At 64.1% G+C, this 216419-nt stretch carries 234 protein-coding genes, 2 tRNA genes, 2 pseudogenes and 1 riboswitch (2 of these 239 only partly in view); of the genes and pseudogenes, 115 read left to right on the forward strand and 123 right to left on the reverse strand.

The annotated features are described in order from the left end of the window. From ABID26_RS01235 to ABID26_RS01245, 3 genes are all read left to right on the forward strand, one after another. Positions 1 to 497, forward strand: partial view of a dihydrofolate reductase family protein gene (locus ABID26_RS01235; protein WP_292371499.1) — the 3' portion only. It extends 55 nt beyond the left edge of the window; only the last 497 of its 552 coding nucleotides appear in the window; its start codon lies off the left edge, out of view; it ends in the stop codon at positions 495 to 497. A 593-nt stretch (positions 498 to 1090) separates the two neighbouring features. After that, on the forward strand, positions 1091 to 1309 hold the full coding sequence (locus tag ABID26_RS01240; protein ID WP_292371501.1) for a hypothetical protein: 219 nt from the start codon (positions 1091 to 1093) through the stop codon (positions 1307 to 1309). A 105-nt stretch (positions 1310 to 1414) separates the two neighbouring features. Further along, the gene (locus tag ABID26_RS01245) at positions 1415 to 2119 is read left to right on the forward strand and encodes an SOS response-associated peptidase (RefSeq protein WP_126101022.1); all 705 of its coding nucleotides are present in this window, start codon (positions 1415 to 1417) and stop codon (positions 2117 to 2119) included. 433 nt (positions 2120 to 2552) lie between these two features. Here the strand turns inward: ABID26_RS01245 and ABID26_RS01250 are convergent, their stop codons facing one another. Then, entirely contained in the window at positions 2553 to 2813 is a 261-nt protein-coding gene (locus ABID26_RS01250; RefSeq protein WP_292302450.1) for a hypothetical protein, read from the reverse strand. A gap of 4 nt (positions 2814 to 2817) precedes the next feature. Next, positions 2818 to 3078: a hypothetical protein gene (locus tag ABID26_RS01255; protein ID WP_126101024.1), complete on the reverse strand. Its 261-nt coding sequence runs from the start codon at positions 3076 to 3078 to the stop codon at positions 2818 to 2820. 136 nt (positions 3079 to 3214) lie between these two features. Between ABID26_RS01255 and ABID26_RS01260 the strand changes: the two genes are divergently transcribed. Further along, entirely contained in the window at positions 3215 to 3400 is a 186-nt protein-coding gene (locus ABID26_RS01260; RefSeq protein WP_292302446.1) for a hypothetical protein, read from the forward strand. Positions 3401 to 3650: 250 nt separating this feature from the next. Here ABID26_RS01260 and ABID26_RS01265 read toward each other — a convergent pair whose 3' ends face one another. Next, positions 3651 to 4583, reverse strand: coding sequence for a dimethylarginine dimethylaminohydrolase family protein (locus ABID26_RS01265; RefSeq protein ID WP_292302444.1), 933 nt, complete (start codon positions 4581 to 4583; stop codon positions 3651 to 3653). A 24-nt stretch (positions 4584 to 4607) separates the two neighbouring features. Beyond that, a complete protein-coding gene (locus ABID26_RS01270) occupies positions 4608 to 6203 on the reverse strand; it encodes a zinc-binding metallopeptidase family protein (protein WP_189521286.1) in 1596 nt (531 codons plus the stop codon). 82 nt (positions 6204 to 6285) lie between these two features. Here ABID26_RS01270 and ABID26_RS01275 point away from each other — a divergent pair, with 82 nt between their 5' ends. The 5 genes from ABID26_RS01275 to ABID26_RS01295 all read left to right on the forward strand — a co-directional run bounded on the left by ABID26_RS01275 (position 6286) and on the right by ABID26_RS01295 (position 11393). After that, a complete protein-coding gene (locus ABID26_RS01275) occupies positions 6286 to 7173 on the forward strand; it encodes a LysR substrate-binding domain-containing protein (protein ID WP_292302442.1) in 888 nt (295 codons plus the stop codon). 265 nt (positions 7174 to 7438) lie between these two features. Further along, on the forward strand, positions 7439 to 8533 hold the full coding sequence (locus ABID26_RS01280; protein WP_292302440.1) for an ABC transporter ATP-binding protein: 1095 nt from the start codon (positions 7439 to 7441) through the stop codon (positions 8531 to 8533). 80 nt (positions 8534 to 8613) lie between these two features. Continuing rightward, entirely contained in the window at positions 8614 to 9726 is a 1113-nt protein-coding gene (locus ABID26_RS01285) for an ABC transporter substrate-binding protein (RefSeq protein ID WP_126102776.1), read from the forward strand. 22 nt (positions 9727 to 9748) lie between these two features. Further along, complete coding sequence (locus tag ABID26_RS01290) at positions 9749 to 10582, forward strand: ABC transporter permease (RefSeq protein ID WP_292302438.1); 834 nt, start codon at positions 9749 to 9751, stop codon at positions 10580 to 10582. Between the two features lie 4 nt (positions 10583 to 10586). Continuing rightward, entirely contained in the window at positions 10587 to 11393 is an 807-nt protein-coding gene (locus tag ABID26_RS01295; protein ID WP_292302436.1) for an ABC transporter permease, read from the forward strand. Between the two features lie 357 nt (positions 11394 to 11750). Here the strand turns inward: ABID26_RS01295 and ABID26_RS01300 are convergent, their stop codons facing one another. Both ABID26_RS01300 and ABID26_RS01305 read right to left on the reverse strand, forming a co-directional pair. Next, a complete protein-coding gene (locus ABID26_RS01300; protein ID WP_292302434.1) occupies positions 11751 to 12293 on the reverse strand; it encodes a cytochrome b in 543 nt (180 codons plus the stop codon). Between the two features lie 216 nt (positions 12294 to 12509). Beyond that, positions 12510 to 12869 carry an ArsR/SmtB family transcription factor gene (locus tag ABID26_RS01305; protein WP_126101032.1) on the reverse strand — a complete coding sequence of 120 codons (360 nt, stop codon included), beginning with the start codon at positions 12867 to 12869 and terminating at the stop codon, positions 12510 to 12512. A gap of 433 nt (positions 12870 to 13302) precedes the next feature. Here ABID26_RS01305 and ABID26_RS01310 point away from each other — a divergent pair, with 433 nt between their 5' ends. After that, positions 13303 to 13500, forward strand: coding sequence for a hypothetical protein (locus ABID26_RS01310; RefSeq protein ID WP_059186166.1), 198 nt, complete (start codon positions 13303 to 13305; stop codon positions 13498 to 13500). Between the two features lie 120 nt (positions 13501 to 13620). Next, positions 13621 to 13866 (forward strand): DUF982 domain-containing protein, encoded by a 246-nt coding sequence (locus ABID26_RS01315; protein WP_059186167.1) that lies wholly within the window; start codon positions 13621 to 13623, stop codon positions 13864 to 13866. 445 nt (positions 13867 to 14311) lie between these two features. Here ABID26_RS01315 and ABID26_RS01320 read toward each other — a convergent pair whose 3' ends face one another. Then, positions 14312 to 14476, reverse strand: coding sequence for a hypothetical protein (locus tag ABID26_RS01320; RefSeq protein WP_292304701.1), 165 nt, complete (start codon positions 14474 to 14476; stop codon positions 14312 to 14314). A 128-nt stretch (positions 14477 to 14604) separates the two neighbouring features. On the opposite strand from ABID26_RS01320, the gene ABID26_RS01325 reads away from it, so the two are divergent. Next, on the forward strand, positions 14605 to 15015 hold the full coding sequence (locus tag ABID26_RS01325; RefSeq protein WP_354413389.1) for a DUF982 domain-containing protein: 411 nt from the start codon (positions 14605 to 14607) through the stop codon (positions 15013 to 15015). 320 nt (positions 15016 to 15335) lie between these two features. Here the strand turns inward: ABID26_RS01325 and ABID26_RS01330 are convergent. Both ABID26_RS01330 and ABID26_RS01335 read right to left on the reverse strand, forming a co-directional pair. Then, a tRNA-Arg gene (locus tag ABID26_RS01330) sits at positions 15336 to 15412 on the reverse strand. Between the two features lie 57 nt (positions 15413 to 15469). After that, on the reverse strand, positions 15470 to 15775 hold the full coding sequence (locus tag ABID26_RS01335) for an ETC complex I subunit (protein ID WP_126084876.1): 306 nt from the start codon (positions 15773 to 15775) through the stop codon (positions 15470 to 15472). Positions 15776 to 16086: 311 nt separating this feature from the next. Here ABID26_RS01335 and ABID26_RS01340 point away from each other — a divergent pair, with 311 nt between their 5' ends. The 5 genes from ABID26_RS01340 (at position 16087) to ABID26_RS01360 (ending at position 19251) form a co-directional block, all read left to right on the forward strand. Continuing rightward, positions 16087 to 17055, forward strand: a complete 969-nt coding sequence (locus tag ABID26_RS01340) for an NAD(P)H-dependent oxidoreductase (protein ID WP_292304699.1) — start codon at positions 16087 to 16089, stop codon at positions 17053 to 17055. 148 nt (positions 17056 to 17203) lie between these two features. After that, a complete protein-coding gene (locus ABID26_RS01345) occupies positions 17204 to 18400 on the forward strand; it encodes a flavin-containing monooxygenase (RefSeq protein ID WP_292304698.1) in 1197 nt (398 codons plus the stop codon). A 73-nt stretch (positions 18401 to 18473) separates the two neighbouring features. Further along, positions 18474 to 18550, forward strand: a tRNA-Pro gene (locus tag ABID26_RS01350). 18 nt (positions 18551 to 18568) lie between these two features. Further along, complete coding sequence (locus ABID26_RS01355; RefSeq protein ID WP_292304697.1) at positions 18569 to 18874, forward strand: hypothetical protein; 306 nt, start codon at positions 18569 to 18571, stop codon at positions 18872 to 18874. 50 nt (positions 18875 to 18924) lie between these two features. Then, positions 18925 to 19251 (forward strand): hypothetical protein, encoded by a 327-nt coding sequence (locus ABID26_RS01360; RefSeq protein WP_126101039.1) that lies wholly within the window; start codon positions 18925 to 18927, stop codon positions 19249 to 19251. A gap of 95 nt (positions 19252 to 19346) precedes the next feature. Here ABID26_RS01360 and ABID26_RS01365 read toward each other — a convergent pair whose 3' ends face one another. The 5 genes from ABID26_RS01365 to ABID26_RS01385 all read right to left on the reverse strand — a co-directional run bounded on the left by ABID26_RS01365 (position 19347) and on the right by ABID26_RS01385 (position 22679). Further along, positions 19347 to 19730 carry a type II toxin-antitoxin system VapC family toxin gene (locus ABID26_RS01365; protein WP_292304696.1) on the reverse strand — a complete coding sequence of 128 codons (384 nt, stop codon included), beginning with the start codon at positions 19728 to 19730 and terminating at the stop codon, positions 19347 to 19349. Then, a complete protein-coding gene (locus tag ABID26_RS01370; RefSeq protein WP_292304695.1) occupies positions 19727 to 19984 on the reverse strand; it encodes a type II toxin-antitoxin system Phd/YefM family antitoxin in 258 nt (85 codons plus the stop codon). Before ABID26_RS01370 ends, ABID26_RS01365 begins: the two co-directional genes overlap by 4 nt. A 266-nt stretch (positions 19985 to 20250) precedes the next feature. Then, the gene (gene hdaA, locus ABID26_RS01375; protein WP_292344816.1) at positions 20251 to 20955 is read right to left on the reverse strand and encodes a DnaA regulatory inactivator HdaA; all 705 of its coding nucleotides are present in this window, start codon (positions 20953 to 20955) and stop codon (positions 20251 to 20253) included. A gap of 1 nt (position 20956) precedes the next feature. After that, positions 20957 to 22150 (reverse strand): AI-2E family transporter, encoded by a 1194-nt coding sequence (locus tag ABID26_RS01380; protein ID WP_435528535.1) that lies wholly within the window; start codon positions 22148 to 22150, stop codon positions 20957 to 20959. Continuing rightward, complete coding sequence (locus tag ABID26_RS01385; RefSeq protein WP_292304692.1) at positions 22107 to 22679, reverse strand: CDP-alcohol phosphatidyltransferase family protein; 573 nt, start codon at positions 22677 to 22679, stop codon at positions 22107 to 22109. Before ABID26_RS01385 ends, ABID26_RS01380 begins: the two co-directional genes overlap by 44 nt. Positions 22680 to 22982: 303 nt before the next feature. Here ABID26_RS01385 and purM point away from each other — a divergent pair, with 303 nt between their 5' ends. From purM to ABID26_RS01415, 6 genes are read left to right on the forward strand one after another with little or no spacing between them, the layout of a single operon-like run. After that, positions 22983 to 24062: a phosphoribosylformylglycinamidine cyclo-ligase gene (purM, locus tag ABID26_RS01390; protein ID WP_126101043.1), complete on the forward strand. Its 1080-nt coding sequence runs from the start codon at positions 22983 to 22985 to the stop codon at positions 24060 to 24062. Next, entirely contained in the window at positions 24059 to 24766 is a 708-nt protein-coding gene (gene purN, locus ABID26_RS01395; protein WP_126101044.1) for a phosphoribosylglycinamide formyltransferase, read from the forward strand. Before purM ends, purN begins: the two co-directional genes overlap by 4 nt. Before the next feature lie 54 nt (positions 24767 to 24820). Beyond that, on the forward strand, positions 24821 to 25096 hold the full coding sequence (locus tag ABID26_RS01400; RefSeq protein WP_292304946.1) for a type II toxin-antitoxin system ParD family antitoxin: 276 nt from the start codon (positions 24821 to 24823) through the stop codon (positions 25094 to 25096). 3 nt (positions 25097 to 25099) lie between these two features. After that, complete coding sequence (locus ABID26_RS01405; RefSeq protein ID WP_292304945.1) at positions 25100 to 25393, forward strand: type II toxin-antitoxin system RelE/ParE family toxin; 294 nt, start codon at positions 25100 to 25102, stop codon at positions 25391 to 25393. Between the two features lie 12 nt (positions 25394 to 25405). Further along, a complete protein-coding gene (locus ABID26_RS01410; protein ID WP_292304944.1) occupies positions 25406 to 25735 on the forward strand; it encodes a hypothetical protein in 330 nt (109 codons plus the stop codon). A gap of 9 nt (positions 25736 to 25744) precedes the next feature. Continuing rightward, positions 25745 to 26254, forward strand: a complete 510-nt coding sequence (locus ABID26_RS01415; RefSeq protein ID WP_292304943.1) for a SixA phosphatase family protein — start codon at positions 25745 to 25747, stop codon at positions 26252 to 26254. 446 nt (positions 26255 to 26700) lie between these two features. Here the strand turns inward: ABID26_RS01415 and ABID26_RS01420 are convergent, their stop codons facing one another. The 4 genes from ABID26_RS01420 to ABID26_RS01435 form a co-directional block, all read right to left on the reverse strand. Further along, on the reverse strand, positions 26701 to 26943 hold the full coding sequence (locus ABID26_RS01420) for a DUF680 domain-containing protein (RefSeq protein WP_292300296.1): 243 nt from the start codon (positions 26941 to 26943) through the stop codon (positions 26701 to 26703). A gap of 57 nt (positions 26944 to 27000) precedes the next feature. Next, on the reverse strand, positions 27001 to 27246 hold the full coding sequence (locus tag ABID26_RS01425; protein ID WP_292300295.1) for a DUF680 domain-containing protein: 246 nt from the start codon (positions 27244 to 27246) through the stop codon (positions 27001 to 27003). A gap of 279 nt (positions 27247 to 27525) precedes the next feature. Further along, positions 27526 to 27732: a DUF680 domain-containing protein gene (locus ABID26_RS01430; RefSeq protein WP_292300293.1), complete on the reverse strand. Its 207-nt coding sequence runs from the start codon at positions 27730 to 27732 to the stop codon at positions 27526 to 27528. A 66-nt stretch (positions 27733 to 27798) separates the two neighbouring features. Continuing rightward, complete coding sequence (locus ABID26_RS01435; RefSeq protein WP_126101051.1) at positions 27799 to 28062, reverse strand: DUF680 domain-containing protein; 264 nt, start codon at positions 28060 to 28062, stop codon at positions 27799 to 27801. 481 nt (positions 28063 to 28543) lie between these two features. Between ABID26_RS01435 and ABID26_RS01440 the strand changes: the two genes are divergently transcribed. Next, on the forward strand, positions 28544 to 29212 hold the full coding sequence (locus ABID26_RS01440; protein ID WP_354413403.1) for a response regulator: 669 nt from the start codon (positions 28544 to 28546) through the stop codon (positions 29210 to 29212). A gap of 53 nt (positions 29213 to 29265) precedes the next feature. Continuing rightward, on the forward strand, positions 29266 to 30663 hold the full coding sequence (locus tag ABID26_RS01445) for a sensor histidine kinase (protein WP_354413406.1): 1398 nt from the start codon (positions 29266 to 29268) through the stop codon (positions 30661 to 30663). On the opposite strand, the gene ABID26_RS01450 is transcribed toward ABID26_RS01445, so the two are convergent. The 5 genes from ABID26_RS01450 to speB form a co-directional block, all read right to left on the reverse strand. Further along, the gene (locus ABID26_RS01450) at positions 30644 to 31519 is read right to left on the reverse strand and encodes an ABC transporter permease (protein WP_354413409.1); all 876 of its coding nucleotides are present in this window, start codon (positions 31517 to 31519) and stop codon (positions 30644 to 30646) included. The two genes, ABID26_RS01445 and ABID26_RS01450, sit on opposite strands and share 20 nt — an antisense overlap. 13 nt (positions 31520 to 31532) lie before the next feature. After that, complete coding sequence (locus ABID26_RS01455) at positions 31533 to 32387, reverse strand: ABC transporter ATP-binding protein (protein WP_354413412.1); 855 nt, start codon at positions 32385 to 32387, stop codon at positions 31533 to 31535. 166 nt (positions 32388 to 32553) lie between these two features. Then, on the reverse strand, positions 32554 to 33555 hold the full coding sequence (locus ABID26_RS01460) for an ABC transporter substrate-binding protein (RefSeq protein ID WP_435528542.1): 1002 nt from the start codon (positions 33553 to 33555) through the stop codon (positions 32554 to 32556). Positions 33556 to 33744: 189 nt separating this feature from the next. Continuing rightward, complete coding sequence (gene dapB / locus ABID26_RS01465; RefSeq protein WP_354413414.1) at positions 33745 to 34515, reverse strand: 4-hydroxy-tetrahydrodipicolinate reductase; 771 nt, start codon at positions 34513 to 34515, stop codon at positions 33745 to 33747. 61 nt (positions 34516 to 34576) lie between these two features. Beyond that, positions 34577 to 35380 carry an agmatinase gene (gene speB, locus ABID26_RS01470; protein WP_354413417.1) on the reverse strand — a complete coding sequence of 268 codons (804 nt, stop codon included), beginning with the start codon at positions 35378 to 35380 and terminating at the stop codon, positions 34577 to 34579. A 213-nt stretch (positions 35381 to 35593) separates the two neighbouring features. Between speB and ABID26_RS01475 the strand changes: the two genes are divergently transcribed. Both ABID26_RS01475 and ABID26_RS01480 read left to right on the forward strand, forming a co-directional pair. Continuing rightward, the gene (locus ABID26_RS01475) at positions 35594 to 38350 is read left to right on the forward strand and encodes a tetratricopeptide repeat protein (RefSeq protein WP_354413419.1); all 2757 of its coding nucleotides are present in this window, start codon (positions 35594 to 35596) and stop codon (positions 38348 to 38350) included. Between the two features lie 36 nt (positions 38351 to 38386). Further along, positions 38387 to 38719, forward strand: coding sequence for a hypothetical protein (locus tag ABID26_RS01480; protein ID WP_354413422.1), 333 nt, complete (start codon positions 38387 to 38389; stop codon positions 38717 to 38719). Positions 38720 to 39135: 416 nt separating this feature from the next. Here the strand turns inward: ABID26_RS01480 and ABID26_RS01485 are convergent, their stop codons facing one another. Further along, the gene (locus ABID26_RS01485; protein WP_354413425.1) at positions 39136 to 41241 is read right to left on the reverse strand and encodes a molybdopterin oxidoreductase family protein; all 2106 of its coding nucleotides are present in this window, start codon (positions 41239 to 41241) and stop codon (positions 39136 to 39138) included. An 85-nt stretch (positions 41242 to 41326) separates the two neighbouring features. Continuing rightward, the gene (gene abc-f, locus ABID26_RS01490; RefSeq protein ID WP_292300279.1) at positions 41327 to 43204 is read right to left on the reverse strand and encodes a ribosomal protection-like ABC-F family protein; all 1878 of its coding nucleotides are present in this window, start codon (positions 43202 to 43204) and stop codon (positions 41327 to 41329) included. A gap of 134 nt (positions 43205 to 43338) precedes the next feature. Between abc-f and ABID26_RS01495 the strand changes: the two genes are divergently transcribed. Together ABID26_RS01495 and ABID26_RS01500 are read left to right on the forward strand one after the other, a co-directional pair. Next, entirely contained in the window at positions 43339 to 43569 is a 231-nt protein-coding gene (locus ABID26_RS01495) for a hypothetical protein (RefSeq protein ID WP_126101063.1), read from the forward strand. A 267-nt stretch (positions 43570 to 43836) separates the two neighbouring features. Beyond that, positions 43837 to 44478, forward strand: coding sequence for a lysozyme inhibitor LprI family protein (locus ABID26_RS01500; protein ID WP_292300276.1), 642 nt, complete (start codon positions 43837 to 43839; stop codon positions 44476 to 44478). A 409-nt stretch (positions 44479 to 44887) separates the two neighbouring features. Here the strand turns inward: ABID26_RS01500 and ABID26_RS01505 are convergent, their stop codons facing one another. The 5 genes from ABID26_RS01505 to ABID26_RS01525 form a co-directional block, all read right to left on the reverse strand. Next, a complete protein-coding gene (locus tag ABID26_RS01505) occupies positions 44888 to 45274 on the reverse strand; it encodes a hypothetical protein (RefSeq protein ID WP_292300275.1) in 387 nt (128 codons plus the stop codon). Between the two features lie 11 nt (positions 45275 to 45285). Next, positions 45286 to 45726 carry a Ros/MucR family transcriptional regulator gene (locus tag ABID26_RS01510; protein ID WP_126101066.1) on the reverse strand — a complete coding sequence of 147 codons (441 nt, stop codon included), beginning with the start codon at positions 45724 to 45726 and terminating at the stop codon, positions 45286 to 45288. A gap of 348 nt (positions 45727 to 46074) precedes the next feature. Then, on the reverse strand, positions 46075 to 46278 hold the full coding sequence (locus ABID26_RS01515; RefSeq protein ID WP_347566956.1) for a hypothetical protein: 204 nt from the start codon (positions 46276 to 46278) through the stop codon (positions 46075 to 46077). A gap of 29 nt (positions 46279 to 46307) precedes the next feature. Continuing rightward, positions 46308 to 47633 (reverse strand): DMT family transporter, encoded by a 1326-nt coding sequence (locus tag ABID26_RS01520; RefSeq protein ID WP_292300272.1) that lies wholly within the window; start codon positions 47631 to 47633, stop codon positions 46308 to 46310. Next, the gene (locus tag ABID26_RS01525) at positions 47633 to 48466 is read right to left on the reverse strand and encodes a hypothetical protein (RefSeq protein ID WP_292300270.1); all 834 of its coding nucleotides are present in this window, start codon (positions 48464 to 48466) and stop codon (positions 47633 to 47635) included. Before ABID26_RS01525 ends, ABID26_RS01520 begins: the two co-directional genes overlap by 1 nt. 112 nt (positions 48467 to 48578) lie before the next feature. Here ABID26_RS01525 and ABID26_RS01530 point away from each other — a divergent pair, with 112 nt between their 5' ends. After that, positions 48579 to 49547, forward strand: a complete 969-nt coding sequence (locus ABID26_RS01530) for a LysR substrate-binding domain-containing protein (RefSeq protein ID WP_354413431.1) — start codon at positions 48579 to 48581, stop codon at positions 49545 to 49547. A 240-nt stretch (positions 49548 to 49787) separates the two neighbouring features. Here ABID26_RS01530 and ABID26_RS01535 read toward each other — a convergent pair whose 3' ends face one another. Further along, positions 49788 to 49964 (reverse strand): hypothetical protein, encoded by a 177-nt coding sequence (locus tag ABID26_RS01535; protein WP_189521291.1) that lies wholly within the window; start codon positions 49962 to 49964, stop codon positions 49788 to 49790. A 129-nt stretch (positions 49965 to 50093) separates the two neighbouring features. On the opposite strand from ABID26_RS01535, the gene ABID26_RS01540 reads away from it, so the two are divergent. The 6 genes from ABID26_RS01540 to ABID26_RS01565 all read left to right on the forward strand — a co-directional run bounded on the left by ABID26_RS01540 (position 50094) and on the right by ABID26_RS01565 (position 54211). After that, the gene (locus ABID26_RS01540; RefSeq protein ID WP_189521292.1) at positions 50094 to 50261 is read left to right on the forward strand and encodes a hypothetical protein; all 168 of its coding nucleotides are present in this window, start codon (positions 50094 to 50096) and stop codon (positions 50259 to 50261) included. A 58-nt stretch (positions 50262 to 50319) separates the two neighbouring features. Then, positions 50320 to 52401 (forward strand): ATP-dependent helicase, encoded by a 2082-nt coding sequence (locus ABID26_RS01545; RefSeq protein WP_126101068.1) that lies wholly within the window; start codon positions 50320 to 50322, stop codon positions 52399 to 52401. A gap of 135 nt (positions 52402 to 52536) precedes the next feature. Continuing rightward, the gene (locus tag ABID26_RS01550) at positions 52537 to 52842 is read left to right on the forward strand and encodes a hypothetical protein (protein WP_354413435.1); all 306 of its coding nucleotides are present in this window, start codon (positions 52537 to 52539) and stop codon (positions 52840 to 52842) included. A gap of 69 nt (positions 52843 to 52911) precedes the next feature. Beyond that, positions 52912 to 53097, forward strand: a complete 186-nt coding sequence (locus tag ABID26_RS01555) for a hypothetical protein (RefSeq protein WP_126101070.1) — start codon at positions 52912 to 52914, stop codon at positions 53095 to 53097. Positions 53098 to 53118: 21 nt separating this feature from the next. Then, on the forward strand, positions 53119 to 53535 hold the full coding sequence (locus ABID26_RS01560) for a DUF982 domain-containing protein (protein ID WP_292300261.1): 417 nt from the start codon (positions 53119 to 53121) through the stop codon (positions 53533 to 53535). A gap of 256 nt (positions 53536 to 53791) precedes the next feature. Then, positions 53792 to 54211 (forward strand): hypothetical protein, encoded by a 420-nt coding sequence (locus ABID26_RS01565; RefSeq protein WP_292300259.1) that lies wholly within the window; start codon positions 53792 to 53794, stop codon positions 54209 to 54211. A 31-nt stretch (positions 54212 to 54242) separates the two neighbouring features. On the opposite strand, the gene ABID26_RS01570 is transcribed toward ABID26_RS01565, so the two are convergent. The 3 genes from ABID26_RS01570 to ABID26_RS01580 all read right to left on the reverse strand — a co-directional run bounded on the left by ABID26_RS01570 (position 54243) and on the right by ABID26_RS01580 (position 56467). Beyond that, positions 54243 to 55028, reverse strand: a complete 786-nt coding sequence (locus ABID26_RS01570) for a GGDEF domain-containing protein (protein ID WP_292300258.1) — start codon at positions 55026 to 55028, stop codon at positions 54243 to 54245. Between the two features lie 193 nt (positions 55029 to 55221). Continuing rightward, positions 55222 to 55725 carry a hypothetical protein gene (locus ABID26_RS01575; RefSeq protein ID WP_292300256.1) on the reverse strand — a complete coding sequence of 168 codons (504 nt, stop codon included), beginning with the start codon at positions 55723 to 55725 and terminating at the stop codon, positions 55222 to 55224. 229 nt (positions 55726 to 55954) lie between these two features. Continuing rightward, positions 55955 to 56467, reverse strand: coding sequence for a DinB family protein (locus tag ABID26_RS01580; RefSeq protein WP_292300254.1), 513 nt, complete (start codon positions 56465 to 56467; stop codon positions 55955 to 55957). Between the two features lie 54 nt (positions 56468 to 56521). On the opposite strand from ABID26_RS01580, the gene ABID26_RS01585 reads away from it, so the two are divergent. Then, on the forward strand, positions 56522 to 57214 hold the full coding sequence (locus ABID26_RS01585) for a glutathione S-transferase family protein (protein WP_354413441.1): 693 nt from the start codon (positions 56522 to 56524) through the stop codon (positions 57212 to 57214). An 86-nt stretch (positions 57215 to 57300) separates the two neighbouring features. Beyond that, the gene (locus tag ABID26_RS01590; protein ID WP_354413443.1) at positions 57301 to 57669 is read left to right on the forward strand and encodes a DUF1905 domain-containing protein; all 369 of its coding nucleotides are present in this window, start codon (positions 57301 to 57303) and stop codon (positions 57667 to 57669) included. A 3-nt stretch (positions 57670 to 57672) separates the two neighbouring features. Here ABID26_RS01590 and ABID26_RS01595 read toward each other — a convergent pair whose 3' ends face one another. Continuing rightward, the gene (locus tag ABID26_RS01595) at positions 57673 to 57894 is read right to left on the reverse strand and encodes a hypothetical protein (protein ID WP_126101077.1); all 222 of its coding nucleotides are present in this window, start codon (positions 57892 to 57894) and stop codon (positions 57673 to 57675) included. Between the two features lie 182 nt (positions 57895 to 58076). Between ABID26_RS01595 and ndk the strand changes: the two genes are divergently transcribed. Together ndk and ABID26_RS01605 are read left to right on the forward strand one after the other, a co-directional pair. Then, the gene (gene ndk, locus ABID26_RS01600) at positions 58077 to 58499 is read left to right on the forward strand and encodes a nucleoside-diphosphate kinase (protein WP_095808731.1); all 423 of its coding nucleotides are present in this window, start codon (positions 58077 to 58079) and stop codon (positions 58497 to 58499) included. A 170-nt stretch (positions 58500 to 58669) separates the two neighbouring features. Then, positions 58670 to 58876, forward strand: a complete 207-nt coding sequence (locus tag ABID26_RS01605; RefSeq protein ID WP_292300247.1) for a hypothetical protein — start codon at positions 58670 to 58672, stop codon at positions 58874 to 58876. Between the two features lie 18 nt (positions 58877 to 58894). Here ABID26_RS01605 and ABID26_RS01610 read toward each other — a convergent pair whose 3' ends face one another. The 3 genes from ABID26_RS01610 to crcB (ABID26_RS01620) are packed head-to-tail and all read right to left on the reverse strand — an operon-like array spanning position 58895 to position 60075. Beyond that, a complete protein-coding gene (locus ABID26_RS01610) occupies positions 58895 to 59233 on the reverse strand; it encodes a DUF190 domain-containing protein (RefSeq protein ID WP_126101079.1) in 339 nt (112 codons plus the stop codon). A 14-nt stretch (positions 59234 to 59247) separates the two neighbouring features. After that, positions 59248 to 59676 (reverse strand): fluoride efflux transporter CrcB, encoded by a 429-nt coding sequence (gene crcB, locus ABID26_RS01615; RefSeq protein WP_126101080.1) that lies wholly within the window; start codon positions 59674 to 59676, stop codon positions 59248 to 59250. Positions 59677 to 59682: 6 nt separating this feature from the next. Next, complete coding sequence (gene crcB / locus ABID26_RS01620) at positions 59683 to 60075, reverse strand: fluoride efflux transporter CrcB (protein ID WP_354413449.1); 393 nt, start codon at positions 60073 to 60075, stop codon at positions 59683 to 59685. A 98-nt stretch (positions 60076 to 60173) separates the two neighbouring features. Next, positions 60174 to 60236, reverse strand: a riboswitch (Fluoride riboswitch). Between the two features lie 244 nt (positions 60237 to 60480). On the opposite strand from crcB (ABID26_RS01620), the gene ABID26_RS01625 reads away from it, so the two are divergent. Both ABID26_RS01625 and ABID26_RS01630 read left to right on the forward strand, forming a co-directional pair. Further along, a complete protein-coding gene (locus tag ABID26_RS01625; RefSeq protein ID WP_354413451.1) occupies positions 60481 to 61623 on the forward strand; it encodes a helix-turn-helix transcriptional regulator in 1143 nt (380 codons plus the stop codon). A 97-nt stretch (positions 61624 to 61720) separates the two neighbouring features. Continuing rightward, positions 61721 to 62569 carry a DUF1194 domain-containing protein gene (locus tag ABID26_RS01630; protein WP_354413454.1) on the forward strand — a complete coding sequence of 283 codons (849 nt, stop codon included), beginning with the start codon at positions 61721 to 61723 and terminating at the stop codon, positions 62567 to 62569. A 61-nt stretch (positions 62570 to 62630) separates the two neighbouring features. On the opposite strand, the gene ABID26_RS01635 is transcribed toward ABID26_RS01630, so the two are convergent. From ABID26_RS01635 to ABID26_RS01665, 7 genes are all read right to left on the reverse strand, one after another. Continuing rightward, positions 62631 to 62900, reverse strand: a complete 270-nt coding sequence (locus tag ABID26_RS01635; protein ID WP_126101084.1) for a hypothetical protein — start codon at positions 62898 to 62900, stop codon at positions 62631 to 62633. A gap of 192 nt (positions 62901 to 63092) precedes the next feature. Beyond that, entirely contained in the window at positions 63093 to 63860 is a 768-nt protein-coding gene (locus tag ABID26_RS01640) for a YbaY family lipoprotein (RefSeq protein ID WP_354413456.1), read from the reverse strand. 79 nt (positions 63861 to 63939) lie between these two features. Then, on the reverse strand, positions 63940 to 64419 hold the full coding sequence (locus ABID26_RS01645) for a molybdenum cofactor biosynthesis protein MoaE (protein ID WP_354413459.1): 480 nt from the start codon (positions 64417 to 64419) through the stop codon (positions 63940 to 63942). 1 nt (position 64420) lies between these two features. Beyond that, entirely contained in the window at positions 64421 to 64678 is a 258-nt protein-coding gene (moaD, locus tag ABID26_RS01650; RefSeq protein WP_354413461.1) for a molybdopterin converting factor subunit 1, read from the reverse strand. A 1-nt stretch (position 64679) separates the two neighbouring features. Then, the gene (pgsA, locus tag ABID26_RS01655) at positions 64680 to 65276 is read right to left on the reverse strand and encodes a CDP-diacylglycerol--glycerol-3-phosphate 3-phosphatidyltransferase (protein WP_059186210.1); all 597 of its coding nucleotides are present in this window, start codon (positions 65274 to 65276) and stop codon (positions 64680 to 64682) included. A gap of 105 nt (positions 65277 to 65381) precedes the next feature. After that, positions 65382 to 67472 carry an excinuclease ABC subunit UvrC gene (gene uvrC, locus ABID26_RS01660; RefSeq protein WP_354413465.1) on the reverse strand — a complete coding sequence of 697 codons (2091 nt, stop codon included), beginning with the start codon at positions 67470 to 67472 and terminating at the stop codon, positions 65382 to 65384. Then, on the reverse strand, positions 67469 to 68233 hold the full coding sequence (locus tag ABID26_RS01665; RefSeq protein WP_126101089.1) for an SDR family oxidoreductase: 765 nt from the start codon (positions 68231 to 68233) through the stop codon (positions 67469 to 67471). The genes uvrC and ABID26_RS01665 overlap by 4 nt, the downstream gene beginning before the upstream one ends. 412 nt (positions 68234 to 68645) lie before the next feature. On the opposite strand from ABID26_RS01665, the gene ABID26_RS01670 reads away from it, so the two are divergent. Beyond that, the gene (locus ABID26_RS01670) at positions 68646 to 69302 is read left to right on the forward strand and encodes an outer membrane protein (RefSeq protein ID WP_126101090.1); all 657 of its coding nucleotides are present in this window, start codon (positions 68646 to 68648) and stop codon (positions 69300 to 69302) included. 164 nt (positions 69303 to 69466) lie between these two features. On the opposite strand, the gene ABID26_RS01675 is transcribed toward ABID26_RS01670, so the two are convergent. From ABID26_RS01675 to ABID26_RS01695, 5 genes are all read right to left on the reverse strand, one after another. Further along, complete coding sequence (locus ABID26_RS01675) at positions 69467 to 69898, reverse strand: GFA family protein (protein WP_354414217.1); 432 nt, start codon at positions 69896 to 69898, stop codon at positions 69467 to 69469. 100 nt (positions 69899 to 69998) lie between these two features. Beyond that, positions 69999 to 70379, reverse strand: a complete 381-nt coding sequence (locus ABID26_RS01680; RefSeq protein WP_292371523.1) for a TfoX/Sxy family protein — start codon at positions 70377 to 70379, stop codon at positions 69999 to 70001. Between the two features lie 227 nt (positions 70380 to 70606). After that, positions 70607 to 71203, reverse strand: coding sequence for a glutathione S-transferase family protein (locus tag ABID26_RS01685; RefSeq protein WP_292300222.1), 597 nt, complete (start codon positions 71201 to 71203; stop codon positions 70607 to 70609). A 264-nt stretch (positions 71204 to 71467) separates the two neighbouring features. Then, positions 71468 to 71815: a hypothetical protein gene (locus tag ABID26_RS01690; RefSeq protein ID WP_354413470.1), complete on the reverse strand. Its 348-nt coding sequence runs from the start codon at positions 71813 to 71815 to the stop codon at positions 71468 to 71470. A gap of 425 nt (positions 71816 to 72240) precedes the next feature. Next, positions 72241 to 72771, reverse strand: coding sequence for a DinB family protein (locus ABID26_RS01695; protein ID WP_292340984.1), 531 nt, complete (start codon positions 72769 to 72771; stop codon positions 72241 to 72243). Positions 72772 to 72840: 69 nt separating this feature from the next. On the opposite strand from ABID26_RS01695, the gene ABID26_RS01700 reads away from it, so the two are divergent. Continuing rightward, positions 72841 to 73467 (forward strand): TetR/AcrR family transcriptional regulator, encoded by a 627-nt coding sequence (locus ABID26_RS01700; RefSeq protein ID WP_354413474.1) that lies wholly within the window; start codon positions 72841 to 72843, stop codon positions 73465 to 73467. A gap of 28 nt (positions 73468 to 73495) precedes the next feature. Here the strand turns inward: ABID26_RS01700 and ABID26_RS01705 are convergent, their stop codons facing one another. Next, positions 73496 to 74332, reverse strand: coding sequence for a DMT family transporter (locus tag ABID26_RS01705; RefSeq protein ID WP_292300216.1), 837 nt, complete (start codon positions 74330 to 74332; stop codon positions 73496 to 73498). Further along, positions 74329 to 74910: a TetR/AcrR family transcriptional regulator gene (locus ABID26_RS01710; protein ID WP_292300215.1), complete on the reverse strand. Its 582-nt coding sequence runs from the start codon at positions 74908 to 74910 to the stop codon at positions 74329 to 74331. Before ABID26_RS01710 ends, ABID26_RS01705 begins: the two co-directional genes overlap by 4 nt. A 223-nt stretch (positions 74911 to 75133) precedes the next feature. Here ABID26_RS01710 and ABID26_RS01715 point away from each other — a divergent pair, with 223 nt between their 5' ends. After that, positions 75134 to 75538 (forward strand): YciI family protein, encoded by a 405-nt coding sequence (locus ABID26_RS01715; protein ID WP_292300213.1) that lies wholly within the window; start codon positions 75134 to 75136, stop codon positions 75536 to 75538. Next, positions 75535 to 76785 carry an RNA polymerase sigma factor gene (locus tag ABID26_RS01720; protein WP_292300211.1) on the forward strand — a complete coding sequence of 417 codons (1251 nt, stop codon included), beginning with the start codon at positions 75535 to 75537 and terminating at the stop codon, positions 76783 to 76785. Before ABID26_RS01715 ends, ABID26_RS01720 begins: the two co-directional genes overlap by 4 nt. Positions 76786 to 77015: 230 nt before the next feature. Here the strand turns inward: ABID26_RS01720 and ABID26_RS01725 are convergent, their stop codons facing one another. From ABID26_RS01725 to ABID26_RS01735, 3 genes are all read right to left on the reverse strand, one after another. Then, positions 77016 to 77468, reverse strand: a complete 453-nt coding sequence (locus ABID26_RS01725) for a hypothetical protein (protein WP_292340979.1) — start codon at positions 77466 to 77468, stop codon at positions 77016 to 77018. 109 nt (positions 77469 to 77577) lie between these two features. Continuing rightward, a complete protein-coding gene (locus tag ABID26_RS01730; protein WP_292300207.1) occupies positions 77578 to 77940 on the reverse strand; it encodes a DoxX family protein in 363 nt (120 codons plus the stop codon). 174 nt (positions 77941 to 78114) lie between these two features. Beyond that, positions 78115 to 78537, reverse strand: coding sequence for a VOC family protein (locus tag ABID26_RS01735; RefSeq protein ID WP_354413478.1), 423 nt, complete (start codon positions 78535 to 78537; stop codon positions 78115 to 78117). 177 nt (positions 78538 to 78714) lie between these two features. Between ABID26_RS01735 and ABID26_RS01740 the strand changes: the two genes are divergently transcribed. Then, entirely contained in the window at positions 78715 to 79470 is a 756-nt protein-coding gene (locus ABID26_RS01740) for a helix-turn-helix domain-containing protein (protein WP_292300203.1), read from the forward strand. A gap of 13 nt (positions 79471 to 79483) precedes the next feature. On the opposite strand, the gene ABID26_RS01745 is transcribed toward ABID26_RS01740, so the two are convergent. The 3 genes from ABID26_RS01745 to ABID26_RS01755 are packed head-to-tail and all read right to left on the reverse strand — an operon-like array spanning position 79484 to position 81623. Next, positions 79484 to 80332, reverse strand: coding sequence for a 23S rRNA (adenine(2030)-N(6))-methyltransferase RlmJ (locus tag ABID26_RS01745; protein WP_292371530.1), 849 nt, complete (start codon positions 80330 to 80332; stop codon positions 79484 to 79486). 7 nt (positions 80333 to 80339) lie between these two features. Then, positions 80340 to 80963, reverse strand: coding sequence for a hypothetical protein (locus ABID26_RS01750; protein WP_292300200.1), 624 nt, complete (start codon positions 80961 to 80963; stop codon positions 80340 to 80342). Positions 80964 to 80975: 12 nt separating this feature from the next. Beyond that, positions 80976 to 81623: a TetR/AcrR family transcriptional regulator gene (locus ABID26_RS01755; protein WP_292300199.1), complete on the reverse strand. Its 648-nt coding sequence runs from the start codon at positions 81621 to 81623 to the stop codon at positions 80976 to 80978. Between the two features lie 136 nt (positions 81624 to 81759). On the opposite strand from ABID26_RS01755, the gene ABID26_RS01760 reads away from it, so the two are divergent. The 4 genes from ABID26_RS01760 to galE all read left to right on the forward strand — a co-directional run bounded on the left by ABID26_RS01760 (position 81760) and on the right by galE (position 85594). Then, positions 81760 to 82230: a carboxymuconolactone decarboxylase family protein gene (locus ABID26_RS01760; protein WP_292300197.1), complete on the forward strand. Its 471-nt coding sequence runs from the start codon at positions 81760 to 81762 to the stop codon at positions 82228 to 82230. 283 nt (positions 82231 to 82513) lie between these two features. Continuing rightward, positions 82514 to 82864, forward strand: a complete 351-nt coding sequence (locus tag ABID26_RS01765; RefSeq protein ID WP_292371532.1) for a hypothetical protein — start codon at positions 82514 to 82516, stop codon at positions 82862 to 82864. Between the two features lie 535 nt (positions 82865 to 83399). Continuing rightward, the gene (locus ABID26_RS01770) at positions 83400 to 84461 is read left to right on the forward strand and encodes a UDP-glucuronic acid decarboxylase family protein (RefSeq protein WP_126101108.1); all 1062 of its coding nucleotides are present in this window, start codon (positions 83400 to 83402) and stop codon (positions 84459 to 84461) included. Further along, positions 84458 to 85594 carry a UDP-glucose 4-epimerase GalE gene (galE, locus tag ABID26_RS01775; protein ID WP_354413485.1) on the forward strand — a complete coding sequence of 379 codons (1137 nt, stop codon included), beginning with the start codon at positions 84458 to 84460 and terminating at the stop codon, positions 85592 to 85594. The genes ABID26_RS01770 and galE overlap by 4 nt, the downstream gene beginning before the upstream one ends. Positions 85595 to 85769: 175 nt before the next feature. Here galE and ABID26_RS01780 read toward each other — a convergent pair whose 3' ends face one another. Next, positions 85770 to 86366: a DUF995 domain-containing protein gene (locus tag ABID26_RS01780; RefSeq protein WP_354413487.1), complete on the reverse strand. Its 597-nt coding sequence runs from the start codon at positions 86364 to 86366 to the stop codon at positions 85770 to 85772. Positions 86367 to 86661: 295 nt separating this feature from the next. Here ABID26_RS01780 and ABID26_RS01785 point away from each other — a divergent pair, with 295 nt between their 5' ends. From ABID26_RS01785 to ABID26_RS01800, 4 genes are all read left to right on the forward strand, one after another. After that, positions 86662 to 88275: an ArnT family glycosyltransferase gene (locus ABID26_RS01785; RefSeq protein WP_354413489.1), complete on the forward strand. Its 1614-nt coding sequence runs from the start codon at positions 86662 to 86664 to the stop codon at positions 88273 to 88275. Between the two features lie 127 nt (positions 88276 to 88402). Continuing rightward, the gene (locus ABID26_RS01790) at positions 88403 to 89320 is read left to right on the forward strand and encodes a lysylphosphatidylglycerol synthase domain-containing protein (RefSeq protein WP_354413492.1); all 918 of its coding nucleotides are present in this window, start codon (positions 88403 to 88405) and stop codon (positions 89318 to 89320) included. Positions 89321 to 89325: 5 nt separating this feature from the next. Then, positions 89326 to 90402 carry a glycosyltransferase family 2 protein gene (locus ABID26_RS01795; protein WP_354413495.1) on the forward strand — a complete coding sequence of 359 codons (1077 nt, stop codon included), beginning with the start codon at positions 89326 to 89328 and terminating at the stop codon, positions 90400 to 90402. Positions 90403 to 90436: 34 nt separating this feature from the next. Continuing rightward, positions 90437 to 91420, forward strand: coding sequence for an SDR family NAD(P)-dependent oxidoreductase (locus ABID26_RS01800; protein WP_354413497.1), 984 nt, complete (start codon positions 90437 to 90439; stop codon positions 91418 to 91420). 88 nt (positions 91421 to 91508) lie between these two features. Here ABID26_RS01800 and ABID26_RS01805 read toward each other — a convergent pair whose 3' ends face one another. Together ABID26_RS01805 and ABID26_RS01810 are read right to left on the reverse strand one after the other, a co-directional pair. Continuing rightward, positions 91509 to 91916, reverse strand: a complete 408-nt coding sequence (locus ABID26_RS01805; protein ID WP_354413500.1) for a hypothetical protein — start codon at positions 91914 to 91916, stop codon at positions 91509 to 91511. A 277-nt stretch (positions 91917 to 92193) separates the two neighbouring features. After that, positions 92194 to 94074, reverse strand: coding sequence for a glycosyltransferase family 2 protein (locus ABID26_RS01810; protein ID WP_354413503.1), 1881 nt, complete (start codon positions 94072 to 94074; stop codon positions 92194 to 92196). A 562-nt stretch (positions 94075 to 94636) separates the two neighbouring features. Between ABID26_RS01810 and ABID26_RS01815 the strand changes: the two genes are divergently transcribed. Together ABID26_RS01815 and ABID26_RS01820 are read left to right on the forward strand one after the other, a co-directional pair. After that, positions 94637 to 95548, forward strand: a complete 912-nt coding sequence (locus ABID26_RS01815) for a glycoside hydrolase family 26 protein (protein ID WP_126101116.1) — start codon at positions 94637 to 94639, stop codon at positions 95546 to 95548. A 207-nt stretch (positions 95549 to 95755) separates the two neighbouring features. Next, positions 95756 to 96181 carry a DUF995 domain-containing protein gene (locus tag ABID26_RS01820; protein WP_354413505.1) on the forward strand — a complete coding sequence of 142 codons (426 nt, stop codon included), beginning with the start codon at positions 95756 to 95758 and terminating at the stop codon, positions 96179 to 96181. Between the two features lie 28 nt (positions 96182 to 96209). Here the strand turns inward: ABID26_RS01820 and ABID26_RS01825 are convergent, their stop codons facing one another. Next, positions 96210 to 97037, reverse strand: a complete 828-nt coding sequence (locus ABID26_RS01825; protein ID WP_354413508.1) for an AraC family transcriptional regulator — start codon at positions 97035 to 97037, stop codon at positions 96210 to 96212. A 100-nt stretch (positions 97038 to 97137) separates the two neighbouring features. Between ABID26_RS01825 and ABID26_RS01830 the strand changes: the two genes are divergently transcribed. Both ABID26_RS01830 and ABID26_RS01835 read left to right on the forward strand, forming a co-directional pair. Further along, on the forward strand, positions 97138 to 98316 hold the full coding sequence (locus ABID26_RS01830; protein WP_354413510.1) for an amidohydrolase: 1179 nt from the start codon (positions 97138 to 97140) through the stop codon (positions 98314 to 98316). A gap of 64 nt (positions 98317 to 98380) precedes the next feature. Continuing rightward, positions 98381 to 99541 carry an ATP-grasp domain-containing protein gene (locus ABID26_RS01835; RefSeq protein WP_292300177.1) on the forward strand — a complete coding sequence of 387 codons (1161 nt, stop codon included), beginning with the start codon at positions 98381 to 98383 and terminating at the stop codon, positions 99539 to 99541. Between the two features lie 204 nt (positions 99542 to 99745). Here ABID26_RS01835 and ABID26_RS01840 read toward each other — a convergent pair whose 3' ends face one another. The 7 genes from ABID26_RS01840 to ABID26_RS01870 all read right to left on the reverse strand — a co-directional run bounded on the left by ABID26_RS01840 (position 99746) and on the right by ABID26_RS01870 (position 107061). Further along, a complete protein-coding gene (locus ABID26_RS01840; RefSeq protein WP_292300175.1) occupies positions 99746 to 100747 on the reverse strand; it encodes a Rieske 2Fe-2S domain-containing protein in 1002 nt (333 codons plus the stop codon). Then, positions 100744 to 101889 carry a GNAT family N-acetyltransferase gene (locus tag ABID26_RS01845; RefSeq protein WP_292300174.1) on the reverse strand — a complete coding sequence of 382 codons (1146 nt, stop codon included), beginning with the start codon at positions 101887 to 101889 and terminating at the stop codon, positions 100744 to 100746. The genes ABID26_RS01840 and ABID26_RS01845 overlap by 4 nt, the downstream gene beginning before the upstream one ends. Next, on the reverse strand, positions 101886 to 103142 hold the full coding sequence (locus ABID26_RS01850) for a F390 synthetase-related protein (RefSeq protein WP_292344762.1): 1257 nt from the start codon (positions 103140 to 103142) through the stop codon (positions 101886 to 101888). Before ABID26_RS01850 ends, ABID26_RS01845 begins: the two co-directional genes overlap by 4 nt. Then, positions 103139 to 103972: an MBL fold metallo-hydrolase gene (locus ABID26_RS01855; protein ID WP_126101125.1), complete on the reverse strand. Its 834-nt coding sequence runs from the start codon at positions 103970 to 103972 to the stop codon at positions 103139 to 103141. The genes ABID26_RS01850 and ABID26_RS01855 overlap by 4 nt, the downstream gene beginning before the upstream one ends. Then, positions 103969 to 104949, reverse strand: a complete 981-nt coding sequence (locus ABID26_RS01860; RefSeq protein ID WP_292300169.1) for an NAD-dependent epimerase/dehydratase family protein — start codon at positions 104947 to 104949, stop codon at positions 103969 to 103971. Before ABID26_RS01860 ends, ABID26_RS01855 begins: the two co-directional genes overlap by 4 nt. 2 nt (positions 104950 to 104951) lie before the next feature. Next, positions 104952 to 105944: a 3-oxoacyl-ACP synthase III family protein gene (locus tag ABID26_RS01865; protein ID WP_292300167.1), complete on the reverse strand. Its 993-nt coding sequence runs from the start codon at positions 105942 to 105944 to the stop codon at positions 104952 to 104954. A 319-nt stretch (positions 105945 to 106263) separates the two neighbouring features. Continuing rightward, the gene (locus ABID26_RS01870; protein WP_292304951.1) at positions 106264 to 107061 is read right to left on the reverse strand and encodes an alpha/beta fold hydrolase; all 798 of its coding nucleotides are present in this window, start codon (positions 107059 to 107061) and stop codon (positions 106264 to 106266) included. Positions 107062 to 107179: 118 nt separating this feature from the next. Between ABID26_RS01870 and ABID26_RS01875 the strand changes: the two genes are divergently transcribed. Continuing rightward, complete coding sequence (locus ABID26_RS01875; protein WP_292304952.1) at positions 107180 to 108100, forward strand: LysR family transcriptional regulator; 921 nt, start codon at positions 107180 to 107182, stop codon at positions 108098 to 108100. Here the strand turns inward: ABID26_RS01875 and ABID26_RS01880 are convergent. Both ABID26_RS01880 and ABID26_RS01885 read right to left on the reverse strand, forming a co-directional pair. Further along, on the reverse strand, positions 108097 to 108546 hold the full coding sequence (locus ABID26_RS01880) for a DNA polymerase III subunit chi (protein WP_126101130.1): 450 nt from the start codon (positions 108544 to 108546) through the stop codon (positions 108097 to 108099). The genes ABID26_RS01875 and ABID26_RS01880 overlap by 4 nt on opposite strands. Positions 108547 to 108556: 10 nt before the next feature. Further along, entirely contained in the window at positions 108557 to 110098 is a 1542-nt protein-coding gene (locus ABID26_RS01885; protein ID WP_292371536.1) for a leucyl aminopeptidase, read from the reverse strand. A 350-nt stretch (positions 110099 to 110448) separates the two neighbouring features. Between ABID26_RS01885 and lptF the strand changes: the two genes are divergently transcribed. From lptF to rsmA, 6 genes are all read left to right on the forward strand, one after another. After that, positions 110449 to 111648, forward strand: coding sequence for an LPS export ABC transporter permease LptF (gene lptF, locus ABID26_RS01890; protein WP_126101132.1), 1200 nt, complete (start codon positions 110449 to 110451; stop codon positions 111646 to 111648). A gap of 2 nt (positions 111649 to 111650) precedes the next feature. Continuing rightward, positions 111651 to 112733: an LPS export ABC transporter permease LptG gene (gene lptG, locus ABID26_RS01895; protein ID WP_126101133.1), complete on the forward strand. Its 1083-nt coding sequence runs from the start codon at positions 111651 to 111653 to the stop codon at positions 112731 to 112733. Then, a complete protein-coding gene (locus ABID26_RS01900; protein WP_292304720.1) occupies positions 112733 to 115147 on the forward strand; it encodes an LPS-assembly protein LptD in 2415 nt (804 codons plus the stop codon). Before lptG ends, ABID26_RS01900 begins: the two co-directional genes overlap by 1 nt. Before the next feature lie 236 nt (positions 115148 to 115383). Further along, on the forward strand, positions 115384 to 116310 hold the full coding sequence (locus ABID26_RS01905; RefSeq protein WP_126101135.1) for a peptidylprolyl isomerase: 927 nt from the start codon (positions 115384 to 115386) through the stop codon (positions 116308 to 116310). Between the two features lie 84 nt (positions 116311 to 116394). After that, on the forward strand, positions 116395 to 117423 hold the full coding sequence (gene pdxA / locus ABID26_RS01910) for a 4-hydroxythreonine-4-phosphate dehydrogenase PdxA (RefSeq protein ID WP_292371538.1): 1029 nt from the start codon (positions 116395 to 116397) through the stop codon (positions 117421 to 117423). A 23-nt stretch (positions 117424 to 117446) separates the two neighbouring features. Then, the gene (rsmA, locus tag ABID26_RS01915; RefSeq protein ID WP_292304723.1) at positions 117447 to 118280 is read left to right on the forward strand and encodes a 16S rRNA (adenine(1518)-N(6)/adenine(1519)-N(6))-dimethyltransferase RsmA; all 834 of its coding nucleotides are present in this window, start codon (positions 117447 to 117449) and stop codon (positions 118278 to 118280) included. A 159-nt stretch (positions 118281 to 118439) separates the two neighbouring features. On the opposite strand, the gene gmk is transcribed toward rsmA, so the two are convergent. The 8 genes from gmk to fabD all read right to left on the reverse strand — a co-directional run bounded on the left by gmk (position 118440) and on the right by fabD (position 125481). Next, positions 118440 to 119114: a guanylate kinase gene (gmk, locus tag ABID26_RS01920; RefSeq protein WP_292304154.1), complete on the reverse strand. Its 675-nt coding sequence runs from the start codon at positions 119112 to 119114 to the stop codon at positions 118440 to 118442. A 5-nt stretch (positions 119115 to 119119) separates the two neighbouring features. Next, positions 119120 to 120010, reverse strand: a complete 891-nt coding sequence (locus ABID26_RS01925; protein ID WP_292304156.1) for a YicC/YloC family endoribonuclease — start codon at positions 120008 to 120010, stop codon at positions 119120 to 119122. Positions 120011 to 120163: 153 nt separating this feature from the next. Beyond that, entirely contained in the window at positions 120164 to 121393 is a 1230-nt protein-coding gene (gene mltG, locus ABID26_RS01930) for an endolytic transglycosylase MltG (protein WP_126101138.1), read from the reverse strand. A 222-nt stretch (positions 121394 to 121615) separates the two neighbouring features. Continuing rightward, positions 121616 to 122878 (reverse strand): beta-ketoacyl-ACP synthase II, encoded by a 1263-nt coding sequence (fabF, locus tag ABID26_RS01935; protein ID WP_292304159.1) that lies wholly within the window; start codon positions 122876 to 122878, stop codon positions 121616 to 121618. A gap of 34 nt (positions 122879 to 122912) precedes the next feature. Continuing rightward, the gene (locus ABID26_RS01940) at positions 122913 to 123149 is read right to left on the reverse strand and encodes an acyl carrier protein (RefSeq protein ID WP_006203723.1); all 237 of its coding nucleotides are present in this window, start codon (positions 123147 to 123149) and stop codon (positions 122913 to 122915) included. A 402-nt stretch (positions 123150 to 123551) separates the two neighbouring features. Continuing rightward, complete coding sequence (gene fabG / locus ABID26_RS01945) at positions 123552 to 124289, reverse strand: 3-oxoacyl-[acyl-carrier-protein] reductase (RefSeq protein WP_292304160.1); 738 nt, start codon at positions 124287 to 124289, stop codon at positions 123552 to 123554. 4 nt (positions 124290 to 124293) lie between these two features. Then, entirely contained in the window at positions 124294 to 124503 is a 210-nt protein-coding gene (locus ABID26_RS01950) for a hypothetical protein (RefSeq protein WP_126101141.1), read from the reverse strand. A gap of 24 nt (positions 124504 to 124527) precedes the next feature. Then, complete coding sequence (gene fabD, locus ABID26_RS01955; RefSeq protein ID WP_292304161.1) at positions 124528 to 125481, reverse strand: ACP S-malonyltransferase; 954 nt, start codon at positions 125479 to 125481, stop codon at positions 124528 to 124530. Positions 125482 to 125739: 258 nt separating this feature from the next. On the opposite strand from fabD, the gene ABID26_RS01960 reads away from it, so the two are divergent. The 14 genes from ABID26_RS01960 (at position 125740) to ABID26_RS02025 (ending at position 140684) form a co-directional block, all read left to right on the forward strand. After that, positions 125740 to 127686: an LTA synthase family protein gene (locus ABID26_RS01960; protein WP_292340948.1), complete on the forward strand. Its 1947-nt coding sequence runs from the start codon at positions 125740 to 125742 to the stop codon at positions 127684 to 127686. Between the two features lie 323 nt (positions 127687 to 128009). Further along, positions 128010 to 128495 carry a 30S ribosomal protein S6 gene (gene rpsF, locus ABID26_RS01965; RefSeq protein WP_292304164.1) on the forward strand — a complete coding sequence of 162 codons (486 nt, stop codon included), beginning with the start codon at positions 128010 to 128012 and terminating at the stop codon, positions 128493 to 128495. Next, a complete protein-coding gene (gene rpsR, locus ABID26_RS01970; RefSeq protein ID WP_006203718.1) occupies positions 128495 to 128743 on the forward strand; it encodes a 30S ribosomal protein S18 in 249 nt (82 codons plus the stop codon). Before rpsF ends, rpsR begins: the two co-directional genes overlap by 1 nt. Before the next feature lie 215 nt (positions 128744 to 128958). Further along, positions 128959 to 129543, forward strand: coding sequence for a 50S ribosomal protein L9 (rplI, locus tag ABID26_RS01975; RefSeq protein ID WP_126101144.1), 585 nt, complete (start codon positions 128959 to 128961; stop codon positions 129541 to 129543). A gap of 286 nt (positions 129544 to 129829) precedes the next feature. After that, positions 129830 to 131116 (forward strand): cyclopropane-fatty-acyl-phospholipid synthase family protein, encoded by a 1287-nt coding sequence (locus ABID26_RS01980; RefSeq protein WP_354413569.1) that lies wholly within the window; start codon positions 129830 to 129832, stop codon positions 131114 to 131116. A gap of 232 nt (positions 131117 to 131348) precedes the next feature. After that, positions 131349 to 131672, forward strand: a complete 324-nt coding sequence (locus ABID26_RS01985) for a YnfA family protein (protein ID WP_354413571.1) — start codon at positions 131349 to 131351, stop codon at positions 131670 to 131672. A 1-nt stretch (position 131673) separates the two neighbouring features. Next, on the forward strand, positions 131674 to 132639 hold the full coding sequence (locus ABID26_RS01990; protein ID WP_354413573.1) for a small ribosomal subunit Rsm22 family protein: 966 nt from the start codon (positions 131674 to 131676) through the stop codon (positions 132637 to 132639). A 460-nt stretch (positions 132640 to 133099) separates the two neighbouring features. Further along, entirely contained in the window at positions 133100 to 134590 is a 1491-nt protein-coding gene (locus ABID26_RS01995; RefSeq protein WP_126101148.1) for a replicative DNA helicase, read from the forward strand. A 224-nt stretch (positions 134591 to 134814) separates the two neighbouring features. After that, complete coding sequence (radA, locus tag ABID26_RS02000; protein WP_354413576.1) at positions 134815 to 136233, forward strand: DNA repair protein RadA; 1419 nt, start codon at positions 134815 to 134817, stop codon at positions 136231 to 136233. A gap of 27 nt (positions 136234 to 136260) precedes the next feature. After that, the gene (locus ABID26_RS02005) at positions 136261 to 136950 is read left to right on the forward strand and encodes a CvpA family protein (protein WP_354413578.1); all 690 of its coding nucleotides are present in this window, start codon (positions 136261 to 136263) and stop codon (positions 136948 to 136950) included. 107 nt (positions 136951 to 137057) lie between these two features. Continuing rightward, on the forward strand, positions 137058 to 138539 hold the full coding sequence (gene purF / locus ABID26_RS02010; protein ID WP_126101151.1) for an amidophosphoribosyltransferase: 1482 nt from the start codon (positions 137058 to 137060) through the stop codon (positions 138537 to 138539). 220 nt (positions 138540 to 138759) lie between these two features. After that, positions 138760 to 139503 (forward strand): SDR family NAD(P)-dependent oxidoreductase, encoded by a 744-nt coding sequence (locus ABID26_RS02015; RefSeq protein WP_354413581.1) that lies wholly within the window; start codon positions 138760 to 138762, stop codon positions 139501 to 139503. A 77-nt stretch (positions 139504 to 139580) separates the two neighbouring features. Further along, on the forward strand, positions 139581 to 140222 hold the full coding sequence (locus tag ABID26_RS02020; RefSeq protein WP_354413584.1) for a hypothetical protein: 642 nt from the start codon (positions 139581 to 139583) through the stop codon (positions 140220 to 140222). Between the two features lie 237 nt (positions 140223 to 140459). Continuing rightward, complete coding sequence (locus ABID26_RS02025) at positions 140460 to 140684, forward strand: hypothetical protein (protein ID WP_126101154.1); 225 nt, start codon at positions 140460 to 140462, stop codon at positions 140682 to 140684. Between the two features lie 163 nt (positions 140685 to 140847). On the opposite strand, the gene ABID26_RS02030 is transcribed toward ABID26_RS02025, so the two are convergent. Further along, positions 140848 to 141351, reverse strand: coding sequence for an OsmC family protein (locus ABID26_RS02030; protein ID WP_292304764.1), 504 nt, complete (start codon positions 141349 to 141351; stop codon positions 140848 to 140850). 166 nt (positions 141352 to 141517) lie between these two features. Here ABID26_RS02030 and ABID26_RS02035 point away from each other — a divergent pair, with 166 nt between their 5' ends. The 4 genes from ABID26_RS02035 (at position 141518) to ABID26_RS02050 (ending at position 145840) form a co-directional block, all read left to right on the forward strand. Then, entirely contained in the window at positions 141518 to 142015 is a 498-nt protein-coding gene (locus ABID26_RS02035) for a VOC family protein (protein WP_126101156.1), read from the forward strand. Positions 142016 to 142333: 318 nt separating this feature from the next. Next, positions 142334 to 143836: a S10 family peptidase gene (locus tag ABID26_RS02040; RefSeq protein ID WP_126101157.1), complete on the forward strand. Its 1503-nt coding sequence runs from the start codon at positions 142334 to 142336 to the stop codon at positions 143834 to 143836. Between the two features lie 152 nt (positions 143837 to 143988). After that, positions 143989 to 144876 (forward strand): DMT family transporter, encoded by an 888-nt coding sequence (locus ABID26_RS02045; protein WP_354413588.1) that lies wholly within the window; start codon positions 143989 to 143991, stop codon positions 144874 to 144876. A 46-nt stretch (positions 144877 to 144922) separates the two neighbouring features. After that, positions 144923 to 145840: a DMT family transporter gene (locus tag ABID26_RS02050; protein ID WP_292304922.1), complete on the forward strand. Its 918-nt coding sequence runs from the start codon at positions 144923 to 144925 to the stop codon at positions 145838 to 145840. Positions 145841 to 146003: 163 nt separating this feature from the next. On the opposite strand, the gene ABID26_RS02055 is transcribed toward ABID26_RS02050, so the two are convergent. Continuing rightward, a complete protein-coding gene (locus ABID26_RS02055) occupies positions 146004 to 146858 on the reverse strand; it encodes a LysR substrate-binding domain-containing protein (RefSeq protein ID WP_292345802.1) in 855 nt (284 codons plus the stop codon). A 113-nt stretch (positions 146859 to 146971) separates the two neighbouring features. Here ABID26_RS02055 and ABID26_RS02060 point away from each other — a divergent pair, with 113 nt between their 5' ends. Further along, a complete protein-coding gene (locus ABID26_RS02060; RefSeq protein WP_292345800.1) occupies positions 146972 to 147379 on the forward strand; it encodes a tautomerase family protein in 408 nt (135 codons plus the stop codon). A 314-nt stretch (positions 147380 to 147693) separates the two neighbouring features. Continuing rightward, positions 147694 to 149916, forward strand: coding sequence for an AMP-binding protein (locus ABID26_RS02065; protein ID WP_354413591.1), 2223 nt, complete (start codon positions 147694 to 147696; stop codon positions 149914 to 149916). 30 nt (positions 149917 to 149946) lie between these two features. On the opposite strand, the gene ABID26_RS02070 is transcribed toward ABID26_RS02065, so the two are convergent. Together ABID26_RS02070 and ABID26_RS02075 are read right to left on the reverse strand one after the other, a co-directional pair. Further along, positions 149947 to 150762, reverse strand: coding sequence for a CDP-alcohol phosphatidyltransferase family protein (locus tag ABID26_RS02070; RefSeq protein WP_126101164.1), 816 nt, complete (start codon positions 150760 to 150762; stop codon positions 149947 to 149949). 3 nt (positions 150763 to 150765) lie between these two features. After that, positions 150766 to 151464 (reverse strand): phosphatidylserine decarboxylase, encoded by a 699-nt coding sequence (locus tag ABID26_RS02075; protein ID WP_354413594.1) that lies wholly within the window; start codon positions 151462 to 151464, stop codon positions 150766 to 150768. A gap of 180 nt (positions 151465 to 151644) precedes the next feature. Between ABID26_RS02075 and ABID26_RS02080 the strand changes: the two genes are divergently transcribed. Next, complete coding sequence (locus ABID26_RS02080) at positions 151645 to 152538, forward strand: SMP-30/gluconolactonase/LRE family protein (protein WP_354413597.1); 894 nt, start codon at positions 151645 to 151647, stop codon at positions 152536 to 152538. Here the strand turns inward: ABID26_RS02080 and ABID26_RS02085 are convergent. The 4 genes from ABID26_RS02085 to ABID26_RS02100 form a co-directional block, all read right to left on the reverse strand. Further along, entirely contained in the window at positions 152517 to 152858 is a 342-nt protein-coding gene (locus ABID26_RS02085) for an antibiotic biosynthesis monooxygenase family protein (RefSeq protein ID WP_354413600.1), read from the reverse strand. The two genes, ABID26_RS02080 and ABID26_RS02085, sit on opposite strands and share 22 nt — an antisense overlap. A 274-nt stretch (positions 152859 to 153132) precedes the next feature. After that, the gene (locus tag ABID26_RS02090) at positions 153133 to 155016 is read right to left on the reverse strand and encodes an ABCB family ABC transporter ATP-binding protein/permease (protein WP_292345794.1); all 1884 of its coding nucleotides are present in this window, start codon (positions 155014 to 155016) and stop codon (positions 153133 to 153135) included. A 25-nt stretch (positions 155017 to 155041) separates the two neighbouring features. Next, positions 155042 to 155356, reverse strand: a complete 315-nt coding sequence (locus tag ABID26_RS02095) for an ArsR/SmtB family transcription factor (protein WP_292304959.1) — start codon at positions 155354 to 155356, stop codon at positions 155042 to 155044. A gap of 248 nt (positions 155357 to 155604) precedes the next feature. Beyond that, complete coding sequence (locus ABID26_RS02100) at positions 155605 to 157185, reverse strand: LysM peptidoglycan-binding domain-containing protein (protein ID WP_292345792.1); 1581 nt, start codon at positions 157183 to 157185, stop codon at positions 155605 to 155607. Positions 157186 to 157304: 119 nt separating this feature from the next. Between ABID26_RS02100 and ABID26_RS02105 the strand changes: the two genes are divergently transcribed. Further along, positions 157305 to 157916, forward strand: a complete 612-nt coding sequence (locus ABID26_RS02105; RefSeq protein ID WP_126101171.1) for an LOG family protein — start codon at positions 157305 to 157307, stop codon at positions 157914 to 157916. 64 nt (positions 157917 to 157980) lie between these two features. Here the strand turns inward: ABID26_RS02105 and ABID26_RS02110 are convergent, their stop codons facing one another. After that, a complete protein-coding gene (locus ABID26_RS02110; protein WP_354413604.1) occupies positions 157981 to 158868 on the reverse strand; it encodes a LysR substrate-binding domain-containing protein in 888 nt (295 codons plus the stop codon). Between the two features lie 112 nt (positions 158869 to 158980). Here ABID26_RS02110 and ABID26_RS02115 point away from each other — a divergent pair, with 112 nt between their 5' ends. After that, positions 158981 to 159271, forward strand: a complete 291-nt coding sequence (locus tag ABID26_RS02115) for a muconolactone Delta-isomerase family protein (protein ID WP_354413606.1) — start codon at positions 158981 to 158983, stop codon at positions 159269 to 159271. Positions 159272 to 159312: 41 nt separating this feature from the next. Here the strand turns inward: ABID26_RS02115 and ABID26_RS02120 are convergent, their stop codons facing one another. Then, positions 159313 to 160167, reverse strand: a complete 855-nt coding sequence (locus tag ABID26_RS02120) for a hypothetical protein (protein WP_354413608.1) — start codon at positions 160165 to 160167, stop codon at positions 159313 to 159315. Positions 160168 to 160284: 117 nt separating this feature from the next. Between ABID26_RS02120 and ABID26_RS02125 the strand changes: the two genes are divergently transcribed. Beyond that, entirely contained in the window at positions 160285 to 161055 is a 771-nt protein-coding gene (locus ABID26_RS02125) for a pyrroline-5-carboxylate reductase (protein WP_354413611.1), read from the forward strand. A gap of 115 nt (positions 161056 to 161170) precedes the next feature. Further along, a complete protein-coding gene (locus ABID26_RS02130; protein ID WP_292304448.1) occupies positions 161171 to 161953 on the forward strand; it encodes a glucose 1-dehydrogenase in 783 nt (260 codons plus the stop codon). 10 nt (positions 161954 to 161963) lie between these two features. Here the strand turns inward: ABID26_RS02130 and ABID26_RS02135 are convergent, their stop codons facing one another. The 3 genes from ABID26_RS02135 to ABID26_RS02145 all read right to left on the reverse strand — a co-directional run bounded on the left by ABID26_RS02135 (position 161964) and on the right by ABID26_RS02145 (position 164240). After that, on the reverse strand, positions 161964 to 162458 hold the full coding sequence (locus tag ABID26_RS02135) for a DoxX family protein (protein WP_354413613.1): 495 nt from the start codon (positions 162456 to 162458) through the stop codon (positions 161964 to 161966). Positions 162459 to 162775: 317 nt separating this feature from the next. Then, a complete protein-coding gene (locus ABID26_RS02140) occupies positions 162776 to 163237 on the reverse strand; it encodes a tetratricopeptide repeat protein (protein ID WP_354413616.1) in 462 nt (153 codons plus the stop codon). Between the two features lie 31 nt (positions 163238 to 163268). Beyond that, complete coding sequence (locus ABID26_RS02145) at positions 163269 to 164240, reverse strand: MBL fold metallo-hydrolase (protein WP_354413619.1); 972 nt, start codon at positions 164238 to 164240, stop codon at positions 163269 to 163271. A gap of 304 nt (positions 164241 to 164544) precedes the next feature. Here ABID26_RS02145 and ABID26_RS02150 point away from each other — a divergent pair, with 304 nt between their 5' ends. After that, complete coding sequence (locus ABID26_RS02150) at positions 164545 to 165540, forward strand: transporter (protein ID WP_354413620.1); 996 nt, start codon at positions 164545 to 164547, stop codon at positions 165538 to 165540. A gap of 41 nt (positions 165541 to 165581) precedes the next feature. On the opposite strand, the gene ABID26_RS02155 is transcribed toward ABID26_RS02150, so the two are convergent. From ABID26_RS02155 to cysS, 9 genes are all read right to left on the reverse strand, one after another. Continuing rightward, the gene (locus ABID26_RS02155; protein WP_354413622.1) at positions 165582 to 166268 is read right to left on the reverse strand and encodes a glutathione S-transferase family protein; all 687 of its coding nucleotides are present in this window, start codon (positions 166266 to 166268) and stop codon (positions 165582 to 165584) included. A 178-nt stretch (positions 166269 to 166446) separates the two neighbouring features. Then, on the reverse strand, positions 166447 to 167376 hold the full coding sequence (gene rarD, locus ABID26_RS02160) for an EamA family transporter RarD (RefSeq protein ID WP_354413624.1): 930 nt from the start codon (positions 167374 to 167376) through the stop codon (positions 166447 to 166449). A 355-nt stretch (positions 167377 to 167731) separates the two neighbouring features. Beyond that, positions 167732 to 169348 carry a citramalate synthase gene (gene cimA / locus ABID26_RS02165; protein ID WP_354413625.1) on the reverse strand — a complete coding sequence of 539 codons (1617 nt, stop codon included), beginning with the start codon at positions 169346 to 169348 and terminating at the stop codon, positions 167732 to 167734. A 239-nt stretch (positions 169349 to 169587) separates the two neighbouring features. Then, on the reverse strand, positions 169588 to 170556 hold the full coding sequence (gene pip, locus ABID26_RS02170; protein WP_126101182.1) for a prolyl aminopeptidase: 969 nt from the start codon (positions 170554 to 170556) through the stop codon (positions 169588 to 169590). After that, positions 170553 to 171029, reverse strand: a complete 477-nt coding sequence (locus ABID26_RS02175) for a GFA family protein (protein WP_126101183.1) — start codon at positions 171027 to 171029, stop codon at positions 170553 to 170555. Before ABID26_RS02175 ends, pip begins: the two co-directional genes overlap by 4 nt. Further along, positions 171026 to 171517 (reverse strand): GFA family protein, encoded by a 492-nt coding sequence (locus ABID26_RS02180; protein WP_126101184.1) that lies wholly within the window; start codon positions 171515 to 171517, stop codon positions 171026 to 171028. Before ABID26_RS02180 ends, ABID26_RS02175 begins: the two co-directional genes overlap by 4 nt. 21 nt (positions 171518 to 171538) lie before the next feature. Continuing rightward, positions 171539 to 171925 (reverse strand): VOC family protein, encoded by a 387-nt coding sequence (locus tag ABID26_RS02185; protein ID WP_126101185.1) that lies wholly within the window; start codon positions 171923 to 171925, stop codon positions 171539 to 171541. Beyond that, positions 171922 to 172329 (reverse strand): endonuclease domain-containing protein, encoded by a 408-nt coding sequence (locus ABID26_RS02190; RefSeq protein ID WP_126101186.1) that lies wholly within the window; start codon positions 172327 to 172329, stop codon positions 171922 to 171924. The genes ABID26_RS02185 and ABID26_RS02190 overlap by 4 nt, the downstream gene beginning before the upstream one ends. 208 nt (positions 172330 to 172537) lie before the next feature. Then, the gene (gene cysS, locus ABID26_RS02195; RefSeq protein ID WP_126101187.1) at positions 172538 to 173989 is read right to left on the reverse strand and encodes a cysteine--tRNA ligase; all 1452 of its coding nucleotides are present in this window, start codon (positions 173987 to 173989) and stop codon (positions 172538 to 172540) included. A 441-nt stretch (positions 173990 to 174430) separates the two neighbouring features. On the opposite strand from cysS, the gene ABID26_RS02200 reads away from it, so the two are divergent. Then, positions 174431 to 174586, forward strand: a complete 156-nt coding sequence (locus tag ABID26_RS02200; protein WP_292301497.1) for a hypothetical protein — start codon at positions 174431 to 174433, stop codon at positions 174584 to 174586. A gap of 95 nt (positions 174587 to 174681) precedes the next feature. Here ABID26_RS02200 and ABID26_RS02205 read toward each other — a convergent pair. Continuing rightward, a pseudogene (locus ABID26_RS02205) lies at positions 174682 to 175443 on the reverse strand (SOS response-associated peptidase). Between the two features lie 109 nt (positions 175444 to 175552). Between ABID26_RS02205 and ABID26_RS02210 the strand changes: the two are divergent. The 4 genes from ABID26_RS02210 (at position 175553) to ABID26_RS02225 (ending at position 178400) form a co-directional block, all read left to right on the forward strand. Beyond that, positions 175553 to 175969 carry an NUDIX hydrolase gene (locus ABID26_RS02210; RefSeq protein ID WP_292301501.1) on the forward strand — a complete coding sequence of 139 codons (417 nt, stop codon included), beginning with the start codon at positions 175553 to 175555 and terminating at the stop codon, positions 175967 to 175969. Between the two features lie 326 nt (positions 175970 to 176295). After that, the gene (locus ABID26_RS02215; protein WP_292301503.1) at positions 176296 to 176673 is read left to right on the forward strand and encodes a TIGR02301 family protein; all 378 of its coding nucleotides are present in this window, start codon (positions 176296 to 176298) and stop codon (positions 176671 to 176673) included. A gap of 355 nt (positions 176674 to 177028) precedes the next feature. After that, positions 177029 to 177286 carry a hypothetical protein gene (locus ABID26_RS02220; protein WP_040972051.1) on the forward strand — a complete coding sequence of 86 codons (258 nt, stop codon included), beginning with the start codon at positions 177029 to 177031 and terminating at the stop codon, positions 177284 to 177286. A gap of 370 nt (positions 177287 to 177656) precedes the next feature. After that, a complete protein-coding gene (locus tag ABID26_RS02225) occupies positions 177657 to 178400 on the forward strand; it encodes a hypothetical protein (protein WP_126102786.1) in 744 nt (247 codons plus the stop codon). Between the two features lie 3 nt (positions 178401 to 178403). Here the strand turns inward: ABID26_RS02225 and ABID26_RS02230 are convergent, their stop codons facing one another. From ABID26_RS02230 to ABID26_RS02240, 3 genes are all read right to left on the reverse strand, one after another. Continuing rightward, the gene (locus ABID26_RS02230) at positions 178404 to 179123 is read right to left on the reverse strand and encodes a nucleotidyl transferase AbiEii/AbiGii toxin family protein (RefSeq protein ID WP_126101191.1); all 720 of its coding nucleotides are present in this window, start codon (positions 179121 to 179123) and stop codon (positions 178404 to 178406) included. A gap of 50 nt (positions 179124 to 179173) precedes the next feature. Next, positions 179174 to 179392 carry a hypothetical protein gene (locus ABID26_RS02235; protein ID WP_126101192.1) on the reverse strand — a complete coding sequence of 73 codons (219 nt, stop codon included), beginning with the start codon at positions 179390 to 179392 and terminating at the stop codon, positions 179174 to 179176. 61 nt (positions 179393 to 179453) lie between these two features. Continuing rightward, positions 179454 to 180785 (reverse strand): dihydroorotase, encoded by a 1332-nt coding sequence (locus ABID26_RS02240; protein WP_292301507.1) that lies wholly within the window; start codon positions 180783 to 180785, stop codon positions 179454 to 179456. A 92-nt stretch (positions 180786 to 180877) separates the two neighbouring features. Between ABID26_RS02240 and ygfZ the strand changes: the two genes are divergently transcribed. The 3 genes from ygfZ (at position 180878) to ABID26_RS02255 (ending at position 184595) form a co-directional block, all read left to right on the forward strand. After that, the gene (gene ygfZ / locus ABID26_RS02245; RefSeq protein WP_292301509.1) at positions 180878 to 181753 is read left to right on the forward strand and encodes a CAF17-like 4Fe-4S cluster assembly/insertion protein YgfZ; all 876 of its coding nucleotides are present in this window, start codon (positions 180878 to 180880) and stop codon (positions 181751 to 181753) included. Further along, the gene (locus tag ABID26_RS02250) at positions 181753 to 182391 is read left to right on the forward strand and encodes an HD domain-containing protein (protein ID WP_126101195.1); all 639 of its coding nucleotides are present in this window, start codon (positions 181753 to 181755) and stop codon (positions 182389 to 182391) included. The genes ygfZ and ABID26_RS02250 overlap by 1 nt, the downstream gene beginning before the upstream one ends. 65 nt (positions 182392 to 182456) lie before the next feature. After that, positions 182457 to 184595, forward strand: coding sequence for a putative bifunctional diguanylate cyclase/phosphodiesterase (locus tag ABID26_RS02255; RefSeq protein WP_292301511.1), 2139 nt, complete (start codon positions 182457 to 182459; stop codon positions 184593 to 184595). Positions 184596 to 184617: 22 nt separating this feature from the next. On the opposite strand, the gene ABID26_RS02260 is transcribed toward ABID26_RS02255, so the two are convergent. Further along, positions 184618 to 185535, reverse strand: coding sequence for a fatty acid desaturase family protein (locus tag ABID26_RS02260; protein WP_292301513.1), 918 nt, complete (start codon positions 185533 to 185535; stop codon positions 184618 to 184620). Between the two features lie 85 nt (positions 185536 to 185620). Here ABID26_RS02260 and ABID26_RS02265 point away from each other — a divergent pair, with 85 nt between their 5' ends. From ABID26_RS02265 to ABID26_RS02300, 8 genes and pseudogenes are all read left to right on the forward strand, one after another. Then, a complete protein-coding gene (locus tag ABID26_RS02265) occupies positions 185621 to 186529 on the forward strand; it encodes a LysR substrate-binding domain-containing protein (protein WP_292345081.1) in 909 nt (302 codons plus the stop codon). A gap of 25 nt (positions 186530 to 186554) precedes the next feature. Continuing rightward, a pseudogene (locus tag ABID26_RS02270) lies at positions 186555 to 186758 on the forward strand (hypothetical protein); the annotation flags it as partial. A gap of 308 nt (positions 186759 to 187066) precedes the next feature. After that, the gene (locus ABID26_RS02275; RefSeq protein ID WP_292345080.1) at positions 187067 to 187951 is read left to right on the forward strand and encodes a hypothetical protein; all 885 of its coding nucleotides are present in this window, start codon (positions 187067 to 187069) and stop codon (positions 187949 to 187951) included. 69 nt (positions 187952 to 188020) lie between these two features. Continuing rightward, on the forward strand, positions 188021 to 189142 hold the full coding sequence (locus ABID26_RS02280) for a hypothetical protein (RefSeq protein ID WP_292301518.1): 1122 nt from the start codon (positions 188021 to 188023) through the stop codon (positions 189140 to 189142). Continuing rightward, complete coding sequence (locus tag ABID26_RS02285; RefSeq protein WP_292301520.1) at positions 189139 to 189450, forward strand: hypothetical protein; 312 nt, start codon at positions 189139 to 189141, stop codon at positions 189448 to 189450. Before ABID26_RS02280 ends, ABID26_RS02285 begins: the two co-directional genes overlap by 4 nt. Before the next feature lie 39 nt (positions 189451 to 189489). Further along, positions 189490 to 189756 carry an RHS repeat domain-containing protein gene (locus ABID26_RS02290; protein WP_292301522.1) on the forward strand — a complete coding sequence of 89 codons (267 nt, stop codon included), beginning with the start codon at positions 189490 to 189492 and terminating at the stop codon, positions 189754 to 189756. Positions 189757 to 189854: 98 nt separating this feature from the next. Further along, positions 189855 to 190739: a tetratricopeptide repeat protein gene (locus tag ABID26_RS02295; protein ID WP_354413633.1), complete on the forward strand. Its 885-nt coding sequence runs from the start codon at positions 189855 to 189857 to the stop codon at positions 190737 to 190739. Beyond that, the gene (locus tag ABID26_RS02300; RefSeq protein WP_354413636.1) at positions 190639 to 194649 is read left to right on the forward strand and encodes an RHS repeat domain-containing protein; all 4011 of its coding nucleotides are present in this window, start codon (positions 190639 to 190641) and stop codon (positions 194647 to 194649) included. The genes ABID26_RS02295 and ABID26_RS02300 overlap by 101 nt, the downstream gene beginning before the upstream one ends. Positions 194650 to 195113: 464 nt before the next feature. Here the strand turns inward: ABID26_RS02300 and ABID26_RS02305 are convergent, their stop codons facing one another. The 5 genes from ABID26_RS02305 to ABID26_RS02325 all read right to left on the reverse strand — a co-directional run bounded on the left by ABID26_RS02305 (position 195114) and on the right by ABID26_RS02325 (position 199480). Beyond that, positions 195114 to 195386: a DUF3303 domain-containing protein gene (locus ABID26_RS02305; RefSeq protein WP_292301525.1), complete on the reverse strand. Its 273-nt coding sequence runs from the start codon at positions 195384 to 195386 to the stop codon at positions 195114 to 195116. 17 nt (positions 195387 to 195403) lie between these two features. After that, positions 195404 to 196867, reverse strand: a complete 1464-nt coding sequence (locus ABID26_RS02310; RefSeq protein WP_059189113.1) for a RimK family protein — start codon at positions 196865 to 196867, stop codon at positions 195404 to 195406. A 4-nt stretch (positions 196868 to 196871) separates the two neighbouring features. Next, on the reverse strand, positions 196872 to 197969 hold the full coding sequence (locus ABID26_RS02315) for a peptidase C39 family protein (RefSeq protein WP_292301528.1): 1098 nt from the start codon (positions 197967 to 197969) through the stop codon (positions 196872 to 196874). Positions 197970 to 198173: 204 nt separating this feature from the next. Further along, positions 198174 to 198965, reverse strand: a complete 792-nt coding sequence (locus ABID26_RS02320; protein WP_292301530.1) for an anti-sigma factor family protein — start codon at positions 198963 to 198965, stop codon at positions 198174 to 198176. Next, positions 198962 to 199480: an RNA polymerase sigma factor gene (locus ABID26_RS02325; RefSeq protein WP_126101202.1), complete on the reverse strand. Its 519-nt coding sequence runs from the start codon at positions 199478 to 199480 to the stop codon at positions 198962 to 198964. The genes ABID26_RS02320 and ABID26_RS02325 overlap by 4 nt, the downstream gene beginning before the upstream one ends. Before the next feature lie 207 nt (positions 199481 to 199687). On the opposite strand from ABID26_RS02325, the gene ABID26_RS02330 reads away from it, so the two are divergent. Both ABID26_RS02330 and ABID26_RS02335 read left to right on the forward strand, forming a co-directional pair. Continuing rightward, entirely contained in the window at positions 199688 to 199939 is a 252-nt protein-coding gene (locus ABID26_RS02330) for a type II toxin-antitoxin system Phd/YefM family antitoxin (protein ID WP_126101203.1), read from the forward strand. A gap of 254 nt (positions 199940 to 200193) precedes the next feature. Next, positions 200194 to 200325, forward strand: a complete 132-nt coding sequence (locus ABID26_RS02335) for a hypothetical protein (RefSeq protein ID WP_281058883.1) — start codon at positions 200194 to 200196, stop codon at positions 200323 to 200325. 6 nt (positions 200326 to 200331) lie between these two features. On the opposite strand, the gene ABID26_RS02340 is transcribed toward ABID26_RS02335, so the two are convergent. Further along, positions 200332 to 203082, reverse strand: a complete 2751-nt coding sequence (locus ABID26_RS02340; RefSeq protein ID WP_292371564.1) for a DUF2339 domain-containing protein — start codon at positions 203080 to 203082, stop codon at positions 200332 to 200334. Then, positions 203067 to 203273: a hypothetical protein gene (locus ABID26_RS02345; protein ID WP_126101206.1), complete on the reverse strand. Its 207-nt coding sequence runs from the start codon at positions 203271 to 203273 to the stop codon at positions 203067 to 203069. The genes ABID26_RS02340 and ABID26_RS02345 overlap by 16 nt, the downstream gene beginning before the upstream one ends. Before the next feature lie 38 nt (positions 203274 to 203311). On the opposite strand from ABID26_RS02345, the gene ABID26_RS02350 reads away from it, so the two are divergent. Continuing rightward, complete coding sequence (locus ABID26_RS02350) at positions 203312 to 203776, forward strand: NUDIX domain-containing protein (RefSeq protein ID WP_292301633.1); 465 nt, start codon at positions 203312 to 203314, stop codon at positions 203774 to 203776. Positions 203777 to 203785: 9 nt separating this feature from the next. Here ABID26_RS02350 and recO read toward each other — a convergent pair whose 3' ends face one another. Beyond that, positions 203786 to 204538 carry a DNA repair protein RecO gene (recO, locus tag ABID26_RS02355; RefSeq protein ID WP_292301634.1) on the reverse strand — a complete coding sequence of 251 codons (753 nt, stop codon included), beginning with the start codon at positions 204536 to 204538 and terminating at the stop codon, positions 203786 to 203788. 262 nt (positions 204539 to 204800) lie between these two features. Between recO and ABID26_RS02360 the strand changes: the two genes are divergently transcribed. Both ABID26_RS02360 and ABID26_RS02365 read left to right on the forward strand, forming a co-directional pair. Continuing rightward, positions 204801 to 205604, forward strand: coding sequence for a CPBP family intramembrane glutamic endopeptidase (locus tag ABID26_RS02360; protein ID WP_354413645.1), 804 nt, complete (start codon positions 204801 to 204803; stop codon positions 205602 to 205604). A 72-nt stretch (positions 205605 to 205676) separates the two neighbouring features. After that, positions 205677 to 208322, forward strand: coding sequence for a mechanosensitive ion channel domain-containing protein (locus ABID26_RS02365; RefSeq protein WP_354413648.1), 2646 nt, complete (start codon positions 205677 to 205679; stop codon positions 208320 to 208322). A 151-nt stretch (positions 208323 to 208473) separates the two neighbouring features. Here ABID26_RS02365 and ABID26_RS02370 read toward each other — a convergent pair whose 3' ends face one another. Together ABID26_RS02370 and ABID26_RS02375 are read right to left on the reverse strand one after the other, a co-directional pair. After that, on the reverse strand, positions 208474 to 209367 hold the full coding sequence (locus ABID26_RS02370; RefSeq protein ID WP_292301637.1) for an aminoglycoside phosphotransferase family protein: 894 nt from the start codon (positions 209365 to 209367) through the stop codon (positions 208474 to 208476). A gap of 36 nt (positions 209368 to 209403) precedes the next feature. Continuing rightward, on the reverse strand, positions 209404 to 211080 hold the full coding sequence (locus ABID26_RS02375; RefSeq protein WP_354413650.1) for a winged helix-turn-helix domain-containing protein: 1677 nt from the start codon (positions 211078 to 211080) through the stop codon (positions 209404 to 209406). Between the two features lie 86 nt (positions 211081 to 211166). On the opposite strand from ABID26_RS02375, the gene ABID26_RS02380 reads away from it, so the two are divergent. Beyond that, complete coding sequence (locus tag ABID26_RS02380) at positions 211167 to 211520, forward strand: hypothetical protein (protein WP_292301642.1); 354 nt, start codon at positions 211167 to 211169, stop codon at positions 211518 to 211520. A gap of 99 nt (positions 211521 to 211619) precedes the next feature. Here ABID26_RS02380 and era read toward each other — a convergent pair whose 3' ends face one another. The 5 genes from era to ABID26_RS02405 all read right to left on the reverse strand — a co-directional run bounded on the left by era (position 211620) and on the right by ABID26_RS02405 (position 215085). Continuing rightward, positions 211620 to 212552, reverse strand: a complete 933-nt coding sequence (gene era, locus ABID26_RS02385) for a GTPase Era (RefSeq protein ID WP_435528536.1) — start codon at positions 212550 to 212552, stop codon at positions 211620 to 211622. After that, on the reverse strand, positions 212537 to 213253 hold the full coding sequence (gene rnc / locus ABID26_RS02390; RefSeq protein WP_126101216.1) for a ribonuclease III: 717 nt from the start codon (positions 213251 to 213253) through the stop codon (positions 212537 to 212539). Before rnc ends, era begins: the two co-directional genes overlap by 16 nt. Positions 213254 to 213257: 4 nt before the next feature. Continuing rightward, a complete protein-coding gene (lepB, locus tag ABID26_RS02395; RefSeq protein ID WP_126101217.1) occupies positions 213258 to 214007 on the reverse strand; it encodes a signal peptidase I in 750 nt (249 codons plus the stop codon). A gap of 80 nt (positions 214008 to 214087) precedes the next feature. Continuing rightward, the gene (acpS, locus tag ABID26_RS02400; protein WP_059189099.1) at positions 214088 to 214501 is read right to left on the reverse strand and encodes a holo-ACP synthase; all 414 of its coding nucleotides are present in this window, start codon (positions 214499 to 214501) and stop codon (positions 214088 to 214090) included. Continuing rightward, positions 214498 to 215085, reverse strand: coding sequence for a DUF2062 domain-containing protein (locus tag ABID26_RS02405; protein WP_126101219.1), 588 nt, complete (start codon positions 215083 to 215085; stop codon positions 214498 to 214500). The genes acpS and ABID26_RS02405 overlap by 4 nt, the downstream gene beginning before the upstream one ends. Positions 215086 to 215298: 213 nt before the next feature. On the opposite strand from ABID26_RS02405, the gene ABID26_RS02410 reads away from it, so the two are divergent. Next, the gene (locus tag ABID26_RS02410) at positions 215299 to 215670 is read left to right on the forward strand and encodes a GNAT family N-acetyltransferase (RefSeq protein ID WP_292301648.1); all 372 of its coding nucleotides are present in this window, start codon (positions 215299 to 215301) and stop codon (positions 215668 to 215670) included. Between the two features lie 139 nt (positions 215671 to 215809). On the opposite strand, the gene ABID26_RS02415 is transcribed toward ABID26_RS02410, so the two are convergent. Together ABID26_RS02415 and pyrE are read right to left on the reverse strand one after the other, a co-directional pair. Then, positions 215810 to 216190 carry a VOC family protein gene (locus ABID26_RS02415; RefSeq protein WP_292301710.1) on the reverse strand — a complete coding sequence of 127 codons (381 nt, stop codon included), beginning with the start codon at positions 216188 to 216190 and terminating at the stop codon, positions 215810 to 215812. A gap of 75 nt (positions 216191 to 216265) precedes the next feature. Next, positions 216266 to 216419 carry the 3' portion of an orotate phosphoribosyltransferase gene (gene pyrE, locus ABID26_RS02420; protein WP_292301650.1) on the reverse strand. 425 nt of this gene lie beyond the right edge of the window, so the window shows 154 of its 579 coding nt (coding positions 426-579); its start codon lies beyond the right edge, outside the window — the gene reads right to left on this strand; its stop codon occupies positions 216266 to 216268.

A 216419-nucleotide genomic window follows, 5' to 3' on the forward strand; every position in this document is an offset into this window, starting at 1 on the left:
CGGACGGGAACATCGGCCTGCCGGTGCCCGAGGAGCAACTGCACCGGCATTTCAACGAGGACATGCGGCGGACCGCGATCGAGCTCTGCGGGCGCCGCCTATACGAGATGATGCGCTTCTGGGACGATCCGGAAAGGGAGGCCGGCGCCGAGGTCGAGCGGGATTTTGCCCGCGCGTGGCGCGATACGCCGAAGATCGTGTTTTCGACGACGCTCCGCGAGGTCGGCGCCAATGCGCGCCTGGCGGATGGCGACGCCGTGGCGGTGGCAAGGTCGCTGAAGGCTGAGACGGATGGCCAGATCGGCGTCGGCGGCGCCGAATTGGCCGGGCATCTGGCCCGCGCCGGCCTGATCGACGAGTACCGGCTCTACATGCATCCGGTCGTGCTCGGCGGCGGCAAGCCGTATTTCGCGCGTGGTCTGTCGCTCTCGCTGGCGCCGCTTGGCACGGAGCGCCTCTCCCAGGGCGTGACGCTGCTGCGCTACGCGCCCGCCTGAGCGGACAAGTTCAATGCGGGCCGCCGAAGCAGGATCAGCAAGACTGCCGCTTCGGCCGTTTGCGCCGCCCCTGCTGCTTTGGTCCTAGGGCCTAGGTCGTTCTTGCCCTTGCATGAGCGCAAGCGCATGTTTCAGATAGCCGGCAGGCTCGCAAACTCCGGTCAGGCCCGGCCGCCGAACCCAATACACCCCCCCAGGCTGCCGGGCCGCCGGTGTGACGCACGCCGCACAAGCAAAGCCTCCAACCGCATCACATCCGAGCCGAAACCAATTCTATCGGTGCGCCGGACATGCCCGGCCCATCCGCTTCGAAATGCGTTCGTGACGCGCTGCCGCATCGTCTCGCAAACCCGGCACCACAGCGAAGTCGAATTCTGTTAAGGGCCAACCCAATCAAGATTTCGAAGCCGGGCTTTTGGTCAACCCGGACGGCATTTGCTCGACATTTGTTTTCAAAATGGGAAATTGGCGAGCATCCAACGACGTATCTCCTACTAAAGTCCAAGGAAAAGAACCTTGCGGCAACTTGATGCCCGCTAGATCGTATTGCTGTTCGGGATCAAATTCTTGGGCTGAAGCGCTGGGGCCATTCCATGGTGGCAGGCGAGCCAGACAGTGTCCGCGTGAAATTCATCAACGGCCAATGGTTGGTGCGCGTCGTCGAAGGCGGCAGGCTGACCCATCAACTCTTCGACATCCACCCGGAAGCCGAAGCCTTCGCCGAGGAGGAACGCCACCGGCTGGGTCTGCCGGGCGAGCCGCCGGCCTCGGAGCCGGTCGAGACAAGGCGGCGCGGCGGACGCGGGCGCTGAGCGTCCGATATCCTCAATTCGTCTGGCTTACGTCGCCTCTCCGGCAACCTGGTTTGCGCTCCGCGGAAAATGTGGGAACAATCGGCGGACGGGGAAGTGCTGCCGATGTGCAATCTCTACAACATCACCACCACCCAGGAGGCGATCCGCCAATGGACGCGCGCTCTGCGCGACATTTCCGGCAATCTCGAGCCTTCGGTGGATATCTACCCCAACCAACAGGCGCCGGTGGTGCGCAACGTAGCCGACGGCAGCCGCGAGCTTGCCAACCTGCGCTGGGGCATGCCGACGCCGGCCGAGCGCATGCGCGGCAACGCCGATTCCGGCACGACCAACATCCGCAACCCGCAATACGCCCACTGGCTGCCTTATCTCGGCATCGAGAACCGCTGCGTGGTGCCTGTGACGAGCTTCGCCGAACCTTCGCCTCAGCCCGGGGACAAGGACCCCGAAACCGGCGTGCAAAAGAATTTCTGGTTCGCGCTGAGCGAGGAGCGACCGCTGTTCTTCTTCGCCGGCCTGTGGACGCCCTGGCACGGCGTGCGCAAGGTGAAGGAAGGCCCGGGCGACCACGAGCTCTACGGCTTCCTGACGACCAGGCCGAACGCGCTGATCGCGCCGATCCACGAGAAGGCGATGCCGGTGATCCTGACCACGCTGGAAGAGACCGAGTTGTGGCTGACGGCGCCATGGTCTGAAGCGAAGAAGCTACAGCGGCCGGCGCCGGACGACGCGCTGGTGATTGTCGAGAAGCCGGCGACGCAGATCAAGTTCCCGGCCGAACCCCCGGCGCAGGGTTCGTTGTTTTAGTTAGCTGCTTCGCGTGCTCGAAGTTTCAACTAAACGCCCTTCCGATCAACCTTCCAACCAATATGAAACAGGCTAGCGAAACCAGCGGGAGAACTCCCAGCGTCACTATGCTCATGACCAAGAACCATCCGGAGATCGGAAAGCCCGTGTCATTTGATAGATTTGCCAGCCACACAGTGACGCCAATTGCGGGCAGGACCGAAACGAAGCCGAGAACATCGGCAAGTTTACTGCGCCTCGTTCGCGAAAGCGGCCTTCCGACCCAACGAAGGAATGCGGCAAGAGCGGCGAGATAATAAAATGCGAGGATAGCGTATTGAGTCCCGTAGTCATTGAGAAACCGATCCAAATCGATCCTCCTGAGGCCACCGTCAACCATCGTTGACTGTCAGATATCTGATACTGCAAAACTATTTAGAAGATACAAAGCACCTTACCCCCTCGCCTTCTGCAGCACCCAGATATAGCCCTTGGGCGGATGATCCTGGTCGATGAACTGGGTCTTCACCTCGGTATCCCTGCGGCCGCAGCGTTTGCAGCGGAAGCGGATGGCTTCGAGCGGCTTGTTCCAGCCCACCACCTTGGCCACGTCGTTCGCCTTGAAGCGGCCGACGTGATAGCAGTGGCGGCATTCGACGATGAGCAGCATGTTGGCCTTGGCCGCCCGGCCGACGCTGTCCATGGGTCCGGCCATTTTCTCATGTCCGGTCTGAATAGTCCTCGGGCAGCGGCAAGAGGCCGAGCCAGACGGCGCGGAAATCGGGTTCCCGGCCCGCCACCGCGCCCATCACCTCATGCAGCCGTTCCACCAGGCCATTGAGCCGCCAGTACATTTCGCCATTGGTCTTGAGGTTGAGCTGCGCCGCCAACACTGTCTGGCGCAGCTCCAGCGCGTCACGAATGATCGCCTCCGCGTCCGATCGGAACAATCTGTCATAGCGGCTTTTCCGTCTGCCCAATGCGGCTCTCCTGATTGCGAGCAACCGCCCCATCTCCTGACAAAATAGGAACCCATTCCTCGTCGAGTCAATTCGCCCTTGACAAATTTGTTCCCTTTTTGTTCACATGCTAATGGAAGCCAGAGGAGCAACCGCCATGGACCACATCGTCAGGCTCGACAGCCGCCAGGAGGCGGCGCTCCAGGCCATCGCGGAGCGCTTCATCGCGCAGCATAAGGGCGACCCGGTGAAGGCGCTGAAGGAGATGATCGTGCTCAACGGTCATTTGCAGGAGCGGCTCGACGCGATTGGTGCGCAGCGCAGGGGTGGGTGGCAAGGGTAGCTAACGCAGGTAGGTCGGCGCTCTACGATACCCCCCTCTGTCCTGCCGGACATCTCCCCCTCAAGGGGGGAGATCAGCCGTCGCGTCAGCTTTCGCTAATTACCAACGTTGCAGGAATGGGTGCGGCGCGGAAACTGCCAATCTCCCCCCTTGAGGGGAGATGTCCGGCAGGACAGAGGGGGTGCTGTCCCGCTGCCATCAACAAGCTTCGCCCAGTCCAGCGGGCGTCGGCGGAGAAACGCCGTCCCCGTTACGCCCTCACCCGCTTCAGTGCCTGCGCCATGCAGTGGATGCCGCCGCCGGTCTTGGAGATCTCGCTCATGTCGACGGCCGCGACCTCGAAGCCCTGCGCCTTCAATTTTTCGATCAGCGTCTTGCTCGAGGTCGGGGCGATCACCCTGTCCTTGCCGAGCGACATGAAGTTGCAGCCGAGCGCCATCGTGTCCTGGAAGGGCACGTCGATGATCTCGTGGCCCTTCCCCTTCAGCCAATCGACGATGCCGGGCTCGGTGCAGGCGAGGCAGACGGCGGTGAGCTTTTCGGCGATCGGCACCACCATCAGGTCGATGTGGACATAGTATTCGTCGATGAAGGCGATGCGGGTTTCCCAGCCTTCCTTGTCGAACCAGGCCTGCACCTGGCGCGCGCCCTCTTCCTGGGTGCGGGCGCCGCCACAGCCGATCAGCACCACGCCCTCCTCGATGACGTTGAAGTCGCCGCCCTCGAAGGTGCCGGCGGTGACCATGTCGTAGATCGGGATGCCGAGCTTCTCATAGGTGCGGATGGCGGCGTAGTTCTCGCCGCGCCGCCACCAGTTGGCCATGGCGGTGATGAAGGCGCCGTAGGGCGTCATGACGCTGGAGTCGCGCGAATAGACCTGCATCGGCAGTTCCGGCGTCGGCTCGTGCCAGTGGATGTTGACGCCGAAATGCTCGTAGGCCGCGACGAGGTCCTTGTGCTGCGCCTGCGCGATCTGGACGTTGCACGGCGCCTCGCGCAGATGCTTTCGGGACAGCGAGCTGGTCGACAGATGGCGAAGGAAATTGGGCGAGCCGAGCAGCACGTCGGTCAGCACATCGGTTTCGTTGGCGAAGCCCCAAGCGGTGAGCGGCTTGGTGCCGCCGGCGGGGTTGCGGCGCTGCAGCGAGAACGGCTCGGCGACGATGCGGTCATGGACGGTCATGGGGTTCTCCTCGATTGATATTCGTCATGCGGTGGAGGCAGCCGGGATCCACCAGTCGCGTCCACGCGGCGTGGTGACATATTCCGGCCAGCGGAAATTGATCGGCGGTTCGTAGTCGCAAAGCGGCGCGATCCAGTTGGAGCCGCCGACGCCGCCGCCGGTGCGGGCGACGAACTCGTCCATCGCGCCGTCGCGCGCGGTCTTGTCCTCAAGCAGGCGAAGCGCGGTCAGCGCGACCGTCTTCGAGGCGCAGGTGACCATCGGGTCGATGGTGGCGGAAATGCCGCCCAGCGCGTTCATCACCCAGGCTGGATAGACGTGGCCGTTTGCCGAGCGCAACGCCGGCCGGGCGACATAGAAACGCGATGTCGGCGCGTGCCAGCTCATGTCGGTATAGTCGTCCGAGGTCGAGTTCACCTGCGACGGCGGCAGGTCGCGGCGCAGGATCGCCTCGGCCTCCTGCGGCGAAATCAGCCGCTCCAGTTCGTCGATGAACGGATTTTCGGTCGCTTCGCCGCCGGCATTGACCTGGACCTCGCGGGCGATCGCTCTCGCCTCCTCGCTCCACTGCGGCGCTCCGACAGTCGAGAGAGCCGCGTAGGTGATCCCGGCCATAGCGTGGTTGGCGAGGCCCGGGCGCGACTTCGACACCCAGTGGCGCTCGTAGCGGCAGCCGCTCATCCTGGCGGCCGCTTCCGCGTTGCGGTCGAGCACGGCGGTCACCTGCTCGGCCATGGCAATGGTCGGCACGCGGATCATGTACTGGATTTCGGACAAGCTGGCCGGCAGATTGTCGGCGGTTGCCTGCCCCGCGGTCAGGATCGCCTCGCTGATCGACCAGCCGCCCTGATGCGTCAGCATGGAATCGCGCAGCGCCTTGGAGGCCATGTACATCATCATCAGCGCGTCATTGGCGCCCGGCGCCCGCACCGCCGAATGCGCCTGCGGGATCGGCGCTGAATCGCCCGCCGCACGCGCCCAATGCTCCGGCTCGTCGCAGACGAAGCGATAGATCATCGCGTAGGCCGCGCCGCAATGCGTGTCCCAGCGCGCCGTGTTGCAGAGTGGCAGCATGTAGAAGGGGTGGAAGGAGATCATGCCGGCGAGGCCGTCATAATAGCCCTTGGCCGCGTGGATGGGCTTCGAGCCCCGCACCTTCTCGGCCGGCTCGCCGGTGAAGCGCAGCGTGCCCTTGATGCCGTGTTCCAGCATCGCCGCCTTGGCGGCGAGCAGCCCGCCGAGGCTGCCGATGCCAAGCCCCGAATGCGGATCGGTGTGGCCGCCGGCCTCGACGCTGAGACCCGGCCGCGGCCGCTTCACCGTCGCGGCGTCCTGGCAGTTGCCGGGCACGGCATCGTATTCGGCATACATGCCGACGGTCGGACCGTCGCCGTTCGTCCAGTGGGCGCAGAAAGCGGTCGGCATGCCGCCCGAGCCTTCCTCGACCGAAAAGCCCTCACGCTTCAGCCGCTCGACATACCAGGCGGCCGACTGGTACTCGCGCCAGGCGGTCTCGCCGAAATCGAAGATCGTGCGCGTCCAGGCCGACAAGAGCGGCTGGATGCCGTCGATACAGGCAAGCGCGGTTTCCTGCGCTGAACTGGTCACCGGTTTCTCCATGCCGCAAAGAAAGCAGTGAAGCGGCTCATCAAAAAGTGATATGTTTTCCCGGCTCGTGCAAATTCGGTTCACCTGAGGCCTCTTGCGAATACCGTCCACGCAGGCGCTGCGCGCCCTCGACAGCTTCGCCCGTCACGGCAGCGTGTGGCGCGCCGCAGACGAGCTTCACCTCACCCGAAGCGCGGTCTCGCATCAGCTCCGGCTGCTCGAACGCGAGCTCGGCTTCGATCTTCTGGAGCGTATCGGCAAGGGCGTGGCGCTGACGCCGCGCGGTCAGCGCTATGCCGCCGATGTCAGGAAGGCGCTCACCGTGCTCGGCGACGCGGTGACGCAGAATGCCGGAACCGGCGTCGGCGGCTCGTTTGCCGTGTCCTGCACGCCGGGCTTCGCCTCGTTGTTTTTGTCCACGCATATCGCGGAGTTCCGGCAGATGTATCCGGATGTGGCGCTGCACATATTGACGCCGCGCCGCCTCGACGATGTCTCCAATCCGGAGGCCGATGCCTTCATCGCCTTCGGCGTCGGCAACTGGCCGAACCGCGCGGTGGAGCTGCTTTGCGAGGTCTCCTTCACGCCGCTCTGCAGCCCGACGCTGCTCAATAAGGTCGGAGGCTTTTCCAAGCCTGCCGACGTGCTGCGCGCCAATCTGCTGCATCTCGGCGATACCGAGGACTGGGCGCGCTGGCTGGCGCTATCCAAGGTGGAAAATCCCGATACCGAGGGAGGCATCTTCTTTTCCGACATGAACCTCGTCTTCTCGGCGGCGATCGCCGGCCAGGGGATCGCCATGGGCGACGAGCTGACCGGCCGCCGGGCGCTGAGCGAAGGCCGACTGGTCAAGCCGTTCGACACAGCGATCCCCTCGCCGCGCTCCTATTTCCTGGTCTTCGAGCATGCGAAGGCCGGGCATCCGGTGCTGAATGCGTTCAGCGGCTGGCTGAGGTCGAAGCTGTCGGAGAACAGGCTCTAGTCTCCCCCCTCGAGGGGAGATGGCCGCGAAGCGGTCAGAGGGGGTCGGTCCGACCGGGCTCGGCCTTCTGCGGCAGATGAAGGCTGGTGCTTCACGCGCGGCGACCCCCTCTGTCGCCTGCGCCGACATCTCCCCCTCGAGGGGGGAGATTTGGCGCCCCGCCCCGCCACCCGTGAATCAAATTTGCCGATCAGGCGAAAACTATTCGGTTGCGGCGGAGAGCCTCCCTGCCTACGATTTCACCCAAGACCAAGGAAGAGGCAGGATGCAGCAACCCGGCCGGGCCGCAGAGATCAAGGCGAACGGGATCGGCAAGAGCTTCGGCTCGTTCCGGGCGCTGGACGATCTGACGCTCGATATCGGCCGCGGCGAGTTCCTGACGCTGCTCGGGCCGTCCGGCTCGGGAAAGACCACCTTTCTTATGATCCTGGCCGGCTTCGTGCAGCCGAGCGAAGGCCGCCTTTTCAGCGACGGCGCCGACATCACCGACCGGCCGGCCGAGCAGCGCGCCGCCGGCATGGTGTTCCAGGGTTACGCTCTGTTCCCGCATATGAGCGTCGAACAGAACATCGCCTTCCCGCTCAAGGTGCGCAAGAAAACGGCCGCCGAGATCAAAAGCCGTGTCGGCGAGATGATCGAGCGCGTCGGCCTCAAGGGCCACGAGAAGAAGCTGCCGGCGCAGCTTTCCGGCGGCCAGCAGCAGCGCGTGGCGCTGGCGCGCGCACTGGTGTTCGAGCCGGGCGTGCTCTTGCTCGACGAGCCGTTCTCGGCGCTGGACAAGAGCCTGCGCGGCCAGATGCAGGCCGAGATGAAGCGGCTGCACCAGGAGACCGGCACCACCTTCGTCTTCGTCACCCATGACCAGAGCGAGGCGCTGGCGCTGTCCTCGCGCGTCGCCATCTTCAACCATGGCAAGCTGTTGCAGGTGGGCAGGCCGGACGAGGTCTATGACCGGCCGGCCAACCGCTTCGTCGCCGAGTTCCTCGGCGAGATCAACATGCTGCCCCTGAAGGGCGTGCGCCCCGCCGACAACGGCGCCACGGGGCTCTGCGAAGACCGCGCGGTGAGCATGCGCTGCAAGGCTGAGAAAGTCCGTGGCGACGCCATCCTGGCCATCCGTCCCGAGCATATGTCGATCGCGCCTGAGGCCACTGCCGGCGAGAACGGCATAGCCGCAACCGCTGTCGCCTCGACCTATCTGGGTGCGGCGACCAAGCTCGACCTCACCACGCGCCAAGGCGCGAAGGTCACCGTCTCGGTGCCGAACGAGGTCGCGGCGGCGGCGCTCAGCAAAGGCAATTCCGTCTGGCTGACCTGGCCGGCCGAAAAAGGTTTCCTCCTTCCGGACGGAGGACAATGAGCGCCGAAGCGGCCTGAAATCGCCGCACCGGCTTCCGGACCAGACCAATTAAAACAAGGGGAACTGACATGAACGACGATATGAACAACACGCGGAAACAGGCGATCGAGTCTCTTTCCGAAAGGACCAAACGGGGCGAGATTTCGCGCCGCCAGTTTGCGCAGCTCGCGGGCCTCGTGCTTGCCGGCACGCCGATGCTGCTGCGCTCGACCAGCGCTTTCGCCGAGACGAAGGGGCTGGTGCTGGTGAACTGGGGCGGCGACGCCATTACGGCTTACGACGCGGCCTACGGCCAGGCCTTCACCAAGGACACCGGCATCCCGGTCAAGATGGACGGCTCGGGCCCGACCGAAGGCGCGATCGCGGCGCAGTTCAAGAGCGGCGCGCCGACCTGGGACCTGGTCGACGTCGACCCGTTCTCGGCAATCACGCTCGGCGGCCAGGGCATGCTCGAGCCGATCGACTACAAGGTCGTCGACAAGAGCAAGATGCGGCCGGGCTTCGGTTGGGAATATGCGGCGTCCACCTATTTCTTCTCCTATGTGATCGCCTACGATTCGCAGAAATTCGGCTCCAACGCGCCGACAGGCATGGCCGATTTCTTCGACGTGAAGAAATTCCCCGGCAAGCGCTCGCTCTACAAATGGGGCGTGTCGAGCTGGGAAGCAGCACTTCTGGCCGATGGCGTGGCGCCGGCCTCGCTCTACCCGCTCGATTTGAAGCGCGCGCATGACAAGATCGCCGCGTTCAAGGAAAACGTCGTCTCCTATTGGGGCGGCGGCGCCGAAAGCCAGAGCGTGCTGCTTAACGGCGAGGCCTCGATGGCGATCGTGTGGTCGACACGCGCCTCGCTGATCGAGCAGGACTCCGGCGGCCAGATCAAGTTCATCTGGGACCAGGGCCTGATCTCGCCCGGCGCGCTCGCGGTGCTCAAGAACAATCCCGGCGGCAAGGAAGCCGCGATGAAGTTCATCGCCAGCACCCAGGACCCGCAGAAGGAACTGGTGATGTTCGACAAGCTCGGCCAGGGTCCGGCGAACCCGGCGGCGGATGCGCTGATCCCGGCCGACAAGAAGCGCATCAACCCGGTCGACCCGGAGAACATGAAGAAGCAGATCGCGCTCGACATGGAGTGGTACGCCAAGAATTACGGCGCCGCGCTCGACGAATATACCAAGATCATCTCCGCCTGAGCGGGCGGGGATTTTCAGGCTGATGAGAGGCACCCTCTCCGACAGGATGGGCGCGGCGCTGTTGATGGCGCCGCTGCTCCTTTTCCTTGTCCTTGCCTATGCCTGGCCTTTCCTCGGCGTGGTGAAGTGGAGCTTCACCCTGCCGACGCCCGGCCTCGGCCAGTACCACGCCCTGCTTACTGACGACCTCGTTCAATCGGTGTTCGTCCGCACGCTGCGCATCGCGGCGATCGTCACGGTTGTCTCGGTCACCGCAGCCTATGCCATCACCGTGGTATGGGTGCGCGGCAGCCCGGTGCAGCGCGTGCTGGCCGAATTCTGCATCCTGGTGCCATTTTGGATCTCGGTGCTGACGCGCGCCTTCGGCTGGGTAGCGCTGCTCTCCAACCGCGGCCTGATCAACACCTGGCTGCAATCGATAGGCTTCATCTCCGAGCCGCTGACCCTGGTGCGCAACGAATTCGGCGTCATCGTCGGCATGTCGCATTTCCTCATTCCTTTCGCGGTGTTCCCGCTGGCGTCCGCCATGCGCAGCCTCGACGAGCGCGTGCTGCTCGCGGCGCGCGGGCTGGGCTCCAGCCGCATGCGCACCTTCTGGACGGTGTTCGTGCCGATGACGCGCTCCGGCATCATCGGCTCGGCGATGATTGTCTTCGTCTTCTCGCTCGGCTTCTTCGTCACGCCGGCGATCCTCGGCGGCGGCCGCAGCGTGATGATCGCCGAGCTCATCTACCTGCGCATCTTCCAGAGCCCGGACTGGGGCCTGGGCGCGGCGATCAGCGTCGTGCTGGTGGTGTTCGTCGGCGCGCTGATGGCGCTGCTTTTCCGCTACGTCAAACCGAAGCAGTTGGTGTAGCGCGATGCCCACTTACCGCCCCGGCCCCGTCTCGCTCGCTCTTGCCATGCTTGTGGCGTTGTTCCTGCTCCTGCCGCTGCTTGCGGTCGTCCCGGTATCGCTGACGCCGAGCCGCATGCTGACGATGCCGACGGGGGAATTGTCGCTGCGCCACTACCGCTCGCTGATCGAGGATCCGCGCTGGCTGGAATCGATCCTGCTGTCGATCCGCATCGGCGTGGTGAGCAGCGCGCTTTCGACGGTGCTCGCACTCACCTTCAGCCTGGGCGTGTGGATGTTCCAGCCGCGCTTCACCGCCGCCCTCGTCGGATTCGTGCTGTTGCCGATGGTGGTGCCGCCGGTGGTCTCGGCGGTGACGCTCTATTTCCTGCTCACCTCGGTGTCCGGTATCTCGTCCTTCTTCGGCTATGACACCTGGCTGGGTGTGGCGATGGCGCATTCGGTGATGTCGGTGCCGTTTGCCACCGTGCTGATCCTGGTCTCCCTCAGTCAGCTCGACCGGCGCATCGACCTTGCCGCGCGCGGCCTCGGCGCAAGCGTCTGGGAGCGCGCGACCCGCGTCATCATGCCCAACATCAAGTTCGGCATCGTCACCGCGGCCCTGCTCTCCTTCGTGCTCTCCTGGGAAGAGATCGGCGTGACGCTGTTCATCACTTCGGTCAACGCGATCACGCTGCCGCGCCTGATGTGGATGGGCCTGCGCGACAATATCGACCCGGCGATCGCCGCGCTCTCAGTGATCCTGATCATCATCACCGTTCTGGTGCTGATCGTGCGCAGCGTGGTCACCCGGCGCCGCGCGTCGGCGTAAGCCGGTCCAATCTCTCCGCAAGACGAGAGAGGCCCGCCGGAAGCGGCGGGCCTCGTAAGGCGCCAAAGTGGAAGTTTGGCCCTTTGTGATCCGGGGGTATGGATCGCCTGAAGATTAGCCGATGGAGGTCCGGCGGGCGATTTACAAATATGTAAACTTCGCCTCCGGCGGGAGCGAGCTGCGCCGGCAAAAGAAGTTTATTATCATAGCTTTGCGAGCTTCTTCAGCGTCTTCGGCGCAGCACCTTCAATCAAAAGTGATGGGGAACGCGCCTGCGGAACCTAGAGGCGAACCGGCGCAAATGACGACTGGTCCGCCGTGACTCGACGACTGAACCGGAGGAAGTTGGCCGGCGCCCTACCGATCTCCGGGAAGCATCCTGGCCATGACCGTGTCCCGGCGAACGAAGTGATGATAGAGCGCGGCTAGCGCGTGCACGCCGGCCACGATCAAAATGCCGTTCGCGCAGAGTTCGTGAAGTTCGCGAATGGTCCGCGCGGTCGCCCTGTCCGGAGCAAACGGCGCCGGCACCGTGAACAGGCCGAAGAAGCTCAACGCGTCGCCCCTGAACCAGGTCAAGAGGATGCCGAGAACCGGAATTGCGACGAGCAGCGCATAGAGGGCGAAATATCCGATCTTCGCGGCGGCCCGCTCCGGGCCAGACATTTCGGCCGGTAGAGATGGCGCTCCTCTCACGCCGCGCAGCGCCAACCGCCACAAGACAAGCGCGGCGAGCAGAAGGCCGAAGGAAATGTGCAATCGCCAAATGGCGTCGACGGACGGATCGCCACGCGGATAGAATTCTTCGCCGTATGTCAGCGCATAAAGCAGGATGACGAGGGCGAAGAGCGCCCAGTGCAAGAACTTCTGACTGGACGTATAGGTGGTGATGACGGCCATCGCCCGGCTCCGTTGAAACACTTGCCTGTGTTTCGGGCGTGTTCCTGGCAGACTTGTGACCGCCAAATTAAGAATTGGTAAGGCTTCGACCAATTGACGAGTTAGCACAGCAGTCGCCCGCGCCGCACGCACGGCCGTTTCGCCGATTTGCATTCCGTGCCGTTCGCGGCGCCGCACAGGCGAAGGCCCTTCGGCCCTCGCCTGCGTCGCAGCCGATCAGGCGGCTTGCGGCCGCCGCATCCTCTCGACGAGAGCCTGCCGGGCCGGACCGGCGAGCGGCTTGTCCATAGTCAGCAGGCCGTCGAGCAGAGCGAGGAGCTCACGCGCTGCGGACGACTTGCAGGAGTAGTAGACCATCTGGCGGTCGCGGCGGGTGTCGACCAGGCCAAACCTGCGCAGTTTGGCCAGATGCTGGGAGAGCGCGGACTGGCTGAGTTCGACCTTGTCGGCGAGCGTGCCGACTGACAGTTCGCCCTCGGCCAGATAGTTCATGATGAGCAAACGCTTCTCGTTGCCCATCACCGCAAGAAAGGCTGCCGCGCTTTCTGCGTTGGCGGTAAGTTTCTTCGTCACCATCGATTTTCCCCATGTTCATGCTCTTCCGAGGCCATGGGGGCAATGGCTTCAGAATTCCAGAGCATTTGGTGGACCTGCTCCGACATGGAATCGGAACCTGCCCTGCTTCTTTGTTCGACCAAAATCCCTTCGTAACCCGGTTGCCACCACGTCGGGATATTGGCCTCGGACAGCGAGCGCCATGCTGTTGCCTGACGCAAGTTGGCGCAGACTCGGAATAATTCCGCGCCACTAATGAATACCAGCGCTTCGTTGTTTCAGCAACAATATAGCGAAGATAGGCACAACACCGCCAAATCCAGGGGTCGCGCTGGGGAAGAACGCGGGCCGCTCGGAACGCGCCGTCACCATTTCCAAGACTCACCCTGCGTCCGGAATCCGTGATAATATTAGCCGGAGCACAAAAGGGGGACAAAGGCTCGAGGAGAAAGCCATGTCCGCTATCTCACGAAACACGTTCACACCCGCCGAGACGGCCCTGTTTGGGCGCGTCTTCGAGAGCGGTCGCGTCGTCGGGGAAACCGAAGAGCAGAAGGAGGCGCGCGCCTCGCGCATCATCGCGAACTACATGGCCGGCATCACCGACGAGGCGGAACTCGTCGAACTGTCCCGCAAGCCGCTCGGGAGATAGCGTGAGACCATGTTCACGCTGCTCACATCCTGTTGAAATATCGGGATGAAACCTGCCGGGCAGTTGCGCGTTTCTCATCCGCTCACAACAGGGCGCTCACAACGCATTAGGGGTTTCGCGATGATCCAGGGATGGTTTTCCAGGCCGGTCGAAGTGGCCGTCGGCGTGGCAGGCTCGATCCGGCACATTTCCAACGCGCAGCAGGCCGTGGAATTGCTGACGGGCCAGTGGCGCGATGCCGGCAGCGCGCAGCATGGCGCGGCGCTGCGCGCCTGCCGCCGGGCGATGAGCGGCGACGTTCCGGCCGACAATGCCAGGGAAGCTTTCATTAGCGCCGCGCGCGAAGCGCATGTGCTGGTCGAATAGGGCCCCTAAAGCGCGTCGCGCTGAAACGGATTCAGGCGACGCGCTTTAGGTTTTTATTTTGATGCATGTCGTTGCCCCAGAACCGCTACACACTTCTGGGCGACATGCATTAAAGCGCGTCGCACTGAGGCGGATTGAGGCGACGCGCTTTAGGTTTTTGTTTTGATGCATGTCGTTGCCCCAGAACCGCTACACACTTCTGGGCGACATGCATTAAAGCGCGTCGCGCTGGAAACGGATTCAGGCGACGCGCTTTAAGTCTTTGTTTTGATGCATGTCGTTGCCCCGGAACCGCTACACACTTCTGGGCGACATGCATTAGCTAGCGATAGAAGAGCCATAAAAGCACCGACACCGCGAACACTGCCGGAGAGAGCAGGATTGCGGCCCGCAAGACGCACATGACCAGGTAGAGCGGAGTGGGCATGCCTGGCGGTGCCGGCACCTATCGGTTGCGCGAATTGACGGGAGGCCGACGCGCCGGCCGAAACCGGTTCTTGCGATCCGCTTCTGCGTGCAAACGGCTTTGCCGGGCCTCCTCATAGAGCCCGAAAGCGGTCGCCATCAACGTGGCGGCGGTCATGGCGGATGCAAGCACGGCGATCAGCATGAGAGGTCTTCCCGCGTTTCATCGGCATGTCGGATCTGATTATCGCCGCGGGCGACGGTGCAGCCAGTGACTTTAGTCACATGTTTTTGAGCGCGCCGGGCCGTGTCGTGGCGCAATGAATCCGGCCCTTGAGACGACCCGCGCGGCGCATCGCCGATCGCAAAAATTCTTCGGAACATTATCGGCGGTGGATGGTTAATGCGCGGGTCCGCCAATCCGTCCCGGACCTGCATCCATCGGGCGCCCTGCCGGCGCCGTTGCCTGATCAAAAGACCACTATACGAACGGAGGATGTGATGAACGACGTCTGGTTTTCCGAGCCGGTCGTGATCGATTTCGAGCCAAGCGGACAACACAAGGTCTCAAGCTGCTTCGAGGCAATCGAATGTCTCGACCAGCGCTGGCCAAGACGGGCGCGAGACCGCGCCTGGCGGTCGGCAAACCGCGTCTGCCGCGACGCGCTCGACGGCTTGAGAAGTCCCGTCGAAGCCCGCAAAACCCTGCGCAAGGCGGCGAAGGCCGCCGGCCTGCTGGGCTAGAGTCCACCAATCTCAGACAGAAAAAATCGGCACCTGATCGTTCCGATTTGCCGCGAGGCGTTGCCCGTAGCCGCCTGCACCCTTGGGAGAAACTTCGGAACATTGCCGTCGCCGGCCTGTTTTTCCCCTGTAGTCTCCTGACTACAGGGTTCCAGACCCAAGCCGAGCCCGTTCCGGCCTCCCATCGCCGGGGCGGGCTTGATTTTGCACCACGCAATTCCGGACGAAAGACTGCCGTACACATTTCCTGGAATTGTTTTCTTGGTTTTGGTAGCGCGTAAGCCTCACTGCAAGAGGTCGAAATGATTGACGCAAGGTGGTGGCGATCCCGGCAGGATTCGAACCTGCGACCATCGGCTTAGAAGGCCGGTGCTCTATCCAGCTGAGCTACGGGACCGCTGGCCGGCCGGGGCCGGCTGATGCCACTCATGCCGAGGGGCGCTCGACCAAAGGGTTAGTGCGTCCAGGGCGTCCTGCGGTCATAGCGGAAATTGTCCGAATAGGAAATCTGCCGGCGCTTCGTCTCCTTCGGCTCCTCGACGCGGAAGGCGATGCCCTGCTTCTCGGCGTAGGCAACCGCCTCTTCCTTCGTGTCGAAGGTGAGCCGCACCTGGCTCAGCATGTCGCCCGAGGTGGTGTAGCCCATCAGCGGGTCGATCTTCTTGCGCTGGGCCGGATCGAACTCCAGCACCCAATGGCCGGTCTTGGCCTTGCCGGACTGCATCGCGGTTTTGGCTGGGCTGAAAATGCGCGCGGACATGACCACCTCTTTGCCGCCCGACGACCGGGCACCTTTTTTGCGGCGCGCGTCCGAAAAGCCGGGTTGGAGCCTGAGGCCGCGCAAACCCGTCAATACTGTGCAATGGCGCCGCCCGCAAGCGGCCATGGCTCGCCGCGCGGTCACGGCCGGCAAGCGATCATGACCGATAGGGGGAACCACGCGCTGGCCCGGACATTAACGGAAAGTCAGGCGACCAGACCGGCCGCTCCAGCCACTCGTCTCGGCCCGCGGTGCGGGCCGAGTGCCGCGAAGCGTCGCCATTCCTCGTCAACAAGCCCGGACACTGCGCCATGACCAAGACAACCGAACATCCCATCCTGCAGCTGGCCGTGCTTGTCGGCAGCCTGCGCGCCCAGTCCTTCAGCCGCAAGATCGCCAAGGCGCTGGCTGCCCGCGCGCCGGACTCGCTGCGTTGCCGTTTTATCGAGATCGGCGAACTGCCTCTTTACAACGAGGATCTGGATGGCGACACGCCGCCCGCCGCCTGGTCGGCGTTCCGCGCCGCCATCAGGGAATGCGATGCGGTGCTGTTCGTGACGCCCGAATACAACCGTTCTATTCCCGGCTGCCTGAAGAACGCGCTCGATGTCGGCTCGCGCCCGCCGGGCAAGAACGTCTTCAAGGGCCTGCCCGCCGGCGTCGCCAGCGTCACGCCGAACAAGCTCGGCGCTTTCGGCGCCAACCACGCGATACGGCAGACCTTCGTCTTCCTCGACATGCCGGTGATGCAGCAGCCGGAGGCCTATATCAGCAATGTCTCCGAGCTCCTCGACGCCAACGGCGCGGTGAAGAACGGCGACACCGCCGCCTTCCTGGAGAATTTCATGGGCGCCCTGGAGATATGGATCAGAACCGTGCGGCCCGGCGGCTCGTCCTTCGACGCCTTCATGAAACAGCGCGAGAAGATCGCCGAGGACTATGTCAATGGCAACGCCACATCGCTGAAGGCGATCGTGACGCATAGCGAGCCGGCCACCTTCTTTTCGCCGCGCGGCGATCATCTCGAAGGCGCAAACGCCGTCGCAGGCCGCTACGAGCGCGACGCCGCGAGCTTCCACGAAGGCGGCAGCACTGACCTCGAGGTGCTGCAAGCCTCAGCGAGCGGCGACCTCGCCTTCTGGACCGGACTGCAGCATGCGAAGGCGCGCATGGGCAAGAACGGCCAACCCGCCGAGATGACCTTGCGTGTGACGGAGGTGTTCCGGCTGGAGGACGGCGCCTTCAAGCTGGTCCACCGCCACGCCGACCCGGCTCACTAAGGCGCATTCATATTCAGGTGATGCCCGCCCGCAAATAGCCGCTCAATCAAGCCCGCGACACAATGCCGGGGCTCTTTGCAACCGCGGCCTATTCCTATTGCCTTGTCGGCGGCATATGTCGGATACACGGTCGTGGCATCTGACCGCCATGACGACGACAAAGACAAAAATGGGCATAGAAGCGGAAATCTCGTCGGATTGGACCGGCGAGCCGGCGATCCTCGAAGGCGCAATCGTGATCGGTGCCGGTGCGGCGGGATTGGCGGCGGCGTACGCATTGATCGAGGCCGGGATCGCCACCGAGATCCTCGAGCGTGAGGGACGGCTGGCCGAGCCCTGGCACCGCCGCCACGAGAACCTGCATCTCAACACGCATCGCGACCTCTCGACGCTGCCCGGCGTTTCCTTTCCGAAAGGCACGCCTGCCTTTCCGCACCGCAGCGCGGTGATCCGCCTCTTCAACGATTTCGCCCAGACGCACCGCCTGCCGATCGCCTTTGGCGTCATCGTCGAGGATATCGCATTCCGCGGCGACCACTGGCTGGTCAAGACCAGCATGGGGCCGCGCGCGGCACGGCATGTGGTGATCGCCACCGGGCGCGACCGGCAGCCCTTCATCCCGGCCTGGAAAGGCATGAAGGATTTTTCGGGCAAGATCATCCATTCGGCGCATTTCGGCCGGGCGGGAAATTATGCCGGGAAAAAAGTGCTGGTGGTCGGCGCCGGTAATTCCGGCTTCGACGCGCTCAACCATCTTTCCGGCGCCGAGACGGGGCAGATGTGGCTCGCGGCGCGCAACGGGCCTTCGCTCTTGCCCAAGCGCATCGGCAAGGTCGCCGTGCATCGCTTCTCGCCCGTCATGGCGAGCCTGCCGGCCAGGCTGGCGGACGCGGTGATGGCGGCGACGCAGCGGCTGGTCTTCGGCGACCTCAAGAAATTCGGACTGCCCCCTGCCCCGTCGGGCGGCGCCAGCCGCCTCGGCTCGGACTATACGGCAATCGCCGCCGACGACGGCGCGGTCGATGCGATCAAGGCCGGCCGCATCATCGTCGTGCCGCAGGTCAAGGAATTCAGGCACGACAGCGTCGTTCTCGAAAACGGCCAGGCGATCGCGCCCGACATCGTCATTGCCGCCACCGGCTACCGCACTGGACTGGAAACGATGGTCGGCAGGCTCGGCGTGCTCGACGCCAAGGGTGTGCCGCTGTTCAACGGCGCGGCCGGCGATCCGAAATTGCCGGGCCTCTGGTTCACCGGTATGCGGCCGAGCATTCGCGGCTGCTTCGCCAACGCCCGCATCCAGGGTGCGGCGATCGCCCGCAGGATTGCCGGGCGAAAGCGCTGAGGCCATTTCTGCGTGTGAAGCTTCCGTTTTTGGGTTGCCTTCCGGGCCACGGAACCCTATACGCCGCGAGCGTCGGAGTGTAGCGCAGCCTGGTAGCGCACCTGATTTGGGATCAGGGGGTCGCGTGTTCGAATCACGCCACTCCGACCAGTTTTCTCAGCATGCCACATGCGGGTCGGGCGGCCGGCGCAGCTCAGTCCAGGCGAGAAGGGTTCGGCCGTGGCAGCGGTGGTCGTCGCTACCCTCGAGCGGGACAATTGGACAGCCAACACCGATGTCATCGTGGCGGTCGATGTCGCCAGGCGGCGCCTGACCTGGGTGCCGCGCGACCTGTGGTCGCCCCTTATCCGCGTCGGCAAGATGGTTCTCATCCCGCGCACGCCAAAGCCGTGGTGGAGGCAGCAGCTGCACCGGCTGCGCGGCAAGGCTGAGGATGGGCGGATCCACCGGCTGCGCCGCGGTCTTGCGCGTTGACGTCATTCCTTGGCCGGGAACCCTGCCCAGCCTTTGCAAGTTTTATTGCCATGGCTGACACCCCGACCATCGCGCGCATCTGGCGCGGCAGAACCTTGCCCGAGAAGGCCGACGCCTATGAAGCCTATAATTACGAGGTCGGCATCAAGCCGCTGATCGAAAAGGCGCTCGGTGTCCAGACGTTTCGCGAGGACACGCCGACCTATTCGGAGTTCGTGACGATCTCCTATTGGGAGAGCATCGAGGCCATGGGACGCTTCACCGGCGGCGGTCCGACCGAGGTCCACCATCTCGATCGCGACGCGGAATTCCTGATCGAACTGCCGAAGAGCGTGCAGGTGCTGCGCCTGCTCGCCAGCCATGGCAATACGGGCTGAGCCCGCGTGAAAAAGGATTCACGCGACCTGCTTTAGGTTCTTGATTTTAAGCATGTCTTCGTCCCGAAACCGGGCCTACTTTCGGGAGACATGCTTTAAAAGGCACTTTCGATGTCGGTCTTCGAAAAATCGTCGCCGACATAGAGCAGCCCGCAGCCGCGATCCTTCGCCACCTCATAGGCGAAGCAGTCGCCGAAATTGAGCGCCGCTGCGTGAATGCCTTTGCCCCATTGCGCGTAGGCCTCGGCAATGCGGCGCGCGGCGCCCTCCGTCACCGGCGCGATCTCGAAGCCGAGCCCGTCGATCAAAGCCGACACTTCTTCCGCCACCCCTCGCCTTGCCGCAACGATCAGCAGTTCGGCCACGGTTCCCGCCGAAATCAGAAGGCTATCCTCTGTTTCGAGCGCCGCGATGCAGGCGCCTGCCTCTGGTTCGTCGAGGACGACGGCCATCAACGCAGACGTATCAACCGCGATCATTCCGGCAAGCCGTCGGCGCCGTAGAGGAAGTCCTGGCTGCGTGCGGCGGACGGGCCGGCATTGGCCTTGGCCGCGCCGGCGGTCCGGGCGGCCTCCAACAAGGTCCGCCGCCCTTTCCTGTCCGGTGCGGACCGCACTGGGACCAGGCGTACGGCCGCATGGCCGTGACGGGTCAGGATGACCTCGTCGCCGGCCTCGGCACGGCGCACCAGCTCCGTCAGTTGCCCCTTGGCGTCTGTCACGGGTATCCGCATGGCTGCTCCGACGGACCATTGTCTAGTCCATTCCTGAACACTAGACCATCTTATGGTCCATTTCAATCCGCGGCACGGCGGGCAAGTAAACCCGCCGGGCGAGCCCCCAACAACCTCGAGCCCGGCGAGCCTACAACCCGATCTGGAACGCGATCGGGACCGGGATCAACCGGCATTTCATGCGTTGCAAGATGGATGCCAGCAGGATCGTCCCGGAATGGGACAACGGTTGGCGATCTTCTCTCCTTGTGGAAGAAGGAGGGGAGCTAAATATCGAACTCGCCCTGCCCTTCGTCCATGGCGCTGACGGTTTCGGCGGCGAGAGCGCGGGTGATCGGCGTCTTGCGTTCGAGCGCCGCGCGGTCGAGGCGTTCGACGACCCGCATCGCGGTCGCCAGCGAACGCTCGATGCGCCGCACCAGATATTGCACGACATGCTGCTCGACCTCGACCTGGCGGTCGGCGAACAGCTTTGTGATGACGCCGGCGAGCAGCAGGTCGTCCGGCTCGTGTATCTCGACCGTCGCCGCCGCCTTCAGCCGCGAGATGAGGTCGGGCAGCGCGACGCGCCAGGCGGAGGGAAAACGCCGCGCTGTCAGAAGCAGCGTGGAGCCGGCGCCGCGCACAATGTTGATCAGGTGGAACAGGCCTTGCTCGTCGATCGGCCCCCTGTCGATGTCGTCGATGAGCGCGGGTCTGGCGCCAAGGCCGGCGATGTGCTCGCCGATCCTGCCGGGATCGATGGCCACCGCGCCGGCGTGTGTCTGCCAGATCTGGGCAAGGTGCGTCTTGCCGGAACCCGGAGGGCCAGCCAGCACCACCACCGGCGAGGGCCAGTCCGGCCAGCGGTCGACAAGCGCCGCGGCCTCAGCGTTCGTGCCGGAGACGACGAGTTCGTCGCGCGAATAGCCGGTGCCGTGGCCGAGGTCGAGCGGCAGTTGGCGCGGCGGATCGGATCTATGATCGGACATTTCAGCCACGCGGCGAACGATGGCCGCCGCCGCGATCCGCCGGCAGCGGCGACGTGGGCTCGGTGGCATGGCCCTTGTAAAGCGGCGATTCCAGATAGCGGGAAATCGCAAAGCGCACCAGCACCGCGATGGCCGCCGAAGCCGGCACCGCGATCAAAAGGCCGACGAAGCCGAACAGCGCGCCGAAGGCGAACAGCGCGAACATCAGCCAGACCGGATGCAGGCCGACGCTTTTGCCGACCAGCCGCGGCTGCAGGATGTTGCCCTCGATGAACTGGCCGACGAAGAACACGCAGGCCACCGCCACGATCATCGTCCAGTCGGGCCAGAATTGAACGAAGGCGACGCCGACGGCAAGCACCAGCCCTGTCAGCGAGCCGACATAAGGGATGAAGGAGATCAGCCCGGCGAAGAAGCCGATGAGGATGGCGAAGTTCAGCCCGGTCAGCGTCAGGCCCGTGGCGTACATGCCGCCGAGCACAAGGCAGAGCGTGCCCTGCCCGCGCACGAAGCCGGCCGTGGCGGTGTTGATGTCGCGGGCGAGCGCTCTGACGGTGTCGACATAGTCGCGCGGCACCCAGCTGTCGACCACGGCCACCATGCGGTCCCAATCGAGCAGCATGTAGAAGGCGACGACCGGGGTGACGACGAAGAGGCTGACGACCGAGACCAGCGCCACGCCCGAGCTCCAGATCGAGGTGAAGACCGTGGTCAACAGGCTGAAGCCGGAGGTGAGCAGCGAGTTCAGCCCGTCGCGCAGGCCGGCGGCGTTGACGCCAAAACGCTGCTCCAGCCATTTCGGGTCGAAGCTGGTGATCAGCGACTGCAGGCGCGTGAGATATTCCGGAAGCTTGCGGGCGAAATCGGCCATCTGGGTCGCCAGCACCGGCACCAGGATGACGAAGGCGAGCACGACGACGACGATGAAGGCGATGAGGATCACCACCGTCGCCATCAGCCGGGAAAGTCCCAGCCGCTCCAGTCGATCGGCGACCGGATCGAGGAAATAGGCCAGCACCATGCCGGCGACGAAGGGCAGCAGGATGCCCGAGAAGACGTAGAGGAACAGCGCTAGAAGCACGGCGACGATCAGCCAGAACGCGATCTGGCGGCGCAACGCGGTCGATGCCGCGGCCGTCCAGGCTTCGCTGTCAGGTGCCCGTCTTGGAACTGCCATTCTGGGAGCCTTCGCCATAGCCGCTCATATGCCTTAGCCAGGCCACGAGATAGGCCGCGGCCGAAGCCACGGTCAAGACCCCGGACAGCAATATGAGCGCCGGGCGGAGCGGATCGAGATGGACGGAAAAGGCAAGCTCGCCCAGCACCAGCGCCGCCAGCGCGATCTGCACGGCGGTGTTCATCTTGGACACGAGGAGCGGCTTCATCTCGACCGGATGCGCCATCACGCTGGACAAAAGAACGGCGCAGATGATCAGTCCATCGCGCGACACCATGGTCACGACAAGCCAGAGCGGCAGCTCGCCGGCAAAGCCCATGACGACGAACACCGAGACCAGGAGAAGCTTGTCCGCCATCGGGTCGAGATAGGCGCCGAGCCGCGAGGACAACTGATAGCGGCGGGCGATGAAGCCGTCGACGCCGTCGGAGAGGCCGGCGACAAGGAAGCCGGCAAAGGCCCAGTCCCAACGCGCCTGCAGCATCGCCAGCACCACCGCGGGCACCAGCAGCAGCCGCATGATCGTGATCATGTTGGGTATGGTCACCGCTTGTCCCGTCGTGGTGTGTTTTGGAAATAGATGATGGAGATGAGAGGTACACGCAAGGGAGGAAGCTGCTGATCTCCCCCCACGTGGGGGGAGATGGCCGGCAGGCCAGAGGGGGGCGCCTCACGTAGAGCGCCGACGTCGTCTGTCGTCGAGTAAGGCGCTGGCGCTCCACGCGAGGCGACCCCCTCTGTCGCCTTCGGCGACATCTCCCCCTCGAGGGGGGAGATTGGCTCTCACGCGCCTTGCTCCCCGAAACCATTCATGCGAAGAGCCCGCAATGGAAACAGGGACGAGCCGAAGATGAGCAAGGGCGATAAGGCCAAGCGCAAGAACGGGCTCACCTATGCCGAGGCGGGCGTCGATATCGATGCCGGCAACCTGATGGTCGAGAAGATCAAGCCGCTGGTGCGCGCGACGCGCCGGCCGGGCGCCGATGGCGAGATCGGCGGCTTCGGCGGCCTGTTCGACTTGAAAGCAGCCGGCTTCACCGACCCGGTGCTGGTCGCGGCCAATGACGGCGTCGGCACCAAGCTCAAGATCGCCATCGATTCCGGCAAGCACGACACGATCGGCATCGACCTCGTCGCCATGTGCGTCAACGACATCGTCGTGCAGGGCGCGGAGCCGCTGTTCTTCCTCGATTATTTCGCCACCGGCAAACTCGATCCCGACCAGGGCGCTTCGATCGTCGGCGGCATCGCGCAGGGCTGCCGGCAGGCCGGCTGCGCGCTGATCGGCGGCGAGACGGCCGAGATGCCCGGCATGTATCACGACAAGGACTACGACCTTGCCGGCTTCGCCGTGGGCGCGGCCGAGCGCGGCCAGTTGCTTCCGACCGACGACATCGTCGAGGGCGACGTGCTGCTCGGTCTCGCCTCCTCCGGGCTGCATTCCAACGGCTTTTCGCTGGTGCGCCGGATCATCGCCGCGAGCGGGCTTGGCTGGACCGATCCGGCGCCGTTCAACGAGGAGCTGAGCCTCGCCGAAGCACTGCTCGAGCCGACGCGCATCTATGTGAAGTCGATCCTGAAGGCGATCCGCAACACGCATGGCATCAAGGCGCTGGCCCACATCACCGGCGGCGGTTTTCCGGAAAACATCCCACGCGTGCTGCCCAAGGATTTTTCGGCCGAGCTCGACCTCGAGGCGATCGACGTGCCGCCGGTGTTCTCGTGGCTGGCCAAGACCGGCGGCGTCGCGCCGGAAGAGATGATGCGCACCTTCAACTGCGGCATCGGCATGATCCTGGCCGTCGCTTCCGGCCAGGCGGCGCAGGTTGCGGCGGTGCTGCAGGAAGCCGGCGAGACGGTGACGCCGATCGGCCGCATCGTGCCGCGCCGCGACGCCGGCGTCATCTATCGTGGCTCGATCGGCCTATGAGCAGGAAACGCACGGTCGTCCTGATCTCGGGGCGCGGCTCCAACATGACGGCGCTGATTGCGGCGGCGTCCGACCCGACCTATCCGGCCGAGATCGTCGGCGTGATTTCCGACCGGGCGAACGCCGCCGGGCTCGGGATCGCGCAGTCGCGCGGCATCGCCACCAAGGTCATCCAGCGCGCCGACCATCCGAGCAAGGACGCCTATGACGCGGCGATCGATGCCGCGCTTGCCGGCTTCGGCGCCGAGATCGTGGCTTTGGCCGGTTATATGCGCATCCTCGGCCGCGGCCTGGTCGAGAAATGGCAGGGGCGCATGATCAACATCCACCCTGCCCTGCTGCCGGCGTTCAAGGGGCTGGACACGCATGCGCGCGCCATCCGCGCCGGTGTGCGCATCCATGGCTGCTCCGTGCATTTCGTCACGCCCGAGATGGATGACGGCCCGATCATCGCCCAGGCCGCCGTGCCGGTGATGGTCGGCGACAATGAGGACACGCTTGCCGCGCGGGTGCTGAAGGTGGAGCACCGGCTCTACCCGCTGGCGCTGGGTCTCGTCGCCGAAGGCAAGGCGCGCATGGAAAAGGGCCACACCGTCTTTGCCCATTTCGCCGACGACGCCGACAACGCCACCTCGGTGGTGATGGCGCCGGACCCGCTGCGCGAGGAAACCGACCTCGAGCAGCTGGCGCGGATCACGCCGTAAGGCCCTTGAGGATGGTAGCAATTATTGCTACCATCTCCCTGAGGAGACAGATCTATGGCGGCAGTCGAAAAAGTAAGCGTGGCGCTTTCGTCGGAACTTCTGGAGATGGTCAGAGACGCCGTCGATAGCGGTCGCTATGGCTCGGCGAGCGAGGTCATTCGCGAGGCGCTGCGCGAGTGGCGCTTGCGTCAACCGCTCCGCGAAGCCGAAGTGGAGCGGCTGCGCAGGGCCTGGACAGAGGGACTGGAGAGCGGCCCATTTGTTCCTTTTGATATCGAGGACATCAAGCGGAAGGCCCGAGGCCGTCTCATCGATACTGCCAAGAAGTAGTCAATGGCAGACCTGCCGATCATCCGCAGTCCGACGGTTGAAAATGACCTAACCGACATCTGGCTTTCCATTGCCAAAGATAGCCCCCGTGCGGCCGATCATTTTTTGGATGCGATCACAGAACGCATTCTGCAGCTTGCCGTCTTCCCCGAATCCGGACCGCGAAGACCTGATATCGGGGCCGACACGCGCGCGCTGACCATCAGTAACTACCTTATTCTCTACAGGCTCGCCGAGGAACGGATCGAGGTCGTGCGTATCGTGCACGGCGCGCGCGATGTCTCAACTCTACTCTAAGGAAACATAATCTTGGAGATTTTCGACAGCGCGATCCGGACGAAAGGCAATCTCGCAGGTGTCTTCGAATACGAGGACACCGGACCGCAAGAGGCCACAGCGCATTTCTACCTGTATAGGGCGGAAGGCGAGACGGCCGGCTCGATTCTCGATGTAATACATGTCAGGTCGGGGCACTGGGCCATCACCGAAGCAGATGTCGCCGTCAGGTGGGACGGCAGCGAACAGCGTGTGGGCCTGTTCGTCTTCGGCACGCTGGTAGCGGCCTTAGATGCCGCAGCAGGGACGAAATATGGTGGCGGATATGGCAAGGATTTCAACGCCGAGATTCCGTGGTCCTGAACAATGCCGATGAGACAACTGCTTATCCTGCGCCACGGCAAGTCGAGTTGGGACGATCCCAAGCTTGAGGATTTCGACCGGCCGCTCGGTCCGCGCGGGCTGAAGACGGCGCCCCTGATGGGGCGGGAGCTTTCGCGGCGCGGTTGGCTGCCGGACCTCGCGCTGGTCTCGCCGGCGCTGCGCACCCGCGACAGCTGGCGACTGGTCTCCCAGGAACTGCCGAAGCATGTGCCGGCGGAATTCGCGGAAGAACTCTACGAGGCGGCGCCCGGCGCCATCCTGGCGCGTGTGCGGCGGGCAAAGGCCACCAGCCTGATCGTGATCGGCCACAATCCCGGCCTGCAGAATTTCGCGTTGCAGCTCGCCGGCGCCGGGTCGGATGCCGGTGTGTTCCGGAAAATCGAAGCGAAATTCCCGACGATGGCACTCGCGCGATTCACGGTGAAGGACGGTTGGGCGAACCTCGAATTCGGCGGAGCGCGATTGACGGATTTCATCAGGCCGAAGGATTTGGCATAGACGCCGAAGCTGCTGATCTCCCCCTTGTTGTGGGGGAGATGCCTGGCAAGGCAGAGGGGGGCGCTGTCCCGCCGACCTATCGGTGTTCCGCCCCTCAGCCCATCAGCCGAAATTGCCCGGGCAGCGTTCCTTCGCGCCCCCCTCTGTCCTGCCGGACATCTCCCCCACCAGGCAGGGCTGTCCGGGGAAAATCTTTGCACAACGCAGACGAGTCTTTGCTCGCGCTTTCGCAACCTTCGATGGGCGCGACGTCCATTGTTTTTGCCGGCCAGCCGCAGCAGGTGCGGAAGAAAGAGCACCGATTGGGGTCCAAAGCTCGAAAAATGCAATCGATGCGAGTCCTCCATGGCCCTGTTCGCAACCGAAAAACTTTCCCCGGACAGCCCTGCCCACCAGGGGGGAGATCGGCAGCTTCACCGCTCAGCAAAATCCTCGAGGCGAAAAAATCAATTGCCCCAGATGCCCTGGCCCGGATCCGGCCAGGCCTGCGACGGTGCTGATCCGGTCGTCATCGAGCTGTCGACATTAGCCGGCTTGGCGGCCTCATGCTTGCGCACCGAGGCGGTGAGGCCGCGGTCGACGCCGGCGGTGGGCTGATTGGCATTGTCGGCGCCGTAATGGTCGCTGCCGGCGAAGGCGGAGCCCATGGCGAGAAGCATGGCTGCGGTGGTGAGAGCGATCCTGGTCATTGCAAAAGTTCCTGTCGTTGAGTGTTGATGGGAGTTTTGGAGGAAGGCCGAGCGCTGTCAGTTGCCCCAGATGCCTTCGTCGTTGTGCCGAGCGATCATGTCGGCGACCGTCTCGCCGGAGCCGGTCGCGACCGGATCCTGCTGATGCGCCATGTCCGGTTTCCGGATCGAGGCGGTGAAGGCATGGTCGACACCGGCGGTCGGCTGGTTGGCGCCGTCGGAGCCATAGTGGTCGCTGCCGGCAGAGGCGCTGCCCGTGGCAGCGACGAGCATGGCGGCGGCGACGAATGCGATCCTGGTCATCTCAGTGTTCCTTGTCCTGTCGTTTCATCGGCGGCGCCTTGGGAGGATGGCCCCGCTGCCGACAAGACCTGGAACGGCCCGGTTTTATTCCCGGGCGAAATCTCTTCTTCGCTGGTCGCTTCGCTACAGCGGCCGAACCCTCGCCTCGAAAGCTCATCTTGAACAATGGGTTGGAAGGAACTGCTGCCTGGCCGATTCAGGCCGACCCATAGCCGGCTCTACAAAGCAAAGCGGCGGGGCAAGCCCGCCGCTTTGAGGTCTATCGAGGGTCGGAACCGTTCAGTGGTTGCCGAACAGGTCGCGGTCGCTACCCTGGGTCAGCGGCTTCTGGACATTCGCATCCGACTTCTTGACCGAAGCGGTATACGAGGAGTCGACCGAAGCGGCCGGCTGGTTGGCGTTGGCCGAGCCGTAGTTGTCGGAGCCGGCGAAAGCGGCACCCGCGGCGACGAGAAGGGCGGCGGCGGTAAGAGCGATCTTGGTCATTTCAGTTACTCCGGATTTGAAGGTTGAGGGTCAGATCGGACTGGGCCACTTTGGGCCGAGGCCGCCTTAGCGGCCCCAGATGCCCTGGCCGGATTCCGGCTGGACCTGTTCGGGCGTCAGCCTGAACCCCCGGGTGAACTCTTGGCGGTGCTCGACCGGCCTGCGGATCGAAGCCGTGGGAGTGCGGTCGATGTTGTCGCCGGACTGTGCGACGGCCGACTGGTTTGCCGTCGGCTGGTTGACATTGTCTGAACCATAATGGTCGCTGCCGGCAAAGGCGCTGCCCGTGGCAACGAGAAGGGCCGCGGCGGTAAGAGCAATCTTGTTCATTTTAGATACTCCAGATTTTCAAAAGTCGTGTCCGTCTAGTGGCGTGCCGTAATGGAAATTCGCGTCGCTCGGACCACCCCGAAATGGGTCGGCTCGGTTGCCACTTCCAATCACGAAAATGTGCAAATCGAACCAAGCGGTTCGACCTTGAAATCGCGTGAACAGTGCAAATGCCACATTCTTATGATTTAATATCAATAGCTTATCGTGGCGGCTGCGAAACATGAGCCCTCGGAACGACTAACCGCCGTTCACTCAGATTACACGATCCGTCAACATAAATTGAACCGAACCGTTCGGTTTGATTTCCTGGCGGCGCGAATTTGGACTTGAACCGGTCGCCGGCCGGATCTCAGCCGGCGTTTGCCTTGCCGACAGATCGATATTATCGATTGTCTTCAAGCATCCGTTGGGACCGCCAGCCGTACCTTGCGAGCCGACGTCGCCATCGGACAAAGGCATTCCTGAACAGCGGTCAACGATGCGCCTCCTGCTTGTCGAAGACAATCGCGAACTGGCCGATTGGCTGAGCAAGACGCTGCGCCAGGCGAGCTATGTCGTCGACGTCGTCCATGACGGCGAGGACGTCGAACATGCGCTTGCGGCCGGCGACCATGCGCTGATCATCCTCGACCTTGCCCTGCCGCGCATGGGCGGCATGGAGGTGCTGAAGCGGCTGAGGGCGCGCGGCAACGCGGTGCCGGTGATCGTGCTCACCGCCAATGCCAGTCTCGACGGCCGGGTCAAGGGCCTCAACGAAGGCGCCGACGACTATCTGGCAAAACCCTTCCAGATCGAAGAGCTGGAAGCGCGCATCCGCGTGCAGCTGCGCCGCGCCAACGACCGGACGGCGCCCATCATTTCCTGCGGCGACCTCGTCTTCGACACCAACACCAGGCTGTTCTCGCTCGGCGGCGAGACGCTGTCGCTGACGCCGCGCGAGCACGCGGTGCTGGAGCAATTGGTGGTCAAGGCCGGGCGTACGGTGAGCAAGGCGGCGCTGTCGGCGGCGATCTACGATTTCGACACCGACGCCGACCCCAGCGCCATCGAGATCTATGTGCATCGCCTGCGCAAGAAGCTGGAAGGCTCGCGCGTGCAGATCGCCACCTTGCGCGGCCTCGGCTATCTGCTGCGCCATGAAGACTAGGCGACATGAAGATTGGGCGACATGAAGATTGGGCGACATGAAGTTTCGGCGCCATGAGGATTAGCAGCCTCCGCCTGCAATTGCTGGCCTGGGTGGTGCTGCCGCTGGCCGCGTTGGTGACCGTCAATTTGTGGACCAGCCAGCGCAACGCGCTGGCGACCGCGGACCTCGTCACCGACCGCATGCTGGTCGGCTCGGCGCGCGCGATCGCCGAGCAGGTGGCGATGGCCGACGGCGTTCTCGACGCTACCATTCCGCCGGCGGCGATCGAGATGTTCGACACCGGCGACCGCGACAGCGTCTACTACCGGGTCGAGACCGCGAACGGCCGGCTGCTCACCGGCTATCCCGACCTGCCCGAGGCGCCGCAGAGCGGCAGCATCGAGGCTTCCTATCGCGATCACCCGTTGCGCCTTGCAACGCTTAGCCATGCCGTGATCGGCGCTGGCGCGGATTCGCCGATCGAGGTCACCGTCGGCGTCACGCTTGCCGGCCATGACGCGATGGTGAGGCGGCTGTGGTTCAGCGCCTTCGCCCAGCAGTTGGCGCTGGTGGCGATTGCCGGCGTGTTCGTGCTGCTTGGCCTGCGCCGTGGGCTGGCGCCGCTGATCCGGCTGCGCGATGCGGTGCGCTCGCCCGAGCGCAGCGATCTCGACCCGGTCGAGGTGCCCGGCGCGCAAAGCGAGATCCGGCCGCTGATCGATGCGCTCAACGCCTATATGGAGCGCGTGCGAGCGCAGATGGCGGCGCAGCGCCGCTTCATCGCCAATGCCGCGCATCAGTTGCGCACGCCGCTGGCGCTCTTGTCGACGCAGGCAAGCTATGCGCTGCGCGAAAGCGCCGCCGACCAGCGCCAGGAAGCGCTTATCGCCTTGCAGGCAAGCTCCGGCCGGCTGGCGCGGCTTGCCGAACAGCTTTTGACCCTGTCACGCGCCGAGCCCGGCAGCCGGCGGCCGCGCGCCGACCGCATCGACCTCACCGAAGCCGCCCGCCAGGTGCTGGAAACGCATGCGCCGAAGGCGATCGAGCGCAACATCGACCTCGGCCTCGATGAAACCGGCCCTGTGCCGGTCATCGGCGACGGCACGATGCTGCGCGAGATGATCGTCAACCTGGTCGACAATGCGCTGCGCTACACGCCGGCCGGCGGCACGGTGACCGTCAAGCTGGCCGCGATCGAGCGCGAGGGCGTGCTGACGGTCACCGATACCGGCCCCGGCATTCCCGCCGAGGAGCGGGAACAGGTCTTCGAGCGCTTCTACCGCATTGCCGGTGCGACCGAGGAAGGCAGCGGGCTCGGCTTGGCAATCGTGCGCGAGGTGGTCGAGAATGCCGGCGGCAGCGTCGCGCTTGGCGACGTCGCCGGCGGCGGGCTCAAGGTCGAGGTGCGGCTGCCGCTGGCCGCAGCCGAGGACGGGCCAGCTGGTGCAGTCAGGTCCCCTGTTCGTTGAACGGCGCCGGCCGCCATTTGACGACATAGTTCTCGAAGCGGGTGATGATGAACTCCACCACCAGCGCCATCACCGCCAGGATGATCATGGCGGCGAAGACGCCATTGGAGTTGAAGGCGCCCTGCGCGGTCGAGATCAGCAAGCCCATGCCCTGCTTGGCGCCGAGGAACTCGCCGACCACGGCGCCGACCAGCGCGAAGCCGAAGCTGACGTGAAGGCTCGCCAGGATCCAGCTCATCGCCGACGGGATGATGACGGTGCGAGTGATCTGGTAGGGCGAGGCGCCGAGGATCTGGGCGTTGGCGATCATCGCCCTGTCGGCCTCGCGAACGCCCTGGAAGGCGTTGGCAAAGACGACGAAGAACACCATGACGACGGCCAGCGCCACCTTGGAGGCCATGCCGAGGCCGAGCGCGATGATGAAGACCGAGCCCAGCACGACGCGCGGCACGGAGTTGGCGATCTTGATGTAAATCGAAAAGACATCCGCCAGGAGCTTGTTGCGGCCCAGGATGATGCCCGCTGCAATGCCGCCGACGGCGCCGATGGCGAAGCCGAGGAAGGTTTCCTCCAGCGTCACATAGATCTGCAGCCAGAGCGGCCCCTGCGAGGTGCCCTCGGTGACCCAGGACCAGATCTGCTCCCAGATGCCGGAGGGGCTGGAGAAGAAGAACGGGTCGATGATGTTGTAGTCGGCGCCGAGTTCCCAGAGCGCGAGGAAAACAATCAGGATCGCGAGCCGCAGTCCGACGACCAGGGCATGGCGGCGGCGCAGCCGCGCCCTCGCCCGGGCTTCGGCAGCGACGATCGAGGTCGCGCGGACGGCTTGGTCGGAGGCTGGAGAGATTACGGTCATGGCAAGTCTCCTTTCAATGGCCGGTCTGCAGGCCACGGCTCTGGCCGAGCTGCACTTCCTCGCGCAGGTCGTTCCAAATCACCTTGGCGATCTCGATGAATTTCTGATCGTAGCGGATGTCGGCCATGACGCGCGGACGCGGCAGGTCGATGCGGTAGACGCTTTTCACCGTGCCGGGACCGGCGGTGAGAACATAGACCTTGTCGGCCAGCGCCACCGCTTCCTCAAGATCGTGGGTGACGAAGACGACGGAGGATTTGAGCTCCGACCAGAGACCCAGCAGCTCGTCCTGCATGGCGGTGCGGGTCTGCATGTCGAGCGCGCTGAACGGCTCGTCCATCAGCAGGATCTTCGGCTGGTTGATGAAGGTCTGGGCCAGCGCCACGCGCTTGCGCATGCCGCCCGAGAGCTGGTGCGGATAGTGTTTCTCGAAGCGGGCAAGCCCGACGCGGGCGATCCAGTCGCGCGCCCGTTCATAGGCCTCGGCCTTCGGCGTGCCGCGATACAGCGGGCCGGCCGCGACATTGTCGATGACGCTGCGCCACGGAAACAGCGCATCCGCCTGGAAGACGAAGCCGATCTCGCGGCTGATCTCGGTGACGGGATTGCCCATGACGCGGACATTGCCGGTCGTCGGCCGCAAGAGGCCGGTGACGAGGTTGAGCGTCGTCGACTTGCCGCAGCCGGTCGGCCCGACGACGCAGGCGAACTCGCCGCGCGCCACCGTCATGGTGAAATCGCGGATTGCCGTCATCATGTGACCGTCGGGTGTGACGAAGCGCAACGTCACCTCGTCGATGGCGATCGCGGCATCGGCCGGCGGCGCGGCCGGAGACAGCTTCTCGGCCGCCATGGTTTGCAACTGCATGGCACACTCCTGTGGCGATGGTGCGAGGATACCGGCGGCTCAAGCCCCTTAGGCTTGCCATGCATCAGCATCCGGAAAGGCGCCGCTGCCGAATTGATTCAGGCAGGCGGCGCAGGTGGTTGTTTTTCAACAGGCGGAGCGGAAAGGCCTCACCCGTGCTGCGACACTACTTGGCGGCGTCGACGAATGCCGTGGTGTAGGTCTTCGATAGGTCGATCTGCTTGCCTTGCAGGCTCTTGGAGAAGGTCGACAGAACTTTCAGCACCGTCTCCGGACCATCGGCGGGCATGCGGCCGTCGGGCGTGAACATCGCCTTGCCGCCGGCCAGGCCCTGCACATAGAGGTCCTTGTTGCCGGCGTAGTAGTCCTTCGGCATCTGGTTGGCGATCTCCTCGGCCGAATGGCTAGCGATGTACTTCATCGTCTTGACGAAAGCGTTGGCGAGCTTCTGCGCCTCGTCCTTGTGGCTCTCGATCCAGGCGGACTGGACATAGAAGGACGCCGCCGGATAGTCGCCGCCCAACGCTTCCTTGGTCTTCTCGGGCGTGCGCATGTCGACCAACACCTTGGCCTCGCCGGTCTGCAGCAGCTTGGCGATGGTCGGCTCGGTGGTCATGCCGGCCTGGATCTGGTCCTGCTTGACGGCGGCGATGAAGGTGTTGCCGGCGCCGACCGGCAGCAGCGTGTAATCGCCGGGCTTGAGGCCGTTGCGCACGGCAAGATACTGGGTCAGGAAATCAGTCGAGGAGCCGAGGCCGGTGACGCCGAGCGTCGCGCCCTTGAAGTCGGCCGGCGACTTGATCTCCGGGTGGTTGGCCGAGACCAGTTCGACCTCGCCCGGCGCCTGGCTGAACTGTACGATCGACTGGATGTATTTGCCCTTCGACTGCAGGTCGACGGTGTGGTCGTAGAAGCCAACGACGCCCTGCACGGCGCCCGCCAGCAATTCGTTCTCTGCCTCGACGCCGGCACGCGAGTTGACCAGCTCGACGTCGAGCCCCTCGTCCTTGAAATAGCCGAGCTGCTGGGTGAGCACGGCCGGCAGATAGATCTGTTTTTCCATGCCGCCGACGATGATGGTGATCTTGTCGGCAGCCGACGCCGCCGTAGCACCCGTGGCGACGATGGCAAGCGAAAGCGCTGCCGAACGCAAGATGCACTTCGAGATGAAACCGGTCACGTAACTTCCTCCACCTGGGCGGCGCGCCCTCCAGGCTGCACCGCATTTCCTCCTTGCCGGCCGCTCCCGGACCGGTCACGTGGCGAACGCCACAAAACTGTCATGGCACGGCCAAGCTTTCAGCTGGCTTTCAGCCATTTTAGAGATGGTCGAAATGGAATCCGGCGAAATTGCCGATCACGCGGCAAGACCGAGCACGTCGCGCATGCCGTATTCGCCTGGCGCACGTCCGGCGACCCACAGTGCCGCGGCGATGGCGCCGCGGGCGAACATCGAGCGGTCGCCGGCCGCGTGCGAAAGCGCGAGCCTCTCGCCTTCGCTGAGGAAGCTCACGCTATGCTCGCCGACAATGCTGCCGCCACGCAGCACTGCGAAACCAATCTCGCCGGCAGGACGCGGGCCGGTAACGCCATCACGGGCGCGTCTGGCGACATCGTCCAGGCTGACGCCGCGTCCGCGCGCGACCGCCTCGCCCAAGATCAGCGCCGTGCCAGACGGCGCGTCGACCTTGAAGCGATGATGCGCTTCGAAAATCTCGATGTCGCAGTCGTCTGCGCCGAGTGCCCGCGCCGCTTGCTCGACCAGGCCGGTCAACATGTTGAGCCCCAGCGAATAGCTGCCGGAGCGCACGATGGCGATTTTCCTGGCAGCGTCGGCGATCGTCTCCAGTTCCGCGGCATCGAAGCCGGTCGAGCCGATGACCAACGCCGGGCCGCCGCGCGCCGCGCACGCTCTTGCCAGCTCCGCCGAAGCCGCCGGCGCGGTGAAATCGATGATCACATCGGCAAGCGCCAGCGCCTCGTCCCGCTCGACCAGCCCCTCAACCGCCCTGCCCGGCCGGTGGAAACGGGCGACGAGCTCGAGCCGCGGATCGGCCTCGATTGTCTCAGTCATCTGCCGGCCCATGCGGCCGAGCGCGCCGGCGATGGCTATCCTGAGCTGCGGCATGGCTATCCCTGTCGAAAGCTGAGTCGGAACAATCGTCTAGCACGCCGCTTGGCAAATTGATTCAGACGGCACCGTTCGTCTTCAGCATCATGCCGGCGATCTCCTTGACCAGCTTGGCGGCAACCAGCGCCGTCACATTGGAGAGGTCCTGACGCGGATTGTATTCGACGATGTCGGCAGCGACGATTGGTTGGTCGATCGACTGGATCAGGCCGATCACCTGGCGGGTGGTCAAGCCGCCTGGTTCGCGGTGGGAAATGCCGGGCGCGAAGGCCGGATCGAGCGCGTCGATATCCATCGAGATATAGACCGGCGTCTCGAGATTGAGCCGCAGCTCCTCCTTGAAATGCCGCATCTCCACCACCTCGACGCCGAAGCGCTTGAACTGATCGCGGTGATGATCGTTGACGGTGCGCAACCCGATCTGGATCAGCCGGTCGGCCAGCCGCTCCTCCATGATGCGCGCGAATGGCGAGGTGTGCGAGCGCGGATTGTCGTCATAGGAATGATAGATGTCCGGATGCGCGTCGATATGGACGATCGTCAGGCTAGGATGGCGTCGGCGCACAGCGCGCAACACCGGCCAGGAAATGGCATGATCGCCGCCGAGCGAGATCAGCGGGTGGCCGGCATCCAGCGCGCGGCCGACCTCGTTTTCGATACGATCCCATGGGTCGCCCGGTTGCATGAAATCGATGTCGCCATGATCGATGAAGCTGTCGGTCAGGTCGAAGCCGGTTTCCGACCATGAGGTATAGGCATCGCTGGCGAGCTCGCGCCGGATCAGCGGCGGCGCCTCGGCGGGTCCGCGCAGGTAAGACGAGTTCTCGTCATGCGGAATGCCCAGAAGCGAGACCTTGGCCACGACATCCTCCTCGTTGCGGAGACAGGGTGCCTCTATAGACGCCGGAGCTGGCCGGTGCGACCGGAGCCGCTTGGGCCAGATCGCAAAACACGCCGTTGGAAGCCGCGCGCGAATGTGAAGCGCTACACTCATCATGGCTCGCGCGATGTGCTAATTTAGCTCCGCTGTCCGGCCGCGACGCGCCGCCCGGACCGGGTCCGAGGGGGGACGCTCATGTTACGGCCAGTGCATGTCCTGGTTCTTTCCTGCCTCGCGCTCGCACCACTCACCGGCGGGGCATTCGCCGCCCAGGCATCCTCCGACAAATCCGATGATGCGGCAAAGAAGGCCGCGCTCAGCGAGGCGATCAGCATCTGCGACCAGGGCGCTTCCGTGCCGCTCGACCCTGAGGCCAAGGCCCCGCCGGTGCAGTATTTCGACCTCTTCCCGCAGGATATGAACCTCAGCAAGCTTAAAAGTCTGGCCGACAAATGCCAGGCGGCGATGCTCGGCGCGCCACTGGAGAAGAGGCTGACGCTGCAATGGCTGAGGGTCGAAGTGGCGCTCGACCAGCCGGGACTGACCTGGCTCATCCCACAGGTCAAGCTGCTGGCCGATGGCGGCAATCCTGAAGCGAATTTCCTCCTCTACGAGTTCTATTCGGCGCATCGTCACGACAGCGTGGATGCCGGTGCGCCGCCGATCATGCGGGGAATGGCGCTCGATGCTTTGCAGAAAGCTGGCACGGCCGGTCATCTCACAGCCCTGCTGACGCTGCTCCATCAGTATACCGAAGGGCCACTGCTGCGCCGCGACGCGCACAAAGTGGTCGAGACCGCGCAACGCATCATCGACGCGCCCGCCCAGGGCCAGTCGCCCGGCGAATGGGACAGCCAGCTCCGCGCCGCCATGCCGCTGCGGATTGCGCAGACGATGCTGGAGAAGGACGGCTTTCCGGGTGACGAGCAGCAAAAGGCGTTTCGCGCCGTGGAAGCGGATTCCAAGGCCGGGACCGACGGGCCCGAAGCATCCGTGCTCGCCTATATCAAGGCGCTGCGGCTGGGTCGCGGAACGCAGCAGGACGCGGCGAAGGCGAGGCAGTTGCTGGAGGCGCGCGTCAGCCATGATGAGTATGCCATTCCGATGCTGGCCGATATGCTGGCCAAGGGCGAAGGCGGTCCGGCGGACGGCAAGCGCGCCATCGCCCTATTGCGCCCGGTCACGAAGAGCGTTGCCGAAGCCAGGCCGATTCTGGCCGGCCTGCTGTCGGACGGCAAGTTCGTCGGGCGGCAGCCGCGAGCGGCGATCCAACTGCTCAGCGCCCCGCGGGACCTCGACGCCTACATCAGGCTTGCGGGCCTGCTCCTCGACTATGACGGCGTGCGGATCGACTATCCCGATCTGCTGGTCGAATGCCTGGGCGACGGCGCCGATGCCGGCGAGCCCGGCGCGGCGCTGGCGCTGGCGCGGCTCGAGCTTTTGGACAATCAGCAATTCAAGAACGAGGATCATGCGCGCGCCATGCTGAAGCCACTGGCAGACGCCGGCGATCGCGACGCGCTCTGGCTCTACGCCTCGACGCAATACGCCAATCTCGATTCGACCAGCTATCGACCGTCGCGCCGCGACGGCGGCCTGAGCGACGATGATCTGAAAGCGCTGATCGGTGAGGGCGAAGGCAAGAAGGAACCGCAGGCCTATCTGCTTCATGCCAAGCTGCTGCGGCGGGGCTTGATCTATCCGCAGGACGACGTCAGGGCGACCGCGATGCTGATCAACGCCGCCAATCTCGGCAGCGTCGAAGCCATGGTGCTGCTCGGCGACGCCTATGACAACGGTCTCGGCATCGACAAGAACCCGCGCGAGCGGCTGCACGCGTGGCGCGAGGCCGCGCGGCTGGGCTCACTGCAGGCAAAGAGCAAACTCGCCAACGCCTTCACCTTCGACAGTTTCGACCATCTAATGACGCTGCGCGAAGGCATCACCAACCGCATTGCCCTCTATAATGACGGCATCGGCAGGATGGGCGCCGTCGTGTTCGGCGGCGATGCCGGCATCGAACTCAGCGGCCTCTTTTCCGGACCGGCCTCCAGCGCTGGAACGGCCGCGGTCGCCGCCGCGGTGATGGACGCCTTCCGTGAAGCGCCAGCCGGCCTCGACGAGGAAAACCTGGTCGGCATCGGCAAGGCGCTGCCGGACGAAATCCGCATTGCGATCGAGACGACGCTGAAGAGCGAAGGTTTTTACGCCGGCGAGCCGAAGGGCTATTTCGGCCCCGACGCGCGCAAGGCGCTGGCCGCATGGGTCGATGCGAAAGGCCCGCTCACCGATGCTCCGAGCCCGCAAACGGCGGCCGGGACACAGCAGGCGGCACCGGCTTCAGACATGCTCGCGGGCGAAATCCTCGACCGCGTCCGCGACAAGGTGTTCGCCCGGGCGCAGGCGGCCAAGACGGAGAAGCAGAAGCTTGCCGCCATCAAGCAGCTGGGCATGCTCGCCCGCTATGGCGACCTCCCGTCGCGCTGGGTGCTGGTGCGCAACTACCACCAGGCAAGAGCCATCCGGTCGGTCGTCACGCCCGAGGAGATCACCCGCTATGCGCTGGACATCCTGGTGTCGAAACCCGAGGGCGTCGACAAGCCAGAATTCGAGTTCATCTTCGACCTGACGCAGATCGCGAAGGACCGGAAATCCAAGGCGGTCGGCAGCGCCACCCTGCAGGCGATCCGCGACGATCCGCGCCTGCAGGACCCGCTGACGCTCGGCGCCATTATGGGTCAGTTCGCCTTCGCGCCCGACGCCTGCGACTCCGTGCTCGCTGCGGCCAAGAAAGCCGGCATCAACGGCACTGGGTCGGATGGTTGCGACGAACAGACACGCACGGCACTGATCGCCTACGCCAAGGACAAAGGCGCTTCCGGCACCGATGCGGCGGCCCGCAAGGCAGCCGCCGAGGAGATCAAGGCGCTGGACGCGCAGGCGGCAAAGTAGTTGTCGGCGCTACAGGCGAATGCCAGAATACAGCCCATGAAAAATATCCAAATCATCGATGGTGCTTTGAACGCCACCTTCAGCGTGTTCCAGGCAACCGACGAAGAGTTCGCCGCCATCTACCCCGGTGAACGAGATATGGAATTGGCCGAAGATCTATTTGAACGACTCGGCGACGAAGAGGCTAACCGCGTCCTGATCCCGCTTTGGACCCGTCCCGTGCTGAAGCGCTATGCGCTCGGAATCCACGGGACGCTATTCTACAATAACGAAGGTCGAATCATCCCGAAATCAAAGCGCGAGGTCGATTGGGATGATTGTGGTGCGCTCAACCAAGCCCAGAGAGAACTATTCTCGCGACATCGGTGAAATCGCCACAAGCCAGTTCGTTCACACCGCGTAGTTCCCCGACACAGGGACTTTGAAAGGTTGCCGGTTGTCTTGGTGCAAGATTTTCCGTTCATTTGCGTGAAATCAGCGCAAACGCCAGGGAGGTTGGTTGAAGCCGCCCCAACCTCGTCATTCTATGGCGGAGCAAGGAGCGAAGCGACGCGGCGCAGACCATAGAATCCATGCCGTGACTTCGAAGCGTTGCTGCGGTGCAGAATTCTGCTCCGTTGCACTCCTTGGCGAAGGTAACGGCATGGATTCTAGGGTCTTCGCGACGGAGCTTCGCTCCTGCTCCGCCCTAGAATGACGATCGCGATGGGCGTTTCGGCCAATCTCCAACGCATGCCGCCTGCCACCGCAAACAGAGCCGACCGGTCAAAATCCCTGTGCAGTAGTCAGAGCGCCCTGAGCCAGACCTTGTTGTCGTGGAAGGCGGCTCCGCCATAGGGCGCCGGCGCGTCGGCGCCGGTGAGCACATTGATGCCTTCGCCACGTTCATGCGCGCTGTTCGGCCAGATGCCTTCGGCCACCACCACGCCGCGCTTCACGCCGTCGAAAAGCTTGGCGTGCAGCACGAGGTCGCCGCGGCGGTTGCCGACCTCGACGCGGCCGCCATCCTCGATGCCGAGCGCGGCCGCATCTTCGGGATGGAGCAGCAACTCAGGCCTGCCCTCCTTGGCCTTCGACACCGGCGTCTCGGCGAAGGTCGAGTTCAGGAAATTGCGCGCCGGCGAGGTGGTCAGCCGGAACGGATGCTCTTCGTCCGCCACCTCGATCAGGTCGACATGGTCGGGAAATTCCGGCAGCCGTTCGACCGGGCCGAACAGGCCCATGCTCTTCGGCGGCCTGCCCGGCGCCGCCTGCCCTGTCCAGTTGGCGCGGAAGTGGAATTTCTTGTCGGCATGGCCGAAGCCGTTGATGAAATGCGCGTCGTCGAAATCGGGCTGCAGGTCGACCCACTTCTGTTGCTTGAGGCTGTCGAAGCTGCCGATCCCCCGCTTGCCGAGAATGATGTCGATATGCTCGCGCTCGGTCAGGCCGAAGCCCGGTCGGTCGCCGACGCCGAGCCGCTTGCCCAGTTCCTCATTGACATAGTGGTTGGTGCGCGGCCCTTCGGGCGGCTCGATCAGCTTGGGGCCGAGCGTGATGTGCTGGTTGCCGCCGCCCTTATAGATGTCGTCGTGCTCAAGGAACATCGTTGCCGGCAGCACGACGTCGGCGAGCTTGGCCGTATCGGTCATGAACTGCTCGTGCACGCAGGTGAACAGGTCCTCGCGCAAGAAACCCTGCTTCACCAGGCGCTGCTCCGGCGCGACATTTGCCGGATTGGTGTTCTGAATCAGCATCGCCGTCACCGGCGGGCCGCCATAGAGCGCGTCCTCGGCCCCGGTCAGCACCGGACCGATGCGCGAATGGTCGAGATAGCGCACCTTCGGGTCGCGCATCGCGGTGCCTTCCAGCACGTCCTGGTTCAGCTTGAAGATGCCGGAATTGGAATGGAAGGCGCCGCCGCCCTCATGCTGCCAGGCGCCGGTGACGGCGGCGATGCAGGAGACGGCATGCATGTTGACCGAGCCGTTGCGCTGGCGCGCGAAGCCGTAGCCGAGGCGAAAGTAAGTCTTCTTCGTCGTGCCGACGAGATGCGCGAAGGCTTCGATCTCGGTGACTGTCAGCCCCGTGATGGCCGCCGCCCATTCGGGCGTGCGCGTTTTCAGATGCCCTTCCAGTCCGCGCGGATCATCGGTGTATTTTTCGAGATAGGCGCGGTCGGCAAGCCCATCGCGGAACAGCACATGCATGACCGCGCAGGCGAGCGCGCCATCCGTGCCGGGCTTGAGCACCAGGCCGAGATCGGCCTGCTTCATCGTGGCGTTGTCATAGATGTCGACGACGACGATCTTGGCGCCGCGTTCCTTGCGCGCCCTGGTGGCGTGGCTCATGACATTGACCTGCGTGACCACGGCATTCGTGCCCCAGATCACCACGCAGTCGGACTTTGCCATCTCGCGCGGATCGGGACCGCGGAGCGCACCCGCTCCCATCATCCAGCCGGTCCAGGCAAGATTGGTGCAGATCGAGCCGAAGAAGCCCGAATATTTCTTGGCATGCCGCAGCCGTTCGATGCCATCGCGCTGCACCAGCCCCATCGTGCCCGCATAGAAATATGGCCAGACCGTTTCCGAGCCGTATTTCGCTTCGGCGGCGATGAATTTTTCGGCGACGAGATCGAGCGCGGCCTCCCAACTGGATTCCTTCCAGGCGCCCTCTCCCTTGCCGCCCGAGCGCACCAGCGGCTTCAGCAGGCGATCCGGATGATGGACGCGGTCCGCATAGCGGGCGACCTTGGCGCAGACGACGCCAGATGTGTAGGTGTTGGCCTTGGCACCGTGGACGCGGCCGATGCGGTTGCCGTCGAGCAACTCGACCTCGAGTGCGCAGGTCGAGGGGCAGTCATGCGGACAGGCCGAATGGCCGATCTTGAGCTTGGCGTGCTGGTTCATGCTCGGGTGTGTAGCGGGTTTTATCGGAGAGGTGTAGGGCCAGATGATTAGCTAATCTCCCCCCTTGAGGGGGGAGATTACGCAGTCATTCCGCAATCCCTTCCTCATACTCCGCAGACATCGTCAGCCATTTGTCCTCGTTCACGGCAAGTGTGTGCGCCAGCTGCGAGCGCTCCTTGGCCAGCCGCGTCGCGGTCGAAGGGTCCTTCTCGTAGATCGCCGGGTTGGCGAGCTCGTCCTCGATCAGGTCGATGCGCTTGCGGATGCGGTCCATCAGCGCCTCGGTGGCGCGGATTTCTTTGGCAAGCGGCTCGAGCGCCGAGCGCCGAGCGGCCGCTTCGCGGCGGCGGTCGGCTTTGGAGGCCTTGTCAGCTTCCTTCTGCTCGCGACGGTTGGACGAAACGCCGGTGACCAGGGTCTTGTAGTCCTCGAGGTCGCCGTCATAGGGATTGACCGCGCCGTCCTTGACCAGCCAGAGCCGGTCGGCCGTGGCCTCGAGCAGATGCCGGTCGTGCGAGATCAGGATCACGGCGCCAGGGAAATCGTTGAGCGCATGGATCAGCGATTCACGGCTGTCGATGTCGAGGTGGTTGGTCGGCTCGTCGAGGATGAAGAGGTTCGGCCCTTCGAAGGCCGAAAGACCCATCAAAAGACGCGCCTTCTCGCCGCCGGACAGGTCCTTCGCCGCGGTGTTCATCTTCTCGGTCGACAGGCCGAACTGGGCGACGCGGGCGCGCACCTTGGCTTCCGGCGCGTCCCGCATCAGCCGGCGCACATGTTCATAGGCGCTTTCCTCGGGGCGCAGATCGTCGAGCTGATGCTGGGCGAAGATCGCCACCTTCAGCCCCGGCGCGATCGTCATGGTGCCGGTCTCCCCTTTCAGGCGGCCGGCGAGCAGCTTGGCGAAGGTCGACTTGCCATTGCCGTTGGCGCCGAGCAGCGCGATGCGGTCGTCGGCATCGATGCGCAGCGTCATCTTCTTCAAGACCGGGTTGCCCTCGGTGTAGCCGACATTGACGGCGTTCAGCGCCACGATCGGCGAAGCCACCGTCTTGACTGGCTCCGGGAAGGAGAACGGCCTCACCGTATCGTTCACTACCGCCGCGATCGGCTTCAGCTTCTCCAGCGCCTTCAGGCGCGACTGCGCCTGCCTGGCCTTCGATGCCTTGGCGCGGAAGCGCTCGACGAAGGATTCCATGTGTTTGCGCTGCGCTTCCTGCTTGACGCGGCTCTTTTCCTGCAATTCGCGCTGCTCGGTGAGCTGGCGCTCGAACTGGTCGTAGCCGCCGCGCCAGAAGGTCAGCTTCTTCTGGTCGAGATGGACGATCGAGTTGACGGCACGATTGAGCAGGTCGCGGTCGTGCGAGATCAAGAGCACCGTGTGCGGGTACTTGGAGACATAGTTCTCCAGCCACAGCGTGCCTTCGAGGTCGAGATAGTTGGTCGGCTCGTCGAGCAGCAGAAGATCCGGCTCGGAGAAAAGCACTGCCGCAAGAGCCACGCGCATGCGCCAGCCGCCCGAGAAGGACGAAGCGGGCCGCTTCTGCGCGGCGTCATCGAAGCCGAGGCCGGCGAGGATGGTGGCGGCGCGGGATTCGGCCGAATGCGCGTCGATGTCGGCGAGCCGCGTATGGATTTCGGCGATGCGATGCGGATCGGTGGCGGTCTTTTCCTCCTCCAGCAGCGCCGCACGCTCGACATCGGCCTTAAGCACGATGTCGATCAGCGGCTCCTCGGTGCCCGGCGCTTCCTGCGCCACCTGGCCGATACGGGTGTTTTTCGGCAGGCTGATCGAGCCGGTCTCGGAGGGGAAATCGCCGGTGATTGCCTTGAACAGCGTCGTCTTGCCGGTGCCGTTGCGGCCGACGAGGCCGGCCTTGGTGCCGGCCGGCAAGGTCAGCGAGGCATGGTCGAGAAGCAAGCGCCCCGCCATGCGCAGCGAGAGGTCGTTGATGATAAGCATGGCCGGGCTTTTGCACGGGACGCCGGCGCTTCGCAAGAGCCAGGGCCGGGATCAGGGCTCGCCGTGTCCGGCCGCCGGTCATTCAACCAAGGCCGATCAGGGAACCAGTTGCCGGCCGGAGCGTTTTGAGGCCCGTGATCCGCTATTTCGCCCTCGCCTTCATCTTCTTCCAGGTCGCCACGACCGCGGCGCTGGCGACGCAGCTGGTGCTGTTTGAGGACGAGACGGCTGCAGTGCTCTCCCCCGTCGAACCCGTGAACGGGGCGCAGGCACAGCCGATCTCCCCCCAAGTGGGAGAGATGGCCGGCAGGCCAGAGGGGGGCGCGCCGGAACACCTGCTGATCCAGATTGATTCCGGAAAATAGTCTCAAGCGTCGCCTATGAATGATTGAGAGACTGGCGGAACAGTGCCCCCTTGTGCCCTGCCCGTCCTCCGCAGCAGCTGCGCTGCAGTTACGGAGGATGGACCGGACATCTCCTTTACTTGGCGAGATTGCGGGCTCCTCTGCTTTCGCCAATCACCGCCGGTCACACTTTGCTTGCCATGTCACCGATTTGACGTTGATCGCTGCTATCAGCTCAACCTATGCTGGCGCGAGCGGCGGGCTTTGCGGACATCATGAGGTGATCCAATGAAGCGACTGTTCTGCGCCGCCGGTCTCGCCCTGCTTATCACCACGCCCGCGGCCCTTGCGGCAGCGCCAGACTGCGCAGCGGCAAAGACGCAGGCCGATCTAGCAACCTGCACAGCCAAGGACGCGGCTTCGGCCGATACCGCGCTCAACGCTGTCTACAAGGTGCTATCGGAGCGCCTCGCTCCCACCGATCAGCAACGCCTGCGTGACGCGCAGCGCGCCTGGATCCCGTTCCGCGACAAGGAATGCGCCTTCCGCACCCAGCCCTATGCCGATGGTTCGGTGTATTCGAGCTTGGTCGAAACTTGTAAGACGGATTTGACGAAGGCGCGGCTGGCGCAGTTGCAGCACCAACTGCAATGCGCGGAAGGCGACCTCTCCTGCGTGCCGCAAGCCGCCGCCGTCAAACCGGCGACGGCCGCCCCCGCAAGCCAGAACGACAGGCGGCCATGCGTGCAATCGGCCGGCAAGGCGAAGTCGGACCAATATGTCTCGCAATGCATCCAGGTGTCGCCGGCGACCAATCCGCCCTGCAACGGTGCGAACGCGTGCAGCATGATGATCGACGAGATCAAAAGAGGCTGCGCCATGATCGGCAACGACAACCCGCCGGCCTTCTGTTCCGCCTACAAGGGCTAAGCGGCACGGCGGGCCTGGCCATTCGGCCCGACTCGCCCTCCGTCAATCGGGGGCTATGACCATCCCCTGCGGAGATCACGCCAGCCGGCCAAGACAACCGCAAGTTTCGCATTGCCTTATATTAGTGCACCGGTATCGATAGCACCAAAAAAAGTGCTGAAATCTTTTCGGCCAGACGGGATGCTTATCGAAAATTTGATTTCAGTTTTGCCTCGATCCTGCGAACTTACCAATGCGTCGTGAGTCGCGCGTACGCGCCAACAACAAAAAACAATAAAACAATAACTTGATTGTGTCAGGAGCTCACGATGGGCGAGGCGGCCAACGATCTGCGCATGTTGAGATATGTCGCGGAGATCACGCGTAAGTTGGCGAAGATGCTTTCACGCACGCGCTATCAGATGCTTGTCTATTTTCTGGAGATGACCGCGATCGAGGCCGACAACCTTGCAACGGCGCAGGATCCCGAAGCCAAGGCTGTCGGGGCGTCAATGCCACCCAAATCCCGCGATTGAACGCGCGCGATGACGCGATCGACGGCGCCAAGGCATCTCAGCCGTCGCGCCTCAACGATCAGCCGATCGTCATGCTCGACGATGGCGCGCTCGAAATTGTCGAGCGCGTCGAGCGCAGCGCGCAGATCGACGGCCGGCATGCCTGCCGAGAACAAGGCGCGGCGCGCCTCGACCCCCTCGCCGGCATCGACGGAAGACTGGCTGGCCACTCTGCGACGCAGGGCGTCGAGCATGGCCAAGCGGTCGGCCGACGGCGTGGCGTCGTCCGTTGCAGGCAACATGGCCGCCGACCTCAGGCCTTGGTTTTGCGCTTGCCCTTGGCGGCATCCGCGGCCGGCTTGCGGCCCAGGCCGGAAGACTTGGCGAGCGCCGAACGGGTGGCCGAATAGCTGGGCGCCACCATCGGATAGTCTGCCGGCAGGCCCCATTTGGCGCGGTACTCGTCCGGCGTCAGCCCATGGTCGGTCGACAGGTGCCGCTTCAGCGACTTGAACTTCTTTCCGTCCTCTAGGCAGACGATGTAATCGGGGAACACCGAGCGCTTCGGATTGACGGCCGGCGTCAGCGGCGCGCTCTCCTTGACGGCGGCGGCGCCGGCGAGCTTGCGCACCGATGCGCTGACGCTGGCGATCAGATCAGGCAGGCCGGAAGCCGGAAGCGGATTGTTGCCTACATAGGCCGAAACAATGTCGGCGGTCAGCTCGATTGCAGTCTTGTCGTCGATATTGGACAATTTTTTCACCCTCTGCTGGCTCTCAAAGTGACCAGCTGTTTTTAAGACTTTGGTCTAGGTATCGTATTGGACCTGTCCCCCAACGGACCGTCCAGAGTCAGTAAAGGCACGAGACTCAATACCGAAGGTACGTTTTCACTATGGGTCGCGACCGCGCAAGTTAGGAATTCTAATACCTATAACAAACACTTTACAGAGCTGGAGGCTCGCACGGGTGCGTATGACGCAACAGCACTTCAATTTTTGCGAGTAATTCCTGCAAAAATCGAAATTCAGGACGAAAGCCGATACTGTCGGCAGCATGGCGTCCGGGTTGCCGATCATGCCCGATTCGCCACTGCGAGTCGCTCATTTCGCCGCGGCTCGACGTTCTGCCCGCCTGTCGTCAGCCAGGATCTCCAGCACACGCTTCCAGCGCGCGCAGCGGCCGAAATCCTTCTGCTCGATGGCCTTCTCGGCCTTCATGGCGGCATAGAGCGGCGCCTCGGCGCCGAATTCCTTCACCAGCCAGTGCGCCTCTTGCCGGGCGCGGCGTTCGTCGTCGTCAAGTATGATCCCTGGCATGCTTCCTGACATGGTCTTCAGACCTCCGAGCGTTCGATGCCGACAGCAATACAACTGCCGATGACGAGGACGGCGCCGGCGACGGCCGTCATCGACAGGCTTTCGCCCGACAGCGCCAGCAAAAGCGTGGAAGCGATCGGCGTGAGATACGCAACGACCGCGAGCCGCCCACCCTGGTCGAGGCTCAGCGCGCGCGACCAGAAATAATAGCCGAGCCCCATCGGCCCGGCGCCGAGATAAAGGCCGAACAGCAAGTGCATGCCGCCCAGGCCGGCGGCGCCGTCATGCAGGCACCAGGCGAAGGTGAGCGTAACGCCGATCAGCGCCGAGGGCAGCAAAAGCCGATCCGGCGGCACGGCAAGGCGGCCGACGGCGAGCGAATAGAAGGCCATGCAAAGTGCTGAGCCGAAGGCGGCGCAATAACCGACGAGGCTGCCTTCGAGCCAGGCGTGCGCGCGCCCGCCGGAGATGACCAGCGCCACGCCGGCGAAGCCGAGCGCGGCGGTGAGCCCAAGCAGCAGCGGACGCCTCGGGCGGCCGAGCAGGATAATCGCGGCGGCGACCATCAGCGGCCATGTGTAGGCTACGAGATTGGCCTCGATGACCGGCATCGAAGCAAAGGCGATGTATTGCAGCACCATGGTGCCGACCAGGCCGATGAAGCCGACGGCGTAGGCCTGAGTCGACCTCCCCTTCTCCCCTTGTGCAGGGCTGTCCGGGGAAAATCTTTGCACAACGCAGACGAGTCTTTGCTCGCGCTTTCGCAACCTTCGATGGGCGCGACGTCCATTGTTTTTGCCGGCCAGCCGCAGCAGGTGCGGAAGAAAGAGCACCGATTGGGGTCCAAAGCTCGAAAAATGCAATCGATGCGAGTCCTCCATGGCCCTGTTCGCAACCGAAAAACTTTCCCCGGACAGCCCTGCCCCTTGTGGGAGAAAGTGGATCGGCGCGCAGCGCCGAGACGGATGAGGGGTGTTGGAAGAAACTCCAGCGTCGGCGATCCTTCCAGCAGCCCTCATCCGACTTCGCTTCGCGAGGCCACCGCCCGGGGGCGAGCCACGGGTCTCGCCCCGTCCTTCGGACCCCACAAGGGGAGAAGGAAAGAGCCTGATCAGCGCAAAGACCAGGGCTGCGCCGCAGAACTGCAGGAACTGCACATGCGATACCGGGTGGTTGGCAAGCAGCGTCTTGCCGACCAGGGCATTGGTCGCCCACAGCGCGACCGCGCCGAAGGCAAACGCCAGCGCCGCCGTGGAGGTGCCGGATCGGGATTGGCGGCTCTCGGCCATGACCGGAGCGAGGCTCGGCGACGCCGAAGGCAGCCGAGCCAGGTCATCGTTCACTACCACGACTCCCTTGCTCCGCCCGAGACGGGCTCTGCGGCCGGCTTCGGCACGGGATGCTCTTCGGCATGGCGGCGATAGGCGGGCAGCTGGTTCGTCCAGACATCGTCGGCGAGCTCGTTCACCCAGGCGCGGTCGTGGTCGTTGTCGGCGGCGAGGTAGAACATCCGGTTGTCGTCGACATAGGGCTTCGTCGCCGAACGCTGGTTGAGCACCAGGGTGACGCGCGAGCCGAGCTGGATGGGCGCGGTGCGATGGAGCACGCCGAGGAACTGGCCGAGCGTGGCGTAGTTCATCTTGTGATCGATGCGCATGACCTTGTTGCGCGGCAGGTCGCGGCCGGATTCGAGGAGGGCGCGGCCGGTCTCGGAATCGTCGCAATAGATTTCAAGATGGCCGCCGATCAGAGGGTCGCTGATCGAGAGCGGAATGAGCTCCGTCACCGGGACGCCGTCGCAGTGCCATTCGACGGCGCCGTCCTTGGGGTTCATGAAGGTGACGGTCGAGCCGACGATCGACAGCGGATAGGGTTCGAGCTTGGTGCCCATCATATCGGACAGCCGTTCCAGGCGCAGCTTGTCGTTGAGCAGCTCCTTGATCTCCGGAATGTAGCGGTCGGCGCCGGTGATGAAGGTGAGATCGAGATGCTTGTGCACGGCATGGCTGGCCTTGAGCTTGAGCGCCGCCTCCTCGATCGCGGCGAGCAGCGCGGGGTCGTAGCCATGCAGATACTGGGCGACGCCGAAGCTCGACACTTTCCACGCCGTATCATGACCGATGATGGCTTCACGGCTCATCGCATAGCGCAGTTCGGGGATTGTATGGGCGTTCATTCTACTTCTCCAAGGTGGGGGCAACACTTGGTAAACAGTCGATTAAGCCGCCCGCCCCTGTAAATTTAGGAATGCTGGTGCTACTTTAAGCCCAGCTAAAGGTCGAAACCCCGTGCGTCTGCTCAGTCAGGTCAACCTAAACTCGCTGAAAATCGTCGAGAGCGCCGCCAGGCACAAGAACTTCACGCGCGCCGGCGAAGAGCAGTTCATCACCGCTTCCGCCGTCAGCCAGCGGGTGAAGAGCCTGGAGGACCAGCTGCGATTCAAGATCTTCCAGCGCGGCGGCAATGCGGTGTCGCTGACGCCCGAGGGCGAGACCTATGTGGCGCGTGTGCGCGAGGCGCTGGAGCGGATCGTGGCGGCCAGCATGGAGGCTACCGGCCAGTCGCAGGCACATGTGCTCAGGATCTGCGTTTTGCCGACCTTCGCGGCGCGCTGGCTGTTTCCGCGGCTTTCCACTTTCCAGCGGCAGTATCCCGACATCGAGATGCGGGTCTCGACCTCCTACGCGACGCATGAATTCTCGACCTCCGAGTACGACCTCGAGATCCGCTACGGCGACGGCAATTTTCCGGGCCTCAATTCCGAGTTGCTGTTCAAGGAGGATTTGACGCCGGTGTGCAGCCGCAAGCTGTTCCACGAGGTGCTGGGCGACAAGCCGCTGTCGAAGGTGACGCCGGAGGACCTCAGGCACTTCACCTTGCTTCACTCCGACACCTGCACCCAGAACTGGCAGTCCTGGCTGGGTTTTGCCGGCGCAAGCTTCGTGCTCGGCGAGACCAAAAGCATCTATTTCGATTCCTGCATGATGTCCTACGAGGCGGCCAATGCCGGCATGGGCTTTGCCGTCGCCAACCGCGCCTATATGGCGAGCGACATCCGCGCCGAGCGGCTGGTGGCGCCCTTCGCGGTGCATCATCCCAACACCGCCGGCTGGTATTTCGTCAGTCCCATCAAGGCGCTCGGCGCGCGCAAGGTGGAGCTGTTCAAGCAGTGGATCATGGCCGAAGCGGCGCTGACGCAACGCCAGCTGGACCTCGAGATCGCCGGCATACCGGTGCGGCGGGCGGCAATGGCGTGAGGCTGCCGACCCGAAACGCAACTCTTTCCGATCCCAGGTCTCTTGAAATTTCCGCACTTGCCGAGCTCTCTGTAGCCGGCTAGCGCGATCGCACCATGACGCGGCGGAGAGACTCAGCTATCTTTGACCGTGCGGCGGGCCTGATTTCCCGCTTGGCCGGCGCTTTCCAGCTTCCTCCCAAGCAGCGCCGGCCTTCTTCTGTGGCGGCGCCACTTCATTTCCCGACCACATCGCCGGTGATTACTGCTTCGGTGGCGTGCCCGGCTGGTCGCCGCCAGTGGTCGATTTCGGCACCGGGTTCTTGTCGAGTTGCGGGTTCTGGTCGACGGCGGGCGCCTTGGTCGGCGGCACGCTGTTGTCGCAGGCGGCGAGCGCGAGCCCTGCCGCAAGGGCCAGCAGCACAGGAAGCTTCTTCATGACGACCTCCTCTCGTTCGCCCCTTTCTTTGAGGCAAACGAGGCGGCTGCGGTTTGGTTGCGTGGGCTGCGGGAACCAACCGGCCTGCCTCCGGTTGAACTTTCAATCGAACTGCGTGAGGAGCTGGTCATGATCCGTCTGCTGCTTGTCGGCCTGTTCGCCTATGCGACCTACCGCGTCACGATGAGGATCATCGAGGAAGTGCCCGGCGACGTCGCCCCGCTGGACATGCCGGGCGATGAACGGCGTGCGCTGCGGCGCCAGTCGGCGGCGATGGGAGTTGAGCCGAAAAGGTAGTCTCCCCCGAGGGGGAGATCCCCGTTGCGAACAAAGCGGAAACGATGCTTGATGGGCGATGAACATCGCCGCCCGTGATTCGTCCTTCGAAGCTCCCGCCTATCTTGCCCGGCTGAACGACGAGCAGCGGCTGGCGGTGGTGCACGGCGACGGCAAGGTGGCGGCGCCGCTTCTGGTGATCGCCGGCGCCGGCTCAGGCAAGACCAACACGCTGGCGCATCGCGTCGCCCATCTCATCGTCAAGGGCGCCGATCCGCGCCGTATCCTGCTGATGACGTTTTCGCGCCGCGCCGCAGCCGAAATGGCCAAGCGCGTCGAGCGCATCGCCGGCGAGGTGCTGGGGCGCGATGCCGCGATCATCACTGATGCGCTCGCCTGGGCCGGCACTTTCCACGGCATCGGCGCAAGGCTTTTGCGCGACTATGCGGAGCAGATCGGCCTCGACCCGGCCTTCACCATCCATGACCGCGAGGATTCCGCCGACCTGATGAACCTCGCGCGCCACGAGCTCGGCTTTTCCAAGACAGAAAGCCGCTTTCCGACCAAGGGCACTTGTCTTCAAATCTACTCCCGCGCGGTCAATGCGCAGGCGCCGCTCGGCGAGGTGCTGGGCTCGGCCTTTCCGTGGTGCGCGGCATGGGCGGACCAGCTCAAAGAGCTGTTCGCGGCCTATGTCGAGGCCAAGCAGGCGCAGAACGTGCTCGATTACGACGACCTGCTGCTCTACTGGGCGCAGATGGCGGCGGAGCCGGAGATCGCCGCTCACCTTGGCTCGCGCTTCGACCATGTGCTGGTCGATGAATACCAGGATACCAACCGGCTGCAGGCCTCGATCCTCTTGGCGCTGAAGCCGGACGGCGCCGGCTTGACCGTGGTGGGCGACGACGCGCAGTCGATCTATTCCTTCCGCGCGGCGGAAGTGCGCAACATCCTCGATTTCCCAAAGCAGTTCGCGCAAGGCGCCGAGATCGTCATGCTGGAGCGCAATTACCGGTCGACCGAGACGATCCTTGCCGCCGCCAACAAGGTCATCGGCGAGGCGAGCGAGCGCTTCACCAAGAACCTGTGGACCGAGCGCAGATCCTCGCACAAGCCGCAACTGGTGAGCGTGCGCGACGAAGCCGAGCAGGCCAATTATGTCTGCCAGGCGATCCTCGCGGAGCGCGAGGCCGGCACGGCGCTGAAGGCGCAAGCCGTGCTCTTCCGCGCCTCGCACCACAGCGGCCCGCTTGAGGTGGAGCTGACGCGCCGCAACATCCCTTTCGTGAAATTCGGCGGCCTGAAGTTCCTCGACGCCGCCCATGTCAAGGACATGCTGGCGATGCTGCGCTTTGCCGAGAACCCGCGCGACCGCGTCGCCGGTTTTCGCGTGCTGCAGCTCATGCCCGGCATCGGCCCTTCGGCCGCCTCGCAGATCGTCGAAGCGATGGCGACGTCGCTGGACGAGACGCTGGGCCTTGCCCGCTTCCGGCCGCCGCAGCGCGCGGCGCAAGACTGGCCGGTCTTCCTCGACATCTACAGCGGGCTGCGCGCAGGCCCGAAATGGCCGGCCGACTTGGAGCGGATCAGGCTCTGGTACGAGCCGCATATGGAGCGCATCCATGAGGATGCTGTCACGCGCCGGGCGGACCTTTTGCAGCTCGAGCAGATCGCGTCGGGCTATCCCTCGCGCGAGCGTTTCCTGACCGAGCTGACGCTCGATCCGCCCGACGCCACCAGCGACCAGGCCGGGCCGCCGCATCGCGACGAGGATTACCTCATCCTGTCGACCATCCATTCGGCCAAGGGCCAGGAATGGAAGAACGTCTTCGTGCTCAACACCGTCGACGGCTGCATCCCGGCCGATCTCGGCGTCGGCACCAAGGAGGACATCGAGGAGGAGCGCCGGCTGCTCTATGTGGCGATGACGCGGGCCAAGGACAGCCTGCATCTGGTGGTGCCGCAGCGCTTTTATCCGCACAACCAGCCGGCGCGCGGCGACCGCCACGTCTATGCCTCGCGCACCCGCTTCATCCCGGCCTCGATGCTTTCGGCCTTCGAGCAGTCGTCCTGGGCAAGCGCGACGATCAAGGACGACCCGCGCCAAAGGCCGGGCGTGAAGATCGATCTCGGCGCGCGCATGCGCGGCATGTGGAAATAGCGCCCCGGAACATCACTGGACGGCCTCCGCACCCAGTCGCGAAGCCGCCGCGACCGGCGGCCCACGGCCTTCGCCATGGAACTTTTCACCCGATAACGGATTTCCGTTAGTAAAATCTAATGCAAGGAGGCAGTTATGAAGAATCTCATTCTCGCCGCCATCCTGGGCGTGGCTACCTTGGCGCCAGTGACGGTTCCGACACAGGCTACGAGCCTGACCATCACCACCGATGACGGCATGGGCAGGTATAATGACGGCTACTATTGGCGCCGTCATCATATGCGCGACGACAGCTGGCGCTACAGAGGCCGATATGAGATGCGCGACTGGCGCAGCCATCGCCACAATCGCGACTGCATGGTCAGGGTGCACAAGCGCTGGCGTCATCATCGCCTGGTCGTGAAGAGGGTCTGGAGCTGCGGCCTCCACAGAGGCTGGTGAGGGCAAGCTCGGAGCGCAGTCACCGAAGCGTGACGCGGGCCTCGAAACACCCATGAGAACAGGTGGAAAATGCGCTTGATCCCATCGGCGATGAGTTGGCGGCAACGGCTCGGCGAGCTGGCCGGCCAGCTCTTCGTCAACATTGTCGCGGCATTGATCGCAGGGGTCGCGATCCTCCTGCTGGTGCTGTCGGCGCACTACCAGATCCCGCAACCTCCGACGGAAGCGACAATCACAGCCGGCTCCGGCCCATAACGTCTGCCCTCCGGAAGGCAGGTGGAAAAGATCTCCAACGACGGAACCTCCCGCCGCAAGGCGCGTTGTGTGGCGTCCTACCCCAAGACCGAGGCTGGCAGCCCGCTGTCCTCTGCTCCAATTCGAGAGGTCGAAATGCACGACAGGATGTTCTTCACCCCGGTCGCGGTCAGTGTCGGCGCCGGCCATAAGCGCATGATCGCCTCGCTGTCAGGCATGCACGAGTTGCTGACCGAGTTCCCGCCGTCGCGCCGGCGGCTGAGCTACGGCGCCGCGGCGAAGGCTTGCGAAGCCGCGCGGGCCGGAGACATCTCCGCCGAATCGGCGCGCGACGCGCTGATCACCTTCGCGGTGACCGCCGGCATCCTGTGGCCGGCGGACCAGCCGATCGTCTCGGTGAAACCAGCCGCGCGCGGCCATAGCGGCCTCGCAAGCTGAAATCAGCCGGCCGGCACGGCCGACAGAGGCCCTGACAAAACCCGCCTGGGACGACTCTCGGGCGGGTTTTTTTCGTTCAACCTGACCTTCCGACTGCATGCCGCTGCCTCCGCCGGAAACTTTTCCGGCGCTGCGTGAAACATCGCATGGAACAGGCCGCTACGTGAAACATCGCACAGAACCGCCCGTTGCGTGAAACATCGCACAGAACATTCGCACTCCCCATGCAGGTTTGCGGACATGCTGCGGGGGGCGAATGTTTCTCGATCGCGACCAGTTCAAGCCGGCGGCGGAAATGAGGCTCGCCCGGGACAAAACGTCGATCCGCGTCACGATCACGGACCAGAAGGCGTGCGAGTTCAGCGAGGCCGTCTATGCCTGGATCACTGCCGACGGCAAGCCGGTCAGGATCGGCACTTGCGGCTCATCGGCGGGCAAGCGCCTGCTCTCCTATCCAGGCTACATCAACCGGAGCTTGGCCGGACGCGGCGGCACAACGCCGAAATGGGAAGCGTTGAAGTGGCTGGGCCTGCTGACCGCGCATGGCATGCTGACGGCAGTCGTGCATCAGCCTGAGCCGACATTGACGGCAGCCGGCCTGATCAGGCCGTATATCGACGTCCAGCGCCAGCTGATCCGCCGGTACAGGCCGCTGCTCAACCGCAACCACCGGTGATGCAGGCCAGGTCTCTGCCGCGAGGAGCCGATCAATGGAACGTGCCGGCGACGTCGTCCGACCGTACGCCACGCGGGCTTTCGAAGCTCACCTGGTCGCGTCCGTTCGACTTCGCCTTGTAGAGATGCCTGTCGGCGACCTTGAACATGTCGTGATAGGTGGTGGGCCCGCTGAAGGCGATGCCGCCGATGCTGACCGAGAGCGGGTATGACTGCCCGCCGGGCGCGAACTCGGCCTCGCGGATGCGCAGCCTGATCGTCTCCGCGACCAGGAAGGAGCGCGTCGCGTCGGCGCCCGGAAGAAAGACCGCGAATTCCTCGCCGCCGATGCGTCCGACGATGTCGGCGCCGTGGAGCTGGCCCTGGATCGTCCTGGCGATCAGCTTCAGCGCCTGGTCGCCGCAATCGTGGCCAAGACGATCGTTGATCGACTTGAAATGATCGGCGTCGACGATCAGCAGCGCGCCGGCATCGGCGACTACATGGCTGCGCGCCTGATCGAGATAGGCCTCGACCAGCATCGAGAAGGCGCCGCGGTTGAAGACCGCCGTCAGGCTGTCGGTCGCGGCGACAATGCTGAGCTCCTTCTGGGCGATCGCCAGCTGGCGCATCTTCCACATCAGGAAGAACAGGAAGGAGCCGCCAAGCACAAGCGGCAGGAACAGGTCGGTGAGCTTGGCCCAAAGCAGGGCATCGGGCGATAGCGAGGGAAAATTGAAGGAATCGACAAAGAAAGCAGCCGCAATGAAGAAAGCCGTGCCGGCGACGGTGACCAGCGCGACCCTGCCCCAACTGGTGGCAGACAAATCGATGCGCATGTCATTGCTCCCACTGCAACTCACTCATTGTGCAGCGCGAGCACAAACGAAGTCCTAATACATTAGCTTCAGTGCAAGCTTGGTTAACCAGCAGCCAAGGACCAGAGGCGTGGCGGTCGAGAAAGCCCGCCGGCGGCTTTCTCGACTCTGAACCTTCTCGCTCCGCTCGGGCGCTTTCCTTAAATTAATTGCCTTATCGGCCGGCGCCGAGGCCATCCACTCCACCAAACAAGGCGTCGGGACCGGTGGTGGCCCCCATGGAGCCGCCAACCGAAGCGCCCGTGCCGGCGTTGAAGCCGCCAGAGCCGCCTACGGTGGCACCGCCGACGCCGCCCGTCGCACCGAACGAAGTGCCGGTGCCAGCGGTGCCGCCAATCGAGGTCCCTGCGCCGGTGTTCAAGCCGCCGGAGCTACCCGAACCGACGCCGCCGATATCGATGCCAAAGCCGATGTCGAGACCGGTTGAACCGCCGATCGAGGTTCCCGCGCCGGTGTTCAAACCGCCCGAGCTGCCCACGCCGACGCCACCGATATTGCTGCCAAGGCCGGTGCCGAGACCGGTCGAGCCGCCAAGACCGGTGCTGATGCCGCCGCCGGTGGATGCGCCGACACCAATTCCAGCAGCATTCGCCGGCACGGCGAGAATGGCGATGCCGCCGACCAATATGCCGGCGATTTTCGCTACGATACCATTCATGGCATTCTCCTTCGTTGCCATACTTTTGCGCACCGCATCGCCGGAGCACTGTGTCCGTGCGCATGCCTGTGCGAGGGGGAACGAGGGAATACGAATGGAACCGGTCAGGGTTCCCTATTTTCCAGGGAAAAATTCGTTGTTCTAAAATGCAATACGACTTTTCCTTAATGTTTGAGTTTGATCAACAGTAGCTGAGGCGAGGCGCGACCGGCATCGCCGCGGCGCAACCTCAGGCGTAGGCGCGGCCTTCCTCGGCGCGCTGGAACAGCATCAGGTCGAGCGGCACGGAAGGCCGGCCTAGCACGGTGAGGCACATATGCGCCTGGCCGCGGTGATGGGTCTGATGATTGAAGAAATGGCTGAGCGCCGGCGCCAGCCGCTGCGAGACGGTGCGCATGTCGGAAAGTGTCATGTAGGAGAAGCGGCCGGCGAGCGCCTTCTCGCTCATGCCGCCGACCCAGTCCATGATCCGTTTGTCCTCCGCCTCGCGCGCGGTGCGCAAAGGTTGCAACGCCTTGTAAAGAATGGCGTCAAGTGACGACGGTGCGTGTCCCTCGCCAGTGAAACGCTTCATCCAGATACGGTCGGCGGTCAGGATATGGTTGAGCGTTCCCATCATAGAGCCGAAGAAGGCGCCGGTATCGCGATTGAATTCCTCGTCGCTGAGATCGGCAGCGGCATCGTAGATGCGCGCATTGGCCCATTGATTGTAGGCCGCAAACATCATGAAATGCTGTTTCATTCTTCCATCCGGTTCGCAACGAATCCCGGCTCTTCGTAACCCGCAGGAACGACAATGACCATTCTGTTCTATGACCTCGTCGGCCACGACGCCCAGCGCCCGTTCAGTCCGCATTGCTGGAAGACCAAGATGGCGTTGGCCCACAAGGGGCTCGACGCCACCAAGGTGCCGACGCGCTTCCTGGAAGTGCCTAAGGTGGAAGACGGCGTGTCGAAGACGGTGCCGGTGATCCGCGACGGCGATCGCGTCATAGCCGACTCCTTCGCCATCGCGCTTTATCTCGACGAGGCCTATCCCGAGCGGCCGACGCTGTTTTCCGGCGAAGGCGGCAAGGCGACGGCGCGCTTCATCGAGCGCTGGTCGCAGTTCACCATCCACCCTTACATCGCCACGGTGGCGCTCACCGATCTCAACGCCATGCAGGATGAGACGAACGCCGCCTATTTCCGCGAGAACCGCGAACAGCGCTACGGCAAGCGACTGGAAGAGGTGGTGGCCGGCCGCGACGGAGGGCTCGCCGGCTTCCGCGCCTCGCTGGAGCCGCTGCGCTCGATGTTCAGCTACCAGCCCTTCATCGGGGGAGCCTCGCCGCTGTTTGCCGATTACATCGTCTTCGGCGCGCTGCAATGGGCGCGCGTCGCCTCGCCCTACCGGCTGCTCGACGACAGCGACAGCGTGTCCCAATGGTTCGAGCGCTGCCTCGACCTGCATGGCGGGATCGGCCGGCAGGTTGCGGCGGCGGCGTGACGGAAGTCTTTGCTTTTGATGCATGTCGTTCTCCCAAAACCGCTACGCACTTTTGGGCGACATGCAGAAGTCCTTGCTTTTGATGCATGTCGTTCTCCCAAAACCGCTACGCACTTTTGGGCGACATGCATCAGGAGGCCGCGAGCGGCAGGATCGTGATGCTGCGTTATGAGATGCAGGCCGAGATCTGGGTCTATCCCGGCAAGGGCGGTTGGCATTTCGTGACGCTGCCGCCCGAGTTCGCGGCGCGGATCAAGGCGGCGATGGCGGGGTTGGCGCGGCCCTGGGGCTCGCTCGGCGTGACGGCCGTCATCGGCAAGACAAGATGGAGCACATCGCTCTTCCCCGACAAGACGTCGGGCAGCCTGCTTCTACCGGTCAAAGCCTCGGTGCGACAGCGTGAAGGGCTGAAGGCCGGCGACATAGCGGCATTGACCATAGAGGTCGAGCTTTAGCATCTATCTCGGCGCATCCTTGTTTGGCGTATCGTTGTCGACCAGCCTGACGCAGATCGGATCGCCCTGCTCCATCTGCGTGCACTGCCATTCCGGGCCGAAACCGAAATTCTCGTTCCGCTTCAGGCCGCGAAAAAGCAGCAGCAGAAGGACGACGATACCAACAAGGACGACCACGAACAGAACGCCGGTGATGTCACCTGGTCTGAGGTGAGGCCAGTTCATTGTCTGCCTCCGGGTCCCTGGCGGGATCGCTTTTGGCTTGCGCGTGCAAGCGCTGCATTGTCGCGCAACGAGCACGCTTTGGCCAGAGCAGGCGAGGCAAGCCGCCTCCCCTTGGCAAGCCGCCAAGCGGCTTGTATAGAGCCCGCCACTCCAATTTCCATTCCCAGAACAAGGACGACCCAATGGCGATCGAACGCACCTTCTCCATGATCAAGCCCGACGCGACCAAGCGCAATCTGACCGGCGCCATCACCAAGATGCTGGAAGACGCGGGCCTGCGCGTCATCGCGTCCCGCCGCGTGTGGATGAGCCGCCGCGAGGCCGAAGGCTTCTACGCCGTCCACAAGGATCGCCCGTTCTTCGGCGAGCTGGTCGAATTCATGTCGTCGGGCCCGACAATCGTGCAGGTGCTGGAGGGCGAAAACGCCATTGCCAAGAACCGCGATGTGATGGGCGCCACCAACCCGGCCAACGCCGCCGAGGGCACCATCCGCAAGGTGCATGCGCTGTCGATCGGCGAGAATTCGGTGCACGGCTCGGACGCGCCGGAAACAGCCGCGCAGGAGATCCGCTACTGGTTCTCCGACACCGAAATCGTCGGCTGAGCCGGAAGTTTCGGCTTTGCAATGAAGGCGGCCTCGGGCCGCCTTTTTTGTCGCAATGGACTGGGCGGGCAGGCAAAGGCGCCCTACGTGAAGCTGATCGGCGACAGATGACAAGGGCGTCGCCGGCTGTGAGCGACCATCGCGCTTCCGCCCGTGAGTAGGAGGGAAGCATGACCAGTCACCATGTTTCCAAAAGCGGCGTTGCGTATCCGGACGATCTCGTCTTGTTGAAGCGTATCTATGACCAGGTCTGCGAAGAGCGGGGCATTATCCCCGGCAGCCCGGAGGCATCGGAGCTGGCGGTCCAGGCCATGAGGCTGTTTTCGGCCGGCATTTTCGACGAAGACACGATCGGTCGCCGTCTTCGCCATGGCTGATCGAATGGTCAGTCGGGTTCAATCCCCGTCGCCGTAGCGGATAACCTCGACCTTCTCCCTGGTAATCAGGCAGCTGTTGGTCAGCGCCTTGATCTGAGGGATCAGCGCATCGATCTTCTCCGGCGCATCGACGATCTCGACGACGATGGGCAGGTCCTGCGACAGCCGCAGGATCTTGGCGGTATGGAGCACGCTCGAACGGCCGAATCCGAGCGGCCCCCTGAGCACGGTCGCGCCCGCCATGCCGGTTTCGCGTGCCTTGATGACGATCGCCTCGTGCAGCGGCGTGCCGTCGGCCGCCCTGTCGTCCTCGCCAAAGAAGATCCTGAGCAGCACGCATTGGCTGGGAAGTTCCATGTTCTCCTCCCTGATCACCTGGTGATCGGCAAGCGGTTGAACCTGGCCGCCATGAGATAGCCGAGCCAGGCCGAAGCAAGCGACAGCACCACCACACTGACAAGATAGGTCGCGGCGAGGCCGAGGTCGCCCTCGAAAAGCAGGATGAAGGTGTCGAGGCTCATGGCCGAGAAGGTGGTGAGGCCGCCGCAGAAGCCGCCGGTGACGAACTGGCGGCCGACCGGGCCGACCATCAGGCGTCCGTCCGGCCGGGTCAGCGTGGCGAAGAGCATGATCACAAAGGAGCCGACCACGTTGACGAAGGCAGTGGCGTAAAGCGCGCTCAAGCCCAGCAGCGAGACGATTACATAGGCTGAGAGAAAGCGCACCAGCGAGCCGATCGCCGCACCGCAGCCGACCGAGAGATAGAGGCGGAACTCTGTCTGCCTGTCGTTTCCTGACATGACGCCCTACCCCGCCATCCGCACGACAGCCCAAAAGCCGAGCGCAACGGCAAGCATGCAGAGCGCCGCCGAGGCGGCGGCGTTGAAGAAGGCGAGACGCCGCTCGCCATCGAGCGCCAGGTTCAGTGTCTGCAGGCAGAAGGACGAGACCGTTGTGTAGCCGCCGAACAGGCCGACCACGATCAGGTCACGCACCAGTTCGGCGGAGAAGACGCCGCCGATCGCCCGCGCCGCGCCGGCGAAGGCGCCGATGGCGAGCGCGCCGGAGACGTTGACCGCCAGCGTGCCCCAGGGAAAAGTCTCGCCGACGCTGCGGCCGACAAGGCCCGACAGGAAGAAGCGGGAAATGCCGCCGCAAAATCCGCCGGTCAGGACCAGGGCGCAAGCCGCAAGGGTCATCGCTTCAATGCCTTTCCAAAGGCGATTCCGCGCAGGAATCACGTCGCAGAAGACAGGCATGTCGCGAGCGGAAAAACAGACCCCGCCGCGCGAAAGCACGCCTGGCAGGAGTCATCAGCCCAAACGGGCGGTTTCGGGGGAACCCCATCCCCATTTTGCACCGGCAAATTAGGTGCTTCCGCCATCCCGGTCAATCGGCTGGAAGAAGTTGGCAGGCGCGTCGAAATGGCGATGCCATGAATTTGCAATGGAACGACAAAGGCCGTGATTCACAACTCACTCCGAGGACATCGTACTTTGACTACGGCCGCCGCTGCATCGCCTTGTTTGCTTGTGATTTTTCGCACCCGTAAGCCTGTGCTAATATGGATGTGCGGTAGCCCATCCATCACAAAGGTCAGTCAAATGGCTGCCAACCGGGGAATTGCGGCCGCGATCGAGGATTGCTACGACGCCGCCTTCGAATTCGGGCGGTGGCCACGGGCCCTGCAAAACCTGGCCGATTCCCTGGGCGTGACGAGTTGCGCTATCCGCACCCACGATAACACGCATCCGTTCCGCAGCGATCAACGCAAGCGAACCAGACCGACGCCGGACTCACTGGAACACGCCGAATTCACGGAGCTCTGGGTCGAGAACGCCCGAGACGCGCCCGACCCGCATCCGGAAAGGGAGCCGCGGCTGCCGAAACCGGTGCCCTGCTTCACCGTTGAAGACGAAATCTCCACGCCGGAGGAAAGAAGGTTCCTGCCCTATTATCAGGAGACAGCGCGTCCGGGGCATCGCGAATTGTGGGCCGCAGTTGTCTTCCCGGTCAGGCGACGCAAATGGGTGCTGTCGATGTACCGCGATGCCAAAAAGGGGTGTCCTTTTGACATGTCCGAGGCCGATCAGTTCCTGCGCGTGGCGCCGGACCTGGCCCGCATCATTAGTCTGGCCGAGAAGATCTGGGATGTTTCGCTCGACCCGGCACTGGCCGTGCTCGACCAGTTCAACTGCGCCGCAGCACTGCTCGATAGCCGTGGCTGGCTGAGGCGTTGCAACGAGCACGCCGGCAGCTTGTTTGGTTCCGGCATCGTGGTCCGGCATGGTCGCATCCACGCGACAGATCGCGAGAGCGATTCACGTCTTCAAAGGATGATTCAGGCTGCCGTTGCATGCGCGCAGGATGAAACGTTTCTGGCAGAGCCGGAAGTCGTCACCCGCGACGGATCGTTCTGGCTGCTAGCCGAGGTCGTGCCGATGACGTCCTTCGCGCGCGATCTGTTCAATGGCGGCGATTTTCTGCTTTGCTTCACCGATCTCGTCGGCCAACAGTCGCCATCGGCGCGGTTGCTGCGCCAGGCTTTCCATCTCACGGCGGCCGAGGCGCGGCTGGCGTCCAGCCTTACCACAGGCGACGGCATCAAGGCAGCAAGCGCGCGACTGGCGATTGGGCGTGAGACGGCCCGAACCCAGCTTAGGGCGATACTCGCCAAAACGGGAACGCACCGCCAGGCCGAGCTCACGGCGTTGCTCGCGCGCTTGGGCACGCCGTCACGGCATTGACCGCCTTCACCCGTTCAGGTGAAGCGCGCAACCATCTGCCAACGCATATTTCCCATCCGAATAGCCGATATCGCGCCCGAGCGGCGGGCTGTGCCGGATGGCGAAGATGTTTGGTCGGAAAAATAAACCCATCCCGCGACCACGGCCGCCAGGATCTTGTCCTTTGGCATTGGCAGTCCTCGCCAGTATCCCCTGCTCGCAATTGGCGGCCTCAGGGCTCGAAAAGAGCGGCGTTGATCTCGAACTTGTCCTCGCCGTCGACGTATCCTCCTCGATGAGTCTTCGCGAGCAGCAGATCCAGCGCGATGGCTACGTCAGCGCATTTCGTCATCCCGACATTGCAAGGGCGATTGGATCGGGCATGTATGGCGCGATCGCGGTCTCTTATCTTGAGTGGGCCGGGCCGGGGCATCAGACCGTCCTCCTTCCATGGACAATCCTCGGCAGTCCGGAGCAAGCCAAGCGCTTTGCAGACGCCCTCGCCACGAAGCCGATCGCCGCCGAGGCTGGCACGTCGATCTCGGGCGGCCTGCTGGCGGCGGCCGGTCTGTTGGCGCATAGCCAAGCTGCGGCCGGGCGCCGGGTGATCGACATATCCGGCGATGGCCCGAACAATGCCGGTCCGCCGGTCGGGCCGATACGGGATATGCTGACAGGCCTGGGTATCACCATCAACGGCCTGCCGGTGTCGCTGCCGGGCGCCGGCTCCAATGGTTTTCAATCCTTCGGCGGGCAGTATCTGTCGCTCTACTACGAGCATTGCGTGATAGGCGGACCGGACGCATTCGTGATCGGAATCGACGATCTCGCCATGTTCGAAGTCGCGATCCGCCGGAAGCTGCTTCTCGAGATCGCCGGCCAGCCGGCGCGACCCAAGTTCGCTTCCTATCCAAGACCGGGGACCGTGACGTTCGACTGTTCGATGCCAGGAACCGCTCCGCGCTAGCTGTCTCACGACAGCCCGCTCCGCAGCAAGAAAACCCGCCGCCCCCCGCGGCGGGCCGATGTTATTTCGCTTGGCGCTCTTTCACATTCGCATGATCGTTCGCCGCGTCGGTGTCGGTGGCCGGCGTCTTGGTCTCCTCGCCGGTGAACGGACTGCCCTGCCCGGGCGCGAGGTCGCCGCTGTGGCCGGCCTTGTTGGTCTGGAAAGGCTGGCCGTCGGGGCTTAGGCCATGCAGGGTGGCATTGAACAGGTGGTCGTCCGCCCTGGCAAAGCCGGCGAAGGCAATCAGCGATACACCGGCGGCGGCAAGGATGAGCGCGTGTTTTTTCATATCTGGTCTCCTTTGAGTGGCCAGATCGAGCCGCGCATTCGGTCTGGCGGCTTCAGTGAAGGGACATCGTCCCTTTTGCCTGCCCGCCTTATGGGAAAGTCAACGCATCTGCGGTGCGGATTATTCCCGGTGCGGACGCGAGACGCTGCTTCGCGATTCTTCGCGCGGACGCCTCAAGCGTCCGTCGAGACCTCAGCTCGCGGCATTGAAGCGCAGGATCACGCGGTCGTCCTTGTCGGCGATGAGGAGCTTGCCGGCGTCGACATGGTATGACGCCGCCTTGCCGAGCGCGTTGAACAGCGCCCGCTCCTGCGCCATCACATCCGGCGCGCAGGCCATCTTGGTCGAGCCGATGTCGCCGATGGCGATCTTGTTCCCTTCCACCGTGGCGGTGGCGAAGTAGGTGTTGCACGGGCCCTTGCCGCCCGCCTTGCCAGCTTCGCCGACGCGGAACGTCGCCTGCGGTTCGGCGATGACACCGATGCCGTCGATATACTCTATGAGCCAGCTTTGGCCGTAGAGCGCCGCGGTATCTGGTTCGGTGGCGGGCGCCGCCATCTTCAGCACGAGGATTTGCGGCTTGCCATCCAGCGGATCGACCTGATGGCGCGTGTCGGTGGTGAACAACAGCCGGCCGTCGACGGTAATGCGGGCCTGCAGCGCATAGGTCCTGCCGGGCTTGATTGCGGTGGGGTCGAAGCTGATCTCGAATTTGATCGGCACCTGGCCGGCCGGCACGATCTTGCGCTGGCCGACGATCGTCGCCGGCGCGTCAGCCAGCGAAATATCGGCGAGCTCGACCGAAAGCACCGCATCGGGCGGCAGCGCGATGCGCTCGCGATAGGTAACTTCACCTGTCAGCTTCTTTTCGGCGGCACTGGTGAGCTCCGGCACGGCAAGCACGCCGACCAACAGCGGCACCAGGCCGAAGATGAAGAATTCCGCAATCCTGTCCAGCATGACCCTGCTCCGCCAAGCAAATCAAACCGATTTGCAAGGTCGGGAAGGATTGCGGTCAATCAATGACCGCGGCCGGAATTTACCGGTCTGATACCTTCCAACGGTCGGCGGCTTCGTCGTCGGCTTCCTTGGCTTCCACCCAGCCGCCCTCGGAGCCGTCGGCACGGTGCTCCTTCTTCCAGAAAGGCGCGCGCGACTTCAGGTAGTCCATCAGGAAATTCGCCGCCTCGAAGGCCGCCTGCCGGTGCGCGGAGGCGGCCACCACCAGCACGATATTCTCGCCGGGCGCGATCTTGCCGTGACGGTGGATGACGGTGAGCCCCTGCAGCGGCCAGCGCGCAATTGCCTCGGCGGCGATGCGGCCGATCTCGGCCTCGGCCATGCCGGGATAATGCTCGAGCTCGAGCGCCGCGAGCGCGCCCTCTTCGTCGCGGCAGAGGCCGGAGAAGGTGACTACGGCGCCGATGTCGGCGCGGCCCTTCGTCAGGGCGGCGATCTCGGCGGCGACGTCGAAATCCTCGCGCTGGACGCGGATGGCCGGCACGACGGCGTCCGCCATCTCAGCCCCCGGTCATCGGCGGAAACAGCGCGATCTCGCGCGCGCCCGCGATTTTGTCGCGGTGACCGACATGTTCCTGGTTGATGGCGACGCGGATGACGTCCGGATATTGCAGCGCGTTTTCGTATTCCGCGCCGCGCGACCTCAGCCAGCGCAAAAGGTCGGCGACGGTCTCGATGCCGGCCGGCAGCTCGACATCCTCTTCCGGCTTGCCGATCCGCTCGCGTACCCAGGCGAAATAGATGAGCTTGGTGGACATATCACTCGTCCATGATGTGTTTCAGGCCGGCGCGGAAATAATCGTAGCCGGTGTAGAGGGTGACGAGCGCCGCGATCCACAGCAGCACCAGGCCGATCTGGGTGGTCAGCGGGAAGATCTTGTCGCCGGCCGGGCCGACGAGCAGGAAGGCGATGGCGACCATCTGGATGGTGGTCTTCCATTTGGCGAGCTGCGTCACCGGTACCGACACTTTCAGCGCGGCCAGATATTCGCGCAGCCCCGAGACCAGGATCTCGCGGCACAGGATGATGATCGCCGCCCAGAGCGACCAGCCGGCGATGCCTGCATGGCGGTCGGTATCGGCGGCAAGCAAAAGCAGGCAGGTCGCGACCAGAAGCTTGTCGGCGATCGGGTCCAGCATCTTGCCGATGTTGGAGGTCTGCTGCCAGGCGCGCGCGAAATAGCCGTCGAAATAGTCGGTGATGGAGGCGAGCAGGAAAATGACCAGCGCCGACCAGCGGGCGAAGTCGGACGACTTCAGATGGCCTTCGAGGAAAAAGCACAGCACCACCAGCGGCACCGCGATGATGCGGGCGTAGGTGAGGATGTTCGGCAGGTTGAAAGCGCGCTGGGCCATGTCTGATCGGGAACTCTTCTCCGCCTGCGTACTCAAATCAGAAGCCAATGTGGGGGGTCAACAGGCGAGATTCGATTGGTCGCCTGAAAATAGGCGCAAGAATGGTCAGCTGTCATGAAAATGGTTGTAGACCAGCTTCGCCACATGCTCGGAAATGCCATCGACCTTGACCAGGTCCTCGACCCCGGCGCGGCTGACCGCCTTGGCGGTGCCGAAAGCAAGCAGCAGCGCCCGCTTCCGGCCTGGACCGATGCCGGCGATCTCGTCGAGCGGGCTTTTCACCATCTCCTTCTTGCGGCGGGCACGGTGCGAGCCGATGGCGAAGCGGTGCACCTCGTCGCGTAGGCGCTGGACGAAATAAAGTACCGGGTCGCGCACCGGCAGCATGAAAGAGTCCCTGCCCTTGACGAAGAAGCGCTCGCGCCCGGCGTCGCGGTCCGGTCCTTTGGCTATGCCGATGGCGACGACGCGGTCCTCGATGCCGAGATCGGACAAGATCTTGCGCACCGCCGTCATCTGGCCCTGGCCGCCGTCGATGAGGATGACATCCGGCCAGGCCGGGAAGCTGCCGTTTCCGCCGACAAGGTCATCGGCCGCACCGTCCTCGGCTTCCGCGCCGCCCTCATCCGGAGACTGCGCGTCGCCGTGTTCCCTGAGCAGCCGTGAGAAGCGCCGCTCCATCACCTCGCGCATCATGCCGAAATCGTCGCCCGGCGTGATCTCGGTCGAGCGTATATTGAACTTGCGGTACTGGTTCTTCACGAAACCTTCCGGCCCGGCGACGACCATGGCGCCAACCGCGTTGGTGCCCATGATGTGCGAGTTGTCGTAGACCTCGATACGCACCGGCGGCTTTTCCAGGCCGAAGGTTTCGGCAAAGCCCGTGAGCAGCCGCGCCTGGGTCGAGGTTTCCGCCAGCCTGCGGCCGAGCGCCTCGCGGGCGTTCTGCAGCGCGTGGTCGGTCAGATCCTTCTTCTCGCCGCGCTGCGGCACCGAGATCGCTACCCTGCGGCCGGCGCGGGTGGAGAGCGCCTCGGCGAGCAGCTCCTGCTCCTGCACCGCTTGAGAGAGAAGCAGCGTCCGAGCCGGCAATTTGTCGTCGTAGAACTGCGCCAGGAAAGAGCCCAGCACCTCTGCCGGCTCCAGCGCCGGATCGGCCTTGGGGAAATAAGCGCGGTTGCCCCAGTTTTGGCCGGTGCGGAAGAAGAAGACCTGGATGCAGGTCTGGCCGCCTTCCTGGTGGATGGCGAAGACGTCCGCCTCCTCGACCGTCTGCGGGTTGATGCCCTGATGCGCCTGCACATGCGAGAGCGCCGCCAGGCGATCGCGATAGATGGCGGCGCGCTCGAAATCGAGCTCTGCCGAGGCCTGCTGCATGGCGGCCGAAATCTCGGTCTTCACCTTCTGGCTGCGGCCGGAGAGAAAATCCTTCGCCTCGGCGACCAGCCCGGCGTAGCCCTGATGCGAGATCTCGCCGGTGCAAGGGCCGGCGCAGCGCTTGATCTGATAGAGCAGGCAGGGCCGCGTGCGGTTCTCGTAGAAGGAATCCGTGCAGCTCCGCAACAGGAAGGCGCGCTGCAGCGAATTGATGGTGCGCCCGACCGCTCCGGCCGACGCGAAGGGACCGAAATAGTCGCCCTTGCGCGAGCGCGCGCCGCGATGCTTGTAGATGCCGGGCGAGACATGGTCGCCGGTGAGCAGAATGTAAGGGAACGATTTGTCGTCCCGCATCAGCACGTTGAAGCGGGGCCTCAGCCGCTTGATGAGGTTGGCCTCGAGCAGCAGCGCCTCGATCTCGGTGCGGGTGACGACGAACTCCATCGTCGCCGTCTCGCGCACCATGCGGCCGATGCGGGCGGTGTGGAAGCGCCCCTGCGCATAGTTGGTGACGCGCTTCTTCAGGCTGCGCGCCTTGCCGACATAGAGCACGTCACCGGCCGCATTCATCATGCGGTAGACGCCAGGCTGATTGGGCAGCCGCTTGACGAAAGTCTGGATCACCTCGGCGCCGACCATGCCGTCGGCATCGCCGGCATGCGGCGTCCAGTCGATCGCGGTGAAGGCGACATCCGGACCGGTGGGAACCGCTTCCGGCTCGACGATCTCCTCCGCTGCTTCATCCTCAATGTCGATATCGGGGTCGACATTGGGCGGCAAATCGTCGGCGGCGCCGTTTCTTTTGGCTGTGGGACTCATTCCACCATGCCTGTCACATCGGGCGTCTGCCATGCAAGATGCTGGCCGCCATCAAGCGCGATCATCTGGCCGGTGACGGAGCGCGCCTCCCAGAGATAGCGGATGGTGGCGCCGAATTCCGGCAATTGCGGGCCGCGCTTCAGGATCAGGCCTTCGACCTGCTTGCCGAAATCATCGTCGTCCTGGCGCTTGTTCTTCAGCGTCGGGCCGGGACCGATGGCGTTGACGCGAATGCGGGGCCCCAGCGCCTGCGCCAGCATCTGGGTCTGCGTCCACAGCGCCGACTTCGACAGCGCATAGGAGAAATAGCGCGGCGTCGGCCGCCAGACACGCTGGTCGATGATGTTGACGATCAGCCCGTCGGCGCCTTCCGGCAAGGCACGGGCAAAATTCTGCGCAAGCAGAGCCGGCGTCTTCACATGGATGGCGAAGTGGCGGTCCCAGGCCTGCCAGTCGAGATCCTCGATACGGTCGTCGACGAACAAAGAGGCATTGTTGACGAGCAGCGTGACCGGGCCAAGGGCGGCCTCGGAACGGCCGACGAGATCCCCGACCGCGTCCATGTCGGTGAGGTCGGCGGCAACCACGGCGGCGCGGCCGCCCTTCTCCCCGATGCGGCTGGCCAGGGTCTCGGCCTCGGCTCCAGAACGGTTGGCGTGGATGGCGACGGCAAAGCCGTGCGCGGCCAGATCCTCAACGATCGCCTTGCCGATCCTTCTCGCTCCACCCGTCACCAGCGCCACGCCAGCGTCTTCAATCATGTTGTCAATCCTCAATCGGCTTCACGATTCCGGGAAGCCGGCACAATATGACGGGCCAAGCGTTAAATGCCATTTCCACCTGGGGCAGGAATGTGGCGAAGCGGCCCGTACGCACGCTTGCCGGCCCAAAATCAGGGCGTCTCATAGCGCAATATATGTCGCCGGACCCCTTGAACCAAGCGGTGTGCAGCGCAACATGATTAACCTGCTGACATTCGCTGTTGCGAAGATGCAACGTCACCTTTCGGCCTTATTCGCGCCGGGGAATGACCCAAGTTCAGGTTAGCTTCAGCCGCATTTCAGCACGACATTTGGAACCGTTGAACGCCAGGCCCGTTTATCCCCCCGGACGGGCCGGGGCATTCATGAACATAAAAAGCCTCGTGTCTTGTGGCTTAAGGAGTAAACAACAATGCAAGCTAATCTCAAGTTTGCGCGGCCGCTGGCGGTTGCGCTCGGGCTCTTCGCCCTCGGCGGTACAGCCTATGCCGCAGACGTGGTTTCGGAAGAGCCGCCGGCACCCGCCCCGGTCGCCGAACTTCCCGTCGCCTCCTGGGCCGGCCCCTATGCCGGTATCAGCCTCGGCTACGGCTTCAGCGGCCATGCCGATGCCCGCGACGCCGGCGTCAACGTGAAGACCAAGGGCTTCATCGGCGGCGTCTTCGGCGGCTATCAATGGCAGCAGGAGAACTTCGTCTACGGCGCTGAAGCCGATATCGGCTACAATGGCGTCAAGGGCGACAGCGCCGGCATCGAGGCCAAGGGCGGCCTCGAAGGCTCGCTGCGCGCCCGTCTCGGCTATTCCGTCACCCCCGAGATCCTGCTCTATGGCACCGGCGGTCTCGCCGCCAAGAACCAGAAGATCACGGATAGCTTCACCTCCACCGACGAGAGCAAGGCGATGCTCGGCTGGACGGCCGGTGTCGGCACCGACATCAAGATCACCGACAACGTGTTCGGCCGCGTCGAGTACCGCTACACCGACTACGGCGACAAGGATTTTGGTGCCCTCGGCAACGTCAAGTCGAAGGACAACCGCGTCACCTTCGGCGTCGGTATGAAGTTCTAAGTCGTCCAAGCCACGACACGGAAAAGCCGGGCCTCGCGCCCGGCTTTTTTTGTATCTTTCTTAAAGCGCGTCTCATTGAAACGGATTCAGGCGACGCGCTTTAAGTCTTTGTTTTGATGCATGTCGTTGCCCCAGAACCGCTGCACACTTCTGGGCGACATGTATTAAGTCTTCAACGGCTCGACAACTGGAAGATCTGCCGGGGCCTGCTGGAAACCGTCATGGGCAGGAACCGACGGCAGCCGATCGAGCCATTTCGCGCGCGAGGGCATGAAGACCTGCGCGTCCGGCTGGTATTCGCCCGGATCGGTCAGCGTGGCGGCGTGAACATGGATTTCGGATGGCCATCTGTCCGAGCGGAAATAGAGCCTCGTGCCGCAGGACGGGCAGAACCCCCGAAACGTGCCCGGGCTGCTTTCGTAATGAACGATCTCGCCGCTCCAGTTCACATGTTCTGATCGCAACCCGAGGAAGGCCGTGAACGGAGCAGATGTGGCGCGTTGGCAATCCGCGCAGTGACAGACCAAGTTGCGTGTAACCACTCCGGAGCATGTCCAGGCGACTGCTCCGCACATGCACCGCCCCGCTAATACCATCGCTTCCTCCCGGCTGCGTGTTCGAAAGCCCCAGCCTATCAAGCCTGATGCTATTCCGAATACGGCAGATAGCTCGCGACGGCGCAGGCCGCGTTACGACTCAGGCGCGTTTCTTTGCGGCCTTTGTCGATTTGACCTTCGGCGGCAGCGTCTCGACGAAGGCCAGCGCGCGGTCGAGCCAGCCCCGGAGATCGGCATCCGTCGCGGTGCCCTCCGGCGCGACATGGACATAGCCTTCCATCGAGCGCCCGCCCATTTCCATCGGCCGCGCGTGCGGACGGGCGGCGGCCTCGCCATGCGCCTCCTTGCCGACGCGCACCAGCAAGCCTCGCTTCGAGGTGCCGATCAGCATGTTGCCGTTGATCATGAAGCAGGTGCCGCCGAACATTTTTTGTTCGGTGAATGCGCGCGAGCCAAGCGCCGCGCGCAGGCGCTCGACCATGGGGTCGACGGCGCTGGTTTTGGTGACTGACTTCGCCATGCTCACCGCCTCCGCGATTTGCGGGGGACAGGCAAGCACGGAAGGGGTGAAGGTTCAAGATGCTGATCTCCCCCCTTGAGAGGGAGATGTCGCCGAAGGCGACAGAGGGGGTCACCTCGCGTGGAGCGCCGACGCCTTTGGATGCGAGATGATGTTGGCGATTTACGTGAGACGACCCCCTCTGGCCTGCCGGCCATCTCCCCCTCAAGGGGGGAGAATGGCAGCCCTCACCCCGGCACGCATCCCTTCAACTCCGGATACTTCTCGTCGAAGCGGGCGGCCCAGCGGGTCAGCCGGCCGCGGCCCTTCTCCCACTGCCCGCCGAAGCGCAGCGAGAGATAGCCGAGGGCGGCGCGCAACGCCATCTGGCCGGCGGTGATCTTCTTCGGCAGTTTCGGCGGATTGACGTTGAGAAGGTCGAGCGCGGTGGTGATCTTCGCCCACTGACGGTCGAGCCAGGGCTGATAGACCATGGTGTCAGGGCGCATGCGCCTTTCATAGACCATCGACAGCGCGCAGTCGCAGATGCCGTCGGCCAGCGCCTCCAGCACTTCGGCCTCGAGCCTCTTGTCCGGATTGCGCGGGAAGAGCGCGTTCTTCGACAGCCGGTTGAGATGCTGGGTGATGGCGCGGCTGTCGTGGATCGAGCGGCCGTCCTCCAGCACCAGCACCGGGATCTTGCCCAGCGGATTGGCCGATATCAGCTCCGACGGCTTGTCCTCGGTCTTGACCGGCACGAGGTCGACGGCGATGCCGGCATAGGCGGCCGCCATGCGGACCTTCGAGCTGTAGGGTGACGAGGAGGCGTAGAGCAGCTTCGGCATGGTAGGGTTCCTGATTGTCCGGGCGCACTGTTGACCGAATGAGCGCAACAGGGCAACGGCCAGCACCACCAATCCCGATAGCCAATGCATGTTGCCGTCGCAGGCGCGCAACAAAAAAGCTCCCGGAAGTTTGCCGGATGGCAAAATTCCGGGAGCTTCAGGAGCGTGCGCCCCAACCTCGCCCCGCCATCACGCCGAACTGGCGAGAGGGGCACCTCAATAGCACCCGCCCTCACCTGTCGGTTCGCGCGCGAAGCTACGCGATTACTTCTTGGCAGGCGCCTTCTTTGCCGGCGCCTTCTTCACAGCTGCCGTCGACTTGGCGGCGGCGGCTTTCATCGGAGCCTTGGCGGCGGGCTTCGCCGCTGCCTTCGCGGCAGGCTTGGCGGCCGGCTTCTTGGCCGGAGCCTTGGCTGCTGCCTTGGCGGCGGGCTTCGCCGCGGCCTTGGCGGCCGGCTTCTTGGCGGCGGGCTTTGCCGCGGCCTTGGCCGGAGCCTTGGCGGCTGCCTTGGGTGCTGCTGCCTTCTTCACTGCAGGTTTCGCGGCAGCCTTAGCTGCCGGCTTCTTTGCCGGCGCTTTCGCCGCCGGCGCCTTGGTTGTCGTCTTTGCCATGCGATGCCCCTTGCGTTTTGCCGATGGTCGTGAGTGACCCGGCGTGCTCATGCATATCTGACTCGCGGCTATCTAGCCAGCGAAGCAACACAATGATTTTCAGTTATTGAATTTTGGTTACGCAAGGCGCGCTGACAAGGGTAATGACGCAAAAAACGACAGCGAATCTTTGTAAGTCGAAGTGAAACTGCATCTGCGAGCATTCCCAACGCTCTCTATCGCCCGATCATCCAGACATGCTCGCGCCTGGTAGAGAGCTGAATGTGAGCGCAATGCTCATAATGTAGAAGAAGCTGTGCGAGGACGGATTCATCTTGTCCAGCACAAAGATTTACAGGTCAGGTTGCAACAGAACCGAGCCAGAGCCGCGACAAATTTTGGCGCTCGAAAATGAGCTTATTGCTCGCATTCTTGCAACCGTAGCATCAAGCACCGAGCGGCCCTGGCTCGCAGTGCAGGCGACGCGAAGGCTCCACCTGATGCAGATGGACGGCATAGGTGTCCCAAGGCGGCGTGACCGCGATAGCGGCAAGCATCCGGCTGATCTCACCGCGGTGATAGCTGCCGTGCAGGACGACATGGGTCAGCATCTCCTGCCTGGTCATACAACCCTTGTCGCCGTCGGTGAAAATGAAGGCGACCGGCTCCGCAAGCCGTTGCTCCGAAACGGTTTCGACATAGTCGAGATACCAGCGGTCGCTTTCCGCCATGGCGGCGCGCAGCTCAGCCGGCTCCGGTGTCTCCTCGGTGTTGTCGCTCGCATAGCCGTGCGCAACGCCCGTGAGGTGCGCGGCAAATATCCGCGACACGACATGGATGTGGTTCATCAGCCTCAACGCGGCGCGGTGTTCCACCCCATTGCGGCGCCGGTCGAGACCGGCGAGTTTTTCCAAGAGCTCGTCATTGGCCCAGGTCTGGTAGGCGAGCAGGCTGCGCAGCAGTGTCGCGGCACTCATCTTTGGGCTCCGTTTGCAGTCGAGATAAATGTGAGTATCTTGCTTATATTCTCGGGAGACCCGGTCCGGATGTCTACTCGCATCGCAAAGCCAGCTCCACGCATGCGCAAGGAGCCGCGCCAGGCGCGCTCAGTCGCCACCGTAGAGGCGATCATTGAAGCAGGTGCTCGCGTTCTGAGCGAGATCGGCTGGGCGGGCTTCAGCACCAACAAGGTGGCCGAGGCCGCGGGCGTGAGCATCGGCTCGCTCTATCAGTACTTTCCCGACAAGCTCGCTCTGGTCGATGCGATCCGGCGCCGCCACTTCGACCATGTGCTGTCGGCCATCCGCGAAGCCGCGGCTGAGAAGAAGCCGCTCAGGCAATTCGCGCGCGAGCTGGTGCGCGGCATGATCGCCGCGCACAGCATTCACCCGACGCTGCATCAGGTGCTGCTCGACGAGGCGCCGGGAGATCGCGGCTCGCGCGCCGCGCATGCCTCGTTCCAGGCCCGCTACCTCGAGCATTATGCGGCGGCCGTCGCGCAATATCGCCGGCGCCTGAAGGACACCGAGACCGTGGCGCGCGTGCTCTCCTCCGCCGTCGAGGGCGTGATCCACAATGCGGCGCGCCGCAACATGCTCGATGCGCCGGAGTTGCACAAGCAACTCGGCGAACTGATCTGCGCCTATCTTTCCGGCCAGGGCGCGCGGGCTTGATGATGGCGCGATCCCGCAGCCGACGCCGTCACGACTGATAGCCGAGGCAGATCGCGCCGAGCGCGACGACGGCGCAGGCTCCGATACGTCGGGGTGTCAACGCTTCGCCGAGGAAGAACCGGCCGATGAAGGCAGCGAAGACGACGCTGGTCTCGCGCAGCGCGGCGATCGGCCCCGCCGGTCCCAGCGCGAAGGCAGCGACCACCGCGCCATAGGCCAGGAGCGCCAACAGCCCGCCGCCCAATGCCTTCCAGGTTGCGGGTGCGCGAAGGTCGATGGCGAGCCTGCCGCGCAGAGCAAGAAAGGTCGCTGATAGCAAGACGCTATAGATCAGCAGCACCCAGGCGGTATAGGCGATGCTGTCACCGGCGGCTCGCACGCCGATGGCATCGACGGTCGCGTAAGCCGCGATGATCGCGCCGGTGGCGAGCGCGTAGAGGATCGACGTCGCTGAGGCCCTGCCGCGCCCGAGCGACAGGCCCATGATGCCGCAGGCGACCAGCGCGACGCCGACGAGCTCCGGCGCGGTCAGCTGCTGACCGGCGAGCAGGAAGCCGCCAAGCGTGACCAGCAGCGGTACGCTGCCGCGCACGATCGGATAGACCTGCCCCAGTTCGCCATAGCGGTAGGCGGCGACCAGGAATACGCTGTAGCCAACCTGAAGGCCGGCCGAGAGCACGACATAGGGCCAGGCGGCCGCCGCCGGCAGCGAATGGAAAAGCGCCAACGGAACGGCCGCGGCAGCGCTCGAAAAGCTCATGACGGTAATCGTCCACAGCCGATCGGCTCCGGTGCGCAGAAAGGCGTTCCAGCTGGCATGCAGGATGGCCGCGAACAGCGCGAGCCCGACGACGGTCGCGTTCATTGCGGCACCCGCGCGCCGGCGAGGATGGCAGTAGCCGCCCTGCGGGCGTTGGCGATGGCGGTGGCCGCCTCTCCCATCTGGGCCATCAGCGTCGCGCCCTCGATCAGCATCAGCAACGCCGCCGCGGCTTCCTCGGCCTGCTCCGGTGGCAGCTCCTTTTCCAAGATAAAGCGCATGCGCGCCCGCAAGCCGTTCTTCTGGCGGACGGCGGCCTTGAACACCGGATGGTCGGGATCGCCGAACTCGGCGAGTGCGTGCGCGAACAGGCAGCCGTGGAAATCCGCATCGCGAAACCAGCGTTCGTGCCAGTCCAGGATCGTCGCGATCTTCGCCGCCGCCGTGTCCGCCGTCGCCGCCAGCCGGTCGAGCCGGCGTTCGAAACGCGCCGCGCGATGCTCCAGCACCGCGACGATCAGCTCGTCCTTCGCCGGGAAATGGCGGTACATCGTCATCTTGGCGATGTCGGCCTCGGCGATGATGCGGTCGACGCCGGTGGCGTGGAAACCGTCACGCTTGAATAGCGAATAGGCGGTGTCGACGACATGCTGGCGCTTGCCGGACGATGAAGAGGATGTCATGTCATCACCGTGATGAGACAGGTCTGTCTCTTTTAGGAAAGGCTTTCCTATTTGTCAATTACGGGGCTCGCTGCAGCCGCGTCGGAGCCTGAGGTGCCGGGGTTCGACCCAGGTGCCCTTCGCATCAGGGGCGGATCTTCCCTAATTTTTTCGCGCCACCGTCGATTCCGCCCGGCCTCGTTCGTCGTAGGATCGAAGCAACCCAACCGAAAGGAAGATACCCATGCGCTTCATGATGCTGATGATCCCCGGCGGCTACGCAACCGCGGCTCCTGACGTAATGCCCAGCGCCAAGGCGGTGGAGGAGATGATGAAATACAATGAGGCGCTGAAGCGAGCCGGCGTGCTGCTCGCGCTCGACGGGCTACATCCGCCGTCCGCGGGCGCGCGGGTCAGCTTCAAGGGCGGCAAGCCGGCCGTCACCGACGGTCCCTTCGCGGAGGTCAAGGAAGTGCTCGGCGGCTACTGGATGATCGACGTGCGCTCGCGCGAGGAGGCCGTCGAATGGGCGCGCCGCTGCCCCGCCGGGGAAAATGACGTCATCGAGATCCGCCGCGTCCAGGAAATGAGCGATTTCCCCGAAGACGTCCAGAAAGCGGCGGAAGGCTTCAGTGGGCTGAAGGCTTGACCACAAGCGCAACCGTCGAAGCAGTCTGGCGGATCGAGCAGCCGAAGCTCGCCGCCAGGCTCACTCGCTATCTGCGCGATGTCGGGCTGGCCGAGGAGGTGGTGCAGGATGCCTTCCTGCAGGCGCTGGAGCGCTGGCCGCGGGACGGCATCCCGCGCAACCCGGCCGCCTGGCTGACGCGGGTCGCCACCAACCGGGCGCTCGACCGGCTGCGCCGCACGGTGATGCTCGACGGCAAGCACCGCGAGCTCGCGATCGACCTCTCCGAGCTGGAGCGCGAGATGCCCGACATCGAGGCGGCGCTCGACGAGGACATCGACGACGACCTGTTGCGGCTGATCTTCACCGCCTGCCATCCGCTGCTGCCGGCCGAGCAGCGAGCGGCGCTTGCCCTGCGAATGTTGGGCGGGCTGTCGACGCCGGAGATCGCCCGCGCCTTCCTAGTGCCCGAAGCCACCGTCGCCCAGCGCATCGTGCGCGCCAAGCGGGCGCTGCGCGATGCCGGCATTGCGTTCGAGACACCGCGCGGAGAAGAGCGGCGCGAGCGTCTCGCCGCCGTGTTGGAGGTGGTCTACCTGGTCTTCAACGAAGGCTATGTGGCCTCGGCGGGCTTGGACTGGCTGCGCGCCGATCTCTGCAGCGAGGCGTTACGCCTCGGCCGCTCGCTGGCGGCGCTGATGCCGGAAGAGCCGGAGGCGCTCGGGCTGGTCGCCTTGATGGAGTTCAACGCCTCGCGCTTTGCCGCCCGCACCGACAGAGCGGGCAATCCGATCCTTTTGCTCGACCAGGACCGCAGCCGCTGGGACTGGTCGCTGATCCGGCGCGGTCTCGACGGCCTCAATCGCGCGATGGCGCTCACGCCGACACCTGGCCCTTATCTGCTGCAGGCGATGATCGCCGCCTGCCATGGCCGCGCGGTTAGCATGGCCGACACCGACTGGATCGCGATCGCCGCCTATTACCAGGCCCTTGCGCTGGCGGCGCCCTCGCCCATCGTCGAAGTCAACCGCGCGGTGGCGGTCGGCATGGCGTTCGGTCCGGCCCAGGGCCTCGCCGTCGCCGACGCGCTGCAAGACGAGCCGCGGCTCAGGGACTCGCATCTGTTGCCCACGGTCCGCGGCCATCTCTTGGAAAAGCTCGGACGAACAGAGGAAGCCCTGGCCGAATTCCACCGCGCCGCCGAACTGACAGGCAATGAGAGGGAGCGCGCCCTGCTGCTTGCGCGGGCCGCTGGCGGAGACGTTTGAGAGCAAGAACGAAGGATAGGTCGGCGGGACAGCGCCCCCCTCTGCCCTGCCGGGCATCTTCCCCACAAGGGGGGAGATCAGATGTCACGCGGGCTTTCGCCAATCTCGAACGTCTGAAGGAAGGCGGGGCCGGCGAAGCTGCTAATCTCCCCCTCGTGGGGGAGATGCCGGCAGGCCAGAGGGGGGCGCCGTAGAGCGCCTACTTCAACTGTCTGCCGGCCAGCAAAATATTACCGCAGAACGCGGCAACGGCCGTTATAGACCATCCAGCGGTCAAAGCCCGAGACGCAGAACTCCACATTGTCGCCGATCGAGGCAAAGCCCTGGCCTTCCTCGATCAGGTACCAGATGGTGCGGTCGCGGCCATCAGACAGGCTGACGGTGGCGCCGCAATAGCGGCGGCCGATCGGCCATTCGTCGCTCGCCGGCAAATAGCGATGCTGGTGAATGCGATGGAAGTCGGTGATCGCAACATCAGGCAGATGCGGCACGTGACGCACCTGATAAGAGAAGCGGCTGGTGATCTTGTTCAGCACCCAGGCCTCTCCGCAGACGCCACCGTCATCCTCTGTGTAGACGGCAAGGTCGGCGGCGTGCGCAGCCTGAGTGAAGCCAAGCGACGTGCCTAGCGGCGTCAAAAGCGAAATCAGCGCGGCAAGGGCGGAGTGAGCGAAGCGAGTCATGACAGCCTCTCGAGGTCGGGTGCGCGCACTGTGCGGATTCGCTCGGCGGCGGTCAAGCGATTGCGAAGACAATGGTTTCCGGAATGCATCGCTGGCAGGCGCGCGCCCGCTAACCCGCGCCGGCCAGCAGCAATCCGCCGATGACGGCCAGGTTGATCAGGAAGGCGTTGCGCAGCACCTGCCGCTCCGGCTCCTCGGAGGCCCAGAAGCGCAGCAGCATGAAATTCGCCGCCAGCGTGAACAGAACAAGCGCGCCGGCGGCAAACGGCACTGCGATGCCCCGCGCCAGCATCAGGCCGGCGACGATCTCGAGCGCCGAGCCGGCGGCCAGCATGAGGGTGGGAGCCGGGAATTTCCGGCTCGCCATATAGTCGCGCATCGCTTTGAACTTCAGGAAGTGCTCGATGCCGGCGAAGACGAACACGCCGCCGATGAGCAGCGCGCCTATCGCCTGGATGGTATCGATGGGCATGTCGGCCTCCTGCGGGCTTTTCCGCGGCTCAGAGACCGTTTCGAAATTCGCTCTGGTGAGCCATATGGTGGTGGTTTCGAGAACCGGAGCGCAGCGGACATTCAGGTCCGTGAGCACCGGAAGCGCAGAAAACGCCAGCAGATGGCCACCGGAGTAGAATTTCCAAACGGTCTCTCAGTCCTTGGGGATGAAAGCGGGGTTGTAGACGACTTCCCAAAGATGATCGTCCGGGTCCTGGAAATAGCTGGCATAGCCGCCCCAGAAGGTTTTCTGCGCCGGCTTGACCACGCGCGCGCCGGCCTTGACGGCCTCGGCCATCACGGCGTCGACCTCGGCTTCGCTCGCCACATTGTGGCCGATGGTGAGTTCGGTCGGGCTGCGGCCGCTTTGCGGCACCGTGGCGTCGTGGGCGATGCTCGAGCGCTCGAAGATGGCGAACTTCAAGCCGCCGGCAAGCTCGAAAAAGGCGACGGCGCCGTGCTCGAACTCGCGGCCGATGATGCCTTCGGTCGGCAGGCCGAGACCGTCGCGGTAGAATTCAAGCGATGCTTCGAGATCGTCGACGCCAAGCGTGAGGACGGTGATGCGAGCTTTCATTTCTCTCACTCCTTTCTATATTCGTGACCACATCCGGGGGACGAATGCGGTCTGATGGAAGCGCCTGAAGCGCCCTGAAGTTGCATTCGTTTTGCCACGGATGAGGCGGCCGGCATTGAAGATTTCGGCCAAAATGGCCGACGCGTCGATCCGCCGCCGGAGCAGATCGGAGAAAGCATGGAAGCGGTACTGGCCCAGTCCACCGGCTTCTTTCAGCAGAGGCCAGCAGCCGCGGGCCTGGCCAGCGCCTTTTCCGCCGTCTGGGTCCATCGCATGCAGGATGAGGACGTCCCGCCGATCGTCATCACGCCGGACGCGACCATCGACCTGCAATGGATCGACGGCCGGTTCCGCATCGCCGGGCCGGATAAGGAGCCGCAGATCGAGAGGCCGCCGGCCGGGTCGGTGATCGTCGGCTTCCGCTTCCGGCCGGGAGCCGCCGCCGGCTGGCTCGGGGTGCCGGCCGGCGAGATCGTCGGCGGGCGGCTCGACCTCGGCGAGCTCTGGGGCACGCGCGCCCGGGAGTTGTCGGATCGTATCAAGGCCGCGCCAAATCTCGCCGGCATGATGCGGCAATTGGAAGAGACAGTCGGCATGCGTACGGAAGGGCATGACGCGCTCGATCCGCTGATGGGCAGAGCCTACGACGTCATCGACGAGGGTCTGCCGCCGGAAACGCCGCTGGTTCCCTTCCTGCAGCGCCATCTGCATTTGAGCGAACGGACGCTGCGCCGGCGTTTTGAGGACGCCTTCGGCTATGGCCCGAAGACGCTCGACCGCATCCTGCGCTTTCACCGCTACCGGCGCTTGCGCGAGAAGGCTGGCGACGCCTCGATCGCGGTGCTCGCGATCGAGGCCGGCTATGCCGACCAGGCGCATCTGATCCGCGAGAGCCGGCGGCTGACCGGTGTGACGCCGTCGGCGCTGGCGTAAGAGAACGCCGGCGCTACTCGCCAGCCAGCCAATCGACCGTCCAACGCGACGGCTGCTCCGCCGCAAGCAGCCGGTGCAGAGCCGGGAGCATTATCCGCAATTCGCCTTCCAGCGTGAAGGGCGGATTGACGACGACCAGGCCGCTGCCGTCGAGGCTGGGCTCGTTCGAGGCCGGTCGGATCTCGAAGCCGATGTCGAGCAGCTTTGGAATGCCCGTCTCCTTCAGCGCCGCGCGGAAAGCGGCGACCGCCTTGCGATCCTTGACCGGATACCAGAGCGCATAGATGCCGCCCGGCCAGCGCCGGTGCGCGCGGCGCAGATTCTCGACGAGACGCGGGAACTCGCCCTCTTCCTCGAAGGGCGGGTCGACGAGGACCAGGCCACGCTTCTCCTTCGGCGGCAGATGGGCACCAAGCGCCAGCCAGCCGTCGAGCTCGATCACTCGCGTCTGGAAATCGCCTGCGAAAACGGCTTTTAGCCGAGCCGCGTCCTCGGGATGCAATTCGATCGCCGTCAGTCGGTCCTGCTTGCGCAGGAGGTGGCGCACGATCAGCGGCGAGCCGGGATAGCGACGAAGGCCGCCGTCGGGATTTTCGGCGCGCACCGCTTGCAGATAGGGCTGAAGGAGCGCTGCCGCCCGAGGCTCGAGCGTGGCCTCGAACAGCCGGCCGACGCCGCCCTGCCATTCTCCGGTCTTACCGGCCTCCACCGAGGCAAGGTCGTAGCGGCCGATGCCGGCGTGGGTATCGATGACGCGGAAGGCCTTGTCCTTCTGCTTGAGATATTCGACCAGGCGGCAGAGCACGGCGTGCTTGACGACGTCGGCGAAATTGCCGGCGTGATAGGCGTGGCGATAATTCATGCCGCCCTCACCTCTGCGAACCGCCGCGGCCCCAGCGCGGCGGTGGCGGCTGCGCGTTGGGATTCTGCGGCGGCTTGCCACCACGCCCGAAGACCAGCCAGAGCACCAGCCCGACCAGGCCGATGCCCATCAGCGCATAGCCGGCCGGCTGCGCCCGTTCATCGATCGAACCGGTTCCTGCGCGCAAGATCAGATCGACGGCGCGCATGTCGATGCCGTCGGCATCGCCCGGACCGATGGTGAAGACGTAAGGTCCCGGCGCGACGGTTTCGATCACACCAGCCTCGTCGCGAAAGATCTTATCGGGCAGTTGCGGGCTCACCTGGCGCGGATTGTCGGTGTGGCTGAAGGACAGCGTCGAAGCGAGCGCCGTGCGGCCGCCGCTTGCCGCGGTCAGCGTCAACACCGTGCGCTGCTGCGAGGCGACGCGTTCGGCCCGCGCGGTGAGGTCGACCAGCACCCGGACCGGCGCGTCGCTTGCCACGAGCCGCACCGTCACCGGCCGGAAGCGGCCGCCTTCATAGACGCGATAAGTGCCGATCGCGTGGCCGGAGAAATTGCTCATCGCCCAAGGATAGAAGACGCCGATCGCGGCGCCGGCGATGAGAATAAGTACCGAGAGGAAGCGCATCGAAAGTCCTGGTTATTTCTTCGTCCGACCGCGATCGCCGCTACCTTGCGCGGTTTCGCTTCCGGCAGCTTCGCGGACCCGCTCCATCTCGTCCAGAAACATCTCCAGGCCAAGCTCAAAAGTCTTGTCGAAGCCGGCTGCGCCAAAATAGGCGCCGGCGGCCACGACGCTGGGATAGTCGCGCGCCAGATCCTCGTCGCTGACGGTGGTGACCGCCGAAGGCCCCTTGGCATAGCCGGCGGTCTCATCGAGGATCGCGCCCATCAGATAGTAGCCGGCTGCGCGGAACAGGCGGGCGCTGAGCTCTGGTCCGAAACCGCCATCCTCGAACAGGCCGATGATTGCATTCAGCTTGGCAAGGCAGGGCGGCGAGTTCATGCGGTAGACCACGATGAACGGCGCGAATGCCGGATGCTCGGTCGCCACACGCCGGAACTCCTGCATACCGATACGGGCTCGCTCGCGCCAGGGCAGGCTGTTGTCGGGGATCACGAGCCCGCTCATCTGGCGATCGACCAGCGCCTCGTAGAGATGCGCCTGCGAGGGGAAGTGATGGTAGATGCTCATCGCCTCGCAGCCGAGCCTGGCGGCGAGCTTGCGCATCGAAAAGCCGGATAGCCCTTCCCTTTCGATCACCTCGAAGGCGGCGTCCTCAATCATCTCGCGGGACAGTTTTCCGCGGGTTCCTATTTTTTTGCTTGGTGAGTCCATGGCGCCGCTTGACAACTTACACTGTAAGGTTCATTTTCCACTTCACCTTACACCGTAAGGCTAGCAAAAACCAGAGGAGAACATCGTGTCAGTCATTCGCATCGTCGCAAATGTGAATTCCTGCCTGCGTTCCGCATCGCTGCTCGCCGCCATCGTGCTCACCGCGACCTTAACCGCGGCGCCGGCCAGCGCCGACGACTACGACGCCGCCATCAAGGACATCCAATCGACCATCGGCGGCGTGCCCGGCTTCCTGAAACAGTTCCCGAAAGCCGGTCTGCCCGGCGCGTGGGCCGAGGTCAAGGCCATCGAGCTCAGCGACAAGACGGCGCTGTCGCCTAAGGTGAAGTCGCTGATCTCGCTCGCTGTCGCAGCGCAAATCCCCTGCAGCTACTGCATCTGGTCGGACACCGAGAACGCCAAACGCGCCGGCGCCACCGACGAGGAGATCCAGGAGGCCGTCGCCATGGCCGCCTTGACCCGCCACTGGAGCACCATCTTCAACGGCATGCAGGTCGATCTCGCCCAGTTCAAGAAGGAGATGGGCGGAGAGTGAACTCCGCCACGGCGTATGCCTGAACCAAAGGCATGGCCTGCAGCTTCGCAGGCCGTGCGTTTGTCGTGAGCGCGACGATCTTCAGCCATTCCTCCTGACAACCGGCAGATGTGATGGCCCACCCGCGCCCCTTCGGCACTTCCGCCGAGCAATCAAAATCCAGGCACGCGTTAAACAGCTATCGCTAAATTAACCAAGTTTGCCATAATGTGCACAGGGTGGGCTGCTAGCCAGCGATTCGGATACAAGGGGCCCCATACGCCTAAGAGGATTTTTGATACTCATGGCTCACAAGAAACAAACCGCGCATTCAACTGGCAAATTTTTTTTCGTTTCAAGCAAAATTTTTTATAGTTCCTTGATTTTCAGCACGGTTCTAGCGGTTTCCGGCTGCCAATATTTCAATTTCGGACAACCGACCGCATTCAGCGCGTCGCAGAGCGGCAGCGCCGCCTTAGTCAACTTGAAACCAAATCGAGTTGCGCAGACAAGAACAGTTCCTGCCCCGATTACCAGCGTGAGCGTCAATCCCTATTTCGGAAACGCCGCGCATATCTGCAGCCCAAGCGGCTTCGGACAGCAGTCCCATTGCTTCCTCAGAGGTCCTGGACCGCTTTCGGTGCAGAACATCTGACATTCGATCCAGTCATCCGAATAAAACCGAACGCGCGGGGCGCGCCTGCCCCCAATCTCCTTTTCACGCTATGCTTGGAGATGCCGGCGGCACCCGCAAGAGTCCTCGCCGCTGACGCTGGCAGGCCGGTTCGGCGCGTCGTTTCATTACCCGGCCCCTGCCAACACGATCACAGTACTTTTGGACCGACGGCAGATCCGGTCCCCGGGCGTTATGATTAACCAATCGCTAACAGGCAAGGTTAACGAAACGCTAATTTAGTTGACTATGCTGTCCACAGGTATATTTTTATATGCGTTGGGTGTGCAATTTGGGCGAGCAGTCCGCGGTGGTGGCAACCATATTCGTGGATCGCGACTTAGGGGCGAAGGGACGCTGAGCGGCAGCAAATAGCCGCACGGCAAGAGCTCCGCGAACTCAGACAAACACTTCGGTCAATGGCGGTTCCGCGCATGCGGAACGCCGCCATGATTTCACCTGGTCGGGCAACGCTGTTGTCCTGGCCGGAGCGATAGTGTGTGTGCGTGAGGGAGCCATGAGTAGGGTTGCCAAGGTCTTGAAGCTGGACGGCGGGCCAGGTCGCAGGGGTATCGATCGTGGTCGCGCTCTGGTCGCTGGCGGAGCGGGTTTCCTGGGCTCGCATTTGTGCGAAAGGCTGCTCGCCGACGGCTATGAAGTCATCGCGCTGGACAATTTCCACACCGGCAAAAGATACAATCTTGCAGGCATAGCGCGCGACGCCTCCTTCACCTGCGTCAAGCATGACATCATCGACGACCTGCCGGCGGACTTCACTGTCAACGAGATCTACAACCTCGCCTGCCCCGCCTCTCCGCCTCACTACCAAGCCGATCCGATCCACACCTTCAAGACGAGCGTGCTGGGCTCCATCAGTCTTCTGGAGCTCGCCAGGCGCCATAACGCCAAGATCTTCCAAGCCTCGACCTCGGAAGTCTATGGCGATCCGCTGGTGCATCCGCAGCCGGAAGGGTACTTCGGCAACGTCAACACGCACGGCCCGCGCTCGTGCTACGACGAGGGCAAGCGCTCGGCCGAGACACTGTTCTTCGATTACTCGCGGACATACGGCATCGATGTCCGCGTCGCGCGCATCTTCAATACCTATGGCCCGCGCATGCAGCCCGACGACGGCCGCGTGGTATCGAACTTCATCGTCCAGGCGCTGCGCGGCGACGATATCACCGTCTATGGCAGCGGCACGCAGACGCGCTCCTTCTGCTTCGTCAACGACCTGATCGAAGGCTTCGTGCGGCTGATGAACGCCGCGGCGGCGCCGCAGCACCCGGTCAATCTCGGCAATCCCGTCGAGTTCACCATCATGGAATTGGCCGAGTTGGTCATCGACTATACGAATTCACGCTCGCACATCGTGCACAGGCCACTGCCGGTCGACGACCCCAGGCAGCGCAAGCCCGATATCTCCTTTGCCCGGCAACACCTCGGCTGGGAACCGAAGGTCGCGCTGAGCGAAGGGCTCGCCCATACCACGGCCTATTTCGACGCTTTGCTGGGCTGCCGAAGGTTCGTCGTCCCGCAAGCCGTCCAGGCGTCCTCTGTCAGGGAGGCAACGGCATGACGACCCGCCGCCCGGTTCTGGTGACGGGTGGCGCCGGCTTCATCGGCAGCCATACTTGCAAGCTGCTGTCGGCGGCGGGCTACTTGCCCGTGGTCTACGACAATTTAGGCCGCGGCAACCGGAAGGCCGTCGCTTGGGGGCCGCTGGTCGTCGGCGACATCCGCGACCGCGAAGCGCTGCAGCGGGCGATCGGCACTTACAAGCCGCTGGCGGTCATCCACTTCGCTGCCCTTGCCTATGTCGGCGAGTCGGTCAGCGAGCCGGCGGAGTATTACGCGACCAATGTCGGCGGCACGATCGCGGTGCTGGACGCGGCGCGGACAAACGGCATCGACAAGGTGATCTTTTCCTCGAGCTGCGCAACCTACGGCGTGCCGGAGGCGCTGCCGGTCAGCGAGACTTCGCCGCAGAAGCCGATCAGCCCCTATGGCCGCAGCAAGCTGATGGGCGAAGAAATCATCAGGGACTACGCCGCAGCCTATGGGATGAAATACGCGATCCTCCGCTACTTCAACGCCTGCGGCGCCGACCCCGAGGGTGAGCTCGGCGAGTGGCATACGCCCGAAACCCATCTCATTCCCCGTGTGCTGATGGCGGCGTCGGGCATGATCGAGGCGATAGAGATCTTCGGCACCGACTACGAGACGGCGGACGGCACCTGCGTGCGCGACTACATCCATGTCAGCGATCTCGCCCGCGCGCATCTCAAGGCATTGATGCATCTCGAGGTCGGCGGCGACAGCCTGTCCGTCAATCTCGGCACCGGCCAAGGCATCTCGATCCAGGAAATCCTCGAGGCGGTCGGGCGCATCACGTCGCGCCCGGTGCCGGTTGCTTACAAGCCGCGCCGGCCCGGCGACCCGGCCGGGCTTTTCGCCGATCCCAGCCTGGCGCGCGAGCGACTGGGCTTCATGGCGGAGAATTCCGACATCGACACCATCGTCAGGACGGCCGCGCCCTTCTTCGGGCTTGCCGCGGCCTCGATGCCGAAAGCTTTTGGCGCAACCTCCACCGTTTCACGCGTAAAGCGCGCGTCGAGCGGCGCGAAGACAACGAAAAAACGCCAGCCCGCAAGGCTGGCAGTCGTCCCTGTGAGTACTGTGTCGGGGCGCGGGCTCGCTGAGCTTGGTTGAGGGCTTGTCTCAGCGAGCCTCTTCTATCCGGGCGGAAGGCTGTTGGAGCGGTTCAGCTTTCAATGGAAATTGCCGGCTCGCCCGAAGCATGTGTTCTTGGGCAAGTCCCGCTCCAAAGCGCGTCGCGCTGAAACGGATCCAGGCGACGCGCTTCAGGGTTTTTGAGCGACATGCATCAACTCTTGCTGTCGACCAGCTTGCGGGTCTCGTCGAACTGCGTGCCCTTGGTGTTGCCGGCCTCGAATTTTTTATGCTCGTCGGCGGGATCGTCCTTGGCGTGCTTGAAATCGTACCACTCGCCGTCCGGGTCCTTGCGCTGCTCGATGTTGCCGCTTTCGATGCGGTGGCTGTAGCAGGTGCGTTGCGGCTTGGTGGTGTAGGTCTTGGACCTCCAGGCAAGTTCCATGCACATCTTGCCGGTGTCGGTCACCAGCCACCGGCCTTCGGCGACGGCGGGCTTATCCTCACCGGCCGTCCAGGCATGCAGTCGCCTGTCCAGCCCGAAATAGGCGGCACCATTCTTCCAGTTCCAGGTGCGGTCGGCATAGAGAAGCTGCAACTCGAACGCCGTCGGCGCGGCTTCGGGCTTGGCGGCGGCCTCGACAGCCGCGCTGTTCTTCGCCGCGGCGGCATCGGCGGCGCCTGCAAACGCGAGCTGGCCGCAGGCCATCAGGAGCGCCACGACACAGCCGCGCGCCGGATGCCGGCGGACGCTCATGCCGGGCTTGGATGGAAAAGCAGCCTGGTCTGTCGTGTCGATGAGCAAGCGCATGTCGATAGCCCCCACCTCGACCCTATCACGGTCGGGTCGAGTAACCATGGTTTGGAAGATTTTCTTCGGGGCTTTCCGCGGTCCGTCGCAAGCCCGGGCCCGTCAGCCCGGCGCGGCGCGATCAGCGCCCTTGAAACCATTAACGGCCGCGCGAGGCGCCATGTCAACCGAGTCCAAGTCTAAGCATCGCAACAAGCTGTTATTTAACCACGGCTATTACAATCTTGTGATACTGTGACGGTGTTTGGCAATTGCGCTGCGCCAGAGTAGCTTGGGTGGGAAGGGGCGGCTCCAGATGACAGGCAACACGGAAACGGCCGACGTCCAGGGCGTGGCGTTGCCCGTCCGGCAAGCAGCGGCCGGCATCCGTATCAATCTCCATACGCTGATTTTGCTGGCCATCCTGCTGGTGGCGGCAATCGCCCGGTTTCACAACATCACCCAGCCGCTTGTCGACGCTTTCAGCTGGCGTGAGACAAGCACTGCCATGATGGCCGACAATTTCCAGCAGCGCAGCTGGAACATCTTCTTTCCCGAAGTGAGCTGGACCGGCCCCGGGCCGAGCTATCAGGGGCGGGAATTCCAGATCGTCAGCTATCTCACCGCCCTGCTCTATCAGCTCTTCGGCTGGCACGACTGGTTCGGACGGATGATCGCGGCGGCGTTCGGCATGGTGACGGTGTTTTCCCTGCACCGGTTGACCGCGCTCTGCTGGGACGAGGCGCATGCCCACGCGGCGGCGCTCGCCTATGCGCTGATGCCCGGTCCGGCGATGATCGACAGCTCGTTCCTGCCCGACCCCTCGATGCTGGCGCTGGTGACGCTTGGCGTGTGGGTGTTCGCGAAATACTGGACCGGCGGCAACGCATGGCTGCTGCCGCTGGCGACGCTCAGCTTCACGCTGGGCGCACTCGCGAAGCCGCCCGGACTCGCTGCCGGCGCGATCATCTTCTACCTGATGGTCTGCTGGATCGTTGCCGGGAAAAGAAGGCATGCGGCCAGGGTGTTCGCGGCTGGGCTGCTGAGCCTCGCCATCATCGCCGCTTATTTCAGCTGGGCGATCTATCTCGGCCGCTCCTACCCGCCGTATCATGTGGCGGGCAGCGGCTATATCTGGGATTCCGGCTTCTCAACATTCTTCAAGAACAGTTTCTACCTGAAGTCCGTCTGGAACACCTCGGTCTGGTGGTTCTACGGCTATCCGTTCATGGCGCTGATCGCCGTCGGATTCTGGATGCCGCCGAAGCCTGCCGAGACCAGCGAGCGAGCTCTTTCGGCCATTCCCTATGTATGGCTCGCGGCGGCAGCGGTCGTCTATATCGCCGCGGCGCGCGAGATCACCAGCAATCCATGGAATTACCACATCTTCAATGTACCGTTGGCGATGTTCTGCGGTCGCGGCGCGCTGGTGCTGGCGACGCTCGGCACCGGAACGGCGCTCACCCCCGCCGTCATGCTGCGCTCGGCCTTCATCGCGGCGCTGGCCCTGGCGCTTTCGACCGTTCCTCTGCTCAAGACGATGAAGGCGCCGATCGCCATGAACGGCAAGCTGCTCGGTGAGGAATTGGCGCGCCTCGTCCAGCCCGGCGAGCTTGTCGTCGCCATCGCGCCGGAGGCCGGCGACCCCGTCGCGATCTATTACAGCCGGGTCCGCGGCTGGGTATTCCCGCCCGGCGGCGGCGATGTCGAATGGTCGAAATTCGCCGAGGACGACGCCACCGCGATCGCCCAGCTCGAGGATCTGCGCACCCAGGGCGCGGACTATTTCGGCACCGCCAAGAACGCCGCCGACAAACGGGACCGTCTGTTCGTCGAACATCATGACGGGGTGGTCGACTACCTCGACAAGACCGCAACCAAGCTTGTGGATTCGGACAAGCTGCTGGTCTATAGGATCACCCGCCCGTGAGGGAGCGGCGCCTGTCGAGGCCGGCCATGGCCTTTCGGCGGCAAACGGCAGTCGGCGGACGGCCGCGTACCGATGAACGTTGCGTCCGCAGCCGCTGACGCGGCAACGGAAGCCGGCGGAGAACTGGTTGAAAAAAGCATTCTCGATAATCGTCACCCTGGCGCTGCTGGCATGGCTTGCCGGCGACTCGCGCTGGAAGATGGTGGGCGACGCCTTCGCCAGCGTCACGCCGGGCGCCTTCGCGGCGGTGACGCTTTCGCTGTTCGTCACCTATGTGCTGCGCGCGCTGCGCGTCTGCGACGAATTCCGCGACGAGGTGAACGGCCGCTTTGGCGCCTGCCTGCGCGTCATCCTGATCCACAACGCCATGATCAACGTGGTGCCGTTCCGCGGTGGCGAAACCGCCTTCCCGCTGCTTCTGCGCCAGGTGTTCGGCATCTCGATCGTGCGCGCCGGCGCTTCGCTTCTGTGGTTCAGGCTGCAGGACGCCTTCGTCGTCGGCGTGCTTGCCTGCCTGGTGTGGCCCGGCCTTCATCCGGCGCTCAGGGCCGCGGGCATCGCGGCACTGATAGCGGTTGCCTGGTATCTGCCGCGCTGGGCGCGCGCGCCGCATGACTGGGCCGGACGCGGCAAGATCGTTTCGAAGCTCGGCAAGCTGCGCGACATCTTCACCGAGGCGACCGGGCGCTCCCGCTACGGCTGGTGGTGGACGGTCGCCAACTGGACGCTGAAGCTTGCCGTGCAGGGATGGCTGCTCGCCATGCTGCTCGGCACCTCCTTCCAGACCGCCTTTCCCGGCGCTGTCGGAGCCGAGGCCGCCGCCATCCTGCCGGTGCAGGGCGTCGCCGGTTTCGGCACCTATGAGGCGGGCGCCGCGGCGGCGCTGCTCTATTCCGGCATCGCCATGAAGGACGGCCTGCAGGCGGCGCTGGCGCTGCATCTCTTCATCCTCTGCTCGGCCGTCGCCACCGGTGCGATCGCCTGGCTGTTTCCCTCGAAATCGACGCTGCCGGAGACCCCGGCCGCGGGGCCTGCAAGGAAATGACCGCCATGGATCTGCTTCCCATCCCCCAAACGGGACTGCCCGCTGGCGCCGTCATGCCCGAGCACAAGCTGTCCATCGTCATTCCCATGTACAATGAGGCCGACAATGTCGAGCCGCTGGTCGTGCGCATCCACCAGGCGATGGAGAACTACAGCCAGCCCTGGGAAGTCGTGCTGGTGGACGACGGCAGCACCGACGCCACGCCGAATGAAATCCGCAGGCTCGCGGCCGAGTATGGTCCGCATGTGCATGGCGTGGAACTGGTGCGCAACTTCAAGCAGACCGCGGCCATGCAGGCCGGCCTCGACGCCGCCCGCGGCGACGTCATCGCGACGCTCGACGGCGACCTGCAGAACGACCCGTTCGACATTCCGCGCATGGTCTATCGCCTGCTGACCGAGGACCTCGACCTCGTCGCCGGCTGGCGCAAGAACCGCCAGGAAGGTTTCTGGATGCGCCGGCTGCCGTCACGCATCGCCAATTCGCTGATCGCGCGCGTCACCGGCGTCAAGCTGAAGGACTATGGCTGCAGCCTGAAGGTCTTCCGCGGCAGCGTCATCCGCAGCGTCCGGCTCTACGGCGAGATGCACCGCTTCATCCCGGCATGGCTGGCGACGGTGACGACGCCGCGCCGCATCGCCCAGGAGGTGGTGACGCACCACGCCCGCATCCACGGCCAGTCCAAATACGGCATCTCGCGCACCTTCCGCGTGGTGCTCGACCTCGTCTTCATGTTCTTCTTCATGCGCTATCGCACCAGGCCCGGCCATTTCTTCGGCGGCATCGGCATCGTGCTCGGCGTGCTCGGTTCGCTGGTGCTGACCTATCTGTTCAGCCTGAAGGTGTTTTTCGGACAGGACATCGGAACGCGCCCGATGCTGTTCACCGGCTTCTTCCTGGTCATCGCCGGCCTGCAGATGGTGACGTCGGGCGTGCTCGCCGAAATGCTGTCGCGCGTCTATCTCGAAGCAAATGTCTCCCTCGCCTATGTGGCACGGCCGCAGCCCGCGCATGGCGAAGGCGACGGGTGGCACTTACCGAGCCCGCCGGCAAGCAACAAGACCAGGTCACGCCGAAAATGATCCGGACCGCCCTGTTCTCGCCCGAGGTCCGCGCATGACCATCCTGGTGACAGGAGCCGCCGGCTTCATCGGCAGCCATGTCTGCCAGCGCCTGCTCGCGCGCGGCGACGACGTTGTCGGCGTCGACAGCATGAACGCCTATTACGACCCGGCCCTGAAGGCGGCACGGCTCGCCAAGCTTTCCCCCAACAAGGGATTTTCGTTCCTCCAGCTCGACATCGCCGAGCCCGGCGCGCTGGCAGCGAAGCTGAAGGGTCAAAAGTTGGGCGGCATCGCTCATCTCGGCGCCCAGGCGGGCGTGCGCTACTCACTCGAAAATCCGCGCGCCTACATCCACGCCAACATCCTCGGCCATCTCGAGGTGCTGGAGCTTTGCCGCGCGTCGCCCGAGATCAAGCATCTCGTCTATGCCTCGTCGAGCTCGGTCTATGGCGGCAATACCAAGGTGCCGTTCGCGGAGACCGACCGCGTCGACAATCCGGTGTCGATCTACGCGGCGACCAAGAAAGCCGACGAGCTGATCAGCTCGACTTATTCGCATCTCTATGGCCTGCCGCAGACCGGCCTGCGCTTCTTCACTGTTTACGGTCCCTGGGGGCGCCCGGATATGGCCGCCTGGATCTTCACCGAGGCGATGCTGGCCGGCAAGCCGATCCGCGTCTTCAATCATGGCGAGATGTGGCGCGACTTCACCTATGTCGACGACATCGTCGACGGCGTGGTTGCGGTGCTGGACCGGCCGCCGCCAGGCGACGGTCCAAGGCATCTGATCTACAATATCGGCAACAGCCAGCCGGTGCATCTCGGCCGCTTCATCGAGACGCTGGAAAGGCTGCTCGGCGTCAAGGCTATCCGCGAAGATCTGCCAATGCAGCCCGGCGAGGTCGAGAAGACCTATGCCGACACCAGCGCGCTGGAGCGCGACTTCGGCTTCAAGCCGAAAGTGTCGATCGAGGAAGGGCTGGCGAAGTTCGTCGACTGGTACCGGCAGGAATGGCGGCCGGAGGGCAAGAGGTAGCGCGCGGTCAGGCGCAAATCCTCTCGCCCCCGGCTCTCGCCCCCCGGCGACCGTTCAACGCGCCCGGCAGGCCGAGCGCAGATGTGGTTCAACGCGCCCGGCAAGCCGAGCGCTGGCCAAAGCCGCTCGGACCGCAAATCCAGGGCGAATGGCCGAGCAGCGGGCCAGCACTGCCCAGGCTGTAGGAAACCCTGGTCGGCGCCGGCGTGCGGATGCGCTGCGGCCGCACGAAAGCGGCATAAGCTTCCTCCCTCACACGCGTCACGCTGGTCATCTGCGTCAGCGGCTTGCGATGGACCCGATAGAGTTGCTTCTTCTTGACGTAATGGACCTTTTTGCCGAGCGCGTTCACCGCGGGCTTGTTGCCGCCGATCGAGCTGGTCTTGGCCGTATCCATGGTCTGGCAACCAGACACCATCGATACCAATGCAATAGCGGCAAAGGCGTGGGCATATTTTCTGCCGACCGCCGCCGCGCTTTCCAGGAATTTCTTCATTGCCGTCCCCTGCCGTGAAATATAGTTCACCAGGGCGCGAAGATATATTTCGCTCTGCTTTCTTTCGCGCCCGGCGCGAGCGGCCTTTCGCAGCTCACATCATGGCTTAATATTAGAGGAGACTTATTAAAATTCGTGCAAACGACATGATGAGCGCCGTCTTTCGGCACTCGATCGACTCTTATTAAAATTTGAGCTTTTGGCGGACAGACGGCGACCGGCCGGCAAGCGGATCGTCGGGTTCAGACTGGCTGTGTCCGATAGGGCGCTTGCGGCCTCAGCGCGGCGCGTCCCAGCCGGGGTCGAAGTAGAAATTGCGCGAGCCGATGTCGCCCATGCCGGCACCGGAAACCACATAGGCGATCCTGACGATGCGGAAGCCGCCGGCACCCTGCTGAAGGCCATAGATGCCTTCCAGTCCGCGATCGTAGAAGCCGGCGACCGGCACGCCGAGCGCGAGCAGCGCCAAGGAGGCGTGCAAGGCGAATTTGCCGGCATTGGCGCGCAGCGAGATCCTGTTTTCGGCAATGTGCTTGGCAATGATGACCACAACCAGCAGGCCGTAGAGGAAAGCATTGAAGGCGGCGAACCAATAGAAGCCGGTGGCATCGAAGGGATGCCTGACTGTGAGCACAGGCAGGGCAGCGCCGATCGCCAGGACCACATAGGGCGCGAAGGCACGCGCGGGCAAAAGGTGCTTCGGGCCGCTGCCTTTCGGGGTGACTCGGAAATCGACGAAGGACTTCGTCATATAATCGCGGACCGCCGACAGCGTCCCCCACAGCACCCAGGGCCAACGCGCGAAGAACAGGAACAGCGTGCCTTCCCAGCTCAACGTCTTCGCGGTCAGGGGTCGCGATAGGCCGAACGCCTTCAGCATCATCACCAGCCCGACCAGCGCCACCGAGTTGGGCAGGTAATAGAGGACGAAATCGGCATACATGACGTTGGCGAAGTTGCGCCCTGTGTAGAGCGCATAGATCGGCATGACGTACATCATCAGCGCGAAGAGCGCGAACAGCGGGTACCAGAGCTGGCAGAACAGGAACTGGAACTTCAGCCGCGACGTCAGCTTGTGGAAGTATTGCGGCGTGTATTCGAGAAGGATCGTCACCAGGCTGCGCGACCACTGGAATTCCTGCGTGACGAGATCGGCGAAGGTCCGCGGACCGTCGCCATGGGCAATCGCGTCGATGGCGTGAACGCCGCGCCAGCCGGCGGCATTGATCAGCATCGAGGTGGAATGATCTTCGGCTAGTTCCGGACCAAGCCCGCCGGCCTCACGCAGGGCCTTCGTCCTGACCGCGTAGTGCGAGCCGATGCAGAGCGGCGCGCCGCCGCCGGTGTGGCCGGACTGCAAGGGGCCGTGGAACATGCCTTCCGGGAACAAGCGGCCGCGCGCCGCCCAGCTTTCGCCGGCATTGTTGTCGCAGATGCTGGGCGCCGAGACGTAGCCGACGGCCGGATCGGCGAAGGGATAAAGGATTTCCCTCAGATAGGTCGGCGTCGGCACGTGGTCGGCATCCATCTGGGCGACGAAGTCGTAGCGCTCATAGCCATAGTGATCGTAGAAGAAGGCGAGATTGCCTTCCTTGCAGCGCGTCCTGCGCGGCCAGGTCTTGCGGTGATAGTCCTCGCGGCCGCGCCGTGTCGAAATCATCACGCCATGCGCATCGCACCAGCGGACCGTCTCCTCCGACGGATCCTCGTCGGCCAGCCAGGTGTCGTGCGGATAGTCCTGCGCCAGCATCGCCTCCAGCGTGCGCTGAACGACGGCGAACGGCTCGGATGGCGCCTTGGTGACCACCATGGCGACACGCGAGCGCTTGGGGACGGCATGCAGCTTCGAGGATTTCCGCGAGGCGTGGACGTTGAGCAGGAAGTACATCGGCATCAGCGTCAGCCAGGCCAGCACGATGGTGGCGAAGGCATATGGCCCGATATGCTCGACGTGTTCCGGCCGCAACCACCAGGACCAGAAGAAGATGAGCGTGACAAACCAGAAGGCGAGGCCGAGCCGAAGGATCAATTGCTGCCGGGGCGACAGAACCGGCACGAGATAAGGGCCCTTGGGGCCAGAGCCGACACGAGCCCTGCCGCGCCGGCTCGCACGCCCCTCTTTGCCGCCGACAACGCCGGCATCCAACGAAACGCTCATACCAACCCGCCGCCACTTCCGCCCTCGCCCTTGCGGCCGAAAGCGTTCACATCCCCAAGGTAGAATCAGCATCTCCTAATGGAGAGTCAACAGAATTAAGCTTGCGTTGACCAAGCTTCTTGAGAACTGGTTAACCTCATCTCTTGGGCGGACAGCCTTTTGCGGCTTGGCGCGCCACGTCGAGGGGATTCCGACGACAGCGAAGCCGACGGCCGAAGGCGCTTTTTGCAACCGTCGCGTTAACCATGCGGCCCCGATATGGTTAAGTAACGGTTAATTGCTCTTGACTCTGGGCAAGCATAGGCTCTTATATCAGGAAGGGTTAATATCGTAATGTTGACGCGAATTTGTGAGTATCGCGGCGACAGTCTCCCGGGGATTCCAAGGTATAGGCACCCGAGGGATTACTGTGATGGACGGCCTCGCGCCAAAGCTGTGCCCGTCCCAGTCGCTCAGAAAACCCGCAGTTCACGTCGGCGGACCGATTGGGTTTGCGTGCCGATCCCTATCGGCACGCTGTGGCGAGCTTCAACATCCTTCGTTGAGGCTATGGAGGTTGGGCATGAAATACCCCACAGCAACCGCACTTGTGTCGGCATTTATCGTCGGCCTTGTCCTGCCGGCGTCGGCGGGATCGCCTTTAGGAACGGATCCGGTGCAGACGAGTTCGGCCGCGTCGGCATTCGGCTCCTATGATCCCTATGGCGACTTCAGCAACGACAAATCGGCCACCATCGAGGAGCTCTTCCTGCCTTGGGAAGACGTCGATCTCTCGACGCTGCCGCTGGCTGACGCCTACGCTCTGCAGCGCGGCCGCTCGCTGCTGATCACCATCGAGCCGTGGACCTGGTCGAAGGATTGGCGCATCACGCCGCCGGAGCTGCGCAACGGCATCTTGAGCGGCAGATACGACGCCAACATGCAGGCGATCTGCAACCTGGTAGGACAGATGAAAAGCCCGGTGACGATCCGCTGGGCGCAGGAAATGGAAGACACCAACGGCCGCTTCACCTGGGCCAACTGGGCGCCGAAGGACTGGATCGCCGCCTACAAGCGCGAGGTCGATGTCTGCCGCAAGGCCGCGCCCGCGGCCAAATACATGTGGTCTCCCAAGGGAATGGACGGCCTCGAGAAGTACTATCCGGGTGACGACTATGTCGACGTCATCGGCCTGTCGGTGTTCGGCCTGCAGAAGAGGGACAACGACGAAACGGGCCGCGACCGCACCTTCGCCGAGACGCTGAAGCCCGGCTACGACCGTGTCGCGAAATTCAACAAGCCAGTGGTCGTGGCCGAGCTCGGCTATGTCGGAAAGCAGGACTATGTGACGAAGTGGGCGGAAGAAACCCGCAAGTCCTATGCGGAGTTTCCGGCCCTGACCTCAGTCGTCTACTTCAACCAGAAGGAAACGTGGCCGTGGCTGAACGGCTATGGGCTGCCCGACTGGCGGGTGACCCAGCACGTGCTGCCGTAAGACCGCAAAGATCAGCCCGTCCCGGCATCCGGGGCGGGCTCCAGCTTCAAGTTCAAAATGACAAGCTCCAAAGCACGGCCTTGGAGACGGGTGTAGGCGTGGCGTAAATCAGTAGGGGGGAATAAAATCGTGAAAAGGACGTTGGTTAATTTTGTTAGAGCAGCGCTTGCCTGCTCCGTTTTTGTTGTCGGCTCGCAGGCCCCTGCGATGGCCAAGGCCGCGAACAAGGTCGACAACCAGGCGTCAACAGCGGCCGTCCTCTCCGACGAGGGCGTCTACCAGCTTTATCAAAACCATTCGTGGCTGTGGGGCAAGAACGGCACCGCCTTCTTCGCGGTGAAGCAGCGGCAGTTCGACGCCTGGACCTCGGACAAGGGCAAGCCTGGTTATGGCGACGGCATGTGGTTCATCCCTGGCGGCGGCAAGGTCTGCTACCGGGTGACATGGCGTGGCGGGTGGGGGTCGAAGAAATCCATGACCTGCTTCGAGCATCGTCAGGCCGGCAAGGTGATCTATCAACGCAAGTTGCCGGATGGCGAGTGGTACGCATTCAAGGACCAGCACGGCAAGTCGAAGTTGCGCTGTGGCGACTATGCGAGCGGCAAGATGAAGCGCATCAAAGCGAAGCTGTAGTCCAGCGAGCACCCGCAACAGGCAGCGCTCAGGCCGCGGCGCGCCAAGCGCCGGGCGACAGGCCCTTGATCGTCTTGAACACCCGGGTCAGATGGCTCTGGTCGGTGAAGCCGGTCGCAACAGCGATCTCGGCCAGCGGCATTTCGGTCTTCATCAGCGCCGAGGCGGCGCGGATGCGGCGGTCGCGCAGATATTGGCCGGGCGTCATGCCGGCGGCGCGGTGGAAGTCGCGGATGACCTGGAAGCGGGTGACCCTGGCCGCCGCCGCCAGCTGCGCAAGGTCGAAGCCGGCCGAAAGATCGGCGGCGATCAGCTCGCCATAGAGGCGGAAGCGCCTTGCTGTCTCGCCGGCTTCCGAAGCATGGTCGCGGACCTTGCCATCGCCGAAGCGCTTGGCGAGTTTGCTGAGCACCACCAACATCGCCGCTTCCTGATCGAGCTCTCCGGCGAGGCGATGAGCACGCACGAAAGCTCGCGCCAGTTCCGGCGCCTGCACGATGCCCTCGCTGAACATCGGCAGTCCGCGCAGCTCCAGATCCTCGGCGATCTCGGCCATCAAGGCGGCGTCCGGATAGCAGGTGCGATAGGCCCAGCCGGCGGGTGCGCCCTTCTCGCCGTCATGCGGCTCTTCGGGATTGACGATGATGATCGAACCCGCCTGGGCCAGATGCTGGCGGCGGCCAATGCGCAGCTTCTCGACGCCGGCCACGACGACGCCGAAGACCCAGGTCGGGTGCGTGTGCAGCGCATAAGCGTGGTCGCGATAGCGGGCGGCGAGCATTTCGAGGCCGCCGAGGCTCTCATGCCGCGTCAGCTTTGCTGCTTCGCGTTCTCTTTGCTCGCTGGCGTCACTCATCAGGACAAGCCTTCTTCAAACCGCCCTGCCCGTCAATCCCGTTCAAGACGCGAGCCGGGAACATCGGCAACATCGCCGCAAACGAAGCGGAGATAAGACGATGCGGGAAAACGACGGGATAGCGGCGATCGTGCCCGAGGTCATCGGCTGGCGGCAGACGATCCATGCCAATCCGGAACTCGGCTTTGCCGAGCACGAGACGGCGGCTTTCGTCGCGGCGAAGCTGACGGAATTCGGCCTGACCGTCCACACCAACGTCAGCGCCACGGCGGTGGTTGGGACGCTGATCAAGGGCACGAGCGGCAAAGCGATCGCTCTGCGCGCCGAGCTCGACGCACTGCCGATCAAGGAAGTGGCCGATGTTGCCTACGCCTCACGCGAGGATGGCGTGATGCATGCCTGCGGCCATGACGGTCACACCGCGATGCTGCTCGGCGCTGCAAAACTGCTCGCCGAAAGCGAGAGCTTCGACGGGCGAGTGGTGTTCTTCTTCCAGCCGGCCGAGGAAGTGCTGGGCGGCGGCAAAAAGATGATCGAGGACGGATTGCTGAAGCGCTTTCCGGTCGAGCAGGTGTTTGCCGTCCACAACTGGCCGGATTTTCCGGAAGGCCATATCGGCGTGCGCGCCGGGCCGCAAATGGCGGCGGTCGACGATTTCGAGATCGTCTTTCGCGGCAGCGGCTGCCACGCGGCGATGCCGCATCTGGGTGACGATCCGCTGCTTGCCGCGGCAAGCTTCGTCACCGCGATCCAGCGGCTGGTTTCCCGCAGCATCGATCCGCTGTCGCCGGCCGTGCTGTCGGTGACGCAGATCCATGGCGGCCGCTTCAACAATTTCGTGCCGGGCGAGGTGAAGGTCGAAGGCACCTGCCGCTTTTATGACCGCGCGCTTTCCGACCATTGCGCGGCCGAGATCGAGCGCGTGGCGAAGGCAACGGCCGCGATGCACGGCGCCAGTGCCGAGCTCACCTACAAGCGCGGCTACCCGCCGGTGGTGAATCCGGCAAGCGGCGCGGCGCTGGCCGCGCAGGCCGGCGCGGATACGGTCGGCGCGGAACGTGTCGCGACCGAGTTCCAGCCCAGCATGGGCTGCGAGGATTTTGCTTTCCTGCTGCAGGGCGTCGGCGACGGCGCCTATGTGTGGATCGGCGCCGGCGATGTCGGCCCGGGCGCCGGACTGCATGGCGACCGCTTCGTCTTCAACGACGCCATCGTCCCGATCGGCATCCGCTTCTTCCTCAATGTCGTGCAGCGTGCTCTGCCGGTCGGCGGAAAGTAGCGCAATTGCCAAGCAAGGAGTTTTCGCGCAACGGTTCGAGCGATCGAAACGACTGCGAGACCTCATGCCGGGGGCTGACAAGACCGTGCTCATCACCGGAGCGCGCGCGCCGGTGGCGCTGCATCTGGCGCGTTTGCTCCATGGCGCCGGCCGCCGGGTGATCCTTGCCGACACGCCGGCGCGTCCGATCGCCGCCCAGAGCAAGGCCTGCGCGCGCTATCATCGCCTGCCGCCGCCGCGCTTCGAGCCGGGGGCTTATGCCGAGGCGGTGGAAGCGCTGGTCCGGGCTGAAAGCGTAGAATTGGTCATTCCGACGTGCGAGGAGGTTTTTTATCTCGCGCTGGCGTGGCACGAGCGGCCGATGCGGGCACAGCTATTCGCGCCGGGTATCGAACAGTTGGCTGAGGTGCACAACAAGCATGCCTTCGTTCGGCTGGCCGAGCGCCTCGGCCTGGCGGCGCCGGAGACCACGCTGCTCAACTCATGCGACGATCTTGAGGCGATACGCCGCCGCTCGCGCGACCTGGTGTTCAAGCCGGTCTGGTCGCGTTTCGCCAGCCATGTGCTGCTGCGTCCGACCCCGGATTTTCTCGACGCCATCGCCCCCTCTGCCGCCATGCCGTGGGTGGCGCAGCGTTTCATCGATGGCGACGAGATCAGCGCCTATGCCGTGGCGCGTGCGGGAAAACTCAAGGCGCTGGCGCTCTACCGCTCGCTCTATCGCGCCGGCAAGGGCGCCGGCATCTTCTTCGAACGAGTCGAGGATCGGGCACCGCGCGAGCTGGTCGAGCGCATCGTCGCCGGCACCGCATGGACAGGTCAGATCTCCTTCGACCTGATGCGCGAGGCGAGCGGCCGCGTGCTGCCGCTGGAGTGCAACCCGCGCGCCGTGAGCGGCCTGCATTTCTTCCGCGATCCGGCACGGTTCGCGGATGCGGTGCTTGGAGACGGGCCGCAGGTCGCGCCGGATGTCACCGCGCCGCAAACGGTGCGGCTTGCCATGTGGATCTATGGATTGCCGGCGGCGTTGCGTTCAGGCGGCCTTGCCCGCTTCCGGAAGGCGATGCGCGAGGGCCAGGAATTGCTCGACTGGCCCGGTGACCCGGCGCCGGTGAAGGCCCAGTGGCCGGCGTTGGCGGAGATCGCCGGAGTGGCCTGGCGCCAAGGAATCAGCCTGCAGGCGGCGTCGACGCGCGATATCGAGTGGAATGGACCAAATGGGTGACGTCGGCGGGACAGCACCCCCTCTGTCCTGCTGGCCATCTCCCCCGCAAGGGGGAGATGGCAGTTTCTTGCACAGCGCCTGTCCTGCAACGCTGGCGATTGGCGAAAATGCTGGCGACGGCCGATCTCCCCCCTTGCGGGGGAGATGTCCGGCAGGACAGAGGGGGGTGTGACGGAATGAGGCGCCCGTCGCCTTCGAGCCTGCTCACAACTCGATCTGATGCACCCTCGGCTCGCTTGCCGCGGGCGGCAGTTTCCCCTCCATGATTGCCGCGATATCCCGGCGCAGGAAATCGAGCGGGCCGATTATCGGCAGCGCCTGTGGCGCGAAACGGGCGTTGTCGCTCGCCGATTTCAGCACGCGGCGATCCTGGTGCAGCGCGATATTGAACAGTGACTTGAAGGCGAACGCCTTCAGCTCACCAAGCAAGCCCTGGCGCCGCCCGATCAGCCAGCCTACGCCCTCGACGGTGCGTTCGTCGGCCTGACGCAGATGAAAGGTCGTGGCGAGCACCAGCCCCTCCCTGCCCCAATATTCAAGCTCGGCGATGCCGGGATGGCGGAAGCGGCCTATGGTCCTGGTCCGCTCGCCCTCGAGCAGCCGGCTGATCAGCCCTTGCTGGCGCTCTTCGCCGGTATAGGTCGCCTCGACCCAGCCCTCGCCGCCCGTCACCTCGACCCGCACCAGATGACGCTTCGAGGTCAGGCCGCGCAGCAGGCCCTTGTGCGTGAAATGGGTGTGGGTGGCATCGAGGATGTTTTCGGCCGCATCGATCACCGTCGACTGCGTCGATGAGCGCACCCGCCGCGCGATGATGTCCTTGCCCTGCATGCAATGGAGATAGGGTTCGCCCTGCGGCACGCCGGAGGAGACGAAGACGACGCCGTCGCGCTCGATGGCGGCGAAGCGGCGCACCCGGTAATGCGGCATCTCGCCGACATGGCCGGGAATAGTCGTGCAGCGGCCTTCGCCGTCATAGCGCCAGCCATGGTAGGGGCATTCGATCTCGCCGCCGGTCACCTTGCCGGTCGAAAGTTCCACCAGACGGTGCGGGCAGCGGTCGAATAGCGCGGCGATGCCTTGCGCCGAGCGGAACAGCACCAGCGGCGCGCCATCGAACAGGATGCGCTTCGGCCGCTTGCCGATGCCGGCCGAGAGCGCCACGGCCTGCCAAAAATCCTTCCCGTGGTCGCGGCGCTCGCTCACAGTTCGAACCTCCTGAGCAAAGGGATGCCGACCAGCGCCAGCACGGTTTCCATGGCGCGGATCGCCATTCGCCGGCGGCGCGGAAGATGGCCGGCGTAGACGGCGTTGTATTCGATCGCGGCAATAGCGCCGCGCCGGCGCTTGAAGCCGGCGGCGCCGGCGCTCATGTTGAAGAACAGGCCTTGCGCCGTGGCATGGTCCTGCCCCATCGCCATCACCATCCGGTAGAGCCCCTCGCCGAGCGGCAGGCTGGTGTCGTAGCCGACGATCGGCTGCGTGAGCGTGCCGCCGTTCTCGAACAGGCCGGTGACGGCGACCAGCTCGCCGCCCGGACGGCGCAGGCCGGCAAGGCTGATGATGCCGCGCCGATGCATCTCGGCGATGTAGCGCGCCGTGTAGTGCGGATTGAGCGGCGTGTATTTTTCCAGATAGAGCATGTTGTAGAGCGCCTCGGCGCGCGCATAGTCGGCCTCGGTGAAGTCCGCATCGCCGACCCGCTCGAAGGGCGTGGCGCCGAGTTGCTTGCGGTCGAGCTTCATATTCTTGGTCATGGCGGGCGCGGCGCTGCGGTCGGCGAAGATGTAGATCTGCCGCGCCGCCAGCATGCGAAAGCCCTCCGCCTTCAGCGCGGCAATGGTCGCCGGATCGGCGATCTCGTTCAGCGAGCGGATGAGGATGGCATGATCGGGAAAGCGCGCGACCAGCGCGGCGCGGAGCGCCGCGACCGTCTGCCGGTCGAGCAACGGCATAGGATTGGTTGAATAGAGCCAGTTGTTGACCTGCACCTGATGGTCGAGGCCGCTTGCCCTAACCAGCGGCGCGCAGGCACCGATAAATGCCTGAAGGGCGCGGCGCAGCAAAGGATGGGCCGCGAAGTTGCGCGTCTCGTCTATGGCATAGTCGATATAGGCGCCGGAGGGGCAGCAGATGTAGCAGTTCGGTGCGTCGCTCGCATCGTTGAGCGTCAGCGGGAAGGTTCGGCCGGCGACCTCGAAAGTCTCGACTTTGGTCGTCAGGTTTGCAACGAGGTTGCCTACCGGCATCTCATTGAAAAGTCGGACGAATGCCTCAACCTTTGCCGGCTTGTTTTCGACCCGGTCGGCTTGCTGTGCCGGCCTTGCCGCGATGGCCACCCGGCTCATGGAACCCGCTCCAGCCGGCATTCGACGCGGCGCAATTTGCGGCTAGTCTCCAGCGGCAGCGGCGCACGCACCAGCGTGACGGTTGCGGTAGTACCTCGTCCCTCCAGCAGCGAGCGCACTGCCTGAAGCGCCGCTGCCGCAGCATCGTAGGCAAGGCTGGGTGGGAGTCTCAGCTCGATCGCGTCCGGCGCGGTCTGGACGAGCCGAAAATCGTCGATGCGGCGGTCGGCCTTGAGCACGGCGTTGCGCAGCACATCCGGCGTGACGAGGATCGGACCGCTTTTCGAAAGGAACCGGAAGACATCGTCCATGCGGCCGACGACTTCTTCCACGCGGCGTAGCGGCGAGCCGCATTTGCAAGGCTGGCCTGAGAGGCGCAGCAGGTCATTCATGCGGTAGCGCGCCATGATCTGGGTCTTGCGACGGAAGGCGGTGACCAGTGGCGTCACCAGCCCCTCGCCCGCCGGCTCGAATTCGAAGAAGACTGAGTCCTCGGCGAGATGCAGGCTGCCCTGCCGGCAGGTCACGGCGAGCAAACCTTCGGTCGCCATGTAGATCTGCTCGAGCCGCAGCCGGAAGAAGGCCTCGATCACCGGGCGGTCGACCGGATCGAGTGTCTCGGCGGCCGAGAAGATACGCTTTGGCGCAAGTCGGAACCCCTCCGCGGCGAAATGCCTGAGCATCTTCGGCGGCGCGATGACCACCGTCGGGTCGAAGGTTTCCAGCGTCTCGCGCCAGCCCTCCGGCCCGAGCGTCAGGTCGAAGAAGGCGAGCTTGATCAGCCTCGACCTGCGGGCGCCTTCGTATAGCCCGGTGTTCTGCGGCAGGATGACGGCGACACGCATGCCGCGCCACAGGAGATCGGGCGCCGCCTTGGCGAGGATCGCGCCCAGCCAGCGGTATTTTTCCGCCTCGGAAATCACGAACAGGCCGCGATTGCCCGACGTGCCGGTGCTGGCTCCGACGGTGAGACTGTCTACGCGCCCATCGCGGGCCAAGGCTGCCCAAGCCTCGGCGGCGGTGATGCCATGAACATTGAAATCTTCGAAGCGCGCCATCAGCAGCGCCTTGTCGGCGATCGGCAGGTCGGTGAGACGAGCCGGCGCGTGGCGATAGAAGGGCGCGCGCGGCAGGTCGCGGTCGAGGAAGCGACGCAACGCTGCCGCCTGCCAGCGCTCGAAGTCGCCGCGGCTCTTGCGCGAAACCCAGCGCGTCAGGGCAAAGGAGCCGACCGCTTCCGCCAGAGCGTTCATCCCGCCTCCAGATCGCTCGATGCGAGATCGTAGGTTGTCAGCGCGGGATCATGGCACAGCATCACCTCGCCGCCGGCAGCGAGGAAGCGGCGCAGCATGGCGCTGGTCGGCTCTATCGCCGCGGCATCCTCGGCAATCAGCGTGGCCGGGAAGCCGGGCGTGCGTTTTTCCGTCAAGGCGGAGAGCAGCCATTGCACATCGACGGCGTAGAGGAACGGCCGATCGATCCGGGCAAAGAGCAGGCCGAACTGGCCATCGGCATGGCCAGGAAGATCGACGGCGATGACGCTGCCGTCGCCGAAGAGGTCCACGCCGCCGGGAATGTCATTGCGTGCTTCGACGTCCGGCTTGGAGGACAGGCCGTCCAACCGCGTTTCGAAATCCGGCGGAAAGAGCTCGGTGAAGACGCCGTGGCGCACGTTCTGCCGCGGCGTGCGCGCCTTGGCGTGGGCCCAGGCAGCGTCGCTGGCGATGAAGCGGGCGTTGCGAAACAGCGACAGTCCGGAAATGTGGTCGGCATGGAAATGCGTGACGATGACGGTGCTGATGTCATCCGGCGACAAGCCGAAACGCCTCAGCACCGGCGAGACCTGTTCGGCGGCGTTAAGCTCGGGCTTCAGCAGCGCGCCGTAGAGGCGCAGCATCCGGCCTCGTCGCTCTCCTGAAAGCGCTTCCGGCGTATAGCCGGTATCGACCAGCACCGGCCCTGCAACGGGATGAAAGATCAGCCCGTAGCGGACGCGCAGCCGCACGCTTTGCCAGCTGCCGCCGTGCAGGATCAGCCGCTCGGCGGCGCTGACCCAGGCGCTGTTGGCGAAGACGATCTTCATGCGACACCTGTGGCGAAGGTGCGGTCGAGCCCCTCTTCGAAAGAGATTTTGGGCGTCCAGCCGAGCACGCGTCTCGCCTTGGAAAGATCGAGGCTTTGGGCATAGGCGAAGAGGCCGAGCCCGTAGCGGGTGACCGGCGGCTCGGGCCGGCCGGGCAGCCTGAGCGCCACCGTTTCCATCAGGCCCGCCGCGAGCATGGCCGGCAGCAGCGGCATCGGCCGCCAGCGCGCCTTGAGCCCGGCGCGGACGCAGGCCTCGTCGGCGATGCGGCGCACCGGCAGCACCTCGCCGCCGGAGATGTTGAAGATCTGACCCTCGGCCTCCTTCGGCGCCGTAAGCACCGCGATGACCGCATCGACGACGTCGTCGACATAGGTGAGATCGATCGAAGCCTTGCCGCCGCGGAACAGCGGCAGCGGCCGGCTCTTCGCCGCCTTGATCAGGCGCGGCAGCAAGGCGCGGTCACCGATGCCGTAAATGCCGCGCGGCCGCAGCACCACAGGATGGATTTCGGGAGCGCCCCGCACGATCCGCTCCGCCTCTCGCTTGGTGCGGGCATAGTGATTGACGGGGTCGGGCAAGGCCATGTCCTCGGTCAGGCCGAGTTGGTCGCGAAAAGCAAAGCAGACGGACGGGCTGGAGATGTGGACGAAGCGGCTGGTGCCCTGGCGCTTGGCGAAGTCGAGGAGGTTCCGCGTTGCCGCGACATTGGCCGCCACGAAATCCTGCAGCCGGCCGAAAGGCGACGAGAGTGCCGCGCAATGGATGATCCGCTCAACCCTGTCGAGCCTTGGATCGCACGCGCCATCGAGCGGCTGCGCAAGATCATGGCGGATGATGCGATGGCCGGCGGCCTCCAGCGCGGCGCAGCGCTCGGCATCACGGCCGAGGCCTAACGCCAGCGTGCCCGAAGCCGCCAGCCGCGCCAGCACGTGGGAGCCGAGAAAACCGCTGGCGCCGGTGACGAGCACGACCATCGTCAGGTCTCCAGCGCCATGCCGCCGAAGGACACGCCGGCGGATGTGCCTAGGAAGAGCAGCTTCGTGCCCGGCGCCACGCGGCCGTCGCGGCGCGCGACATCGAGCGCGAAGGGAATGGAAGCCGCGATCTGGTTGCCGAAGCGGTCCGCAATGTCGACCAGTTTTTCAGGCGCGAAGCCAGTCTGGCGCGCCATGTGTGCCAACGCGAATGGGCTGGCCTGATGCGGCACGACGAGATCGACATCCTGATGCCGCCAGCCGGCGCGCTCCAGCAGGGCGGCGACGAAGCTGTTGAAATGGCGCGAGGTCAGCCGGAACAATTCCTTGCCGTCCATGTGGAAAAGGCTGTGGCGGGCGAACTCCTCCGGCTCCTTGCGGAAATCGAAACGTGTGCCGCCGGCGCCGATACCGCAGGCTTCCCAGGCTGACGGGTAGGTGCGCATCAGGCTCGCCGCCACGCTGCCCTCGCCCGGCTTGGCCCTGCGCCGCAGCACGGCAGCCGCCGCGCCATCGCCGAAGAGTGCCGCGACCTCCGGCGCGTCCCGCCACGGCAGCGCGCGCGAGGCGATCTCGGCGGAAAACACCAGCGCCGTCTCGCACTGCCCGGCCTCGATCATGCGGCCGGCGGTTTCGAAGGCGGTGAGGAAGCCAAGGCAGGTGCTGTTGACGTCGAAGGCGGCTGCCGAACCATCGGCGAGCCCGAGGCGATGCATGACCAGAGGCGCCGTCGCCGGCAGCGGCTGGTAGGGCACGCCGCAGCCGCCGATGATGAGATCGACGGCGCTGGGCTCGAGGCTGGCATCAGCAATCGCAAGGCGCGCGGCAGCGCAAGCCAGATCGATCTGCGATTCGTCCCCGCAGACATAGCGTTGTACGACACCGGTGGCGCCTTCGAGCGCGCCCCGGCCGAGGCCAAGCCTCTCCTCCAGGGCGCTCGTGGTGACGCACTCTGCCGGCACCGCCCTGCCGGTTCCGACGATTCTGATCCGCATCCTCCCCCCATGCGTGCACTCGCGTCTATCTAAACCAAAATGTGGATCAGGTGCGATGGCAACGATTCTGTCGAGGGGATAAAAACGCCGGCGGTTTTTCACTATCGCAGGTCGGCGCCGCCCCTCATTGCCCTGCCGGGCATTTCTCCCCGTATAGTGACGGGGAGAAAGAAGCCGTTATCGACGGTTTCGCCAATCGTCGGGATGGCCAAGAAATGGTGCTGTGGCGGCGGCCAGTTCCCTTCTCCCCGTCACTATACGGGGAGAAGGTGCCGGCAGGCGGATGAGGGGCAGCGCCGACGTCCGATGCCTTGCGTTTCTATCGCGCGATAAGAAACCGCGTCACCGCCTCCATGAACTCCACTGGGCGCTCGACATTGAGCAGATGGACGCCGGGAAGCAGCACAAGCTCGGCGCCGGGGATTGCCGCCGCGATTGCCTCGCTGTGACTTGCCAGCGTCACCTTGTCGTCCTCGCCACCGATGACCAGCGTCGGCGCGGCGATCAGCGAAATCGTTCGGCGCAGATCGGCGTCGCGCACCGCGGCGAAGCATCCCGCGAGGCCTTGCGGCGACATGGCAAGGATCGCTGCGTGAAATTCCTCGACCGTTTTATTCGGCCCGGCAAGCATCGCGGCCGGGAACCAGTTGCGCATGAACATGTCCGCCGTGGCTGCGAGGTCGCTCGCTGCACACACGTTGCGTATCTGCTCGTCGAAATAGGACGCCGGCCCAAGATGCGGCGAGGTGTTGGAGAGGATCAGGCGCTCGATGCGCTCCGGCGCATGGATGCCCAGCCACTGGCCGACGAAGCCGCCCAGCGATAGGCCAAGGAAATGCACACGGGCAAGCCTGAGGAAATCGAGCAGTTCCAGCACATCTCGCCCGAGACGGTCGAGCGAATAGGCGCCGGCCGGCGCATCGGAGCCTCCATGGCCGCGAAAATCATAGCGCAGCACCCGGAAGGACTTGGCGAGTTCAGCAACCTGGCCGTCCCACATGTGCAGTGTCGTGGCGATCGAATTGGACAGCACAAGCACCGGCCGGCCTTCCGGCCCGTCGAGTCTGTAGGCGATGCGGGCACCGTCGCCGGTCGTGAAATGAAGTGTTTCGGTCATTTTGGTCCTCATCCTGTTTGGCGGGAAGTCTCCCGCGTCAGTTCGATGAGGAAGCTAGGTCTGGTTACTATCGAAGAAAATTACTATGATTTGACAATCTCTGTAGGAGATTCCGACATTGCACGATCTGAAACTCCACGACCTGAGGTGCTTCGAAGCCGTGGCGAGCGAGGGCAGTTTCCAGGCCGCCGCGCTTGTCCTGAACCGGACGCATCCTTCCGTCTTCGCCGCAGTCGCGCGGCTGGAAGAGCAGCTCGGCCTTACCCTGCTCGACCGCAGCGGCTATCGCGTGAGCCTGACGGAGGAAGGCCGGCAGTTCCATGCGCGTGCTCGGCTGGCGCTGCGCGATCTTGAACATCTCCGGAGCTATGCTGGGCAGCTGGCGAGCGGCGAGGAAACCGTCCTGCGCGTCGTCATGGGCGATGTCTGCCCGAGGCCTAAAATACTCGGCCTGCTCAGCCGCTTCTTTGCCGAACGATCCCGCACCCGCCTGCATCTGGAATATGAGGCGATCGGCGGGCCGGTCGAACGGCTGATGGACGCCGAGGCCGATCTCGTCTTCCATCGCGCCAATCCGTCCGATCCGCAGCTCGAGCGGATCGATCTCTGCCAAGTGGGCTTCGTGCCGGTGGTGGGACCGGGCTTCCTGCCCTTCGACAGGGAGCATGACATCACCCCGGAAGCGATGCGGCCCTTCACCCAGTGCGTGATCCGCGATACCGCGCGGCGCCCCTCGCCAGAGAATTTCTTCGTCATCGACGGCGCGCACTCCTGCTCGACGCCGGATCACATGATGAAGAAGGAGCTGATCCTGCACGGGCTTGCCTGGGGTCATCTGCCCGAATGGCTGATCGAGGACGAGCTTCGAGACGGGAGGCTGATCTCCATCGCCAGCAGGCATATCCCCGGCCGCATCGAGACCGTTGCGGCAGTGCGGCGACGCGACCGGCCGCACGGGCCGGTGGCCGAGGCGTTGTGGCTTTATTTGCGGGCGCAGGGACGCGACCAAACCCTAGAGGATCGGGGCAGCGTTCCTTAAGCCTTGCGTTCCCACCGCCGGTCCGGCGTCTGCTGCCAGTAAGTGACGGCGTGGCCGGCCTCCTTCAAGGCCTTCCACTGGACCCGCGCGCCTTCCAATTGCGCCGCGTCATGGCCGTCGAACAGGAAGACGGCACGCTCGTAGCCGGAAAGCTCGGGCGGGTTGGCGCCATCGACGAGGAAGCGTATCTGCGCGGCATTGGGGTTGCCCTCGCCGGTGGTGAGCAGGATCGGCTGCTCAGCCGGATAGGCTTCGCGGTCGGTGGCATGCGCGAGGAAGGAATCGTCGCGAAAAGTCCACAGATGCTGGTCGAGCGCGTCGCGCCGGTCCTCGGTGCCGGTCTGCACGACTGCGCGCCAGCCGCGCTCGACGCTGCGCTCGAGGAGGCCCGGCAGCGCCTCCTCGAGCGTCGATTCCGTCAGGTGGTAGAACAGGATGTCGGCCACCTTGAAAGCCTTACCCCTCGTGGTGGTCGCGCACCAGCCTATCGAGCAGCCTGACGCCGAAGCCGGAACCCCAGGACTGGTTGATCTCGCTCGCCGGTCCGCCCATCGCGGTGCCGGCAATGTCGAGATGCGCCCAGGGCGTGTCCTTGACGAAACGCTGCAGGAACTGGGCGGCGATGATGGCGCCGCCATAGCGGCCGCCGATGTTCTTCATGTCGGCATTCTTGGAATCGATCAGCTTGTCATATTCGGCGCCGAGCGGCATGCGCCACAGCCGCTCCTGCGTCGCCTGGCCGGCGCCGGTCAGCTGGCCGGCCAGTTCGTCATTGTTGGAGAACAGGCCGGCATAATGCTGGCCGAGCGCGACCATGATAGCACCGGTCAGGGTCGCCAGATTGACCATGAATTTCGGCTTGAAGCGGTCGTTGGTGTACCAGAGCGCATCGGCGAGCACGAGGCGCCCTTCAGCGTCGGTGTTGAGCACCTCGATGGTCTGTCCGGACATCGAGGTGACGATGTCGCCCGGCCGCTGCGCGTGGCCGTCGACCGCGTTCTCGACCAGGCCGATGACGCCGACGACATTGGCCTTGGCCTTGCGGGCGGCCAGCGCGCTGATCAGTCCGGTGACGGCGGCCGCACCGCCCATGTCGCCCTTCATGTCCTCCATGCCCGAGGCCGGCTTCATCGAATTGCCGCCGGTATCGAAGGTGACGCCCTTGCCGACGAAGGCGATCGGCGCCTCCTTGGCCTTGCCGCCCTTCCATTGCATGACGGCCATGCGGGCGCCGCGCGGCGAGCCTTGCGCGACGCCAAGCAGCGAACCCATGCCGAGCTTCTTCATCTCCTTCTCGGTGAGGATCTCGACCGAGACGCCGAGGGCTTCCAATTCCCTGGCGCGGGCGGCGAACTCGACCGGCCCAAGCGCATTGGCCGGCTCGTTGACCAGGTCGCGCGCCAAAAGCACGCCGCCGATCACCGCCTCTTCCTCCGCGAAGGCTTTTTTCGCGGCGGACGGGTCGGTGCAGTGGATGATTATCTTGACGGGCTTCGCCGTGTCGGCCTTTTTGGCCTCCGCCCCCTTGGCGCCGGCCCCTTTGGCGTCAGATTGGCCCTCTTCCTTGTCCTTCCTGGTCTTGTACTTGTCGAAGCCATAGCTGCGCAGGAGGATGCCGGCGGCAAGGTTCGCCGCCTGCCTGCCGTCCGGCTGGAGCTCTGGCAGATCGAGGATCACGGCGGCTTCGGTCGCCTTGCGCAGCGAAGCCGCAACGGCGCCGCCGAGCTTCAGCCAGGCATAGTCGTCGAGGCTGGCGACCTTGCCGGCGCCGATCGCGACCAGCCGGTCCACCGAGGTCCCTTCCGGCGCCAGTACCTCGGCCGAGCTCGCGAACCTGCCGGAGAAATCGGCGACCGGAAACGCGCGAGCAAGCGCACCCGCCGGGTCGCATGCCTTCGCGGCCTCGCCAAGGCCGCCGCCGTCGGCCGCGAGCACGAAGACGCTGCCTTTTTTCGGCGCGGCGAATTTGGCGAAGGCAATCGAAGGTCTCGAAGTCATCAGATCCTGCTTTCGGGGTGAGGCGCCGCGAACCGGCTTTCAAGCGTGCGCGACATTTGGTCGTTTTCGGGCATTTGGCAAGACTTTGGCCGAAATCACTGTCTATATCGGCGTCGAAACCAACGAAGGATTCGTCGCGGCAAGAGGTAAGCTTCCTGCCGCAACCTGTTGTTAACCATCAATGTTTCGCATTTCTTATCCATTGACGCGGACACTCCGCCGCGCCGGGGCGCGTGGCGTGGGAGCGACAAACCAGATGAGCCGCCTATGGACCCGGTTGTGCGGGCGTCACCGGATGACTACCTTGTCGGCGGGCATGATGCCGTTCGGCACAATCGAGAAAAGCCTTCATGAAGGTCGTTGAACGCTACATCATGCGTCGCACCGCTGCGATGTTCCTGGCGGCGCTGGTCTGGACGCTGGCGATCGTGTGGACGACGCAGGTGCTCGCCAAGATCGACCTCGTCACCGACAGCGGCCAGTCGGCGCTGACCTTCTTCGAAGTCGCGGCCCTGATCATCCCTTCGATCATTCCGATCGTTGTGCCGTTCGCGCTGGTGGTCGCGGTGGCGCAGACGCTAAGCGCCATGAATACGGATTCGGAACTGGCGGTGATCAACGCGGCCGGCGCCTCGCGCTGGACGATCGCGCGGCCGATCCTCCTGCTGGCGCTGGCGGCAAGCGTCTTTTCCTTCGCCGTCGACAACGGCGTCGACCCTTATGCCAGGCAGAAGAACCGCCAGCTGGTGGCAGCCTCGCGCGCCGACCTCTTGTCACTGATCATCCAGGAAGGCACTTTCCGCAAGATCGACGACGGCCTGTTCCTGCAGATCGGCGAACGGCTCCCCGACAACAAGCTCGGCGGCATCTTCGTCGCCGATTCGCGCGAGGAAGGCGCCAACCTCACCTACTACGCCAAGACCGGCAGCATCGTCGAAAAAGGCGACGAGAAGGTGCTGATGATGAACGACGGCGTCATCAACCGCAAATCGGTGACTGGCGACCTCTCCGTCATCCGCTTCACCTCCTACGCCTTCGACCTGTCGGCCTTCATGTCGGCGGCGAACGAAATCACGCTGCTGCCCAAGGACCGGACGACGCAATATCTGCTCAATCCGGATCCCAACGACAGGATGTTCCAGCGCCAACCCGGCAGCTACACGGCCGAGCTCGACCAGCGTTTCTCCGAGTGGTCCTATTCGCTGGTGTTCGCGCTGATCGCGCTCGCCGTGGCCGTCGACGCACGCTCGCACCGCGAGGCGCGCATCCATCCGCTGATCACGGCAATCGCAGTCGCCCTTTTCGTGCGCTGGCTGGGTTTCTTCGCCGCGGGCAAGGCCGACAAGGTCTGGTACTACGCCTATATGGTCTATGCCGTGCCGATCGTGGCATCGGCGATCTCCGTCTGGTTCATCGTCTCCTCGCGAAGCATGGAACTGCCGTCCGCCTGGGCCGACTGGATGACGAATCTCGCCGGCCGCGCCGGCGAGGGCTGGACCGCGCTCAGGCTGTGGTTCGCCCGGCGCGGCACCTCCGGCCAGGGAGCCTGACGATGGGCTGGACGCTGGGCCGCTATTTCTTCTTTCGCTATGTGACGATCACCGTCTGGTTCTTTCTCGGCCTGCTGGCGCTGGTGTTCCTGATCGATTTCACCGAGCTTTCGGGCCGCACGACCGGGCTGCCGGGCTTCACCTACGGCACCGCCTTCGCCATTTCGGCGCTGAGGATGCCGATGATCATGCTGCAGACGGTGCCTTTCGTCGGGCTGTTCTCGGCGATGGCGACGCTGGTGTCGCTCAACCGCCGCTACGAGCTGGTCATCGCGCGTTCGGCCGGCGTTTCGGCCTGGCAGTTCCTGTTCCCGTGCTGCGTCGGGGCGCTGATGTTCGGCGTGCTGTCGGTCGGTGTGCTCAACCCGATCGCCGCGCACGGCTTTTCATGGTCCGAGCAGATGGAAAACCAGCTGCGGGCCGGCAAGTCGAACGCCGTCCCGCAGGACACGACGCCCTGGCTGAGGCAAAAGACCAGCTCCGGCGACACCATCATCGGCGCCCGCGCCATCCTCAACCAGGGCCTGGAGATGGCCGACGCGGTGTTCTTCGTCCTCGACCAGCAGGGCAACATCGTCGAGCGCAAGGATGCCGCGCGCGCCTTCCTGCGCGACGGCTACTGGGAATTGCAGGACGTCAAGCTGTTCAAGGACGGCAATATCCGTCCCGAGGCTTCCGACCGCGTGCCGACCAATCTCAAGCCGGAATTCGTGCAGGAGCGCCTGGCGCGCCCGGAGACCATCCCGTTCTACGAGCTGCCCAGCAAGATCGAGGTTGCCCGCTCCTTCGGCCTCAAGGCAAATGCCTTCGCCATGCAGTTTGATTCGCTGGTGGCGCTGCCGTTCCTCCTCGTCGCCATGACGCTGATTGCGGCAACGGTTTCAATGAGATTTGCGCGAATGGGGCAGTCGGCGACGATGATTCTGGGTGGCGTCCTGGCCGGCTTTCTGCTTTATGTCGTTTCGGTACTGGTCAAGGCATTCGGGGTCGCCGGATTCGTGCCTACAATGGTGGCTGCATGGGTTCCGGTTGTCGTGGCTATGTTCTTTGGGGTGACATTTCTGCTATACAAGGAAGACGGCTAGTGAGGGAGGCTGGTTTGCGCAGCCATAGGCAGGCCGGTTTGGCACGCCTTTATGGGGCGACCGCCTTGGCATGTCTGTTCGCCTGCGTGGTACCGACGGTACCGGCGCTGGCGCAGACTATCACGGCGAATCCCGTTCCCTCCGGCACGCAGATGCTGCTGGCCGCCGATACGCTCGTCTACAACAACGACAACCACACCGTGACCGCCGTCGGCAGCGTGCAGATCGACTATGGCGGCAACAAGCTCGTCGCCCAGCGCGTGGAGTACAACCGCGACACCAAGCGGCTTGTCGCCAGCGGCGCCGTCGAGCTGATCAACAGCGACGGCACCAAGATCAACACCGACCATATCGACATCACCGACGACTTCGCCGACGGCTTCGTCAACGCCTTGCGCGTCCAGACGGTCAACGATGCCTATTTCGCTTCCGAGAGCGCCGAACGCATGGGCGGCGTGCTGACGACGTTCCACAACGGCGTCTACACCGCCTGCGAGCCTTGCGAGGACAAGCCCGATTCGGCGCCGACATGGCGCGTCAAGGCGCGCAAGATCATCTGGAACGGCGAGAAGAAGACGGTTCGCTTCGAGAACGCGAATTTCGAGTTCTTCGGTTTTCCGCTCGCCTATCTGCCGGCCTTCGAGATCGCCGACCCGACGGTCAAGCGCAAGAGCGGCTTCCTGATCCCGGGCATCGTCTACAACACCCATCTCGGAGTCGGCGTCAAAGTCCCCTATTATTTCGCGCTCTCGCCGACCTACGACCTCACCGCCACCGGAACCGGCTATACCAAGCAGGGCTTCCTCGGCGAGGCCGAATGGCGCCAGCGCTTCAACAATGGCGAATACAGCCTGAAGATCGCCGGCATCCAGCAGCAGGATCCCGACGCCTTCATCGGCACGGGTAATCGTCACACTGTCGATTCGGGAGATCTCAACGATCCCAACAAGTTCCGCGGCATGATGGGCACCAATGGCCAGTTCGCCATCAACGAGCGCTGGAATTTCGGCTGGGACGTGCTGCTCCAGACCGACAAGAATTTCTCGCGCACCTATAACATCGACGGCTACAACGGCCTCGTCCACCAGTCGTCGATCTATCTGACGGGCCTGAGCGACCGCAATTATTTCGACGTCAGGGCCATGCGCTTCGAGGTGCAGGAAGACACCCTCTCCAGCGATCCGACGGCGCGCGCGGCCAAGCAGCCCTGGGTGCTGCCGTCGTTCGACTACGCCTATATCCCCGACATGTCGGTGGCCGGCGGTCAGTTGTCGCTCAACGTCAATGCGCGCGTCATCAGCCGCGACCGCTTGGATGCGGTGTTGGCCGATAACACTATCCCGACCTCCATCAACAATGTGCGCGGCCTCGAGGGGCAATCGAGCCGATTGACGGCCGAAGCCGAATGGAAGCGCACCTTCACCACCGACGGCGGCCTTCAATTGACGCCGTTGCTCGCCTTCCGTGGCGATGCCGGCTACGTCTCGACCACATCCGAATCGCTGGCCGCGGTCAACCAGATGGCGACGAATCTCGGCGAGGACGTCGACATGCGCTCCTCGCTAGCCCGCTACATGGCCACGCTCGGCCTGGAGATGCGCTGGCCGCTCCTGTTCTCGATGCCGAACTCCAGCCACGTCCTGGAGCCGACGGCACAGATCTTCGTGCGGCCGAACGAGCAATATGTCGGCGGTCTGGCGGTTCCGAACGAGGACGCGCAGAGCTTCGTCTTCGACGCCACCACGCTGTTCGAGCGCGACAAGTTCTCCGGCTACGATCGCATCGAAGGCGGCACGCGCGCCAATGTCGGCTTCCGCTATTCGGGCGCCTATGAAAATGGCTGGGGCACCAACGCCATCTTCGGCCAATCCTATCAGCTGGGCGGCGAGAACTCGTTCGACGCGCCGGACCTCGTCAATGTCGGCGCCTATTCGGGGCTGCAGACCGCGAAATCCGACTATGTCGGCCTTGTCGGCTTCAACAGCCCGAGCGGCTTCTCCGGCTCGCTCAGCGGCCGTTTCGACGAGCAGAGTTTCGAGGTCAGGCGCGCGGAGATCAAGGCCGCCTATTCCGGCCTGCCGGTTTCGCTCAGCGCCAAATATGCCTTCATCCAGGCGCAGCCGCTCTATGGCTTCGCCACGGACCGCCATGAGGTGACGCTCGGCGCCTCGACGCATCTGGCTCAGAGCTGGCGGGTCTTCGGCACCGGCACCTACGATCTGGAGACAAGCGTCCTTGTCAAGGACGGCGTCGGCTTCGCCTACAACGATTCCTGCTTCACCTATGTGATGACGTTCTCGCAGACGCGCGACACGGTCACCAAGGAGGTGTCGCAGAATATCGGCTTCAATCTGTCGTTCCGCACCCTCGGCGATTTCGGCACGTCGACCAGCGCCGTCGACACGATCCAGTAAGTGGAGGCCAGCAAGCGGCGGCAGGCACGGGCCGCGGCGTTGCGCATCGCTTCGGGCGCAGACGATCCCGTGGACCTTGATTTGGCGCGCGAAGCTTCGAAAATGGAGCCGATTCTCGGGGACATGTGCCGGCGACATTGTTTCGCCGCATAGGACGGGCATGGGGTCGACCACATAGCGCATGCGTTCGGAGGACGTGCGGCGCCGTGTTGGCGGGTAAGAATTGGGAAGGTGAGATGAGGAAATACCTGTTTTCGGCAGGATTCGCGCTGCTGGTTGCGGCGACCTCGGTTTCGATCACGGCGATGACGCCGCCGGCGTTCGCCAGCCAGATCAAATATGTCGTCAACAACATACCGATCACCACCGGCGACATCGCGCACCGCGCCGCATTCTTCAAGCTGCAGCGCAAGAAGGGCGATGCGGCGCAGGAGATGATCGACCAGACGCTGCGCCTTGCCGAGGCCAGGCGGCTCGGCATCCGCATCACCGATCAGCAGGTCGAGGCCGCCTATCAGCGCTTTGCCTCCAACAACAAGATGCCGCTGGCCAAGCTCGACGCGATCATGTCGCAATCGGGCGTCACCAAGGAGCATTTCAAGGAATTCATCCGCGCCCAGATGGCCTGGAACCAGGCGCTTTCCGCGCGCTACCGCTCCGGCGAGGGCGGTTCGGTGACAGAGCAGGATGCGGTCCGCCGCATGCTCGACAAGGGCGGCTCCAAGCCGACCGCCATGGAATACATGCTGCAACAGGTGATCTTCGTGGTGCCGGCCTCCGAGCGCGCCTCCACGCTCGGCAAGCGCAAGCGTGAGGCCGATGCCATGCGCGCCCGCTTCAACGGCTGCAACACCACGCGCGAATTCGCCAAGGGGCTGATCGACGTCACGGTGCGCGACCTCGGCCGCGTGCTGGCGCCGCAATTGCCGCCCGACTGGGCCGAGCAGATCAAGGCGACCAAGGTCGGCGGCGCGACGCCGACGCGCGAGACCGAACGCGGCGTGGAATTCATCGGCATCTGCTCCTCGCGCGAGGTTTCCGACGACAAGGCCGCGCAGATGGTGTTCCAGGCCGAAGGCGGCAGCAACGACAAGGATGCCGACGAGCTCAGCAAAAAATATGTCGAGGAACTGCGCAAGAAGGCCACCATCGTCGAGCGCTAGGCCGTCTCGGCGGATGACAGAACAATGCTCGATCCTCCCGCCCTGCCCCGAAGCAGGCAGGGCACGCCACAGGACGCCATGAGCATGCGCAGGACCGATGCGCCGCTGGCGCTCAGCGTCGGTGATCCCTCCGGTGTCGGGCCCGAGATCGCCATCGCCGCCTGGCAGGCGGGCGACAGTGCCGGCGTGCCGCCTTTCTACCTGCTCGCCGATCCAGCCCTGATCGAGGCCCGTGCGCGCGAGGTCGGCGCCACCGTGGCGATCATGGAGACAGTGCCGGGGCAAGCGGCGCATCATTTTCCCCGCGCGCTGCCCGTCGTTCCGCTCTACGCCCGCCACCTGGACAGTGCCGGAAAACCCAATCCGGCCAATGCCGCGGGCACCATCGAAGCGATCGACCGTGCTGTCGCCGACACCCTTGCCGGCGCCGCCGCCGCCGTGGTCACCTGCCCCATCGCCAAGAAACCGCTCTACGACGCCGGCTTCCGCTTCCCCGGCCACACCGAATACCTGGCGCATCTGGCCTCGCGCCACACCGGCACCGAGGTGACCCCGGTGATGCTGCTTGCCGGACCCGAGCTGCGCACCGTTCCGGTCACCATCCACATCGCGCTCGCCGAGGTGCCGAAGGTTCTGACGACGGAACTGATCGTCACCACCGCCCGCATCACCGCCGCCGACCTCAAAAGCCGCTTCGGCATCGCGCGGCCGCGGCTTGCCATTGCCGGGCTCAATCCGCATGCCGGCGAAGGCGGCGCGATGGGCTCGGAGGACCTTTCCATCGTCCTTCCGGCCGTCGAGGCGCTTCAAGCCGAAGGCATCGATGCGGTCGGACCGCTTCCTGCCGACACCATGTTCCACCCGCGGGCACGCACCGGCTATGACGCGGCACTTTGCATGTATCACGACCAGGCGCTGATCCCGGCCAAGACGCTGGCTTTCGACGAGGCGGTCAACGTGACGCTCGGCCTGCCGTTCATCCGCACCTCGCCGGACCATGGCACGGCCTTCGACATTGCCGGCAAGGGGATTGCGCGCGCCGACAGCCTGATCGCGGCGCTGAGGCTGGCGCGCCGGCTGGCCGACAGCGGCCGCCATGCCGCGGCCGCATGAGGCTCGATTTGAGCGGGGCGCGCGTGACCATCGACGGATTGCCGCCGCTGCGCGAGGTGATCGAGCGCCACGGCCTGCAGGCGAAGAAGGCGCTCGGCCAGAATTTCCTGCTCGACCTCAATCTGACAGCCAAAATCGCGCGCGCGGCCGGGGACCTCGCCGAAGCGACGGTGATCGAGGTCGGCCCAGGCCCCGGCGGGCTGACCCGGGCGCTGCTCTTCAACGGCGCGCGGCGCGTGATCGCCATCGAGCGCGACGAGCGCTGCCTGGAGGCGCTGGCCGAGGTGTCCAGCCACTACCCCGGCCGGCTCGAGGTCATTCCCGGCGACGCGCTGAAGACGGATTTCGCCGCGCTTGCAGGCACGGCGAACGGTGGGCCGGTGAAGATCGTTGCCAACCTGCCTTACAATATCGGCACCGAGCTTCTGATCCGCTGGCTGACGGTGGCGAACTGGCCGCCCTTCTATCAATCGATGACGCTGATGTTCCAGCGCGAGGTGGCCGAGCGCATCACCGCCAGTCCGGGCAGCGACGCCTATGGCCGGCTCGGCGTGCTTGCCGGCTGGCGCGCGGAAGCAAAAATCGCCTTCGACGTGCCGCCGCAGGCTTTTACGCCGCCGCCCAAGGTGACCTCCTCGGTGGTGCATCTGGTGCCGCGCGCATCCCCGCTTCCCGCCGACGGCAAGAGGCTCGGCCGCGTCACCGAAGCCGCCTTCGGCCAGCGCCGCAAGATGCTGCGGCAAAGCGTGAAGAGTCTCGGCGGTGAAGCCCTGCTCACCCGCGCCGGCATCGACCCGACGCGCCGCGCCGAGACGCTCAGCGTGGAAGAATTCGTAAGGTTGACGAACGCGGTGTGAGGCGTCCTCCCTTCTCCCCTTGTGGGAGAAGGTGTCGCCGAAGGCGACGGATGAGGGGTGTTCCAGGGAACGGCGACGCCTCACTCCGCTGGAACACCCCTCATCCGTCTCGGCGCTGCGCGCCGATCCACCTTCTCCCACAAGGGGAGAAGGGAAAAGTCACTCCGTCTTCTCGTCCAACAACCCGGAAATGAAGTCGAACAGGCCCGGCCGTCTGTCGCGCCGAAGCCGCTCCGCCGTCACTATGGCGCGCACCTCGGCGAAGGCGCGGTCGAGATCGTCGTTGACGATGACGAAGTCGTATTCCTTCCAGTGCTCGATCTCGATGCGGGCATTCTTCAGCCTGGTCTCGATGACTGATTCCTGGTCCTCGGCGCGGCGCTTCAGGCGCGCCTTCAATTCCTTCATCGAGGGCGGCAGGATGAAGATCGAGACGATGTCGGCGCGCATCTTCTCCTTGAGCTGCTGGGCGCCCTGCCAGTCGATGTCGAACAGCATGTCGCGGCCTTCGGCCAGCGCCACTTCCGCCGGCTCGCGCGGCGTCGCGTAGAAATTGCCGTGCACCTCGGCCCATTCCAGCAGCGCGTCGGAATCGCGCAGCCGCTCGAACTCGCGCATGGTGCGGAAATGATAGTGGACGCCTTCGATCTCCGAGCCGCGGCGCGGCCTGGTGGTGACGGAGACCGACAGTTCCAGGCTCGAATCGCTTTCCAGAAGATTGCGCGCGATTGTCGACTTGCCGGCGCCCGACGGCGACGACAGCACCAGCATCAGCCCGCGGCGGCGGATACGGGATCCCAGATCCCTGGCGGCCGTCGGTTCCTTGGCAACCATCCCCGTCACTCCAGATTCTGAACCTGTTCGCGAAACTGGTCGACCACCGCCTTGAGCTCCAGCCCGATCGCGGTGACCGCGGCGGCGTTCGACTTGGAGCACAAGGTATTCGATTCGCGATTGAATTCCTGCGCCAGAAAATCGAGCTTGCGGCCGACGGCGCCGCCGCTTTTGAGCAGCGCACGCGCGGAAGCGACATGCGTCTTGAGCCGGTCGATCTCCTCGCGAATATCGGCCTTGGTGGCGAGGAACGCCGCTTCCTGGTGCAGCCGGACCGCATCGAGATTAGCCGACGCATCCATCAGCAGGCGGACCTGCTCGGCCATACGCTCGCGGATCGCCGCCGGCTCGCGCGACGGGTCGGCCTCGGCCTTCAGCGTCAGCGCCTCGATTATGTCGATGTGGCCCGACAACAGCGCGCGCAATGCGGCACCCTCGCTCTGCCTTGCCTGCTCCAACCCGGTAAGCGCCAGGTCCAGCGCCGACAGAATCGCGGCGTCAAGAACGGCCCGCTCTTCCTCGGTCTCGACGGCTTCCGGAATGTCGAGCACGCCACGCAGCGCAAGCAGCCCGTCGGCGGTGGCGGGCTGGGTGCCGAACTGTTCCTGCAAGCGCCTGGCAAGGCCGGCCAGATCCTTCAGAAAAGCCTCGTTGACCACCGGCTGGACCTGCTGCGCGGCGGCGCGGCCAACGGTCAACGTCGCCTGGAAATTGCCGCGCGCGAAGCGCTTCTGCACGGTCTGCCGTACGGCGGTTTCCAGCCGGTCGAAACCTTGCGGCAGCCTCAGCCTCACCTCCACGCTCTTGCCGTTGACCGATTTCACCTCCCAGGCGACCGACGTGCCGTTGCACTCAGCAATGGCACGCGCGAAACCGGTCATGCTCTGCACGTTCATGATGCCGTCACCCCCTGTCGCAGTCCGGGCGCGATTGCCCGAACATGCGCACCCTTGCAAGACGTCTGACCTTCGGCCGGGCGTCGGATATCCCCTCAAAACATGAATACGGCCCGGCGTCAAAGGAGGCGTGACAGATCCGGTAACCGCCGCCTACTGGGCCGCGTCGCCGCCCGCGTCGCCATTCTCGCCGCCGTCGCCGCCGTCGGGAGCGGCCGGCGCCGTCGTCTGGCCGGAGGCCTTGGCGGCAGCGTCCTCCTGCTTCTTCTGCATCGCGCGGTAGCGGGCGACGTTCTGGTTGTGCTCTTCCAGCGTCGCGGCAAAGACATGGCCGCCATTGCCGTCGGCGACGAAATAAAGGTCGCCGGTCTTCGACGGATTGGCCACCGCCTCAAGCGCCGCGCGGCCCGGATTGGCGATCGGCGTCGGCGGCAGGCCCTTGATCAGATAGGTGTTATAGGGCGTCTGCTTCTCGATGTCGGACTGATAGATCGGCCGGTCGGCCGGTTTGCCCTTGCCGCCGAACAGGCCGTAGATGATGGTCGGGTCGGACTGCAGCCGCATGCCCTTGGCCAGCCGGTTGAGGAAGACGGCGGCCACGCGCGAGCGCTCGTCGCCCCTGCCCGTCTCCTTCTCGACGATCGAGGCCAGGATGACGAAGTCCTCCATGTTGGCGATCGGCAAGTCGGGCGCGCGATGCTCCCAGACGTCATCGACCAGCTTCTTCTGATCGGCGACCAGCTTGTCGATCATCTGCTGCCTTGTGGCGCCGCGGGTGAAGCGCAGCGTGTCGGTTGCGATGCTGCCTTCCGGCGGCGTGGCCGCCGGCATGTCGCCGGTCAGCGCCTCCTGGTCAGCCACGCGCTGCAGGGCCTGCTCGACCGTCAGTCCCTCGGGGATGGTCAGCGAATACATCACCGACTTGCCGCTCTTGAGCAGTTCCATGATGTCGCGCATCGAGGCGCGCGGCTTGATGGCGTACTCGCCGGCCTTCAGCGCGGAGTCGTTGCCGGTGGCGCGCACGCCCAGCCTGAAGACGCGCGCATCGCTGACCAGGCCGCGACGCTCCAGCTGGTCGGCGATCTCCTGCACGCCGGTGTTCGGCTTGACCAGGAAGGTATCGCCATTGGCGGACGGGCCCGGCTCAACGAAAGCCTGCATGCCGAAATAAAGCGCGGCACCAGCGGCGAGCACGGCCAGGATGACCACCGAAAGGAAGAAATTCAGGAACACGACGACTTGGCTGCGCGAGGCGCGCGAGCGTTTCGACGGCGGCGGCGTGCCGGCCTCGGGGCGAAGCGCCTCGGCCGCTGTCTTGGGCACGATCGGGCCTTGCGTCTGACGCTGTCCGAATTCCTCGCCGCCGCCCGGATTTGTATTCATGGCGCCCTACCGTCTGATCTTGCAACGAATCCCCTAGCCGAAGCGTAGGGGCAAATTTGGCAAAAATGACGGCAGGTGGCGGACCTGCCGGCTAGCTATCTGTTTGTGAGCAATCCCGGGCGGAAACCCGCTGCGTACTTTCCTGGGATTGCTTTCTTGTTCGTCGCAATTCCGAACGGAAAACCGCTGCGCACTTTTCCTGGAATTGCTCTGGCTGACTGCTCAGCCATCGTAACGTTGGAAGACAAGCGAGGCGTTGGTGCCGCCGAAGCCGAAGGAGTTCGACAGCGCCACATCGATCTGGCGCTGGCGCGGCTTGTTCGGCACGAGATCGATCGCCGTCTCGCGTTCCGGATTGTCGAGGTTGATGGTGGCGGGGGCGATGTTGTCGCGGATGGCGAGGATCGAGAAGATCGCTTCCGCGGCGCCCGCGGCACCGAGCAGATGGCCGATCGACGACTTGGTCGACGACATAGAAATCTTGGAAGCCGCATTGCCGACCAGCCGCTCGACGGCGCCGAGCTCGATCGTGTCGGCCATGGTCGAGGTGCCATGCGCGTTGATGTAGTCGACGTCGGCGGCCGAGAGCTTCGCCCGGTTCAGCGCCGCAGTCATGCAGCGGAACGCGCCGTCGCCGTCCTCGGCCGGAGCGGTGATGTGATAAGCGTCGCCGGTCAGGCCGTAGCCGGTGACCTCGGCATAGATCCTGGCGCCTCGCGCCTTGGCGTGCTCGAGCTCTTCCAGGACGACGACACCGGCGCCCTCGCCCATGACGAAGCCGTCGCGGTCGCGGTCATAGGGACGTGACGCGGTCTCAGGCGTGTCGTTGCGTTCGGTGGAGAGCGCACGGCACGCGGCGAACCCTGCCATGGAGAGCCTGGTGACCGGCGCCTCGGCGCCACCGGCTACCATGACGTCGGCATCGCCCCAAATGATCAGCCGGGCGGCGTCGCCGATGGCGTGGGCGCCGGTCGAGCAAGCGGTGACGACCGCATGGTTCGGGCCTTTCAGCCCATGCCGGATGGAAACCTGGCCGGAGACCAGGTTGATGATCTGTCCAGGGATGAAGAAGGGGCTGATGCGGCGCGGACCGCGCTCCTTCAGGATCATCGCGTTCTCGGCGATGCCGTCGATGCCGCCGATGCCGGAACCGATCAGCACGCCCGTGGCGCACTGATCCTCATGCGTCTCGGGCTTCCAGCCGGAATCGGCCAGCGCCTCGTCGGCGGCCGCAATGCCGTAGAGGATGAAGTCGCCGATCTTGCGCAGTTCCTTCGGCTCGAGCACGGCCTCGGGATTGAAGGTGCCGTTGGAGCCGTCACCGCGCGGAACGATGTGGGCGATCTTGCAGGCAAGATCGTCCACCTCGAATTCGGTGACGCGGCGGGCGGCGCTGCGGCCGGAAAGCAATTCCTTCCAGCTATGCTCGAAGCCCATGCCGAACGGCGAAAGCAGGCCAAGGCCCGTGACGACGACTCGCCTCATCGCAGGTCCTCCCCGGTGATTCCCGCGGAAAGCCTCAGGCCGAGGCCTTGTCGATATACTTCACGGCGTCGCCGACGGTGAGGATGGTCTCGGCCGCGTCGTCCGGAATCTCGACGCCGAACTCTTCTTCGAACGCCATGACGAGTTCGACCGTATCGAGGCTGTCCGCGCCCAGATCGTCGATGAAGCTCGCCTGCTCCGTCACTTTGTCGGCATCGACGCCGAGATGCTCGATGACGATCTTCTTGACGCGCTCTGCGGTGTCACTCATTTGGGGCCTCGTCTTACGTTGTGTTGTCTTCGTTAGCGGGCGGAATGCCGCTAATCAAGCTGAAAGATGGTCTTGTGGGAAACGCAACGCCACAGGACCGGTTTTTGCCCGAACCGCCGGGTTGCCGGCCGCATTACACGAAAAAGGGCGGGCGTCCAAGCCGAAATGGCTGTTTTCACAGCCGCTGGACCTTGGTCGGTCAGGTATGCTGAGATTCAGATCAGGCCGAGCTGAAAATGTGGCTTTCGAGAACCGGAGCGGACATTCGGGTCCGTGAGCACCGGCCTACGCCGGCCGTAGCCTTAACTACCACGCCACTCTCATGAATGCTTCGGCCGGCGAAGGCCGGAAGCGCAGAAAGCCACCGTTTGCAGGCCGGCATCACCTGAATATCAACACACCCTAGATCATCGCCATGCCGCCATTGACGTGGATGGTCTGGCCGGTGACGTAAGCCGCCTCATTGGAAGCGAGATAAGCGACGGCCGAGGCGACCTCGGCGCTGGTGCCCATGCGCCTGGTCGGAATCGCCGCCATGATGGTCTCTTTCTGCTTGTCGTTGAGCTTGTCGGTCATGGCCGATTCGATGAAGCCCGGGGCGACGCAGTTGACGGTGATGTTGCGGGTGGCGATCTCCTGCGCCAGCGACTTGGAAAAGCCGATCATGCCGGCCTTGGAGGCGCAGTAATTGGTCTGGCCGGGATTGCCGGTGACACCGACCACGGAGGAGATGTTGATGATGCGGCCGTGGCGGCGGCGCATCATCGGATGGGTGAGCTCGCGCGTGAGCCGGAAGACGGCGGTGAGGTTCACCTCGAGCACCTGGTCCCAGTCGGCATCCGACATGCGCACGAACAGGCCGTCCTTGGTGATGCCGGCGTTGTTGACCAGGATGTCGACGCCTTCGAGGTCGGCCTCCGCCTTCTGGCCGAGCGCCTTGACCGCGTCGCGGTTGGTCAGGTCCGCCGGGAACAGTTTTACGCGATCGCCGAGATCGCCGGCGAGCGCTTCCAGCTTCTCCACACGGGTGCCGTGCAGGCCGACGATCGCGCCCTGGCTGTGCAGCACCCTGGCGATCGCCTCGCCGATGCCTCCCGATGCGCCGGTGACGAGCGCCTTGCGGCCGTTCAGTTCGAACATTTTTTCAACCTCGTTTTTCCGAATGCGCCGCAGGCGAACGCCGTTCCGTATACGTCAAATCGTCCAAACCATGCCAGAAATCTTCGGTTTTCAGGACCTCTTCTTCGCCAAGCCGGATCCGTTCCGCAACCTCGGATGCGAGGCGATAGTCCTCAAACTCGTCGAAATCGCGCAAGCGCTGGGCCTTGCTCCTGCCAGTCTTCGATGTGGACATGCCGCACCTGTCGTTCGAATTTCCTCACCCAAGCGCCGCTAGCGCCGTCTCGACCTCCGCCGCGGTGCCTATGGCGCCGGTCGCGATGTCGCGGTTGATGCGGCGCGCCAGGCCCGACAGCACCTTGCCGGCGCCGACTTCGTAAAGGGTCGCGATGCCGTTCTGGCCGAACCATTCCACCGTCTCGCGCCAGCGCACGCGCGCGACCACCTGCTCGACCAGGCGGCGGGCGATCTCGTCCGGATCGCTGGTGGGGGTGACGGTGACGTTGGAGACGATAGGAACCACGGGAGCGGCTTTCGCCACGCCGGCCAGCGCGTCGCGCATGACGTCCGCGGCAGGCATCATCATCGCTGAATGGAAAGGTGCCGAAACCTGCAGCATCAGCGCCCGCTTGGCGCCCTTTTCGGTGCAAAGCTTCGCCGCCAGCTCGACGGCCGCCCTGGCGCCGGAGATTACCAGCTGGCCGCCGCCATTGTCGTTGGCGATCTGGCAAACCGCTCCTTTGGCGGAGCCTTGTCCCGCTTCCGCGCAGGCGGCTTCGACATCGGCCTGTTCGAGCCCGATGATGGCGGCCATGGCGCCCTCGCCCGCCGGCACCGCCGCCTGCATGGCATTGCCGCGAATGCGCAGCAGCCGCGCGGCATCGGCGACCGAAACGAAGCCCGCCGCAGCAAGGGCTGAATATTCGCCGAGCGAATGGCCGGCGACGTAAGACACCTTGTCCTTCAGCGAAAAGCCGCGCGATTCCAGCGCCCTCAGCGCGGCCAGCGACACCGCCATCAGCGCCGGCTGGGCGTTGGCGGTCAGCGTCAGCGTCTCTTCCGGCCCTTCCCAGATCAGTTTCGACAGCTTTTCGCCAAGCGCGGCGTCGACTTCCTCGAAGACGCGGCGCGCCTCGGGGAAAGCGTCGGCGAGGTCCTTGCCCATGCCGACGGACTGGCTGCCCTGTCCCGGAAAGGTAAATGCGACGGCCATTTTCAAGGTCTCCAGAGGCTGGTTTTCCCTGCCTCTGACGCAAGGCGGACAGCCAAGTCAAGCCCGCAGGCCCCCGTTCCGAGCCCATTTCGGCGGGAAAAACCGGTCCGAGTCCCTGTTCCGAAAGGCTTTTTGGCGATCACACCTGATGAAAACCGCTCACGAATCGTTTGCTGGCTCTTCTTATTTCCGCCACAGGCGCTAGCTTTGCGTGACATTTCGATGACAGTGGCGTGACGCGTGTGGAAGACGCGTAGCATGGGCCGGGGAAGCGACGTGGCAAGGATCAGGAAAGGCGCGGCCAAACCCGCGCCGCAATTTTTGGAAGACGATCCGTCCACCGGCTACCTGCCGGGGCGGCCCTGGCCGACCCTACGCTACGGGCTCTCAACCCTGCTTACCGCCGCGCTTCTGGTGTTCGCCATCGAATGGATCGTGCGCGGAGACTTCTTCGGCACGGTGGACTTCTTCCTGCAGCCCTTCAAGCCGGGCTGGACCACGATCATCATCTTCGCGCTGGTGCTGATCGGGCTGGATGCCATACTCGGCCGCAGCCATCAGAGCCTGATGATCGTGGCGCCACTGACGCTGGCGCTGGCCTTCGTCGGCCACCAGAAATCGCATTATCTCGGCGATCCGCTCTATCCGGCGGATTTCCTCTATGCGCGCCAGATCATGGCGCTGATGCCGCTTCTGGTGCGCGAGCGGCCCTGGACGGCCGTGCTGCTTGCAGCGGCGATCGTCGCCGGCCTGGCGCTGCTCTTCTATGGCTGGCGCCTCTGGCGCCGGCGCGTGCCGATCCTCAGCCGCAAGGGACGGCTGGCGCGGCTGTCGCTGGCCGTGCCGCTCCTCGCCTTCTTCGTCTCGATCATGGACTACGCCACCTTCTCGTGGACGCGCGACAGGCTGCAGATCATCCCGATCATGTGGGACCAGAAGGAGAACTACGCTTCCAACGGCTTCGCACTCGCCTTCGCGCTCAACGTGCCGATGGCGCATGTCTCTGCGCCGCCCGGCTATTCCGAAAAGACGATGGACGCGATCGCGCGTCCCGAGGTTGCAGCCTCGGTGCCCGATCAGAAGCCTGACATAGTCGTGGTGATGAGCGAATCCTTCTGGGATCCGACGGAGCTTCCCGGCGTCAGCATCAAGCCGGACCCGATCCCGACGGTGCGCGCGCTACGCTCGGGCTCGATGTTCTCGCCGGAATTCGGCGGCATGACCGCCAATATCGAGTTCGAGGCGCTGACCGGCTTCTCCAACGCCTTCCTGCCGGCGGGCTCGATCCCCTACCAGCAATATGTGCGCACGCCGACGCCATCGCTGGCGACTTTCCTGAAGAGTGAGGGCTACCGGGCGCGCGCCATCCATCCGGGCACCAACTGGTTCTGGAACCGGGGCGCCGTCTATGCCGATTTCGGCTTCAACGACTTCCGCTCGGAAGAGACGCTGCCACCGATGGAAAAGCGTGGGCCGCTGGCCTCCGACGCGGCGATGACCGACGAGATCATCCGCGAGGCCGATGCCAGCGAGCAGCCGGTGTTCCTGTTCGCGGTCAGCCTGCAGAACCACGGCCCCTACGAACCCTACCGCTATTACAATCCGACCCATAAGGTCGAGGCGCCGATCAGCACCTGGGCGCGGGAATCGCTGCTCTCTTACGCCGAAGGCTCGGCCGATGCCGATCGCGGCCTGCAACGGCTGATCGATTGGGCAAAGAAGCGCGAGAGGCCGACCATCATCGCCTTCTTCGGCGACCATCTGCCGCCGCTCGGCCCCGTCTATGTCGAGACCGGCTTCCTCAAGGACAATGTCGCGCCGCGCAGGGAGCCGACCCCCGAAGCCGCGCTCGATCACCACGACACGCCGCTGATCATCTGGTCGAACCGCTCCGGTCCGGTGGAAAACCTGGGCCCGGTGAGCCCGGCCTTCCTGCCCTACCATATCCTCACGACCGCTGGCATCACGCATCCCTACTATACCGGCTTCCTCGGCGCGCTGCGCGAACGCTATCGGGTGGTCGACCGCAACCTTCTGCTGTCGCCCTCCGGCGAGGCGACGCCCGACTGGGCGAGGCAGAAGAAGATCGATCCGGCGATCAACGATTTCCGGCTGATCCAGTACGACATGATGTTCGGCAAGCGCCACACCGCGCCCGACTTCTTCCCCGAAACGATCGCCCCGCTCGTCGCCCATACGAGCTGAGCCGGTCACCAAACGGCGAGCGCCGGAGATTTCCGGCTGCGGCATCGTGGAGCGTCGATCCTGACTGTCGCACCTTGCCTTCCTGGGGAATTGCTGTATAGACGCCCGCAATCTGCCGGTCCTTGCTGGGGGCTGAACGGAGGGCCGTGGCTTTTCGAAGGCCACGTCATGAAGCCAGATGCGCTTTGGGCCTCCCGTGTCTCCGCTCTCGACCGTCTCGCGATGCTCCTTTCTTCCCCGCTCCTTCGCGACCGGGTCAGACAAGTTGCAGAGGCTTAGCCGCGAGGGCCGGTGAGAGAAACGAAGAAAGGCAGTAAAACATAATGGCTCTTTACGAACATGTGTTTCTTGCCCGGCAGGACCTGTCGCAGCAGCAGGTTGATGCGCTTGTCGAACAGTACAAGGGCGTCATCACCGCCAATGGCGGATCGGTCGGCCGGATCGAGAACTGGGGACTGAAGTCCCTCACCTACCGGGTCAAGAAGAACCGGAAGGCTTACTACACGCTGATGGACATCACCTGCCCGCCGGCCGCGCTCAACGAAATGGAGCGCCAGATGGGCCTCTCGGAAGACGTGCTGCGTTTCCTCACCGTCAAGGTCGAAGCGCATGAGGAAGGCGCCTCCGCGATGATGCAGAAGCGCGAAGAGCGCTCCGAGCGCGGCGGCTTCGGCGACCGCGACCGCGGCGATCGTGGCCCGCGCTCGTTCGGCGACCGCGACCGCGGCCCGCGTTCGTTCGGCGACCGTGACGGCGGCGACCGTGGTCCGCGCCGTCCGCGCGAAGGCGTTGAAGGAGGTGCAGAATAATGGTCGACATCAACCAGATCCCGACCCGGCGTCCGTTCCATCGCCGCCGCAAGACCTGCCCGTTCTCCGGCGCCAACGCGCCCAAGATCGACTACAAGGACGTGCGTCTGCTGCAGCGCTACATTTCCGAGCGCGGCAAGATCGTGCCGTCGCGCATCACCGCCGTCAGCCAGAAGAAGCAGCGCGAGCTCGCCAAGGCGATCAAGCGCGCCCGCTTCCTCGGCCTGCTGCCCTACGTGGTTCGCTAAGCTGAAAATACTGATGCGGGCGGCTTGCCGCCCGCTTCGACCCCACGGCGACGGGCGCCGCAAAGGGTAGGTTCAAATCCCGAGTTGAGGCCATAAACCTCTAACTGCCAGACAGGCAGGACAGCGACACCGGCGGCAACGCCCCTTTTGCTTCCTGACCTGTTCCAAAGAATCCGACGTCATCCCGGATGGCGCAAAACCGAAGGAACGAAACCATGGAAGTCATTCTTCTCGAGCGTATTTCCCGCCTCGGCCAGATGGGCGACACCGTCAAGGTGAGGGACGGGTTCGCCCGCAACTTCCTGCTGCCGCAGGGCAAGGCGCTGCGCGCCAACGAAGCCAACAAGAAGAAGTTCGAGGGCCAGCGCGCCCAGCTCGAAGCCCGCAACCTCGAGCGCAAGTCGGAGGCCAGCCAGGTCGCCGAGAAGCTCGACGGCAAGAGCTTCATCGTCGTGCGTTCGGCCGGCGAGACCGGCCAGCTCTACGGCTCGGTGTCGACCCGCGACATCGCCGAGCTTTTGACCGCCGAAGGCTTCAGCGTCAACCGCAACCAGATCGAGCTCAACCAGCCGATCAAGACCATCGGCCTCTCCAATGTGGCGATCGCGCTGCATCCGGAAGTCGAGGTCACCGTCACGCTCAATGTCGCCCGTTCGGCGGAAGAGGCGGAGCGCCAGGCCAAGGGCGAAATGCTGACGACGGCCGAAGCCATCTATGGCGAGGACATCAACGACAACGCCCGGCCGGAGAACTTCTTCGACCCGAACGCCGAATTCGAAGGCGGCGAAGACAACGCCTGATCGACAAGATGTGATCTACGGGCCTGATCGACGGGCCGGAGCACTGCTCCGGCTCGCAGGCCTTCCAGAATTTCTGGACTAATGCCCGGGCAAACGACCCGGGCATTTTTATGCCAAATGGAACTTTTCGAACCCCTATATCTTGAGGCAGACTACAGCGTCGCGCGTCCTTTGGACGCAGAATGACGCCGTAGTGCCTGTGGCTTTCGCGCAGGACTCTCCCGAAACCGGTGCCGTTTTCGGGCCATGCGCGGAAGTCAGCCTGATGCTTGAGGGACATTTGGTCATGAATATTCTGTTGAAGCGCATTCTCGACCGCCTGGTGCGGGTCGGCAACCTCAAGGTGACCGGGCCGAAGGGCTCGACGGTCACGTTCGGCGACGGCAGCGGTGAGCCGGTGCATATGCACATCAAGACAACGCATGCCGAGCGCGCCATCAGCTTCGATCCGATGCTGGCCGTACCCGAGGCTTATATGGACGGCGAGCTCGACATCCTCGAGGGTGGAGTGCTTGGCGTGATGCGCATCGCCTTCCAGAACATGGGCAGCGGCGGCATCGACGCGACATGGTCGAAGGCGATCGAGGGCCTGCGCCACGCGTTCCGCCGCCTGCAGCAGATCAACACCGCCGCACGTGCGCGCCGCAACGTGCAGCGGCATTACGATCTTTCCGGCGATCTCTACAAGCTCTTCCTCGACGAGGACATGCAGTATTCCTGCGCCTATTTCGAACAGCCCGACATGACGCTGGACGAAGCGCAGGTCGCCAAGAAGCGCCATATCGCCGCCAAGCTGAGGCTGAAGCCCGGACAGACTGTGCTCGACATCGGCTCCGGCTGGGGCGGCCTCGGCCTCTATCTCGCCAAGGCTTTCGACGTCGACGTGCAGGGTGTGACGCTATCCACCGAGCAGCATGGCGTCGCCACCGACCGCGCGCATGCGGCGGGCCTGCAGGATCGCGTCCATTTCGACCTCAAGGACTATCGCGCGCTCAACGAACGTTTCGACCGCATCGTCTCGGTCGGCATGTTCGAGCATGTCGGGGTCAACCACTACCGCACCTTCTTCGACAAGTCGGCGACGCTGCTGAAGCCCGACGGCGTGATGCTGCTCCATACCATCGGCCGGTCCGGCGTGCCGTGGGCGACCAGCGCCTTCATCCGCAAATATATCTTCCCGGGCGGCTACGTCCCGGCCCTTTCAGAGGTGATGCCGGCGATCGAGAAGTCCGGCCTCGTCGTTACCGACATTGAGATTCTGAGGCTTCACTACGCCGATACGCTGAAGCACTGGGGCATGCGCTTTGCCGCCAACCGCGACAAGGCCAAGGCGATTTATGACGAGCGCTTCTGCCGCATGTGGGAATTCTACCTGGCAGCCTCGGAAGCCGCCTTCCGCTGGCAGGATCTGGTCATCTTCCAGATCCAGCTCGCCAAGAAGAACGATACGCTGCCGATGGCGCGCGACTACATGGCCAAATGCGAGAAGGCGCTGGAAATGCGCGACATGGGCCACCAGGAGCCTGCGCCTGCCTCTGCCAAGCCCACCCGGCGGCGCAAGGCGGTGGAGTAGGAAGCTTTCGGAACTTTCTAACGTTAGCGCTGCCCCTCACCCTTACCCTCTCCCCGTGAAGAACGGGGAGAGGGGGCGCCAGCGTGGACGCTTGTCCCTTCTCCCCGTCACTATACGGGGAGAAGGTGCCGGCAGGCGGATGAGGGGCGGCGCCGACGGCCCAAGCATTGATCGCGCTTGCCATTGAACCCGTCGCTTGTGACAAGTCCCGGCAAACGCTACCGGTTCTGTCATGACCTACCTCATCTACATCGCAGCCGCGCTTGCCGAGATCGCCGGCTGCTTTTCGTTCTGGGCCTGGTGGCGGCTGGAAAAGTCGCCGCTATGGCTCATCCCCGGCCTCGTCTCCCTCGCCCTGTTCGGGTACCTTTTGGCGCTTGTCGAGACGAATGCCGCCGGCCGCGCCTACGCCGCCTATGGCGGCATCTATATCGCCGCCTCGCTCGCCTGGCTGTGGCTGGTGGAAGGCGTGCGGCCCGACCGCTGGGATCTCGGCGGCGCCATGCTCTGCATCGTCGGCGCCTCGGTCATCCTGCTCGCACCAAGGGGAGCCTGAAGTGGAACTGCCACCTCCGCTCCGGCAAGGCGTCGACAGTCTGCTCGAAAAGGTCCCGCTGCCCGCACTGAAACAGGCCGCGAAAGCGCTTTCCGATCGCTACCGCGCCGAACTGCGCGACGGCCGCCTGCATATGGGCGAAGAGATCGCGGTGAAGGCCTATCTGGCGACCAGGCTGCCCGCCACCTATGCCGCCGTGCGCACCAGCCTGGATGCATTGGCCGAAGCGCGCGCCGACTTCCAGCCGAAGCGCCTGCTCGATATCGGCGCCGGACCTGGCACCATGCTTTGGGCCACGGCTGACGCATATCCGGAGATCGAGCAGGCGGTTCTGGTCGAGGCGAGTGCCGCGGTGCGCAACATCGGGCAGTCGCTGGCCGCCGGCGGGGTCGGTGCCCGGACGAAATGGATCGCCGGCGACGCCACCATCGACCTGGATGGTCTCGAGCCCGCCGACCTCGTCAGCGCCGCCTATGTGCTCGACGAGATCGTGCCTGCCTCGCTGCCGAAACTCGTCGACCGGCTTTGGCGGCTGACAGCCGACACGCTGCTCATCGTCGAGCCCGGCACGCCTGCCGGCTGGCAGCGCATTCTTGCCGCGCGATCGCAGCTTGTAGAAGCCGGCGCGCATGTCCTGGCGCCTTGCCCGCACGAGGCGCCCTGCCCGCTCGTTCCACCCGACTGGTGCCACTTTGCGCGCCGCGTCGCCCGCTCGCGCCTGCATCGTCTGGTCAAGGAAGCCGACGTGCCGTGGGAAGACGAGAAATTCATCTATCTCGCCGCCTGCCGGCAGCCGGCGCCGGCGCGCCCAGCACGGGTGCTCGCGCCGCCGAAAGGCGGCTCCGGCAAGGTGCTGCTGAAACTCTGCCAGCCGGACGGCAGCGCCGGCGAGCAACTGTTCAGCAAGCGCGACGGGGACGTTTTCAGGACCGCGCGGCGGGCGGACTGGGGCGAAGCGCTGGGCTGAGGGCATACGCCGATGACGTTACGAGAGATCCCGCAGTCGATGCGCTGGAACCGTCGACACTTTGGAACTTAGCCGAAGCGCCCCGAACTTCGTCATCCACGGGTCTGCGTCGCGTCGCTTCGCTCCTTGATCCGCCCGTGGATGACGACTTGATCGGCGTTTCGGCTAATCTCGACTGCTTGCGAAATCATTCGCGAACAGACGTAGCGGGTCGGCTATGAGTCTTCCCAACGGCAATCGGCCGTCAAAATTGTTCTTGCTTCGTTCCAGGCTTGCCCGTAAGAATCACGACTTGCCGAGTCAACCGGAATCGGGCCACCGGAATACTGTCCTGTGGATGGTTTTCCGTTCCTGTGAACATTGGGCATCAAGCTGGTTGGACCGAGGAGTGTTGCAGAAAGGTCAGCACCGAATCTTCCCGTTCTGATATCGAGGAGGCGGGATCGAAATCGGGGATATCATGGCAGAGGCGGCACTGAAACTCGGCGTGGCGGAACAACCGCTCTATCGCGAGGCACCGAACAACATCGAGGCCGAGCAGGCGCTGCTCGGCGCCATCCTCGTCAACAACGACGCCTTCTACCGTGTCTCGGATTTCCTGAAGCCGGCGCATTTCTACGAGCCGCTGCACCGCCGGGTCTTCGAGGTCGCGGCCGAGCTCATCCGCATGGGCAAGATCGCGACGCCGATCACGCTAAAGACGTTCCTTCCGGCGGAAGAAAAGGTCGGCGACATGACGGTGGCGCAATATGTCGTGCGGCTTGCTGTCGAAGCAGTCACCGTCGTCAATGCGACTGACTACGGCCGCGCCATCTACGACCTCGCCACGCGCCGGGCGCTGATCACCGTCGGCGAGGACATGGTCAACATCGCCTATGACGCGCCGGTCGACATGTCGCCCTCCGACCAGATCGAGGACGCCGAGCGGCGCCTTTTCGAGTTGGCGGAAACAGGCCGCTACGACGGCGGCTTCGAAAGCTTCAACGATGCGGTCAAGACCGCCGTCGACATGGCCAATGCCGCCTATATGCGCGACGGGCATCTGTCGGGCATCGCCACGGGCCTGCGCGACCTCGACCGCCGCATGGGCGGCCTGCAGCCTTCCGACCTGATCGTGCTTGCCGGACGCCCCGGCATGGGCAAGACCTCTTTGGCCACCAACATCGCCTTCAACATTGCCGAGGCCTATGTGCCGGCGCAGCAGGCCGACGGTTCGTTCAAGGCCGCCAATGGCGGCGTCGTCGGCTTCTTCTCGCTGGAAATGTCGTCGGAACAGCTCGCAACCCGCATCATCTCCGAGCAGACCGAGATCTCGTCATCGAAGATCCGCCGCGGCGAAATCTCCGAGATGGACTTCGAAAAGCTGGTCGCCTGCTCGCAGACGATGCAGAAGATCCCGTTGTTCATCGACCAGACCGGCGGCATCTCGATCGCGCAGCTCTCCGCCCGGGCGCGGCGGCTGAAGCGCCAGCGCGGCCTCGACCTCATCGTCATCGACTATATCCAGCTGATGCAGGGATCGAGCGCCCGCGCCTCACAGAACCGCGTGCAGGAAATCACCGAGATCACCACCGGCCTCAAGGCGCTGGCCAAGGAGCTCGGCGTGCCGATCATCGCGCTGTCGCAGCTGTCGCGTCAGGTCGAAAGCCGCGACGACAAGCGCCCGCAGCTGTCGGACCTGCGTGAATCCGGCTCCATCGAGCAGGACGCAGACGTGGTGCTGTTCGTCTACCGCGAGGAGTACTACCTCAAGAACCGCGAGCCGAAGCTCGGCACCGACGAGTACATCAAGTGGGAAAACGAGATGAACGAGGCGCGCGGCAAGGCCGAGTGCATCGTGGCCAAGCAGCGCCACGGGCCGACGGGAACCGTCAGCCTCGCGTTCCACGGCGAGTTCACGCGATTCTCCGACCTGGCGGAAGAGCATCATCTGCCGGAAAGGTTTGAGTAGCTCTTGGTAAACGCCTCATTCCTTCGCGCCCCCCTCTGTCCTACCGGACATCTCCCCCTCAAGGGGGGAGATTGGATGTCGCTTTGGCTTTCGCCAATCACCGACGTTGCAAGGTGGGCGCTGTCGGCGAAGTTGCTGATCTCCCCCCTTGAGGGGGAGATGTCCGGCAGGACAGAGGGGGGTGCTGTCCCGCCGACCTATCCAATTGTCGCAGGCCGCGCCTAATGGCCAAATCGCGCGTCCAGTTCATCTGCCAGAATTGCGGCTCGGTGCATCAGCGCTGGGCCGGCAAGTGCGATGCTTGCGGCGAGTGGAACACCCTGGTCGAGGAAGGCACGGCCGGCGGCATCGGCTCCGGGCCGGCCAATACCCGCAATGCCCGCAAGGGCCGCGCGGTGGTGCTGACCAGCCTGTCCGGCGATATCGAGGATGCGCCGCGCATCGTGTCGGGCATCGGCGAGCTCGACCGCGCCACCGGCGGCGGCTTCGTGCGCGGCTCGGCGCTTCTGGTCGGCGGCGATCCCGGCATCGGCAAGTCGACGCTGCTGACGCAAGCCGCGGCCGCCCTCGCCTCGAAAGGCCACCGCATCGTCTATGTCTCGGGCGAAGAGGCGGTCGCGCAGATCAGGCTGAGAGCCCAGCGCCTCGGCGTCGCCTCGACGCCGGTCGAGCTCGCGGCGGAGACCAATGTCGAGGACATCCTCGCGACGATAGCCGACGGCAAGCGGCCGGACCTCGTCATCCTCGATTCCATCCAGACGCTGTGGACCGACCTTGCCGATTCGGCGCCTGGCACCGTCACCCAGGTGCGCGCCGCCGCCCAGGCGATGATCCGCTACGCGAAATCCACAGGCGCGGCGATCGTGCTCGTCGGCCATGTCACCAAGGAAGGCCAGATCGCCGGCCCGCGCGTCGTCGAGCACATGGTCGACGGCGTGCTCTATTTCGAGGGCGAGGGCAACCATCACTTCCGCATCCTGCGCACGGTGAAGAACCGTTTCGGGCCGACCGACGAGATCGGCGTCTTCGAGATGTCGGACAAGGGCCTGCGCGAGGTCGCCAATCCATCCGAACTGTTCCTCGGCGAGCGGCATGCGAAATCGCCAGGCGCCGCGGTTTTCGCGGGCATGGAAGGGACGAGGCCGGTGCTGGTCGAGATCCAGGCGCTGGTGGCGCCCTCTTCGCTCGGCACGCCGCGCCGCGCCGTGGTCGGCTGGGACGGCGCGCGGCTCTCGATGGTGCTGGCGGTGCTGGAAGCGCATTGCGGCGTCCGTTTCGGCCAGCACGATGTCTATCTCAACGTCGCCGGCGGCTACCGCATCTCAGAGCCGGCGGCCGACCTCGCGGTCGCCGCGGCGCTTGTTTCGTCGCTCACCGGTCTTGCCCTTCCCGCCGATTGCGTCTATTTCGGCGAAATCAGCCTTTCGGGCGCTGTGAGGCCGGTTGCGCATGCGCAGCAGCGCCTCAAGGAGGCCGAAAAGCTGGGTTTCGGAAGCGCGGTGCTGCCGCTCGGCAGCGAGGAAGTCGTTGGCGGTAATGGGGCCGGGGGAATCGTGGCCGGCGCTTTCCAGCCCACCGAGCTTTCCGACCTCGTGGCGCGCATAGCCGGCTCACGGCGCAGCCGCGCCGACGAGGAGGAGTGATGCGGCTCATGATGTGGGGCGAAAGACATGCCGATTACGCTGCTTGACGGAATTCTCGTCGGCTTCACCCTGGTCTCGGCAATGCTTGCCATGGTGCGCGGCTTCTCCCGCGAGGTGCTGTCGGTGGTGTCCTGGGCAGCGGCGGCGGCGGCGGCGTTCTTCTTCTACAAGCCGGTCCTGCCCTACGTTCAGCCCTATGTCGACAACGACAAGATCGCCATGGCCGCATCCGCCGGCATCGTCTTCGTCATCGCGCTGATCGTCGTTTCGGTGATCACCATGAAGATCGCCGACTGGATCATCGATTCGCGCATCGGCGCGCTCGACCGCACGCTTGGCTTCCTCTACGGCGCGGCGCGCGGCGTCCTGGTGGTTGCGGTGGCGCTTTTGTTCTTCAACTGGCTGGCCGGCGCCAAGGCGCCCGCCTGGATCGCCAACGCCAAATCGCGACCGCTGCTCGAGACGATCGGCGCCAAGCTCGAAAGCGTGCTGCCCGAGAACACGGAAGAGCTGGTCAACAAATATACGCATAAGGGCACGGCCACGACCGAGGCGCCGGCGACCACAGACCAGCCCCTGGCCGAACCGCCGGCGACCGGCGAAGACAACGCGCCGGCGCCCGACGACAGCGAAGGCGAGGCTCCGGCCGACAACGAGCCGGCCCCTGCCCCCGCTCCGGCACCCGCACCCGCTCCTGCTCCAGCGCCGGCAAACTGAGTCCAGGCCAGCGCTGGCCTGAGGCATTTTGTGAATGCTGGACGGCGTGCGTTGCTTTCGACGAGCGATCGCCTTATATGGCGATTTTAGCGGAGCTTGAGCCCCACATGGCAGTTTCGAAGGCAGACGCAGACGACGTGCTTTCCGCCGAGGCCGACGATCATTTCCACGACGAGTGCGGCGTGTTCGGTATTTTCGGCCGGCAGGACGCCGCGGCCATCGTCACGCTCGGCCTTCACGCCTTGCAGCATCGCGGCCAGGAAGCCGCCGGCATCGTCTCCTATGACGGCACGCAGTTCCACGTCGAGCGCCATGTCGGCCTGATCGGCGACACCTTCACCAAGCAGAACGTCATCGACCGCCTGCAGGGCAATCGCGCCATTGGCCACACGCGATACGCCACGACCGGCGGCGCCGGCCTTCGCAATGTCCAGCCCTTCTTCGCCGAGCTTGCCGAGGGCGGCCTGGCGGTCGCCCATAACGGCAATCTCACCAATGCGCTCACCGTGCAGCGCGTGCTGCAGAAGCAGGGCTCGATCTTCTCCTCCACCTCCGACACCGAGACGCTGCTGCATCTGGTCGCGACCAGCAAGGAACGCGATCTCAACTCGCGCTTCATCGACGCGATACGCCAGGTCGAGGGCGCCTTCTCGCTGGTTGCGTTGACGGCCAAGAAGATGATCGGCTGCCGCGATCCGCTCGGCATCCGTCCGCTGGTGCTCGGCGACCTCGACGGCGCCTGGATCCTCGCTTCCGAGACCTGCGCCCTCGACATCATCGGCGCCCGTTTCGTGCGCGACATCAAGCCCGGCGAGATGGTGGTCGTCACCTCCAAAGGCATCGAGAGCCTGTTCCCGTTCGAGCCGCAGAAGACCCGCTTCTGCATTTTCGAATATGTTTATTTCGCCCGGCCGGATTCCTCGGTCGAGGGCCGCAACGTCTACGAGGTGCGCAAGCGCATCGGCGCGGAGCTGGCGCAGGAAAATCCGGTCGAGGCCGACATCGTCGTGCCGGTGCCGGATTCGGGCACGCCGGCCGCGATCGGCTTTTCCCAGGCCGCGGGCATTCCCTTCGAGCTCGGCATCATCCGCAACCACTATGTCGGCCGCACCTTCATCCAACCGGGCGATTCCATCCGCCACATGGGCGTCAAGCTCAAGCACAACGCCAACCGCCGCATGATCGAAGGCAAGCGCGTGGTGCTGGTCGACGATTCCATCGTGCGCGGCACCACCAGCCAGAAGATCGTGCAGATGGTGCGCGACGCCGGCGCCAAGGAAGTGCATATGCGCATCGCCTCGCCGCCGACCAGCGCTTCCTGCTTCTACGGCGTCGACACGCCGGAGAAGTCGAAACTGCTCGCATCGCGCATGTCGGTCGAGGAGATGGCCGAGTTCATCCGCGTCGATTCGCTCGGCTTCCTGTCGATCGATGGGCTTTACCGCGCCGTCGGCGAGGCGCGCCGGGACAGCGACCAGCCGCAGTTCTGCGACGCCTGCTTCACTGGACAGTACCCGACCCGCCTGCTCGACTTCGAAGGCCACGACAATGTGCGCACGTTGTCGCTGCTGGCGTCGAGTGGGTCGTAGGGTTGCCGGACTGTCATTTGCCTGCGCCAAGTTACCCCCCTCTGTCCTGCCGGACATCTCCCCCTCAAGGGGGGAGATCGGCTGAACGCGAGGCTTTCGCCAATCGCCAAGGCTGCAGAGCAAGCGCCAGCTTTGGTGAAATCCAATCTCCCCCCTTGAGGGGGAGATGCCCGGCAGGGCAGAGGGGGGTGTCTCGCGCCTATCCTATGGAAGCTTTCGCATGACCCTCGACCTCTCCGGCCGCGTGGCGGTCGTTACCGGCGCCTCGCGCGGCATCGGCTATTTCATCGCCAGGGAACTGGCCGCCGCCGGCGCGCATGTGGTTGCCGTTGCCCGCACCGTGGGCGGGCTGGAAGAGCTCGACGACCAGATCAAGGCCGATGGCCGCGGACAGGCGACCCTGGTGCCCCTCGACCTCACCGACATGGCCGGCATCGACCGGCTGGGCGGCGCGATCCACGAGCGTTGGGGCAAGCTCGACATATTGGTGGCAAATGCCGGCATCCTCGGCGTGATCTCGCCGATCGGCCATGTCGAGGCAAAAACCTTCGAGAAGGTGATGACCATAAACGTCACCGCGACCTGGCGGCTGATCCGCTCGGTCGATCCGCTGCTGAGGCTCTCCGACGCCGGCCGTGCGATCATCATGTCCTCCAATGCGGCGCATTCGGCGCGCGCCTTCTGGGCGCCCTACGCGGCGTCCAAGGCGGCCGTCGAGACGATGATGCGCTCCTGGGCGCATGAGACCGAAAGCCTGCCGCTCAGGGTCAATGCCGCCGATCCGGGCGCCACCCGGACCGCGATGCGCGCCCAGGCGATGCCCGGCGAGGATTCCGAAACGCTGCCGCATCCCTCCGAGATCGCCAAGCGCATCGCGCCGCTGGCGAGCCCGGCGCTGAAAGAGACCGGGCTGATCTTCCAGGCCAAGCACAACCGCTTCGTCGCCTACCGGCAGCCGGAATAAAAGAAAGCTCAGACCGGATTAAACCGGGCTCCGGCAACGTTCTTCGAATGCAAGGCATTCGAAACCGGAGGACCGACATGGGTAGACTTCTTCTCGTTGCCGCCACCGCCATTGCCGCGGCACTTGCCTCATCTGCTGGCGTAGCCCTCTCGCAAGACAAGACCATGAGCTTCTTCGTCACCAGCGTCGGCTCCGGCAAGGGCGCCGATCTCGGCGGCCTGAAGGGGGCTGACGCGCATTGCGCTTCGCTCGCGGAAGCGGCCGGCGTCACCGGCAAGACATGGCACGCTTATCTGTCCTCCAGCACCGAGGATGCGCGCGACCGCATCGGCAAGGGCCCGTGGTTCAACGCCAAGGGCGAGAAGATCGCCGACGATGTCGCCTCGCTGCATGGCGACGCCAACGGCATCACCAAGCAGACGGCGCTGACCGAAAAAGGCGAAATGGTCAACGGCCGCGGCGACAAGCCCAACCGGCATGACATGCTGACCGGCTCGAAACCCGACGGCACGAAGATCGCCGACCAGACCTGCGGCGACTGGACGATGAGCGGCGCGGAAGGGGTGGCGATGATGGGCCATCACGACCGCACAGGGCTGGACGATTCGGCAGCGGCGAAATCGTGGAATTCCTCGCATGCCTCGCGCGGCGGCTGCAGCCAGGAGGCGTTGAAGGGCACCGGCGGCGACGGCCTGTTCTACTGCTTCGCGGTCGAGTGAGCGCGCTAGATCGGTTCGTCGTTTCACCGAAACGACGAACCGATCTATCTTCATGTTTTGACGCAATTTCTGACCGGGAAATCGTCTCAAACTTTTTCTGGAGTTGCTTTAGGTGAAGGCCCCATTCACGGGTCTGTGAACGGTGCAGCGGAAGCGTGTTCCGCCGCCCTGCTTTCGCCATCTGAGGGGAGTTGCTAGGATCGATCCGACTCCCACATCCAGCAAAGAGGAATTTCCATGGCTGCCACTCCCAGCGTAGCGTTGGTCTGGTATCTGGTGATCGCCGGCCCGCAAGGCGGCATGGTGGTGCTGCCCAGCACCTTCGACACCCGCGAACAGTGCACCAACGCCATCACCGAATATCAGAAGCAGCCGACACCGCAGGGTTGGGCCGTGCAATGCGTGCCGAGCGCGTCGCCGTTCTCCGACGAGGGGGATGCGGAGGAGCCTTCGGCGCAGTAAAGCAGCTAATCTCCCCCCTCGAGGGGGAGATGGCCGCGAAGCGGCCAGAGGGGGTCGCCGCGCGTGAAGCGCCAACCCCTTCCGACGACAGACGACGCTGGCGATCTACGTGAGACGACCCCCTCTGTCGCCTTCGGCGACATCTCCCCCTCGAGGGGGGAGACTAGCTCGCGCTCACCGTCAACGTGGGCTTGTTGTTGATCGTCTGGAACACCACGCAATAGCGCTCGGTGAGTTTTAGCAGCGAATCGATGCGCTCCTGCGGCTCGTCGGTGTCGAGATTGAACTTCAAGCGGATCTCCCGAAAACCTACCCGTGCATCACGGGCGACGCCGAGCGTGCCGCGAAAATCGAGATCGCCCTCGGCCTCGACTACAGCATTGCCGAGCTTGAACTCCAGCGCCGTCGCCACCGCCTTCAGCGTCACGCCGGCGCAGGCGACCAGCGCTTCGAGCAGCATGTCGCCCGAGCAGAGCTCAAGCCCCGAGCCGCCGGTGGCCGGATGGAGCCCCGCCACGGCAAGCGCCCTGCCCGTCTCGACCTTGCAGGCGATCGACTGGTCGTCGAGCGTTCCGCGCGCCCTGAGCGTGATCAGTGCCCGCGCGGCATCGTCGCGATAGGCTTCCTTCAGCGGCGCCTGCATGGCCTTGAGCGCGGTTGCATCCATTTTTCTTATTCCCGGTTCAATGGCTTTCCAAAGCTGATAACACTCTCTTCCGCCGGCGCGAAGCAACGCTATGCCAGCCGGTGGCGCCATGCGCAAAGAATTCGCTGTCGGATGGGGCGAAACCCGACCGTCCTTCGGTCGTTGTCAGACAGGAAGGAGATCCAGCATGGCCAAGGTGACCTCGCATCTGTGGTTCGAAAAGGACGCGCGGCAGGCGGCGGAATTCTACGTCGCCACCATTCCCAACTCGGCGATCGGCCGTATGACGGACGTGGCGGCGGACAATCCGAGCGGCCCCGCCGGCAGCGTCAAGATCATCGAGTTCGTGCTCGACGACCAGAATTTCATCGCGCTCGAAGCCGGTCCGCTCGACCCATTCAACCATTCCTTCTCGATCCTGGTCGAACTGGAGAGCCAGGCCGAGATCGACCGCATCTGGAACGCCTTTCTCGACAATGGCGGCAAGCCCGAGCAATGCGGCTGGCTGAAGGACCGCTGGGGCCTGTCGTGGCAGATCGTGCCAAAAATCCTCGGCGACATGGCCGCGCATCCCGACCGCGAGCGCGCCAAGCGCGCAACGGAGGCGATGCTTGGGATGGTGAAGATCGATGTGGCGGCGCTGGAGAGGGCGTTTGGGGAGCCCGACTTCGCTGCCGAACGGTAGCTTCTTCGAATAGTTGGAAGGCGGCGGGACCAACGTTGGAAGGGAGAGCCGGCGGCGAAACCGCCAATCTCCCCCTTGCGGGGGAGATGTCCGGCAGGACAGAGGGGGTGTGAAGGATCGCCAACGCAGGCGACGTTTCGTACGCTCGGCTTTCCTCCACAGTTTCGGCTGTGAGCAATTGACAGGCCGGCGGGACAGCACCCCCCTCTGCCCTGCCGGGCATCTCCCCCGCAAGGGGGGATCGGCAGCTTCAGAGTATCCCTTTGACTTCGGCCGCCCGGGCCATACCTTTGCGGAGGTCGTTCCTGCGGAGGCCTCATGCGGTCCAAGCTGAAACTCATCCCCCTCATCCTCGTAACCCTTGCCGCCTTCGCGCAGCCAGCCCTCGCCGAAACTCCCGAACGGCCGGCACCGGCCGGCGGCGTGCTGTCGCTTCTGCCGCAGCCGCAGGTGACCGAGCATTCGGTCACGCTCGGCGGGCGCAAGCTCGATTACCAGGCCAAGGCCGGCACGCTGTCGCTCTTATCCGGCAAGGGCGAGGTCACGGCGGAAATCTTCTACGTCGCCTACACACAGCAGTCGCCCGCCCCGGCGAAGGAGCGGCCCATCACCTTCGTCTTCAACGGCGGGCCGGGCGCGGCATCGGCCTACCTGCATCTCGGCGCGCTCGGCCCGCGCATCGTCGCGACCGCGGCCGATGGCGAATTCCTGCCGCCGCCGCAAAAGCTGATCGACAATCCCGACAGCTGGCTCGACATGACCGATCTCGTCTTCGTCGATCCGGTCGGCACCGGCTACAGCCGCGAGGCGCCGGGCCAGGACACGAAGGCGTTCTGGGGCGTCGACCAGGACGCCAGCGCGGTCGGCGCCTTCATCCGGCTCTATCTGGCGCAGAACGGCCGCACCGCTTCGCCGCTCTTCCTCGCCGGCGAAAGCTATGGCGGCTTCCGCGCCGCGCTGCTTGCCAGGACGCTGCAAGAGGACGTCGGCTTGAGCCCCAGCGGCATCGTGCTGATTTCGCCGGCGCTGGAGTTCATGCTGGTGCGGCCGGACCAGTTCGACCAGTTGCACTGGGCGCTGGAACTGCCCTCTTTGGCCGCGGCTCGGCTGAAGGCCGACGGCGTCGACGGCGAGGCGCTGCGCGACAGGCTGGCCGATGTCGAGCGCTACGCGCTTGGCGATTATCTGACGGCGCTCAACAGCGGGCTGGAGCAGGGCGGCAAGCTCGCCAGCGGGCGCGTGGCGGAGATCACCGGCCTGCCGCTCGACCTCGTCGAGCGCAATTTCGCCCGTGTCCCGACCGGCCTGTTCGCCCGCGAGTTCCAGCGCGCCAAGGGTAAAGTGCTCAGCCCCTATGATGCCATGGTCAGTACTGCCGATGTTGCGCCTGAAAGCGCGCGCATCGAGGGGCCCGACCCGGTGCTCGACCGCAGCGTGCCGGTGCTGACCTCGGCCTTCGTCGCCTATGCGCGCGACGAGCTGAACTATCGCACCGATGTCAGCTACCGGCTGCTCAATGGCGAGATCAGCCACAACTGGGACTACGGCACCTCGGGACAAGGCTATGCCGGAGTGATGGACGACCTGCAGCGCGCGCGCTCGCTCAACCCGTCGCTCGGCGTCGTCATCGTCAATGGCTACACCGACCTCGTCACGCCCTATCTCGCCACGCGCTATCTGGTGAACCAGATCCCCTCGCTCGCCGGCGCCAAGCCGATCCGCCTCGACGTCGTCGAGGGGGGCCACATGATGTATCTGAGGCCGGACGGAAGGCGCGCGCTGAAAGAGGCCGCTTCGGAGCTCTACCAGGCAACGCAGTGAGCGCCTGACCCGGCCTTACCAGTTCGCCCCCCGAGCCCTGCCCCAACGCAAGCGCCGCGCTGGAACAGCGTCGCGAACGCTTTCGCCCGTATAGCTGGCGGCAGCGGATCCGATGGGGCGGGACCGCCCTTACGCGAACCCAGCCGGACCGCATGGCCGACGTCGTCATCCTCGAAAGCCGCGAAAGGGTGCTGGCCGGCATCCTGTTCACCGCCGCCGCTTATTTCCTGTTTTCGGCGCAGGATGCCTCGATAAAGCTGCTCGTCGTCGGCATGAGCGTGTGGCAGATCATGTTCTTCCGCTCGATCACCGTGCTCGTCGCCTGCGGCGCGATCGGCGGACGGAAGCTGTTCGCCGACACCGCCAGTTCGCCGATCGTCAAGCCGATGCTGGTGCGCAGCGCCTTCACGCTCGCCGCCTGGCTCTGCTACTACAATGCCGCGCGCTCGCTGCAGCTCGCCGAACTTACCACCATCTATTACGCCGCGCCGATCATCGTCACCGTGCTCTCCGTGCTGATCCTGGGCGAGACCGTGCCGCTTTTGCGCTGGGTAGCGGTGTTCATCGGCTTCGCCGGCGTCTTCATCGCCTGCGATCCGACGCGTCTGGGTCTCTCGCTGCCGGTGCTTCTGGTGCTGACGGCAGCCGTGTTGTGGGGCATTGCCGTGGTGCTGTTGCGCAAGACGGCGATGCAGGAGCGCACCATGATCCAACTGGTCCTCAACAATTTCTATTTCCTGCTGTTTTCGGCAGTGCCGGCGCTGATCTGGTGGCGCATGCCCGACGGGCTGCAGCTCATGCTTCTCGCCAGCGTCGGCGCGCTCGGCGGCGTCGCGCAGTTTATGCTGTTCGAGGGCATGAAACGAGCGCCGGTATCGATCGTGGCGCCGTTCGAGTACACCTCGCTGGTCTGGGCCTTCGCGCTGGGTTTCGCCATCTGGGGCGACGTGCCACGCGCGGAAGTGTTCATAGGCGCGGCTTTGATCATCGGCGCCGGCCTGCTGATCGTCGGCAACGAGCATTTCCGCAAACGGGTATAGGGCTCATGACAGAAGGTTGTCAGCAGCAACGAAATAGTCTGGTGTCATGACCGATACGCTCGAGGTACCGGAGAAACTCCAGAATGTTGCAGCCGATCCTGCGGCCGAGCGGACGCTCGGCATCATCCTTGTGTCGGCTTCCGCCGTCGCCTTCGCGCTCACCGGCGTGCTGACCAAGTCGATCCATGCCGATCCGCTCACCATCACCTGCTGGCGCGGCTTCTTCGGCTCGATCCTGATCACCCTTTATGTGCTGTGGCGGCGGCGCCGTTGGGGCGGGCGCGAGAGCCTTCGGCTCGGCTGGCGCGGCTGGCTGCTGGCGGTCGAGGGTGCTGCCGCCAGCATCGCCTTCATCTCGGCCTTCAAGTTCACCTATGTCGCCAATGTCGCTGTCATCTACGCGACCTCGCCCTTCATCGCGGCGCTGCTTGCCTTCCTGCTGGTGCGGGAAAAGTTCCGGCTGCAGACGATGCTGGCGGCGGCCGTATCGCTTTGCGGCGTGGCCATCATGGTGGGCGGCGGCCTTGGCAGCGGCCACCTGTTCGGCGACGGGCTGGCGCTTTTGATGACCACCGGCAGCGCCCTCTACATGATCATGGTACGCGCCTTCCGCGACTCGCCCGCCGTCTGGGCCGGCGCGGTGTCCGCCTTCCTGCTCTTCGTGCTCGGCTGGTTCGTCACCGATCCGCTGGCCGTCTCGACCCGCGACGTGGTGCTGCTGGCCACTTTCGGCTGCTCCTTCGCGCTGGCCTCGATCCTGTGGACCGAAGGCTCGCGGCTCATCCCTGCCGCCGAATCCGGCCTGCTTGGCTCGGCCGAAGTGCCGTTCGCCATACTGTTTGCCTTGCTGTTCCTCGGCGAGATCCCGCCGATCGCCAGCATCATCGGCCGGGCGATCGTGCTTTGCGCGGTTTTCGCGCATGCCGGACGCGACTGGATGAAGGCGAAATCGGCGCGTTCCTAAATTATTTTCACGGTCACGGAACCATCATCCGACTCAGGCATTGTTAGGTCGACGGGTCACCCCCCAAGTCCCCCCAAACCCCTCGACCCGTCCGACTAGAAGCCGACCTGCAAAAAGGTCGGCTTTTTCTTTGGGCGTCCCAAGGGAGAGTGCGTAGCGGCTTTCAGGACGGCAACGCCAGGCCGCTGCCGAGAAGCTCAGCCAGATCCCGCGCCGGCCGACCGGCCTCGCGACCGAGCCGGATGGCGAAGTCGGCTATCGGCAACGGCGGGAGGTCGAGATCGGGAGACGCCTCGACGATGCCGGAATGGGCGAAACGCCGGGTTCGCGGCGTCAGCGCGATGCCGGCATTGACCGCGGTGCGCAGGCCGGCAAGGCTGGCGCTGCCGGCGGCGAGGCGATAGCGGCGGCCGGCGGCGTCGAGCGCATTGAGCGCAGCTTCCCTGAAGCCGCAATAAGGATCGAGCAGCGCCAGCGGCACCATTTCTTGCCGCGTCGCCAACCCTTTTTCCGAGCAGAGCCAGAGCATCGGCTCGCTGATCAGAGCCGCTTCATCCGGCGATGCGGCATGGCGCATGGTGATCGCGAGGTCCAGTTGGCCTGCCTGCAGCGCGGACCCGAGTTCCAGGGAGCGGCCGACGCGCAATTCGATCCGCACACGCGGATGGCTGCCGGCAAAGGCCCTGAGCAGGTCCGGCAGGCCATGATCGGCAAAATCCTGCGTGGTGCCGATGGCGATGCGGCCGCCGGCGCGCGCCCCTTTCAGGGCCAGCCAGGCCTCGGTGTGGACGGCAAGGATACGCCGCGCATGGCCGACGAGGTCCTCACCGGCCGGCGTCAGGCTGCGTCCCCTGCCCTGGGGGCTAAGCAGCGGCTCGCCGACGATCTCCTCCAACCGCTGCATCTGCGCGGTGACCGCCGAGGGCGAGCGGCCGATGGCCGACGCCGCCCTGGCCAGCGAGCCGCCGTCGACGAAGGCGAGGAAGGTCCTGAGCAGGTCGGGATCGAGCGCTTCCATACTTCGACATTATCGAACTGTTTGTCAAAAACAATTCGATTTTTCTGATGCATAGATGATGCCATGGTCCTTCCATCGACGGGCGCGAGGCCGCCCAAACGAAGGAGAGAAAAATGCCGATCATCAATGTCAGCGTCACCGGCAAGCCGGACGCAAAGCTTTCCGCCACGATCGCGAAGGACATCACTGAGATTACGGCGACGCATCTGCGCAAGGACCCGACCATCACCGCGGTCGCGGTCAGCTATATCGAGCCGCAGCACTGGTTCGCCGGCGGCAAGTCGCTGGCCGAGCACGGGACGAACACCTTCTGGCTCGACATCAAGGTGGTCGACGGCACCAACACCAAGCTCGAATTCGAAGCCTATCTCAAGGCGATCTTCGAAGCCTTCGGCCGCCTGCTCGGCGGCGTGCATGTGGAAAGCTATGCCCTGGTCCATGAGGTGCCGGCCGCAGCGTACGGCTTCGGCGGCAAGAGCCAAGAGTTCCGGTTCATCAGCGGAAGGTTGAAGGCGGCGTAGCACCGGCGCTCCCTTCTCCCCTTGTGGGCCCCCTTGTGGAGAAGGTGGCCGAGCGAAGCTCGGTCGGATGGGGGGTGTTGGACGGAGTGAGACGTCGCAGGTTTAAATACCTAAAAGCATTGAACTTTCCAGCGCCTCATTTCTTCCAACACCCCTCATCCGTCTCGGCGCTACGCGCCGATCCACCTTCTCCCACAAGGGGAGAAGGAGAGCGCCTGCGCTCCCCACATTGACGCCGCCCCCACTTCCGCTACCCTCTGCCACCGAAGCGGTCGCCAAGAACCGCGCCCTGGAGGACGTTGGGAGAGAGCGGCATGATGCTGACACTGGCGCTGCTTGCCGGCCTTGTCTTTGCCTGGCTGCTGATCGCGGTGATCGAAACATTCCGGCTCGACCTGCGCTTCACCCAGGCGCTGCTCTATGTGCCGTTCAAGCTTGCCTACCGCGTTGCCGACAACCGCATCCGCATTGCCCGCAACGCACGGACGCCGGTCATCTATGTCGTCTCGCACCAGTCGCGGATCGAGCCGGCGCTGATGCTGTCGCTGCTCCCGGACGACACGCTGCACATCCTGGACGAGGCCTCCGCGCGCTCGCCCTGGCTGGAGCCGTGGCGCGAGCTTGGCCGCACCATTGCTTTCAATGCCGAGCATGTCTTCGTCAGCCGCCGTCTGGTGCGCGTGCTGAAAGGCAAGGGCCGGCTTGCCGTCTACCTGCCCGACACGGTCGAGCCCGACGTCAAGTCGTTCCGGCTGTTCCGCGCCATCACCCGCATCGCCATGCAGGCCGACGCGCGCATCGTGCCGATCTTCGTCGCCGGCGCGCGCGACCTGCCGGTGTCGCTGACGCCGGCCGACAAGGCGCCGCGCAACTGGTTCCCGCGCCTGTCGCTCAGCGTGCTGGAGCCGATGACGATCGCCGAACTGGCGGCGCGCAATCCTGATCAGGCCTCCAACACCAACGCGCTGTTCGATCGCTTCGCCGAAGCGCGGCTCTATGGAAGCAATCTCGATCGCGGCCTGTTCCTGGCGATGCGCGATGCGGCGGACCGGGTCGGCGCCTCGCATCCGATCATCGAGGACGTGATCTCGGGCGCGCTCTCCTATCGTAAGATGTTCATCGGCGCGCGCGTGCTCGGCCGCCGCTTCGAGGCGGTGACGGCGCCCGGCGAGGCGGTCGGGCTGCTTCTGCCCAACGCCAACGGCGTTGTCCTGTCCTTCGTCGGGCTGATTTCGGCGGCCAGGGTCGCCGCGATGGTCAACTACACGGCCGGCCCGGCGAGCGTGACGGCGGCGATCCGCACCGCAGTGATCCGTACCGTGGTCTCGTCCCGCGCGTTCATCGAGAAGGCCGGCATCGACGACATCGTCGCCGCCGTCGAGGCGGGCGGGGCGAAGATGCTTTGGCTCGAGGACGTGCGCGAGAGCGTGACGACGTTGGACAAGGTCGCGGCGGCGCTGTTCTGGCGCTTGCCGCTGCAGCGGCAGCAGGCGGACAAGCCGGCGGTGATCCTGTTCACCTCGGGCTCGGAAGGCACACCGAAAGCGGTGGTGCTGTCGCATCGCAACCTTTACGCCAACGCCATGCAAGCCGAGGCGCGCGTCACGATCTCGCCGGCCGACATCCTGCTCAACGTGCTGCCGGTGTTCCACTCCTTCGGGCTGACCGGCGGCACCATCCTGCCGCTGGTGACAGGCGTGAAACTGTTCCTCTACCCCTCGCCGCTGCACTACAAGATCATTCCGGAGATCGCCCGCAAGGTGAAGCCGACGGTCATGTTCGGCACCGACACTTTCCTTGCCAACTATGCCCGCACCGCCAAGGACGGCGACTTCTCCAGCCTGCGCTTCGTGGTGGCCGGCGCCGAGGCGGTGAAGCCGGAGACGCGCCGCGTCTACCGCGACCGCTTCCAGGCATCGATCATCGAAGGGTTCGGGCTGACCGAGGCGGCGCCCGTCGTTGCCGTCAACACCGCCATCCACAACCGCGACGGCACGGTCGGCCGGCTGCTGCCTGCGATCCGCATGAAGCTCGAGCCGGTCGAGGGCATCACCGATGCCGGCCGGCTGTGGCTCGACGGGCCGAACATGATGATGGGCTACATGACAGCCGACCGTCCGGGCGAATTGCAGCCGCTCGAAGGCTGGCACGACACTGGCGACATCGTCTCGGTCGACCGCGACGGCTTCATCACCATCCGCGGACGGGCAAAACGCTTCGCCAAGATCGCCGGCGAGATGGTGTCGCTGGGCGCGGTCGAGATGCTGGTGCAGTCGCTGTGGCCGGAAGAACGCCACGCTGCGGTGGCGGTGCCCGACAAGAGGCGCGGCGAGCGCATCGTGCTGGTCACCACCGCCGACGACGCCAATGCCGAGGAACTGCGCCAGTTCGGCAAGAAGGCGGGCGCGGCGGAGCTGATGGTGCCGAACGACATCATCAAGGTGGAAGAGATCCCCGTGCTGGGTTCCGGCAAGACGGATTACGTGTCGGCGCGGAAGCTGGCGATCGACAGGTTGGGGCTGGATGCTGCGGCGTAATCTCCCCCCTCGAGGGGGGAGATTGCGGCCTTACCCAATATCCGAAGGCGGCACCTTCTCGCCTTCGCGCATGGCCCGCTTCGAATAGGCGCGAACCGAGAACGGCAGGAAGAGGAGATAGCCCGCGACCGAGGCCGTCAGCGTGTACCAGGGATAGGTCATCAACAGCAGGATGTAGAGCACGACGCCCAGGATGACCGGCAGCACCCTGTCGCCCGGCACCTTGACGCTCTTGCCCGAATAGACCGGAAGCCGGCTGACCAGGAGGAAGGCAACCAACACGGTGAAGCCGGTGGCGACGAAGGCCGCGGGCCGGCTCGGCTCGAGCCCGAGTCGCAGGAAATAGAGATAGAGCGGCAGCATGACGAGAACCGCGCCGGCAGGGGCCGGGACGCCGACGAAATATTCGGTCTGCCAGGCGGGCTGGTCGGTGTCGTCCGCCAGCACGTTGAAGCGGGCAAGCCGCATGCCGCAGGCGATGGTGAAGAGAAGCGCCGCGATCCAGCCCGGCGAGCCGGCCCGGTCGAGCAGGAAGGCATAGAGCACCAGCGCGGGCGCGACGCCGAAATTGACGATGTCGGCCAGCGAATCCATCTGCGCGCCGAATTTCGAAGTCGCCTTCAGCATGCGCGCCAGGCGGCCGTCGATGCCGTCGAGGAAAGCGGCGAGCAGCACCATGACGACGGCCGGCTCAAAACGGTCCTCGAAGGCGAAGCGGATGCCGGACAGGCCGGCGCAGATGGCGAGCACGGTGACCAGATTGGGCAGCACCATGCGCATCGGGATCTCACGGATGCGTGGGCCGCCGCTGGCGTGCGCCTCGAATTTCTTGAAGGGCGCGCCCACCGCTCAGGAAATCCTGACCAGCGGGGCGACGGCCGCGCCGCCGAACTCCGCAAGCACCGTCTCGCCGCCCACCGCCGTCTGGCCGACGGCGACGCGCGGCACCGCGTTCGTCGGCAGGAAGACGTCGACGCGCGAGCCGAAGCGGATCAGCCCAAAACGCTCGCCGATGCCGATCGAGCCGCCGGCCTCGGCCCAGCAGACGATACGGCGCGCCACCAGGCCGGCGATCTGCACCGCGGCGATCGTGCCGTTGGGGCTGTCGATGACCAGGCCGTTGCGCTCGTTCTCGGAGCTTGCCTTGTCGAGCTCGGCGTTGAGGAATTTGCCGGGGCGATGCTCGATCCGCGTGATCCTGCCGCGCACAGGCGCGCGGTTGATGTGGCAGGAAAAGACATTCATGAACACAGAGATGCGGGTCATCTCGCCTGCGCCCAGGCCAAGCTCGCGCGGCGGCACAGCGGGGCCGACGGCGGAAATCACGCCATCGGCCGGGCTCACCACCAGCCGGTCGTCGACCGGCGTGACGCGCTCGGGATCGCGATAGAAATAGATGCACCAGGCAGTGAGGATCAGCCCGACCCAGAATAGGATCGAGGAGAAATAGCCGAGGAACAGCGTTGCCGCGCCGAAGGCGGCGATGAAGGGATAGCCCTCGCGATGGATCGGAACGAACGTATTCTTGATCGAATCGAGAAGCGTCATAGGGCTCAAGGGCGGTCCCTGTTTCAGGTCCGGCCTCAATAGCCGAAAGCCCCCCTCCCCGCAACGCAACAATGGGGGAGGGATAGAGTGGCGACGGGTAGCCATTTACTTCTGCCTTGTTGTAGGAACCCGGCCCTTCCACTCGTCCTTGGCTAGACGACACGCCCAGGGAGCCCGCCAATGTCATCGCCGAAATCGTCCGCAGTGAGTGCCAAAGTCATCGTGGAAGGCCTCGCCTTCGGCGAATCTCCGCGCTGGCATGAGGGGCGGCTGTGGCTTTGCAACTGGGGTACCGGTGAGATCGTCGCCGTGGACGAAGACGGCAAGAGCGAGGTCATGCTGACTGTGCCGACAGTCCTGCCCTATTCGATCGACTGGCTGCCCGACGGGCGGCTGCTCGTCGTCTCCGGACGGGAGGGTGTTCTGCTCAGGCAGGAGGCAGACGGAACGCTCGTGACCCATGCCGATCTCAGGCAGCTGTCGAAAAACCCGTGGAACGAGATCGTCGTCGATGGTCGCGGCAATGTCTATGTCAACGGTGGCGGGCCAGCCCCTGCACCGGGCGAGCATTTCGGACCGGGCACCATCGTGCTGATCATGCAGGACGGCGCGGTCCGGCAGGTCGCCGAGAATATTGCCTTCGCCAACGGCATGGCGGTGACGCCGGACAACAAGACGCTGATCGTCGCCGAATCCCACGCCAGGCGGCTGACTGCCTTCGCCATTGGCGATGACGGCGATCTATCCAACCGGCGCGTCTGGGCCGATCTCGGCAATGATTATCCCGACGGCATCTGCATCGATGCCGAAGGCTGCGTCTGGTATGCCGACGTGCCCAATCGGCATTGCGTCAAGGTGCGCGAGGGCGGCGCGAAGCTCGACCGGGTCGAGGCCGACCGCGGCTGCTTTGCCTGCATGCTGGGCGGAGCCGGTGGCAGAACGCTGTTCATCGCCGCCGCCGAATGGCGCGGTTTCGAGAACATGGTGAGCGACGCCCGCACCGGTCAGGTGCTGAGCGCCGCTGTTTCCTCGCCTGGGGCGGGATGGCCGTCCTACAATTCCGGCAGGCGCTGATAGTTGGCGATGTCGGCCTTGACGCCGAGGCGGGCGATCGTTTCCTGAGGGTTGAAGGCGATGCGCTCGTGGGCTGCCTTGACGATCGGCACCACCTTGTCGACTGCCGCCTGGCTTTCCCACTCGACCATGGTGACGATGTTGAACTCGCCCGGGCCGGAGAACTGCTCGAGCAGGAAATCCTGCACGAAGCCGTCCTGCTGGCGCAGCAGTTCATGCGTCATCCTGACCTTGCCGAGGATCTCGTCGCGCGCTGCCGCCGGGACGACGAACTTGTCGACCCGGAAGACGCTGCCATCGCGTTGATTTATCTTGCTCATTTCGATCTGTCTCCGTTCTTGGAAGGTTTGCTTCGCAGGGGCTCGGAGACGGTTTGCAAGCTCAAGCTAGGTTGAGGTCAAGGGGAAATTTGCGCCGGCCTTCCCTTCTCCCCTTGTGGGAGAAGGTGGATCGGCGCGCAGCGCCGAGACGGATGAGGGGTGTTGGAAGGAATGAGGCTGCGGCGATTTCCAACGTATCGCCAAGCTGGAGCACCCCTCATCCGACCTCGCTTCGCGAGGCCACCTTCTCCCACAAGGGGAGAAGGAAGAGGCGCTAGCTCACCTCGGACGTCCTTCTCCTCACAATCACACCAAGCTCGTCGGCCTCGCGGGCGATGCGCAGCCGCTCCTCGGCTTCGGTCGCTTCGCGCTGGCGGTCCCACATCGAGGCGTAGAGGCCCTGCTTGCGCAAGAGCGCGGCATGCGTGCCGCGCTCGGCGATCTGGCCGTCCTTGAGCACGATGATCTCGTCGGCCGAGATCACCGTCGACAGCCGGTGGGCGATGACAATGGTGGTGCGGCCCTTGCTGACGACGTCGAGCGCGGCCTGGATCTCCTGCTCGGTCTGGGTGTCCAGCGCCGAGGTCGCCTCGTCGAGCATCAGGATCGGCGGCGCTTTGAGGATGGTGCGGGCGATCGCCACGCGCTGCTTCTCGCCGCCCGACAGTTTCAGCCCGCGCTCGCCGACCATCGAGCGGTAGCCCTCGGGAAGCTTGGCGATGAACGGCCCGATCTGGGCGAGCTCGGCCGCCTTGCGCACCTCCTCCTCGCTGGCGCCGACGCGGCCATAGCGGATGTTGTAGGCGATGGTATCGTTGAAGAGCACCGTGTCCTGCGGCACCATGCCGAGCACGGCGCGCAGGCTCGCCTGCGTGACATCGCGGATGTCCTGGCCATCGATCAGCACCTGGCCGCCTTGCACGTCGTAGAAGCGGAACAAAAGCCGCGAAATGGTCGACTTGCCGGCGCCGGAGGGGCCGACGATCGCCACCGTCTTGCCGGCCGGCACCTCGAAGGAGACCCCTTTCAGGATCTTGCGGTTCGGATCATAGGAGAAATGCACGTCGCGGAACTCGACCTTGCCGGGGCCGACCTTCAGCGGCTTCGCGTCGGGCTTGTCGACGATCTCCTGCGGCACGTCGAGCAGGTCAAACATGTGCTCGATATCGGTCAGGCCTTGGCGGATCTCGCGGTAGATGAAGCCGATGAAGTTGAGCGGCACGGAAAGCTGCATCAGCATGGCGTTGATGAAGACGAAATCGCCGACCGACTGCGTGCCCGCCTGCACCTCCAGCGCCGACATGCACATGACGATGACGGTGCCGAGACCGAAGACGAAGCCCTGGCCGAAGTTCAGCCAGCCGAGCGAGGTCCAGGTTTTCGTCGCGGCGATCTCGTAACGCGCCATCGAGCGGTCGAAGCGCTCGGCCTCCATGAGCTCATTGGTGAAATATTTGACCGTCTCGAAGTTCAGAAGCGAGTCGATCGCCTTGGTGTTGGCGTCGGTGTCGCTGTCGTTCATGTCGCGGCGGATCGAGATGCGCCAGTCGCTGGCCTTGACCGTGAACCAGACATAGATCCACACGGTGATCGCCACCACGGCCACGTATTTCCAGCCATAGGTGTAGGCGAAGATGCCGGCGGTCAGCGCGAATTCGAGGATGGTCGGCGCCGTGTTCAGCATGACGAAGCGCACGATCGTCTCGATGCCCTTGGTGCCGCGCTCGATGATGCGCGACAGGCCGCCGGTGCGGCGCTCGAGATGGAAGCGCAGCGACAGCTGGTGCATGTGGACGAAGGTGCGGAAGGCGAGCTGGCGCACCGCATATTGCCCGACGCGGGCAAACAGCGCATCGCGCAGCTGGTTGAAGCCGAGCTGCACAAGCCTCAGCACGTTGTAGGCGATGACCAGCATCACCGGCGCGAGCATGAAGGCGGGCAGCGGCGGCGGCCTCTTCGAGCCGTGGGCCAGAGCATCGGTCGCCCATTTGAAGAAATAGGGACCGGCGACCAGCGTAACCTTGGCAATGACCAGGAGAAGCGTCGCCCAGGTGACGCGGGCTCTTAAGTCGGCGCGGTCGGCCGGCCACATATAGGGCCACAGGTTGCGCAGTGTGGTGAGGGTGCCGGATTCGGCGGAGACGGTCTTGTCGGCCACTATTCTTGCCTTTTGGGTGAGAGGGTCAGCGGCAGCAGGAGTTGACGAGCGCGGCGAGCGAGGCGGACACGCCGGCCAGCGCTGCATGGTCGACCGCATAGCGCGAGCGCTGCCGGTCGGGCTCGAAGCGGACCAGCCCGGCCTCGACCAGGATTTTCAGATGCTGCGAAACGGTGGATTGCGCCAGGTCGAAATGGTCGACGACCTCACGGCAGGAACAACAGCGGCTCGCCGAGAGGTGCTTCAGGATCTCGATGCGCGCCGGATGCGAAAGTGCGGCAAACCGCGCGGCGATGGCGCGGCTGTCGGGAGCGCGGTTGTCGGATGGGGATTCGGTCATCGTCCATCGGCGATAGACGATGAAGGTTGAGAGGGCAAGCTAGGCGGATGGGTAGCACGGATAATCTCCCCCCTCGAGAGGGGAGATGTCGCCGAAGGCGACAGAGGGGTCGTCTCGCGTGAATCGCCAACGCCCTCTTCGTCGCGCAGGAGGTCGGCGCTTCACGCGCAGCGACCCCCTCTGGTCTGCCGGCCATCTCCCCCTCGAGGCCCTCGAGGGGGGAGACTACGCGCTCAACCGCCTCGCTCCTACTCCGCTTTCGGCGTAGTCATCTGGTCGCCCATGGCCTTCATGTCGGCCGGCTCGCCTTCCTTCGACTTGCCGGGAACCTTGAAGACCTGGCCGGGCCAGATGCGGTTCGGATCGCGGATCTGGTCCTGGTTGGCGAGATAGATGGTCGAGAAGCGAGTGCCATGGCCATAGACCCGGCGTGAGATGCGCCAGAGCGTATCCTTGCGGCGGATGATGACCGAGCCTTCGGTATGTTCGAGCTTCGGTGCGACCGTCTCCGGCACATCGGCTGATGGCTTCGCTTCCGCGACATTGGCCGGCGCCTCGGCGGCCGGCGTCGTCGCGGGCTTCGCCGCTTCCGCGGTTGCGGAGGGTGCCGCACTCTCGGCGGGCTTGGCCTGCCCGGCCAGAGACCCGGCACCCTGGACCTGCGTGAGCTTGGTTCCAGCCGGTTTGGTCTCGTTCGGCGCGACGGCGGCGATCGACTCGCCGGGCTCGCGTTCGAACGGCACGGCGGCGCGGGCGACGACCTTCACGCCGTCGTCGGCAAGGCCGTCGACATGGATGGTGTAATTGCCGACAGGGATGTCGCGTTTCGCCTCGATCAGGAAATGCCCGTCGGGCGAAGTCTTGGCCTCGCCGAGCAGGATGTCGTCGGCATAGGCGCGCACCTTGCGGCCGGGATCGGCGGTGCCGGCGACGAAGATCTTGCTGCCGTCGATCTCGACCGCCTCGACGGCGATCTTGGGCTCGCCTGCGCCGGCGGGTGCCGGCGTTGCGGGGGCGGCAGCCTGGTCGCCGGCGGCCGGAGCAGTCACTGCGGGCGCCGCCTCGGTTTTGGACGTCGCCGGGGCGGTTGCGGCCGGCGTCTGAGCGGCAGGCTGGTCAGCGGCGGCCGGTGCGGCCGGCTTGGCTTCGGGCTGCGGCACGGTGAGCAATTCGGACGGCTTGCCCGGCTCCTCGACCATCGCCAGCACCTGGCCGGTCGGGCTCTGCGGCACCGAGACGACGGCGGTCTGCGCCGAGGCGACCGCGACGCCGTCGGCGGTGGCGCGCAGCGTGATCGTGTAGTCGCCGGGCTTCAGCGGATCGTCGAGCACGATGGCGAAGGCGCCGTCGGGACCGGCATCGGTCGAGCCGAGCACCGTGCCGCCGTTCAAGATCTCGACCTTGGCGTTGGGCGCGGCACTGCCGGCGACGACGATCGACCCGTTGCCTTCGACGCGCACGACATCGAAGGTCGGCAATACCGGACCGGCGGCGGGCGCCTGAGCGGCCGGCGCGGATGCCGCGGGGGCCGTCGCCTTGTTGGCCGGTGCCATCGCGTTGTTGGCGGGCGCCATCTTATTGGCCGGCGCCATCGTGTTGTTCGCGGGCGCCATCGTGTCGGCCGGGGCTTGCGTCTGCGGCAAGCGCGCCTCGGTGGATGTGCTCGAGGATTCAGCCGGCTTCGTGTCGGCTTGCGGAAGTGCAGCGACCTGCGCCGGTTTCTGGTCGTTGACGTAAGGGTCGAGCGCGCCCGACCCGTAGGCGACCGCCGCGACGACGGCAAAGCCGCCCGCCGCGAACAAAAACGCCTTGGAAGGATTGATAGCCATAATCTTTTAGTGCCCCCTTAGCCACCTAACGCCGGTCTAGCGTGTTTTGCCGAGTCCGACAAGAAAAAGCCCGCCCTTGGGCTTGACCGCGCAGACCGTCCCTATCACCAATCATCGCCATGAACACGATTCGATCCGTCTGCGTCTATTGCGGCTCGTCTCCGGGCCGCGACGAGGCCTATATCAAGGCCGGACACCTGCTCGGCCGCTCGCTGGCGAAATCCGGTCTGCGCCTGATATATGGCGGCGGCACCAAGGGGATCATGGGCGCTGTCGCCGAAGGCGCGCTCAAGGCCGGCGGCAAGGTGACCGGCATCATCCCGCGCTTCCTGATCAATCGGGAAGCGACCGAGAGCGCTCTCGACAAGCTCGACGAGCTGTTGATCACCGACAACATGCACGAGCGCAAGCACAGGATGTTCGAGAAATCCGACGCCTTTGTGGCCCTGCCTGGCGGCATCGGCACGGTCGAGGAGATCGTCGAGATCATGACTTGGGCGCAGCTCGGCCACCATCGCAAACCGATCGTCTTCGCCAACATCAAAGGTTTCTGGGATCCGATGCTGGTGCTGATCGAGCACATGTCGGACGAAGGCTTCATCCACACCGCACATAGAGTGAAGCCGCTGGTGGTCAACGACCCCGAGGCAATCGTCGCTGCCATCATGGTGGCGGGCTCGTCGGTGGATGCGCCGACGGAGGGTGTGCAGGCGGTGATAGATAAGATGTGAGTGAGTAGTGAATAGTGAATAGTGAATAGTGAAGCGCTGGATCGCGCGGACCGATATCTGTCCACTACTCACTACTCACTGCCTTCCTCAAATCCCCAATCACCGCCCTCCGGTCATTGCGCCGCCAGGCGAGATGGATCTCAACACTACGCTTGAACCAGGGCATATCGCGGAAAACGATGCCCGGCGGCGCGGCGCTTTCCAGGCTCTGCTGCACCGTCGCGAGGCCGAGGCCGGCGCTGACCAGGCCGAGCGAGGTCAAGGGATCGGCCGTCTCATAGGCGATGTCGGGAACGAAGCCGGCCTCGACGCAAGCCGCCAGGAACTGCGCGCGGTTGGTGTCGTCGGGCTGGCGCACCACGGTGATCCAGACGCGGCCGTCAAGATGGCCGGGCTGGATGTCGGCGACACCGGCAAGCGGATCGCCCTCGGGGATCGCCAAGACCAGCGGCTCGCGCCGCACCAGCATGCTGTCCAGGTCCGGATCGCCCTTCGGCGCCGACGCATAGACGAAGCCGAGATCGAGTACGCGCTGCCGCAAATCCTCGAATTGCGCCGCTGTGCGCCGGCTCCTAAGCTGCAGATGGAAATCCGGCCGCTCGCGGCGGAATTCCCTGAGCATGACGGCGATCAGCCCGGCATGTACCGCGCCCTCGACATAGCCGATGGCGAGGCTGCCGGCGGCGCCGCTGGCCAGGTTGCGCCCAAGCTCCTCCAGCCGCGCGGCATTGGCGAGCAGCGCGCGGGCCTCGGCAAGGAAGGCCCTGCCCTCGGCGTTGAGATGGATGCGCTGCTTCGCCCGCTCGAAGAGCGAGACACCCAACTGCTCCTCGAGCTGCATGATCTGCCGGCTCAAGGGCGATTGCGAGATGTGCAGCTGCTCGGCGGCGCGGCCGACATTGCCGGCCTCGGCGACGGCGACGAAATATCTTATCTGCCGCAGGTCGAGCATTTCTTGCCTCTATGAAGTCCTTAAAGGTCTGAACTTTAGCCTAATCAGTCTTGGACAGTCTGACCAGCCGGCGCGATATCTCAGGCATCAACAGGCCACAAAGGAGACCGCCATGCAGTTCTTTGCCCTTCTCACCCGCAACACCGAAAAGTTCAGCGACGCCGATTTCGCGCCGCTGCTGCCAGGCGAAGCCGAGCAGCGGCGCACGCTCTACGCGCAAGGCGCCGTGCGCCAGGTCTGGAACCGAGGCGACGTCCCCGGCAGCGGCATGATGTTCGAGGCAACCGACGACAAAGAGGTGCGCGGGCATCTCGCCACCCTGCCGCTGGTCGGGGCCGGCATGATGGACATCGCCGCAATCGTGCCGCTCAGCCCCTACCCCGGTTTCGGCCCGAAGCGCTGAGACCGGCACGGAGATAGGTGCTGCCGGGCACCCGGCAGCACCTACGAGCGACCGAAGATGCGATTAAAAAAGCCGCCTCGCGACGCGCCGGTGTAGCGTTCCGGCAGAGGGCGGGCGAGCAGGAACTGGTCCCGCCCTTCGACGGTCTCGGTGCCGCAATAGCTGCATTGCAGCGACCGCGCCAAAGGTACGATCTCCCTCAACACCACTCCAAACCCTTCTCCGTCGATTGGCACGTTTTTTGTCATCCGCAATTCACGGGAGAACGCCTCGAAGCTGAGGAAGCGATAGCCGCGCTTTTCGAGCTCGGCGCACAGCTTTTTCAGTGCAGGCTCCGCGCCCCAGAACTCGAAGCGCGTCGGGCGAATACGGGCCTCCGGGGCGATTTCCAGGTTGAGATCGCCAATCGCCTCGGCAGGAAGAATGAGCGGCGCCATCTGCGCAAGCGAATGCTGCTCGAGGGCGATCGGAAAGACCAATGCCTCGGCGGCGGTGCAGGCTATCCGCTCGAAACCGGCGACGTCTTCGGTCGTAAAGTAGAAATCCCTGCGCCCCTCACCGTGCTGCTCTGCGATATAGCAGGCTGGGCAACTTGCAGTGGCCAGATCCTCGCAAAGCCTTTCGAGAAAAGCGTAGTTCCGAACCGATCCCTTCGGCGTCAGCAGAGCATCGCGCGGCGTCAATTCGTTTGCGCGCGGGGTGATCTTCAGGAGCAGGATCGGCAGCGAAGCGGCGGCCCGCAGAAGCGCCATATTCATCCGCGTATGAATGAACAGCTCGCCACCATCGGGGCGATAGCGTACCAAACTGCGATGCGGTTCCGCCTCGCGGATGACCTCTTCCGTCTCTTCGTTTGAGATTTGTTCGCCGGTGACTGCGAATTGAAGCAAAGTCATTGCGTAACCGTCGCCCCCAAATCGCGGTTGGCAGAAACATAGGCCATCTTGCCAGTTTGTTGCGCCCTGGCCTAGAGCGAGAGGATCTTCCTTGAACCGCCATTTTCGGAGAGGTCAATGAAACTCGGCTTTATCGGCACAGGCGCGCTGAGCTCGGCCATCGTCACCGGATTGAAATCGCTGCCTGGCGAACAGACGGCGGTCGTGGTCTCGCCGCGCAACGAGGCGGTCGCCGCCGACCTCGCTGCGCGTTTTGCGGATGTGTTCATTGCCGCCGACAACCAAGCCGTGCTCGACCAATGCGACACCGTCATGTTGGCGGTGCGTCCGCAGATCGCGCGCGAGGTGCTGCGGGAATTGCGGTTCCGGAAGGACCATCACGTCGTCAGCCTGATCGCCACCGTGTCGCGCGAGGAGATCGCCGCGCTCGTCTGGCCCGCAACGCATGTCAGCAAGGCCCTACCGATGCCGATGATCGCCCGCCTGCAGGGCTCGACCATCATCTGCCCGCCGGATCCGATCGTGGCGGCGTTCTTCGCCAGGCTGGGCGGCGTCATCGAGGTCGAAGGTCAAAGCGAGTTCGACGCGCTGACGGTCGTCACTGCGACCTACGCCAGCTATTTCAAATATCTGGACACGATCCACAGCTGGGTGCGCAGCCAGGGTGTTTCCAACGACAAGGCACGCGACTACATCACCAGCATCTACAAGGCGCTGGCCAACGCGCCCGATACCGCGCCGGACGAAGGTTTCATGCATCTCTCGCAGGACTACGCGACGCGCGGCGGCATCAACGAGCAGGTGCTTCGGGAGCTTACCGAGCGCGGGCTGTTCGATACCTTCGCGGAAAGCCTGGGCCGCGTGCACCGGCGCATCGCGGGGACATGAACACTCTCACTCCGCCGGCGCGACCCATGGAGGAGCACCTTGCGCTTCATCGAGCCGCGCGGCACGTTGGCGCTGGCCGGCGCGCTTGCCGGCGACAAATCGATGAAGGTGCAAATTGCGTTCGACTGACTATCTCGGCCGCCTGTTCAGCCTCGAGGGCAGGCATGCCTTCATCACCGGCGCCAGCCGCGGGCTGGGGCTCGCCTTCGCCGAGGCGCTTGCCGGCGCCGGCGCGCGGGTCACGCTCGGCGGCCGCAAGGCCGAAGAGCTGAGGGCCGCCGGCGACCGCCTGCGCGCCGAGGGTTACGCAATCGCAGAGTCGATGATCGACGTCACCGACACGCAGTCGGTCGACAGCGCGGTCGCGGCGGCGGAAGCCGGCACCGGCCCGATCGACATCCTGGTCAACAATGCCGGCGTCCAGCGCCGCGCGCCGCTGGAGACGTTCAGCGACGCCGACTGGGACGCGCTGATGGCCACGAACCTCGACGGCGTGTTCAAGGTGAGCCGGGCGGTGGTGAGGGGCATGATTGAGCGCCGCAAGGGCGTCATCATCAACGTCTCCTCGGTGCAGAGCGTGCTCGCCCGCCCCTCGATCGCGCCCTACGCGGCGAGCAAGGGCGCGATCACCATGCTGACCAAGTCGATGGCCGGCGAATGGGGCCAGCACGGCGTGCGTGTCAACGCGATCGCGCCCGGCTACTTCAAAACCGAGCTCAACGCGGCCCTCGTCGCCGATGAGACATTCTCTGGCTGGCTGACCGGCCGCACCCCAATGCGTCGCTGGGGCGATGTCGAGGAGCTCGCCGGCGCCGCGGTATTCCTGGCCTCGGACGCCGCGAGCTTCGTTACCGGACAGACGCTGCTGGTGGATGGCGGGATCACCAGCGTGCTGTGAGTGGCGCCCCTCAAACCGGCAGGCTCGTCTCGCCGACTGAAGGATGTGGCTCGATGGCTTCGACCTTGGCGCCTTCGCCGGCCCTGCTCTTTACGAATCGCCCCAGCGCTCTATTCAGTGAAAACCTGCCGGAGCCGCTGAGCGCCAGGATGAACATGCCGCCAGCGATCGCGAGATCCTTCTCGAAATGCAGCAATTCGTTCTGGCTGGCGAAGTTGGTGTGGAAGAGGCTGGCCGTCATCAGGCAGAACAGGCCGAGCCCAACCGCGCCGAGCCGCGCCAGGATGCCGAGCGCGACCGACAGGCCGGCGCCGAGCTGCAGCGCGATGGTGGCAACGAGCAGCGGCGCGCCGATGCCCAGTGCGGCCATCGCTTTCTCAGCGCCTTCGAAATGGGTCGCGAGCTGCAGCCCCTCATGCACGAAGATGAGGGACAGGAGCAGGCGGCCGCCAAGCAGGGCCACGTCCCTGGCATGAAGCTTCTCGATGAATTCGGTCGGTGTCATGTCGGCTCCAATTGAATCTTCATAAGGGCAAGGCGACTTTCCCCGAGCGCCGCGCCGCCCCTCACCTGCCTGCCGGCATCCTCTCCCCGTATCGTGACGGGGAGAGGGGCGCTCTCATCGACGGTTTCGCCAATCGCAAACGTGGCAGGAAAGGCGCCGAGGTCGCGACTAGCCTCCTTCTCCCCGTCACTCTACGGGGAGAAGGCGCCGGCAGGCGGATGAGGGGCGGCGCAGACATTGGCGATGTCTGCGCTTCTCGAATGCCCTGTCGCCGGCCACTTCGCGGCACTCGTCCGGGCGAAGAACGGCGCCCACTCCTACTTCGTCACCTTGGTGTCGATGGCCTGCTTAAGGTCGGAAAGCTCCTCGCAGCCGGCCGGGCAGAGTTTCTGCAGCGAGGCGAGCTGCTCGTTGGCCTTGGCCATGTCGCCGGTCTCGACATAGAGCTCGCCGAGATATTCGTGGGCGGCCTTGTGGTCGGGTTTAAGCTCCAGCGCCTTGCTGTAGTAGGTGAGCGAGGTCTGGTAGTCGCCGGTCTTGCGCAGGGTGAAGCCGAGCAGGTTGTAGACGTCGGCCTGCTGGGTGTCCTGCGCGAGGTCGCGCAGGTCGGCCAGCGCGCTTTGATAGTCCTTGGCGTCGATCTTGGCCTTCACGGCCGTCAGGTCCGGCGCGTCGGCGCCTTCGATGTCGTCCACGGCATAGGCCGGCACGGCGATGGCGATCGGGGCCGCGGTCAGCACCGCAATGGCGCCGAGCACCGCGAAAAGTGCATATTTCATTGGCGTTGTCGCTTTCTTCTCAGAGTTCGATTCAGATCTGGGTCGGAGTGAAGGCGTAGGCGTTGCCGTCCTTGACGAAGCTGCCTGTGCCGGGGAACGGGAAATGCGAGCCGCAGACGCGGACGTCGTCGGCGATCACCTGGTCGATGATCCGGTGGCGCGTGGCGATCGCCATCGGCCCGTCCTGGTCGTAGGCGCCCTGCCATTCGGGATGCGGGGCGAGCAGCGCCGGCACATACATGGTGTCGGCCGAGACGAGGAACTGCTCGGAGCCGGCATCGACATGGTAGACCGAGTGGCCGGGCGTATGGCCGGGCGCGGCCATGATTCGGATGCCGGGCACCACTTCCGTGCCGTCGTCCACCAGCTTCCAGTTCTTCCACTTCGGGAAGTTTTCGGCGATGCGCTTGCCCGCCGGCTTGCGGCCTTCGGGAAGCTTGGCAAGCCGGCTGGGGTCAGTCCACCAATTGTATTCGGCAGCGTTGACGATCAGCTCGGCATTCGGGAACACCGGCGCGTTGGTGCCCTTCTCCATCAGGCCCCAGACATGATCGGGGTGGAAATGCGAGATCAGAACAGTGTCGATCGCCTTGTAGTCGATGCCGGCGGCTTTCATGTTGGCCGGCAGATGCGTGGCGTTGGCCTGCCACTGGCCGACGCCGGAGCCGGCATCCATCATGATGGTGCGGCCGTTCATCTGCAGAACGACGACGGTCAGCGGGATGGGCATGAAATCGGTGGTGAGCCCCGCCTTGGCGAGCGCCGCCTTGGTGTCGTCGACCGAGACGTCCTTGATGAAGGCCGGATCGTGCGGCTTGCGCCAGATGCCGTCATAGACGGCGGTGACCTCGAGCGAGCCCACCTTGTATTTGTAGAAGCCGACCAGCGGCTCGACCGGGGTTTCGGCGTGAGCGGCAGGCGCGAATTCCAGCCTGCCGGCAATGCCGAAGGCGGCCGCGGCGGCGGCGGATCCGAGCACCATGCGGCGTGACATGTTGAACATCAGAAGTCTCCTTTCTAGTGACTGCGTATAGCGGTGGTTTCCTGGAAGTGAGCATTCCTCCGGGGCTGGCGACGTCCGGCCCGAAGGTCCGCCCCGCTACACAGCAAGACCCGGAAGGCCCGGGCTTTATTCCCGGATGGACGAAGATTTTTTGAGAAGCGCGGAATCTCGCCGCGGAAGGACCGTCGGCCGGCGCACGCCCGCAGTCACCGAACTGTCACACGAATGCAGGGGGGCCCGTGCTAGAAGCTTCACCCGGCCGCCCCCAGCGAGCCCGACCGCATCAAGAGCCGGCGAAGCCGCCATGAACATCGCTGTCCCCAACGAAGGCACCGACCTCTCGCCCTATTTGCCCGACGAGCACGGTCTGTTCTTCATCTATCATTTCACCGCCCAGGGCCTGCGCACCAAGGACCCGGCCGAGGCACGCTGGACGTGGCGCAGCTACCAAATCACCGACATGCGCGCGCGCCGGGAGATCGGCGCCGAGCAGGCGCTGCCGGCGCCGGTGCGCGAGGCCTTCCTGTCGCCCAGCCATGGCTGCCATATCGATTTCGAGGATGACTTCCTCTACGGCGACCTCCCCGACCTCAGGCACGACTTCGCCGAGGCGCGCGGGCTCACGCATTTCCGCTTCGCCTTCAACGAGACGATGCTGATCGGCGCCCGCAAGCAGCCGCTGGAATCGGTCGACAAAATCCGCAAGGCAGTGGAAGGCGGCACGCGCAAATTCCATTCGCCGGCCGAGCTGATCGAGGCGGTGATGGGCCAGTCGCTCGACGGCATGTCGGGCGCGCTCGACAAGATGGGCGACACGCTCGACGGCATCGAGGACCGCATCGTCTGCGACGCCTGGCACAGCGAACGGCAGGCCCTGGTCGACGCGCGCCGGCAACTGGTGATCATCCACCGGCAGATGGCGACGCTCAGCAACCTCTTCCGCCATCTCGACCATTCGCACCGCGACGACCTGCCGGACCCGATCAACGACATGGCGACGAGGCTCTCGCACCGGGCGCACACGCTGCATCATGACGGCGAGCAATTGCAGGCGCGAACCAGGCTCCTGCAGGATGAGCTGATGGCGAAGCTGACGGAGCAGTCGAACCAGCTGCTCTATATCCTCTCCGTCATGACGGCGGTGCTGTTGCCGATGACCATCATCTCAGGCCTGTTCGGCATGAATGTCGGCGGGCTGCCGCTGGTCGGCACGCCGATGGGTTTCTGGGTGGTGACGGCGATATCGGTCATTATCGCCGGCATCGTCTACATGATCGTGCGGCGGCTTGGCCGCGTTTAGGGCAATGCCGGACTCCCGTCCGGAATTGCGAAAAACAACAACTAGGCAGTCGCGCGCAGATCCTCGACAATCGTTCCTGTGGCACTGACCTCGGCTTCGTGGTCCGGCTCGCGCCATGTCTCGGCGAGGCCAGCCGCATACCATTCGCGCATTGCCGGTAGGTTGAGCAACCGCTTGGGATAGGCAGCGGCGGCGCCCTCGAAGGCCAGGCCATAGGACTGCGCCCTGAAGGCTACCGGGGCGAAGAAGGCATCGACCGCGGTGAACCGGTCGCCGGCGAGGAACGGTCCGCCGAAACGGGCGAGGCCGTCGTTCCAAAGGTCGTCGAGGCGGAAGAGATCATGTTTCAACGCATTGGACATCGGCAACGATACGACGCGCACGCCGCAACTCATCGGGCAGAGGTTGCGCAGCGCGGTGAAGCTCGAATGCATCTCAGCCGCGGCCGAACGCGCCCAGGCGCGCGCTTTCGCATCGTCCGGCCAGACGGCCTGATGGCGCTCGGCCAGATATTCGACGATGGCGAGCGAATCCCAGACCGCCCAGCCGTCGTCGACCAGGCAGGGCACGCGGCCATTGGGCGAGAACGACCGGAAGAGGCTGAAACTCGATCCGGTCGGGAACGGCGTCAGCCGCTCCTCGAAGGGAATATCGAGGGCGCGCATCAGCACCCACGGCCGCAGCGACCAGGACGAATAGTTCTTGTTGCCGATATGCAGCACGTACATCGGATGCCTCTCCTTCCTGTTTACGCAATTCCGGACGGAAAACCGCTCACACTTTTCTTGGAATTGCTGTCCAGTTTGACGCAATTCCGGACGGAAAACCGCTCACACTTTTCCTGGAATTGCTGTCTAGTTTGACGCAATTCCGGACGGAAACCGTCTTGCACTTTCCTGGCAATGCTTACCTTGTCGCTGGTGCCGCCGGCCTGGCCTCGCGGCCCTTGAACATCGACCAGCTGTACATGGCCAGCGCCGTCCAGATCAGTGCGAAGGCGATGGCCTGGATCGTGCCGAATGGTTCGTCGAAGATCAGCACGGCGATCAGGAACACCATGGTCGGCGCGATATACTGCATGATGCCGATGGTGGAGAGGCGGAGCAGCCTGGCGCCGAAGGCAAAGAGCAGAAGCGGCACCGCGGTGATCGGGCCGCAGCCGATCAACAGCGCGGTGTCTTTCGCGGTGCTGGAGATGAAATGATCCTGGCCGGTCGCAATCAGGTAGGCGATGTAGCAGAGCGCCGGCACCGAGAGCAGCAGCACTTCGAGCAGGAAACCCTGGCTCGGGCCGATCGGCAGCGTCTTGCGGAAGAAGCCGTAGGCGGCGAAGGAGAAGGCGAGCGCCAGCGACACCCAGGGCAACTTGCCGGCCTCGACAGTGAGCACGGCGACCGCGATCGCCGCCAGCGCCACCGCGGCGATCTGCAGGCGGTCGAGCTTCTCGCCGAGCAGCACGGCACCGACCACGACGCTGACCAGCGGGTTGATGTAATAGCCGAGCGCGGTCTCGACGGTGCGGTCGACCGCGATCGCCCAGACATAGATGCCCCAGTTGATCGAGATCAGCACCGCCGTCAGCGCCGCCATGGCGATGCTGCGAGGCGAGCGGATCGCCGCCTTGAAATCGGCGGTGCGGCCGGCCCAGACCAGCACGCAAGCGGCGATCGGCACCGACCAGACGACGCGGTTGGCGATCACCTCGGCGAGCGGCAGATGCGCCACCGCCTTCATGTAGAAGGGCAGCAGCCCCCACAGGAAATAGGCGCCGAGCGCCAAAAGGAAGCCGCGGCGGGCCTTTGCGTCTTGATCGAGATCGGCTGTTGCGGTGACCATGGCCCAACGCTATGGCCCAGGCACATGCTGATGACCATCGCAAAGTTGTGATGGATCAATGGACTTTTGGTGATGGTTCAAGGGGACGAGACGTTGTTTCCTCGCCCCCGCTTTGCGGGCAGGGTAATCGAATAAGTGGCGCCAGCCCCCCACTCCGGCCGCTACGCGGCCACCTCTCCCCCATGTCCATGGGGGAGAGGAAACCCAAGCCTTTCAAGGCCGCAACCTCGTCGGTTGGCGTTTCCTCTCCCCCACGAACGTGGGGGAGAGGTGGCTCGGCGAAGCCGAGACGGAGTGGGGGGCTGGCGCCACCATATGCGATTGCCCTGGCTTTGCGGGGGCGAGGAAAGGAGCCCTACTCCGCCGCCACCAGCCCCGCCATCTCGCGGTTCTTCATCAGCTTGTAGACGATCGAATCCATCAGCGCCTGGAAAGAGGCGTCGATGATGTTTTCCGAGACGCCGACCGTCCACCAGCGGGCTCCGGTGGTATCGTGCGATTCGATCAGAACGCGGGTGATGGCCTCGGTGCCGCCGTTGAGGATACGCACCTTGAAGTCGGCGAGCTCGAGGTCGACGATCTCGCTCTGGTATTTGCCGAGGTCCTTGCGCAGCGCGATGTCGAGCGCATTGACCGGGCCGTGGCCTTCGGCGACCGACATCTTCTCCTCGCCATCGACCTCGACCTTCACGATCGCCTCGGAGACGGTCTTCAGATTGCCGTTGGCGTCGAAGCGGCGCTCGACCATGCAGCGGAAGGAGGTGACGGTGAAGAACTTCGGCAGGCCATGCAGCATGTTGCGCGCCAGGAGTTCGAAGGAGGCGTCGGCACCTTCGTACGCGTAGCCCTCGGCCTCACGCTCCTTGACGACGGCGATCAGCGCGTCGAGCCGGTGATCGTCCTTCGGCACCTCGATGCCGCGCCGTTTCAGCTCGGCGAGGAAATTGGCCTTGCCGCCCTGGTCGGAGACCATGACGCGGCGGCGGTTGCCGACTGCTTGCGGCTCTACATGCTCGTAGGTCGCCGGCTCCTTGGCGAGCGCCGAGGCATGAATGCCGGCCTTGGTGGCGAAGGCGGAGGAGCCGACATAGGGCGCCTGCGGCTCCGGCGCGCGGTTCAGCAACTCGTCGAAGGCGCGGGAGAGCCGCGAAATGCCGGTCAGCGCTTCGGCCGAAATGCCGGTCTCGAAGCGGTCGGCGAAGGCTGGCTTCAGCGCCAGCGTCGGCACGATCGAGATCAAATTGGCATTGCCGCAGCGCTCGCCGATGCCGTTCAGCGTGCCCTGGATCTGGCGCACGCCGGCCTCGACGGCGGCAAGGGAATTGGCCACCGCCTGGCCGGTGTCGTCGTGCGCATGGATGCCGAGATGGTCGCCTGGGATCCCGCCGGCGATGACCTTCTCGACGATGGCGCTCACTTCCGAGGGCTGCGTGCCGCCATTGGTGTCGCACAGCACCACCCAGCGTGCGCCGGCAGCATAGGCGGTCTTGGCGCAGGCCAGCGCGTATTCGGGATTGGCCTTGAAGCCGTCGAAGAAATGCTCGCAGTCGACCATCGCCTCCTTGCCGGCGGCGGCCGCCGTCTCGACCGAGGTCTTGATCGATTCCAGGTTCTCCTCATTCGTGCAGCCGAGCGCGACGCGCACATGGTAGTCCCAGCTCTTGGCGACGAAGCAGATGGCGTCGGACTTCGACTGCACCAGCGCTGCCAGCCCCGGATCGTTGGAAGCCGAGACTCCTGCCCGCTTGGTCATGCCGAAGGCGACGAATTTCGCGCTTTCCGTCCGCTTCTGCTGGAAGAAGGCGGTGTCGGTCGGATTCGCGCCCGGATAGCCGCCCTCGACATAGTCGATGCCGAACTCGTCGAGCAGCTTGGCGATGGCGATCTTGTCCTCGACGGAAAAGTCGATGCCCGGCGTCTGCTGGCCGTCGCGCAGCGTGGTGTCGAAGAGGAACAATCTTTGTTTTGTCATGATGGCAAGGCGCTTGAGCACCCCCCTCTGGCCTGCCGGCCATCTCCCCCGCAAGGGGGGAGATCGGCAGCTTTGCCGACGGCGCTCGTCCTGCAGCGTCGGCGGTTTGCGAAAGCGAAGGCGACATCCAATCTCCCCCCTTGCGGGGGAGATGGCCGGTCCACCCTCCGCAGCTGCAGCGCAGCTGCTGCGGAGGACGGGCAGGCCAGAGGGGGGTGGGACGAAACGCCGTACATCGACTAGATTTTCCCCGCAAACCCATCCGTCGCCCGGATCAACCGGTCGAGAATCCCTGGCTCCGAATAAGCATGGCCGGCGCCTTCGATGAGGTGGAAATCCGCCTTCGGCCAGGCCTTGTGCAACGCCCAAGCATAGCGCGCCGGGCATGGCATGTCGTAACGGCCGTGGACGATGGTGCCGGGAATGTCCTTGAGCTTCCAGGCGTCGCGCAGCAGCTGCCCCTCCTCCAGCCAGCCGGCATGGACGAAGTAATGGTTCTCGATGCGGGCGAAGGCCACCGCATAGTCGTCCTGGCCAAACGGCACGCTGGTCTCAGGCTCCGGCAGAAGCGTGATCGTCTCGCCTTCCCAAAGGCTCCAGGCAAGGGCCGCCTCGACCTGTGCCTTACGGTCCGTGCTCACCAGCCGCTTGCGATAGGCGGCCATCATGTCGCCGCGCTCGGCTTGCGGGATCGGCGCCAGGAAGCGCTCCCACTTGTCGGGGAACATTTCCGAGACGCCGAACTGGTAGTACCATTCGAGCTCGGCGCGGGTCAGCGTATAGATGCCGCGCACGACCAGCTCGCTGACGCGCTCGGGATGGGTCTCGGAATAGGCCAGCGCCAGCGTCGAGCCCCAGGAGCCGCCGAACACCAGCCATTTGGCGAAGCCCGCCATCTCGCGCAGGCGCTCGATGTCGGCGACGAGATGCCATGTGGTGTTGGCTTCGAGCGAGGCGTTGGGCATCGACTTCCCGCAGCCGCGCTGGTCGAACAGGATGACGTCGTAGAGCTTCGGGTCGAACAGCCGCCGATGTTTCGGCGAGATCGTGCCGCCCGGACCGCCATGCAGGAACACGGCGGGCTTGGCGCCCTTGGTGCCGCAGCGCTCCCAGTAAATGGTGTGACCATCGCCGACATCGAGCATGCCGCTCTCGAACGGCTCGATCTCCGGATAGAGCGTACGCAAGGAACTGCTGTGGATCGTCATAGTTTCAAGCCCTGCTGCGGCCAGTTGGCCGTCTCGTGGTCGGGATGCTGGAAGGAGATGATCTGCTCCTGCCGTCGGTAGTAGTCGGGGTCGTCATGGACCGGCGCTTCGAAGATCTTTTCGACCCAGGGCAGCCGGACCGCGTAATTGACCTGGATCTGCGGTGCCAGATCCGACCGGTCGTCGAAGGCGCCGATGGCAATCTCCAGCGCGCCCGGCTGGCGGTAGGTCAGCGGCGTGCCGCAGCGTCGGCAGAAGCCGCGGTCGATGTTGACCGAGGACTGGAAATAGCTCGGCTCCTCATGGGTCCATTCGACGCCGTCCTTCGGCACCGTCACCAGCGCGCCGAAGAAATTGCCGAATTGTTTCTGGCACATACGGCAGTGGCAGATGGACGGGCGTCCGACCTTGCCCTTGATGCGGAAGCGCACGGCGCCGCACTGGCAGCCGCCTGTTCGAACCTGGTCGGTCATGGTTTTTCCTCCGGCGGCCATTGGTCGGTGTCGTGATCGGGATGCTGATAGGAGACGAGCTCGGCGAGGTAAGGCGCCGACGAGACATCGCCCATCGTCTCCTCGGACGGCAGTTTCGAGATGCCGTCGACGTAAGGAAGCTTCGCTTCGACGCCCCATTGGATGGTGGGTGCGATCTCTGCCGGATCGTCGAAGGCGGCGATCGCAAGCGCCACGCCATCCGGCGCCTCGAAGGTCAGCGGTGTGCCGCAATCGGCGCAGAAGCCACGCCAGGCGGCGCTGGAAGAGCGGAACCGCTTCGGCTCGCCGCGCGTCCAGTCGAGCCTGGCGCCGCGCACCGAGACCAGCGGCAGATAGAAATTGCCGCTCGCCTTCTGGCACATGCGGCAGTGACAGACCGAGGCGTCGCCGAGCGCGCCCTCGACGCGGAAGCGGACCGCGCCGCACTGGCAGCCGCCCGTATAGACCGGCCGGTTGTCGAGGCTCATCGCTCCCTCCAAGTCATGGGCTCACTCCGGGTCATGGCAGACCGCCTCGACATTGTTGCCGTCGGGATCGAAGACGAAGGCGCCGTAGTAGTTCGGGTGATAGTGCGGGCGTAGGCCGGGCCCGCCATTGTCCTTGCCGCCGGCGGCAAGCGCCGCGGCATGGAAGGCGTCGACCTCGGCGCGGCTGCGCGCGGTGAAGGCGACATGCTGGTGGTCCTTCGGCTTCTCCCTGCCTGCGCTCACCCAGAACACCGGCCGGTCGCGGCCATAGCCGCCGACCTTGGCGCCGCCTGTATATTCCTTGGGCACCATGTAGAGCAGCGAAGCGCCCAGCGGCGCCATCGCCTTGTCGTAGAAGGCCTTGGACTTTTCGAAATCGGAAACGCTGATGCCGAGATGGTCGATCATGGAACGAGCTCCTCCTCCGTTGCTGGCGCGGGCACGTCGGCGCCGGCCAAGCCGGCCGCGATGACGATGTGCTGGCAGACATTGTCGATATCGCGGATCACGTCGTCGTTCCAGAAGCGCAGGATGGTCCAGCCGAGCGCTTCGAGCTTCGCGGTTCGTGCAGCATCGGATGCCGAAGCTTCAGCACGCGCGTGCTGAGAACCATCAATCTCAACGATCAGTTTTTTGATCGGACAAGCAAAGTCAACGATGTAGCCTGCGATAGGCATCTGTCGCCGAAAGGAAAGGCCCATCAGCCTATGCGCGCGAACTTCGTTCCAGAGTTTTAGTTCGGCATCTGTCATTGCCTTGCGCATCTTGCGCGCATTGCCGCGATTGAGCGGAGATACCCGATGATGGGTCATCGCGAGGCCCCCCTCTCTGCCCTGCCGGGCATCTCCCCCTCAAGGGGGGAGATTAGCGGTTTCGCCGACGGCGCCCAATCGTCAACGTCGGCGATAAGCGAAAGCCGAAGTGACGTCCAATCTCCCCCCTTGAGGGGGAGATTTCCGGCAGGACAGAGGGGGGCGCCTCGCGCCATCCTCTCCAATTTTACGTCGGGAGCATCCACCGTCACCGCCTGATCTCCCAGGTCGTCACGCGTTCGCCGGTAACTGGATCCTTGCCGTCTTTCAGTTGCACGCCTTGCGCCAGGAGCTCCTCGCGGATGCGGTCGGCTTCGGCCCAATTCTTGTCGGCAATGAACCTCAGGCGCCTGGCGATCGCCTCGGCAATCGCGGCTTCGTCCACCTTGGCGGCGCCGACGTCGAAGCCGAGGAAGGCGAGCGCCGCTTTGAGAGAAGCGGCGGCGGCGTTCTCGCCACTGCCGCTGAATTCGATAGCCTCTCCGGCAAGCTGCGTCAGCCGCTGGAAGGCAGCATAAGTCGCGAGGTCGTCGGACAATGCTTCAACCACATCGGCAGGCAGTTCCCTGGCCGCCGCAGGCGCCAGGTCCGCGGCGCGTTTCCATTTGCGCAGCGTGTTTTCCGCCTCTTCCAGCTTGCGCACGGAAAAGTCGATCGGCTCGCGGTAATGCGTCATCAGCATCGCCAGCCGCAGCACCTCGCCTGGCCATGTGCGGCCGCCGAAAGTCTCGGTCTCCAGCAGTTCGTGGATCGAATAGAAGTTGCCGAGGCTCTTCGACATCTTCTGCCCTTCGACCTGCAGGAAGCCGTTGTGCATCCATACATTGGCCATGACCTTGGTGCCATGGGCGCAGCGCGACTGGGCGATCTCGTTCTCGTGGTGCGGGAAGATCAGGTCGAGGCCGCCGCCATGGATGTCGAAGACCTCGCCGAGATAGGCGGCAGACATCGCAGAGCATTCGATGTGCCAGCCGGGCCGGCCCCTGCCCCATGGGCTTTCCCAGCCCGGCTCTTCCGGTGTCGACAGTTTCCACAGCACGAAATCGCCGGGGTTCTTCTTGTGGGCATCGACGGCGATGCGGGCACCCGCCTGCTGCTCGTCGAGATTGCGCTTCGACAGCTCGCCGTAATCCGGCATCGAGGCGGTGTCGAACAGCACCTCGCCGCCGGCGACATAAGCATGGCCGCGCTCGATCAGTTGCGCGATCAGCGACAGCATGTCGGCCTTGCCGTCCGCGCGGGGCGCGACGAACTCGGTGGCACGCGGCTCGAAAGTAGGCTCCAGGCAGCCGAGCGCCGCGACATCCTTGTGGTACTGATCGGCGGTCTTTTCTGTGACCTTACGGATGGCGTCGTTCAGCGACAACTTCCCCGCCGCAATCTCGCGGCCGAAATCCCGGAGCGCGCGGGCGTTGATCTTGTCGTCGACATCCGTGATGTTGCGCACATATGTGACGTGATTTTCGCCGTAGAGTTGGCGCAAAAGACGAAACAGCACGTCGAAGACGATCGCCGGCCTGGCATTGCCGATATGGGCAAAGTCATAAACGGTCGGGCCGCAGACATACATGCGCACGTTTTTCGGATCGATCGGAACGAAACGCTCCTTCACCCGCGTTAGCGTGTTGTAGAGGCTGAGGCCCTTCGATGCGTCAGACATGCGGTCCCGGTCCTTTGGTTCATTGTTTGAGCATGACCTTATCCGAAAACCGGCTTCCACTTTTCGGGGTCATGCTCCGGCTGGAACCAGGCCTGCGCCAAGGCGCAAATCGGGCTCCAGCCTGCTGGCCGGGGCGTTTGTCCAATCTAGGGAAAGATGAGGCGAAAACGTCCGGACCAGCGCGAGGCTAGTCAATAATGCAAATGCCACAAATGGCGAAAGACGTTTTCATGGGCGGCTTTATCGCGCCCGCCGGTGTTGCCGTCAAGTCGCTGCAGCTGAGAAAGACGTCGTTGGATCACAGGTAAAGACGGGCCGAAACATTTTATTAAACATGTCGGCACAGTGATGAAACATTCTCGGGCTAGACCGCCAAACGTCACGATTTGGTCCGAATCGACCATCAAACGCCGACACGAAAGCATACCAGGGAAGAGAACAATGCCACGAAGCAAGCAGGAACAGAGCCGACCGCCGCAACAGCCGCTCACCAAGCACTACCGCGCGATCGGCCCGGCGGCCATCGTCGCAGCCCTTCTTCACACCGCCAGGAAGAAGAAGCCGGCACAGAAGATCGTTTCGCCGCGCGCCGCCTGAAAAGGCACGACCGGCGCTGGCTCCCAAGGATGGGCGCCGGCGATAAGGGCGATGCAAATGCGCGCCCTGGAGATGAAGGCCTCCGCTAGCCTTCGCTAAAACAAGGTCATCTGGTTTTCGTCCGCGCCGGGCTTCTGGCGCCTGACCTTTTCGGGCTGAGGCCAGACGATGCCCCGCTCCTGAATCTCCGGCCCGGTGTTGGCGACCTTGTTGACAAGGTCGGAAACCGGAATTGCCTCGAAGAAATCTGGTCCGGCGGGCTTGAGCAGATCGAGCACGTCGCGCGGCTCCTGGGTGCGGCAATCCAGCCAGCGGGCGAAGTCGCGCTCCTCGATCACCGCCGGCATGCGGTCGTGGATATGGGCGATGCCGGCATTGGCGCGCGTCGTCAGGATCGCGCCGGTATCCATCTCGGAGCCGCCTGGTTCGGCATAGGTCTCGACCAGGGCGGCGAAGGCGACCACGCCGCCGCGCTTCGGCCGGATCCAGTAGGGCTGGCCCTTGGCGGCGCCCGACTGCTGCCATTCATAGAAGCCGGAGGCCGGCACGAGAGCGCGGCGATGGCGCATGGCGGTCTTGAACGAGGCCTTTTCCAGCACGCCTTCCGAGCGGGCGTTGAAGAGCAGCGGAAATTCCTACGTGTCCTTGACCCAGGCCGGGATCAGGCCCCAGCGCACCAGCATCGCCTGGCGGTCCGGCAGGTTGGAGCCGGGTGCTCGCGGCGGACCGGCGAGCGCCATCAGCACGGGCTGCGTCGGGGCGATGTTGTAGCGGGCCGGAAACTCCTCCAGCTCCGCCAGGCCGAGAGAGGCGGCGGTCTGGCCCGGCGTGGCGGTCAAGGCAAAACGTCCGCACATGAACTCGGCTCGTCGATTTGATTTCTCGTGAAAGTGGCGATGGAACAGCCACGCCGCAACCGCTAAAGCTGGATCCGGCCAATCGGTCCACAATAGGCTGCAGAAACGCATGGAACCACGCAAGATAATCCCCGCCGTCTCCGTCGCCGTCGTGCGCGGCATGACGGTGCTGCTGGTCAAGCGCGCGCGGCCGCCCTCGCAAGGGCTCTACGCCTATCCCGGCGGCAAGGTCGAACCGGGCGAGACGCTGGCGCAGGCCGCCGCGCGCGAGCTCAAAGAGGAAACCGGGCTCGAGGCCGGGGATTACCAGCCGCTGCGCGACATCCATATCGACGGCCGTGCAGAGAACCATGCCGTCGACTATCTGCTGACGGTGTTCGGTGCGGCCTATGTTCGCGGCGAGCCGGTGGCGAGCGACGATGCGGAGACGGCGGCCTTCTACACGCTGGCGGAAATGGCGGAGATGCCGCTTGCGGATGAGGTGCTTGAGGTTGCGAGAGAGTTGCTTGGCGATTCGCATAGGTAGCTTCGACAGCGCAACGCTATGACTTCCAGGCGTCTCCGCTGCCCCTCACCTGCCCGCCGGCATCCTCTCGCCGTATAGTGACGGGGAGAGGGACGCTCTCATCGCCGCTTTCGCCAATCGCTGGCGTTGCAAGAAGGGAGCCAGCGCTGCGGTCAGCCCTTTCTCCCCGTCACTATACGGCGAGAAATGTCCGGCAGGGCAATGAGGGGCGGCGCGAACCTCGGCAGTTTGGCCGCCAATGAGGGCAGCGCATTCGTTCGACGGCCAATGCCAACAGTCTTCCAAAATCGGCTTGCGAGCGACGAGTTGTTTGGTCACATAGGCCTATGATCCGCGCCTCCGCCCTCGCCGCCGCATGCCTCGCCGTCAGCATGGCCGTCATGGCGCGGCCGGCGCCGGCGGCCGAGGCGCCGTTCGAGCCCGGGCTGATGCGGCTCGCCGAGGTGCTGGGATCGCTGCATTTCCTGCGCAATCTGTGCGGCGAGAAAGGCGACCAGTGGCGGGTCGAGATGGAAAAGCTGCTCGAGTCTGAGAACCCCGATCCCGACCGGCGCGCCCGCTTCATCGCCTCCTTCAACCGCGGCTACCGCTCCTTCAGCGGCACCTATACCCAATGCACGCCCTCGGCCGCCGAGGCCATTGCCCGCTACATGAAGGAAGGCGAAACGCTCTCGCGCGACATCGCTTCCCGCTACGGGAATTGAGGGACAAGCCTGTCGCGACTACCGGTTTATGCACATGTTCCACAATAGTCGGTCCCAATGTGACATGGCTTATTGTGTCAGGCCGCGCCTTGGTGCAATCATGTGTGGCACTTGTGCAACTATGTTAATGAAACGTTAGCGCGCAATTGCGGAATTAACTCAAACTGAAGGTTTTGATGCCGCAAGCCGGCCTAATCGGCTAAGGTCGGCCTGGATTGAGCGCAGCCTTGCTCGAAATGTAGATTGCGACCGCAAAAATGTCGTATTTACAAATACTTATCCGAGGTTGCGGATGAACTGGCAGGTCAAGCTTGGTCCCTTGCCGGACCGTCGCTTGAAAAAGGTGGACATCGCAATGGAACATGGTGTCAGCGACATCGACGCGTTGGTCAGAGAAGAAAAGCGCCTGACCGCCGTGGAAAGCCACAGCGAGGCGTGGGCTGAAGGCTTGTCGGCCGGCATCGAGCCCGAAATCATCGCCGAAGCGGCCCTCGAAACCGCGTTTGGCGAGATGCTGCGCGCCAATGGCGAGACGTCCGCGCTGGCCCTCCTCGACCGCATGCGCGAGAAGGTGATCTCCGGCGCTTTCGAGCCGGAGCGGCTCAAGCACTAAGGCGTGTTGAGATTCAGGTGATGCCGGCCTGCAAATGGCGGTTTCCTGCGCTTCCGGCCTTCGCCGGTCGAAGCCCTCACAAATGTCTCCGCCCTATGAAGGCTACGGCCGGCGTAGGCCGGTTCTCGGAACCCGCCCAGTTTGGTCGCTTCGCGCCCGTCTTCGACTCCGACTCGGCTTGACCTGAATCTCAACACGCCGTCGCCCGCCAGCTTCTGACAGCGACTTTGACGGCGACGCGCCATTTGGGCATCATGCGCTGGTGCCTTAACAGCTCAAACGCTGTCCGGACCGAGCGAGCCCGGGAACCATGGAGAGGCAAGGGGTGAGATTTTCATTGGCAGGCTGGTCGCGCGCCTGGACCATCGGCATGTGGATCGCCGCGTCCTGCCTGGCGTTTCCGCTATGCCTCGCCAGCACGCCTTCCTATGCGCTGAGTGAGATCCAACGCCAGGATTTGCCCTCGCCAGTCACGCCGCCTGCCAATAATGACAACACCGCGCCGGGGACCACTGTGCCGATGCCGGACCCACCCGGCACCAAACCCTCCGACAACGGTCAGCCGGCCGACACGGACAAGAGCGAACCTGAAACGCCTTCCGGCAGCGGCGGCATCACCAGCCCGCGCGCCGATCCGGACGCGCCGCCTCCCGCTGTCGTCTACGACCTCGACAAGCTTCCCGAACCGGTCAAGCGCATGCACGGCCTGATCATCGATGCCTGCAAGACCGGCGACATCGAAAAACTTCGGTCGCTGATCGGCTCAGGCGATTCCATGACGCAGCTTTCGCTCGGCGACATCGACGGCGATCCGATCACCTTCCTCAAGGGGCTGTCCGGCGACGGCGACGGCCAGGAGATCCTCGCCATTCTGGAAGAGGTGCTCAGCGCCGGCTATGTCCATGTCGACACCGGCACGCCGCAGGAACTTTATGTCTGGCCGTATTTCTTCGCGCTGCCGCTCGACAAGCTCGATCCGAGGCAGCGCGTCGAGCTGTTCAAGCTCGTCACGGCGAGCGACTACGACGACATGAAGCAGTTCGGCGCCTACATCTTCTACCGCGTCGGCATCACGCCCACCGGCCAGTGGCTGTTTTTCGTCGCCGGGGATTGAGATTTAATCCTTGCTGATCCCCGCATCCGGCCAAACGCGGAGCGCTTCTTGTCGAAAAGCCGCGAGTGCGTCGCGCGCCTCGTCGACGTTCATTTGTAGAGTATCGGCTGCGTAGCGCAGTTCGTCTTCATTCCGCAGCCTGTTCAAAACCCACGTCGCCTTGTTGCGGATATCCCGGCCATAGACAGCTTCTGTCTTTTCAACTGCGGCGAACGGGATTTCACCACCAGCCTGTGTTAGCATGCCAATATCCAAAGCATCGCGGTAGGCCACGGCGCGGTCCTGAGATCGATCGGCATTCGCCAGCAATTTCTCGGCAAACATATCGGCCAGGATCAGAGCAGGTACGTCCAGATCGGTATCCAAATGGCCCTGCAGAGAGATGCGCCCTTCGCGAACGACCTCGAACCGGATCGGCAGATCATCCAGACGCACCACAGTTCTGAGACCATATTGATCAACCTGGAAATCCCGAACTGCCTCGACGGGTTCGGGAAAGAATGCCCTCACACCCCGTTCCACGGCTGCCGTCCTCAGTTCGCGATAGCCATCGGCATCGGCGCACAGAAAATCGAGATCCAATGACCGCCGGTACTCGCCGAGCTTCAGCACAATCGCGGTCCCGCCGCCGAACCAGCAATGATTTGCAATCAGGAATCCATGATCCATCAGCCCAAGAGCCTGAGCAATGATGCGATGTTCCGGCTTTTTGAATTCCCGCATGGCGTCCGCGCGCGGTGGCTCTATTGATCTGATGAGAAAGAAAGAGAGAGTTACGTGGTCAAAAGGACCCCGTGGCCGAACTTGTTGGCGAGCTCTTGTATAAGCTGCTTTTCGCGCACGGTAAGGTGCTTTTGATCGACAAAGCGCCAGTTGCGCTCGTACAGCGCAAATGCCTCCTCAGCCGGGATCGGACGTGAAATGTCCCTGCTCCAGGCAAGCGCCCGAAGCTGCGGAAACTCGGCAGGGACAATCGTGGCGTCAGTGTTCATAGCATTCACAAGATAGTTCAAAACGCTTGTGAATCAAAGGCCTGGCTCGCGCCAAGCGTCATCAAGCCGCCAGCGCCTCGGAAAACTCCACCGCCCTGCCCTGGCCGGGTGCGACGATCTCGCCTTCCCACATCACCCGGTTACCACGCACGATCGTGCCCACCGGCCAGCCGGTGACTTGCCTGCCGTCATAGGGCGTCCAACCCGCCTTGGAGCCCGCTTGCGCGTTGGTGATGGTCTCGCGGCGCTTGAGGTCCACGATGGTGAAATCGGCGTCGTAGCCGGCGGCTATGCGGCCCTTCCGCGCCATGCCGAAGATGCGCTGTGGGCCGTGGCTGGAGAGATCGACGAAGCGCTGCAGGGTGAGCCGGCCGGCGTTGACATGGTCGAGCATGATCGGCACCAGCGTCTGCACGCCGGTCATGCCGGACGGCGAGGCCGGATAGGGTTTCGCCTTCTCGGCCAGCGTATGCGGCGCGTGGTCGGAGCCGAGCACATCGACGATGCCTTGCGAAATGCCGTGCCAGACGCCGTCGCGGTGGCGCGCTGCCCGCACCGGCGGGTTCATCTGGATCAGCGTGCCCAGCCGCGCATAGTCGTCCGCGGTCAGCGTCAGATGATGCGGCGTCGCCTCGCAGGTGGCGACATCCTTGTGCTGTTCGAGGAAGACGATCTCCTCGGCCGTCGAGATGTGCAGCACATGGATGCGCGCGCGTGTCTGTCTCGCGATGCGCACCAGGCGCTCCGTGCAGCGAAGCGCCGCGATCTCGTCGCGCCAGACCGGATGGGACGAGGAATCGCCTTCGACGCGCAGGCCCAGCCGTTCGCGCAGCCGGAACTCGTCCTCCGAATGGAAAGCGGCGCGGCGGCGCGTGTTCTTCAGGATCGAGGCGACACCCTCATCGTCCTCGACCAGCAGGTCGCCGGTGGACGAGCCCATGAAAACCTTGATGCCGGCGGCGCCCGGCAGGCGCTCCAGCTCGCCGACGTCGCCCGCGTTGTCGCGGGTGCCGCCGACCCAGAAGGCGAAGTCGCAATGCATGCGGCCCTCGGCGCGCCGCACCTTGTCGGCAAGTGCCGCCTCGCTGGTCGTCAGCGGATTGGTGTTGGGCATCTCGAAGACGGCAGTGACGCCGCCGAGCACTGCTGCGCGCGAGCCCGTCTCCAAATCTTCCTTGTGCTCCAGCCCCGGCTCACGGAAATGCACCTGGCTGTCGACGATGCCGGGCAGGATATGCAGGCCGCGGCAGTCGATCGTTTCACCGGCGGAGGCTTGGCCTAAATCGCCGATCGCGGCAATGCGCCCTGCCCGCACGCCGACATCGCGCCGGCCCTCGCCGTCATGGTTCACTACCGTAGCGCCTGTCAGGATGAGGTCGAAGGTGGTTGCCATGGCAGGTCCAATCTCTTGCGGGGCCAATCTCTTGCGGGGGGAGTGTGGCCGGCTTACGTAATGACCATCATTTTTGCAAGATCAGGCCGCTCATGCCCTTTGCCCTGCTGAAAGACCGCGCGCTCATTTCCGTATCGGGCCCGGATGCCGAGCATTTTTTGCAAAACATCCTCACCACCGATCTCGACACGCTCAGCCCCGGCGAAGCGAAGCCTGGCGCGCTGCTTGCGCCGCAAGGCAAGATCCTGTTCGACTTCCTGATCTCGCGCGCCGGCGAAAACGGCTTCCAGCTGGAATGCCGGGCCGACATAGCCGACGATTTCGTGCGCCGGCTGATGCTTTACCGGCTAAGGGCAAAGGCCGAGATTGCCAAGCAGGATCAGACGCTTGTCACCGTCGCGTGGGGCGATGATTCAACCGCCTCACATTTCGATTCAATTGGGGCTGATTCAACGACGCTTACCGACGCCCGCTTCCGCGATGTGGCGGTCAGGCGTGTCTACAGCGGCGCGGCGAGCGACGGCAACGCCGAGGCATGGCAGGCGCTCCGCATCGCCAACGGCATCGCCGAAAGCGGTTCGGACTACCAGCTCGGCGACGCCTTCCCGCATGACGTGTTGCTGGATGAAACCGGCGGCGTCGGCTTCAAGAAAGGTTGCTACGTCGGACAGGAAGTGGTCTCGCGCATGCAGCACCGCGGCACCGCCAGGCGTCGTGTGCTGATCGCCGTCGCCGCCGGGTCGCTGCCCCCGGCCGGCACGGAGGTGACTGTCAATGGCCGGCCGGTCGGCATGCTGGGTTCGGTAAGCGGCGGACGCGGCCTCGCCATAGCGCGCATCGACCGCGTCAAGGCGGCGCTCGATGCCTGCGATGCGATCATGGCCGGCGAGACAGCAATCATCCTTGCCATCCCAGCATGGGCAAAATTCACCTTTCCGCGGGACACAGTCAGCGCGGAGGAGGCCTGATGGCGGCCGACCGCGCCGGGGCGCCGCCGCGCGCCTGGCAACGCATGCTGTCGGGCCGGCGGCTCGACCTGCTCGACCCCTCGCCGCTCGATATCGAGATTGCCGATATCGCGCACGGTCTCGCCCGCGTCGCCCGCTGGAACGGCCAGACCAGCGGCGAGCATGCCTTTTCGGTGGCGCAGCATTCGCTGCTGGTCGAGGCGCTGTATGGCGAGCTGGTGCCGGCGGCTTCGGCCGAGGCGCGGCTGACGGCGCTGCTGCACGATGCGCCCGAATATGTCATCGGCGACATGATCTCGCCATTCAAGTCGGTGATGGGCGGCTCCTACAAGGATTGCGAGCTGCGCCTGCAGCGCGCCATCCATCTGCGCTTCTCGCTGCCGGCCGAGCTCGGCGCCGCCTTGCGCAAGGACATCAAGCGCGCCGACCAGATCGCCGCCTATTACGAGGCCACAATGCTTGCCGGCTTCTCGACGGCGGAAGCGACCGAGTATTTCGGCCGCCCGCGCGGCTTTTCCGCCGACCGCTTCGACTTCACGCCGCGCTCGGTGACCTGGGCGCAGGCGGCATTTCTGAAGCGTTTCGCGGCGCTTGAGTCCAAACGGCAGGCTTTTCTTGCCGCCAATTCAACGGTGTGAAAGAACGCTAAATTAACCGGCGGCCGCGACAGTAACGTGTTCAGTCACGGTCAGCAGGCGCGCTCATGCCCCTCGCTCATGTCAAGGCTGGTTCGGCCGCAGGCAAGCGGAAAGCAACCGGTATTGGCCCGGCTCGACGAATAGCTGAGGAACTTCGCGCGCAGAACGAGCGCTTTTCGGCCGCCGTCGAGAACATGTCGCATGGCCTGTGCATGTTCGACGCCGAAGAGCGGATGATCATCTGCAACCGAAACTACATCGACCTCTTCCGCCTCGAGGCCAAGGTGATGAAGCCCGGCATCCGCTTCTTCGACATCCTGCAGCACAGTGTCGATATCGGCATCGCTTCGCAAAGTGCTGCAGAACTCTACGCCGTCCGCAAGCCCTATATCGACGGCGCCAAGCCCTCGACCTATGAGGAGACGCTGGCGGATGGACGCATCATCGTCATCTCGCACCGGCCGCTGGCTTCCGGCGGCTGGGTGTCGATCTATGAGGACGTCACCGAGCAACGGCGCGCCGAAGAGGAGCTGAAGGAGCAGCACCGCCGCTTCGACGCAGCGCTCGGCAACATGTCGCAAGGGCTGCTGATGTACGATGCCGACGGCAAGATGATCGTGCGCAATCAGCGTTTCCTGGAGCTGTACAAGGTCGCCGCGGCCGATTTCCCGTTCGGAACGACGCACCGCGACGCGCTGGAACGATTGCTGGAGCTCGGCATCTACACCAAGATCGACGTCGACAGCGAGGTCGCCAAGACCGAAGCCGCCCTTCGGGCGGGCAAGATGCAGTCGGCTTACCGCTATCTTGCCGACGGCAGAACGTTTCTGGTTGTCCGCCAGCCAATGAGCGGCGGCTGGGTGGTTACCTTCGACGATGTCACCGAGCGGCGCCGCACCGAAGAGCGCATGACGCATCTTGCGCACCACGACACGCTGACCAACCTGCCCAACCGCTCGATGTTCCGCGAACGGCTCGACCAGGCGCTAAGCGAGCCCAAGGTCGCGCCTCTGGCGATCTTCTCGCTCGACCTCGACCGCTTCAAGGCGGTCAACGACACCTTCGGGCATCCGGCAGGCGACTGGCTGCTGAAATGCGTGGCCGAGCGCCTGCAGCGCTGCCTGCGCAGCGAGAAGGACGTGGTGGCGCGTTTCGGCGGCGACGAATTCGCCATCATCCAGTCCAACGTCAGGGGCGCGGCCGATGCCGAAAAGCTTGCCAAACGCATCGTCGAGGTGATCGGCAAGCCTTATCGCGACAAGGGTCGCGAGATGCATGTCGGGGTCAGCCTAGGCATCGCGCTCTACCCCGGCGACGGGCAGGACGCCGACACGCTTTTGACCAACGCCGACATGGCGCTTTACCGGGGCAAGAGCGAGGGACGCAATATCTATCGCTTCTTCGAGCCCGGCATGGACGCCATGGTGCGGGAGCGCCTGGCGCTCGAAGCCGATCTCGAGGCGGCACTCTCCAAACGCGAATTCGAGCTGGATTTCCAGCCGATCCTCGACATCGCCTCCGGCGACATCGTCGGCGCCGAGGCGCTGATGCGCTGGCGCTCGCCGTCGCGCGGGCTGGTGTCGCCGCAAGACTTCATCGCGGCGGCCGAGGAGACCGGGCTGATCGTGCAGCTCGGCGACTGGGCGCTGCGCAAGGCCTGCAGCGCGGCGGCGGGCTGGCCGCGGGACGTGCGCATGGCGGTCAATGTCTCGGCAGCCCAGATCAAGAGCGGCGGCTTTGCCCGCAGCGTGATCTCGGCGCTCGCCTTTTCCGGCCTGCCGGCCAGCCGGCTCGAGCTCGAAATCACCGAAACGGTGATGATGGACGAGAGCGATAAAGTGCTGAAGACGCTCCGCCAGCTGCGCGGGCTCGGCGTCCGCATCGCGCTCGACGATTTCGGCACCGGCTATTCCTCGCTCGGCTATCTGCGGCGCTTCCCGGTCGACAAGATCAAGATCGACCGCTCCTTCATCCACGACCTCGACAAGCGCGACACGGCGGCGATCGTGCGCACGGTGATCGGGCTTGGGACAGAGCTCGGCATCACCGTCACCGCCGAAGGCGTCGAGACCGAAGCGCAGCTCGACATGCTGCGCAAGGCCGGCTGTGGCGAGGCGCAAGGTTTTCTGATCGGCGTACCGGCCAAGGCATCCGAGATGAGCCGGCTGCTACGCTCGCGGGAAAAGCTGCGCCAATCCGGCTGATGCCGAACGCTTCTGCCGGCGGTCAGCGAAGCGTCTCGATGTATTTCTCGTGGAAGCTCACATAGCCGGGCTCGACGATCTTGAGATGCCGCTCGATCAGCCGATGGAATGCCGGCAGCTGATGGAACGGCACGCCCGGGTAGGCGTGGTGCTCGGCATGGTAAGGCATGTTCCAGGCGAGCTTGCGCACCAGCCAGTTGGTGAGCGTCGTCCTGCTGTTTTCGAGCATGTTGGCGACGAAGGGGCAGCGGCCATGCTCGGCCAGCAGGTAGAGCCTGAGGAAGGGCTGCCCGAGCAGCGCCGGCACGATCCAGACATAAAGCAGCACGCTTGCCTTGAACCAGACGGCAAGCGCCAGGACCACGACATAGAAGGCGATCATTGCCCGCGCCTCGGCCTGCACCTTCGGCAAACCCTTCGGCGGCACATAGCCGTCGCGGCAGCGGCCGCTGGCATTGGTGCAGAGCGTTTTGAAGTGGCCCCACCACACCGGCAGGCCCGAGACATGGACGATGTATTGCCGCAAGGTCTCCGGCTTCGGGGAGGCCAGTTCCGGATCGTTCTCCGGATCCTGGGTGAAGCGATGATGGGCGAAATGAAAATAGCGGAACCAGTCGGCGGGCAGCGCGATCGCCAGGCTGCACAGCCGCGCGACGGCATCGTTCAGCCACTGCCTCTCGAACGCCGTCCTGTGCACCGTTTCATGCAGCAGGGTGAACAGGAACACGATCAATATGCCCTGCGGCAGCATCAGCAGCGGCCAGAACGGCACCTTGGCCGCGATCAGCGCGCCGAGAACGACTATGGCGCCGAGATGGAGGGCGAACTGGAGGAGGCCCGGCCAATCCGACTTGCCGGTCAGCCGGCTGCGCTCCTCATTGCTCAGCGAGGCGATGACATCGCGATGGTCGACGGGTTCGGTGCGGCCGATTGCATTCATGAAACTACCCTACCGCAGAAAGAAACCTTTCGAAAAACGAGGAATTCTGCAAAATAGATAAGCTGAACTTATCTTTCTGGTTGCCATGGTCGCACTTCCATCGCTGCGGGGACTTCAGGCCTTCGAGGCTGCGGCTCGCACCGGCAGCTTCGCCGCGGCCGCGGAAGAGCTGTCGGTTTCGGCGGCAGCCGTCAGCCAACTCATCCGCACCGTCGAGGAGCAGTTGGGCCGCAAGCTGTTCCACCGGATCAACCGGCGCGTCGTGCTCACCGAGGCCGGCGTCGAGATACTGCCCAGGCTCACCATGGCCTTCCAGGAAATCGGCAGCGTCGCGCGCGGCGGCGATGCGTTCCGGCCCAGACTCGTCATCTCGGTGCCGCCGTCGATGGCGATGGGCTGGCTTTCCGAGCGCCTTGCCGGCTTTGTCGCAAGCCACGGCGCCGCCGACATTTCGTTGAGAGGCGACGACGATCCGGTGCCGTTCGAGCATGAGCTGATCGACATCCGGCTCTCCTACGGCCCGCATTATCGCGAGCACCCCACCGAGGAGATCGTCCGGGACGCCGTCTATCCCGTCTGCGCGCCGAGCCTTGCCGGCGCAATCAAGTCCGAAAACCTCGCCGGCCTGCCGCTGATCCACACCGACTGGGGACCGACCGGCGCCTCCTTTCCATCCTGGCGCGACTGGTTCGAGGCGGCGGGCATCGAGCCAGGGCGGGCGGCACGGCGCGGCCTCTCCGCCAACTCGTCGCGGGCAGCACTCGACCTTGCCATATCGGGGCTGGGCGTAGCGCTGGTGCAAGGGATCTACTGTGCCCAGGCGCTGGAAGACAGCCGGCTGCTCCGGCCCGTCGCCCGAGCACTGGAACTGCGCCAGCCCTATTGCCTGACCATCCCCGAACGCAGCGCAAGGCGCGATGTGGTGACGGCATTCCGCGAATGGCTGATCGAGGAATGCGTGCGTGCGGTCAGATCTCCGGCGCTGATCGCCTAGTCAAAGATGCCCGGCCAAAGCCGCGACCAACCAGTGCATCCTTCTCTCGCTGGCCATGGTCGCGCTGGCCGGCCTTGTCGGAGCGGGAGGTCTCGGCGCCGAGGTGACGCGGGGTCTGACGCGCATCGAAATGGGGCTCGGCCTGCGCGCCGGGCTGTCGATCGTCGCCATCGAGGGGCGCGCTGCAGCGCAATTCCACGGAACGGGCCGGCTGAGGGGCTGGCGATAGCGTCGGGAAGTTTGATCGATACCGTTTTCGAGGGTCGTGGCAAGGCAAAGGTCGACGTTGGGCCGTCAAGGGCACGCCTTTTGCGAGACCGCATCACATTTCCGTGAAAGGGAGGCCCAAGTAATGCGCCAAGAAGAGAATGCAAATCGTTTCTCATGGACCGCGTATGCTTATGTTGTTGTTTTAATTTAATAAACTCCGAAACGTATATGCACATTATCTAAAATAAAATTGTAATTGTTCGAAGTAATACTGTCTGCTACGCATAAATTAAGTTCTTTCATTTGTAAGCAACAGGAACCGGCGCCATGCAGTGGAATGCCGCACTGATATTTTTTTCTGGAATTGTAGGTCTTTTTGCGTTGGACGCGGCTCCGGCTGCAGCGCAATGCCCAACCTTGCCATATTCGTTCACCAATGGCCAAGTCACCGACGCGACACAAGTCATGGCCGACTACGAGGCTTTAAGAACTTGCTTGAATACCGGCGAGTTCGTTGAGGCGCCAAGTCCGACAAGGCAGTTCAGCGGTCCTGGCGGCGGCGTCATAACGATGCAAAACCCCAGCGCCGCGACCGATTACAACTTCAATCTTCCAGCAACAGCCGGCAACCCCGGAGATTTGCTGACGTCCGGCGGCGGCGGCACGAATCCGGAGGCTTGGACATCGCTTGGCAGCGACATGCAGTTGAGCAGCAACGTGCTCAGTCTCGGTCCGACGACTGTGACAGCTGGCAGCTACTCTTTGTCGAACATTACGGTCGATTCAAAAGGGCGACTGACCGCGGCGTCGAACGGTCCGAGCACCGGCACGTCCGGCCACACCCTGCCATTTCTCGACGGTGGCAATACCTGGTCCGGCACCCAAATCTTCGGGCCAGTGGTGGGCGCCGTCACGACCAAGAGCGGCACATCCTACACGCTCGCAGCGATCGATTGCGGGACCACGATCTTGTTCACCAGCAACTCAGCCATCACCCTCACAACGCTCAACAGCCTGCCTGCAGGATGTGCCGTCGCTGTCGAGCAGGGCGGTAGTGGACAGGTCACGGTCAACGCCGGCGTGGGCGCCACTCAGCATTCCGCCCACAGCTTCACCAAGACCTATGGGCAATACGCAATCCTTGGGCTCTTCGTTGACGGGAACGTCGGAGGCTCGGCGGCCAACGTCATTATCACCGGCGACGGTGCATAGGACCAGTCGACGGGCCGGCACGAAGCGATTTGAGTGCGCTACCGCACGGAGCACAATCAGGAGGACAGCATGAGACTGCGGTTGCAACTCGGGTTATTCGCCATTCTCTTGGCGACGCTTGTCTCCGCTACCGGGACGTCAGCAACCCTGCTGTACTCGGGTGGGGAGGATGTGGATTTTATATGCAACGGAGGCGGTAGCTGCACTGTCTCGACCACAACCTATACCTTCAGGCCGGCTTGGGCTCGGTCAGCTTACGAGGTCTATGGTTCAATTTCGGATCCTGCGGCCAATCGTTTTGCTACCTCTCCGTTTTCTGCCAATCCAACGATTTGGGTACATGCCCAATACTGCAATGTTTACTCCAGCATGTGCAATACAACGACAGCTGCGAACGCGCAGATGCTCCGCGTTATGGACAGCAACGGGAACCCAACCCTGATCGTACGCGGGACTGGCACGGCCGGACAAGTTAAGGTTTCTTCGCGCACGTCTTCGGGTACGTTCACCGATCTTGTAACTTGCTCGTCAGCGGTTAACACCGCTCTGACCCAGATCGATCTCTATGTAAATTACGGAACTTCCGGCGAAATTCGTCTCTACAACAATAGCCAGCAAGTCTGCAGCTACACTGGGGATGTCACGAACGGGGATGGTGCGACCACTCTTAATCAGATCGAATTCTCCTCGGTCAGCAATGTGCAAGGCGGTACCAGCAACGGAAGGGGCGAGTGGTCGGAGGTCATCGTCGCGACGACCGACACGCGGGCGATGTCCCGGTTCACAGCCAACACGCTCGCCAATGGAAATACTGTTGGATTTTCTGGCACGAATGTCTGTTCCGCAATCTGGAACGCTATAGCCAACAACGACGCCAATTACGGGTATTCCGGAACAGCCAACACAACACATGAGTGCACGATCAAGGGCACGATCCCGGCTGGCTCGTACAACGTGCTTGCGTTGGTGATGAGCGCCCGGGCGCTTGTCGGAACCAGTGGTCCACAACATTTTGATTTTGTGACCCGCACAGGTGGTACGGACTACACCTCCGCGGATTTTGCAGCTCTCCCAAGCTTCTCCAACATCTCGAACTACATCCAGACGGTGAATCCGGCCACCAGCGCGCCCTGGACTGTGTCCGATTTCAGCGCTGTCGGTTTCAACGTCGGGGAGGAGACGAAACCATGAGAGCGCTCGGGATCATTGTTGGCGCCGTCCTTCTATGCGCGACGACAGCAGCCGTGTTTGCAGATTCGAATTTTGAGAGTTCGAAACTCTCGCCCGGCGTTGTGGTGGAGGGCTCAGGATTTCAATCGTCGAAGCTTTCACCCGGTATTGTCACGGAAGGATCGGGACTTCAATCGTCGAAACTGTCGCCGGGCGTGATCGTCGAGATCGCGGGGTTCCAGTCATCGAAACTGAGCGTGGGCATCGTCGTCGAAACAGCTCCGAGCGGTGGCGGCGTCATTCCGCGAGCTCCACTGACACATTGGTAGATGCGGTTCCGGTTTGAAATGTCAGGTAGGGGAAGATCGATGGTTATCCCTCAGGGCCGGCGCGGGAAGCTGCTGCTGTTGGCGGCAGCTGCGATGGTCGTTGAATTGGCAAGTCCTGCGCTCGCCAACAGCGCCGTCAATTATGGATATGACCTGCTCGGCCGTGTCGCCACGGCCCTCTACGATAACGGGCTCTGCGTCGCCTACACCTATGATGCGAACGGCAATCGGACGTCGCAGGTCAATTCAATGCAGACGGCGGTCTGGGGATCTAGCGCCTGGGGCTGCTTCAAATGGACACCATAATTCGAACTGGGGCGCAGGATTTGTTTGCCTGTGATCACCTCCAGGCACAGCGCGGCTAAACAGGCCGGTCCGGGTGGAAATTTCCGGGAGACGGAACGATGAGGGCATTCAGGTGGTCAACGCCAGCCGCGGTCGGGCTCGCGGTAAGTCTGCTGTTTCTTCCCGGACTGCTCCTGCCAGCGCGGGCTGCGATCATTGCCAGTTCCGAACCCGTCACTGCCGTCATCGCAACCTCGCACTTCGAGGAACCACTCGTCGCGGTCGGACCCAGCAGCCCAGCGGAGGACGAAGCCCTAAAGCAGGCTCTGAATTCATATCAGCAGCGCAGCCAACCTGGCGACCGCAGCAGCATCGAGACATTTCTGTCCCAGAACCCACATTCCATGTGGGCGCCGGCATTGTGGACCAATTTGGGCCTTTCCTATCTGCATGACGGATTTTTCTCGCGTGCGATCGACGCCTGGCAGAAGGCATGGCTGACAGGCAAATTAGCGACGGACCCTCGCGCCAAAGCTCTGGTCGACCGTGCAATTGGCGAACTGGCGCAGTTGTATGCAAATCTCGGTCGCAATGAACAGCTGGCCGCACTGTTTGAAGAAGTTGGACAGCGGCCAATAACAGGCTCAGCGACGGAAGCGTTTCAAAACGCGCGTGAGGAACTCGACCTCACGGCGAAAGACCCCAGGCATCTGTTTATCTGCGGCCCGCTTGCGCTGAAGCAACTGATGCTGGCCCGAAACGTCAGCCCCGAAAAAGTCGACTTCCTTCAATGGTACCGGGCAGGAAGCACAGGAACGAGCCTAGCCGAGGTCGGACGACTTGCCGACAAGGCTAGCCTGGCGCATCGCCTGATCCTGCGCCAACCAGGGGCAAGTTGTCCCTGTGCCGTCGATCGTCCACTGGAAGGTTGGACACTTCGCGGCGATCGTTGGTCAGGCGAACGGCCGGTTTCATGTCAGGGACTCGGTGTTCTCGGGGTCTGATCTTTGGGTGACGCAAGCCGCGCTCGATGCCGAGGCCAGCGGCTATTTCCTTGTCCCCGCTGATATTCCCACCGATCCCCAATGGAAAATGGTAGATACAGAGAAAGCATCCGCGATTTGGGGGAAAGGGCCTACCAATCAGACGAGGCCTGGCGGCGCGAACGATCCCAACGCGAATGGACCAGATGGAGGGGCGAATGGCCCTAACGGTCCGAATGGCCCTAACGGACCGAATGGTCCCAATGGACCAAATGGCCCTAACGGTGCCAATGGCCCCAATAGTCCGTCCGATGGCAAGGGGCCCGAAACGCAGTCAAAGGTAATCTATCAGTGTGCGCCGCTTTGCGGATACAACATCAAGGAATCGAGTGTCGCCGTATCTTTGTCGGACACACCGGTTGGCTATTCGCCACCTGTTGGTCCTTCGGCGAAGGTCGAGATCAGCTACAATCAACGCGAAGATAGTCAGCCGGCGGTTTTTAGCTTCTTCAACGTCAGCCCCAAATGGACGATCAGTTGGCTGTCATATGTCACTGACGATCCCACCAATCCGGGCGCCAGTGTATCTCGCTACATGCGCGGCGGCGGAGCATTCTACTACCTGGGGTACGATGCAAATGAGGGAACGTTTGCCGCCCAGGATGATGATGGTTCGATTCTCGTCCGTGCCTCCGGCACGCCCATCACCTACCGGCGTCAGTTGCGTGATGGCAGCACCGAAATCTACGCTCAGTCCGATGGTGCGACAGCCTATCCTCGCCGGGTTTTCCTGAGCCAGGTCATCGATCCACAAGGCAACGCGCTCACGCTGACCTATGACGGCCAGCAGCGGGTGATCTCCCTGACTGATGCCGTCGGGCGTCTGACGACCTTTACCTATGGATTAGCCGGGCGGCCCCTTCTTGTCACGAAGATCACCGATCCGTTTGGCCGCAGCGCGATGCTGACCTATGACGCCAACGGTCGACTGAGCTCGATCACCGACATCATCGGTCTGACCTCCAGCTTCACCTATGATGCCAATTCGCTCGTCAATTCGTTGACGACACCTTATGGCACGACGACCTTTGCCTATACGGCGCCGGGAACCAGCAGCCCTCCTCGCTTTGTCGAGGTGGCGGACCCGCTTGGATACCACGAGCGTGAGGAATGGCTGGAGCCCTCGGCTATTCCGAACAGCGATCCGGCAAGCACTGTGCCGCAAGGCATGGCGGTGAGGAACAATTATCTGACCTATCGCAACAGCTTCCATTGGGACAAGGACGCCTACGTGGCTGCGGGCTGCACCCCGACTGGCGGTTGCGACTACACCAAGGCCCGGATTCGACATTTTGTTCACATGCCGAATTCCTCGATCAAAGGCACGGCAATCGAGAGTGTCAAATATCCGCTCGAGAATCGTATCTGGTACAATTACCCTGGTCAGGCGAGCAGCATATATGGCGGGACGTTTAGCCAGCCGACAGCGATCGGCCGTGTCCTAGATGATGGCACGACGCAACTCAGTAAGTTCTCCTACGACACGAGCGGGTTCTTCAATCTCACCCAAGCCATTGATCCGACTGGGCGCACGACATCATACGCCTATGCCAATCAGGTCGACCTCGCCGCGGTCAGCCAGACGACGCAGGCTGGTGTTCAAACCACGATCGCCCAGTACATCTACAACAACCATCACCGTCCGCTGTTCTATACGGATGCGGCTGGTCAGATGTGGCGCTACACCTACAATGCGGCAGGACAAATGACCTCCTCCGTGGACCCGTTGGGGCACACCACGACATATCACTACGACTCGTCCGCCAATCTGATGTCGATTACGAACGCGAACAACGCCACTGCGGCGACCTACACCTATGACGGCTTCGATCGCGTTCGCACGTTTACCGACCCGGAAGGTTGGACGCTTACTTACGACTACGACGCGGCTGATCGGGTGATAAAAATAACGTATCCCGATGGAACCGCCGATCTCTTTGGCTATGACAAACTTGATCTAATCTCTCGCTCGGACCGCTTGAACAGGGTATGGGCCTATGCCTATGACGCCAATCGACGCCTGACGAAGGTCACAGATCCGCTGGGTGGCCAGACGCTCCTTAGCTACGACGGCCTGGACCAGCTCGCCAGCCTCACCGATCCGAAGACCAACGCCACGATCTGGACCTATGACGTCCAGGGCCGGCTAAAACAAAAGACATTTGCTGACAGCAGCACTGTCACATACACATATGAGAATACGACAAGCCGGCTGAAGTCCGTGCTCGACGCCTTGGGGCAAATCAAGCAATTTAGCTATTCACAGGACAACCGCCTGGCTGGTATCACCTACCTCAATTCGGTAAATCCAACGCCGAATGTGACGTTTGCCTACGACACCTACTTTCCGCGTCTCGCGACGATGACCGACGGCACCGGAACAACTCAATTCAGTTACGTCGCGCCTTTCGCCCAAGGAGCTCTCCAGCTCCAACAGGAGAGCGGCCCGCTGTCAAACGGCGTCGTTGCCTACGGATACGATCAGTTAGGGCGACCGACGTCGCGTGTCATAGCTGGCGCGGGCCCCGAGACTTTTGGCTATGATGCGATCGGCCGCCTGACCGCTCACGCGAGCGATCTTGGGGCTTTCACGCTAAGCTACCTTGGCCAAACTGGCCAAATCACTAGCCGCCAGCTTGCCAGTTCCACCCTTTCGACAAGCTGGAGCTATCTTCCTAATTCCGGTGACCGGCGGCTAGCGCAAATTGGCAATGTGGGATTATCGGCAAGCCAGTTCTCGACCTACGACTACACGAGCTTGCCAGAAAATATGACTATAGCTATCGCCGAGGCTAGTGACAGTTCCGCCGCTTATCCGAGTGCGGGCACGCAGACGGCCGGCTACAACAATCTCAATCAACTAACTAACTTATCTGGGCAGGCCCTGAGCTATGATGCCAACGGGAATTTACTCTCGGATGGGCAACGGACTTATAGTTGGGACGCCAACAATCGCCTGATTGGGATAGGCTATCCAGCACAGCCAGGTAAGGCGACAGCATTTACATACGATGGATTGGGCCAACGGGTTGCTATCACAAGTACACCTTCGGGCGGAGGGAGTGCGATCACAACTTCCTACATCTGGTGCGGTTGGCACCCCTGCCAGGCGAGGGATGCGAGCAATTCCATAGCTCGTGAATACTATCTAGAGGGGGAGTTCCTTCCTGGCTCACCAGCGCAATCCTACTATTATGGCATCGATCAAACGGGTTCCGTGCGTCGCGCCTTCGCCAGCACCAGCTTTGCACCTGCTTACGCCTTCGACCCGTTCGGCAATCCGCTGCAGACTGCAGCTCCAGTGACCGACTTCGGCTACGCGGGGATGTTCTCAAGCCCTGAAAGCGGACTATCGCTGACCCTCTATCGGGCCTACGATCCGGTAGTTGGGCGCTGGCTTTCACGTGATCCGCTAACCGAGACGGGCGACGCCAAAAACCTATATGTTTATGTAGGCAATACTCCGCCAAATGGGATCGATTTGACCGGGCTCTGCACACTGCAGATCGGAATTGCCGGCAATTGGATTCCAACCGGGGTCGCAGCTCCGGGCGGTGTGGGTATAGCAATAGATACTCAAGGACATATTGGGTTCTATACCTATGGAGGTGGCGGACTCCAAGTTGGAGCAGATGTAGAGGGCGGCCTTAGCGTTCAATTCTCAAATGCACAGACAATCGGTGACTTGAGGGGATGGTTTGGTAACATTAGTGGCCATGGTGGACTTGGACTTGGCGGTTCCATGGACTACTTTACTGGATCAAGCCCGCATGGTCAGGTGACTGGCGGAGGTGTAACGCTAGGGGGAGCGGCAGGAGCATCTTTTACTGGAGCGGCAACCTTTACCGGAGTCTATGATCCATTTGAATAAAGGTGAAATATGCTAAAACGGATGAAGGATGCGGCGATAATAGCAATTATAGCAACATGGATTGCTGCTGCGTTTTCTAACGCAATACTTGATAATACGTACGTAGGGTACCCAAGGGTGCCTGATCCGAAAAATCATCTTGTCATACCATATTACGTAAAGGGTATTGTTGTCTACGTAACGTCAGGGCAGATGGAAGTACTATTGATTTTGAGATATATCACAATAGGCGCTGGCATTCTTATGGCTGCGCTGATAGTCGTATATCGGGTTTTTCCATTGTTTAAGAAATAATTGATAATAAAAATTGACCATTGTTTCACCAAATCGATTTAGCGCGCTAGGGCGATCTCTTGATGGCCAAGGGATGCACTGGCTTTGCGGTCATAAACATTGATGGAATTACGGTGACAGTGCAATAATTTCCGACTTACCCGCTGCGCCGCGCACTGCCACCGAATTTTTCAAAGCTGCCCGGCCAACGCCGCGACCATGTCCTTGCTGGTCGCAACCGGAACGATCTCGAACTCCACCAGATCCGCCCATTCGACGACCCAGCGCTGCAAGAGCGTAACGTCATCGGCCTCCACCAGCAGGAAGCAGCGGCTCATATCGCCGGCGATCCAGCTATGGTGCACGACAAGCTCGTCGGGCTTCAGCCGGCCCCGGTCGCGGAAGCGGCGGTAGATCTCCTTGCGGTCGCAACCTCTAAAATCCTCGATCACGAAGAACAGCATCTTTGCCCCCAAAATGATTATCGTCCCGGCCGCTCCAGGCGTTCCAGGAACCATTGCGTCAGCCGCACCCAGAGCTCGTCCTTCTCGCCGGAATCCTCCCAGCCATGGTCGAGATTGGGGTTGTCGTTGACCTCGATGACGAAGACGCCGTCCTTGGTCTCCTTGAGGTCGACGCCGTAGAGCCCGTCGCCGATGCAGCTTGCCGCCTTGACCGCCGTCTCGACGACATGCGGCGGCGTCGCCTTCAGCGTGAAGGTCTTGATGCCGCCCTGGTCGGGCTTGCCGTTGGCCTTGTGGTTGACGATCTGCCAGTGCTTCTTCGCCATCAGGTAATGCACGGCAAACAACGGCTGGCCGCCGAGTACGCCGACGCGCCAGTCATATTCGGTCGGGATGAATTTCTGCGCGATGAGGAGATCGGAATCCTCCAGCCACTCGGTCGCGAGCTTGGTGAGCTCTGCCAAATTCTCGCATTTCTTGACGCCGCGCGAGAAGGACGAATCCGGGATCTTCAGCACCAGCGGGAAGCCCAGCGTCTGCGCGGCAAGCTCAAAATCAGAGGTGCCGGCAATCATCACCGTCGGCGGCACCGGCACCTTGTTGTAGGTCATCAACTCGTTGAGATAGACCTTGTTGGTGCAGCGGATCATCGACAGCGGGTCGTCGATCACCGGCATGCCTTCCTGCTGGGCGCGGCGGGCGAAACGGTAGGTGTGGTTGGAGATGGAGGTGGTCTCGCGGATGAACAGCGCGTCGTAATTGGCAAGCTTGGCGAGGTCCTTCCTGGTGATCGGCTCGACCTCGACGCCCATCTTCTCGGCGATCCTCGCCCAGTAGCGCAGCGAGGAAATCTCCGACGGCGGCAGTTCCTCATGCGGATCGACCAGCGTCGCGAAAGTGTAGCGCGCAGGCGTGCGGCCCTTGGTGTCGCGCCATTCGCGGTTGGTGTAGGTCTCCAGGCACTGCAGGAAGGAGGCTTCCTCTTCGTCGGTCATGCGGGCGAGCGGCAGGAAGCCGATCTTGCGGATCGAGGCCCATTCGGCGCTGTCCTTGATGTGGACCTCGAGCGCCGGCGCGCGGAACCAGTCGAACAGCAGCTTGGTGAAGCGGTCCCACACTTTCGACGGCCCGATGCCGAAGAAGACCGCGACCTTCGACGGGAAGGTGCCGCCGAGATCCTTGCGGCATTTGTTGAGCGCCAGCTCGAGCTCCGGCAACGCGTGCTCGTAGAGCTTGCGCTCCGACAGGTCGATCATGGTCTCGACGGTCGGGATCACTTTGTGGCCGCGGGAGCCTGCGAGCAGCGAGGCGTAGTAGCCGCGACTCTGATAGCCGTAATTGTTCGACAGGTTGATCACCTTCGGCCGCTGGCCGCGAAACAACGCCGGATGCGCGAGATAGTCGCGATTGGTGATGATCTTGTGCGGCGTCGCCACCTGGTCGAGGTCGTTCTGCCTGCCTGTAAGGATGACCCAGGTCATTTTTTCAGCGTTTTCCCAGAGTGATGGCGGCGCGCAACCCGTCGCGGCCGAACTGCGCCATGTTCATGAAGATGCCGTAGGGCACTGGAATGTTGGCGGCGTCGAGGATCGTTTCCTGCCTTTCGTCCTCGACCCAAGGATCATGGATCAGGATATGGTCGCCGTCGTCGCCGATGGCGAGCACCCAATGCGGCACCTTCTTGCCGAACATCAGAAAGCCGCTGATCAGCACCAGGACCAATTTGCCCTCGGCAAGGGCCGACCGAACGTCGTCGATGCCGAACGAACGGTAATTCACCGGGATGCCGTAAAGTTCCGCACGGCGGCGGAAGTCGACCTGCGCGAGCTCCATCACCCGGCGCTTGTCCTCGCTGCGCACCGACTGAAGGAACAGCGCGCCGTGGAAGGACACGAAGATCTCGGCGGCAAGTCCGCTTTCATAGCCGGCGACCGCCAGGCCGAAAGGCTCGCAGCCGCCCGGCCCCGACATCATGAACACGGTAGTCGCCTCGCGCCACAGGCGGATTTCCATGACCGGATCGGGCACGAAGCCGCGGTCGAAATTGGCCATCGCCATCATCAGGCAGCAGGGGCCGCAGGTGAACTCGCAGGTCTGCTGGTAGAACGGCACCCGGGTAGCGGTCGGGACATCGCCGCGCAGCGTCTTTTCGTAGCGCAGCGCGGTGGCGCCGTCCTCGTAATAGTCGGGCTCGCGGCCTATTTTTCGGTAGCCCGCCTGCTCGTAGATGCCGATCGCGCGCTGATTGTCCTCGCGCACCTCGAGCCGAAGCATCATGCGGTCGTGCTCATACGCCGCCTCCTCGGCTGCAGCCAGCAGTTGGCGGCCGATGCCGAGGCTGCCGAAGAAGGGACCGACGGCGATGGAATAGAGCCGGGCCACGCCGCTGCCCTTGCGAAACAGCACCACAGCGTAGCCGGCGACATGGCTGTCATTCTCGGCCACCAGCATCTCGGCGGTCTCGCGCTCGATGAACTGACGGAAGGAGCGGCGGGAAAGCCGGTCGCCCGAGAAGACAGCCTTCTCGATGGCGGCGAGGTCATCGACGTCTGACGCGCGGGCCTTGCGGATCTCGGCAGGCATGCGGGCTTGGGAGAACCTCGATTGGGTTTACGGAAAGGCCCCGGTCAAAAAGCAACACCAGCCGAAGCGCCGGTATTCATCAAGCCGCTATCGCTCCTTGATTTGGGCTGAATTGTGACACTTTCGGCGGCCGCAAGGAAGCACGAAGTGTTTGAACAAGATCGCTGTTTGGAAGGGCTGCCGGCTGCGGAAAACGCAGCCGGTTCAACTCGAAATACCGGCGAGAAGCTGGCCATAGGCGCTCTTGGCGACCTCCGACAGGCGCTCTCGCGGCAGCGAGCCAACGACGGCGCAGCCATAGCCTTTGTCGAGCCAATAAACTGCCTCGGGTCCGTCGGCCTCGGCCGCATAAGTGCCCTTGGCCGTCGCGGACGATTCGGCGGTGACGAAGAGCGAGATGCGCTCGCCCTTGGCGTCCTCGTAGAGCAGCATCGCGGCCTTGCCGTGCTCGCCCGAAGGCAGCAGCCGGCCGCCGACGAGCTCGAAACCCTCGGCCGCGAGGTCGGGCGCCACCAGCTTCAGCCCCAGCCGGTTGGAGAGCCAGGTCTGCAGATGGTCCTTGTCGCTCGCCGGCACCTCGACCGCATGTCGCTTCTCGGCGGCGTAGATGATATGGGCGGCGATAGCCTGCTCGGCGAGTTGGTCGTTCGCCCCGCCTTCCCGGCCGCCGCCGATGCCGGCCATGTAACCACCGAAGCCGCCGACCATCAGCACGGCGGCGGCCGCCGCCGAAAGCCACCAGCGCGAACGCCAGGCAGGCGCCCTCGCCGGCGCCTCGCCAAGCACCGCCTGCCTCAGCCTTGCTGGCACCGGCTCGTCCATGACGCCGGCCAAAGCGGCACGCAGTGCCGCGCGGTCGGCGATATAGCGGGCGCTCTTTGCCCGCATCTCGGGATTGGCTTCGAGCCAGGCGTCATAGGCCGTGCGCTCCTCGCTCGGCAATTCGCCATCGAGGGCCATGTGGATATCGCGTTCGGAGAAATCGCGCCGGGTCATCGCTCTACAATCCTTATCGAGCGGCGGCGCGAGGAGTCGTCGAGCAGACCGCGCAGTTCCTCACGGCCACGCGCGATGCGCGACATCAGCGTACCGGCCGGCACGCCCAGAATGTTGGCGGCCTCGGCGTAGGAAAAGCCTTCGATGGCGACCATGACCAATGCCGCGCGGCGATCGGGGCTGATCGCCTGCAGCGCATCCATGATCTCGCGCGAGGCGACGGATTCGACCTGATCGGCGGGCGCAGATTGGGCTTCGCCGGCTTCGAGGGGCAGCATCGCCGCCTCGCCGCGCCGGTTAACCTTGCGCATCTGGTCGATGAACAGATGATGCATGATCGTAAACAGCCACCTCCTGGGGCTTTCTCCGGTCTGCCAGTTGTCGAGCCGCACAAGCGCGCGCTCCAGGCAGTCCTGCACGAGGTCGTCGGCGGAATCGCGGTCGCGCAGCAGCGAGCGTGCGTAGCGGCGCAAGCGCGGTATTTCGCTCAGGATCGCTGCCTTCTTGTCGTCCATGACCGCTTGTTTCGAGGTCGTTTTCCATTCGATTGAACGCGCCTTTCCGGCGCGGCGCAAGCAGCCAGCGCGAAGCGGACCACCCGCTCCGGTACCCAAGCACCTTAACAACGCTGGCGAATGACGATTTATTCCCAACCCCAACGTGGCCTGATTGCCGAATTACGTAGAATAGGTATAATAGGTAAACTACGTATGAGGTGACAGATGAAGCAATTCACCTTTTCAGACATGAACCGCGCGTCAGGCGAAATTCTCGAAACGGCGATGATCGAGCCTGTCGTGCTCACAAAACGCGGCAAGGAGAAGCTGATCATCCTGTCGGCCACGCAATACCGGCAACTCGTTGGCTCTTCTCATGCCGTCGCTTACACGCTCGAGGATGCGCCGGACGAGGTCCACGATGAACTCATGTCAGGGTTGGAGTCCATCATAACCGGCGACAAGCCGGATGTTTAAGCCCGGCGATCTGCTTCGATATTGCTATTTATGGGCGGTCAGGCCGACGCCGGAGAAGAATCCGGCCGCAAAGCACGACCTGTCTGTATTGTTGTCAGAACGCCGACAACACCTGCCGCGCTCTTCCTGTTCCCGCTCACCTCGCAAAGCCCGATCAGTCCCGCGCGCATATCGCCATCAGTGAAATCGAGTGCCGCAGAGGCGGCCTCGATTTTCCGTCATGGCTGATCCTCGACGAATATGATCGCGTACGGATGGACGAAGCTTATGATCTCGTCACGACGAAGCCGATCGGTTCTTTCAGCCCGGCATTTGTCGGCAAGATTGCAGGCCTCATCAAAGAGGCTGCCGAACAACGCCGCCTGCGCGGCGTGGTCCGAAAATAGCAGGCGTCACCTCTCTCTCGCCGCCCTTGTGAGGAGCCGCTGATAAAACAGCCCGATGCCGATCAGCACCGCGCCGAGGCCGATGAACGACAAGGCGCGCAGCACGCCTTCCAGCTCCGACATGTCGAAGAGGAAGACCTTCAGCACCGCGACCGCGATCAGCACGGCAGACGCGATGCGCAGCACCTGCGACCTCAGCCAGACGCCGGCGGTAAGCAGCGCGACGCCAATGACCAGCCAGAGCGCCGAATAGGTGTAGGTCTCGAGCTGGCCGAGGCCGCTCCACAAGCCTATGAACTCGCCCTTGAACAGGCGGCGGACCGAGAGCGTCGCATAGGCGAAGGTAAGCAGCGCGGCGACCAGCGCCAGCATCGCCGCATACCATCTCGGGCGCTTGTCGCGGACATAAAGCGCCAGCGCGCCGGCGGCGATGGCCGGCAGCAGATAGGCGAGGAACAACAGGTTGAAGAACGGAATGGTGCCAGTCGATTCGTCCGTCGCCAGCGGGTTCAGCACCACGAAATGCTGGATAACGATCAAGCCCGCAGAGATCACGCCTGCCGCCATCGAGCCATAGCGCAGCACCGAGCTCGGCGAGCGCATGTCGATGGCGACGAGGATCGCGCCGGCGCCGAGCGCGATCAGCGTGTAGATCGCCTGCTCGGCAAGGGTCACGGGGCCGGTGTCGATGACGCCGCCATGCATGGCGTGGCGCACCAGCATCGCGATGGTGAGCAGCGCGAACAGGGCCGACGCCGCTTCCATGGCGAGCCGCGGCCGGCCGTCGGTGGTGCGCGCCAGTTGCCAGGCGGTGAAGCCGAAGGCGAACGCGGGCACGCCATAACCCAGGAGCAGCCAGTTGAAGACCGGCGTTTTCGGCAGCGCCGCCGCGCCGACGATGGTCGGGTCGAAGGCGACGCGGCCGAGCACGGCAACCGCAGCACCCACCGCGATCCAGCCCAGCACCGGATAGGAGCGCCAGCGCGTCGCCAGCGCCGGCACGATTGCGGCGGCGCCGAGCAGAACGGTGGTCCAGCCGGAGCCGAAAGCCATATGCATGATCAACAGGCCGGCGACGCCGGCGCCTCCTAGCGCGAAGGAGACAGCCGGGCCGCCGGCGAGCTGCGGCTCCTCGCTGCGTGCGATCCATTCGCCGCCGCCGGCAAAGACCAGCACCATAAGCAGCGCCGGCAGCGCGTAGCCGAGGTCGCGGTCGATACCGCCGAAGGTGAGCCACAGCGCCGTCAGCACGACCAGCGGCGCAATCACGCCCCATGCCGCCCAGGACGCGGCGCGAACGGGTGCCGCGGCGGCGAAGCGGCGCGCGGCCCAGAAGCCGGCTCCTATGAAGACAAGGACGAGCGCGATGCCGACGCGGAAGGTCAGCGCGTCGGATGCCGCGAATGGCTCAGCGCCCAGGCCGACATCCAGCGCGTCGACACCGATGGTGGCGGGCGGGACGATGCCGAGATAGATCAGCACCGTCGCCAGGCCTGCGGCGAAGACGAGTGGCAGACCGCGCGGCCGGTAGAGCGCCACCGCTACAAGCGCCGCGAGCAGCACCGCGCCATGCAAGGCATCGCCCGCCTTGGCAAAGGCCGGATCGACCGACAGCCCGAGCGCGGTCAGCGCAACGAAAAAGCCGGGCGCGATCGACGGCCAGTCGAAGCCGGGCTCCGCTTCGTCGCGGCCAGTAACCAAGAAAAGGCCAAGCCAGACGAAAGCGAGCACGGCGAGCGTGGCCAGGCTGATGAACAGCACCGAGGCGAGGTTCACCTCGGGCGCATCGGTCATATAGAGGATGGTCCAGATGCCGGTGCCGGCGAAGGCCGCCGCGACAAGCGCCTTCCAGTCGCGGATGCGGGCGATAGCCGCCGTGGCGGCAAGCACGATCGCCAGATAGACGAACAAGGCCCAAGGATTGGGGGCCTGCGAGGCGACGAGTGCGGGCGTGACCATGGCGCCGAGAAGGCCGATGCCGGCCAGCGCCAGGCCGTGGACCAGCGCGGCGGCGATGGTGGCGATGCCGATGGCGCCGAGCAGCGTGAAGGCCGGCGCCGGGCCGATGAAGCCGTATATGCCGTGCGCGGCATAGACGGTGCCGAACAGGATGAAGGCGCCGGCCGCCGTCAGGATCGACGGGATATAAGCGCCGGCAGCACCTTGCACCGGCACCCTGAAGCCGGTGCGGCGGACGAACTCGGCGCCGGCGATCAGCACCAGGCCGAGAATGCCGGCCATGGTGAGGCGCACGCCAGGGCCGAAAATGCCGGCCTCGATGGTGTAGCGGATCAGGAAGAGGCCACCCAGCGCCAGCGCGATGCCACCGACCCAGACCGCCCAACGCGTGCCGAGCGCCGTCTCGACATCGGTCTGGCGCGCTGCCACCGGCGCCGCAGCCTGGGCCGGCGCGGCAGGTTGCGCCGCCTCGGCCGGCCCCGTGGGTTCAGCCGAAGTGCCCTCGCCCGCTTCGGCCGGCATGTCGACCTTGGGAGCGTCGGGCGTCGTGGCGGCGGTTTCGGCCGGGACAGCCTCACTTGCCGGCGGCGCGGCAGCTTCGGCCACCGCGGCGGGCGCTTCGGCCGCCGCGCCTTCGGTCGCTGCGCCAGCCTTGGGCGCGGGCTGCGGGACACTCGAAAGCACCAGGCTGCGCAGCGCGCCAAGCTCGCGCTCGATCAGGGCAATGCGGGTTTGCTGGCGTGAAATGATGACGAATAAAGCGATAACCGCGGCAATGGCAATCAGGCTGAAAAACATGGCGGTTTCCCCTCAAAACCGTACCAATCGTGGCCGACAAATGCGGCGATGAGACGGCTATTGAAATCAGCGCCTTGCCGGCCTCGCAAGATCGAGCATGTTTCGGTGCCGATTGCCAGCAACTTGCAGGCTTTATCCGCCGACGCAGCCGAAATTGGGAGATCGTCCGTCGGCAGCCGCAAAATACCCATGCTATTCTCGAATGCTCGCGGGAATCGAGGATAATCCTATGCCGCAACGAAGCGCTGGCCTGCTGATCCACAGGCGAACCGCCGGTGTGTTCGAATTTCTGCTCGTCCATCCCGGCGGACCGTTCTGGGTGAGGAAGGATGAGGCGGCATGGTCGATCCCGAAGGGGCTCATCGACGACAACGAGGATGAACTCCAAGCTGCCCGGCGCGAGGCCGAGGAAGAGCTCGGCGTCGCCATCGACGGCGACTTCCAGCCTGTCGGCAGCTACAAGCAGCCGGGCGGCAAGATCGTGATCGCCTGGAGCGTCGAAGCGGACATCGATGCGGATGCCGTCAAGAGCAACATGTTCATCATGGAATGGCCGCCAAAATCGGGCACCATGAAGGAGTTCCCCGAAGTCGACAAAGCCGGCTGGTTCTCACTTCCCGAAGCCGGGCGCAAGATCCTGAAAGGCCAGCGTCCCATCCTCGACGATTTTCTGGAGCGGCGGGGAACCGGATAGGCGCTCGACCTACTGCCCGGCGATCGCCTTCACCGCCGCCTGATGCCGGCGCAGCGCAGCGAGGAACCCGGCGCGGGCGTCGGGCGGCTCGAGGCCGCGCGGCTCGTAGACATGGCGGGTGAAGAAGAAGCCGGTCAGCCGGAAGGCGTCCTCGAGAGCCGTCGCGTCGGCGCGCAGGCCGGAACCGCGCTGCAGGAAGGCGGGCAGAGCCAGCATCTTGTCGCGCCAGGGCTCGCCGGCAGCGCGCGAGACGGCGCGCCCGGATTTCGGCGAGACATAGGCGAGGTCCTGCCTCGAACCGGTCGCGGCGCATTGGCTGAGATCCAGGCCAAAGCCGAGCTCGTCCAGAATGAGCAGCTCGAAACGCGCCACCAGCTCGCCCGCGGCATCGGCATCGTCGAGATGAGAGATCATCACCGCCAGCGCCTCGTAGAGCCCACCATGGGCGTCGCGCTCGGGCAGAAGCCGGAGATGCGCAGCCATGGTCTGGAGGCCGTAGACGGCGACCGCGCTGTCCATCAGCCGGGCGGCGTTCATCTCGATCGCCTCGGCCTGGAAGATGCCCAAATGCTCGTCGAGCCGCGCCCGCCACAGAAGATCGACGCGGTTGCCGGGCTGCAGCACCGGCTGCTGCTTGCGCGAGCGGCCGCCGCGCACGAGACCCAGATGGCGGCCATGCGTGCGCGTCATCACCTCGAGGATGGCGCTGGTTTCGCCATGCTTGCGGGTGCCGAGAATGATTCCCTCGTCGCGCCATTCCATGGGTCGAGCTTTTCACCTGTTGCGCGGCGAAATCAAGATTTCGGCTGAATCAAGCATGAAGAATGCTGCCAATTGCAAATATCGGAAATCTTTCAGAAAGCCGTCGGGATTTTCGAGCGCGCTGCCTCCAATAAGAACGCGTTGGCCGATGCGGTCGACGCACCGCCCGCCGGAACGGTTCGGCGGATCGTGCCCAGATGCATGTCGACCGATCGGGCAGCCGTCGACCTCTCATGATCACTGCCCGTTGAGAGGACTTGAGATGACTTCCTTCCTGAGCCTGGTGCGAAGGCATCAGCTTATTGGATTTTTTTCACTGGCGCTCGGCCTGACATGGCTGGCGTTCGTCCCCTTCTATTTGTCGCATGGCGATAGTATTCCCTGGTTCACCTTCGGGCCGATGGTCTCCGGCTTCATCGTCTCGGGACTTGCCGGAGGCTGGGGCACGATCAAGGCCGTGCTCGCCTCGATGGTGAAATGGCGTGTCCGCCCGGTTTGGTATCTGGTGGCGTTCGGCCTGCCGTTCGGCGCGCAGCTTGCCTCGATCCTGATCAATCCGCTGTTCGGCGCCGCGGTACCGGCCTGGGGCAACATCCCCGCCTTATCCGAGATGCTGCCGATCATCGCGCTCTATGCTGTCTTCAGCGGTCCGTTAGGCGAGGAACCCGGGTGGCGCGGCTTTGCGACGCCGCGCCTTCTTTCCAGCCATTCGGCGTTCGCCGGTAGCCTGATCCTCGGCGTGATCTGGGCGATCTGGCACTTACCGCTCGGCTTGGTCGGCGATCTCAGCCTCTACGGCACGATCAACGTCGTGCTGGCTGCAATCGTCTTCACCTGGCTTTACCAGAATACCGGCAGCGTGCTGGTCGCCATCCTGATGCATGTCACACATCAGAACAGCGTGCGCTTTCTCGGCAAGGTGTTTGTCGGGGGTGACTACATCCAGCAGCAATGGATCGGCGTTGCGATCTGGGCGGCCATCGCGGTCGCGATCGTTGCTTACTACGGCACGGAGAGTTTTGTCCGTCGGCGCACGGGACAGTTCGTCGAGGTCCACGCGTCATAAGTCGCTAAACGAATGCGGCGCCGAAACAGGGCGCCGCAATCGCTGCGAAATCAAGAGCGGACGGTGTCCAGGATGGCCTTCGTGCTGGCCCCGCGGGACAGCCGATTTTCTCTCGTCGGGGCTCGGCCCGTGAGGAAACCAAAACGGTGGCCGTTATCTTTGGCCGACCCGGCAACGATCGGCGGCAAAGTTCGTTATGGCACCCGGAGCGCGTCGCCAAGGAGGGACGAAAAGCTTGCCGCACTCGACGAAGGTACCAACTTCCACCCCAGCGGGTTCGCCCTAGATGAACTGCACCAATGCGAAGACGCGGCTGCCTGCGATTTTGCAAGAATGTCCGAGCCGGCGCCGGCACCGCGCACCCCGATCGATAGTTTTCCGCCTGGGCCAGCAATGCGAACTCTAATTTCTCTATTGTTGTTTCTACTGCTCTGCGGGGCACCAAGCTTCGCTCAACAACCGGCCGCACAAGCGGGTCCCAAGCCCGGCGAGCCGAACGCGGACGTCGAAGCGCTCATCACCATCCTGGAGAACGACCAGGCGCGGCACCGCCTGATCGACAAGCTGCGCGCCGCGGCCGCGGAAGGCAACCAGCCGGCGGCCGAGGCAGCGCCTGAAACGACGATCGCACAGGAAGTCGCCGCGTATACGAGGGACGCAGCAGAGAGCGCTTCCGGCCTGATCAAGACGACCGCCGCTCTCGTCGAGAGAATTGCCGGCGTCTTTTCAGGAGGCGTCTCGATCGATGTGCAGAGCCTTTGGAACGCTGTGCGCAACAGCGCCCTTGTCGTGGTCCTCACCTTCGCCGTCTACCTCGCGTTGCGGTTCGCCTTTGGACGGTTCCAGCGCACATTCGCCAATGCGGCGACACGCGGAGGCAGGTTCGAGCGGTTCGGCTTCATCGGGTTGTCCGCGTTGGCCGACGCGCTCACCGTGCTCGCGGCCTGGGCAATCGGTTCGGTGTCTTCGCTCTCCGCATTCGTTATCGACCAGGCGGGCCAGGCGGAGATGAACCGAGCGCTGTTCCTGAACGCCTTTCTGGTCATCGAGCTCATCAAGGTCCTTGCGCGCACGCTGCTTGCCCCGAGATGGCCCGCGCTGCGGATCTGGACATTGGGCGATACGACGGCGGCATACTGGTATTTCTGGCTGAGCCGCTTCGTCAGCGTGGTCGGCTATACGATGTTCTTCCTCGCGCCGATCGTTGCGGTCAACGTTTCGGAAGACGCCGCGCAAGTGGTCCGCGTGGTCGTGATGTTTGCCGCGCTGGTGCTCGCCCTGATTGTCATCCTGCAGAATCGCGATCAGGTACGGCGATGGCTGCTGCGCCGCAGCGAGACCCGCCGAACCGACATTCTGGGCAGATTCCTGGCCGGTCTCGCCAGGCTTTGGCACGTCGTGGCGATCGGATACCTGATCCTCGTCTTCGTTCTGTGGCTCGCGGCTCCCGCGATGGCCCTGCCGTTCGTCCTCGCGGCCACCGTCCAGTCGATCGTCGCGGTGGCCATAGGCGTGCTGCTGGCAGGCATCATCGCGCGGGTCGCCGGGGCGGGGATAAACCTGCCCGCCGAAGTCAGCGAACGGCTTCCGCTGCTCGAGCGGCGCCTCAATGCCTTCGTTCCCAATGTGCTCAGGGTGGTTCGCATCCTGGTCGCCGCGGTTGTGTTGCTGGTCATCGCCCAATTCTGGCGAGCGGCAGACGTTGTCGGATGGCTGTCGAGCGAAGTCGGCCAGCGCTTCGCCGTTTCAATCGTTTCCGCGATTCTGATAATGCTGGTCGGCGGCCTGATCTATCTCGCCGTCCAATCGTGGGTGGAATATCGCCTCAATCCGAATTACGGCCATGTCCCGTCCCCTCGGGAACGGACGCTTCTCGCCCTGTTCCGCAACGCCTTCGTGGTCGCGCTGGGCGTCCTCATCGTCATGCTGGTCCTGTCCGAGTTTGGCGTAAACATCGGCCCGCTGCTTGCCGGTGCCGGCGTCGTCGGCCTGGCGGTCGGCTTCGGAGCGCAAAAACTCGTACAGGACATCATCACCGGCGCCTTCATACAGTTCGAGAACGCGATGAATGAAGGCGATGTGGTAACCGCAGGCGGGGTCACCGGCACCGTCGAGCGACTGACAATCCGTTCCGTGTCGTTGCGTACTCTCGACGGCGCCTATCATCTCATCCCGTTCTCTTCCGTCGATGCCGTGACGAACTTCATGAAGAACTTCAGCTATCACGTCGCGTCGATCGGCGTGGATTACGGGGCGAGCATTCCCGAGGTGAAGCAGGCGATGCACGAGGCCTTCGACAAGCTGAAGGAGGCCGGGTTCGCGGGCGACATCATCGGCGACCTCGAGATGCATGGCGTGACCGAATTCGCCGACTCCGCCATTCTGGTCCGGGCCCGCATCAAGACCAAACCCGGAAAGCATTTTGCCCTGGGTCGCGCCTATAACGAGATCATCAAGGAGGTCTTCGAGGAACGCGGCATCGAGATACCTTTCCCTCATGTGACGTTCTACATGGGCGGCGAAGACAAGGCGGGCAAGTCACCGCCGCCGCGCATCAAGCGGCCCGGGCCGAAGCTGACGACGGAAAGGCCCAAGCGCAGCGCGGCGACAAACGCCGCGGTGACCAAGTCGCCCAAACGCCGTCGCAAGACCAGGGTTACCCGGGACGGTCCGCCCGACGAAGGGCACGATGCGCCCGACCAGACCGAGGTCTCCTAGCAGGGACCGCCAGGATTTGTTCAAGAGCGAGCGCCGCGATTTGGTATCGTGGATATGGCGCCGAACCGCTGTCGGGAAAACCGCTGACTCTCGTGATGCCGCTGGCGACCTTCGCTGCGATTTCAGGGCTAGAAGCCTGTTATAATCTGCGTCACGCCCAGCGTTCGTGATCGGCCAGTACTTCGTGGATCACGCGGCGAGATTTTTCCGCCTCGGCCTGGTTGGCGTCGTGTCCGGCAGTGGTGATCAGCGCCTTCCACAGCGTCCAGCCGCGACCGCGCGCCCAGGTCGCTTCATCGACGGCTATGCGGGTGCGGAACGCCTCGCGGCTTTCGCCCTCGAAGAAGGTCCAGGCGATCGCGAGATCGCAGGACGGGTCGCCGACGCCGGAGGTGCCGAAATCGATGACGGCGCTCAGGCGGCCGTCTTCTACCAGGAGATTGCCCCAGGCGACGTCGCCGTGGAACCAGACGGGCGAGCCGTGCCAGGTCGCGGCAAGAGCCGCTTCCCAGACGGCAGTGGCGGCCTGCGCATCGATCTCGCCTTCGAGCGCGGCGATCGCCCGCCTCGCCTCGCCGTCATAGACCGTCAGCGATCCGCCGCGATAAAAATTGTGCTGGCCCGGCGCCGGCCCGCCTGCCGGGTCGATCCGCTTCAACGCCACCAGGAAATCGGCGAGCGAGAGCGCGAAGGCGCTGGGATCGGCGATGCGCCCGCTCTTTGCCGTTTCGCCATCGATCCAACGGTAGACGGACCAGTGCCAGGGATAGCCCGCCGCCGGCTCGCCTATGGCCAGCGGCTCCGGGATCGACAGCGGCAGGAGCGGCGCCAGTCTTGGCAACCAGCGATGCTCCTTTTCCACCTGCAACGAATAGAAAGCAGCACTCGGCAGGCGCACCGCCATCTCGTCGCCGAGATGGAAGGTGCGGTTGTCCCAGCCGCCGAACGCGACGGGTTCCACAGGCAGATGCCGCCATTCGGGAAACTGCGCGTCGACGAGCCGACGCACCAGGTTGGCGTCGATATCTACTTTCGGGTTATGCATGTCGCGTCTCGAAACTGCCGGTGCCGCGCACAGCCGTCACTCCTCCGGCAAGCCCGCGATGCGCATGTGTTCGGCCCAGCGTTCGAACCGAACGGGGTTGCTGTATAGCTTCTCCCACTTCTTGCGCTGTTCGCGGATGGAATCGCCGGGAGAGTCTTTGAGGAAAATCGCGAGCGCTTCCTTTGCCTCCCGCACGTTTCCCAGGCAAGCTTGGATTCCCGCAAGCATTCGCTGTGCGCCACTCGGGATTCTGGACATTCTTTGCATCTCCGTCAGCGCGGCCCCGCAATTGTTCTTTTCCCAGAGCGCCCAGCCCATGTCCCAATGGTACCAGTCAGGGTAGAAAGGATCGATGCCCATAGCTTGCTTGATCCGATCGATCGCTTCGTCGATGCGGCCGATAAAGAGCAGCGGGGCCGCGCTGGCTTCGAGGATATCCGAATCGCCGGGATTCAGGGCGATGGCCTGATCGAACCGTATGAGGGCCTGCTCGATCTCGCCGGCCTCGTTATGGATGCGGGCGCGGACATAATACGCCTCGGCATCGTCCGGAGCGAGCAGGATGGCCTTGTCTGCGTATTCGGCAGCGAGCCTCAACGCCTCCTCAAAGCTATGTTCCTGCCGGTGAAACCCGAATACCGCGTCATTGCGATAGGAAAAGGCCAGCCCGATATAGCCGAATTGCGAGTTCGGATCCGCTTCGATCGCCTTGAGGTTCAACTGCCGAAACAACTCGTTCCCCGCGGCAGAGAAATCCTTGTCGAGTTCGACGAGCCCCATCAGGTGATAGTGGAGCGCGCTGACCCGGGCAGAGCTGCTCTCTGGCCAGGTGCGTTCGATCCTGTGCCCGACCCGGGCCGAAAGCGTGCGGATGATTTCCTCCTGAACGACGAAAAGGTCGCCAATTTCCCGGTCGTAGGCGTTGGCCCAGAGATGCGATCCGTCATCCGCGTTCAGCAACTGGGCGGTCACTTTCAGCCGGTCTCCGATCTTCTGCTGGCTCCCTTCGAGCAGGAAGTCGACGCCGAGTTCCTCTCCAATCCGCCTGGCGTCAGTCGGCTGATCGCGATACCTGAAGCTCGAGTTCCGGGCGATGACGGCATAGGTCTTGCTCCGCGCCAGCTCAGTAATGATTCCGTCGGCAACGGCATCGCTGAGATATCCCTTATCCGCGCCGGTGCTGAAGTCGTCGAAGGGAAAGACGGCGATCCTCGGCATGTCGCTCGAACGAGCCGGGGCGGCTCGCCATATTTCCGTACCGTAGTATGCGCCGATCGCGACAGCGACGAGAACGATTGCAGCAAGCAAGCCGCGTCGCAGGATTCGTGACTTGGTTCGTTCCGCGCCGGCAGTGGCGGCTGAACCTGCCGCATCCAACAGATCGGCGTTCAGCCGGTAGCCTCGCTTGGGCAAAGTTTCCACGATCTTATGCGCGTCGTCGCCCAAGGCGCGGCGAATATCGGCAATGCATTGGGTAAGGCTGTCCTCGGTCACGAAGGTATCGGGCCAGACCGCCCGCATCAGCGCATCCTTGGATACGATCTCGCCCGATCGCGCCGCGAGCACGGACAGAACTTCGGCAGACTGGCTGCGAAGTTCGACCGCCTTGCCTTCAACGGTCTGAAGTTCTCTTTTTTTCGCCAGGAAAACAAAACCGCCGAAGGTGATCATTTCGGCAGATTTCAGGTCAATTTCAGGAGCCTTTCGGGACATTTCACCCCTCCCGGCGCTTCCTAATATAGCCAATTCGGCCGTCGCTTCCAAGCGACCCCAGAACCACCGGATTGAAGGAGGATGATATGAAACGGACAGTGTTCATCGTCGCGCTCGCTCTTTTTTCGGCAGCGCAACCGGCGGCAAGTGCGGATTCCCGCATCGTCAAACTTTGCGGCCCTGACCATGTCAACGAGGCTGCCTCAACGGACGACGTGCGCCCCAACCCCGACGGCTACTATGTCGCCAGCCTAAGGGAGCAGGTCAGCACGGGCGACCCTAGGATTCTTCTGACCACTAGCGACGATTTCTATCTCTGCACCCGGCCGGCCGCGACCCCCGACATGGACTCGACGAAGGCCCTCTTGCTGATGAAGGAACGCGTCGTGAAGTACCTCTTCGTGCCGGTCATTCGGCGCGACACACATCGACCATCCTAATGCATGTCGCCCAAAACAGCGCAGCGGCTTGGGAGAACGACGTGCATCAAAACGATGACTTAAAGCGCGTCGCCCGAATCCGCTTAAGCGCGACGTGCTTTAATGCGGAAACTCCAGTCCCATCTCGCGGTAGCGCTCGGGGTCGTCGCCCCAGTTCTCGCGCACTTTCACGAACAGGAAGAGGTGCACCTTCTGCTCGAGGATGTCGGCGATCTCCGCCCGCGCGGCCTGGCCGATGGCGCGGATCGTCTCGCCCTTGTGGCCGAGCACGATCTTCTTCTGGCTGTCGCGCTCGACATAGATGACCTGCTCGATGCGCACCGAGCCGTCCTTCTTCTCTTCCCATTTCTCGGTTTCGATATGGGAAGAATAGGGAAGCTCCTGATGCAGCCGCAGATAAAGTTTCTCTCGCGTAATCTCGGCCGCGAGCTGGCGCATCGGCAGGTCGGAGATCTGGTCTTCCGGATAGTACCAGGGCCCAACGGGAAGCGTCTCGGCGAGATAGTCGAGCAGATCCTGGCAGCCGGAGCCGGTGAGCGCCGAGACCATGAAGGTGCGCTTGAACGGCACGCGCTCGTTCGCTGTCGCCGCCAGCGAAAGAAGCGTCTCCGGCTTGACGCGGTCGACCTTGTTGAGGACGAGCAGCATCGGCTGCCTGACGTCCTTCAGCCGGTCGAGAATGGCGTCCGCATCGCCTCTGATGCCGCGCTCGGCATCGATCAGAAGCACCACGACGTCGGCGTCCTTGGCGCCGCCCCAGGCGGTGGTGACCATCGCCGTGTCCAGCCGCCGCTTCGGCTTGAAGATGCCGGGCGTGTCGACGAAGACGATCTGCGCATTCTCATGCGTGGCGATGCCGCGCACGATCGCGCGCGTCGTCTGCACCTTGTGGGTGACGATCGAGACCTTGGCGCCGACCAGCTGGTTGACCAGCGTCGACTTGCCGGCATTGGGCGCGCCGATCAGCGCGACGAAGCCGGAGCGCGCGGCGGGTGCTTCAGGAGCTTCGGTGCCGGTCATGCAGCGCTCCATACGCCTTCGCGCAGCAACAGGGCCGCGGCCGCGGCCTGTTCGGCCTCGCGCTTGGAACGGCCGCTGCCGATGGCCGGCGCAAAGTGGCCAACCTTGACGCTGACGGTGAACAGCGGATCGTGATCAGGTCCCTCGCGAGCATCCACCCGGTAGGCCGGGACGGCGCCCGACGCCGCCTGATGCGCCCATTCCTGCAATTCTGTCTTGGCGTCGCGGCGGGCAGCACCGATCGCTTGCGAGCGCGGCTGCCAATAGCGGTGGATGAACGCGCGGGCAGTCTCAAGGCCACCATCCAGATAAAGCACGGCAATCAGCGATTCCAGCGCGTCGGCACGCAGATTGGTGCGCTTGCGACCCTCGAGGTTGCGCACGTCGGAGCCGGCGCGGACCAGTTCCGGCAGGCCGATCTCTTCGGCGATCTCGGACAGCGCCTCGGCATTGACCAGCGCGTTGAGGCGCAGCGACAACTCGCCCTCGGCCGCGTCGGGGAAGGCAGCGAGCAGCATATCGGCCACGACAAGGCCGAGAACGCGGTCGCCCAGGAATTCGAAGCGTTCATAGTCGACGCCGGCATGGGTCGAGCGCGCGCTGGCATGGGTCAGCGCGCGCTGCAGGCGCTGGCGGTCGGCGAAGGCGTGGCCGGTGCGCTCGACAAGCGCTTCGGCAAGGGCATCGGCGGTTAAACGCTTGGTGGCCGCCATCGCTCTAGTGGACGAAATGGAACAGGCGCCCGACGCGCATCAGCGACGGCCACTTCCAGACTTCCAACGGGCTCGCGCCATCGGCGATCGAGAAGAAGATGACATTGGCGCGGCCGACAAGGTTCTCGGCCGGCACGAAACCGACGGTGAAGCGGCTGTCGGAGGAATTGTCGCGGTTGTCGCCCATCATGAAATAGTGGCCGGGCGGCACGTCGAACTCGCGGGTGTTGTCGCCGATCGAACTGGGCGTCAGGTCGAGCGTGTCATAGGTGATGCCGTTGGGCAGCGTCTCGCGGTAGACGTCGACCGGACGGTCGACCTCGGTGATGTCAGGGTTGTTGATCTCGCCAACCTTTTCGCGCGGCACGGCGGTGCCGTTGATAATGAGCTGGCCGTCCTTGACCTGGATTTTGTCGCCAGGCAGGCCGACGACGCGCTTGATGTAGTCGACAGACGGGTCCGGCGGGAACTTGAACACCACCACGTCACCGCGCTTGGGCTCCGAGCCCCAGATACGGCCGGAGAAAATGTTGGGACCGAAGGGCAGCGAGTAGCGCGAATAGCCATAGGCCCATTTGGTGACGAAGAGATAGTCGCCCTCGAGCAGCGTCGGCCGCATCGAGCCGGACGGGATGGAGAAGGGCTGGAACAGCAGCGTGCGGATCACGAGCGCGAGCAGCAGAGCCTGGATGATGACGGAGAAGGTTTCGCCAAGCCCGCCGGATTTCTTCTGCGATTTTTCAGCCACGCTCATGTCGTCCTCGATTGTGCGTTGGTTGGTATAGAGTCTCGGCGCGCGCTGGGCAACGTCATGCCGCCCGTGGTCAGATGGAATCAATGTGGCGCTTGTTCGGCGGGTACGGCCTCGATGATCACAAAGGCTTGAGCAAGCGGAAAATCGTCGGTGATGGTGAGGTGGATCAGCGCACGATGGCCCTTGGGCAGGATTTTCTCCAGCCTGGCGGCGGCGCCGCCGGTCAGCGCCATGGTCGGCGCGCCGCTAGGCAAATTGACCACGCCCATGTCGCGCCAGAAGACACCCTCGGCCATGCCGGTGCCAAGCGCCTTGGCGCAGGCCTCCTTGGCGGCGAAGCGCTTGGCGTAGGAGGCTGCACGCGCCGCGCGCTTTTCCGATTTTGCCTGCTCGACCTCGGTGTAGATGCGCTGGATGAAGCGCCGGCCGTGCCGCTCCAGCGACTTCTCGATACGTCTGATGTCGATCAGGTCGCTGCCGATGCCGATGATCATTCCGCGGGCACTTCCCGTCCGCCGGCGCGCTTGGCCTTCTCGGCCCGCTCGGCCATGCGTTTCTTCCGCTGCTCGCGAAACACGGTCATGCCCCAGCGTGTGATGCCATAGAAGATCAGCCCGAAGATCAGGCCAAGCGGCACCGCGCCGAGGAGCATCGGCTCCAGGATCGGGTGCCACAATTTCGCGAAGGAAAGCGTATGCATCATTTCGCCGAGATGCTCGGGCGGCCCGTGCTTGGGCAGGCGCTCATGCAGGATGAGCTTGCCGGTTTCCCAGGAGGCGCCCCAAAGCAGCGGGAAGGTCAGCGGATTGCCGAAGAACACCGCGCCGAGGGCGGCCGCCACCAGATTGCCGGCGATCACCCAGCAGAGCACGGCGGCGATTATGAAGTGGAAGCCAAGCGGGAAGAAGGAGGCGAAGACGCCCGCCGCGACGCCGGCCGCCACGGAATGTGGCGTCGCTTTCAGCCGCAGGATGCGCTTGGAGAAATACTGCACAGAGCGCGAGAACGAGCGGCGCGGCCAAAGATAAGTACGCACCCGCTCTAGGAGGCCATCAGGCTCTCGGCGTCGAAAAAGCACTCTGTTTCAGTTCCTGGTCCAACACACGCTCCCCTGCCACCCGGGTCGCGACAACATATCTTGCGCTTCGAGGGCGCAGGAAGGCAACAAAACTTTGATATAGCGACGGCCAGGCCGCGGAACAATCAAACGCCGCCGCGATGGTCTGCCGCAGGCTGTAACAAAAGCGCCATTCTGGCGAAACTGAGGAAAAACAACCGGGATGCGAAGCCGATGATCACCATTCGACCGGCGCGGTCCGGCGACGCCGATGCATTGCCCGATATCGAGCAGTCCGCCGGGCTGGCGTTCCGCGATATCCCGGACCTCGCCTGGCTTGCCGATGGCGACAATGTGAGCGCCGAGCGGCAGAGCGCGCTGATCGCCGAAGGCGCATGCTGGGTCGCCGCCGATGACCAGGACCGACCGGTGGGCTTCCTGAGCGCCGGGCTCGAAGGCTTTGCGCTGCACATCTGGGAGCTCGACGTGCGCCTCGACCGGCAGGGTTCGGGCATCGGCAGCGCCTTGCTTGAACGGGCAATCAAGGACGCCAGGCGGCGCGGACTGGCGGCGGTGACGCTGACCACGTTTCGCGACGTCGCCTGAAACGCGCCCTTCTACCGAAAGTTCGGATTTCACATCCTGGAAGGCGCCGAGATCGACGAACGGCTCGCAAGCCTGCTTAGCGGCGAGGTCGAGCACGGCATGCCCGCCGCCCGCCGCTGCGCCATGAGATTCGACCTCGCTAAGCCAGATACTCGCTGACCTCGACCAGATTGTCGTCTGGATCGCGGAAATAGACCGACATCATCCTGCCACGGGCGCCAGTGCGCTCGACAGGGCCGATTTCGATCGTCACGCCGTTGGCCGCGAGACTGGCCTGGATTTCGGCAAGAGGCACTGCCGCAACGAGGCAGAAATCGCCGGAGCCCGGCGTCGGCGTCCTTGCCTTCGGCTCGAAAGTGCGGCCGACCTCGTGCAGGTTGATCTTCTGCGATCCGAACAAAAGCGCGGTCGGCCGGTTCGGCTCGTCCAGCCGCCGCATACCCAGGACGCGCTGGTAGAAGTCGCAGGCCGCTTCCACCGAGCGGACCGTCAGCACGAAGTGGTCGATGCCGGCGATCATCGCGATCTCGACCCGCATCGCTGGCAAAGAAATTCAAACAGCGCGCTCAAGAGCTTGTTTTCACACATCGCGACTTCAGATGTTGCGGCTGCCGGGCTTGACGGCCGGGATGACGGCAAGCTCCGGCGGCAGGCGGTCCGGCGGATAGGCCGGCACCTCATATTCGGCGAGCGCGATCAGCGGCACGCCGACATCGGTTTTGCCGGCCGAGCGGTCGATGATGCAGGCG

Source organism: Mesorhizobium shonense, assembly GCF_040545255.1.
GTDB lineage: Bacteria > Pseudomonadota > Alphaproteobacteria > Rhizobiales > Rhizobiaceae > Mesorhizobium > Mesorhizobium shonense.

What these genes read in the sequence shown, in the direction of transcription:
- ABID26_RS01240 (WP_292371501.1), top strand. Translation starts at nt 1,091, where the DNA reads ATGGTGGCAGGCGAGCCAGACAGTGTCCGCGTGAAATTCATCAACGGC.
- ABID26_RS01245 (WP_126101022.1), top strand. Translation starts at nt 1,415, where the DNA reads ATGTGCAATCTCTACAACATCACCACCACCCAGGAGGCGATCCGCCAA.
- ABID26_RS01250 (WP_292302450.1), bottom strand. Translation starts at nt 2,813, where the DNA reads ATGGCCGGACCCATGGACAGCGTCGGCCGGGCGGCCAAGGCCAACATG.
- ABID26_RS01260 (WP_292302446.1), top strand. Translation starts at nt 3,215, where the DNA reads ATGGACCACATCGTCAGGCTCGACAGCCGCCAGGAGGCGGCGCTCCAG.
- ABID26_RS01265 (WP_292302444.1), bottom strand. Translation starts at nt 4,583, where the DNA reads ATGACCGTCCATGACCGCATCGTCGCCGAGCCGTTCTCGCTGCAGCGC.
- ABID26_RS01270 (WP_189521286.1), bottom strand. Translation starts at nt 6,203, where the DNA reads ATGGAGAAACCGGTGACCAGTTCAGCGCAGGAAACCGCGCTTGCCTGT.
- ABID26_RS01280 (WP_292302440.1), top strand. Translation starts at nt 7,439, where the DNA reads ATGCAGCAACCCGGCCGGGCCGCAGAGATCAAGGCGAACGGGATCGGC.
- ABID26_RS01285 (WP_126102776.1), top strand. Translation starts at nt 8,614, where the DNA reads ATGAACAACACGCGGAAACAGGCGATCGAGTCTCTTTCCGAAAGGACC.
- ABID26_RS01290 (WP_292302438.1), top strand. Translation starts at nt 9,749, where the DNA reads ATGAGAGGCACCCTCTCCGACAGGATGGGCGCGGCGCTGTTGATGGCG.
- ABID26_RS01295 (WP_292302436.1), top strand. Translation starts at nt 10,587, where the DNA reads ATGCCCACTTACCGCCCCGGCCCCGTCTCGCTCGCTCTTGCCATGCTT.
- ABID26_RS01300 (WP_292302434.1), bottom strand. Translation starts at nt 12,293, where the DNA reads ATGGCCGTCATCACCACCTATACGTCCAGTCAGAAGTTCTTGCACTGG.
- ABID26_RS01305 (WP_126101032.1), bottom strand. Translation starts at nt 12,869, where the DNA reads ATGGTGACGAAGAAACTTACCGCCAACGCAGAAAGCGCGGCAGCCTTT.
- ABID26_RS01310 (WP_059186166.1), top strand. Translation starts at nt 13,303, where the DNA reads ATGTCCGCTATCTCACGAAACACGTTCACACCCGCCGAGACGGCCCTG.
- ABID26_RS01315 (WP_059186167.1), top strand. Translation starts at nt 13,621, where the DNA reads ATGATCCAGGGATGGTTTTCCAGGCCGGTCGAAGTGGCCGTCGGCGTG.
- ABID26_RS01320 (WP_292304701.1), bottom strand. Translation starts at nt 14,476, where the DNA reads ATGCTGATCGCCGTGCTTGCATCCGCCATGACCGCCGCCACGTTGATG.
- ABID26_RS01335 (WP_126084876.1), bottom strand. Translation starts at nt 15,775, where the DNA reads ATGTCCGCGCGCATTTTCAGCCCAGCCAAAACCGCGATGCAGTCCGGC.
- ABID26_RS01340 (WP_292304699.1), top strand. Translation starts at nt 16,087, where the DNA reads ATGACCAAGACAACCGAACATCCCATCCTGCAGCTGGCCGTGCTTGTC.
- ABID26_RS01345 (WP_292304698.1), top strand. Translation starts at nt 17,204, where the DNA reads ATGACGACGACAAAGACAAAAATGGGCATAGAAGCGGAAATCTCGTCG.
- ABID26_RS01355 (WP_292304697.1), top strand. Translation starts at nt 18,569, where the DNA reads ATGCGGGTCGGGCGGCCGGCGCAGCTCAGTCCAGGCGAGAAGGGTTCG.
- ABID26_RS01360 (WP_126101039.1), top strand. Translation starts at nt 18,925, where the DNA reads ATGGCTGACACCCCGACCATCGCGCGCATCTGGCGCGGCAGAACCTTG.
- ABID26_RS01365 (WP_292304696.1), bottom strand. Translation starts at nt 19,730, where the DNA reads ATGATCGCGGTTGATACGTCTGCGTTGATGGCCGTCGTCCTCGACGAA.
- ABID26_RS01370 (WP_292304695.1), bottom strand. Translation starts at nt 19,984, where the DNA reads ATGCGGATACCCGTGACAGACGCCAAGGGGCAACTGACGGAGCTGGTG.
- hdaA (WP_292344816.1), bottom strand. Translation starts at nt 20,955, where the DNA reads ATGTCCGATCATAGATCCGATCCGCCGCGCCAACTGCCGCTCGACCTC.
- ABID26_RS01380 (WP_435528535.1), bottom strand. Translation starts at nt 22,150, where the DNA reads ATGGCGAAGGCTCCCAGAATGGCAGTTCCAAGACGGGCACCTGACAGC.
- purM (WP_126101043.1), top strand. Translation starts at nt 22,983, where the DNA reads ATGAGCAAGGGCGATAAGGCCAAGCGCAAGAACGGGCTCACCTATGCC.
- purN (WP_126101044.1), top strand. Translation starts at nt 24,059, where the DNA reads ATGAGCAGGAAACGCACGGTCGTCCTGATCTCGGGGCGCGGCTCCAAC.
- ABID26_RS01400 (WP_292304946.1), top strand. Translation starts at nt 24,821, where the DNA reads ATGGCGGCAGTCGAAAAAGTAAGCGTGGCGCTTTCGTCGGAACTTCTG.
- ABID26_RS01405 (WP_292304945.1), top strand. Translation starts at nt 25,100, where the DNA reads ATGGCAGACCTGCCGATCATCCGCAGTCCGACGGTTGAAAATGACCTA.
- ABID26_RS01415 (WP_292304943.1), top strand. Translation starts at nt 25,745, where the DNA reads ATGAGACAACTGCTTATCCTGCGCCACGGCAAGTCGAGTTGGGACGAT.
- ABID26_RS01420 (WP_292300296.1), bottom strand. Translation starts at nt 26,943, where the DNA reads ATGACCAGGATCGCTCTCACCACCGCAGCCATGCTTCTCGCCATGGGC.
- ABID26_RS01425 (WP_292300295.1), bottom strand. Translation starts at nt 27,246, where the DNA reads ATGACCAGGATCGCATTCGTCGCCGCCGCCATGCTCGTCGCTGCCACG.
- ABID26_RS01430 (WP_292300293.1), bottom strand. Translation starts at nt 27,732, where the DNA reads ATGACCAAGATCGCTCTTACCGCCGCCGCCCTTCTCGTCGCCGCGGGT.
- ABID26_RS01435 (WP_126101051.1), bottom strand. Translation starts at nt 28,062, where the DNA reads ATGAACAAGATTGCTCTTACCGCCGCGGCCCTTCTCGTTGCCACGGGC.
- ABID26_RS01440 (WP_354413403.1), top strand. Translation starts at nt 28,544, where the DNA reads ATGCGCCTCCTGCTTGTCGAAGACAATCGCGAACTGGCCGATTGGCTG.
- ABID26_RS01445 (WP_354413406.1), top strand. Translation starts at nt 29,266, where the DNA reads ATGAGGATTAGCAGCCTCCGCCTGCAATTGCTGGCCTGGGTGGTGCTG.
- ABID26_RS01450 (WP_354413409.1), bottom strand. Translation starts at nt 31,519, where the DNA reads ATGACCGTAATCTCTCCAGCCTCCGACCAAGCCGTCCGCGCGACCTCG.
- ABID26_RS01455 (WP_354413412.1), bottom strand. Translation starts at nt 32,387, where the DNA reads ATGCAGTTGCAAACCATGGCGGCCGAGAAGCTGTCTCCGGCCGCGCCG.
- dapB (WP_354413414.1), bottom strand. Translation starts at nt 34,515, where the DNA reads ATGCCGCAGCTCAGGATAGCCATCGCCGGCGCGCTCGGCCGCATGGGC.
- ABID26_RS01475 (WP_354413419.1), top strand. Translation starts at nt 35,594, where the DNA reads ATGTTACGGCCAGTGCATGTCCTGGTTCTTTCCTGCCTCGCGCTCGCA.
- ABID26_RS01480 (WP_354413422.1), top strand. Translation starts at nt 38,387, where the DNA reads ATGAAAAATATCCAAATCATCGATGGTGCTTTGAACGCCACCTTCAGC.
- ABID26_RS01485 (WP_354413425.1), bottom strand. Translation starts at nt 41,241, where the DNA reads ATGAACCAGCACGCCAAGCTCAAGATCGGCCATTCGGCCTGTCCGCAT.
- abc-f (WP_292300279.1), bottom strand. Translation starts at nt 43,204, where the DNA reads ATGCTTATCATCAACGACCTCTCGCTGCGCATGGCGGGGCGCTTGCTT.
- ABID26_RS01500 (WP_292300276.1), top strand. Translation starts at nt 43,837, where the DNA reads ATGAAGCGACTGTTCTGCGCCGCCGGTCTCGCCCTGCTTATCACCACG.
- ABID26_RS01505 (WP_292300275.1), bottom strand. Translation starts at nt 45,274, where the DNA reads ATGTTGCCTGCAACGGACGACGCCACGCCGTCGGCCGACCGCTTGGCC.
- ABID26_RS01525 (WP_292300270.1), bottom strand. Translation starts at nt 48,466, where the DNA reads ATGAACGCCCATACAATCCCCGAACTGCGCTATGCGATGAGCCGTGAA.
- ABID26_RS01535 (WP_189521291.1), bottom strand. Translation starts at nt 49,964, where the DNA reads ATGAAGAAGCTTCCTGTGCTGCTGGCCCTTGCGGCAGGGCTCGCGCTC.
- ABID26_RS01540 (WP_189521292.1), top strand. Translation starts at nt 50,094, where the DNA reads ATGATCCGTCTGCTGCTTGTCGGCCTGTTCGCCTATGCGACCTACCGC.
- ABID26_RS01545 (WP_126101068.1), top strand. Translation starts at nt 50,320, where the DNA reads ATGAACATCGCCGCCCGTGATTCGTCCTTCGAAGCTCCCGCCTATCTT.
- ABID26_RS01550 (WP_354413435.1), top strand. Translation starts at nt 52,537, where the DNA reads ATGAAGAATCTCATTCTCGCCGCCATCCTGGGCGTGGCTACCTTGGCG.
- ABID26_RS01555 (WP_126101070.1), top strand. Translation starts at nt 52,912, where the DNA reads ATGCGCTTGATCCCATCGGCGATGAGTTGGCGGCAACGGCTCGGCGAG.
- ABID26_RS01565 (WP_292300259.1), top strand. Translation starts at nt 53,792, where the DNA reads ATGTTTCTCGATCGCGACCAGTTCAAGCCGGCGGCGGAAATGAGGCTC.
- ABID26_RS01570 (WP_292300258.1), bottom strand. Translation starts at nt 55,028, where the DNA reads ATGCGCATCGATTTGTCTGCCACCAGTTGGGGCAGGGTCGCGCTGGTC.
- ABID26_RS01575 (WP_292300256.1), bottom strand. Translation starts at nt 55,725, where the DNA reads ATGAATGGTATCGTAGCGAAAATCGCCGGCATATTGGTCGGCGGCATC.
- ABID26_RS01580 (WP_292300254.1), bottom strand. Translation starts at nt 56,467, where the DNA reads ATGAAACAGCATTTCATGATGTTTGCGGCCTACAATCAATGGGCCAAT.
- ABID26_RS01585 (WP_354413441.1), top strand. Translation starts at nt 56,522, where the DNA reads ATGACCATTCTGTTCTATGACCTCGTCGGCCACGACGCCCAGCGCCCG.
- ABID26_RS01590 (WP_354413443.1), top strand. Translation starts at nt 57,301, where the DNA reads ATGTCGTTCTCCCAAAACCGCTACGCACTTTTGGGCGACATGCATCAG.
- ABID26_RS01595 (WP_126101077.1), bottom strand. Translation starts at nt 57,894, where the DNA reads ATGAACTGGCCTCACCTCAGACCAGGTGACATCACCGGCGTTCTGTTC.
- ndk (WP_095808731.1), top strand. Translation starts at nt 58,077, where the DNA reads ATGGCGATCGAACGCACCTTCTCCATGATCAAGCCCGACGCGACCAAG.
- ABID26_RS01605 (WP_292300247.1), top strand. Translation starts at nt 58,670, where the DNA reads ATGACCAGTCACCATGTTTCCAAAAGCGGCGTTGCGTATCCGGACGAT.
- ABID26_RS01610 (WP_126101079.1), bottom strand. Translation starts at nt 59,233, where the DNA reads ATGGAACTTCCCAGCCAATGCGTGCTGCTCAGGATCTTCTTTGGCGAG.
- crcB (WP_126101080.1), bottom strand. Translation starts at nt 59,676, where the DNA reads ATGTCAGGAAACGACAGGCAGACAGAGTTCCGCCTCTATCTCTCGGTC.
- crcB (WP_354413449.1), bottom strand. Translation starts at nt 60,075, where the DNA reads ATGACCCTTGCGGCTTGCGCCCTGGTCCTGACCGGCGGATTTTGCGGC.
- ABID26_RS01625 (WP_354413451.1), top strand. Translation starts at nt 60,481, where the DNA reads ATGGCTGCCAACCGGGGAATTGCGGCCGCGATCGAGGATTGCTACGAC.
- ABID26_RS01630 (WP_354413454.1), top strand. Translation starts at nt 61,721, where the DNA reads ATGGCGAAGATGTTTGGTCGGAAAAATAAACCCATCCCGCGACCACGG.
- ABID26_RS01635 (WP_126101084.1), bottom strand. Translation starts at nt 62,900, where the DNA reads ATGAAAAAACACGCGCTCATCCTTGCCGCCGCCGGTGTATCGCTGATT.
- ABID26_RS01640 (WP_354413456.1), bottom strand. Translation starts at nt 63,860, where the DNA reads ATGCTGGACAGGATTGCGGAATTCTTCATCTTCGGCCTGGTGCCGCTG.
- ABID26_RS01645 (WP_354413459.1), bottom strand. Translation starts at nt 64,419, where the DNA reads ATGGCGGACGCCGTCGTGCCGGCCATCCGCGTCCAGCGCGAGGATTTC.
- moaD (WP_354413461.1), bottom strand. Translation starts at nt 64,678, where the DNA reads ATGTCCACCAAGCTCATCTATTTCGCCTGGGTACGCGAGCGGATCGGC.
- pgsA (WP_059186210.1), bottom strand. Translation starts at nt 65,276, where the DNA reads ATGGCCCAGCGCGCTTTCAACCTGCCGAACATCCTCACCTACGCCCGC.
- uvrC (WP_354413465.1), bottom strand. Translation starts at nt 67,472, where the DNA reads ATGAGTCCCACAGCCAAAAGAAACGGCGCCGCCGACGATTTGCCGCCC.
- ABID26_RS01665 (WP_126101089.1), bottom strand. Translation starts at nt 68,233, where the DNA reads ATGATTGAAGACGCTGGCGTGGCGCTGGTGACGGGTGGAGCGAGAAGG.
- ABID26_RS01670 (WP_126101090.1), top strand. Translation starts at nt 68,646, where the DNA reads ATGCAAGCTAATCTCAAGTTTGCGCGGCCGCTGGCGGTTGCGCTCGGG.
- ABID26_RS01675 (WP_354414217.1), bottom strand. Translation starts at nt 69,898, where the DNA reads ATGGTATTAGCGGGGCGGTGCATGTGCGGAGCAGTCGCCTGGACATGC.
- ABID26_RS01680 (WP_292371523.1), bottom strand. Translation starts at nt 70,379, where the DNA reads ATGGCGAAGTCAGTCACCAAAACCAGCGCCGTCGACCCCATGGTCGAG.
- ABID26_RS01685 (WP_292300222.1), bottom strand. Translation starts at nt 71,203, where the DNA reads ATGCCGAAGCTGCTCTACGCCTCCTCGTCACCCTACAGCTCGAAGGTC.
- ABID26_RS01690 (WP_354413470.1), bottom strand. Translation starts at nt 71,815, where the DNA reads ATGGCAAAGACGACAACCAAGGCGCCGGCGGCGAAAGCGCCGGCAAAG.
- ABID26_RS01695 (WP_292340984.1), bottom strand. Translation starts at nt 72,771, where the DNA reads ATGAGTGCCGCGACACTGCTGCGCAGCCTGCTCGCCTACCAGACCTGG.
- ABID26_RS01700 (WP_354413474.1), top strand. Translation starts at nt 72,841, where the DNA reads ATGTCTACTCGCATCGCAAAGCCAGCTCCACGCATGCGCAAGGAGCCG.
- ABID26_RS01705 (WP_292300216.1), bottom strand. Translation starts at nt 74,332, where the DNA reads ATGAACGCGACCGTCGTCGGGCTCGCGCTGTTCGCGGCCATCCTGCAT.
- ABID26_RS01710 (WP_292300215.1), bottom strand. Translation starts at nt 74,910, where the DNA reads ATGACATCCTCTTCATCGTCCGGCAAGCGCCAGCATGTCGTCGACACC.
- ABID26_RS01715 (WP_292300213.1), top strand. Translation starts at nt 75,134, where the DNA reads ATGCGCTTCATGATGCTGATGATCCCCGGCGGCTACGCAACCGCGGCT.
- ABID26_RS01725 (WP_292340979.1), bottom strand. Translation starts at nt 77,468, where the DNA reads ATGACTCGCTTCGCTCACTCCGCCCTTGCCGCGCTGATTTCGCTTTTG.
- ABID26_RS01730 (WP_292300207.1), bottom strand. Translation starts at nt 77,940, where the DNA reads ATGCCCATCGATACCATCCAGGCGATAGGCGCGCTGCTCATCGGCGGC.
- ABID26_RS01735 (WP_354413478.1), bottom strand. Translation starts at nt 78,537, where the DNA reads ATGAAAGCTCGCATCACCGTCCTCACGCTTGGCGTCGACGATCTCGAA.
- ABID26_RS01740 (WP_292300203.1), top strand. Translation starts at nt 78,715, where the DNA reads ATGGAAGCGGTACTGGCCCAGTCCACCGGCTTCTTTCAGCAGAGGCCA.
- ABID26_RS01745 (WP_292371530.1), bottom strand. Translation starts at nt 80,332, where the DNA reads ATGAATTATCGCCACGCCTATCACGCCGGCAATTTCGCCGACGTCGTC.
- ABID26_RS01750 (WP_292300200.1), bottom strand. Translation starts at nt 80,963, where the DNA reads ATGCGCTTCCTCTCGGTACTTATTCTCATCGCCGGCGCCGCGATCGGC.
- ABID26_RS01755 (WP_292300199.1), bottom strand. Translation starts at nt 81,623, where the DNA reads ATGATTGAGGACGCCGCCTTCGAGGTGATCGAAAGGGAAGGGCTATCC.
- ABID26_RS01765 (WP_292371532.1), top strand. Translation starts at nt 82,514, where the DNA reads ATGGCTCACAAGAAACAAACCGCGCATTCAACTGGCAAATTTTTTTTC.
- ABID26_RS01770 (WP_126101108.1), top strand. Translation starts at nt 83,400, where the DNA reads ATGAGTAGGGTTGCCAAGGTCTTGAAGCTGGACGGCGGGCCAGGTCGC.
- galE (WP_354413485.1), top strand. Translation starts at nt 84,458, where the DNA reads ATGACGACCCGCCGCCCGGTTCTGGTGACGGGTGGCGCCGGCTTCATC.
- ABID26_RS01780 (WP_354413487.1), bottom strand. Translation starts at nt 86,366, where the DNA reads ATGCGCTTGCTCATCGACACGACAGACCAGGCTGCTTTTCCATCCAAG.
- ABID26_RS01785 (WP_354413489.1), top strand. Translation starts at nt 86,662, where the DNA reads ATGACAGGCAACACGGAAACGGCCGACGTCCAGGGCGTGGCGTTGCCC.
- ABID26_RS01795 (WP_354413495.1), top strand. Translation starts at nt 89,326, where the DNA reads ATGGATCTGCTTCCCATCCCCCAAACGGGACTGCCCGCTGGCGCCGTC.
- ABID26_RS01800 (WP_354413497.1), top strand. Translation starts at nt 90,437, where the DNA reads ATGACCATCCTGGTGACAGGAGCCGCCGGCTTCATCGGCAGCCATGTC.
- ABID26_RS01805 (WP_354413500.1), bottom strand. Translation starts at nt 91,916, where the DNA reads ATGAAGAAATTCCTGGAAAGCGCGGCGGCGGTCGGCAGAAAATATGCC.
- ABID26_RS01810 (WP_354413503.1), bottom strand. Translation starts at nt 94,074, where the DNA reads ATGAGCGTTTCGTTGGATGCCGGCGTTGTCGGCGGCAAAGAGGGGCGT.
- ABID26_RS01815 (WP_126101116.1), top strand. Translation starts at nt 94,637, where the DNA reads ATGAAATACCCCACAGCAACCGCACTTGTGTCGGCATTTATCGTCGGC.
- ABID26_RS01820 (WP_354413505.1), top strand. Translation starts at nt 95,756, where the DNA reads ATGGCCAAGGCCGCGAACAAGGTCGACAACCAGGCGTCAACAGCGGCC.
- ABID26_RS01825 (WP_354413508.1), bottom strand. Translation starts at nt 97,037, where the DNA reads ATGAGTGACGCCAGCGAGCAAAGAGAACGCGAAGCAGCAAAGCTGACG.
- ABID26_RS01830 (WP_354413510.1), top strand. Translation starts at nt 97,138, where the DNA reads ATGCGGGAAAACGACGGGATAGCGGCGATCGTGCCCGAGGTCATCGGC.
- ABID26_RS01835 (WP_292300177.1), top strand. Translation starts at nt 98,381, where the DNA reads ATGCCGGGGGCTGACAAGACCGTGCTCATCACCGGAGCGCGCGCGCCG.
- ABID26_RS01845 (WP_292300174.1), bottom strand. Translation starts at nt 101,889, where the DNA reads ATGAGCCGGGTGGCCATCGCGGCAAGGCCGGCACAGCAAGCCGACCGG.
- ABID26_RS01850 (WP_292344762.1), bottom strand. Translation starts at nt 103,142, where the DNA reads ATGAACGCTCTGGCGGAAGCGGTCGGCTCCTTTGCCCTGACGCGCTGG.
- ABID26_RS01855 (WP_126101125.1), bottom strand. Translation starts at nt 103,972, where the DNA reads ATGAAGATCGTCTTCGCCAACAGCGCCTGGGTCAGCGCCGCCGAGCGG.
- ABID26_RS01860 (WP_292300169.1), bottom strand. Translation starts at nt 104,949, where the DNA reads ATGGTCGTGCTCGTCACCGGCGCCAGCGGTTTTCTCGGCTCCCACGTG.
- ABID26_RS01865 (WP_292300167.1), bottom strand. Translation starts at nt 105,944, where the DNA reads ATGCGGATCAGAATCGTCGGAACCGGCAGGGCGGTGCCGGCAGAGTGC.
- ABID26_RS01870 (WP_292304951.1), bottom strand. Translation starts at nt 107,061, where the DNA reads ATGACCGAAACACTTCATTTCACGACCGGCGACGGTGCCCGCATCGCC.
- ABID26_RS01885 (WP_292371536.1), bottom strand. Translation starts at nt 110,098, where the DNA reads ATGACTTCGAGACCTTCGATTGCCTTCGCCAAATTCGCCGCGCCGAAA.
- lptF (WP_126101132.1), top strand. Translation starts at nt 110,449, where the DNA reads ATGAAGGTCGTTGAACGCTACATCATGCGTCGCACCGCTGCGATGTTC.
- lptG (WP_126101133.1), top strand. Translation starts at nt 111,651, where the DNA reads ATGGGCTGGACGCTGGGCCGCTATTTCTTCTTTCGCTATGTGACGATC.
- ABID26_RS01905 (WP_126101135.1), top strand. Translation starts at nt 115,384, where the DNA reads ATGAGGAAATACCTGTTTTCGGCAGGATTCGCGCTGCTGGTTGCGGCG.
- pdxA (WP_292371538.1), top strand. Translation starts at nt 116,395, where the DNA reads ATGCGCAGGACCGATGCGCCGCTGGCGCTCAGCGTCGGTGATCCCTCC.
- gmk (WP_292304154.1), bottom strand. Translation starts at nt 119,114, where the DNA reads ATGGTTGCCAAGGAACCGACGGCCGCCAGGGATCTGGGATCCCGTATC.
- ABID26_RS01925 (WP_292304156.1), bottom strand. Translation starts at nt 120,010, where the DNA reads ATGAACGTGCAGAGCATGACCGGTTTCGCGCGTGCCATTGCTGAGTGC.
- mltG (WP_126101138.1), bottom strand. Translation starts at nt 121,393, where the DNA reads ATGAATACAAATCCGGGCGGCGGCGAGGAATTCGGACAGCGTCAGACG.
- fabF (WP_292304159.1), bottom strand. Translation starts at nt 122,878, where the DNA reads ATGAGGCGAGTCGTCGTCACGGGCCTTGGCCTGCTTTCGCCGTTCGGC.
- ABID26_RS01940 (WP_006203723.1), bottom strand. Translation starts at nt 123,149, where the DNA reads ATGAGTGACACCGCAGAGCGCGTCAAGAAGATCGTCATCGAGCATCTC.
- fabG (WP_292304160.1), bottom strand. Translation starts at nt 124,289, where the DNA reads ATGTTCGAACTGAACGGCCGCAAGGCGCTCGTCACCGGCGCATCGGGA.
- ABID26_RS01950 (WP_126101141.1), bottom strand. Translation starts at nt 124,503, where the DNA reads ATGTCCACATCGAAGACTGGCAGGAGCAAGGCCCAGCGCTTGCGCGAT.
- fabD (WP_292304161.1), bottom strand. Translation starts at nt 125,481, where the DNA reads ATGGCCGTCGCATTTACCTTTCCGGGACAGGGCAGCCAGTCCGTCGGC.
- ABID26_RS01960 (WP_292340948.1), top strand. Translation starts at nt 125,740, where the DNA reads ATGGGCCGGGGAAGCGACGTGGCAAGGATCAGGAAAGGCGCGGCCAAA.
- rpsF (WP_292304164.1), top strand. Translation starts at nt 128,010, where the DNA reads ATGGCTCTTTACGAACATGTGTTTCTTGCCCGGCAGGACCTGTCGCAG.
- rpsR (WP_006203718.1), top strand. Translation starts at nt 128,495, where the DNA reads ATGGTCGACATCAACCAGATCCCGACCCGGCGTCCGTTCCATCGCCGC.
- rplI (WP_126101144.1), top strand. Translation starts at nt 128,959, where the DNA reads ATGGAAGTCATTCTTCTCGAGCGTATTTCCCGCCTCGGCCAGATGGGC.
- ABID26_RS01980 (WP_354413569.1), top strand. Translation starts at nt 129,830, where the DNA reads ATGAATATTCTGTTGAAGCGCATTCTCGACCGCCTGGTGCGGGTCGGC.
- ABID26_RS01985 (WP_354413571.1), top strand. Translation starts at nt 131,349, where the DNA reads ATGACCTACCTCATCTACATCGCAGCCGCGCTTGCCGAGATCGCCGGC.
- ABID26_RS01995 (WP_126101148.1), top strand. Translation starts at nt 133,100, where the DNA reads ATGGCAGAGGCGGCACTGAAACTCGGCGTGGCGGAACAACCGCTCTAT.
- radA (WP_354413576.1), top strand. Translation starts at nt 134,815, where the DNA reads ATGGCCAAATCGCGCGTCCAGTTCATCTGCCAGAATTGCGGCTCGGTG.
- ABID26_RS02005 (WP_354413578.1), top strand. Translation starts at nt 136,261, where the DNA reads ATGCCGATTACGCTGCTTGACGGAATTCTCGTCGGCTTCACCCTGGTC.
- purF (WP_126101151.1), top strand. Translation starts at nt 137,058, where the DNA reads ATGGCAGTTTCGAAGGCAGACGCAGACGACGTGCTTTCCGCCGAGGCC.
- ABID26_RS02015 (WP_354413581.1), top strand. Translation starts at nt 138,760, where the DNA reads ATGACCCTCGACCTCTCCGGCCGCGTGGCGGTCGTTACCGGCGCCTCG.
- ABID26_RS02020 (WP_354413584.1), top strand. Translation starts at nt 139,581, where the DNA reads ATGGGTAGACTTCTTCTCGTTGCCGCCACCGCCATTGCCGCGGCACTT.
- ABID26_RS02025 (WP_126101154.1), top strand. Translation starts at nt 140,460, where the DNA reads ATGGCTGCCACTCCCAGCGTAGCGTTGGTCTGGTATCTGGTGATCGCC.
- ABID26_RS02030 (WP_292304764.1), bottom strand. Translation starts at nt 141,351, where the DNA reads ATGGATGCAACCGCGCTCAAGGCCATGCAGGCGCCGCTGAAGGAAGCC.
- ABID26_RS02035 (WP_126101156.1), top strand. Translation starts at nt 141,518, where the DNA reads ATGGCCAAGGTGACCTCGCATCTGTGGTTCGAAAAGGACGCGCGGCAG.
- ABID26_RS02040 (WP_126101157.1), top strand. Translation starts at nt 142,334, where the DNA reads ATGCGGTCCAAGCTGAAACTCATCCCCCTCATCCTCGTAACCCTTGCC.
- ABID26_RS02045 (WP_354413588.1), top strand. Translation starts at nt 143,989, where the DNA reads ATGGCCGACGTCGTCATCCTCGAAAGCCGCGAAAGGGTGCTGGCCGGC.
- ABID26_RS02050 (WP_292304922.1), top strand. Translation starts at nt 144,923, where the DNA reads ATGACCGATACGCTCGAGGTACCGGAGAAACTCCAGAATGTTGCAGCC.
- ABID26_RS02055 (WP_292345802.1), bottom strand. Translation starts at nt 146,858, where the DNA reads ATGGAAGCGCTCGATCCCGACCTGCTCAGGACCTTCCTCGCCTTCGTC.
- ABID26_RS02060 (WP_292345800.1), top strand. Translation starts at nt 146,972, where the DNA reads ATGCCGATCATCAATGTCAGCGTCACCGGCAAGCCGGACGCAAAGCTT.
- ABID26_RS02065 (WP_354413591.1), top strand. Translation starts at nt 147,694, where the DNA reads ATGATGCTGACACTGGCGCTGCTTGCCGGCCTTGTCTTTGCCTGGCTG.
- ABID26_RS02075 (WP_354413594.1), bottom strand. Translation starts at nt 151,464, where the DNA reads ATGACGCTTCTCGATTCGATCAAGAATACGTTCGTTCCGATCCATCGC.
- ABID26_RS02080 (WP_354413597.1), top strand. Translation starts at nt 151,645, where the DNA reads ATGTCATCGCCGAAATCGTCCGCAGTGAGTGCCAAAGTCATCGTGGAA.
- ABID26_RS02085 (WP_354413600.1), bottom strand. Translation starts at nt 152,858, where the DNA reads ATGAGCAAGATAAATCAACGCGATGGCAGCGTCTTCCGGGTCGACAAG.
- ABID26_RS02095 (WP_292304959.1), bottom strand. Translation starts at nt 155,356, where the DNA reads ATGACCGAATCCCCATCCGACAACCGCGCTCCCGACAGCCGCGCCATC.
- ABID26_RS02100 (WP_292345792.1), bottom strand. Translation starts at nt 157,185, where the DNA reads ATGGCTATCAATCCTTCCAAGGCGTTTTTGTTCGCGGCGGGCGGCTTT.
- ABID26_RS02105 (WP_126101171.1), top strand. Translation starts at nt 157,305, where the DNA reads ATGAACACGATTCGATCCGTCTGCGTCTATTGCGGCTCGTCTCCGGGC.
- ABID26_RS02110 (WP_354413604.1), bottom strand. Translation starts at nt 158,868, where the DNA reads ATGCTCGACCTGCGGCAGATAAGATATTTCGTCGCCGTCGCCGAGGCC.
- ABID26_RS02115 (WP_354413606.1), top strand. Translation starts at nt 158,981, where the DNA reads ATGCAGTTCTTTGCCCTTCTCACCCGCAACACCGAAAAGTTCAGCGAC.
- ABID26_RS02120 (WP_354413608.1), bottom strand. Translation starts at nt 160,167, where the DNA reads ATGACTTTGCTTCAATTCGCAGTCACCGGCGAACAAATCTCAAACGAA.
- ABID26_RS02125 (WP_354413611.1), top strand. Translation starts at nt 160,285, where the DNA reads ATGAAACTCGGCTTTATCGGCACAGGCGCGCTGAGCTCGGCCATCGTC.
- ABID26_RS02135 (WP_354413613.1), bottom strand. Translation starts at nt 162,458, where the DNA reads ATGACACCGACCGAATTCATCGAGAAGCTTCATGCCAGGGACGTGGCC.
- ABID26_RS02140 (WP_354413616.1), bottom strand. Translation starts at nt 163,237, where the DNA reads ATGAAATATGCACTTTTCGCGGTGCTCGGCGCCATTGCGGTGCTGACC.
- ABID26_RS02145 (WP_354413619.1), bottom strand. Translation starts at nt 164,240, where the DNA reads ATGTTCAACATGTCACGCCGCATGGTGCTCGGATCCGCCGCCGCCGCG.
- ABID26_RS02150 (WP_354413620.1), top strand. Translation starts at nt 164,545, where the DNA reads ATGAACATCGCTGTCCCCAACGAAGGCACCGACCTCTCGCCCTATTTG.
- ABID26_RS02155 (WP_354413622.1), bottom strand. Translation starts at nt 166,268, where the DNA reads ATGTACGTGCTGCATATCGGCAACAAGAACTATTCGTCCTGGTCGCTG.
- rarD (WP_354413624.1), bottom strand. Translation starts at nt 167,376, where the DNA reads ATGGTCACCGCAACAGCCGATCTCGATCAAGACGCAAAGGCCCGCCGC.
- cimA (WP_354413625.1), bottom strand. Translation starts at nt 169,348, where the DNA reads ATGACAAAACAAAGATTGTTCCTCTTCGACACCACGCTGCGCGACGGC.
- pip (WP_126101182.1), bottom strand. Translation starts at nt 170,556, where the DNA reads ATGACGATCCACAGCAGTTCCTTGCGTACGCTCTATCCGGAGATCGAG.
- ABID26_RS02175 (WP_126101183.1), bottom strand. Translation starts at nt 171,029, where the DNA reads ATGACCGACCAGGTTCGAACAGGCGGCTGCCAGTGCGGCGCCGTGCGC.
- ABID26_RS02180 (WP_126101184.1), bottom strand. Translation starts at nt 171,517, where the DNA reads ATGAGCCTCGACAACCGGCCGGTCTATACGGGCGGCTGCCAGTGCGGC.
- ABID26_RS02185 (WP_126101185.1), bottom strand. Translation starts at nt 171,925, where the DNA reads ATGATCGACCATCTCGGCATCAGCGTTTCCGATTTCGAAAAGTCCAAG.
- ABID26_RS02190 (WP_126101186.1), bottom strand. Translation starts at nt 172,329, where the DNA reads ATGACCCATCATCGGGTATCTCCGCTCAATCGCGGCAATGCGCGCAAG.
- cysS (WP_126101187.1), bottom strand. Translation starts at nt 173,989, where the DNA reads ATGTCTGACGCATCGAAGGGCCTCAGCCTCTACAACACGCTAACGCGG.
- ABID26_RS02200 (WP_292301497.1), top strand. Translation starts at nt 174,431, where the DNA reads ATGCCACGAAGCAAGCAGGAACAGAGCCGACCGCCGCAACAGCCGCTC.
- ABID26_RS02210 (WP_292301501.1), top strand. Translation starts at nt 175,553, where the DNA reads ATGGAACCACGCAAGATAATCCCCGCCGTCTCCGTCGCCGTCGTGCGC.
- ABID26_RS02215 (WP_292301503.1), top strand. Translation starts at nt 176,296, where the DNA reads ATGATCCGCGCCTCCGCCCTCGCCGCCGCATGCCTCGCCGTCAGCATG.
- ABID26_RS02220 (WP_040972051.1), top strand. Translation starts at nt 177,029, where the DNA reads ATGGAACATGGTGTCAGCGACATCGACGCGTTGGTCAGAGAAGAAAAG.
- ABID26_RS02225 (WP_126102786.1), top strand. Translation starts at nt 177,657, where the DNA reads ATGTGGATCGCCGCGTCCTGCCTGGCGTTTCCGCTATGCCTCGCCAGC.
- ABID26_RS02230 (WP_126101191.1), bottom strand. Translation starts at nt 179,123, where the DNA reads ATGCGGGAATTCAAAAAGCCGGAACATCGCATCATTGCTCAGGCTCTT.
- ABID26_RS02235 (WP_126101192.1), bottom strand. Translation starts at nt 179,392, where the DNA reads ATGAACACTGACGCCACGATTGTCCCTGCCGAGTTTCCGCAGCTTCGG.
- ABID26_RS02240 (WP_292301507.1), bottom strand. Translation starts at nt 180,785, where the DNA reads ATGGCAACCACCTTCGACCTCATCCTGACAGGCGCTACGGTAGTGAAC.
- ygfZ (WP_292301509.1), top strand. Translation starts at nt 180,878, where the DNA reads ATGCCCTTTGCCCTGCTGAAAGACCGCGCGCTCATTTCCGTATCGGGC.
- ABID26_RS02250 (WP_126101195.1), top strand. Translation starts at nt 181,753, where the DNA reads ATGGCGGCCGACCGCGCCGGGGCGCCGCCGCGCGCCTGGCAACGCATG.
- ABID26_RS02255 (WP_292301511.1), top strand. Translation starts at nt 182,457, where the DNA reads ATGCCCCTCGCTCATGTCAAGGCTGGTTCGGCCGCAGGCAAGCGGAAA.
- ABID26_RS02260 (WP_292301513.1), bottom strand. Translation starts at nt 185,535, where the DNA reads ATGAATGCAATCGGCCGCACCGAACCCGTCGACCATCGCGATGTCATC.
- ABID26_RS02265 (WP_292345081.1), top strand. Translation starts at nt 185,621, where the DNA reads ATGGTCGCACTTCCATCGCTGCGGGGACTTCAGGCCTTCGAGGCTGCG.
- ABID26_RS02275 (WP_292345080.1), top strand. Translation starts at nt 187,067, where the DNA reads ATGCAGTGGAATGCCGCACTGATATTTTTTTCTGGAATTGTAGGTCTT.
- ABID26_RS02280 (WP_292301518.1), top strand. Translation starts at nt 188,021, where the DNA reads ATGAGACTGCGGTTGCAACTCGGGTTATTCGCCATTCTCTTGGCGACG.
- ABID26_RS02285 (WP_292301520.1), top strand. Translation starts at nt 189,139, where the DNA reads ATGAGAGCGCTCGGGATCATTGTTGGCGCCGTCCTTCTATGCGCGACG.
- ABID26_RS02290 (WP_292301522.1), top strand. Translation starts at nt 189,490, where the DNA reads ATGGTTATCCCTCAGGGCCGGCGCGGGAAGCTGCTGCTGTTGGCGGCA.
- ABID26_RS02295 (WP_354413633.1), top strand. Translation starts at nt 189,855, where the DNA reads ATGAGGGCATTCAGGTGGTCAACGCCAGCCGCGGTCGGGCTCGCGGTA.
- ABID26_RS02305 (WP_292301525.1), bottom strand. Translation starts at nt 195,386, where the DNA reads ATGCTGTTCTTCGTGATCGAGGATTTTAGAGGTTGCGACCGCAAGGAG.
- ABID26_RS02310 (WP_059189113.1), bottom strand. Translation starts at nt 196,867, where the DNA reads ATGACCTGGGTCATCCTTACAGGCAGGCAGAACGACCTCGACCAGGTG.
- ABID26_RS02315 (WP_292301528.1), bottom strand. Translation starts at nt 197,969, where the DNA reads ATGCCTGCCGAGATCCGCAAGGCCCGCGCGTCAGACGTCGATGACCTC.
- ABID26_RS02320 (WP_292301530.1), bottom strand. Translation starts at nt 198,965, where the DNA reads ATGACCCGGCGCGATTTCTCCGAACGCGATATCCACATGGCCCTCGAT.
- ABID26_RS02325 (WP_126101202.1), bottom strand. Translation starts at nt 199,480, where the DNA reads ATGGACGACAAGAAGGCAGCGATCCTGAGCGAAATACCGCGCTTGCGC.
- ABID26_RS02330 (WP_126101203.1), top strand. Translation starts at nt 199,688, where the DNA reads ATGAAGCAATTCACCTTTTCAGACATGAACCGCGCGTCAGGCGAAATT.
- ABID26_RS02335 (WP_281058883.1), top strand. Translation starts at nt 200,194, where the DNA reads ATGGACGAAGCTTATGATCTCGTCACGACGAAGCCGATCGGTTCTTTC.
- ABID26_RS02340 (WP_292371564.1), bottom strand. Translation starts at nt 203,082, where the DNA reads ATGTTTTTCAGCCTGATTGCCATTGCCGCGGTTATCGCTTTATTCGTC.
- ABID26_RS02345 (WP_126101206.1), bottom strand. Translation starts at nt 203,273, where the DNA reads ATGGGTATTTTGCGGCTGCCGACGGACGATCTCCCAATTTCGGCTGCG.
- ABID26_RS02350 (WP_292301633.1), top strand. Translation starts at nt 203,312, where the DNA reads ATGCCGCAACGAAGCGCTGGCCTGCTGATCCACAGGCGAACCGCCGGT.
- recO (WP_292301634.1), bottom strand. Translation starts at nt 204,538, where the DNA reads ATGGAATGGCGCGACGAGGGAATCATTCTCGGCACCCGCAAGCATGGC.
- ABID26_RS02360 (WP_354413645.1), top strand. Translation starts at nt 204,801, where the DNA reads ATGACTTCCTTCCTGAGCCTGGTGCGAAGGCATCAGCTTATTGGATTT.
- ABID26_RS02365 (WP_354413648.1), top strand. Translation starts at nt 205,677, where the DNA reads ATGGCCTTCGTGCTGGCCCCGCGGGACAGCCGATTTTCTCTCGTCGGG.
- ABID26_RS02370 (WP_292301637.1), bottom strand. Translation starts at nt 209,367, where the DNA reads ATGCATAACCCGAAAGTAGATATCGACGCCAACCTGGTGCGTCGGCTC.
- ABID26_RS02375 (WP_354413650.1), bottom strand. Translation starts at nt 211,080, where the DNA reads ATGTCCCGAAAGGCTCCTGAAATTGACCTGAAATCTGCCGAAATGATC.
- ABID26_RS02380 (WP_292301642.1), top strand. Translation starts at nt 211,167, where the DNA reads ATGAAACGGACAGTGTTCATCGTCGCGCTCGCTCTTTTTTCGGCAGCG.
- era (WP_435528536.1), bottom strand. Translation starts at nt 212,552, where the DNA reads ATGGAGCGCTGCATGACCGGCACCGAAGCTCCTGAAGCACCCGCCGCG.
- rnc (WP_126101216.1), bottom strand. Translation starts at nt 213,253, where the DNA reads ATGGCGGCCACCAAGCGTTTAACCGCCGATGCCCTTGCCGAAGCGCTT.
- lepB (WP_126101217.1), bottom strand. Translation starts at nt 214,007, where the DNA reads ATGAGCGTGGCTGAAAAATCGCAGAAGAAATCCGGCGGGCTTGGCGAA.
- acpS (WP_059189099.1), bottom strand. Translation starts at nt 214,501, where the DNA reads ATGATCATCGGCATCGGCAGCGACCTGATCGACATCAGACGTATCGAG.
- ABID26_RS02410 (WP_292301648.1), top strand. Translation starts at nt 215,299, where the DNA reads ATGATCACCATTCGACCGGCGCGGTCCGGCGACGCCGATGCATTGCCC.
- ABID26_RS02415 (WP_292301710.1), bottom strand. Translation starts at nt 216,190, where the DNA reads ATGATCGCCGGCATCGACCACTTCGTGCTGACGGTCCGCTCGGTGGAA.